Consider the following 225,043-nt stretch of genomic DNA (forward strand, 5'->3'; position numbering starts at 1 on the left):
GCTTTGCGGATGTGGGGCGGGAAGATGCGGGTGGTTCGTCCGATGTCCAGGACGCGGCCTTGGCTGCCGAGCAGGACGGGGATGATGTCGGCGTCGCAGGCGATTTTGCGGATGGTGTTGGGGTGTAGCGGGCCGGTGAAGGTCGCTGTTCCGGAGCTGAGCGGGTTCGGACCCGTGCCGGTGGTGTCGGCGTGGTTGGGCTCGTCGGGATGGTTGGTGTGGCGGGGTTCGGTGGTGTGCCCGTTGTGGTTGGGCTTGTTGTGGTGGGTGAGTTGTTCGAAGAGGTGGCGGTGGTCGATGGTGACGGTGAGTTGGGGTCGGAGTCCGCCGTTGGAGGGTAGTTTCCCGGTGCTCATCGCGAGGGCGCAGGCGCCGACGAGGCCGTTGAGTAGTTTCTGGGCGCGGGTGCGTCGGTCCAGGCCCGGTTCGGTGGGGGATTCCGTGGGGGTTTCCGTGCTGGTTCCGTCGTCCGGGGTGTGACCGGGTTCGGTGGTGTGACCGGGTTCGGTGGTGTGACTGGGTTCTGGTGTGGTGAGGCGGGGGTTGGTGGCGGTGTTCATGGCGGTGGTGAGGGCTTCGATTTGTTCGTCGGTGGCGAAGATTTCGAGGTGGTGGAGTCCGTGGCGGCGTCGGCGGCGCAGGAACGCGCCTTGGAGTTGGCGGAGGGCTTCTTCTGAGGGTTCCGGGCCGTCTTGGTCGATTCTGTCGGACCAGGCTTTGGCCATTTTGGCGACGAAGTCGGGGTCGGTTTCCTTCGCGGTGGCGGTGAGGGCTTGTTCCATCAGGGTGATGGTGTCGTCGTCGGTGAGGTGGCGGGTTTTGTCCAACGCGGCACTGATGATGGTCGCGGAGCGGGACGGGAGCAGGGCTGAGGAGTGGGCGTCGGCGAGGATCTCGCGGCGGGCGGGAATGTGCTGGCCGGTCATTCCTGTCTGGGGTAGGACGTCGTTGGCGAGGGCGAGCCGGCGGCGGGCTTCGCTGATGCTGATCCTTAGCCGGGCGCGCAGGAACTCGGCGGCGTTCCGGTACCCGTCGTCCAAGGGACTGGCCGGGCTCCCGGCCTTCGCGGCACCGGCACTACCCGCCACCCAGGCGGCTGCGCCCGGTGTGGCTGCGCTGTGTTTACCCGTGGCTGCGCCCGGTTGGGCTGCGCTGTATGTACCCGTGGCTGCGCCCGGCTGGGCTGCGCCCAACGCCACAGAGTCGACCGGGTTGTCCGCACCCACGGCCGGTTCAGCCCATCCAGTCCGCCACTCCGGCGCTGCAGATGACGACCCTCTCTGCGCGTTCTGCGCCTCGTTCCGGGTCCGTTCGACGGCTTGGGCCGCCACCACCTGCAAGTACTCCAGAACCCGGGCAAACTCCTCGACTTTGCCGGCAAAATCCGCAGCCTCTACGAAACCAAATGACCGAGCCTCCGCAGCGGCGGATTCGCGGAGCGATGCCAAGGAATCGGCAGCCCGGGCAAGCGGGCCGACGGTGCCTGGAGCAGACTGCGTGCCCGATTCGATCAGACCGGCCATGCGCTTGATGTCGGCCGCCGGAATCACCCGCATGCCAAAACCATCGCCATCCGGGCCGACGTAAGTACGTGCACTCACCTTTGAGGACCCGTTGATGGTGTCCAGACCCCACATCAGCCCTGTTCCCGGCCGCTCGCCCGAAAAGGCGGACATCGTTACGGGGCCGTTGAACGCGGCTCGGAGCGGGGCGGGCATGTCCGCAGATCGTCTGGACAGGCCACGCGTCAGCACGCCGGGCGTCCCTGCCCGCCGTGCCAAAACCTGCCCGTTGCTTCCCATGAATCAACCTTGTCACCAGGGTCTGACATTATTAGCCGCGGCCGGTGCCCACCGCAGAAATGCTTTTGGGGGTGGTCACTGGACACTCTCGCGCTGCCCGGATCCCGCCCGCTTCCTGCTCCGCCGCCACGGCTGCAGAGTATGAACGACGGCGACCTGCAGCCGTCGTGGGTGCGCGGGTCGAGGTGCCTGGAATCCATGTCTCCGTGGGAGGCCGGTCTTGTGCGTCGGGTGACCTGTTGAACGACAGCGACCTGCCGCCGTCGTCGTCGGCATATTGGTCCCACTGGGGCGTGCCGCGCGAAGGGTGGTTACGGTTTCTGTGACGCTGCGGCGGCGGGCTCCAGGTCGGCCAGGGTGAGGGGATGTGCGGGGGCGTCAGGGAAGGGCACTGTGGAGGTCACGGCAAGCTCGGCGTCCACATGGACCAGCTCGCCTGCACCCAGAGGCCGCCAGCCCGGGTTGTGGTCCATGGGTTCGGTGGCAAAGAGGACATGCGGGGAACGGGCCAGCTCCGTACTGCGGGTATGGATTCGTTTGCTCCGGGCATCCAGCGGTGCGGGTGGATCAGGCGGGGAAGCGGGGTCCCGTTCCAGCATGAACAACGGGTGGATGGCTGGGTACCTGAGGGCCCACATGTCCGTTGCCGTGGACAGGATGAAGTTCAGGCTGAAGACGGGGAGCTCGCGGGCAATCCAGGCGATGGCTTGGACGATGCCCGCGCCGACGTCCCCAGCTGCGCGGCGGGTCTCGGCGGTGATGAGCGCAAAGAGCCGCTCGCTGTCGGACTGACCCAGCACCAGGTCCATCACTCCGAGTTCGGTGAGGCGTTGATCGAGCTGCTCGAGCCCGTGGAACACTCCGTTATGCGCAAACAAGCGTCCGTCCTGCTCGAACGGATGTGTGTTGACCATGGTGAGGGCGCCGGTGCTGGCGTACCGCACATGGGCCAGGAACGTGGTGCTTCTCAGGTCGCGCGCTTCACGGGCGAAGGCGTGATCCTCCCAGGCGGCCAGCGGCTGTTTGGCCACGTGCGCCTTGCCTGCCGCATCGAAGGTCCCAATGCCGGCCCCGTCCGGCTCCCGGCGGCTCTGGACGGAGAGGCTGTCAGGGGCATTCAACAGCCAGAACGTGGCGCGCACCGGCCGGGGACCGGCATGCAATCCGAAGAGACGGCACATCCGGGGGCCTCCTTTCCGAACGTCAGTGGTGGAATCCTTCGGCCTGCTGATCCACAGGCATGGGTGCTGTGAGGCTATCGAGGTAGTCGACTTCCTTCTTGAGGTCGGCCAGGAAACTTGAGGCGAGGTCGCGCGTAAAGCCGTTGCGGACAACGATCCTTTGGACCGTGACTTCACTGAGCCCGTCGGGCAGTGGATACGACGGAACCAGCCAGCCGTTCATCCGCAGGCGCTCTGACAGGTGGTGGAGGTTCCAGTGTTCCGTGTGGCCATCAGTGAGTTGCCACGCAAACACCGGGATATCCGAGCCGTCGCTCCACAGGGTGAACGCGTCCATGGCTCCGATCTCGTTGGAAAGGTACAGCGCCACGTCGCGTGACGTTGCCTGGACGGACCGGTAGCCGGCGAAGCCAAGGCGAAGGAAGAGGTAGTACTGCAGAAGCACCTGGGCGCCGGGCCGGGAAAAGTTCAGGGCGAAGGTGGGCATATCCCCGCCGAGGTAGCTGACGTGGAAGATCAGATCCTCCGGAAGTGCCGCCGCATCGCGCCATACAACCCACCCCAGGCCCGGGTACACCAGCCCGTATTTGTGGCCTGAGGTATTGATGGAGGCCACACGGGGGAGCCGGAAATCCCACACTGTTTCGGGTTGCAGGAACGGGGCCACCATCGCTCCGGAAGCACCGTCCACATGGATGGGAATATCCAGGCCGCGGCGTGCCTGGATATCGTCCAACGCCTCGGAGATCAGTTCCACGGGTTCGTACCTGCCGGTGTAGGTCACTCCCAGGATGGCCACGACGCCGATGGTGTTCTCATCCACGTACTGATCCAGGTCATGGCCGTCCAGCGTGGGGTGCTCGGCTGAAACCGGCACAAAGCGGGGCTCCACGTCCCAGTAGTTGCAGAACTTTTCCCAGCACACCTGCACTGCGGAGCTGAGGACCAGGTTGGGTTTATCCGTGGATTTGGCGGCGGCCTTCCGTGCATGTTGCCAGCGGCGTTTCAAGGCCAACCCGCCCAGCATGCAGGCCTCGGAGGATCCGATGGTGGAGGTGCCGATGCTCTTCTCAGGATCCGGCGCGTTCCACAAATCCGCCAACATCCGCCAACACCGGGTTTCGATGAGCGCCGTTTGGGGGTACTCATCCTTGTCGATCATGTTCTTGTCGAACGTTTCGGCGTAGAGCTTCGACGCTTCAGGCTCCATCCACGTTCCCACGAACGTGGCCAGGTTCAGCCGTGAGTTCCCGTCCAGCATCGCCTCGTCGTGGACCACCTGGTAAGCGGTGGACGGCAGGGACTCGCCTTCGGGGATGGTGAAGCGGGGAAAGATGGTGGATTCTCCCGGCCGGCTGAACAGCGGATTCAGTTCCACGGCGGTGTTGGCTTCATGCTTTGACGTTCGGTGGGATCTGCTCAAGGGGCTGGCTCCTTCGAATCACCCGCTGGCAGCGGGGGCGCGACCTGTCTGGGCCTCACGCTACCCGCCGGGGCAAGCGGACCCAAGCTTCCCGAGCCGGCGAACGCAAGCTTCCCGCCGGGGCGGCGAACGCAAAGCGCCCGACGGCGGTACTCGCCGTCGGGTGGTTCCTCCGTTTTGCGTGCCTACTTGGGATACGCCTGATCCGGTATTTCCATTTGGAAGCCGCACTCGTCGCAGTGCAGCACCCTGGTGTTGAGGTAGATCTCGAGCTCGGGATCGACCACCCGGTCCGTGATCCCCACGGCAAAGTGGTTCCGCTTCCCCGCCCCGGTGTGCATGGGTGCTCCGCAGTGCAGGAAGTGTTCGCCAGACTGGAGGAGGCCGGGGTGCTTGGCGGAGGTGTTCAGGACATTGGCCACGTCCGCCACGGTTGCTGCATGACTGCGGGAGGAGCCGCATTTCCGGCAGTTGTAGCCCACGTTGATGAGCCCGGCGGAGAGGTCGGAGTGGGCGTCGATAGTATCGACCATGAGGTGCTGGCCGGTTCCGCAGTGTTCACAGCGGGGTTGGGGCGCCGAAGAAGACGCCACGGAAGAGGGGGGAAAAATGGGGTGTGCTGGCTGAGCAGACATTGGTAACCCTGAGGTGATGGAGAGTGGATACCTTGGTCACAAGTATGGTTTCTCCACTCATGAGACTAAGCGTGCCGGCACCCGTGTGGCAAGCGGTGGGTATCCGGACGCGACAACTGCGCCTATCGCAAAAGGGCCGGCGATGGGACGATTCTCATATGGGCGAACAAGAGAACTACCAGCCCGCTGCGCCCTCAAGCGCTGCGTCAGAAGACAGGGGAGACCCCACAACCCAGCAGATGCGGACCATCGGACAGCGCCGGCGTGAGGCCGAACGCAAGCTCGACCTGCACCTGGAGGAGGCACGCCACAGGGACGGAGCGTCTGCTAGCGAAAGCGAGGGTCATTCCGAAGCGTAGAGCTGCTCGCATGCCAAGGGTGCTTGGGATGATCCAGGGGTGTGTCGCTGCTGTGGGCCGCTCCGTGATGCAGTTGCAGGGCGCTGTGAATGAGTGGGAAGTGGCTGAACGCCTGCGGGGTGTTGCCAAGCTGCCGGTGGGTTCTTGGATCCCACTCCTCGCTGAGCAGGCCAACATCGTTGCGCAGGGTGAGCAGCCGCTCAAAAAGTGCGGTTGCTTCGGCTGACCGGCCGATTCCCAGCAGGGCGTCCACCAGCCAGAAGGAGCATGCAAGGAAGACGCCTTCGTCGCCGGGGAGTCCGTCATGGCCGGACTGGGTCCGGTACCGCATGACCATGCCGTCCTCCGTCAGTCCCCGCTGGATGGCATCCACCGTCCCGGCCACGCGTGGATGCCGGTGTGGAAGGAAGCCGACACGGGGAACCAGGAGCAGGCTCGCGTCCAGTTCCTTGCTGCCGTAGGCCTGGACAAAGCTGTTGAGATCCTCGTCGAACCCTTTGGTCATGACGTCGTTGTGGATTTCGCTGCGGAGGGCAGCCCACCTGTCAGCGGGGCCCGGCAGCCCGGAGGTCCGGATGCCTTTGACCATGCGATCAGCAGCCACCCACGCCATTACTTTGGAGTGGGTGAAGTGCTGCCTTGGCCCGCGGACTTCCCACAGCCCATTGTCCGGCTGGTCCCAGGCTCCCTCGAGGTACTCCATCAACGCGACCTGGAGGTCCCAGGAATTGTCCACGGCACCATCCGGTGCTGCCGCCCTGGTGAGCGAGAGTCCGTCCAGGACTTCGCCCCACACATCCAGTTGCAGCTGCGGCGCAGCGGCATTGCCGGTCCGGACCGGTTGTGAGCCTTCGTAACCGGACAACCAGGGGATCTCTGCCTCCGGAAGCCTCCTGGCGCCGTCGAGCCCGTACACAATCTGGAGCTCGGACGGGTCTCCGGCGATAGCCCGCAACAGCCAATCCCGCCACGCCGCGGCCTCTTCCGTGTAGCCGGCGGCGAGGAGGGACTGCAGTGTCAGTGTGGCGTCGCGCAGCCAGCAGTACCGGTAATCCCAGTTGCGCGGTCCGCCGATTTGTTCGGGCAACGACGTGGTGGCTGCGGCCACAATGCCGCCGGTGGGCGCGTACGTCAGTGCTTTGAGGGTGATCAGGGACCTCTCTACAGGCTCCTTGTACTTGCCGGTGATCTCGCTGCGGGCAATCCATTCCAACCAGAACGACTCCGTGGCTTCAAGTGCCCGCAGGGGATCGATCCTTCGCGGTTCAGGCTCGTGGCTTGGAGCCCACCGCAGGACGAACGGGACTTTTTGGCCGGCGCGGACAGTGAAATCGCTGAAGGTTTTCTTGTCGCGGCCTTCCAAGGGGGCGTGCGTGGTGAGATACGCCGAGTCGGGTCCGGCCACGGCGCTGATGCCGTGGCTGCTGTGCCGGACCCAGGGCACCACGCTGCCGTAGTCGAAGCGGAGCACCAACTCCATGTGCATGTCCACTGAGCCGGAGAGTCCTTCGACGATTCGGACAAGGTCCACGGCCTCATCACGGACGGGCATGAAGTCGGTGACGCGGACGGATCCGCCGTCCACTTCCCACTCCGTCTGGAGGACCAGGGTGTCCTCGCGGTAGTAGCGGCGTGTGCAGTCGGCTTGGGCGGCAGCGGCGCCGGCAGGGGCCAGAAGCCAGCGGCCGGCGTCGGGGGTGTGCAGGAGTGCCGCGAAGCAGGATGGAGAGTCGAAACGCGGCAGGCACATCCAGTCGATCGAGCCACTGCGCCCCACCAGTGCTGCCGTGTTTAGATCCCCGATGATCGCGTAGTCCTCAATCCTGGCCATGGATCAGATCCTAGCCGCCGCCCCTGGGCAAACGGCTGAGGTCAATCGGCTGAGGCCAGTCGGCTGAGGCCGTCCAGGATGAGGTTCAGGCCGAACGCGAATTCGTCGCCGAAGTCGTAGCCGGGTTTGAGGACATGTTCGACGGCGATCTCCACCATGTGCGGATACTCGACGGTGGAGAACCGCTCCATGATGGGGTTGGTGATCTCTGCGGCGGTGTCGCGCCCTTCGAACGGCAGCGCTGCCTCCTGGAGCGCGAATCCGTAAATGTAACTGTCCAGCAGGGCATACGCGTGGGCTGTCAGCTGCACGGAGAATCCGGCGGCCCGGAGTGTGGCGAGCGTTGCTTCGTGGTGGCGGAGGGTGGCCGGGCCGGGGGCGGACCTGCTTTCCAGCAGTCCAACCGCCCAGGGGTGTCGCTTGAGTGCCGAACGAACCGCATGTGCCCTTTGCTGCATCTCCTCCCGCCAGTCTCCATCGGGTAACGGCAACTCGATCTCACTGAAGACCATGTCCACGATGCCGTCCAGGATCTCGTCCTTATTGGCCACGTAGTAGTACAGCGACATGGGCTTGGTTCCCATGCTCTGGGCGAGCGTGCGGATGGTCAGGGCCGCGATTCCGGACTCATCGGCGAGCGCTACGGCGCACTGAAGCACTCTTTCCCGGCTCAGTGGGAGGCGTTGGGATGCTGCGGCAGGCACTGGATCTCCTTGGAATCTGGGGTTGCCCCTAGCGAATTAGTACAGTGTACGGTAACCTCGTTGGTACAGCGTACGAAAAAATCCAGGCAGCAACCGCACTCAATGAAAGGACCGGCCATGATCAATGGTCAGCAAGCCACGGAAGGCGGAGTTCCGGCATCCCAGCCCGCTTCCGGAACCATGCGGGCGATCGTGCAGGAGGCGTACGGTCCGGCCGATGTCCTCCACCAGGCCCGGATTCCCCTCCCCGCCATTGCAGAGGACCAGGTGCTGGTCCGGGTCCGCGCCGCAGGGCTGGATCGCGGCACCTGGCACGTCACCACCGGACGGCCCTATGCCTTGCGCCTGGCCTACGGATTCCGTGCCCCGAAGAACCCGGTCCCCGGAATGGACCTCGCCGGAACGGTGGAGGCCGTTGGGGCAAAGGTGGCAAGGTTTGCCGTGGGTGACCAAGTGTTCGGGACCGGAAAGGGCACCTTTGCCGAGTATGCCGCCGCCAGCGAAGACCAGCTTGCCCACAAGCCGGCGAACATCAGCTTCGAACAGGCCGCGGCGGTGCCCGTTTCTGCGTGCACTGCCCTGATCGCAGTGCGGGCCGGCGGCCTGGACGCCCGTCGCGGCATCCCGCAACGGAGGCTCAAGGTCCTGGTCACCGGTGCTTCCGGCGGTGTGGGCAGTTATGCAGTGCAGTGCGCCAAGGCGGCGGGTGCTGAGGTGACGGGTGTGTCCAGTCCCGCCAAGCTGGATCTGGTGCGTGCCCTTGGCGCCGATCACGTGGTGGACTACACGGCACAGGACTTCGCGGATGGTACCGAAAAGTACGACGTGATCATCGACATCGCAGGCAACCCCTCCGTCTCCCGCCTCCGCCGTGCCCTCACTCCCACGGGGACGGCGGTCATCACCGGCGGCGAGGAAGGTGGCTCCTGGACGGGAGGCCTGGACCGCCAGTTCCGGGCCCTTGCGCTCTCGCCGTTCATCCGCCAGAAGCTCACCATGATCGTGGGCACTCAAAGCGCGGCGGATCTTGGGTACCTCGCCGGACTTTTGGAGGAGGGAACCATCTCGCCAGCCATCGATCGCATCTTTCCGCTGGCCAAGGTTCCGGACGCCATGCGCTATTTCGACGCCGGCAAGGCCCGCGGCAAGGTGGTCGTCACCATCTGAGCGGCACCCATAAGGCACAGGCACCGCAAGCGGCACCCACCGCAAGCGACACCCCGCAAGCCGCAGGCACCGCAAGCAACGCACGACGGCGACCTGCCGCCGTCGTGCGTCAGGCCTCCTTGGTGGGGCCGGTGCTGGACGCAACCTCCGGCGCGGGTCCCAGTGTTGTGGGTTCGGCGAGCGGTGGCGCGTTCCTGGTTCCGCCACGCTGGGATGCAGCGCCCGCGAACACTACGAGGGCGATTCCGAGGAACTGGACAAGGGATGGTTGCTGATGCAGCACCAGCAGGCCCAGCAGGACACCGAATGCCGGTTCCAGGGACATCAGCGTGCCGAAGGCTGTGGAGGTCATGCGACGCAAGGCCTTCAGCTCCAGCACGAACGGCAGGACCGGCATCAGCACAGCTACCCCCAGGGCGCCCGCCAGAATGCGAAGGTCCAGATGCCCCACGGCCTGCGGAATTCCGACGACGGCAGCCGTCACCGCGGCAATGGGGACAGTGAGTGAGAGGGCTCCAATTCCCGTGAAGCGATCACCGATTTTCTGGGTCAGCAAAATGTAGGCACCCCACCCGGCTGCCGCAATAGCCGCGAACATGACGCCCAACAGGTCCACTTGGCCGTGCCACGGCTCCGTCAGGAGGACCACGCCCAGCAGTGCCAGCAGGGGCCAGGCCAAGGCGCGCCGGTTATGGCTGCGGACCGCCGCCACGGTCAGCGGGCCCAGGAATTCGATGGCCACCGTGGTTCCGAGCGGAATGCGTTCCACGGCGCCGAGGAACATGATGGTCATCAGTCCGGTGGCAACGCCGAGGCCCAGCAGAGGCAGGACGTCGTGCCTTCGCACCGAACGCAAAGGTGGGCGGGCAATGGCCAGGAAGATGATCGCTCCCATGCTGAGCCGCAACCACGCCGTCCCGGCCGGGCCAACCTCGGCGATCAGGCCTACGGACAAGGCGGAGCTCAACTGGACGGAGATCATGGCGGCAACAGCGAGTCCCCACGGAGGAACCGGGCCACGGTTTGCCGTGCTCATGAGTCCTGTCCCGCGGTGGTGACGGTGTCCTGGCGATGACCGGAGCCTACGCCGGGTTCAAAGACTGCCAGGATGAACCGGGCTGGCCCGGTACCAAGGTTGGCATAGGAGTGGGGAATGTCGCCCGGGAAGGTCATGGCGTCACCTGCTTCCAAGGTGATCACCTGCTCGCCGGCCTCCACGGTGACCGCGCCTTCCTGAACCTGCAGGAGTTCCTTGGTGCCGGCGGCGTGGGCTTCGCTGCCGTGGTGGTCGCCGGGTCCCAACGTCCAGTCCCACAGTTCCACCACGTCAGGAGATTCGGTGCCGGCCACCAGGAGTCCGCGGCCACCTTGATCGCTGCTCCACAGCTCGGCGCCTTCCCCACTGCGGGTGACTTTGATGGGTTTCGGGCGGGGAGGCTCCACCAGTGCGGGCAGCCCAACGCCCAGGGCATCGCTGATCCGGAGCAGCGTCCCAACGCTGGGGTTTGCCGCGCCCTGCTCCACGTTGACGATCATCCGGCGGCTGACGCCGGCTGCCTCGGCCAACTGGTCGAGTGTCCAGCCGCGGTGCTGGCGTTCTTGCTTTACCCGCGCGCCAATGGCCAGGGAGAGGGTGGTGGTGCTTTCATCCATGAGTGCAGCATACTGCACTTTGAGTGCACTAGGCGCCCTGGGTGGAGGTCTAGCCGTGGGAACGGGCTCGTGCTACCACTGACTTTAGGAACAACCCCTAAGGAGAAACTGTGGCCGAAGATCTGCCTGTCCTTGTTGTGGGTGCCACGGGTTTCCTGGGCAGCCAAGTTGTGGATGAACTGCTCAGGCGCGGCAAGAGTGTCCGCGCGCTGGTTCGGCCACAATCCAACGCCGCCAAGCTTGAAGCCAAAGGCGTCCGGATTGCACGTGGCGACATGCTGGATGCTGCATCGCTGATTGCGGCCATGACCGGGGTTTCGGCGGTGGTTTCAACCGCGGCCGGGTACACGCGCAACGACAAGAATGCCCACGCGATCGATACCTACGGCAACAGCAACCTCGCCGTGGCCGCCAAGTATGCCGCCGTACCCCGGTTTGTGCTGATCAGTATTGTCACCAGCGACCAGACTCCGCAGATCCCGCATTTTTGGAACAAGAAACTCGCGGAGGACAGATTGGAGGAACTGGGCGTCCCGTTTGTGGCGCTCCGACCGGGCGCCTTCTTCGACCAGGCCGTGGGCATGGGTGGCGATCCGTTCAAGAAGGGCCGCTTCGTGTGGCTCGGCTCCAAGGATGCGAGGCTCACGTTCGTCCTGGCCAGCGACGTCGCCTCCTATCTGGCGCAGGCGGTGGATGCGGACATTGTTGAGGGTGAGCGGATCGATATTGGGTGGACCCGCCCAGTGACCATGCAGGAAGCCGCGGAGCTGGCGGAGCGCCATGCGGGCAAGCCGATCAAGGTGATGGCTGTTCCTTCCGGTGCCATCGCAGGACTGGGCAAGGTCACCTCCAGGATCATGCCGTTGGTCAGCGACATGGCCAGCATGGTGGCGTGGTTCGAGACGGGCAAGTACGTTGCCGACGTCACGCGCCAGGAGCAGGTGTTCGGGCCCCCGCCCACGCCTGAAGAAGCAATCGCCCAGGTGGCGGCCCGCTACGGCCACTAAGGAAGTCAACCCATTTATCCGATTTCATAAGTATCCTGATGGTACAGATTCGGCTGGAGCTACTGACCCTGCGCCGAACAGACTCGAGGAGCACGTTATGAGAATAGGTTCTTCCATTGCCCTGATTGCCGTCGGAGCTATTCTGGCCTTCGCGCTGGCCCCGGGACTTATCCCCTTCCTGGACCAGGTCCTGGTGGGTTACATCCTGATGGTGGTGGGCGTCGTCGGCCTCATCATTTCCATCGCCATGTCCAACAGGACCCGCCGCACGGTGGTTGAGCGGCGCACCGCCCCGGAAACCATTGTTGAGCGGCGCCCCGAGGTCTAGCAGCCGCAACTAACAAAAGAAGCACACGACGGCGGGCTGCCGCCGTCGTGCGCTTTTCTTTCGTTAAGGGCGGTGCCGCTTATGCGGAGGCAATTCCGCTGCGATGGCCCGCGGTGCTGGAATCACTCCACTCCGGTGACTGGAAGTGGGTGCCACCGAACATCGGGAAGGACAACAGGCCCTCCTGGTCCCGGAGTTGGGCCCAAGGGCGGTTGATGCCGTGGGTTCCGTAGCGGCGCAGCTGGGTGACCCGGTCCAGATCCAGCACGGCGAAGAGCACCTCTTCCCCGCCCTGTGCGTGCTGCATGATGGTGCCCTCGGGGTCCACGATCACGCTTTCGCCCACGCCGGCTGGGGCAGCACCGTTCACATTCACCACATACACCTGGTTGGCAAAGGCATTGGCCTGGGACATGACGATCTCCATGGCCCTGTCGCGGGTGGTGGTGAGCGTGGGTTGGATAATGACTTCGGCTCCCAGCCATGCCAACTGCCTGGCAACCTCGGGGAAGCTGCCGTCGAAGCAGATGGCCAGGCCAATGCGTCCGCAGCCGGGGATATCGAACGTGACGAACGAATCCCCGGGGGTGGTGGTTTCGAAAGGACGCCACGGGAAGAGCTTCCTGTAGCGGGCCACAATCTCGCCTTGCGGTGAGACTGCGATGGCCGTGTTGTAGGTGTTGCCGTTGTCTGTTTCCAGCAATGAGCCGGGCACGAGCCACACGTTCAACCTGCGGGCCAGGGCGGAAATCCGGTCGGTGAGCGGGCTGGGGATGGGCGCGGCAGAGCGTGTTTCCCCTTCCGGGTCCGGTATCAGGAACTCGCCGGGTGCGGACAGCAGCAGTTCCGGAACCACGATGACGTCAACGTCGGGCCCGAGCTTCTTGGCCGACTCGGCTTGGGCCTCGAACCGTGCCCAGGTTGCTTCAAGATCGCCGGGGACGGGGTTGGTCTGGATTGCTGCGATGGACAGGATGCGCATTTATGCCTCGGTTTCGTTGCTGAGAATTGCTGGAAGATGGTGGCGGGTGGTGACGTTTCCCCGGGGAATGGCTTCGCCGGAGAAGAAACGGCGGAGCCTGGGCTTCAGGATCGCGGTGACCATCAGCCCAAGGGCCAGTGCGCCGATGCCAATCCAGAACACGGAGCCGATGCCCAACCAGGAAAGGCCGGCGTAGTCAGGGGAGAGCATGTCCACGGCGCTGTACGCGAACGCTCCGATCATCAGGAGTGCGCCGAGGCCGGGAAGGATGCCCTTCAAGACCAGGGTTGATGCGGAGCCGCGCATCTGCGGTGCGAAGTACACCACCGAGGCCAGGGCGGTGGCTGCGTAGTAGGCCGCGATCATCAGTCCCACGGACAGGATGGCCAGCCCGATGAAGTCGGCGCTGACGGCCGTCAGCCCCAGGGTTATTGCCATGGTGATAACCGCCCACCAGATGATGGAAATGGTGGGGGTTCCGCGTTTGGAGTGCATGGTGGTGGTGGCCCGGTGAAGGGCGCCGTATGTACCCATGCTGAGCCAGGTCCGTGGGGTGCTGACGGCCACGGTCATCAGGGCTGCCAGCGCGGAGAGGCCCACTGCCAGCATGATGACCTGACCAAACACCTCGCCGGTCGCTTGGGGGCCGAGGACGGAGAGGACGTCCGAGACGGTGTCCGGATTGGTGATCCCTGCGGTTCCGGCGAATCCGACGGCCGCAGTGGCTGTGACGACATAGAAGAACAGCAGGATGACCGTTGTGATGACCACAGCCTTCCCGGGGGTTCCTTTGCGGTCTGTGGTTTCCTCATTGACGGCTATCAGGGCATCCCAGCCCCAGTAGATGAACAGGCAAAGGATGACGCCGGACACGAGTCCGGACATGTCGCCCGACGCGAAGGGATTGAACCAGTCCAGGCTTGGTTGTTCTGCGCCACCTTCTGCCGTTCCAGCAGAGGTGCCAGTGGCCATCGCGGTGAACGCCGCCACGCAGAAGCCTCCCAGAGCCACCAACTGCAAGGCAATCAGCGCGTACTGGACCCAGGCTGACAGCTCGATGCCCCTCGCTGCGATCCACGCACTGAGGGCAATCAGCCCGCACGCTATCGCGGCCACGGCGATTGGCTCTGCTGCGATCCACGCCAAGCCCAGGAAATTGAGCAGATAAGTGGTGGCCACTTGGGCCAGTGCAGCGCTGGCTATGAACGTTGCCATCTGGGGAACCCAGCCGCCGAGGAACCAGCCGGCTGCCGGCCCGAAAACGCGGGTGATCCAGACGAAAACACCGCCGCAGTCCGGCATTTCCTTGTTGAGGTCCCGGAAAGCCAGGGCGGTGAACAGGATCGGAACGAATCCCAGGAGAAAGGCCGCCGGAGTGCTTGCGCCAACAGCCAGGACCACAAAGCCCAGCGTGACGGCCAAGCTGTAGGCGGGGGCGACGGCGGCCAGGCCCAGGGCAACGGTGGGTCCGATTCCGATGGAACCGGCCTTGAGGCCTTTGGAGGTTGGGTCCTTGGGTGTTGGATCTTTGGCGAGCATGGGCGGGGATGGGGGTTGTGACATGGAGACTCCTCGTTGAATCAGTAATTTGAATCACATTCAAATTTGAATGCCATTCAATACCCGTCTAGAGTCAATGTCAACAGAAATCTTCAGGAGTTCACGGGGGAGCCGCAGTGGTCAGGGTCGACAAGAAGGAAATCCGGCGCCAGGAAATTGTGGCCGCCGCCCAGGCTGTGGCCGCACGCGACGGCGCTGAGGGAGCCACCCTCCGGGCCATCGCCGCAGAGGCAGGCATGGCCGCCAACGCTGTGCTCTACTACTTCGGCAGCCATGCAGAGATCATCGCCGCAGCCGTGCACGCATCTTCGAACAGGTTCCTGGAAAAGCTCGCCGAGGCTGTTGAACCAGACATGGGCCCCACAGCACGGCTCGCCGCGGTGATCAGCGCCGGAACCACCGCCGGACTGGACGACGACGTCTCCCGCATTCTCTACGAGTACTGGCCCCACATGCTGCGTGACGCCGGGCAGCGCCGGATCCAGGAGGAACTTACCCACGCCCAGGAACGCGTGTACCGGGAAATCATCGACGCCGGAACACTCTCCGGCGAGTTTTCGCCCGTTCTGGACCCCGCCAAGATTGCCCGAACCCTGGTTGCGCAGGAGGACGGGCTGGTGATGGATGTGTTGGCCGGCAGTGCCGCCAGCGGGTACGTGCTGGATTTGATGGGCAGCCTGGCGGCCACACTCCTGGGTATCAAAGAGCAGACCCTGCTGGAGCTGATCGGCGCCCGGAACGAGTCATCACCGGTCTCCTGACGGCGTAGGCTGCTGCCATGGAGAAGTCATTCGACATTGAACTGGTTAATCAGAACGAGTACTTGGTGCGCTGGGCAGCCGACGGGCAGACCGGCGAATCCCTGGTCCACACCAACCCCGAATTTCTTGCCGAGGTTGGGCTGGGCGGCATCGACGAGCTACGCATCGTGGAGGAAACCACCACCTACTTGGCGGAACACCAGCCCGTCATCGACTTCCCGCAGACGGTGGATCTTGAAGAGATTGCCGCAGCCTACGGCGACTACGCGGAGCAGCTGAAGGCGCGCCTGGACGCCAAGTAGCTGGCTAAACCCCGGCATCGGCGGTGACGCGCTCGCCGTTGAAGTACTCAAGCTGCCAACCGTCCGAAGCATCGTGGTGGGCCAGGTTGAGGGCCGCGTTCTGGACGCTGTCCAGGGTGCGTCCGATTGCGCGGTTGAGTGTCAGGCGAATCAGCGTGCCGTGCGCGACCACCAGTACGCGCTTGCCAGCGAACTCCTGGGCGAGCTCTTCGAGCGCACCCAGGCCGCGGCTGGCGGCGTCGTCATCGCTCTCGCCTCCGCGGAAACCACCCGGAATGCGGAGTGCCTCCAACTCGGGGCCGGCCTGCAATCCCTCGGCCGGTCCAAAGCTGCGTTCGGTGAGCTCGGGGACCAACCGGGACACCGTGAGGCCCAGCCCTTCCGCAATGATCTGGGCCGTCTCCGCTGCACGGCCCAGCGGCGAGGACACCACAGCATCCCACTGGCGGTCCGCGAGCACGGCGACGGCGTCGCGCGCCTGGCCGCGACCGACGTCGTTCAGCGGAATATCCGTGGACCCCTGCAACCGGCGCTCCGCGTTCCAATCGGTTTGGCCATGGCGGACGAGGGCAAAGGTTGTAAGGGTCATGCCTTCCATTCTGCCCTGAGGCCGTGCCGGACCGCAGTTCCGTGCGTCACGTAGGACCCTTGCGTTACGCAGCCACACCGCCCGACGGCGGGAGGTCGCCGTCGGGCGTTCAGCGTTGCCGCAGGTCGGTCAACAATCGCTGGACGGTGTCAGGCTGCTCCACTGTTGCGAAATGCCCGCACCGCGGCACCGTGACCGTGCGGACATGCGTGCAAAGCGCCGCCAGCTGCTCAAGGTCGGACTGCGGTGTGAAAACGTCCCGGTCGCCGCGGATCGCCAGCACCGGGCAGCAAATGCTGCGCCACTGGCCGGCGTTGTACAGTGCGGCAGCCCGCGCGGCGGCGCCGAAGCTTGCGGGGCGGGCCTCTTGCGCCAGCCTGCGGATCACCCTCTCCGGTATGGCCGCCGGGTTCGCGAACAGCGGCCCCAGGAGCAGCCGCATGATGGGCGTTTTCCCTACTCCACGGATCAGTGCCGTTCCGGTTTTTCCGAACGGTGCCGTGGAGCGCATGAGCAGCAGCATGAACACGAAAAACGGGAGCAGGAACAGCCCGCGCCACGGGTGCCGGATCGAATCCGTCACTCCAAAGGTGGTGGCCGAAATCGTGGCGACACTGGCTGTTTGCGCAGGCCACGCCGCCGCAATATGCAGCGCCAGAAAGCCGCCCATGGAGTGGCCCACGATGTTCCAACGGCGGTGCCCGAGGACCGTCAAAACCTCGACGACGGCACTCGCCATGGCCTCGATGGTGGCACCCTCCAAGCGGGCGGCCTGGGTGGAATCTCCCCAACCCGGCAAGTCGATCAGGATGCGATCGTTCTCCGGAGCGCGCGACATCAACGGCAGGAAGGTGGTCCAGGACCCGGCCGCTCCATGGAGGTACACGTCTGCGGTTCCTGACTCCGGACCTGCGCCGTCCTGGATCCGGACAGTGCACGGGCCCAGCTCCGTTGGCACGGTGATGCGCCAGGTGTCCGTTACCCGTACCGGTCCTGTTTGCTGCTGAACGTCCATGATGACCCGCTGCTCCTCACCTCTGACGGTGATTCGGAGCAGCGGGTGCGCTGGATCGGCCCGCGGCAGGTCCTTTCCGTGCCCGTTACTTCTTCGTGTGCACCGTCCGCCCGCCCACCACGGTCCGGACAACCTTTGCCTCCAGCAGGGCGGCTGCGCTGCCGGCGAAAACGTCGGTGTCCAGAACCACGAAGTCCGCAAACAAACCAGCGGCCAGGCGGCCGATGTCATGCTCAGCGCCGCAGGTCCACGCCGAATCGCGCGTCGCGTGCTCAATGGATGCGGCCAGGGGCAGGGCGAAGTCCGGGACGTTGGTTCCGGCAGCAGCATCCAGGGCAGAAGCGCGCGTGGTGGCCACGTACATGTTGGGCAGCGGAGCGTGGGGGGACGTGGGCGAGTCCGTGCCAAACGCAAGGCAAGCGCCCGCCTCCCGGATCCACGGCCAAGCGAATCCACGCTCCACTCGATGGTCCCCCAATTTGGCCGCCCAGTTTTCACTGATTGCGGGATCTGCGTGGACGGGCTGCATGCTCGCGGTGATCCCCAGTGCGGCGAGGCGATCGACGTCGGCCCTGTCCACCAACTCAAGGTGTTCAATCCGGTGACGGCGTTCGCGGGGGCCGTTCACCGCCACAGCGTGTTCCACGGCGGCGATCGCGATCCGCACGGACTCATCGCCGATGGCGTGCATCGCCACCTTCAACCCGGCAGCATCAGCCGCAGCCACAACAGGCGCGAGCTCTTCGAGACTCCAGATCGGTTCGGCATTCGAGCCATCGGCATACGGCATCCCCAAGGTGGCCGTGCACCCGTCGATGGTGCCATCAATGATGATCTTGATGCCCACCACGCGCAGGAACGGCGACTGATGCTCGACGGCCAGCTCGGCTGCCCGCTGGACCTGGGCAATGTTGTTCTCCGCGGAGCCGGTGCTGTTCACCCGCCAGTAAGCGATGAGCCGGCTCGTTAGCGACCCGTCCTTATCAGCCCGCTTGAAGGCCGCAAGATCGGTCTCGTTGAAGCCCATGTCGCATGCAGTGGTGACTCCGGTTTCGCGGTAGGCCTGCTGGACTGCGGCGATGCTGGCTCCGTGCTGGTTCCCGTCCACCTGGGAATCGAGGAAAGGGAGCACCAGATCGTAGAACGCATTCTCGTCAATGTAGCCCGTGGCGTGCCCCTGGGAATCGCGCTTGATGGTGCCGCCGTGCGGATTGGGGGTGTGGTCATCGATCCCGAGCTCAGCCAGTGCGGCGGTGTTGACCCACACGGAGTGGAAATCATAGGCGAAGGCATAAACGGGTTTGCCGGGCACCACGGCGTCGAGCATCGCAGCTTCCGGGACGCCGCCGGGAATGACTCCATGCAGCCACCCTGTGGCCAGGATCCTGTCGGTGCCAGGATCCTCGGTGTCGCGGGTCTTGATGCGCTGCTGGATCTCCTCCACGGACTTGGCACCCCACAGGCTGACCTGTCCCAGCGCTTCGCCGGTGCCGATCACATGCGCGTGACCGTCCACGAATCCGGGCAGTACCAGCCGGCCCCCGAGGTCCGTGACTGGCGCGTCCGGGCTCAGCCGCGCCGCAGTGTGCGCATCACCGACGTAAAGGATCCGTTCATCCTGCACCAGCAGGGCTTCTGCCCAGCGGCGGGTATCGGAGGTGAAGATGCGGCCATTGGTGTAGAGCTGGGTGGTCACGCTGCGTTTTCCTTTGATTCCATGGTGTTTGGCGCTTTCAGTGAGTCGCTGTCCAGAGAGTGGCTGTCCAGGGCGCGGCTGACGTCTACGAGCAACTGGTTTTGAAGTGCGTGGAGGTGACCGCTGTCCGGTCCTGGCCACGTGGAGAGCTTCACGATCACAGTCTCCGTCAGGGGGTCGAGCCAGAGGTACTGGCCGTAGATTCCGACGCCCGTCACGTTGCCGCGCTCGTTTCCCGTGCACCACCACTGCCGGGTGTAGGACCCGCCCGGGTGGAGATCAGTGAAGGAGGAATCCTTCATGGCGTCCTGGCTGCCGCCGGCGAGGATGCTGCTGACCCACCCCTCGGACACCACCCTGCCGCCTGGACCTTTGCCGCCGTCGAGCATTAACTGGCCCACCCGCGCGAGGTCGTGGGCAGTGCAGGAGACCCCGCCGTTCGCGAAGCCGAAGCCCGCGGCGTCCACTGTGATGGTGGCGTCCCGGTCCGCGTCGAGCTTTGACCACAGGTATTTGGACAGCGCATCCGAGTAGCGCAGGCCCGTAACCCGCTCAATGATCCATGCCAGGACGTCGGTGTTGGCGGAGCAGTACTGGAACGTGCCCACTGTGCCGTTGCCCGTGAGCGTGGTGAGGAAGGCATACGTGTCCCCGGGGTCGCCGTCCTTGCGGGTGCGCCAACCGGCAGAGCGGTCGTGCGTTTGAACCTCGGAAGCGGGATCCACGTAGTCTTCGCTGTAGTCAAGGTGGACGGCCATGTCCAGCACGTGCTGCACCGTTGCTCCGCCATACGCCGATCCTGCGAGCTCTGGTACGTAGTCAACCACGCGGGCAGATGTGACGATGTGGCCGGAGTCCACCAGAGCCCCCACCACCAGGCCGCACATGGACTTGGAAATGCTCATGACCAAATGGCGGTCATCCGGAGCGAATCCGGGCCGGTAATACTCCGCGATGACCTTGTGGTGATGCAGTACCAGGAATGCATCGGTATACGTGTCCTCCAGGCGCTGCATCAGATCCGGCAGTTCCACGGCCGCCAGCTGCTCGGTAGCCCCAGCCGGCGCGGCCGGGAAGCGGCGGTTGATGGTGGCCGTCGGAACCACTTCGCCCAGGTGCGCGAAGGTCCAGCGGTTATGCGGGCCATCCTGCCAGGTGTCCAGTGTTGGCTGGCCCACGGCACCGGGGTAGCGGGAAGGATGGTTTCCAGTGGTGGTCATGCGTTGGCTCCTACGTGGTTGGATGTGGTGTTGCGTCGGGCCGGGGACCACCGTGTCAGCGCTACATACACGGAGGCGGTGACCACCATGGAGACCGGCACGGAAAGATCCAGTGAGCCCATGGCCGCCGCGATGGGTCCGGTAAAGGCGCTGTTGCTGAGGAACAGCGATGCCACGGCTGCGCCGAGAATGACGGCCAGCAATCCAGGAAGATGCCAGCCGCCGGAGTACCAGAAAGGGCTGCCGGGCCGCTCATCAAAAAGTTCGCGTCCGTTGTAGCGGTTGCGGCGAATGATGACGTCGGTGGCGAAGATGGCCATGGTGGGGCCGGAGATAAGAACCAGCAGTTGCAGCATCAGGTTCACGGCGTCCAGCAGGCTGGTGGACATCACCAGGTAGATGGTGAGCGCGGTTCCGATTGCGCCAACCACCACGGCGGAAGGGATGCGGCGGATGGGCACGCCGATGGACTGGAACGCCATGCTGGCGGTGTAGGTGGTCATGCCGTTGAGCGAGATGGTGTTGATGATGACGCCCACCACGAAGATGGGGCCGAGCCATGCGGGGAGCAGGGCCAGCAGCGCCGACTCGATGCCAAGGTCCATGGCGGCTGCGTCAATTCCGGTGGCCAGCAATGCTCCCACGGAGGTGAAGAGCATGCAGGGCAGGGCGCCGCCCAAGGCCGTGGCCGCAACGATGCGGGAGGACTTGGTGGACTCCGGGAGGTAGCGGGCCAGGTCCGGGCTGTTGGTGTAGGACAGGGGTGTTGAGGCGAGGATGGCGAAACCGATGGTTATGGCTGACCACAACGGCGCACCGTCCAGGGGTGCCGGGGCCGCATAGCCCCACTGGACGTGGGGCAGGATGAACGCGGTGACAAGCAGGAAGATCACCAGCAGCACCGAGGCCACCACCGGGTAGCTTCGCAGGATCAGGCTGTGGCCGAACACTGCCACGAGCACGGTGATGGCAGCCACGACGATTGTGACCAGCACTGGCGCCAGGACGGGATCCGTGAAGCCGAGCTGTGCCAGGAGTTCGGCGCCCATGAAGGAGGAGGCCAGCCAGTTGAGGGCCAGGAAAACAGCGGAGATGAACCAGCCGAAGAACGCCACAATTACCCTGTTGCCTCGGATTCCGTAGATTGCCCGGGTGATCACGGAGCCGGACGTTCCCGCCGCCGGGCCGCTGGTGGCCACAATGCCGGTAAGGATCCACGGCAGGCTTCCGGCGATGATCACCAGGAAGGCCTGCCACAGTTCCAGGCCCAGCAGGATCAGGGAGGCGCCCACAGTGAAGTTCAGGACGCTGACGTTCGGGGCTGCCCAGACGGGGAAAAGGTCGCGGGCGCGGCCGTGCCGTTCAGAGGCGCCGATGAGTTCGATGCCCCGTTTTTCGGGGTGGGCAAGTGGTTCTGGATAACTGACCGCATCGGTCATATGGGGCTGGGACAACGCTGTTCCTCTCGGGCAAGGTCAGCTCCGCAACGTTGGGAAACCGACCTGTGGGCACTATTGGTCATGCGACCAACGTGCTATTGGTCACTAATCCAATAGACTGATGGGCATGGTGTCAAGCCCCGCATCCCAACGCGTCCGAAAATTACCTGACGAGCGCCGGGCCGAGATCCTGGCGGAGGCCGCGTCTATCGCGCTGACCGAGGGTCTTGAGCGGATCACGCTCCGGGCCGTCGCTGACCGCCTTGGCGTGCGCCCAGGGTTGATCAGCCACTACTACCCGGCGGCGGAGGATCTGGTGATCGCGGCGTTCATCCGCGCCGTTTCGGAGGAGCGGGAAGAACTGTTTCCCGACGCCGGGACGCCGCTGGAGCGCATGGCCCACCTGATTTCGCGCATTGAAGGGAGGGGAGCCTTTGAGCTGACGCGGCTCTGGCTCAACGCCCGGCATCTCTGCCGGTTCACCCCGGCCTTGGCGGAGGCGCTGCTGGCGCAGGAGCACCTGGACCGGACCCGGCTTACGGCCCTCATCGAGGACGGCGTGGCCTCGGGTGACTTTGCTGTGGACGACCCCTTCGCGGCCTGCATCCGGATCTGGGTGGCGATCGACGGCGTGGGCTCCTACGTCAACAACCTGGGTTCCTTCGATTTTGAGGCTTTCCAGCGGTTCGTCACCGACGTAGCAGAGTGGGCACTTGGCCTTCCGGGGGGCGGGCTGCGCGCAGCCGTGGACCGGCAGGGAGCCGGATAGCCTGCGGGGTCACCGGCTCCCCGCATTGTCCTTCCGCCGCTTTAATAAGTATCCTGATGAGTATCTGGTGAAACCGGATGATGCTGTTTGGGCAGGGTTGCCCAAGCCGTGAGGGCTGAAGCAGGCGGTCACGCGGCTATCGTGAAAGTTAGATTGACGGCATTGCCTGGTATCCGCGGACAGCGGTTGCGTGACACCCAGGTGGGCCTGAAGGACGTGACAATTCGTGGGCAACAATGACGAAGCTGTGGACTCCCGTGTCCCGGATTCCATCGACGACACACTGGACGGCCGCTACCTCTTGGGAGCCATCCTGGGCAGGGGCGCCATGTCCGCTGTGTACCAGGCTACCGACCTTCTGCTGGGCCGTGAGGTGGCCATAAAAATCTTCCTCCCCGGCTCGGGTGATGACTCATTCCGGGCTCGCCAGGAAACCGAAATGAGGCTTCTGGCCGCGTTTGACCACCCCGGGCTGGTGGCGGCCTTTGACGCCGGGGTGGATACCCGGAACGATGAAGAGCGCGCCTACCTGGTGATGGAACGCGCTGACGGACGCGATCTGCGCGCAGTGCTCGCAGAGGGGCCGCTCACGGTGCCCGAGGTGGCAAGGATCGGCGTTGCTGTTGCCGGTGCGTTGTCCCAGGTGCACGGGCACGGAGTCATCCACCGCGACATCAAGCCTGCCAACATTCTTGTCTCCGACGACGACGGCCTGGCCCAGTCCGTGAAGCTGGCTGACTTCGGTGTTGCCCTGGTCATGAAGGACAGCCGCCTCACCGCAACAGGCTTCACCGTGGGAACCGCCCAATACCTCAGTCCTGAGCAAGCCCAAGGCCTCAGCCTGACTCCCGCCAGTGATATCTACTCGCTGGGACTGGTGCTCCTGGAGTGCCTCACCGGCAGGGCCGAGTATCCGGGAACGCCCATGGAAACGGCGTCTGCCCGACTGCACCGGGCACCGCAGGTCCCCTTGGAACTGCCCGCTCCGCTGCGTTCGCTCCTGGAAGCCATGACGGACATGGATCCCGGAAACCGCCCGAAAGCGCAGGAGGTGGAGCAAGCGCTCACCCAGGAAGGAATCCAGTCGGGACGAAGGACCGCGGTGCTCCCTCCCGTGCCGTCACGGCTGCCGCTCCGCACCCCCACCAGAAAACAGGTGGCGGTATCCGGGCTGGTGGACTTTGGCAAGCGCCGGCCCAGGACAGTCCAGGGTCTTGCCGCTGCTGCCGTGACCATACCCATCGCAGCGCTGATCGCTTTCCAAGGGTTTGCTCCTGCCGGCAACACCACGGATACATCCCTGCCCGCCGATTCCGGCGTCTCGCAGGCTGAGCCGCAGCCCATCCCGGCAGTGCCCAGTGACCCTGCGGTACCGGTACCCACGGAAGCAGTGCCCGCCGAGGCAGTCATTGTGCAGGAGCCCGGGCCCGCCACCGTGGTTCAGGAGCCGGCTCCAGTTCCGGCGGCGGAAACAGGCATGGAAAACGCAGTCAAAAAGAGCGCCGGCAAGAGCGGCAAAGGGGACGAAAAGAGCCACGGGAAGGGCGCCGACAAGTAGGCCGGACCCTCTCAAGCAACGCACGACATGCAGTAACGCACGACGGCGGGCTGCCGGCGTCGTGCGTTACCTCTCCCGCCGCTGAGGCTAGGAGCCGGCGGGAAAACTAATCGCAACCGTGGTTCCGCCGCCGGGCGTTTCAGCCAGCGTGAGATCGCCGCCGTGGGCCTTGGCGATGTTGCTGCACGTGGCCAGACCAAGTCCGGTGCCCGGACCGTCACCTTCCCGGCGCAGTCGGACCAGGGGTTCCAGGCACTTGGCGCGGTCCTCTGGCTTAATGCCCTTGCCGTTGTCCTCGACGTAGACCGTTGCGCCGTGATAGTTGGAGATGCCCCTGATCCTGACGTGCAGGGTTCGCTCACGGCTCCGGTAATTTATGGCGTTGGACACCAGGTTCTGCAAGAGGATGCGCAACTGCCCGCGGTCCGCGTGGACCGTCAGATCCTCAACCTCAACGATGCCCTGGTCCTCAATGCCGAGGTCGCGGATAACCTCTTCTGCAACACTGCGCAGTGAGACCTGCCCTGCCTGGATCCCGCCTCCCACGCGCGAGTAGCTGAGGACGTCTTCCAGCATGCCAAGCATCCGCCGTCCGCTGGTCCCGATGCGGTCCAGATACCGCGCAGCCGTGCTCTGGGGCTCCATGTCCGGATCGTCTTCCACCAGTTCCACATAGCCAAGGATGGTGGTCAGGGGAATCCGCAGATCATGGCTGACGCGTCCGGCGAACCCGGCGAGTTTGGCGTTGGAGTCCTTCAGCTCGGCATAGGTGCGGTCCAGTTGGACGGTCCGGTGCTGCAGTTCCAGCAACTCCACCACTTGTTTGGCCAGGACCTCCAGCATGCTGACCTGTTCGGGGCGCAGCTCCTTTGTCTGGTCGGAGAAAACGCACAAGGTCCCAGGGACAAAGCCGGATTCTGTTTGCAACGGCACGGAGGCATAAAAGCGGACGTTGCCTATTTCGCCCGTGACAAAGGGGTTATCCGCAAAACGGGGGTCCTGGGATGCATCTGCCACCACTGTCCGCTCGCGGGACAGGAACACCTTGGCGCACATTGAATCCTCGCGCGAGCAGATGCCGGGGTCTACACCCCAGGCCCCGATCTGGTGCTGGTATTCCGCGCTGATGATGTTGACCACGCCAAAGGGGGCACCGCAGAGCTCCGTGGCCAGCCGCACCAGGTTCTGCAGCGCGCTCATCACCGCCGCATTGGGCAGGAGAGTGGAATCCGCTGCCGGGTCCAGGCCGTACTCCTGCAGTTCCAGGTCCCGGCTCACGTCGTCGGTAAAAGCGAGCTGCCCTTGTGCACGCGTCATTGAACAATTCCCCCAAGCGTCTTTAGGATTCCCTGCCGATACTACCGGGAGCTTGGGAGCGGTGGTTTACTGGGACCCATGACCGAGCAGGAACCGGCCATGGCCGCGGCTTCCGACGCAATCGACATGTCTGTGCGCACTCCGGCGCAGCGATCCCGCACCTTTGCCGGGATCCTGGTGAATACCGCCCTGGCCAACATCACCACCAGCTATTTATGGTTCGCCTTGACTTTCTGGGTGTACCTGGAGACCCGCAATGTCATTGCCACCGGGGTGATCGGTGGAGCGTACATGCTCTTGATCGCCCTTTCCAGCATCAGCTTCGGCACCTTCGTGGACCGCTACCGCAAACTGGCGGTGATGCGCTTTGCGGCCTGTTTCACCCTGGTGATGTTCATCCTGTCCGGCGTCATGTTCCTGCTGACTCCGGAAGACGCTTTACTCGACCTGACCCAGCCATGGTTTTGGATTTTCACCATGATCATCCTGATCGGTGCAGTGGTGGAGAACATGCGGAACATCGCCCTGTCCACCACGGTCACCATCCTGATCGAGCCTGACAAGCGGGCCAACGCCAACGGACTGGTGGGGATGGTGCAGGGGCTCATGTTCATTGTCACCTCGGTCCTGTCCGGGTTGTCTGTGGGCCTGCTGGGCATGGGCTGGACGGTGGTAGTGGCCCTGGTTCTTACCGCCTTGGCCTTCGCGCACCTGCTCACGCTCCGCCTGCCGGAGGAAGTGCGGGCTGCCGCGTCCGACGCGCAGGGTGGCTTCGACCTGCGCGGCTCCTGGGCCGCTGTCATGGCGATTTCCGGACTGTTCGCCCTGATCCTGTTCTCCACGTTCAATAACTTCATCGGCGGCGTCTACATGGCGTTGATGGACCCTTACGGGCTGGAAATGTTCTCGGTGGAAATCTGGGGAACGGTGTTTGCCGTGGGCGCAACGGGATTCATCCTGGGCGGCGCACTGATCGGCAAATTCGGACTGGGTTCCAACCCGCTGCGGACCATGCTGATCGCCGTCGGGTTCATGGGTCTCATCGGCGCGGTCTTCACGCTGCGCGAATGGGCGTGGCTGTACATCGTGGGCATCTGGATCTATATGGCCCTGGTGCCCGTGGTGGAAGCAGCCGAGCAAACCGTCATCCAAAAGGTGGTCCCGTTGCCCCGGCAAGGGCGGGTGTTCGGCTTCGCCATGGCGTTCGAATCCGCGGCAGCGCCCATCACAGCGTTCCTCATTGCACCGATCGCGCAGTTCTGGATCATTCCCTACGCCCGCTCATCCGAAGGCGCTGCACAGCTTGAGCCCCTGCTGGGTGAGGGAATCTCCCGCGGGATTGCCGTGGTGTTCCTGGTGGCGGGTCTCATGATGATTGCCGTGGCCCTGATCGCCTTCCTCACCCCGGTGTACCGCAGGGTTTCGGCATCCTATGCGCAGACGGCCGCGGAAGAAAAGGACCACGAAAGCGCAGACTCCCCTTCCGCGGGATGACCGGACAGCAAAAATCACTCGTTTCGGATGAGACCGTATGATCGTCGGCAGGTGCAGGGTGGAGTCAGTTCGAGGCGCACGGGCAATCGGGCGATCCACCGGAAAGGGAGATGGTTCCATGGCTCAGACGGACGCCGGCGATTACGACATCCGCTTTCAGTCCTCCGGCGTCATGTGGTTGGCCTGGAAACCCGGAGTCCGCATCGAAGCCCACAATGCCCGGGCCGCGGTGGACGCTGTGAACAACATCGCCGACGGCCGCCGCTACCCCCTGCTGGTGACGATGGCCGATGCCGGCCACCTCAGCCACGCAGCCCGCGAAGTTTTCCTGGAGCCCTGCGCGGCGTCCAGGATCGCGTTGCTGGGAAACAACCCCGTGGACCGCATGCTCGCGCAGTACCAGCTGGCCGTTCAGGAGCCGCCGTGCCCCACCCGTTTCTTCGTCTCCGAGGACGAAGCCATAGCCTGGCTTCAGGACGCGGATGAAGCCGAGCCGGCACGCACCCCACCGTGACAAACGCACGACGGCGGGAGGTCGCCGTCGTGCGTCCTCAAGGCCGCAGCCGGCTGCCTAAGCCGTGAACGCCAGGTCTTCAACCGTCACCGGGAACCGCAACCCTTCCCCCCGGGACACCCGGAGGGCCTCCTCCACGGCGCTGGCTGCCATACGCTCCAGTTCGTTGCCCAGGGACCCTGCCACATGCGGCGTGAGCAGCACGTTGGGGTGGGTGTAGAAACGGGATTCGGCGGGCAGCACCCAAGGCGTTGTCACGTCCAGGATGGCGTAGAGATCGCCCTGTTCCACCCGTGCCAGGAGGGCATCCTGGTCCACCAGCTCACCGCGGGCCGTGTTGATGAAGGTGGCGCCCGGCTGCATCCGTTCGATCAGCCCGGCGTCGATGAGGTTCTTGGTGGAGGGCAACGACGGCGCGTGGAGGCTGACGATGTGGCTGCTTGCCACCAGTTGGTCCAGGGACGTTAGCCCGACGCCCAGGGCCCGGGCTTCCCCGGGGGACAGGTACGGGTCCGAGACCACGACGTCCAGATCATATGGAGCGAGCAGCCGGATAACGTGCCGGCCGATCTTTGACGCCCCGATGATGCCTACGCGCTTGCGGTAATTGCCCATGTCCGGGAAGAGCTGCTCAGCGAGGACGTCGGTGCGGGTGGTGTGCAGCGCACGGGCGATCTGGAGGACACGCTTGTTCGCCAGGACGATCATGGCCACCGTGTACTCGGCCACGGGGATGGCGTTGGCGTCCGCGGCTGAGCTGACCTGGATGCCGCGTTCCCAACAGGCGTCCCCGATGTGGTGCTTCACGCTGCCTGCTGCATGCAGGACGTATCGCAGGCGCGGGGCAGCGTCCAGGACGGCATCGTCGATCATCGGGCAGCCCCAACCGGTGAGGAGGACGTCTGCCTGTTCAAGGATTGCCCGGCTTTCCGGGGCGTGAAAGTCCTGGATGGGTTCCCGGCCCAGGAGCTTCAATGCGGGCTCCAACGGATCGAGGCTCCGCGGAGGAAACACGGCCCGCGCCGTGTGGGCCGGCATGGCCAACGCAACGTTCAACCTCATTTGACGCTCCCTGCCGTGAGGCCGGATTTCCAGAAGCGCTGCAGCATGATGAAGGCCACCAGCAACGGAATGATGGACAGGAGCGAGCCTGTGATGACCATGGGGGTGAATTCGGGCTGCGGAACCGAGTAGCCCTGCCAGATGGAGATGCCGACGCTGACGGGGAGCAACTTCTGGTCCTGGAGCATCACCAGCGGGAGCATGAAGTTGTTCCACACCCCTACGAACTGGAACAGGGCGATGGTGATGTAGCCGGGCATCATCATGGGCAGGCCCAGGGAGAAGAAGGACCGGATGGGTCCCGCGCCGTCCACGCGGGCTGCCTCCAGGGTCTCGGCGGGAACGTAAGCGGCCGAGTAAACCCTGGCCAGGTAGACGCCGAAGGGATTGCACAGGACCGGGATGAGGACGGCCCACATGGTATTGGTGATGCCGAACACCGAGGCCAACAGGTACATCGGAAGGACCGTGGCCGTGTTGGGAATCAGGACGCCCACCAGGACGATGCCAAAGAAGGAATCCTTGCCGCGGAACTGGAATTTGTCGAACGCATAGCCGGCCATGACGGAGATCAGCCCTCCCAGCACCGCGCCGAATGCCGCGTAGAACATGGAGTTGGCCATCCACTGGAGGAACACTCCACCGTCTTGGTTCAGGACCGCCATGACGTTGTCCAAGAACGCCGGCTCTCCCAAGGCATAGGCGGGTGTTCCGTAGAGGTCCGCGGTGTTCTTGGTGGAGGCGAAGAACAGCCAAACCACGGGAAGGACCATGTAAGCGCAGCCCAGGATCAGCAGGGCGTTCACCGTGAAGGTGCTGCCAAAGCCGCCGGCACGGGCAGCGGAGCGGCGACGCCTGGGCGGCAGTGCCGGGGCCGAAGTACTTGCGCGGGACATCGTGGAGGTGCTCATGCTTTGTTCCTTGAGCTGAAGCGGGTCACGGCCCAGGACAGTACTGCGGCCATGAGCGCGATGATGATGGAGGCAGCTGCGGCCTGGTTGAGGTTGTGGCGGATGAAGGCCGCGTCATAAGCCCAGAGGTTGGGAACCCATGTGCTGGTGACGGATGCCGTGGCCTTGGAGATGATGGATGGTTCCGTGAACAGCTGCAGGGTTCCGATGATGGTGAAGAGCATGATGACGCTCAACGCCGGAAGGATCAGCGGAAACTTGATGCTGACGGCCGCGCGGATTTCTCCGGCACCGTCCACGCGGGCTGCTTCCAGGATTTCCCGGGGAACGGCCTGCAAAGCGGTGAACAGGATGATCACGTTGTAGCCGGTCCACTCCCATACGGCGATGTTGACGATGGATGGCAGGATCATCTGGTTGTCCAGGAAGTTCAGCGAGATCCCGCCGGTCTGCAGGACTGAGACGATCGGGCTGACCCCCGGGGTGTAGAGGTAGGCCCAGATCAGCGCCGCGATCACGCCGGGCACAGCGTGGGGAAGGAAGACCAGGAGTTGGAAGAGTTTCCGTGCACGGGTCACGGCGGCATCCAGCAACAGGGCAAACGCCAGGGCACCGCCCACCATGCAGGGGATGTAGAGCAGGCAGTACAACGCCAGGCGGCCAATACCGCCTACGAAGGTCTCGGACTGGAGGACCTGCAGGTAGTTCTCCAAGCCCACAAACGACGTCTTGGCTTCGCCGAAGCCCAATCCGGACTTTTGCTGTGCGAAGAAGCTCAGCACCATCGCATAGACGACGGGCGCAACCATGGCGAGGGCGAAAATTGTGAAGAACGGGGTGAGGAACAGTGCGGCGGTGCGGCCACCGGTTCCCGATATTGCGCGGGGTCTACGAGGGGCCCGGGTGGCGGACTGGACGGCGGTGGACGGCTTTGTGGATGCCTGGGTGAGCATGATTAATCTCCTCGCTGGCAGGGCGGCTCCGCAGTCGCGATAGCCGCCCCACCGTGCGGGCCTACTCCTTGACGGAGAGGCCGTTCTGCTTGAGTCCGGCCACCGTGGCGCTCTGGGCCGTGTCAACAGCTTCCAGGACCTTGCCGCCGCTGGTCAGCTTGCCGTAGGCGTCCTTGAGCGCAGTGTTGGTGATGTCCCAGTTGGGACCCCACTGCCAGCCCGGGGTGATCGAGGCGTAGGCCTTATCAAAGACGGAATAGATGTCGTTGCCGAAGTAGCTGGAATCGAACGCCTTCTGTGCCACCGGCGTCAGGCCCGGGAAGGCCAGGAAGGCAGAACCGGTGTTGCCGCGGGCCTTGATGGCATCCTGGCTGGTGGCGAGGAACTCGATGAACTTGGCAGCGGCGGCAGGGTTCTTGCTGCTCTTGGTGATGTTGAAGCTGGAGCCGCCGTAGAAAGCGTCAGCGGGTGAGCCCCAGTTGGGAACCTCGGCTGCAATCCACTGGCCCTTCTGGCCGCTGGCTTCCGTACGCTTCTGGATGCCGGTTGCGCTCCAGTTGGCACCAAGAACACCCACGACGGCGCCACTGGCCAGGTCCGCGGACCACTCGTCGCTGAAGGATTGCTGGACCTTGACGATCTTCTGGTCAATCAGCTTCTGCCAGTAGTTGGCTACCTTTTGCGTAGCTTCGTCATTGACGCCCACCTTCCAGCTGTCGCCTTCTGTGCCGAACCACGTGGCGCCGGCCTGCCAGGACAGGGCTGCAGTCAGTGCGGCTTCATTCGGGTTGAAGCTTGCAAGGTGAGCCTCCGGGGCAACGGCCTTCAGCTTCTTGCCGGCCTCCTCGAAGTCCTGCCAGGTCTTGGGAACACCTACGCCGGCTTTGTCCAGCATGTCCTTGCGGTACCACATGATCATGGGGGCAGCATCGTAGGGGAGTGCGTAGGTTGCATCGCCGAACTGCACCAAGGCTTTGGTCTGGTCCGTGAGCCTGTCCACGGTCTCTGCCTTGTTGATGTAGCCATCCAGGGGCTGGAGTTGTCCGTTGGAGACGAACTGGGGCAACTGCGGGTACTCGATGGTGGCAACATCCGGGCCATTGCCTGCCGTGATGGCGGTGGAGAGCTTGGCATAGCCGCCTGCGCCGCCGTTGGGGATGGTTTCGAAGGTGACCTTGATCTTGCTCTGGCTGGCGTTGAACGCCTCGGCCACCTTGTCCATGCCTGCCATGGATGACCAGAAGGTGATGGTGCCGGAGGGGTCTTCGGCGGGGGTGGGATTTGGTGCGGCAGCCTGGGTGCTGCCACAGCCGGTGATGAGGGCAGCACTGGCCATGAGGCTGACTGCTCCAAGCAGAAGCTGGCGACGCTTCATTCTGTTCTCCTTTGAAGTTCACGATGCGAAGTTCGTGGTGTGGGCTAGGCACCATGAAATCCACAAAAATGAACATCATCAACAAAGTGAACAGAAGTAAACAAGTGCGGGAGCTATACCTGCGTCGATTCCCTGATCACCAGCGCGGGGGACAGGTTGACCCGCTGCAGCGCTGAGGTGCTCCCGCGCCTTCCCCCGATCCGGTTCAGGCACATCACCAAAGCCTGATGTCCGACGTCGTATTTTGGCGGTGCCACTGCGGTGAGCGGAACGGCCCCCAGGGCCGCGATCTCGTCGTCATAGGAGACGATCGCGAAGTCCTCAGGCACGCGGAGCCGCCGCTCCTGGCAGGCACTTACAAATTGGAGCGCGTCCTCATCGGTGTGGACAATGGCGGCTGTCACCTGCGACTCTGCGCACCAGTCCAGGATTGCATCCACCAGCACGCGGTGAGCCTGGGGATCGTTCTGTGCCCGGGACATGGCACGGACCATCGAGTCGTCGCGGGAATGCCCGGCGCGCTGCATGGCCAGATGGAAACCATCGATGAGTTGCGGCGCGGTGGGGCTGTTCTCCCGCAGGCAGATGGCGATCCTTTGGTGCCCCAGGGCCAGGAGATGGTTCACCGCGATCTCGGAGCCGCGCACGTGGTCGCTGCGCACAGATTCCAACCGGCCGCGGTCCAGGGCGTCGTCGATTGACCGTTCCACCACCACCACGGGCACGTCGGCTTCGGCGAGCAGGTCCAGCGTCTCCGTACCGGCCAATGATTGCTCGCTGGGCGTGATGAGGATGCCGTCCACGCCGTGTTCGTACAGCCGCCGCACCTGACGCCGCTCTTCAGCTCCCGAGTAGTTGGAAACGCCCAGGACCAAGCGCACGCCTGCTTCCTGGGCGGCGGCCTCCGCGCCGCGGATCACGCCCGGAAAATAGTACGACGCCGACGGTACGATCATCCCGATCGTCGCCAGCGGCCGCCTCCCGCCTGGACGCCAGGACGTGGACTGTTGGGCGGCAGGACCCGCGGGTTTGCCTCCGGAGGACACGGCGCCACCATGCACACGCTCCAGCAAACCCTGCTCAGCGAGCACGGCGAGATCACGCCGGATGGTCATTCCCGACGTCCCCAGCTTGGCCGCGAACTCACCGGCATTGAGTGAGCCATGCAGGGCAAGCTCCCTCAGGATGAGCTGTTGTCGATCCTCGGACAGCATGCAGGTCTCCGCCTATCAAGTTCACTTATGTTCAGTTTGTTCATTATGAACCAGAACAGAGTGCCTGTGCTTCCGCGGCGTTCTACGTGCCTACCGTTACAACCGAAACGTCGACGGCGGCCGGCCGGGGGAGCAGGTGCCGCCGCACCGCTTCGGCTACTTCACGCGCCACGGCTGGAGCCGGACGGGACGTGCCCACCGCGATCCTGGTCTTCACGGCCAGCACTCCTGCCTCGTCAGTGAGGGTGATCAGGGCGGGAGTGTCTCCGGTGACCACGGACAACGCAGCACCTGCGATGGACTGCCACAGCGGCTGGGCGGGGTAGACGGAACTGACACCCTCCACGGACTGGACTACGCCGAGCAGCTGCTCGGCCAGGATGCCCAAGTCTGCCAAGGCGCCGGAAGCACTTGCGGGGGCTGCAGCCCCAACGTCCATCGGCTCGGTCATGGCTGCTCCTCGGTAGTGGCATCTGCGGGGCTTGCTGGGTGGGGTGGCTCCAGCACATCGGTGACAGTGATGTTGATGGCTTGAATGGTCAGTTCAGTTTGGACGGCCAGGGTCTCTGCCAGCTCCTGGCGGAGTACGGCGGCACGTTCCTCCATGGGGTGTCCATACACCACTGCTATCTCCACTTCCACGGTGATGTCGGCGCCGGGGGTGGTGACATCGCCGTGCAGGCGGCACTTGCCGGCGGCTGTTCCCGGCAGGGCATCGGCCACGGAACGGATGAGTGCGGAGATGGAGCCCTCGGTTTCCCAGAGGGTGTCCTGCGGGTTGCCGGACTGCAAGGGAATGCTGCGTCCCGGCCGCAACTCCAGCCGGAGGTTGTCCAGGATGGACTGCATCCAGTCGTCAGTGCCGGAGCCTGCATCCGCCACGTCTGAGCTGAGCAATTCTCTCCCCAGCTCTGAGAGGTGGCGCAGCGAGGCCAACCCTGCCTGGCATTCGGGGCATGTTTCCACGTGGACGGGATCGGCAATCTGTCCGGTGTCCAGGTAGGCGCTTAGCTCTGCGAGGCTGTGGCCGCATTCGAGGGTGTCGCTGGTGGTGTTCATCGCCATTCCTCCATGGTGCGCGCAAGAGTGATCCGTGCCCGGGCCAGGCGGCCGCGGACACTGGCTGGGCTGATGTTCAGTGTCAGCGCAATTTCCTCGTAGCTTTGGTCATTGAACTCCTTGAGCACCCAACAGCGCCGTTGTTCCTCCGGAAGCTTGGCGAGCGCCGCCTTCAGGGCCTCAATCCGGGAGCTGTTGACGGCGTTGGTTTCCGGGTCCTTGTTCTTGGGCCGGGAGTCGGGGTCCACTGCGTTTTCCACGGTGCCAAGGTCCGCGTGGTGGCGGCGTTTCCGGAGATGGTCGATGCTGCGGCTGCCAACGATGCGAAGCAACCAACCCTTCACCGCGGCCGGGTCCCGCAAGCCGTCCAGTTGTTTCCAGGCCTGGACGAGTGTCTCCTGGACGACGTCGTCGGCGTCGGCCAGTGAGCCGGTCAACCGACGGGCCGTGGCCCGCATCAGGGGGCCGTGGCGCCTGGCCAAGGCCTCGAAAGCGGCAGTGTCACCATCTGCGGCCCTGCCAGCCAGCAGAGCATCGGGAACCAGGTCCAGTTGGTGCTGCGCCGCGGGTGAACCAGTCACGTTTCCTGCCTTCCCAGTGCACAGTCGATACGAGTCAGAATCTTGGGTCTTGAATCGTGGCGGTATCCCCGGGACGGTTCCTGGTTTCGGTGGAACCGTCCCGGCCCAAGGACTACTTGTTGGTGAAGCCTTCTTTGAGCTTCTGGGCGGCATCCTTGATGTTTTCGCTGATGTCCGCTGCAGCATCCTTGACCTTTTCGCCGGCCTGCTGGAGCTTGGCCTGGGCTTGGTCCTGCTGGCCTTCGCGCTCCAGGGACTGATCGCCGGTGAGCTTGCCTGCGCCTTCCTTGGCAGCGCCCAGGTGTTCGGTGGCTGCGTTGTTGATCTTGTCGTTGATACCCATGGTGTTCCCTTTTCTTGTCATGCGCGGTCATTGAGGGCCGCGCCGGTTTTATTCGGTAAAGAAGCTGTTCTTACTGCGGTGACTGATAAAAGGCGGTCACCGGGCACGACGCGAACCGGACACCCGGCTCCGGGCGCCGCTGGTAATTCGGACCAGGACCGGTATTGGATGGCCCAGCCACGCGTCGATTCCCTGGACGAGTTCTTCGGCGGTATCGGCAAGCTCGCGGGGTGAGGTTCCCTTGCGGGCTTGCATGCGGAGCCGCAGCGCCGTCCCGCTCCGTGATTCCCAAGCGGAGACTGAGGCGGACAGAACGTCCTTGTTGCCCTTCAGAGCCTCGTGTACTGCTGCGGAGATGAGTCCCACATCCACCACGGTCCGGCCGTGGGTCCCGTCGGATTCCTCTGCCAGACGGGGTGTTCGTCCGCCACCCTGGGACGCCAGCCAGGCGGCGCTCAGTGCGGCGGCCAGCAGCAGGACTGCTATGCCGGCGGCCAGCCACCAGCTCCGCACCGGGCCAGGCCCGGGTGCATTGCCGGCAAGGCTGCGGGCTTGATCCGTCAGGTTGGAGCCAATTGCCCACCATGTGTCCGATGCTCCCGGCAGGGTTCCGGCCGCGATGAGTGCGGCTCCGGCGCCCAGAATTGCAAGGCCCACGATGGTGAGCAGGATGCGGTTCACAGCACGGTTGGTCCTTCTCATTGCCCCACGGCTCCTTCGTTCAGTACCCGTACGTTGCGCTTGACCGGCCGGTTCAGCCCATAGGCGGCCAGTTCGGCGTCGAGCGCTGTTGTGATGGACTCAAGGTGCAGCGGAACGCCCGACGTCGGACGCACCTGGACCCGTACGGACTGTCCACCCACCGTGGTGGTCACCTGCCCTGGCGCCAGGCCAGCTGCTAGGCGGGTTTTGCTGGCTACGGCGGCGGCGATGACGTCGTCATCCACCACCGTTGCCATGCGGTGGCTGGCCAGGGCGCGCCTGGGCCGGCGTCCCTTGCCTACCGCCGTGCCGATCACCAGCAGCCCCAGAATCCCCAGGCCAACACCAGCGGCGGTCATGCCCGCCGGGATGGTGTTGGCAGGAAGGTCAAGCAGCCACTGCCGCAGCTGGGCCGGGCTTGCAAGCAGGGGCTGTTCCTTGAGGAGCCACAGCACGGATTCCAACGCCAGCCAGAGGAACGTGACCAGGAGGATGGAGGCGGCCACGATGGACGGGACTGACCTGGAAGAGTGCGTCTCCCGCCGGATCATGCGCCGGATACTTCGATCCTGCTTCACTGCACCCTCCTTTCCTTGGACTGGCTTTCCTTGAGCTGTGCCGGCTTTGCGCCGGTGAGCCGGATGTCTACCCGGCCCAGCTCCATGCCGGTGAGTTCCATGCTGCGGGCCACGAGTTCTGCCCGCGCAGCCTGTGCCTGGTCAAAAACGGTGGCAGCACCTTTCCGCGGCGCCAGGAGCGGCGGGAGCGCCAACTGGACCGAAAGCCGGACTCCCAGCTTTCCGGAGTCGTCTTCCAGGTCAGCGGTGACGTTGCTCCCACCCACTCCGAAAGCGCGTGCCGTCATGGTTTCCACCGTTTTGCGGAGCGCGGTGCGGGCAATCCGGGTGTGCCCGGCCCTTTTTTCGGATGCCGGGCCGCCGGCCTGGCTGGTCATGAGGAGGAGCGCTTGCCCCGCAGGGCATCCAGCACCCCGCCCAGGTCAAGCTTTCCCTCGGCGGAGCGGCCCAGCACAGCCCCGATTCCTACGAACAGCGCTGTCAGCAGCAGTCCCCAAAATCCGAAGGCCAGTCCGGCCAGTGCCAGGACCGCTCCTACGGCCATGCCGGTAACTGTGGGGCTCATGCGACCCTCGGCTCACGGGTGGCGTCATCGGCCTCGGAGTCCTCGGACGGCACGTGGATGTCCGTGATGGTGATGTTCACTTCGGTGACTTCCATGCCCACCAGGTCTTCGATGGCCGTGTACACGGCGTCGCGGGCGTTGTCTGCCACTTCCTGGAGCGGGTGCGGGTATTCAACAACCAGGGTGACGTCCACCGCCACCTGGGTCTGTCCAACTTCCACGCTGACGCCCTGCGTGAGGTCCTTCTGTCCAACCTTTTCGCGGAGGTTTCCGATTGCGCGGGCCGCGCCGCCGCCCAGGGCGTGGACGCCGGGGATTTCCTGGATGGCGATGCCGGCGATCTTGGCTACGACGCCGTCAGCCACAGTGGTTGCTCCCCGGCCGTCCTTGCCTTTGTCCTGGGCTGTCAGGTCCCGTGCCGTCTTATCCTGTGCCGACGCCGGGGTGGCGGCCGGGGTGTTCTTTGCGGGGACGTCTGCGGGGGTGTGGGTCTGGATCGTCATGGCAATCGCTCCTGTCCGTTGTGTGCGGCGTTCTTTTGCGCCGTCATGAATAGGACGTAGCCCGGCAGGGATTCCTCACGGTGAAATTTATGTGAGCTGCATCACGTAGAGTGCGTTCACTATTGTTCAGTTCACCCCGCGCCAAGCCGGGGCAACTTACTGTAATGAAGCTGGAACTACACCCCGCAGGAGACTTATGGCCATCGGCTTCACCATGCCCGCCCCGGATGATGACCTCAGCCCCATCACCGGATGGACGCGGGAACACTGGGTTGCCTTCGCAGACCAGCAGTTGCTCGCGGTGCGTCCTTACTTTTCGCCCCGGAAGGCGACCATTCGCCTGGGCGGCAGGCCGTCGTCGTCGGGCGTTATGTCCGATGGTCTGGAAGGATTCGCCCGCACGTTCCTGATGGCAGCCTTTCGCGTGGCAGGCGAGCGCGGCAGCGATCCCCAGGGCCACTTGGAGTTCTACCGCGAAGGCCTGCTGGAGGGAACGCGGGCGGGCGGTCCTGAAGAGTGGCCACCCATCCGTGACCGCTCGCAGCCCATGGTGGAAGCTGCGTCCCTTGTCCTGGGTCTTCAACTGACCAAAACCTGGCTGTGGGATACATTGACCACCCAACAGCAATCCCAGGTGGCCGCTTGGCTGCAGGGTTCCTCCACCAGCATCTGCGTGGACAACAACTGGGTGCTGTTCCAGGTGATGATTGCCGAATTCCTGGCCGGTGCCGGGTTGGAACACAACGCTGCACAGATTGACCACGGCCTGAAGAGGCTGGAGGACTGGTATGCGGGCGGGGGCTGGTACCGCGACGGCGATAACAATGGCACCGGGGACTTCTTCGACTACTACTGCGGTTGGGCCATGCACCTCTACCCCATCCTCTGGGCAGAGTTTGCCGCGAACCGTCACCCGGAGGCAGCGCCGCGGATGGAGGTCTACCGGACCCGGCTCGCGGCATTCCTGGAGGACCACGTCAGGTTTTTCGGCTCCAACGGGGCCCCGGTCTTCCATGGCCGTTCCCTGATCTACCGCTTCGCGGCCGTGGCGCCACTGTTCATGGGCGAGGCCGTCTCCGCAACGCCACTGACCCCTGGTCAGACCCGGCGGATCGCCAGCGGCGCGGCCAAGTACTTCCTGGACAACGGAGCTTACGACCGCGGGCTGCCGTCCCTTGGGTGGCTTGGCGCTTTTGAACCCATGACCCAGGAGTACTCCGGCCCCGCCTCGCCGTACTGGACATCCAAAGCCTTCGTCGGGCTGCTCCTTCCCCCGGACCACCCCGTGTGGACCGCTGTGGAGGAGCCTTCGCCGTCGGAAGCAGGGGACGGACTCAAGCACGCGGAGGCACCCAATTACCTGCTCCACTCCACAGCCGGCGATGGCATAGCGCGGCTGCTCAACCACGGCAGCGACAAGTATTACGCGCCGGGCCCTGATGATCCCCTGTACCGCCGCCTCGCCTACTCCAGCCACACGGCACCGATGTTCACCCGCGATCCGGTCGATAACCACTTCGCCATCCTCAACCAGTCCGGCACTCCCAGCCGCCGCGCCAGGATCCACCGCCTCGGGGCATCGAACAATCAAGCGGCCAGTTGGCACGCCCCCGTGTGGAACGGAGATGACCCTGCCCTGTCTCCATGGCGGGTGGCGACGGGCACCGCAGCGGCCGGCGGCTATGAGCTGCGGGTGCATGTTGTGGAAGCCGATTCCGGGCTGACGGTCCGCGATGGCGGCTACGCGCTCGCCGGAGCCTCGCCACTGCGGGACCGTCAGGGCATACTCAGCAACGGTCACCTGCAGGCAGCCATCTGGCCACTTCATGGCTACACGGGCGGCGGCATCTACAGGGCGGAAGGCGTCTCACCACTCGGTGGGCACGCCGCATGCGGCTACCTGGAAGGACAGCTGACCGGCAGCCGCAACTGTTTCGCCTCGCTGGTGTACCTCGGGGGTGAGGCGCCCACGTGGGTGCCTCCCGCCGTCGTGCCTCCTGTGACTTTCACCCTGCACGACGCCGGCCACCGCGTCAGCGCCCGCCTCACCTTGGGCTCAGGGCAGGTACTGGAAGTGTCGTTCGCCAGCTGAGGGTGGCGGCTGGATTCTTGAGCCAATCTTGAGATGACCCGGCGTGGTTCTTGAGGACCCCATCCGATGGTTGAAACATCAGCCAATCCGCTGATGGGAGCTTCCAGGAAGGACCACCGAAATGACTGACCAGATCACCGCCACGTCCTCACGCACCGGCGCTGCCCACGTGAAGTCCGACGCCTTTGCCGGCACCGCGGAAGCTGTCCGCCATGCAGGTGAAGTTCTGGGCCAGGCCCGGGCAGTGGTGGCCGTCCGTGAACAGTTCAACCCGCTCGGCGTAGGCCTCCGGAGCATTTGGCCGCAATCGGTCTGCGGCTTCTAGGACCCGAAAAATTTGAGTCGGGCAGGCACCCAGGGTGCCTGCCCGACGTCGTTTTAAGGGACGATGGAGACCAGAACCAAAAATAAGGAGGCTTGCCATCAAAGAAGAGATCCGCAAGGCCGCTGATGTGGCTGAGGATGCTGCGAACTCGCGATCCTTCGAGATTGTTGCCCGGGCAGGCTACGCCGTCAGTGGTTTGCTGCATGTCCTCATCGGCGCAATCGCCCTGCAACTGGCCTTCGGGCGCGTTGGCGAGGCCGATGTCTCGGGAGCCGTGGCGTCGCTGGCCAGGCAACCCGCAGGACCCTTCCTGCTCTGGGCCTGTTTTGCCGCCTGCGCGGCGCTCGCCGTGTGGCAGTTGAGCAACGCACTTCTTGGGTACAAAAGAGATTCGGACAACAAGCTTGGCAAAAGGCTCTCCGCCGTGGGGCAGGCGATCGTTTTCGCCGCCCTTGCCACCACCATCATTTCCTTCATCGTCGGCAAGGGGCAGAACAGCCGCGAGTCCACCACCGATGTGACCGTGACCCTCATGAAGGCGCCGTTCGGGGTGTTCCTGCTGGTCGCCATCGGGGCGGGTATTGCCATCACGGGCATCGTGTTCGCGGTGCGGGGTTTCCGGCAGACCTTCAAGAAGGACATTTCACTGTCATCCGCCCGGACGGTCCGCAAGTTCCAGCTGGGCGTAGGGGTTGTGGGCTATATCGCCAAGGGGATTGCCCTCTTTCTGGTGGGCCTCCTGGTGGTCATTGCCGCCGTGCGCGCCCAACCCGAGCAGTCCACCGGGCTGGACGGCAGCTTGAAGGCGTTGAAGGAGCAGCCATATGGTCCGTACCTGCTGGCCGCGGTGGCCGTAGGGCTCATCGCCTACGGACTGTTCCTCATGGTCAAAGCGAAAACACTCAAGACGTAGCGCCTTCTTCCCGTTCGATGGGAATCCAGAGCTGTCCGCTGCCATGCGTTCCCCCGGGCTCCACCTGGACGCTGAGCATCTCAGGACCGGGCACCCACCTGTACGGGTTGGCCGGGAACCATTCGGTGGCGGCATCGGCCCACATCCGCTGCAGAACCTCGGGGAACTTCCCTTCTGCCTCGAACACCACCCACAGCCCGGCCGGGACTTCCAACGTGTCAAAGCCTTCCTGCGGCGGCCGGCTGGAGGCGACGGCGTGCCAGTAGTCCAGCTCGCTGCCTTCGCTCCGCCGCTCGTCGATGTTGTCAGTCACCGACACCGGGCCGGACGGTTGTATATCCGCAAAATCGAGCATGTGCTGGGTGACGGCCGGATCCAGGCTCCTCTGAAAGTCGATGATGGCCTGGTTGGGTCCTTTGTGGACCAGGGGGACGCGTGCTTTCAGTCCTATGAGGCGGAAAGCAGGTTTGTCTTCGATGCGGTGCTTCATGTCGGTATTCCCTTCGACTCGGAGGTGGAACCTCAGCTGAGGTTGGGAATGGAGAACGGCGCCGGGTTGCCGTGCCTCGGACGGCGTGAGCCCATGCATGGCCTTGAACGCCCGCGCGAACGCTTCCGCCGAGCCATATCCGTAGCGGACCGCGACGTCCAGGACTGTTCCGCCCTCAAGGATTTCCGCAGTGGCTGCCGTGAGCCTCCTCCTGCGGATGTACTCCGAGATGGGAAGACCCGCCAAGGAGGAGAACATCCGCCGGAAGTGATACTCGGACGTCAAGGCGGTCCGGGCCAGGGTGCTCACCTCCACGTTGGCCGTCAGATCATGCTCGATCAATTCCACGGCCCGGTTCCATTCCTGCACAGTTGCCTCCATTCCTTGCACCGACGCTACGCGGGCCACTGCACTGATGGCCCAACAATCCTTGCCCGAAAGTATCAGGCCGGACGACGCAAGAGCCCGGACAACGCAAGAGCCCGGGGGCTGCAGCTGCAGCCTCCGGGCTCTTGGACTTGTCCAGTAAATACGGTGTTCAGGTATTACGGCCTGCTGGAACCAGAAGCTTCGTCATCCGGTTCGGATGAGAATGGCCGGTCCTTGGGGGTGTCTTCCGTGTTGTGTTCGTCCAACTCGGCGTCAGCCGAAGGAACCGTCTTCTCGGCGTAGTCACCTTCGGTGTAGTCACCGCCGGCGTCATCCTTCAGCGTTTCCGGAGAGACGCCGGCATCGCCGTAGTCCCCCTCGGAGTATTGGCCCTCAAGGTCATCGTCCTTGGCATTGTGGTTCTGGTGATCAGCCATGAGAGGCCTTGCGGCCAGTAACCAGGCCGTAGATCAGCAGCACGATGATGGAGCCGCCGATGGCCAGGAGCCACGTGGTGAGGGAGAAGAACTCCTGCAGTCCGGTGCCGAAGATCAGCCCGCCGATCCAGCCGCCCAGAAGAGCGCCGACGACGCCCAACAGAAGAGTTACGAACCAGCCGCCACCCTGGCGGCCGGGAAGAATAAGTTTTGCGATAGCGCCGGCCAGGAGGCCCAGCAGAAGAAAACCAAAGAAACCCATTTTTGCTCCTACTTTCTTGTCAATGGAAATTCCATGAACGTGATGAAGCGAGTAATTTCACCGGGTGCCTGTTCCAAGTTGTAGGCACCGTAATGGGGCCCTTGCAGGCCCTATGGAATGTGGGGGAGTGGAACTCTTTACGCAACCCCGATGAATTTGTGAAATGCAGCCAATAAAGCACTCCTGCCGATTGGGTCAGACTCGGTACTACACCAGTAACGCTAGCGGCTCGAGAGACTAGTAGCAAGTAACCTGTCTATTAGGGTGACCTTGCCTCAAGGGCCCGCCTCGCGCGAATTGGCGGCCTAGTGGCCACCCAGTGAGTCCTTGATGTCCTTGGCGGCGTCCTTGACTTTCTCGCCGGCCTGCTTGAGATTCGCTGCCGATTGCTCGGCCTGCCCCTCGGCTTGAAGATCCGGGTTGCCTGACGTTTCGCCGGCCTTTTCCTTGACCTTGCCCACCGCTTCTTCGGCAGCGTTCTTGATTTTGTCGCCCAGTCCCATGGCTTTCACTCCTCGGGTTGAGATGCGGGATGCCTGCGATTGTTCGCTGGATGGCATAACAGTTTAGTCGGGCTTTTTATTTCAGCAAATCCCCTTTTGCCGGACCCTGGGCTTGGCGCAGGTGACATGGTGCCGCCCGCCGGACTACTGTCATTGGATAAACACCTCGGAAGGAGTGATTGCTGTGAAAGGCAAAGCATTGTTCGCCGTTGGCGTGGCTGTGGGCTACGTGTGGGGATCGAAGTCCTGGCCGGAGGTGTACCGGCGGATCCGCGGAGGCACGGAAAAGGTCTGGAAGAACCCGGACGTCCAAGAGAACGTCCATCAAGCCACCGAAGCCGTCCAGGAGTCGGTTCCGGACATCCTGGACAACCTGTATGAGGCAGGTAAGAAGCTGATGGAGAAGGCGGAGACCATGTTCCCGGGTATTGCCACCCCCAAATCCGGCCAGCACACCGACTCATCCTCCGGAGCCAGGACTGTGCCCACCATCAAGTCGGATGTTGTGTCTGATCCGGCCCTGGATGACACCACAGGCAGTGACTGGACGGGCGAGGGCGGAGCGGCCCCGGAAGGACCGGCGACCAACACACCGCCCCGCCCGTAGCGGTGCGGCTCCCTAGCTAATGCTGTTTACGGCCGTCAGGATGGCTTCGCCCAGTTCCTTCGGCTTGGTGAACTGTGGCCAGTGGCCCGTGGGCAGGTCGATGTAGTCCACTTCCCGGATCCTGGCGAGCTCGGCCGTGAACGGGTGCCCGGCGTCCATCCATTCTTTGAGGAGCGACGACGGGAACTGGCACGCGATGATCGTGGCTGGGACGTCGTAGCGTCGGACGTCACTGAGGTGCTGCTGATCGAAGGCGACGCCTTTGGGTTCCGGGATGGCCCGTGCACGGAAGGCAGCTTTGAGGTCTTCGGTCATGTCGATGAGGTCTTCGTCCTCGAACAGCTCCCACGGCGGCAGGGGAAGGTCGTCGCCGTCGTCGGGCAGTTCATCATTGATGACGCCGCCCTCGCCGAGCGGTCCGCTGTCCACGTAAATGGCCCGGGCTACCCGGTCAGGGCGGGCATCCGCCACGCCGTGAATGATGGCACCGCCGCCCGAGTGGCCCACCAGCACCACCTTCCCGTCCAGTGAGTCCACCTTCTCCACCACGGCATCGATGTGTGTTCGGAGCCCAATGCCGGCGCGGTCGGAATCCGCGGACTCCAGCCCGGGCAGTGTGAGCGGATGAACCGTGTGCCCTGCCGCCTCCAGTGGCGGGGTCACCTCCTCCCATGACGATGCGTCCAACCAGAAACCGGGTACAAGGATGATGTCCATGCCGGTACCCTACGGGAGGCCACCGACAGGATGCACTCATTTTTTGCTGGATCATTCGGCCCCTCATGTGGCCGGACCCGCGTCACGGCGCGGAACGGCTCCAGCCGGGGGTGGGATGATCCAGCAAATTATTCGCGCTCCGCCAGGCGATCCAAAGCTTTCGTCAGCGCTTTTCCGCGCAGCTGGGGAGTGCGGGCCTTAAGGATCTGCAGGATGATGAGGTACCTCTCCGTCTTGCCGAGCCGATCGAAGGCTTGGCTGGCGGCGTCGTCGCTGGCGAGGGCTGCCTTCAGGTCTTCCGGAACCTGGGCGTTGGCCTGCGAAACGTACGCCGCCTCCCAGCGGCCGTCAGCTTTGGCCGCGTCAATCTCGGCGAAGCCCGCCGGCTGCATGCGGCCCGCCTGGATCAGGGCTTCCACCTTGCCCACATTCACCTGCGACCACGAACTTCGGGCCCGGCGACGCGAGTACCGCTGCAGGAAAGTGGTCTGATCGTGTCCGCGCCGTTGGCCATCGATCCAGCCGAAGCAGAGGGCTCCGTCAAGGGCATCCTGGATCTCAATGAGGCGTGCGCCCGAGTTCTTCTTGCCGATCACCAGCCAGGCCTCGGCTTCAGTGGCATGGTTCGCGGTGAGCCAGTGTTCCCATTCCGGGCCATCGGCAAACCTCAACAGTTCCGGCTCGTCCCTGCGCTCCATGGTTTCCCTTCCCCGCTCCTCCACACCTACGTACCCAGCATCCCCCAACTAAGTAGCAGTTCGGGCCGTTGTGGACGCTCACAACGGTTCGAGCTGTTATCTGCTTGGGTGCGAAGAGGGGGTTGACGCGGATCACGTTTCCGGTTCATAGTTATCGTATACGATTTCGTACTTGATGCAGCTCTACCAAGAGGAGGCGCCGTGACACTGGAGTTCCGGACCCAGGAACTGAGCCAGGACATGCTGGCCCGGACGCGCAAAGTGATTGCCGTCCACATCAACTACCCCAGCCGCGCGGCCCAGCGCGGGCGCACTCCCGAGCAGCCGTCGTACTTCCTGAAGCCGTCCTCGTCTCTAGCGCTCGGCTCCGCGGATGCTCCCGGAACTGTTGAGCGTCCCGCCGGTTGCGAACTGCTCGGTTACGAGGGCGAGATCGCCTTGGTGATCGGCAAGTCAGCGCGCCGGGTTGGCCTCGAGGATGCGTGGAGCCACGTCGAAGGGGTCACCGCGTCCAACGACCTCGGCGTCTACGATCTCCGCTACGCGGACAAGGGCTCCAACGTCCGGTCCAAGGGCGGCGACGGCTTCACGCCGGTGGGTCCCACGCTGATTCCGGCCGACGCCGTGGACCCCACCCAGCTGCGGATCCGTACCTGGCACAACGGGGACCTCGTGCAGGACGACACCACCGAGGACCTGCTCTTCCCGTTCGCGCAGCTCGTCGCGGACCTTTCCCAACTGCTCACGCTCGAAGAGGGCGACATCATCCTCACCGGCACCCCGGCCGGCGCTTCGGTTGCCAAGCCGGGTGACGTCATCGAAATTGAGGTCACCGGCGGCGAGTTCAGCAGCGGCCGTTTGGCCACCAAAGTAACGGAAGGCACGACGCCGTTCGCGGACTTTGGTGCCCGGCCCAAGACCGATGACACCCAGCGGGAGGAAGCGTACGGATCGCGCGAAGCCGCCGGACTGCCTGCTCCCGACAATGCTTCCGTGCTGACTCCGGATCTCAAGAAGAAGCTGGAATCCGTCGCCACCGCCACATTGTCCTCCCAGCTGCGCAAGCGCGGATTGAACAATGTGAGCATCGACGGACTGCAGGCCACCCGCCCGGACCGCAAAGTAGTGGGCCTGGCCCGGACCCTGCGTTATGTGCCCAACCGCGAGGATCTCTTCAAGACCCATGGCGGCGGGTTCAACGCCCAAAAACGTGCCATCGACTCCGTGAACGACGGCGAAATCCTGGTGATGGAAGCCCGCGGCGAGAAGGGCACCGGCACTGTGGGGGACATCCTCGCGCTGCGTGCCCAGGTCCGCGGTGCCGCTGCCATCATTACCGACGGCGGCGTCCGCGATTACTCGGCCGTGGCTGACCTGGAGATGCCCACGTACTTCGCCAACCCGCACCCCGCAGTGCTGGGCCGGCGGCACATTCCGTGGGATACGGACATCACCATCGCCTGCGGGGGAGCCACCGTCCAGCCGGGCGACATCATCGTGGCCGATTCGGACGGCATCCTGGTGATTCCCCCGGCCATCGCCGAGGAACTGGTGGATGACTGCATCGCCCAGGAAAAGGAAGAGACGTTCATCTTCCAGATGGTCCAGGAAGGCAACAGCGTTGATGGGCTTTACCCCATGAACAAGGAATGGCAGGCGCGGTACGCGGAGTGGTCCGCCCGGCAAAGCCCGGAAGGAGCCCACGGTGGCTGAAACCGCCGTCGGAAGATCCGCCGTCGAGAGCGCCGCCGCCCTGAAGGCTCATCCTGAGAGCAAGTCCCAGCAGGCTTATGCGGCCGTGAAGGCGCGGATCGTGGAGGGCGCCTATACACCGGGGTACCGGCTGGTGCTCGCCAAGATCGCCGAGGACCTGGGCTTCAGCGTGGTTCCCGTGCGGGAAGCGATCCGCCGACTGGAAGCTGAAGGGCTGGTGAAGTTCGAGCGGAACGTGGGCGCCACGGTGTCCGGGATCGACCCCACCGAGTACCTGTACACGATGCAGACCCTGAGCATCGTGGAAGGTGCGGCCACGGCGCTGTCTGCTCCCTTGATCGACTCGGTAGCCATAGCCCGGGCGCGTGCGGTGAACCAGGAGATGCGGGAGTGCTTGGAGCACTTCGACCCCGTCCGTTTCACGGCGTTGAACCAGGATTTCCACAGCGTCCTTTTCGAACACTGCCCCAACCCGCACATTCTGGACCTGGTTCACCGGGGCTGGAACAGGCTGGCCTCGCTGAGGTCCTCGACGTTCCGTTTTGTCCCCGGCCGCGCCCAGGAATCGGTGCGCGAACACGAGGCCCTGCTGCAGCTCATTGAGGGCGCAGCAGACGCCGACACCATTGAAAAAGCAGCCCGCCAACACCGGGCCGCCACCTTGGACGCTTACCTCGCACAAGCAAACCCTGATCATTAGCAAACCCTGATCACTAGTTAGGACTTCAACGATGACGACCTCCGTAGAGACCACCAAGCACTACATTCCCGAGAACCTGCCGTCCCACATCCAGCACTTCATCAACGGCGAGTTTGTTGACTCCGTTTCCGGTAAGACGTTCGACGTCCTGGACCCGGTATCCAACGGCAACTACGCCACCGCTGCTGCAGGCCAGAAGGAAGACATCGACCTCGCCGTGGCCGCGGCACGCGAAGCGTTCGTCAACGGCCCGTGGCCGAAGATGAAGCCGCGTGAGCGTGCCCGGGTGCTGAACAAGATCGCCGATGCCGTGGAGGCGCAGGAAGCCCGCCTCGCCGAGCTCGAAACGTTCGATACCGGCCTGCCGATCACCCAGGCCAAGGGCCAGGCACTGCGCGCTGCCGAGAACTTCCGTTTCTTCGCGGACCTGATCGTGGCCCAGTTCGACGACGCCATGAAGGTCCCGGGCTCGCAGATCAACTACGTGAACCGCAAGCCGATCGGCGTCGCGGGCCTGATTACGCCGTGGAACACCCCGTTCATGCTGGAGTCCTGGAAGCTCGCCCCGGCCCTGGCCACCGGCAACACCGTGGTCCTCAAGCCCGCCGAGTTCACGCCATTGTCCGCCTCCCTGTGGGCACAGATCTTCAAGGACGCAGGCTTGCCTGATGGCGTGTTCAACCTGGTCAACGGCTTGGGCGAGGAAGCCGGCGACGCCCTGGTGAAGCACCCCGACGTACCGCTGATTTCTTTCACCGGCGAGACCACCACGGGCCAGACCATCTTCCGCAACGCCGCAGCCAACCTCAAGGGCCTGTCCATGGAGCTCGGCGGCAAGTCCCCGTGCGTTGTGTTCGCCGATGCGGACCTGGACGCCGCGATCGATTCGGCCCTGTTCGGCGTGTTCTCCCTCAACGGCGAACGCTGCACCGCCGGCTCCCGCATCCTGGTGGAACGCGCCATTTACGACGAATTCTGCGAAAAGTACGCCGCCCGGGCCAAGAACATCGTGGTGGGCGACCCCCACGATCCCAAGACCCAGGTGGGTGCGCTCGTTCACCCGGAGCACTACAACAAGGTGGCGTCGTACGTGGAGATCGGCAAGTCCGAAGGCAGGCTCCTGGCCGGCGGCGGCAGGCCCGACCACCTGCCCGAAGGCAACTACATCGCACCCACGGTGTTTGCCGACGTCGCGCCTGACGCGCGGATCTTCCAAGAAGAAATCTTCGGTCCCGTCGTGGCCATCACGCCCTTCGAGAACGACGACGAAGCCCTCGCCTTGGCCAACAACACCAAGTACGGCCTGGCGGCCTACATCTGGACCCAGAACCTGACCCGGGCCCACAACTTCTCCCAGAACGTGGAGGCCGGCATGGTGTGGCTCAACAGCCACAACGTCCGCGACCTCCGTACCCCGTTCGGCGGCGTCAAGGCGTCCGGCCTGGGCCACGAGGGCGGCTACCGCTCCATCGATTTCTACACGGACCAGCAGGCCGTGCACATCACGCTCGGCTCAGTGCACACGCCCAAGTTCGGCGCCTAAAGCTTCCCACCTACCCTTTCAACGAAGAGAGAATCCCATGAGCAACTTCACCGGCCCCATCCCCACGCCCACAGTCCCGGCACCGGACATTGTTCGCTGCGCCTACTTGGAACTCGTGGTCACGGACCTCGCCAAGTCCCGCGCGTTCTACGTGGACCTCCTCGGCCTGCATGTCACCGAAGAGGACGAGAACACCATTTACCTGCGCTCCTTCGAGGAGTTCATCCACCACAACCTGGTCCTCCGTAAGGGACCCGTTGCCGCAGCCGCAGCCTTCGCGTACCGGGTGAAGTCCCCGGCCGAGGTGGACGCCGCCGAGGCGTACTACCGCGAGCTCGGTTGCCGCGTGGAGCGCCGCAAGGAAGGCTTCACCAAGGGCGTGGGCGACTCCGTCCGCGTGGAGGACCCGCTGGGCTTCCCGTACGAGTTCTTCTACGACGTGGAGCACGTGGAACGCCTCACCCAGCGCTACGACCTCTACTCCGCCGGTGAGCTGGTCCGCCTGGACCACTTCAACCAGGTCACCCCGGACGTCCCGCGCGGCCGCAAGTACTTGGAGGACCTCGGCTTCCGCGTCTCCGAAGACATCAAGGATTCCGACGGCGTCACGTACGCCGCATGGATGCACCGCAAGCAGACTGTGCACGACACCGCCCTGACTGGCGGCAACGGACCCCGCCTGCACCACATCGCGTTCTCCACCCATGAGAAGCACAACATCATCCAGATCTGCGACAAGATGGGCGCCCTGCGCATCTCAGACCGGATCGAACGAGGCCCCGGACGCCACGGTGTGTCCAACGCTTTCTACCTCTACATCCTGGACCCGGACGGCCACCGCGTGGAGATCTACACCCAGGACTACTACACCGGCGATCCGGACAACCCCACCGTCACCTGGGATGTCCACGACAACCAGCGCCGCGACTGGTGGGGCAACCCCGTGGTCCCGTCCTGGTACACCGAGGCCTCCCTGGTCCTGGACCTCGACGGCAACCCCCAACCCATCATCGAACGCGAGGACAAGTCCGAAATGGCTGTCACCGTGGGCGCCGACGGCTTCTCCTACACCCGCCCGGAAGGTGCGTCCGGCGAAGCGGCCGAGGGCTTCAAACTGGGAGCGCAGGTCTAACAGATGCTGGACGCGAAGACGATCGAAGCCATTGCCGACGAGCTGCTTGAGGCCGGCCGGAACCGCACGCCGGTTCCTCGGTTGACTGCCCGCTACCCCGACATGACGGTGGAGGACTCCTACGCCGTGCAGCAGTTGTGGAGGCGGCGGAACGAGGAAGCCGGGCGCACGTTGGTGGGGCGGAAGATCGGCCTCACGTCCAAGGCCATGCAGGCCGCCACGGGCATCACCGAACCGGATTACGGTGCCATTTTTGATGACATGGTCCTGGATACCGGGTGCTCCGTGCAGTGGGACAAGTACACGCACCCACGGGTGGAGGTGGAGCTGGCCTTCGTGCTGAAGTCGGGGCTGAAAGGCCCCGGCTGCACCATCTTTGATGTCCTCAACGCCACCGACTACGTGGTTCCGGCCCTCGAAATCCTGGACTCCAGGATTGAGATGGAGGGCCGGACCATCGTGGACACCATCTCGGACAACGCCGCGATGGGCGCCATGGTGGTGGGTGGCCGCCCGGTGCGGCCCGATGCCGTCGACCTCCGCTGGGTGTCCGCCATCCTGTACAAAAACCAGACAGTGGAGGAGACCGGCGTGGCAGCCGGCGTGCTCGACCACCCAGCAAATGGTGTCCACTGGCTGGCCAATAAGATCGCCGCCCACGGGGATTCGATGAAGGCCGGAGACATCATCCTGGCGGGCTCGTTTACCCGCCCGATGTGGGTGTACAAAGGGGATACCGTGCACGCGGATTACGGACCGTTGGGAGTGGTGACATGCCAGTTCGACTAAGCCCCACCTTCTATTCGGCACTCTCCGAGGCAGGAAGGCCGCTGGCCGGCATGTGGGTCTGCTCCGGCAGCCCACTGGTGGCGGAGATCTGCGCTGGGTCCGGTCTGGACTGGGTGCTGATCGACGCCGAGCACAGTCCCAACGGCCTCGAATCCATCCTCGCCCAACTCCATGCCGTGAGCGGTTACCCCGTGCAAGCCATGGTCCGTCCACCGGTCAACGACACCGTGGTCATCAAGCAGTACCTGGACCTCGGTGTGCAGAACCTGATGATCCCCATGGTGAACTCGGCCTTTGACGCCGCAACTGCGGTTGCCGCTGTGCGCTACCCGCCGCACGGTGTTCGCGGCGTCGGATCCGCACTGGCCCGGTCCGCCCGCTGGAACCGCGTCCCGGACTACCTGGCTACCGCCTCGGAGACCATCAGCCTCACGGTCCAGATCGAATCCGAAGCTGCGGCGTCGGCGGTGGAGGAGATCCTGGCCGTCGACGGCGTGGACGGCATTTTCCTGGGCCCCTCGGACCTCGCAGCCTCCATGGGCTTGCTGGGACAGCAGGAAAATCCCTTGGTGAGGGCCGTCGTCGAGCATTGTCTTGAAGCCGCGAAAGCGGCAGGTAAGCCCGCCGGGGTGAACGCCTTCAACGAATCAACCGCCCGTGCCTATCTCGACGCCGGTGCCTCCTTTGTGCTGGTCGGCGCCGATGTTGCGGTGCTGGCCCGTGCGTCCGAGGGCTTCGCGTCAACCTTCATCCCCGTGTCCGAGACCGCGGAGCGTGACAGCTACTGACCCGCCGGGGTGGACTAGGCTCTACGAAACGAGAGCCTGAGGGGGCAGAGCGATGCGTGGTGGTGGGTTAGCTGTAGTTGCCGTTATTGCTGTGCTGGGACTGGCCGGTTGTTCGTCGCCGGCAAGCCCGAAAGTCCTGGCGCGGGAAGCGACGGCGGAGGACCAGCTTCCGGAGTCCGTGAGCCTTGGCGGCGTGGATATGGACATTACGGCCGGGACGGCGCGGTTGCTGGCAACCCACGAGGACGTGAAGTACTTCGCCGCCAAGAGTTCCACTGGCGGGTCCGCATGTTTGATTGTTGTGCCGGTCGGAGTCCCGGAGCAGTGGGTAGCGGGCTGCGCAGCGGCATCAACAGGTGAGGAGATCGTCACCCTGACCGGCGTGGACGGTTCGATGACCAAGCTGATCAACGACCGCGTCGACGCCAGCCAGCCGAAATACCAAGGGTGGACCAAGATCCACGAGAATGTGCTGGTCGGCTCCCGCTGATCCCTGCAACGCCTACTTGCGCGCCATGTACCACTCGGTGAACTCGCGGGCTCGTCCGTCCTCGGCGAAGCGGATGACCCACAGGTTGTCGTAGGTGGGCTCTCCGTTGAGGTAGGTGGTCAGGCCTTGCACGAAAGCGGTGTCACCGTCCTGGCCAAGGAGTGTCCACTCGAACGTCCAGTCCTCCGGCTTGTCGCCGGCGTCCGCCCACGCTTTGACGATCTCTTCGTGGCCGGTCCATTGTTTTTCAGTGTTCGGGCGGTCGTTATAAACGGCGTCCTCCGTGAAGAGGGCCCTGATGTCGTCGGGCTCATTCGACGTCCACGCGCGTTCGTAATTGTCCATCCAGGAGTTCACGTCGTTGGTCATCTACCCGTTCTACCAACCGTGATGGCAGGGTTCAACGGTGAGGGCGAGGGAACTCAGGCCGGCCGGGCAATTCCCCGCGTTGATCGGCGGATGTGGTCCGGAGTGAGTCCGGTCAGCGAGGCAAGCTCCAGGTCATCGCATACCTGGTTGCGGAGGGCCATCACGATCAAGGCCTCGCGGCGTTCAGTGATCCGGTGGCGATGCTGTTCGGCGGCCCTGAGTTCCTCACTCTTCTGCTTTAAAGCCGCCACATGTGCGCTGCGTGGGACTCCGCCCGGATGGAGATCGTCATAAGCCAAAGCGATGGTCCTGACGGATTTCATGTTCTCACCAGTGACCGCCGAAACAGTGGCAATGGTGAGTCCGTCCTCGATCGCCTGGGCAATCAGCTCGTTTCTGGCAGCAGTCAGGGTACGGATGGCACTCTGTGCGTGGGAGAGGAGTTGCCGATGCACTCCCAGGGCGTACGCCAGCTTGGCGTGTTCCGCGTGATCCGATGCCTCCGGCCGGGGTGCCTTCGCCCGGTAGGCGTACCGTCCGGTGGCTGCGCGGCCTTGCAATGAAACGGCGGGGGCTGACCCGGTGTGGGCTGGCATTGACTCCCTTTCGGATGCGGAACAGGCACTTCTGACTCTTCGAATCTAGGCAGTGTTCACCGAAGCAAGGAAATACCAATACCGCGTGAACCCATAAGCAAAGTGCATGGAAGAAACGCCTCAGAGTGCGTTTATGCGGGTTCTGTACGGGGGATGGGCGCTGATAGCGCACAAAGAGATCCGGGTCATAAGAGCCCCTTATAGATCCACGCACATTAGGTCTTATCCACAGCGCTCACGGATCCCTAGTCTCGAAAAAGGGGATACGCGAATCCGCGCGTCCCGAGTTCCACATTCCTGGAGGAGACATGCCGCACTACCTGCCGGCGTCGAGGGTCACCCGCATCAAGTCCTCAGCGAGCGTCGCCGCGGCCGCCCGCGTCCGCGAACTCAAAGCCGAAGGCATCCCGATCATCGACCTGACGGTCGGCGAGCCGGACTTCGATACCCCGGACCACATCAAGGCAGCCGCAATAGAGGCGATCAACAACGGAGAGACCAAGTACACCTCGGTGACAGGCACGCCGGAGCTGCAGACCGCCATTCTGCGCAAGGTCGAAAGCCACACCGGTCACCACTATGAGCGGAACCAGCTGACCATTGGCGGCGGGGCCAAGCAGGTCCTGTACGTGGCGCTGATGGCGTCGCTCAACGCGGGCGACGAAGTGATTGTCCCCGCGCCGTACTGGGTTTCCTATCCGGACATGGTCCTGGCCAACGACGGAACTCCTGTGATCGTTGCTTGCGGCGAAGAGACAGGCTTCAAGCTCACCCCTGATGCCCTGGCGAAGGCCATCACCCCCAAGACCAAATGGCTCATCCTCAACGCCCCGTCCAACCCCACGGGCGCCGTGTACACGCGTGAGGAACTGCAGGCACTCGGCGCAGTGCTTGAGGAACACCCGCACGTCTTCGTCCTCACCGACGAGATCTACGACGAAATCCACTTTGGTGACGGGCGTGTGACCAGCCTGGTCACAGCCGTACCGGCGCTGAAGGACCGCATCCTGCTGGTGAACGGCGTCTCCAAGGCCTACGCCATGACGGGTTGGCGGCTCGGCTATGGAGTGGGTCCCGCACCGCTGATTGCGGCCATGAACAAGCTGCAGTCCCAGACGTCGTCGTGCCCATCGTCCATCAGCCAGGCCGCCGCGGTGGCGGCGCTGAACGGAGATCAGTCCTTCGTCCGCGACAGCGTGGAGGTGTACCGCAAGCGCCGGGACGCCGCCGTCGAGGGCCTTAACGCCATCAATGGACTGTCCGTCGCGCCAGCCGAAGGGGCGTTTTACGCCTACGTGAACTGCAGCGGCGTGATCGGCAAGACCACCCGGTCAGGGGCCGTCATCGAGAACGATCAGGACTTCACCCTCTACCTGCTGGACGCCGCCCGCGTGGCCGTCATCCAGGGTTCGGCCTACGGCCTGGGCCCGTACTTCCGGATCTCCTTCGCCACCTCGCTGGAGACCATCAACGCCGGCGTGGACTCCATCCGCGATGCCGTCAACGCCCTCACCTAGAAAGATTCAGACCATGATCCACGTCAAGACCAAGTTCCAGCGCCCTGATGCCGACGTCGTCAGCCGCCTCGCCGCCTTTTCTTCCGCCACGATCCACGAGGCACAGGGCCGCCGCGGCGCGTTGAGCTCCAGGATCAAACCGATCGACCGCTCCATGTCCTTCTGCGGCCCGGCCGTGACTGTCGCTTGCGCTCCGCAGGACAACCTCATGCTCCAAGTGGCCATCCACTACGCACAGGCCGGCGACGTGGTCCTGGTGGGTGCGCAGGAAATGGCCGAGGCCGGCACGTTCGGTGACGTCCTGGGCAACGCCATGAAGGCCAAGGGCATCGCCGCGATGGTTACCGATTCCGGCGTCCGCGATACCCAGGACCTGATCGAACTCGGCCTGCCTGTTTTCTCCGGCAGCGTCAGCATCAAAGGCACCGTCAAGGAAACGCTCGGGCCCATCAACCACCCCATCGTCTTTGGCGACGAGATCATTTACCCCGGCGACATCCTCCGCGGCGACGCTGACGGTGTTGTGGTGGTCCGCCGCGAAGAAGCCGAGGATGTCATCGCACTGTCCCAGGCCCGCGATGACCACGAGCGCGAACTCATCAAGCTGTACCACGACGGCGGCAACACCATTGAGCTCTGTGGCCTCACGGAGAAGCTCAAGGAGAAGGGCCTCCTGGTGGAGGACTAGGAGCATCTGTCAGGGCCGGTCACGCATCGTTGAAAGACGAGGTGGCCGGCCCCTTTGGCGTGTTCTTCAGAGGACAACAAAAGGCGCCTTGCCCGGACTCTTAAGTCTCTACGGGCAGGGCGCCTTAGTGGGTGCAGCTGAGGGGGAGTACGACGGCGGGTGGCCGGGTTGTGTGGCTACGCCCGCCGGGGCTGTTGGCTGGCGGCGTCAGTGGCTGGCTTAGTCCAGTCCGGAGTGCCCTGGCCGGGTATCCACCAAATGCCATTCGATGCTGTTGCCTGCGTGGGTGGGCATCAGGCTGCCTTCAAAGACGAACAACGGCTCGCCGATCCCGCCGAGCGGACGCCAAAAACCATTCCGGGGGCAATGGAATCCGGTCCGTGCGCTGACAGTTCCGCGGGTTGGATTCGACACCCATCCGGCTGTGCTGATCTTTTTCACCGTTGTTTCCTTTGAACTTGCCCGCAGAATCCGTGGGCTGGTTTCGAATTGTTTGCTAATTCGATATTAGGAAATTAAAACGGTCTTGAATAAGACCAAAGCTGTCTGTCCGGATAAGGCTTTGTTATGGATGGGCCGGGAGTTGCACGGGGTCGGTCCCGTACTTGTTGATCAGTTGTTGATGCAGCATCTCTTTGACCACCAGCAGTACGGCAGAAGCAGCCTCGGACAAGGGCTCGTGGTCCGGGGTGCACAGGGCGATCTTGCTCTGCAGGCCAGGTTCCACGATCCGCAACACTTTGAAGTCCTGGTCCGGGAACAGGGCGTCCGCGGCAGACTTGGGCAGAACTGTGCCGCCGAGGTTGGCGCGGATGAGCCGGGTGAGGGAGGGAACGGACTCCACTTCGCCCACAAGTTTCAAGGGAAGATCCTGTTCTGCCAGGCCCTTCTCGATGAGCTGGCGCAGGGTGTGGTTCTTTTCCGGGAGGAACAGCCCTACTGTGCTGGCTTCGGCGAGGGTGACGGTGTCCTTGCCGTGATCGATGTCCACATCCGGGTGCACCACCAGATGAAGGTCTTCCACAATCATGGTGGTGAACTGCACGCCCCGAATCTTTCCGGGCTCGTAGATCAAGGCCATGTCCAGGCGGCCGTTCTTGATGGCCTCACTCAGTACGCCGCCAAAGATCTCGGTCAGATGGACCACGATGTCAGGGTACCGCCGGCCCACTTCGCTGATGATCTGGGGCGTCAGGCTACTGGCCATGCTGTAAGGCGCGATCGCAATGGAGACGCGGCCGGAGGGTGCGGCTCCGGAGGAGGCGACGTCCTGCCTGGCCTGTTCCACAAGTCGAAGAATCGACTGCGCGTGCCGGTACAGCGTGTGCCCGGCGGCGGTGGGCTCGACTCCTTGTTTGCTGCGGATCAGCAAACGCTGCTTGAGGTCGTTCTCCAGTGCCGATACCTGCTGGCTCAAGGCCGGCTGGGCCACGTGGAGCGCCGCCGCAGCCTTGGTGATACTGCCGGAATCAACGATCTGCACGAAGTATGAGAGCTTGCGCGTATCCATGGGTCTGCCTTCCTGGAGGGCCACGTCCCCGGGTGGCATGCGTTAGGGAAATTCTATCCGGGCGACTGTGGGACCCAAGACACAGTACAGGGTGGTGCAGGTCATAACGGAGAGCTATCACGGGATAGCTATTAGGTCTTTGTGCAACGTGGTTGACCGGTGCGAGACTTTTGGAAAGAACTTCAGGCGACGCTTTGGGAATCCACTGGCGTTCGGTATTTACCGGAAATTCAATTCCACAGCAAAACCACGGAAAGAGAAACACGTGAACCCGACAATTGATCTTGTAGCGGATCTTGGAGAGGGATTTGGCGCCTACACCATTGGCGACGATTCCGAACTCCTGGAAATCGTTTCAAGTGCCAATATCGCATGCGGGTTCCATGCCGGTGATCCGGACATCATGGCCGCCACTGTTGCTGAATGCGTTCGCCGCGGAGTAGGCATCGGGGCTCACCCGAGCTTCCCGGATCTGCGGGGGTTCGGACGCCGGGACATGGGCCTCACTGCCACCGAAGTCCAAAACGATGTCTTGTACCAACTGGGTGCCCTGAACGGTTTCGCGTCCTTCCACGGCACCAAGGTCACGCACCTCGCTCCACACGGCCGGCTCGGCAACCTCGTCGCTGTCCGCTCCGACTATGCCCAGGCTGTGGCTGAGACCGCGGCCCGTGTGGACAACGAGCTGATCGTGGTGGCCCAGGAAGGCGAACTGGCTGTTGCTGCACGCAACGCCGGGCTGGACGTTGCGATCGTTGGCATCGTGGACCGGGCTTACCAGGAAGACGGCACGTTGGTTCCCCGCAGCCAGCCCGGTGCTGTGCTGCATGATCCCGCAGAGATCGTGGACCGCACGCTTCGTATGGTGATTGATGGCAAGATCCGCTGCGCCAACGGCGTGGACATGGACATCGACGTCGACACCGTCCTCCTTCACGGAGACAACCCCGGCGCTGTTGAGCTGGCGCGCCGGATCCGCTCCGAGCTCATCTCCGCCGGCGTCAGCATCGCACCGCTGGCCGAGGTCATGGATGCCAAGAGGAAGGCGGCCTGACATGTCCGTTCTTGCAGCGGCCCCCACCGAGATCTACGAATCGGGAGACTCCGCACTGCGTGTTGTCGCGATCTCCGAAGCCAGCGAACTCAACTGGCTGACCGTCCACGGACTGGCCGACTGGCTGGAAAGCTGCGGCGCTGAAGGCCTGCACGGCGCAGTTCCCACCTATGACTCCGTGCTTGTTGAGTTTGATCCCATCCTCGTTTCCGCACGCCAGGTGCGCGCCTTCGTCAAGCTTGGTCTTCTGGAGCTCGGACGTTCCGCCGCCTCGGCTGCCGCTCCGCGGGAGTTCGACGTTCCCGTGGTCTACGGAGGCGAGTACGGTCCGGACCTGGAGCGCGTCGCCGATCACCAGGGCATCTCCGTGGAGGAAGTCATCCGCCTCCACACCGGGAAGACCTACACCGTTCGCTGCCTGGGCGCGCCTGCAGGCTCACCCATGATGGACGGCCCGGCATTCCCCAAGCCGGTGCCGCGCCTCAAGGACCCACGGCTCAGCGTTCCAGCTGGTGCAGTCGCCGTAGCCGGGCGACAGGCAGTCATCGCTCCCGCGTCGGCTCCCGGAGGCTGGTGTGTCATTGGACAGACCCCTCTTTCGGTCCTGAACATTCGCCGCGAACCGTTGGTGCCCTACAAGCCGGGTGACATCCTGCGTTTCCGGCAGATCCGAGCCGAAGACTTCAGCGGGTTCGTGGGCATGGAACTCGAGCCCCGCGCAGTGGAACCTCACGCGCTCGAACCCCTCACATCAGGGGCTCAGCCATGAGCGGCGAAATCCTGATCCAGCAGCCCGGTAACGCCGTCGTCACAGACCTCGGCAGGACCCGCGGCCCCCGCTTCGGTCTTCCCGTCAACGGCGCACTGGACCAGTACTCGGCCCGTGCCGCCAACATCCTGGCAGGCAACCTGGACAACCACCCCCTGGTGGAGATCACGGCACTCGACTTCCGGATGAAGGCCACCACCGACATCCTGATCGCCGTCACCGGCGCTCCGCTCACGCTCACTGTTGGTGGCCGCCCGTCCAGCCAGTGGGAACCGGTGTCAGTCCGTGCAGGAGAAACGGTCTCCATCCGCGGAATCCACCGCGGCCTCCGCGCCTACCTGGCCATTCACGGCTCCATCGAAGCTGAGACACTGCTGGGCAGTGTAGCTCCGGACACCGTGGTGGGCTTCGGGCTGCAACTCAAGGAAGGCACCCGCCTCCTGACCCGCAGGAGCGTTGGCCCCGTTCGTCAGCCGTACTTTGATCTTCCGCTCTTCCGGCTGGGCCTTGACCGGCCCCGCATGGACTCAGACTTGTTGGTCGATGTGACCGACGGGCCGGACGTCGCCGAGTTTGGCGAATCCGGTGAACTGCTCTTCACCTCGGAATACGCCGTCAGCGGCCGCAGCAACCACATCGGCCTGCGGCTCGGCGGGGAACTTCCGGAAAGAACCTCAAGCGGCGAAGTCCTTTCCCGCGGAGTGCCAGTGGGCGCCGTCGAGGTTCCTTCACGGGAAGAGCTGCTGGTACTGCACCGGGGACGCGGCGTCACCGCCGGGTATCCCGTCCTGGCAGTAGTCACCAGCACCGGACTGGATGTCCTGGCCCAAGCGAGGCCAGGGGACAAAGTCCGTTTTCGGAAAACCACAGTGGCAGAAGCAACTGCCGCCCATAGGCGCTCGCGGGCCCACCTTGAAACCCTCCGCGAATCCGTCAACACCGTCTTCGGACTCCTCGGCATCGGATGCCGTCCCCAGTGGCAGGACCTACCAGTTGCGGCATGCAGCTAAAACCCTGTCGTCACACCAGTAGGCGTTGCTACGCTCATCTCAGTAAGGAAAAGTCATGACCGCAAGCACCAACGCTGCGCCAGTGCAGCATGAGCGGCTCACCAGCCGCCAAACCCGCAAGGTTGTCACCGCAGGTTGTGTTGGCATCTTCGTGGAACTGTACGACAACGGCATTTTCGCCTTCATGGCGGGAACGCTGGCGCTCGTCTTCCTGGCCCCGGGCAACCCGGACAACGCCCTGCTCTTCGTTTTCGCCGGTTACGCGGTCTCGTTCTTCGTTCGTCCGCTCGGCGCCGTGGTGTGTGGCTACCTCGGAGACCGGATCGGCCGGCAAAAGCTACTGGTCTTCGTCATCCTCCTGATCAGTGTTGCCACCGCCGGTATCGGTTTGCTGCCCCCCTTTGCGGCCATCGGCGTGGCAGCCCCCATTCTGCTGGTCCTCCTGCGCCTCCTGCAGGGCTTCTCCGTCGGTGGCGAGGCTGCCGGCGCCATGACCTTCCTCGCTGAGCACGCCCCTGAAGGCAAGCGCGGCATCATTACCTCCTACGCCCAGATCGCCTCCTTCGCAGCACTGCTCACCGGTACTTTGGTGGCCTACTCCATGTCCCCGTGGCTCACCCAGGCAGCGATCGACGGCGGCGGCTTCGGTTCGTTCGCATGGCGCATCCCGTTCCTGGTGGCCATCCCCATGGGCATCATCGGCTGGTACATCCGCAAGGCCATCAGCGATACCCCCAATTTCGAGAAGCTGAAGGAAGAGGGCGGCCTCTCCAAGAACCCGCTGAAGGAAGCTTTCCAGTCCAAGGAACACCGCCGTGCCATGCTCCTGGCCCTCTTCATCCCGCTGATGAACGGCTCCGGCTACTACGTCCTGTTCTCCTACATGCCCACGTTCCTCAAGGGCAAGCAGCTGAACTTCACCATCGGCGAAGCCCTCCTGGTCACCGCCTGCAGCCTGGTGGTCATCTGCATCGCCATCCCGTTCATGGGCGCCCTGTCCGATCGCGTTGGCCGCAAGAAGGTCATCGCAGGCTCCGCAATCGCCATGGCAGTCCTCGGTATCCCGTCCTACGCCCTGATCGCCACCGGTCAAATGGGCTTGGCCATCCTGGGCGCCTGCATCATGGCCATCGTCTTTGCCGGCCACACCGCAGTCATCCACATCCTGATCGTTGAACTGTTCCCCACCCGTGTCCGCTACTCCGCCTACGGCCTCGGCTACAACATCTCCTCGGCCCTCTTCGGCGGCACCGCCCCGCTGCTCATGACCTGGCTGATCGGCAGCACCGGCAACATCTACATGCCGGCCTTCTACGCAGTCATCACGGCGCTGGGCACCCTCATTGCGGTCAGCACGGTCAAGGACCGCGCCCACGAGCCACTGCGCGACGCCTAGCCTCCACCCACCTCCGGCAAGTGCGCCGGGCTTCCACGTCCGGCGCACTTCGCTCACCGATTCCCCACCTTTTGGAGAACCCCATGTCTTTTTCTGACTACACCACCGCCCTGGTCACCGGAGCATCAACCGGTATGGGTGCAGCCATTGCTGAACGCCTCGCCAAGCGCGGCCTGACCGTTCACGCCGTGGCGCGCAACGAGGAACGCCTTGCCGAGTTGGCCGACCGCACCGGAGCCATCCCGCACGTAGTGGACCTGACCGACACAGCCGCGTTGGCCGCCGTCGTGAGCGACCTCAAGGTGGACGTCCTGGTGAACTGCGCCGGGGTTTCCCGGCCGGGCAACATCCTGGACTCGTCCGAAGAGGACATTGACGAACTGGTGGACGTGAACCTCCGCGGTCTCCTGCAGCTCACCCGACTGGTCCTGCCGGGCATGGTGGAGCGCGACCTCGGCCATGTCATCAACATCAGCTCGATCGCCGGCGTCTACAACTTCTACGGCCACACGGTCTACCACGCCACCAAGGCTGCCGTGCACCAGATCTCCCGCCAGCTCCGTAACGATACCGTCGGCAAGCGCATCCGTGTCACCGAAATCTGCCCGGGCCGCGTGGAGACCGAGATCTTCGGACGCAACATGGGCGGCACTCCCGAGGCCATGGAAGAAGCCTGGCAGACCTACTACGAGGGCTACGAGTCGCTCACCACGGACGACATCGTCAATGCCCTGGACTACGCCATCGAAACGCCGCGCCACGTCAATGTGGGCATGCTCGAACTCATGCCGACGTTCCAGGTGCCTGGTGGCCTGACGTTCGACCGGCGCTGACGTTCCACCGGCGCTGACCCCTCTCGGTCCAGGCGCCCCACAAGTTCCGGTGACACACACTCCCGTCACCGGATATATAGGCTGGCGGCCGCGTTAATCGCGGCCGCCAGCACCCGTATAGGCGCTGTTTACTACTCGAAAGCCACAGCCGATGAGAAGGGCACTGTGCCTCGCAGACCGGAAAGACTGGGATGCCGAGGACTTCGATAACCTCGACGATTACCGGCAGGAACCGCGGCGGCAGCAGCTGGTCTGCCTGGCGTGTGGGGGCAAGGCAATGTTCCGCTCCGCAGGGGTTGGCCGGAAGGCGACCTTCAGTGCACGGCATACCGCCGACTGCTGTCTGAACTCCCGGACGTGGACTGTGTTCCGCTACCTGCAATAGTGCCGTTGCCGCACGGGTAATGCCCGCCCTGAACCAACGCTCCGCGGCACTGAAGCGCCCGACGGCGCGTGGTTCAGTCTTCGTCGAGGGTTTCCGTCAGGTGGTGCGTGGGGATGCGGTCCCGGTCGTAGGTGATTTCTGTGTAGCCATGAGGCTGCGGGCGGCCGTCTGAGCCCAGATTCACGAAGACGATTTCCTCGATGGTCAGGATGGCCTGCCGCGTGATCATGTTGCGGACCTCCGCGCGCATGGTCAGCGAGGTACGGCCGAAGCGTTTCGCCGTCAGCCCCATCTCGATCAAGTCGCCTTGGACCGCCGAGCTCACAAAGTTAATCTCCGAGATGTACTTGGTGACTGCCCTGCCGTTGCCCAGCTGGAGGATGGCGTAGATCGCGGCCTCTTCATCGATCCACTTCAGCAGGCTCCCACCGAAGAGTGTGCCGTTGGCGTTGAGGTCCTCGGGCCGCACCCATTTACGGGTGCGAAAGGTGATGTCTGCTTTTTCCATATTCCGAGATTATCGAACTGCCGCGGCCTCCGCTTGATATTGCGTCCCCATCCCGGCTCCTCCGCTACGCCATTGCTGTGTGCGAGGCACTGTGCGAATCGAGTCGCTTGGAGTAGCAATACGATTCGTTGACGCCTATGTACGGGCCGAAGTTCGGTACAGGGGCAAAACCAGCACTTTCGTAGAAGCTCCGGCCATCTGACTGTGCTGATCCGGCTTCGGCTGCAATCACGGTGAATCCGTGCGAATGAGCCTGGGCTTCGAGGGCTGCCAGAATGGAGCTCGCCACTCCCGAGCCCCGGGCGTAGGGGACCACATACAGCCTTTTGATTTCGGCCGTGTTCTCGTCCAGCATGCGGAGCCCGCCACATCCCAGTGGCTGTCCCGAGCATTTCTCATAGGCCACCACGAAGACCGCAGTGTCCGCTTCCGACGGTGGGGGTCCGGGCTCATGGTCGGTGCTTCCGAAACGTGAATCCAGTTCTGCCTGCTGCGCGGCTCGGAGGTCAGCGCCCACGGGGTTGGCCCACGTGACCTGCCGAATGTTGAGCCGTGGGTTCGTCTGCATTTGTGCCTCAATTCGCCGGGTTTCGTCGGAGGTGCCTATGCGACTTAAGCCTAGGGAGCTGTGGTTACCGTGGTGTTTCCTGCGCGTAAGCGTCGGGAGAATTGCTGCTGCCCTTGGGTTGGGGCGCAGAGAGGGCCTCGCAACGTCTCTTGCAGTACCTCTTAAAGCGCCTCGCCGGTTGGGTCGTCTACGGTTTGATCGGCCAGGGCCAAGCCGCCCACGGGAATTTGATCCCAGTGCAGTACCTTCCAGCCGTTCTTGGGGTCGCCTTCAAGAGCCACGATGCCCGTGTTGGGGAGTTGATGCGTCTCGGCGAACACGGTGTCGATGTCCGTGGCCCGCCGGCCCGCCCAGCAACGAATGGCCGCGCCGTGGCTGACAATCGCGGCCGTCTGGTGTCCTGCGGCCGCAACTTTCTCTACGGAAGCATCGAAGCGGGCGAAGAAGTCGTGCCCGTTGAAAGCTCCGGGCATCCGAACGTCCAAGTCGCCATCCGTCCAGGCGAATACTGTGCTCATGTACCGTACGTGTGATTCGTGATCGGTCTTCTTTTCCAGCGCCCCCGCCTCGATTTCATGGACTCCGTCCAGAATTTCCGGTTCCAATCCTGTTGCCTTTGCCAAGGGTGCAGCTGTCCGCTGGGTTCGCAGCAACGACGAGGTGTACAAGGCTTGGATGCCTTCGTCGGCCAGGGCTTCCGGCAGGGCCGCCGCTTGACGCTCGCCCAGTTCGGTCAGCCCCGGTCCAGGGAATGCAGTGTCCAGCTGGCCTGCAACATTGCCGGGTGTTTGTCCGTGCCTGATCAACAGGAGCTTCATGGTTGCTCCGCTCCTCTACGTCGTAGCTGTTCGGCCTTTGGACGCTTTGCGCTCCTGCCCGGTTACACCAGCCAATCAGTCGTCGCAGTCCGGGAACAGCCCGACACGCCGTGTCGCGAACCCTCGGACGGGATGCTGAGGAAAGCAACTGGGAAGGAACGCGCCTCTGCCTGCCGAGCTAGGCCTCCACCACGGGTTGAACGCCGACGGCGGGCCGAGGCACCCAGCCCCGGCCCGCCGTCGTCGCGCGTTGTGAATTACTGCAGGTGATCCACCAACTTGTCGGCGATGCCCGTGTACTTACCCGGGGTCAGCGCCAGCAAGCGGGCCTCGGCGTCGGCCGAGAGGCCCAGGCCCTGGACGAATTCCTGCATGCGGGCGCCGTCAACGCGCTGGCCGCGGGTGAGGTCCTTCAGGCGCTCGTACGGGTTTTCCATACCTTCAACGCCGGCGATCGCTTCAGCGCGCATGACCATCTGGATGGCTTCGCCCAGTACTTCCCAGTTGGTGTTGAGGTCTCCGGCGAGGACTTCCTCAGCGACGTCCAGTGCCTTGAGTCCCTTGGCGACGTTGGAGATGGCCAGCAGCGAGTGTCCAAAAGCCACGCCGATGTTGCGCTGGGAGGAGGAGTCGGTGAGGTCGCGCTGCCAGCGGGAGGTGACCAGCGTTGCGCCCAGGGTGTCCAGGAGCCCGTTGGAGATCTCCAGGTTGGCTTCGGCGTTCTCGAAGCGGATCGGGTTGACCTTGTGCGGCATGGTGGACGAACCCGTGGCACCGGCAACCGGAATCTGGCGGAAGTAACCGATGGAGATGTAGCTCCAGATGTCCGTGCAGACGTTGTGCAGGATGCGGTTGAAGCGTGCGATGTCGGCGTAGAGCTCGGCCTGCCAGTCGTGGCTTTCGATCTGCGTGGTCAGCGGGTTCCAGGTGAGCCCCAGGCCCTCCACGAAGGACTTTGCGACGGCTTCCCAGTCAGCGGTGGGGACAGACGCGACGTGTGCGGCGTAGGTGCCGGTTGCGCCGTTGATCTTGCCCAGGTATTCGGTCTTGGCGATGCGTGCAAGCTGGCGGTTCAGGCGGTGCGCAATGACAGCGAGTTCCTTGCCCAGCGTGGTGGGGGTGGCGGGCTGGCCGTGGGTGCGCGACAGCATTGGCACCGAGCGGTTGGCTTCTGCCATGTCCTCGATCTGCTTGACCAGGGCGGAGGCGTTGGGCAGCCAAACGTCCTCTACGGCACCCTTGATGCCCACAGCGTAGGAGAGGTTGTTGATGTCCTCGGAGGTGCAGCCGAAGTGCACCATGGCCGTCAGGTTCTCGATGCCGATGGCGGGCAGCCTGCGGCCGATGTAGTACTCAACAGCCTTGACGTCGTGGACGGTCACGGCTTCGATTTCGGCAAGTTCGTTGACCGATGCGGCATCGAACCCCGTGACGATGGCACGCAACTGCGCGTTCTGCTCGTCCGTCAGCGGGCCTGCACCCGGGAGTACGGACTGGCTGGTGAGGTGAATCAGCCACTCGACTTCGACGTGAACACGATCGCGGTTCAGGGCCGCCTCGGACAAGTAGTCGACCAGGGGTGCGACGGCGGCACGGTAGCGGCCGTCAAGGGCGCCAAGGGCGAGGGGTTCGGAAGCGAGGGAGACGCGGGGGGATTCAGCCATAGTGCCTATTCTTTCATGCTCCGCATCGAGGCCGGGAGTTGGTGACGGGGCTATGTGGAAGGTTGGCCAGGTTATCCACATACACGACAGCACCGCTTCCGTCCGATTCCAGCACTCCGTAGCGTCGTAGGGACCGATCACAGAACAATCAATGGAGTACACGGACATGAGCGTCGGCTTGATGCCTGCAGCCAACCCGCCCACCTTCGACCCCCTGGAATGTGCTTCCCGGAGCCATGAAGTCCAGAGGCTCGCCTGGCGTGTAAAGGCTTGCGTAGACCAGGCAGACACGGTTCTTGCTTCGCTGCGGCGGGCTCAGATGGACCACTGGCTCTCTCCCGCTGGACGTGCCTACCGCACCACCATTGCTTTGCACGCGTCAGCGCTGATGCGCGCCCGGGAGTCCTTGGATGCCGCAGTCGCCTCGGTGCTCCGGCACTCCCAAAACGTGTCCGTCTCGGGGGAGAGGGGTCCCTGATGTCTGACTCAGCTCCCGTCGGTGCCGGAGAAGCACCCCGGCCGCTGCCCCCGGCACCGGACGGGATCCTGGCCATCCGGGGAGGGGTGGCGGGGATGTCGTTCCAGCTCGAGGAACTGCTTCGGGGAGCCGGCCAGCTTGATGAAGTGGTCCAACAGCTCATCGGTATCGAAGAGGCAGCACGCCGGGTCCAGGACGAGTTGGAACCGTACCTCTACGACTCCTATGGCACAGGCTGCAGCGCGATCAATGCGGTGGCGGAGAGCCGGAAGGAAGTGGGACGGGTGCGTGAGGAGTTGGTGGAAGTAAGCACGAGCGTGCGGGCAAGCCACCGGGACTACATGCAGGCGGAGGACAAAAACGCCCGGCCCCACGCCCTGCGTCTCGACCAACTTAAGGGATCCGGCGCGCCTGGCCTCCTGGCGCTGGGGCGAGACCTCACTGAGGAGAACTACAACCGGTTCATCCCTGACGACTATATGGCGGCCGACCTCATACGCCCCCTTCTGGATTCGCCACTACTGGCCCAGTACCAACCCCGTCCGGTAAGCATCGAAAAAATGGATGAAACCGCCGAAGACGTGCAGCCGACTATGGCCGAAAGCCTCCGACGTCTCGAGAGGCTCCATGCCCGGAATGACGGTGAAATTGAGGTCATTCAATTCGATAACAACGGGTCGCCGTCATGGATGGTCCTGATTCCGGGAACCCAACCCAAGTCACCCGCCACAAACCCCTTTGATATCCAAGGAATCGGCGAAGCGCTGGGCTACGACTCTGAAGATGTCGTCCCAGCCGTTGGCCAAGCGCTCCGTGAGGCGGGTGCTGCCGCTGGGGACCCAGTAGTGGCAGTGGGGCATAGCCAGGGCGGCGTCCACGCCATGAATCTCAGCCAGAACAAGGCGTTTCTCAGTGAGTTCGACCTCAAGTACGTGCTGACCGCCGGAGCTCCTGTTGGTGGCATCACAGCTGAGCCGGGCATCAGTTCACTCCATCTGGAACACGTTCAGGACTGGGTCCCGGGAGCAGATGGCAGGAGAAACCCCGATACCAAGGACAGAGTGACTGTGACCCTGAAGGATGGGGTCAGGACACCAGCCGGGGAAGATCCGGGTTTGGGCCCGGGGCATGACCAGGAGAATTACGCGGCAGGGGCCGAGTTGGTCGCCGCCAGCCACGACGAGTCACTGGCAACCTCCACTGCTGCGTTCGCGGGTGTCGTGGGCGCCGGCGGGGTAGCCAAGGTGACGCGCTTCAAACTGGAAAGGGCGCCCATGCCAGGACCGTCGTCCGCGGCGCGGCCTGGTCCGCCTCCAACGGTCCGGGACACAAAGGCGGACGCTGGAACCCGGTAGGTGCTTCAGATTGCGGCGGACGTATTCCTGGCGCCGCCGTTAGCGCTTGCGGGCGCCAGGGATGAGTCCAGCCACCATCGAGATGATGCTGATGATGATCGAGGCCAGGATGGCCGTCCAAAAGAAGGAGTCGAGGGTGAGGTGCACCGGTGTGAAGGTGCTCAGCCATGCGGTCAGGTACAGCATGGCTGCATTGATCACGATCGTGAACAGGCCCAGCGTCAGGATGGTCACCGGAAGTGACAATAGCCTGACCAACGGACGGACGAAGGCATTCACGACGCCGAAGATCAGTCCGATGAACAGGTACGCGAGAACGATGCCGGCGGTGTCTGCGCCTTGGGTGAGGCCCGCGTTGGTGGCTGCCTTCTCGGTTGCCGTGGTGGTGATATCCATGCCTTGCAGCAGCCAAGTTGCCACCCACAGGGCAAGCCCGTTAATCAGGACGCGAATGATGAATGAACCCATGACCCCATGGTTTCATACGCACCTGTTAAACGGCTCGGCGGAGGCCGTGGGTTGGCAAGTAGGCTTGAAGCCATGACTACTACTGACAACGCACCGGAGGGCGTACTCCCTCGTCCGGTCGTGGACAGGCTCCCGAAGTACGCCGCAGGCAAACCGCCCGCTGCGATTGAGGGCCTCACCAGCTACAAATTGTCGTCCAACGAGAACCCGCTGCCCCCGATTCCTGCAGTGTTGCAGGCAATTGCGGACCAGTCCGATATCAACCGCTACCCGGACCCGCTCGCAACCAAGCTGCGAACGGCACTTGCCGGCTTCCTTGGTGTCCCGGCTGACGACGTCGTCACCGGTGCCGGCAGCCTCGGGGCGCTGAACCAGATCCTCGCCACGTTCGCCGGGCAGAATGATGACGGCAAGGCGGATGAGGTCATTTACGCTTGGCGTTCCTTCGAGGCGTACCCCATCTGCGTAGGTCTTGCCGGTGCCGTCAGTGTGCAGATCCCGCTGCTGGCTGACGGACGCCACGACCTCGAGACCATGGCGTCGGCCGTCACGGTGCGCACCAAGGTGATTCTCCTGTGCACTCCTAACAACCCCACTGGTCCAATCCTCACCGCAGAGGAAACGGAGCGTTTCATCCAGTCGGTGCCACCCAACGTAGTGGTGGTGATAGATGAGGCGTACCAGGAATTCGTGCGGGACCCGGATGCGGTGGACGGTATCAAGCTTTACCGCGACTATCCCAATGTGGTGGTCCTGAGGACCTTCTCCAAGGCGCACGGTCTGGCCGGGCTCCGTGTCGGATACAGCGTCTCCGGCCCCGCACTGACCCAGCACCTGCGGGTAACGGCAACCCCGTTTGCCGTTTCCCAGATCGCCGAGCGCGCCGCCGTTACCTCCATCGAGAATTTCGACCAGGTTGTGGAAAGGGTACAAAGCCTGGTGGACGAGCGCGACCGCGTCACAGCGGGCCTGCGCGAACTCGGGTGGTTCGTTCCGGAGGCCCAAGGCAACTTCGTTTGGCTCAATCTTGGCGAGCACAGTGCCGGGTTTGCAGCCTTGGCGGCGGAGCAGGCGTTGTCCGTCCGGGCATTCGCAAATGAGGGCGTCCGGGTAAGCATTGGCGAGGTGGAGGCCAACACCCGGTTCTTGAATCTCTGTGCAGGTTATACAAATGCTCCGCAGGGTTCCTAGCGGTTAACAAATGCGCCAACCTTACTTACTGCCGATAAAGTAAGGGACGAAAGCCAAAAGTATGCCCGCTCCGGAATACATTCCGGAGCGGGCATATATCCCAGCGACAGACATTGCCAGGCGCCCCCGCCACGGCAAGCAAGGAGACGGAATGGGCTCGACACAACTGCCCCCCGGGACGGAAGAAACTCTCGCGGCAACCTCCGCGGCAGCAGCCGCGCCAGGCGAACCGGTGGAAATGGTTCAGTTGCTAGGCCCTGACGGAAAATTGGGAAGCGATCCCGTCTTCTCGGATTACGCCAAGCGCATTGATCCGGAGAAACTGCGCGTTTTTTACGCCGATATGGCCCGGATCCGTCGCTTCGACCAAGAGGCTACCGCACTGCAGCGCCAAGGCGAATTGGCGCTTTGGGTGCCGCTCACAGGTCAAGAGGCCGCGCAGATCGGTTCCGGCCACGCAAGCCAGCCCCAGGATTACATCTTCCCCACGTACCGCGAACACGGCGTAGCGCTGGTCCGCAATGTTGACCTGGCTGAACTGCTCAAGCAGTTCCGCGGTGTATCGAACGGCGGCTGGGATCCACGGGAGAACAACTTCCACCTCTATACGCTGGTCCTTGCTGCCCAGACCCTCCACGCAGTGGGCTACGCCATGGGCATCCAGCGGGATCAGAAGCTCGCCGCCGCCACGGACTCCAACGACCCCAAGGCCGCCGTCATCGCCTACTTCGGCGATGGCGCCAGCTCCGAAGGTGACGTCCACGAATCCATGGTGTTTGCTGCCTCCTACGAGGCCCCCGTGGTGTTCTTCTGCCAGAACAACCACTGGGCCATTTCCGTGCCCACCGAGGTCCAGACGAAGGTTCCGCTGGCCAACCGCGCCAAGGGGTACGGTTTCCCGGGAATCCGCGTGGACGGCAACGACGTCATCGCCGTCCATGCCGTCACGGAGTGGGCGCTGGAGCATGCCCGTGAGGGCCGTGGGCCGGTGCTGATTGAGGCTTACACCTACAGGGTTGGTGCACACACTACTGCCGACGACCCCACCAAATACCGGGAGTCCGCCGAGGAAGCGGCATGGCGGGAGAAGGATCCGCTGGACCGCCTCGAGAAGTACCTGCGGGCAGAAGGCCTTGCCGACGAGGCGTTCTTCGAGCAGGTCAAGGCCGACGGCGACGAGTTGGCCACGTATGTCCGCAGTACCACCCATGGCCTCGAGGTCCCGGACATCCGTGAGGCGTTCGCCAATGTCTATGCCGAACAACACCCGCTGATTGCGGAGGAACTGGCTTGGTTCGAGGAGTACTCGGCCGGCTTCGAAAGCGATGAGGAGGCAGCCAACTGATGGCAACAATGACCATTGCCAAGGCCATTAACGAGGGTCTCCGGGCATCGCTGAACAGCAATCCCAAGTCCCTGCTGATGGGCGAGGACATCGGACACCTCGGCGGTGTCTACCGCGTTACCGATGGCCTCATCAAGGAGTTCGGCGACGAACGCGTTGTGGACACCCCCCTGGCCGAGTCCGGCATCGTGGGTACGGCCATCGGACTGGCCCTGCGCGGATACTCGCCGGTTTGCGAGATCCAGTTCGACGGTTTCGTCTTCCCCGCCTTTAACCAGATCACCACGCAGCTGGCCAAGATCCACTCCCGCAGCCTCGGCAAGCTGAGCGTTCCCGTGGTCATCCGCATTCCTTACGGTGGCGGCATCGGCTCCATTGAGCACCACTCCGAGTCGCCGGAAGCGCTGTTCGCCCACACTGCCGGCCTGCGCATCATTTCGCCTTCCAACGCCCATGACGCCTATTGGATGATCCAGAAGGCCATCGAGTGCCAGGACCCGGTGATCTTCTTCGAACCGAAGCGCCGCTACTGGTTGAAGGGCGAGGTGGACGTCCAGAACCCCGGTCTTTCTGAGGACCCCTTCAAGGCACACGTCGTGCGGGAGGGCACGGACGCCACCATCGTGGCTTACGGCCCCTTGGTGCCGGTGGCCCTCGCGGCCGCCAACGCTGCCACCGAGGACGGGCGCAGTATTGAGGTCATCGACCTCCGCTCCATCTCACCCCTGGATTTCGACACCGTGGAAGCCTCCGTCAAAAAGACCGGCCGCTTGATCGTGGCTCACGAGGCCCCCACTTTTGGCGGTATCGGCGGAGAGATCGCTGCACGTATCAGCGAGCGGGCGTTCCTGCACCTGGAAGCCCCGGTGATCCGCGTGGGCGGATTCCACATGCCTTATCCCGTTGCCAAGGTGGAGGAAGACTACTTGCCGGACATCGACAAGATCCTCGAAGCGCTCGACCGCTCCCTGGCCTACTAACCGCCCTGATCCAGCCCGGCTTCACCGCCGGGTAACCGGAAATCGAGGACCACTGTGACTGTTAAGAAATTCAACCTGCCGGACGTTGGCGAAGGCCTGACCGAAGCCGAGGTAGTGGCTTGGAAGGTCAAGCCCGGCGACGTCGTTGCGATCAACGATGTCCTGTGCGAGATCGAAACCGCCAAATCCCTCGTGGAACTCCCGTCACCATTCGCGGGCACCGTCACGGAGCTGCTGGTGGAAGAGGGCATCACAGTGGAGGTCGGCACAGCGATCATTGCTGTCTCCGAAGGCCAGGCCGGTGATGCAGGGCCAGCATCGCAGACCCCCGCCGCTGCGCCGTCTGCCGATGACGTCTTCACGCCCGTCTACGGAAAGCTCCCTGCGGAGGCCGGAGAGCAGCCGGCCGGCGGTCCGCTGGTTGGTTCCGGACCCAAGGCCGACGCCGTCAAGCGCCGTGCGCGTAAGCGCCCCGCTGGCGCAGAGGCGGCCACGGTCGCTGAGAACGCAGAGGGTACAGTGCAGGACAACCAAGCTGTCCTGGAGGCCAAAGCAGCCGAAACTCCGGTGTCCCACCGCACGACGCCGGCCCGCGCCGTCGTCGAACCCGTCACCCAAGCACCTGTTGCCGCAGCGCCGCAAACCGCAGCGCCGCAAACCGCAGCGCCGCAGGCCGCAGCTTCGCGCGGGGCGGCGATCAGTGGAACCATCAGCGGTCTGGTCAACAAGGTCCTGGCCAAGCCGCCGGTGCGCAAGTTTGCCCGCGATCTGGGGATCGACCTCGCAGATGTCGTGGCCACCGGCCAGCGTGGTGAGGTAACCCGCGAGGACCTGGTGAGCTACCAGGCACAACGCGATGCCGAGCACGACCAAGCGGACTCGTTCTGGGGCGCTTCAAAGAAGCCGCAGGACCAGCGCGTTGAGCGCATGCCGGTCAAGGGTGTGCGCAAGGCTACGGCCAAGGCCATGGTGGAATCGGCCTTCTCGGCTCCCCACGTCAGCATTTTCGTGGACGTCGACGCCAGCCGCACCATGGAGTTCGTCAAGAGGCTCAAGGTTTCCCGGGACTTTGAAGGAATCAAGGTCTCGCCGCTTCTCATTCTTGCGAAGGCCGTGATCTGGGCCGCCGCGCGCAACCCCAGCGTGAACGCAACGTGGGTGGATAACGCGGACGGGAACGGGAACGCTGAGATCCAGGTCAAGCACTACATGAATCTGGGCATCGCCGCGGCCACCCCGCGTGGTCTCATGGTCCCCAACATCAAGGACGCACAGGACCTTTCCCTCAAGGAATTGGCGCTGGCGCTTAACGAGCTGGCTACCAAGGCCCGGGCCGGCAAGACGCAGCCTGCTGAGATGCAGGGCGGGAGCCTGACCATCACCAACATCGGCGCGTTGGGCATCGACACAGGAACGCCCATCATCAATCCGGGCGAGGTAGCCATCATCGCGTTTGGAACCATCAAGCAGAAGCCTTGGGTTCTGGACGGCGAAGTCATTCCACGCTGGATCACAACACTTGGCGGTTCTTTCGACCACCGCGTAGTGGACGGCGATTTGTCGGCACGCTTTATGGCTGACGTCGCTGCCATCCTTGAAGAACCGGCGCTCCTGCTTGACTGACCAGAAGGCCGAACGCGGGCCGGGTGCGAACCCTGGAGCCGGAGTATCCACAGAATCCGGCCATGTGCGTCCCCAGACTCTGACAGGTCCGTGGCGGACGGTTGCTCGCGTCTTGACGGAGGTGTTCCAACCGCCGATTGTGGTGCTGGTCCTGCTGTTGATCAGCCCCTCGATCGAACCCGGATTTCCGGGAACCATGTGGTTCGGCTTGATCGCTGCTTTCTTTGTTTGTGTCCTGCCGCTGGCGTACGTGCTGGTGATGGTCAAACTGGGCAGAATCACCGATCACCATGTCAGCGACCGGCGCCAGCGGCCCGCACTGCTCCTCATGGCGTTGGTGTCAGTGGTGGTGGGCCTGCTGGTTCTGCAGCTGCTGAATGGTCCGGTGAGCGTATCGGTGATGATCATCGCCCTGATCGGTGGCATCGCCGTTCTGGCCGTGGTGAGTGCGTTCTGGAAGATGAGCGGGCATGCGTCGGCGTTAGCTGCTGCGGCCGTCATCGTCGTAGCGATGTTTGGACCCGCATTCCTGCCTGTGCTGCTCCTGGTGCCGGCAGTGGGGTGGTCGCGGCTGGTCCTGCGTGCCCACACACTGGGCCAGGTCATTGCGGGATCATTGTTTGGCGGAGTAGTGATCGCCGGACTGTGGTGGCTGCTGCGTGAGCTGATGCTCTAGTCCCTGCACTACAAGGCCAGCGTTCGGCCACCACGAACAACCCGTAGCGGGGAGGGCCTGTCAACCACCAACTCTGGAATGGAGTTTGCGGCAAATTCGAGCCGGTCAGCCGAACAGGTGCCGGAGAAACCGCTCACCACTTCTGCGCCCACAAGTTCCGCCCCTGCCGTGGTGGCAATCCGGAAACAGCGTTCCAGTTCGGTGTCGGTCAGAGCTCCGGTGCGATACCCCAGAAGGTGCGCCCGGTCCATCATGCTGCCCGTACCAAACGGAGTCCACGCATCCCGGACGCCGTCAGACCCGAGGACAACCTTCACCCCATGCCTTTCCATGAGGTCCAGCATGGGTACGGGATCGGCTCCCAGGGCGCAGGTCGCCATCCAGATTCCAGCTTCGGCCATTGCATCCAGGGTGGGTCCAAGCTCAGGTTGGGACACATCGCAGAGAGCAAAACCGTGCCCAATGGTGACGCGACCCTGCATGCCCTCCGCCATGGTGCGCTTCGCGATGACGTGAAGCTGCGCCAGGCCTCCCGGTCCTTCGTCATGCAGGTGGATATCCAGGTCCCTCCCGTGCCTGTTCGCCAGCCCGAAGACAGCATCAAGATGGCCGTGAAGATCGCCGTCCACTGATTCCGGGTCTATGCCGCCCACCAGATCGGCGCCCTCGGACAGGGCGGCTTCCATGAGATCCAGCGTGCCCGGATTGGTCAACAGGCCGAACTGCGGGAACGCGACGATTTGTACGTCCAGGCAGGAAGCCAGCCGTTCAGCGGCTGCCCTGACGCCGTGGATGTTCTTCAATCCGATCTGCGAGCCGACGTCCACGTGCGCCCGCATCGCCATGGTCCCCGTGAGAACGGCGTGCTTCATGAGGGCATACGCACGGTCCTCAACGGCATCCTCGAACGAAAGCTGGGCCTTGAGGTCGTTCCCGATAAGATCCGCCAGATCCTGCGCCGGTGGGCGGGAGAGCCAGCCGGATCCCCACGTCGTTTTGTCCGGATGAATATGCGCGTCTACAAAGCCTGGGGTCACCAAAAGGGACTGAGCGCCGGCAGGATTCTGAGGGTCGCGTGGCGTCGAACAGGCGGTCATGGGGTTCCTATCTTCAGGGCGGGCATTGGTATACCAGATGCAATTCAAGTTGGGCAGAACCCAACCCCAATCAGCGATTCTAGGCCAATATGGCGAGGCCGCAGCCTGTCATGGAGGAATCTGGGATACCAAAAGCTGTACATCGCATCAGTTGCCCCCTAATCTAATGAACATCATTCATTTATGTGATGCGGATCGCATCGAGGAGAACGCCATGTACACCAGCCCCACCAGCGCAGCGGAGGCCCCGGCATCGGGCCCCACGCTTAAGCGCGTCCTTGGCTTGCCGTCACTCATCGCCTTCGGCCTGACCTCCATGGGCATCCTGTCCGTGGTGGCCGTGTATGGCGCAGGAACGGAGATCAGCGATGGGCATTTGCCGGCAGCCTACGTCGCAGCCTTGATTGCCATGCTGTTCACGGCCCACAGCTATGGCCAGATGGCGCGGCATGTTCCAGTGACCGGTGGCGCGTACGCCTACGCCTCCCGAGCCTTCGGCAAGCCTGTGGGATTCCTGGTGGGGTGGGCCATGATGCTGGATTACCTGTTCTTGCCCATGGTGAACTTCCTGCTCTTCGGGCTCTATCTCAACAGCCTGCTGCCCGGTATACCGCCTCAGCTCGCAGTTCTGGTCTGCCTGTTGGTGGTGGGACTGTTCAGCGTGATCGGCGTTGCCTGGATCAAGAAGATGAATTTCGTCGTCGTAACGGCTTCGGTTCTGGTCATTGTTGCCTTCGTGGTGATGGCAATCCTCAATGCGCCGGATCCCACCATCGAAAGCGTCGTCCGCCCGCTGTCACTGGGCGGGGGAGGGATAGCGCCGGTCATGGCTGCTGCCGCCATTGTCGCCTTCGCGTTCCTGGGATTCGACGGCGTCTCCACTCTGTCCGAGGAAACGCGTCACCCCAAGAGGGATGTGCCGCGTGGCATCATTCTCTCCACCCTTTTCGCGGGCCTGGGTTACACGCTGTTTTCGGTGGCGGGAAGCCTCATAGCGCCTGAGTGGCGTTCCATTGTGAACCTTGACGCCGCCGGCACTGAACTGATGCAGCGCGCCGGCGGCGATGTGCTCATGGTGGTCTTCGTGGTGGTGAACCTGGGTGGACTGGTCCTGTGCGGTACTGCAGCCCAGATGAGCGTCAGTCGCGTCATCTATGCCATGGGCAGGGACCGGATCCTGCCCGGGGCCCTCGCCAAGCTGCAGCCGCGATTCCGTACTCCCTACGTAGCAGCTTTGCTGGTGTCGGCAGTCTCTCTGGTTGCCCTGTTCATCACGCTGGAGCAAGCCGTGTACATGATCAACTTCGGGGCCTTGATCGCCTTCGCCGTGGTGAACCTGGCGGCCATCAAGGTGCTGTTCTTCGACCTGCGAAAGCGTGGAAAGGCGGGAACCCTCCGGAATCTGGTGATGCCGGTGCTCGGCTTCGCCTTTATCGCGTGGTTGTGGACGTCGCTCGCGTGGTTCACGTACCTGCTGGGAGCCGCGTGGCTGGCCGTGGGGTTGGCGGTTTTCATCGCACGGCGCCGGAAAGTGGGTGGGCAGTTGGACCTCACCTTCGACGACGGCGCACGCGGTGAGGAGGCCGCGCAGCCGTCCGGGGTGGCTGGCAGCCGCTGGAACGCCGGGTAAGAAGGCCGGGCTAGAACGCCGGGTAGTTGACCAGCAGGGCCTGGAGTTCGGTAGTGGACATGTGATTCGCCATCTCCACGCTGATTCCCATGGCTACAGCGGCAACCGTGATCATGGCGACGCAGGCAACCGACAGGAACCGCCAGTCCTTGCGGAAAACGCTGCCGATGGTCTCCGGCATATCAAGGCTGGGGGAGATCATATTGGGGGCGCTGTCCCAGGAACCGTCGTCCAGCATCGCGATGATGCGGTCGTTGGCGCGGTCGAAGCGCATGGTGCTGATGTTGTTGCCGTGGCGGGCAAGCAGGATGTCATGTCCCACGCGTTGGCGCGGCTGCAAAGTAAGCAAGAAAGGATCCCCTGAAAATCGAGAGTGAAGGTGGCGCACGCCATTGGGGGCATCTCAATTTTATAACGGTTGGATCCTCGGGAAGGCTCAAAAGACGCCGAACGCCGGGTGAGTCTCCCCACCCGGCGTTGTGATTCAGCTCGCTTTACGGCTGGTCTGTCTTGGCAATGTACACGTCGCAGGGGGCGGTGTGGGCAACAGTGTTGGCCACACTGCCCAGCACGCGGCCCAGCCCCTGCATGCGTCGGTTGCCCACGACGATCAGACGGGCATCCTGCACCTCGGCTTCCTTCACCAGGGCTTCTCCCGGCTTGCCGCGGGCGGCCGAGTAGGTCACCTCCAGGCCGTCATGAGCCAGGCGTTCTGCCACTGTGCGGGCTACGGTTTCCGCCTCAGCGGCGTCGGACACGATCCATTTGTCGGTGCCGATTTCCACCACCTCAGTGCGGTTGCTGTCGAACGCGCTGACCACGCGGAGGCCGGCTCCGAGGCCAATGGCCAGCTGTTGGGCAGCCTTTGCCGCCCTCATCGCCGTCTCGCTGCCGTCTACTCCGACAATCACAACTCCGGTCATTGTGCTGCTCCTTCAGTGGTGGCTTTGATGGCTTCCGCGAGGACGGGTGCCAGGCGGCGGACGCCTTCGGCTATCGTATCCGGGGGTACGGCGCTGAAGGCGAGGCGAAGCTTGTTGGACGGACCGTCCGCCGGAGAGAATGCAGCCCCGGGGATAAAGACGACGCCTGCATCGATCGCTTTCGCGAGCAACGGATAGGTGTCGACGCCTTCAGGCAGCGTAACCCAGACGAAGAATCCGCCATCCGGCCGTGTCCAGGTGAGGCCCTGGGGCATGTACTCGTCCAGCGCGGACAGCAGAGCCTTGCATCGCTCCGAGTAGAGCTCGCGGTAGGTGTCGATCTGGCCTTCCCAGTTGTACTCGCGGAGATATGCCGAGACGAGCATCTGGTTCAGCGGCGGCGGGCACAGCGTCACGGCTTCGGAAGCGAGGTAGAAGCGCCGCTGCAAGTGTGCGGGAACCAGCGCCCAGCCGATGCGAAGTCCCGGTGCGAAGATCTTGGAGAACGAGCCGAGGTAAATGACATCGTCCGGGTTGGCAGCCCGCATCGGTTCGATGGGGTGGCCGTCGAACCGCAGCAGCCCGTAGGGGTTGTCCTCAAGCACAATAATATTCGCTTCACGGCATATATTGACGATCCGCTGCCTGCGCTCCGCCGCCAGGGTGATCCCGGAAGGGTTGTTGAAGTTGGGGATCGTGTAGAGGAACTTAATGTTCTTGCCCTCTGACTGGAGAGCAGCGATCCTGGCCTCCAGAAGCTCCGGCACCAGGCCGTCGTCGTCCATTTCGATCGGCTCCACCTGCACCTGGTACGCCTCGAACGTATTCAAGGCCCCCACGTAGGTGGGGTTCTCCACCAGAACCACATCGCCAGGGTTGCAGAAGACCTTGGTGGCCACGTCCTGGGCCGACTGGGATCCGGCAGTGATGACCACGTTTTCGGGGAGGGCGTTGGTGATTCCTTCGGCAGCCATGATGCCGCAGATCTGCTGGCGCAGTTCTTCGGTGCCTTGGCCGCCACCGTACTGGAGGGCGGTCATGCCTTCTTCGGCGATGATCCGGGCGGCCGTCTGGCCGAGCTTTTCCAAGGGCAACGACTGCAGGTACGGGTTGCCGCCGGCGAGGGAGACCAGGCCGGGCCGCATGGAGATGTCGAAGACATCCCGGACGGCAGACTGTTTGATGTTGGCGGCCCGCGCGGAGAACAGTTCCTCGTGCGGGTGGGCGGCCGTGGCGGCCCGCTCAATGGCGTCGATGGCTTCAGCGGGCAGCGTTGCGCCGGCATCCAATGTTTCGTGGGTCACAGTGACAGGATACTCCTCGATGTTGCTAAAGAGGCAACAGTTGTTTTCACAATCCCTCCAGTTTCGCAGGTCACGCTTTACGCCGTGATCGGGAAGGGCTGGAATGTAGCTATGACAGCGCACCGGGGATCCGTGACCAAGGCCGAACAATTCCACAAACTCCACGACGCCGGGCCCACGCCCCTGGTGCTCGTGAACGTCTGGGACGCGGCGTCCGCCCGAGTGGTCCAGGAGGCAGGTGCTACGGCGATTGCCACTTCAAGCTCGGCCGTCTCCTGGAGCCTGGGGTTCCGCGACGGGGACCACGTGCCGTGGGGCCTGGCCATGGCCGCCTTGGGCCGGGTTGTGGGGGCAACCAAACTTCCCGTCACGGCCGATATTGAGACGGGCTACGGACGCACCGACGACGAACTTCGCGTGACGGTCCATGCGGTCCTTGACGCGGGTGCCGTGGGGATCAACATCGAAGACTCCGCCATGGAGCCCCTCACTGACATCGCCGAACAGTCGCGCCGGATCGCCCTTATCCGTGCCGCTGCGGACGATCGCGGCATCCCGCTGTTCATCAATGCCCGCACTGACACGTACCTTTCGGGCCAGTTCCCGGACACGGCCTACGACCAGACGCTGCGGCGTGCCGAGGCCTACCTCACGGCGGGTGCTGACGGAATCTTTGTGCCCGGAGTGGTGGATTTACACGTCCTGCACGAGCTTTCCAGCCGGATTCCGGCGCCACTGAACGCGCTGGCGGGCGTCGGAGCGCCGTCGCCCCTGGAACTGCACGACGCCGGTGTCCGGCGCGTCAGCATCGGTGGCAACGCGGCCAAGGCCGCCTACGCCAAGGTTGCCCGGGTTGCCAAGGAGATCCTTGGCGACGGCAATTGGGCCGGGCTCGCCGGCACGCGCAGTCACGACGAAATGGACGCCCTGTTCGCGCCGGGCCCCAAATACAGTCTGTGACCCAGTACGAGCGGTGAACTGATGCCACGTACGACGGCGGCACCCGGCTTTAATGTCGTACCTCGCCGATAGCTTGGGTTGAGTGGAAGACGGAGGGAGCGTCCATGGCACGGCGAAGTGTTCAGTTCTGGCGAATCGAGCAGTTGAACGGTGATGAGCTCAGCCGCCCGTTTCCTGCGCGACGCGTGGCCGAAGTACTGAAGAAGGCCCAGGATGCCGGGACGGACAGGCGCTTCACCAGCGTGGATGGCACAGTGCTGCTCGCCCAGGCACTGGCTTCTTCGCCGTATCCCGTGGTGCTGCTGGACAGGGTCCGGGATACCAACCTCCCGAGCGTCGGAGACGCACTTGGCCGGCGCAAACCGCTGCCGCTGGCTCCAGGAGATCACCTGCTGGAGACCACATATTTTGCCTTCATGAAACGCAACGTCATCGCCGTGCTGACCAGCGGAAACGGCCCCCGGGCGTCCCGGATGGGGGAGTACCTCGGCGGAATGCTGGGGCTCGAACCAAGCTTGGTGCCCGTGGTCAGGGAAGATATTGAGGAAATCCTCACGCGGCTTGAGGTGAGCCGCTTCGAGTTCGCGCTGCCCGCTGAACGGCTGTCCGGGAAGCTCATGGAAGGCGAGTGGGCCGATGTTCTGGAGAGTGCCTCGAGGCTCGTGAATGAGGGAACGTTCCGTATTTCCCTGAGCGTGGGAAGGTCCGGGAAGGCCGAGGACAAGCAGCGGATCCGGGACCGGATTCAGCAGCTGATCGATCTTTTCCGCCAGGCTGGCTCCGTAGAGCATTTCGACTATGTGGTGGCGGAGGGCAAAGACTCCCTGACGGGCGACCGCGAAGTGGTGGACCTGTTGAAGGAACGGTTCATTTCCCACATTGAGGTGGATCCGGACGTCTTCAATGATCCCCAAAAGTCTGTGGCGGAGGCGGTCTCCATCCTCACTAAGCAAGCCAGGGACAATGAGGCATTCTTCGCCAGGACTTTGCCGGACATCAAGGGTTCCGCTGATCCGGGCCAAGTGCCGGAGATGGTTGCGGGAGGAATGGCTGCAGCGCGGGAAGCTGTTGCGGGAGCGAGGGGCAAGGCGGAAGCCCACGAAGGAGCGGGTCATGAGCTTGTACGGGGTTGAACTTGTACGGGGTTGAACTCGAACACGCTGGACGCCGCCGGACCCTGTGGCGGTGGTTCCTCTTGCATCCCACTGCCGACTACCTGTGGGCCGTGGCGGCAGTCCTGCTGTGGTTGGGGATCGCAACGCTGGCACGCCAACCGCTGTTGCTTGAGGGGGTGGATACCGGTGCGCGCCGGACACTCTTCCAGACTCTGGCCACCCTGGCAGGCGCGACGGCAGGCCTGACGCTCACCAGTGTCTCCATGCTGATCAATGTCTTGGGCAAGAAGGCCGCGCCGGGCCAGCGGGAACTCCCCCTGGAGAAGCTCACTGCCACGCATCGGCGCCAGATCGGTGAGGTCTTCCTTTTTGCCATTCCCGGGCTGGGCCTGCTGGTGGTTGCCGCCTTGGCGACGATTGTCCTGGAGGGAGGGGCGCCCACTGGGCTGTGGATACCCGAGGCTGTGGTGTTCGTGCTGGCATTTGCCTCGGTGCTGGCTCTGTTGCGGGTAGCGTGGGCTCTCCGGAGAGTCCTGGCGATCGCGACTGCGTAACCGCCCCGGACAGCAGGAATAGGCTCAGCGCACGCTGAGTGCCTCCGTCAGTGTCCTGCCGTTGACGTAGATCTCGGCCCGCGTGGCCCCGCTGGCCGACACTATGGTGTGCGTCAGCTGCGCCTGGATCCGCGGAATATCGCACACGCCACCGGGACGCAGAGATCCGCTGAGATTCACCACCACGGTGGAGCCGTTCATGTATCCGGAGAGGTACCGCAGCGAGGAATTGGCCAGGGCGTCGTACAGTGCGGCGTCGCTGTCCAGTGGCATTCCGGCGCCCAGCAGTCGTCCCAAAGCTACGCTCAGGGGATCTCCGGGAACAGCCACTCCCCGGATCGGAACCAGGCTGTCATTGCAGCCGAACCGCACGCCGCGGGAGCCGCCGTCGTCGATTGCCACGTAGTAGACCGCAGGCCCGGAGGCATCCACCGGGATGAGGTTGGCGGTTATGGAAGGTTCGGGCGCGCTGGTACCGGGCTGCGGTGATGGCTCGACGGCGGGTCCCGGCTCAGCCGCGGACGGCGTCGGAGCGCGGGGAGAAGTCGGCGTCGACGAGGGAACCGGAGAGGGTGATGCGGCAGGGACGGCAACAGACGGAGTGCCCGGCCCTGAGGTACTGGACCCCAAGCTGGGTACCGAAGTGTTGGGCCCCGAAGCGATGGGCGCCGAATCGCCAGGCGATGCACCATCCCGCGCTGGACCACCAGAGACCGGAGCACCAGGTGTCGAGGCCGCGGGAGCCGGAGTGGTCGGCGCGGAAGGAGAAGGCACCGTGACCGTCGGAACGGGTCCGGTTCCCTGGGGAGTGCCTGCTGCGGTGCAGCCGGCCACCCAGAGACTGGCGGCGAGGCAGGCGGCCGCGATCGCCGTCGTACTCCTGGGTCCCCCTCCGGCACGCATGACAGCCCCACGCTCCTGTCCGTCCATTTGTAGTTAAACGTTAGGCCGGTGCGGCGGGGAGCAACATGCCGCTACGGTGACGGTTCGGACAAGAGTTGGTCACGCCGCACTGCCAGCAAAGCGAAAGCCCCCGTCCCGCGAGGTAGCGGAACGGGGGCTCGGCAGCGATGTGGCTAGGCTGCTGCTTCTTCGTCCTGGACGGCGGTGAGGGGCTCAAAGATGCCCTTGATCTGCTCAACGACCTCTGCGTCGTCCTTCGGGTGCAGTTCAGCGAAGCGGATCATGGAACCCGGGACGGCCAACTTGACGTCTTCCAGGACCTTGGCGCCGGCGATGCCTACGGCCTTGCGTGCCTCGTCCTGCGCCCAGACGCCGCCGTACTGGCCAAAAGCCGTACCGACGACGGCGGTCGGCTTGCCGGAGAGGGCGCCGGCGCCGAAGGGACGGGACAGCCAGTCGATGGCGTTCTTCAGCGAAGCCGGAACGGTGCCGTTGTGCTCGGGGGTGACCAGCAGGATGGTATCGGCGTCGGCTGCTGCGGCGCGGAGGGCTGCAGCTTCAGCGGGGACCTGGCCTTCAACGTCGATGTCCTCGTTGTAGAAGGGGATGTTGCCCAGGGAGTCGTGGATCTGGACGTCAACGTTCTCCGGCGCGTTCAGCTGGATGGCTTCGGCGAGCTTCTTGTTGTGGGAATCGGCGCGGAGGCTGCCGACGAGGGTAAGAACGGTGCTCTTGGACATGGTGTCTCCTTGGTGTCTGCCCACGTGCCGTGCGGTACTGGGCCTGCTTTGTTTCTGGGCTTTGGAGCCTTCACTGATACTAAACGGACCACGGTCCGCTTTCTATTCCCGGGTCTAGAATGTTTTTTGTGAGCTCCATCCCCCTCCAGCCGGACGTGCCGCTCGGCCCGCCGCATGAGCGCAGTGACGCCGCGCGGAATCGTGAGCGCCTTCTCTGCGCTGCCCGCGAGCTGGTGGACGAGTTCGGGGCCGAGTCGCTGACCATGGACGCGCTCGCGTGCAAAGCCAACGTGGGCAAGGGAACCGTGTTCCGTCGCTTCGGCAGCCGTGCCGGGCTCATGATGACCCTGTTGAGCGACTCTGAGTCGGAGTTCCAGCGCGGCTTCATGTTCGGACCGCCGCCCCTGGGCCCTGGAGCCCCGCCTGTAGAGCGGCTGGTGGCGTTTGGTGAGGGTCGGATCTACTTCGTCCTGGAAAACGGGGAGCTGCTGAAGGCGGCTGGTTCCTCAGCCCACAACCGCTTTGACGTCCCGGCAACCATCCTTGCGCACCGGCACATCGAGCTGCTGCTCCGTGAGGCCGGTGTTGGTGATCCCTGGGTGATGGCCATGTCCCTGATGGCGGCCCTGGACCCCGAGCGGATTGTTAACGACGTCCGCGTTCATGGGATCTCACCCAAGCGACTCACGGATTCCTGGAGCGAGTTGGTCACCCGGCTACTGCGCGCGGTCTAGCAACCCAACGCCGCCCATGGCCTGGCAACCCAACGCCGCCCGCAGGAATCGAACGCTGGAGCAATCGAGCGCGGCAAGTATCGAATGCTGCCGGCTTGGACCCTGTTGTCGCCCCCTTGGTGCGCTTGTGCGCGTATTAGTGTCGCCGTCGTCGTAAACATGACGCAGTCTGCACATAACAATCTGGCCGCAGGCGCGAAACTGGCCGCCGTGAAGCAAAACGTGAAGCAGTTATTGTGGTAGTTTCCTCTTGAATGTGACGCATGCCATACAGGGCTGGTGATCACTGAAGGGGTGCGGGGGACCCAAGAATCCACTGCACCAATTCGTAGCTGACGCCGGCCACAGCCGGGAACCGCGGAAGGACGAGCATTGAGTTTTGCCACGATTCGGGGCAGCCACCCGACATGCTGAAATATCTGATGAAGCGGTCGGGCATCTACCTGATCATGATCTTCCTGACCACCAGCGCCGGGTACTTCCTGGCAGTCTCATCGCTCAAGCCGGCGGTTCTCGAGCAGGAAAAGATCCCGCGGCCAACTCCTGAACAGGTAGCAGCGTCCTTCCGGGGACTCGGACTGGATCCGGATTTGAACCCATGGGAACGGTACATTCAGTGGCTTGGCGGCATCATCACCCGCTGGGACTGGGGCCGCAGCCCGAATGGCGCCTTCGTCAACGCCGAATTCGCGGACCGCGTGTTGGTGTCCACTCGCCTGTTCATCGCCTCGATCATCCTGACGCTGATCATCGGCGTCGCACTGGGTGTCTATTCCGCCGCACGGCAGTACAAGTTCCAGGACCGCGTCATCACGTCCTACAGCTACCTGGTCCACATCCTTCCCGCACCCATCGCCTACTTTCTGGTGCAGTTGGGCGCCATCGGCATCAACGAGGCCGTGGGGGAGCGCATCTTCTTCGTCACCGGCATTTCGACGCCGGGAATCGACCCCGGTTGGCCGGCTTTCGTTGACATGGTGGCGCACTACGCCGTGCCCACGTTCGCGATGACCATCTTCGGTTGGGCTGGATACCAGATCGCCCAGCGCCAGTACCTTCTGGACAACGTCAACGCCGACTTCGTCAGGACCGCCAGGGCCAAGGGATTGACCCGCAACCAAGCCATCAGGAAACACGCCCTGCGGGTTTCCTTCATCCCCGTGGCCCAGAGCATCGCCTTCACCATCCCGGCGATCTTCACCGGCGGCTTCTTTGCCGAGGCCATCTTCGCCTGGCCGGGCATCGGCCTCTGGAGCATCCAGGCCATCAGCCTGCAGGACGTCAACGTCGCCACTGCCACGCTGGCTTATGGTTCAGTGATCTTCGCGATCGGCGCCATCCTTGCCGACTTCGCCACCACGCTGGTCGATCCACGAGTGAGGGTCCAGTAATGACCAACATCATCGATCCCATTGCGGAAATTGACGAGGCCCGGGTAGCCGACCAAGACGTCGTTATTGGCAAGTCCCGCATCATCTTCCGTCGCTTTATGCGGAACCGGACCGCCGTCGCCGGCCTCTTTATTTTCCTTGCGTTGTTCCTGTTCTCCATCTTTGGCGGCTTCCTCACCTCGTGGGACAAGGACACCATTGATCCCCTGAACATCGGCATGCCGCCATCGCCGGACCATTTGCTGGGTACCACCCAGGCCGGCATTGACCTCATGGCGCTCATCGTCGATGGCACCCGGACATCGATCCTCATCGGCCTGATCGTGGGGGGCGTTTCCGTGCTGATCTCGGCGGTATACGGCTGCACCATGGCGTTCTTCGGCGGCAAAGTGGACGCCACCATGCTGTTCATCCTCGAAGCGCTGATCATGATGCCCGCCATCCTGGTGGTCGCGGTTGCCACCAGCGGCAGCGGCGGGCTCAAGGACCTCCCCAGCTGGCTGCTGCTGATCGTCGTCCTGCTGTTCTTCAGCTGGATGGGCACCGCCCGACTGGTGCGCTCGCTCTCCATGTCCCTCATGCAGCGCGACTACGTCAAGGCAGCCAAGTACATGGGTGTCCCTTCCCGCCGGATCGTATGGCGCCACCTTGTTCCCAACATTGGCTCGTTGCTGGTGCTCGACTTCACCCGCGGCATCACCGGCGCCATCCTCGCCGAAGTGGCGTTCTCCTTCATTGGCATCGGCATCAAACTCCCGGACATCAGCCTGGGCGTCCTGATCGGCCAAGCGACGGGCCAGGTGTCCTCCTTCCCGTGGATGTTCTGGGTTCCGTTGACCGTCATGTTCCTCCTGACAGGCTCGCTGGCCATGATGAATGACGGCCTCCGTGACGCCTTCGACCCCAGCTCCAGCTCCATCGGCCGGGCGAAGACCAAGATCGCAAAGAAGACCAACAAATGAGCACCAACATCACACCCGCCGAGCGTCTTCGGGACGCAGGACTCTATGCCCCGGGTGACGCCGTCCTCAGCGTCCGCGACCTCAACGTCCGCTTCAACTCGGAGAACGGCGTAGTCCACGCAGTCCGCGGCGTGGACTTTGACCTCATGCCGGGCAAGACCTTGGGCATCGTGGGCGAATCCGGCTCCGGCAAGTCCGTGACGTCCATGGCCATTATGGGACTCCTCCCGGAAACCGCTGACATTTCCGGTTCGGTGCGTTTCAAGGGCAAGGAACTCCTGGGCCTCAGCGACAAAGCCATGTGCAAGCACCGCGGCAACGACATCGCCATGGTTTTCCAGGATCCGCTGTCCTCGCTGACGCCCGTCTACACGGTGGGCAACCAAATCATCGAGGCATTGACGGTCCACAATCCCACCATGAGCAAGCAGGCCAAAGAAGCCCGCGCCGTCGAGCTTTTGCGCATGGTGGGCATCCCCAGCCCCAAGGACCGGCTGAAGGCCTTCCCGCACGAATTTTCCGGCGGCATGCGCCAGCGCGTCATGATCGCCATTGCGATCGCCAACGATCCGCGGATACTCATCGCCGATGAACCCACGACGGCGCTGGACGTCACCATCCAGGCGCAGGTGCTGGAAGTCCTGCACACCGCGCAAGAGGAGACCGGCGCCGCCGTCGTCATGATCACGCACGACCTCGGAGTCGTTGCGGGCATGGCCGACGACATCATGGTGATGTACGCGGGCAAGCCTGTGGAAACCGGCACAGTGGAGGACATCTACTACAACCCCCGGATGCCGTACACCCTGGGCCTCCTCGGTGCCGTACCGCGCGTGGATACCTCGGACAAGCAGTCGCTGGTCCCCATCGAAGGAACCCCGCCCAACCTGGCGCTGCCCGTGCTGGGCTGCTCCTTCGCCGCCCGCTGCCCCATGGTCAGCGACGCCTGCCTGCACGGGGAGCCGGAGTTGATCCCGGTGCCCGGTGTTGAGGCGCAGACCTTGGGGCATAAGGCTGCCTGCATCAAAGCTGAGGAACTCTCCGGCAACGCCGACGCCCACAAGATCTTCCACGCACCTCCCAAGCCTGTTTCAAAGTTCGACGGCGTCGCCCGCGTCGAGCGCCAAAAGGTCCTGGAACTCAAGGACGTGAAAAAGCACTTCCCGTTGCTCAAGGGTGCCTTGATCAAACGGCGGATCGGCACGGTCAAGGCCGTGGACGGGCTGAGCTTCGATATCCGCGAGGGCGAGTGCCTGTCCATTGTGGGCGAGTCCGGTTGTGGCAAAACCACCACCTTGCTGGAAATCATGGAGTTCCACCCGGACCAGGTGGGCGAGGTGGTGATCGGCGGCGTCAGCAACAAGGTTGCCACGGACCACAAGACCACTATGGCCATGCGCAAGGAAATGCAGATGGTCTTCCAGGACCCCACCGGCGCCCTGGATCCGCGTTTCACCGTATACGAGGTCCTTGCCGAACCCCTGGAAAACCTGGGCATGCCCAAAGCTGCCATCAGGAAACGCATCATGGAGCTCATGAAGCTGGTGGGCCTGCAACCGGACCACGTGAACCGCTTCCCTAACCAGTTCTCCGGAGGACAGCGCCAGCGCATCGGCATCGCCCGAGCGCTCGCCGTCAACCCGAAGCTTGTGGTTCTGGATGAGCCCGTGTCTGCGTTGGATGTGTCGGTTCAGGCCGGTGTCATCAACCTGCTGGACCAGCTCCGCGCCGAGCTGGGACTGAGCTACCTGATGGTGGCCCACGACCTCTCGGTGGTCCGGCACATTTCAGACCGTGTGGCCGTGATGTACCTGGGCAAGATCGTGGAAACCGGAGACGTGGATGACGTCTTCGACAATCCCCGGCACCCCTACACCCGCGCCCTGCTCTCCGCCATACCGGTGCCGGACCCCAACCTGGAACGCACCCGCGAACGCATCATCCTGCAGGGCGACCTGCCCAGCCCGCTTGATGCGCCCAAGGGATGTAACTTCGCTACACGTTGTCCCGTGTTTGCCGCGCTGCCTGCCGCAAAGCAGGAGAAGTGCCTTACTCTGGAGCCGCCACTGGCTTCGGAGGGAGCGCAGGACTTCGCATGCTTCTTCCCGGACGGAGAGATAGATGCCGACATGCTGGTGGTGCATGCCTGACGACACATGACGCATTGAATAAATCCCTGGTCTCAACTCGCAAAGATATTTCAGTCGTAAAACATGAAGGGCAAACCATGAAGAAGTACACGACGATCGGCGGCGTAGCGCTCGCAGCAACGCTCATGCTGACCGCTTGCGGCGGGGGAACGCCGTCGGGTCCGGCCTCCCAGAAGGCCGAAGAGGCAGGTGGCGATATCAGCAAGCTGATCAGCGTCAATGCCAAAGAAGCGAAGGATCTGGAGCAGGGTGGCACGGTCACGCTTGCTGTAGGCAGCATTGGCCCGGACTTTAATGGCTTCTCCAATGTGGGCAACAGCGCGGACACCTCTGCCGTCATGACTCCCGTCAACACCGCTGCCATCAGTAGCGGCGGCATCGGTGGTTGCTGGAAGCTGGACTTCAACGGTAAGGCCGAGCCCAACAAGGACTTCTGCGAAGAGGTCAAGAGTGAAGTCAAGGATGGCAAGCAGACCATCACCATCAAGGTCAACGACAAGGCGACCTGGAATGACGGCACTCCGATCGACGTCAAGACCTTCGAGAACACGTGGAAGATGCTCCGCGGCGAAGACAAGTCCATCGACATCGTCACCGCCGGCAACTACGCCTACGTTGATTCCGTTAAGGCCGGCGCCAACGACAAAGAAGTCATTGTCACCACCACTCAGCCCGTTTATCCGCTGGACTCCCTCTTCTTCGGCCTGATCCACCCGGCCATCAACACGCCTGACATCTTCAACACCGGATTCGCCGGCGACATGCACCCCGAATGGATGGCTGGCCCGTTCAAGGTTGAGAACTACGACACCACGGCCAAAACGGTCACCATGGTCCCCAACGACAAGTGGTGGGGCCAGAAGCCGGTCCTTGAAAAGGTTGTTTGGCGCCAGATGGAACCGAGCGCAACCATTGCTGCGTTCAAGAACGGCGAAATCGATGCCATTGACGCTCGCACCCTTGGCCGTTACAAGCAGGTTGAAGGAACCAAGGACGCCGATGTCCGCCGTGGTCAGCGTCTGTTTGCCGGTGGCTTGAACATCAATGCCAAGAAGCCCGCGCTGACGGACGTGGCTGTGCGTAAGGCAATCTTCGCAGCGGTCGACCGCAAGGCCATCCGCGACGTCCGCTTCAACGGCCTGAACTGGTCCGAAGAAAGCTCGGGCTCCATGATGCTCATGCCTTTCTCCGAGTACTACCAGGACAACTACCCCGTGAAGGAAACCGGCGCGGACGCTGCCAAGAAGGTCCTCACCGATGCCGGCTACACGGCCAACGACAAGGGCATCATGGCCAAGGACGGCGTTCCTGTCTCCTTCAAGGTCACGTACTTCGGTGACGACCCCACCCAGGCTGCTACGGCCCAGACGCTGCAGAAGCAGCTGCAGGCCGCAGGCATGGACGTTGCCATCGACCAGCGCGGCGACGCCGACTTCGGCAAGGTTGTTGGCACCCGCGACTTCGATCTGACAATCTCCGGCTACACCGTTGGCCCGGATGCGACCGACGCCGTCAAGCAGTTCTACGACTCCGAAACCAACGAAAACGGCTTGGGAGATGCGGAACTGGACGCCGAAATCAAGCGCCTCACCACCATCGCCGATGACGCGGAACGCAACAAGGCCGCCATGGAGGTAGAAAAGAAGCACATGGAGAAGTACTTCTCCATGGGTGTGCTCCTGAACGGCCCGGAGATCCAGTTCGTGCACAAGGGCCTGGCCAACTACGGCCCGTCCCTGTTCAAGAGCCTCTCCAACGTTCCGGACTGGACCACCATCGGCTGGGAAAAGGGCGCCAAGAAGTAGCCTCCCCGCTGTAGTTTCCTGAAGGCCGGGAACCACCCCCAACTTTTCACAAGGTTCGGGGGCGGTTCCCGGCCTTCTCCGTCCGTGACGCTCTCTCACCTTTCGTGTGTTTGGGCCTGACGCTCTCTCGAAAGTCGTACGCGGCCGCCCGCCGGCACGAGGTCTACTGATCTAGCCTTGGGTCATGACTTCCAAGCAACCGATCCGTACCGCCGTCGCAGGTTTCGGACTCTCGGGCAGCGTTTTCCACGCGCCGTACATTGCCGGCAACCCGGCCTACCAGCTCGCTGTCATCGCAACATCGGACCCAGCACGCCAAGCGAAAGCACGGGAGAGGTACCCGCAGGCAAAGATCGTAGAAACCCCGCAGGATATTTTGGCCCTCGCTGACGAGCTGGACCTCATCGTCCTGGGCACGCCGCCCGCAACGCACTACCCGCTCACGAAAGCCGCGCTGGAAGCCGGGCTCGACGTCGTCGTCGATAAACCGTTCGTGGTTCACAGCGCCCAAGGCGAGGAACTGATGGACCTGGCAGCGAAGCTGGGCCGCGTCCTCACGGTTTACCAGAACCGCCGCTGGGACGCCGACGCCCTCACCGTGCAGAAACTTCTCGACGCCGGGACGCTGGGTACCGTGACCCGCTTTGAGGTTGGCATGGAGCGTTGGGCGCCGGAGATCGCCAAAGCGTGGAAAGCGGGCGCCACGGCAGAGGAGGGTGGCGGCGTCCTGTTCGACCTCGGAACCCACGTCCTTGACCTCGCGCTCCGGTTCTTCGGCCCGGCAACGGTCACGTACGCAGAAATACAAGCCCGACGCCCCCAGGAAAGCGCCGATGACGATGTCTTCCTGGCACTCCGACACGAATCGGGCGTGGTCAGCCATGTCACCATCAACCTCAACAGCCACCTTCACGGCCCACGCTTCCGGGTTCTGGGTACCGCAGGAGGATTCGTAAAGTTCGGCACGGACCCGCAGGAACCCTATGTGCTGGGCGGCGGGCTGCCTACGGACGCCGAGTACGGCGTCGAGCCTGCCGAAAACCATGGAACGCTGGAACTGAACGGACAGCGCACCACAGTCCCCACCGAGCGCGGCGCCTACCCCGAGTTCTACCGGCTGCTGGCAGAAAAGGTCGACGACGGCGGTACGGCTTCTGCGCTTCCGTTGCCTGTAGACCCGGCAGACTCAGTTGCGGTCCTGAAGCTTATCGAGCAGGCTAGGGCGCTGGCGTGACGTCCGCGCTGGCAACCACCGAGTAGATGGCCTTGAGGTCGTGGTTACCGTCCACTGGCTGGCAACTGCCTGTCAGCTGGACGATATCCGCGGCGGCATGGTGCTGGACCACCGTGACGGCGGTGAACTGTGCCAAAGATCCGGCCTGCGGGTGCGTGTAGCGCGCCTCCCGCACGTGCCAGTCGCGGCCGTTGATGACCACGGGCTCGGTGCCGAGCAGCACAGCGTCGGGCAAGGCAGCCAGGAACTGGTCCACGGAGGCAGCGATGTCCTGGAGCCCGTAGCCCGGCAGGCGGCGCGAAACCGAGATGACCACATTCGCGGTGTAGCTGCCTTCTGCGGTGGGAGCCATGAGTGCTCCCACGGCGTCGGGAACCACTTGCTGTGTCCACCCCGGCGGCGGGGTGAGCTTGATTGAAGGGTAGGCAGGAAAAGCGTCGGACGGAAAAACCTGGTGCGAAGTCATGTGGGTCCTTTTCGGAGCAGTGTCTGTTCAGGAGGCTATTTGTTGAGGAAATCGACGAATCCGGTCACGGAATCCACGAATCCGGAGGGACTGATAGTGATTTGACCTCCGGCGCCAAGTCCAAGTTCTGCGGTGATTTTCGCGCCTACGCCCAAGGTGAATCCATCCTCATCCATGGAGGCGTTGAAGAAGTAGCCCTCGCCCGCGCCGGCGGCGACTGTCTCTGATGTGGACAGCTTCTGGCCGAGCACTTCAATGTACTGGGACGCGGTCAGCTCAGCACCGGCGCCGGCACTGGCTGCCTTACCGGTGACATCATCGTCTTTGACGCTGACTTCCCCTTCTCCAGCGCTGGCCCAGGCTCCTGCACGCAGCTCCGCTCCTTGTCCGACGCTGAACAACCCTCCGGCGAACTCCGTCTCATTGCCAAAGGTGACCTTCTGGCCGGCAAACGCTTCGCCGCCTGCACCGAACAAGAAGGGGGTGTCCGCGCTTGCATGGGCTGATGCCTCGGCCCCCGTCATCCCCCTGACGGTGGACGTGTTGGTTGCCCATCCGTCAAAGAATTCGCTTTTGGTTGTGGTGGTGTTCTCCACGCCTACAAACGCTTCACCTGTGGCTTGGACGCTGGGGAGTCCCAGGCCAAAGGGAACCCGGGCGTCGATCTTTCCATCTCCACGGGCTCCAGAGAATGTTTCATTGGTTGTGGTGGTAGTGACGGGGCCGAAACCGGATGTGGCGGTCCAGGTCATCTCCGCTCCGATCTTGCCGTCAACGGAGGCTTCAAAAGCTGCTCCACCGGGACCGACGGATCCGTTGGCCTCTCCGTTGGCCTCGGCCACCAGGGACCCTTCGCCCTCCACCGTGACCGGACCGTACTGAGTGGGACCAACGGTGAAACCGGGCATTCCCGCCGGGCTCTTGCCAACCCCCGGGCCCGGTCCGCCCTTGGAACCGCCAGTTCCGCCGGTTCCGCCCGCGCCGCCAGTTCCGCCGGTTCCGCCCGGGCCGCCAGTTCCGCCGGAACCGCCCGCGCCGCCCAGCGAGGCTTGCTCTTGCTGCTCGGCGTTGAGCTTCAAGGCACGGGCATTGGATTTCAGGCACGCAGCAGCCGCTCCCAACCGTCCCTGAAGGTCGCTGTGCCAGGCACTGCGAAACTGGTCAGCATCATTTCCGCGCCAGTAGTGGCCGTTCTGAATCAATCCGTTGAGCTGCCGCTTGAGGTCGGTGATCTTCTCCGCCTCAGCGTCCATCACAGCCGAGAGCCGCCGGAGATCTCCGACGTCCGCGCCTACCAATCCTTGTCCCATTACTTAGCCAGCCCCATCACGTATCCCCTGAACGTAGTGACATGCCTGGGGTCCAGTGCGGCGCCAGGCGTTTCCTGAGCATAGTTGGCCGTTGCTGGCACGGCCATGGGGACATCTAGCCACGTGAAGAATGCGGTGGACGCATTGCTTGAAAAGAATTTCAGGCAATGCGTAACCTCGCCGGTGCCCTCAGCGATGTAAGGGGTGTGCGGGCCACGTCCGCACACCGATCATCCGGTGGCCGCCCAACAGCTGCCGGGGCAATCCCAACATCGTTTTTGTCGGAGGGTTTCATGTCTTTTTTCACTGTCCTTGCCACCAGCAAAGTCGCCGCAGGCGTCCTGGCCGCCGGAGCTGTAGCCGCCGGTGGAACCGGCGTCGCCGCCTTTAATGGCGCCCTTCCCACCGAACTCCAGCAGACCGCCCACCAGTTGGTAGGCGCACCGGCCCCGCTCGACGCGAACACCGCTGAAGCAGCCGAGGCCGCCCAAACCGGTGCGGCCAAGGCCACTGACGCCGTCGGGAACGTCCAGTCGAAGGCGACTGACGCTGCTTCAGATGCGAAGGCGAACGCCAACGACGCCGTATCTGCCGCTCAAGCCACGGCCCAGGACGCCACGTCACCGGATGCTTTCGGCCTTTGTGCAGCCTTCCTCAGCGGTGGCCTGAAGCCTGACACCAAGGTCCCGGGCTTCGAGTCCCTGACCATCGCTGCCGGTGGCGAAGCCAAGGTAGAGGCTCACTGCGAGGCCGTGGTCCAGGCCGGTAAGGCTGCGGGCCTGAAGGCGGACGGCTCGGCCAAGGTAAAGGCCGACGTCGATGCCGGCGTCACGCAGGAACTGCCGGCTACGCCTGCGGTTCCGGCAGTCCCGGGCACTCCGGAGGTACCCGCCACCCCCGCCGTTCCCGCGGTGCCGGCGACCCCGGCCGCACCTGCCCTCCCGTCGCAGGTTCCTACGGACGTACCGGCCGTTCCAGGAGCGCCGCTCGATTCTGTCCGCTAAGCGGGCAGCAGCTACGGTTTAATGGCGGGGCTCCTTGGCTTAGGACAAGGAGCCCCGCTACGTAACGTGGGATGGAGGCGTCCACGGGTGCTTGACCCTTTGGCGGATGAAGATGTGCAGGTGGATCAGGACGATCCTGCCCTGCTCTTCACGGCTGCCTACAACAGCTTCGCCGGACCGGTCTTTGGTTACCTTAGGGCCCGTGGTGTGGATGACCCCGAGGCCGTCACCCAGGACGTTTTCCTGGCGCTCTACCCCAGGCTGGACTCCCTCCAAGGTGGGCTGCAGGGAGCCAGGACCCTGCTGTTCTCCATTGCCCATGCACGCATGGTGGACCACTACCGGAAGCGCGAAAGAAGGCCCGATTCCACACCCTATGAGTCGGAGCTGGACGCCCGGCGCACACCGTCGGCGGAGGACCAGGCGTTCGGGCGGGCCTCCGGTGTGGGGGTTACGGAACTTCTGGAAGGCCTGGCGGACGACTACCGGGAAGTCCTTGCACTGAGGGTTGTTGCAGACCTTTCCGTGGAAGAAACAGCGGCCATCATGGGCAAGTCCCAGGGTGCCGTGAAGCAATTGCAGCGCAGGGCATTGAGTGCACTGAAGAAGCGGGCACATCGAACGAACGGCACATCATGAGCGAAAACATTCCGGAGCGCGGACGCCACCACCAGGAGGCTATTGACCAGCTGCTGGCCGGTTCCGGCCACGAAGGCGACGCCGCGCTCCGCACCGAACTGCTGGAGCTCCGCTCGCTGGCCAGCACTGTGCCTCTGCCCTCCGACGCCGTCCGGGCCCTGATGAGCGGCAGCCCCGCTGACGCTACCCGGCAACTCACGACGACGGATGGCCCCGCCGCGCGGTCGGGGGCACCGGCCGCGGTTCCCGCCACGGTTGAGCCAAGCCATGGCCCAGGCCCTGTAGATGAGCTGGCTGCCCGGCGGCGGAACAAGCGTCGCGCGGCAATCGCCGGCCTTGCTGTTGCCGTGACTTTGGCCGGAGGTGCCACAGCAGCTGCTGCGTCCGAAGGCGGAATTCCCGGTGCCTTCCAGCATCTTGGGGCGGCCATCGGCTCAGTGGTCTCGCAGCTGGCACCCGGCTCCGGAACTGCTCCCCAGCAGGGCGGCTCTGGTGGCTCAAGCCCGCAGCCACCCCTGGATGAAACCCGGACTGTTCCTGCCCCGAATCAACCCGCGCCGGCCAACCCAAGTCCCGGCACCCCTGGGCACGTTCCGCAGCCCCATCCCGGCGGGGAAGGGTCATCGCAAACACCCAAGGCTCCCCAACACGATGTGCCAGGCAAGGGAGTCATTCCCACTCCGCCAGCGGTTCCTGTGACGCCGCCTGCCCTGGATGCTCCGAAGATCGATCCGTCAGAGCTCCGGCCGTCGGACCTCCCCGTGCCTGTTCCCACTCACGTGGTTCCGAAGGTCCCGGACACGCCGTAGACAGGTCCACCACGTATTCATGGCACGGTCCTCGGAAAAAACATCCCCCCTGTGTAACCATCCGTGGTGTCCCGGACAATACAGGGCATGGAGAACGTTCAGCTGGGGGATGACGTCCTGTGGGCGGAGAGCTTAAAGGGTGATGCCGAGGCGTTTGGCCTTTTGTATGACCGGCACCGCGGTCGCGTCTTTCGGCATGCTTATCGCTTGACTGGCGGAAAGCACGACGCCGAAGATGCTACGGCCGCGGCCTTCTTTGAGTTGTGGCGCCGCAGGGAGCGCGTGAGGGTGGTTGAGGGCTCGATCCTTCCGTGGTTGTTGGTGACAGCGACCAACAGTGCGAGGAATCTTCAGCGGTCAAAGGTCCGGCACCGAAGGCTCCTGGCCGCAATCCCTCGACGCAGCGAGGCCGAGGCGGAACTGGACCCGGCTCATTCGAACCACGACTTTTCGATGACTGACGAGGTAGCGCAAGCCTTGGCTGTTCTCAAGCCATTGGACCTGACGCTGGTCAGCCTTGTGGTGTTCGAAGAGTTGCCATTACCGGCGGCAGCTGAGGCAGTTGGCATTTCACCAGGGGCAGCCAAGGTCCGCATGCACCGTGCTCGCCAAAAGCTCAAGGCTGCGCTGCCACGGTCCTTTCACCATGTACATTCGCCAGCCTTGAAAGGAGATCCGTCATGAACGACGTTCGCATTGATCCGCAGTTCGACCGGGCGCTCCGCGAGGTACTCCTTGCCCAGGTTCGAACCACCGTACAACGCCGGCCCTATAAGCGACGGTGGCTGTTGTTCGCCGGCACCTTGGCCGGAGCAGGCATGCTGGGTGGCGTCGGCGCTGCGGCGGCGGGACTCTTTACCTTGCCCGGCGTGCCGACAACCACTGTCCTGTCTTCCCCATCGACGGCCGTTTACAGCGGCACAGCAACAGCTGACCTTGGACCGGCTCCGGCAGGGGCGACGGGTATTGAGGTGGAGCTGACCTGCCTCACCGCCGGTACGTTCACCTTCCCGGATGGTGCCAACGTCACCTGCTCTTCGACGGATCCGGGAACTAACGGTGCCTGGTCAAAATATGTCCTCGCCCTGAATCCTTCAACACGAGGGGTGACCATCACCACCGAACCAGGAAACAGGTGGCAGATCAGCAGCAGCTACATCTCACAGGTGGCCACCGCGTGGGAAGTCAACGCCAAGGGGGAGACCTATGGTGTTGAGGTACCCGGGCGTGGAGCCCCGGACTTGCTCGCAGTCATAGCCACCAACGGGGCAAAGGGATACGCCTACTCGGTCCAGATGAAAGGGACCGATCCGGCCAGTCCAGAAGAAGCAGCAAAGAACTTGCCTAAACCGCAACGGAAAATTCCGGTTTATCTCAGCGATGGCGTCACACAAGTGGGCGTATTCATGGCACCAGGATGAGGCCGGCGACGTGCATTAATTGCGGAAAGCCCGCTGTTCCGATGCTTGGCGGCAACGGAACAGCGGGCCAACGACGTTCAAACGCTAGGCGGAGACCAGGCTGTGCCAGTCGTTGACGAGGGGCAGGTTGTGCGCCTCGGAAACGGAGTGGTGTGCCACGTGGCCCGCGGCGATGTTGAGGCCGGCGGCGAGAGCGGGGTCGCGGTCGAAGGCGGCCTTGACGCCCAGGTTGGCCAGTGCCACGGCGTAGCGCAGGGTGACGTTGGTCAGTGCGTACGTGGACGTGTTCGGAACGGCGCCAGGCATGTTGGCAACGCAGTAGAAGATCGAGTTGTGGACCTTGTAAGTCGGTTCCTGGTGGGTGGTGGGGTGTGTGTCCTCGAAGCAGCCACCCTGGTCAACAGCGATGTCCACCAGAACCGAGCCCGGCTTCATGCGGGAGACGAGTTCGTTGGTGACCAGCTTGGGAGCCTTGGCACCCGGGATCAGGACGGAGCCAATCACGAGATCTGCGTCGATGACTGACTTCTCGATCTCGTAGGCGTTGGAGGCGACGGTCTTCAGGCGGCCCTGGTAGAGGGCATCCAGTTCGCGCAGCCGGTTGATGTTGATGTCCATGATGGTGACATCAGCACCGAGGCCCAGCGCCATGGCAGCGGCGTTGGTTCCCGCAACACCGGCACCGAGGACAACAACTTTGGCCGGACGGACGCCCGGTACCCCACCCAGGAGGACGCCCTTGCCGCCGGCCGGAGCCATCAGGGAGGAAGCGCCGACTACCACGGACAGGCGGCCTGCTACCTCTGACATCGGGGCGAGCAGCGGAAGGGTGCGGCCTTCCTGCACGGTTTCGTAAGCGATGGCCGTGACACCGGAGTTGATGAGCTCGGCGGTGAGCTCGGGCTCCGCGGCGAGGTGCAGGTACGTGAAGAGGATGAGGCCCTTGCGGAAGCGGTGGTATTCGGCCGCGATGGGTTCCTTGACCTTCATGACCATGTCCGCACGGCCCCAAACATCGTCTGCTTCGTTGACGATTTCAGCGCCGGCGATCGAGTATTCCTCGTCGGTGATGCCCGAGCCGAGGCCCGCGCCGCGCTCAACCAGAACGGTGTGTCCGTGGGTGCGGAACTCGTGGACACCTGCGGCCGTGATGGCTACGCGGAATTCGTTGTTCTTGATTTCTTTGGGGACGCCGATGATCATCTGTGGGCTCCATCGTTAGCGGCCTCTTCGGCCGAACATGTGTTGCGGGCTGTGATTCCAGAATAAATCCGGCTGTGAGGCAGGCGACATGGATTCCGGCACCTGCATCTGCGGAAACCCCGGAAATTCAAGGGTCTCCGTGGCTGAGGCTCGACATTTGTCGAGAGCTGGAGCGTCAGGTGTCGCCTGCTGTTGGTACGCTTTCTGGATGCAGCAGGACGTGGAGCAGATCGTTGAACGCGTGGCACTGAAGCTGGGCCGGGGCCTGTCGCTGGAAGACCTCGACGGCGTCCTGCTGGCCTACAGCTCCAACCAGTCGCACGCCGACCGCGTCCGGGTTAACTTCCTGCTCAGCAAGCGCGTCCCCAGCGATGTCAGCGTCTGGCAGCTCTCCCACGGAATCGCCACAGCGGTGCGCCCGGTGGTGGTCCCCGCCAATGAGGAACTCGGCATGTTGGGCCGCGTGTGCGTTCCCCTGCTGGTGCGTGGTTTCCGCGTGGGCTACTTGTGGGTGCAGCTGGACCTTGAGGAGCAAAGCGCGACGGCGATACTCGCCGAATTGCCTGGCGTGCGCGACGAACTGGACCTGCTGGCGGGCTTGCTCCTTGACTCCAATACGGCAGAATCAGAGTTCCGCCGGAGGCGTGAGCAGGAGTTCCTCTCGGCCTGCGGCGGAGAATCAAACGCCGTGGCTGCCGTTGCCGGGTGGAAGGAAATCCAGGGGCGTGGGCCGTGGCAGCTGGTGACCATCCTCGACGCGGACGGCGCGCGTTCCGACGTCGATCCTATTGCCGCAACCCTCACCCATCGATCGGCGGCGCTGCAATCCACCATCGGTGTCAATGCTGCCTTGTTCAGCGCCGGAACCGAGACGCATTCGGTGGTCCTGTTCCGTGAATCCGGAGGGAGGGCGGACCACGCGCAGGTTCTGGTGCACTATCAACTGGAGCTCGCCAAGCGGGCCGGCAGAGCTGTGGACCGGATAATCCTGGGTATCAGCGAACCGTTCCAGGTCATCCGGCAGCTCGGAGGCGCGTACCGGCAATCGAAGGTGGCAGCGCAGGCAGCGGCGGTAGACCGCCCGCTCGGGGAGCTTGTGGACAGCCGGTCCGTGGGCGTCTACCAACTTTTCGACCGGCTGCTGGCACCGGGCGGCTGGGACGATACCGGATCTGTGCACTTCCGCACTTTGGAGGGCCAGGACAAGAACGGGGAACTTCTGCCGGTGCTGGAACTGCTGTACGACAACGACAGTTCAGTGCAGGACGTCGCGTCCAAGCTCCACCTTCACAGAAGCAGCATCTACAACCGGCTCGGCCGTATCCGCCAACTCATCGGCGCTGATCCATTGAGTGGCGCCATCCGGCTCGAACTGCACGCGGCCCTGAAAGCGCGGCGCTGGGCGGGGCGGCCACGGATCTGACGCATGGACAAGAAGGAGGCAGGCACCCACGCTGGGTGCCTGCCTCCTTCTGCACGCTCCTTAAGAGTCTGTAGGGAGCCTACGAGCGCTTCAAACGTTGGCAACTCCAACGCCCCAGCCGGCGTCGGAACGTGGCTGTCCTGCTACTGCTGCAGTACCGGCTGTGCCACCCTGCGTGAGTGGTGGTGCGGGGCATCCGCGTGCTCACTGGATGGCCTTCTTGGCCGCGTCAAGGAGCTCCTGGAGGGCCGACCCGGTGGGCTGCGGTGTGGTGCTGGCGTTCGGGTTGCCCGTGGGCCGGGGTTTGGACGTTGCTGTCTCCGTTGGTGTGGGAGTTGGAGTCGGAGTGACCGTTGGCGTGGGAGTGGTTGTAGGCGTCGGCGTAGTGGGCGGCGTGGTGATGGTGTCCGACGGCACGTCGCTTGGCGCTGGCGCAGGTACGGTCGGGGCCGGGGTTGCTGCGCCAGGGACGGCCGCAACGGCGGACGGTACCGCCGAGGGGACCCACACCGGATCGGCCAATGAGATCCGGGGTGTCGGGACCGACGACGGCGATACTGCTGCGGGTGCCTCAGGTACGGTGGCCGGTTGGCCAGCCTCGGAGGACGCCGACCCCGACGGTGAGGGCGCCGACGCGGTGGAGTAGGAAGCCCGGGGAGCCGGGGACGCTGAAGCCGACTGGCGATCCTCGCCGGCCTTGCTGCCACTGGCTTCCTGGGCAGGAGTTTCCTGGCCGAAGAATGGAAGTTCCAGGGCCTGGCCCACCGTTCCGGCCGTCAGAACCAGCCCGAGGGCACCCGCCACCACGGCCATGCGCTGGCTCATGTGCTTGACGGATGCGGCCTTCAGCAGGACTGTCTTCGGTTCCCGGCCAAGCGTGGATCCGCCCAGGGCTGACTTGGCAGCAGCGGGCGGGGTCGATTGATTCCGGAGGTCCTTACGGCTGGCAAGGGATGCCGAGGCCGTTGCGGCTGCGGCAACCTGCGCCGCGGACTTGCCGCGGGGAGACGGAGGCGTCGTAGGCGCGGGTGACGGAGTGACGGGCGTCTGTTCCTCGCGGGCGGCTACTACCGGAATGGCTGCGGTGGCCGGCTCGGGGGAGGCAGGCGCCGGAGCGGCCTGCACCACTGGGATGGCAGAGGTGGGCGGTCCAGGCGTGGTCGATTTCGGAGCGGCGGCCTGCGCGGACTGAACTGTCTGTGGGGCGTGCACTGTCTGCGCGGACTGAACTGTCTGTGGGACGTGCACTGTGGGTATCGCTGCCGTTGCCGGCTCCGCGGGCTCGATCACGGCTCGTGCCGCCCGCTCCCGCTCGGCCGCGCGAACGGCCGCGCGCGTGGTGGGCGCCGCAACGGTGGGGATGGCCGCAGTGGCGGGTTCCGGCGTCGTGCTTGATTCCGGCCCGGCAGACTCTGTGGGTGCGCTGATGGGGGATCCGCTGGGTTGGGCCCGACGGCGTCCGGTTGGCTTGGTGCGCTCGCGTTCGGTGTGGTCGCGGCGCGGCTGATCCATGGTTGGGGACATGGTGGTTGCCTCTCAACGCCTTCGAGGTTAGCTGTCGGGTTCGGACGAGGCCGTCCGGCCGCACAAGGCGGCTTCACCCCAAGGACTTGTGGAAAACAAGCCCGGGAACTCTGGGTCCCCCGTCTCTGCCGCGGGTCTGGCGGATCCCGGATTGCGGCAGAGCTCGGCGTCAATCCGGAAGCGGCCCAGCGGAGATTCGGGTCGCCCTACGACCGTACATGAGCCGGAAAGTAAAGTCACATTAATGTAACGGGCGGTAGGCCTGCCTCAGTGAGGGGCGCCTATCGCTTAGGCTTCGGGGCCGGAGCTGGAGCCGGGAGCTCGTGCTGGATCTTCTGGATCTGGTGCGCTTGGTGGGTTTCGGGCCGGAAGATCTCATCCGCAATTCCCAGCATGCCGCCCGCCGCGGCGCGCCGAACCCCGCGGCTGTTCTGGCGCGCGATCCAGTACCAGAGGCCGGCCAGAAGGGCCGGGACGCCAAGTACGGCCGCCAACACGGCCAAGATATCCATCGCCTAAGACTAGCTTCGGCGTGCACCGGCAGGTAGACAGGTCCTATGGACCTGCCAGTGATGCCGCCCGTCTCGCCCATGCTCGCCAAATCGGTGCCCGCCATCCCCGACGTTGGGCACTATGAACCCAAATGGGACGGATTCAGGACCATCGTCTTCAAAGATGGCGACGAAATCATCCTGGGCAGCCGCAATGAGAAGCCGATGACCCGATACTTTCCCGAGCTGGTGGAGGCGCTGAGGAAGAATCTTCCGGACAAGTGCGTGATCGACGGCGAGATTGTCCTGATCCAGGAAAACAGGTTGGAATTTGAGGTGCTCCAGCAGCGGATCCATCCCGCGGACAGCCGGGTCAGGATGCTCGCCGAGAAGACCCCTGCTTCCATGGTTGCCTTTGACATCCTTGCGCTGGGCGATGACAACCTCATGGACCGGCCCTTCTCTGAACGCCGCGCCATCTTGGAACGCGCACTCGCCAAGGCAGAGCCGCCCGTCTACGTGACCCCGGCGGTGACTGACCTTGAACGCGCGCAGGAGTGGTTCGTGCAACTCGAAGGCGCTGGACTGGACGGGGTGCTGTCAAAGCCGCTGGAGGGGACATACCAGCCGAACAAGCGCGTGATGTTCAAGACCAAGCACGAGCGCACGGCGGACTGCGTGGTGGCCGGCTTCCGCTGGCATAAGACCGCGAAAGTGGTGGGATCCATGCTGCTCGGCCTCCATGACGACGGCGGACGACTGCACCACGTGGGGGTGGTGGCTTCATTCCCCATGGCCAAGCGGGAGGCCTTGGTGGCAGAGCTTGAGCCCTATCAGGTGGACCTCAGTGAGCACCCGTGGGGCGAGTGGGCCAGTCAGGCCGATGGTGCAGGCGGTTCCAGGATGCCCGGTGCCCAAAGCCGGTGGAGCGGGGGCAAGGACTTCTCCTTCGTGCCGCTGCGCCCCGAGCTGGTGATCGAGGTTGCCTACGACTACATGGAGGGCGACCGGTTCCGGCACACCACGCAGTTCCGCAGGTGGCGGCCGGACCGGACGCCGGGGAGTTGCACGTATTCGCAGCTGGAGGAACCGATGGACTATGACCTCGGGGAGATCTTGAGGCTGCCCTAGCCGGTTGGCAACGGGTTTACTCCCCGTGCCCTTGGTCGCTGCTCATGCTGCCCTCGGCAGGAGGAGTTTCTCCTGGAGGTACTCCGCCTCCGGGTTCCAGCCCTGTGACATTTCCGTCGAGGGGATCGGGATTGGCGGACGCGGCGGGGTCCTGGTCCTCATCCTGGCGCAATTCGGGATCGGCGTTGACGCCGCCCGTGTCGGCCGGGGGTGTCGGTGCGGCACCGAACGGCCCGGTAGCGCCGGTCACTCCGAAGCCCTGCTCGTCCTGGGGGTCCTTGGTGGTCATGATCAGCCCTTTCGTAAGCAAACTTACTAATGCGCTTGCTTCGTCAGCCTAGCCGGGACCCGCCAACCCATCAAGGCCGCCTAGCCGTGGAGCGACGTCGCGGTCACGAAGCTCCGGATGGCATCCGCAACTGCGTTCGGACGCATATGCTGTGCCACGTGCCCCACCCCCGGGATCTCCACCAATCGCCCCTGTGGGACTGCCCGGGACAGCCGAAGGGACCACTCCGGGCCCGCCACATTGTCGCGGCTTCCCCGCAAAACCAGCACCGGGACCCTGATTCCAGCCAGGCGTTTTTCCGTGGGGTACGTCATCATCACCGGCAGTTCGGTGAAGTACCAGCGAGGTCCGCACCGGAGGTAGTCGGTGATGACCAACCAATTGGACGAGGGACTCTCGCGGAGCAGCCCGTCCAGCGTCAGGGCAAGCGACTGGCGCATGACGTTCTTGTGCCGTGAATCAACAACCGGGCCCATCAACACCAGTTGCCTGGCCCGTTCCGGCGCATGCAAGGCCGCTTCGATGGCAAACTGCACACCCATGGAGTGGCCCACCAGAACGTAGGAATCGATGCCGCGGGACGCGAGGGCCTCCGCAATGAACGCACCATAGTCCTCGGCAGAGAGCTGGTGGCCAGGCTTGGGAGTGCCCGCGAAGCCCGGAAGGTCCAGGGAATACGTGGGTGCGCTCGCCGCAAGGACAGAATGCAGCCGGGCCAGGTATCGGTGGGAGACCCCGATGCCGTGAATGAGCACATATGCGGGCTCGGTGCCGTGATCAGCCCCAGGGGCAGGAAAAGGCGTCCCCTTGCTCCAAACAATCCGGCCCTTCAAGCCCAATACTTCGACGTCGTCTGACAGCAGCGCAGCCGGTTTCCTCCGCGTTTTCATCAGAGTTTCCGCTGCAGGAACACCGCGGCGCCGGGGCCGCTCAGTTCGCTCTCGAGTACCGGCCGGCCGGACACCGCGAGCAGCAGCGACATGGCGGGACCTTCAACAGCCGGACCGTCCCCATGGTCGAAGGCAGTATCCGTGGCAATCAGGCGCCAGCCCTCCGCGATCTCCTTGCCCCCACCCATCTTGGTGGTGGTCCGCATTTGGTAGCCGAGGGCGGTGGCTACGTGCTCGGCGGGGTAGTCGCGACGTATGCCCAAGGGGCGGCGAATGTCCTCTCCATGAACGAACGCTTCAACCAAACGCGTGGCAAGTCCCGCCGGAGGTCCGGACGTCCGGGAAAGAACAGCACGGAATTGCGTCAGGGTCTTCCCCGGGTCCCCGGCTTTTTCACGCTCCACCCCCACGGCGTTGTCGCGGTCGAAGTCCATCCGGGCCGCGATCATCCGGCGCAGGAAACCAACACGGGTGGTTTTGGCGCTGTCGATCACATGGGCCAGGACATCATGGATGTCCCAGCCCGCACACAGGGATGGTGTTTGCCATTGGGCCGGCTCCAACGGCTCCAGATCCCGGATAAGGGCACGTCGCTCCTCATGAACCACGGGCCAAACGGTAGAGGGGGAAGTTGAAGCCATACCGCTATTGAACAGCATGGCGGCAGTTCCGGGAGGGCTATTCCCTGGTCGCGTCGTCTGATTCCGTGGGGTCCGCTGCCGGGTGTGAAGCATCAGGTGCGGAGGCCGCTTCAGCTGCGTCCCGGCGTCGGGCAATTCTCGATTCCGTCCACATGGCCACGGCCACGAACACCGTGCACGCGAACATGAAGGTTGCCACGAAGTTCAATCCCATGGCAGAGCCCAAGGGTGCGGCAAGGGCCATAGCGGCCAACCCGGCCACGATATGCCACCCTTTGAAATTGCCCACCGATCAAGCGTAACCCCGGCCTTAAGGGGTGCTGGCCCGTTGCGTGGGATCGTTGCTTGATCCTTATCACTCCGAAACTTTTAGCCGGCGTTCGCGTCATCCCTGAAGGTTTCTTCGTCCTGTTTCTTCTTCTGCGTTTCCAGCCACGCCATGATGGCGGCCTGCCGGATCCGGCGATGCGTACCGCGGTACTCCACGGGGATTTCACCGCGGTCGGTCATATTGCGCAGGTACGTGTGAGAAATGCCCGCGAGTTCCGCGGCCTGCGACGTAGTGAGCATTTCCTCCACGCTGCTGACCGTCACGGTTTCGCCCCTCCCCAGTCTCGCAAGGAGGTCGACGACGGCGTTCCTCGCCTGATCGGGCAGGCGGTGGACGGTGCCATCCACGAACACAGTGATGTCGTTGCTGTCCTCAAGGGAGCGCGCCAGATTCCGGGCGTCGTCGGCGGGGAGGCCGGCCGTGACGCGGGGAGCTATCAATGCCATGGCAGAAGCCTAGCCTGTGGCTCACCCCGATTCGGGGGTTCCCTGCAGAACATGCCGTGCGCACGGCACCGCTGGCAGGGAACCAGCGAATTGGTGAGGCCGTTACTCCGCGTCCAGGTCCGTCTCCAGGAGCTTCACCAGTGCGTCCAGCGCAGCCTCGGCGCCGTCGCCCTCTGCCCGCAGCACAACGACGTCGCCCTTGGCGGCACCGAGGGTCATGAGCGAAAGGATGCTGGCGGCGTCGAGCGCGTCATCGGCAGGTTCGCCCTGCATGGAAATGGTGACCTCCACAGGCTGCTCGCCGGCTGCCTCGGCGAACAAGGCTGCGGGGCGGGCATGCAGGCCGGAGCGGCTGGCGATGGTGGCTGTGCGTTCGGGCATGGATTTCTCCTAAAAGTCGGAAGCGAAAAGTTAGAGGCCGAGTTCTTCGAGCACGGGGAGTTTGGCGCGCACCCAATCGCGGGCCTCAAGGGCGCTGGGAGCGGAGAGCGCCAGAGTAGCCAGTTCCTGCGCCTGCTCCAGCGTGACGGTTTTCAGCACGGTCCCGACGGCGGCCAAGGAGCGCGCTGTCATGGACAGTGTGGTGACACCCAGCCCGGTCAGGACGACGGCGAGGGCGGGGTCCGCAGCTGCCTCACCGCAGACGCCCACGGGCTTGGGGTCGCCTTCGCGGCCGGAGCCCTCCTGCGCCGCGCCTTCCACGGTGAGCTGCACGAGCCGGAGGACGGCGGGCTGCCAGGGTGTGTTGAGTTCGGCGAGGGGGCCCAGCTGGCGGTCTGCGGCCATGGCGTACTGGGTGAGGTCGTTGGTTCCCAACGAAGCGAACCCGACCTCGCGAAGCACCGTGGCGGAGGTCAGGGCAGCGGAAGGAACTTCCACCATGACACCGGGTGTCTTGATACCGGCAGCGGCGCAGAGTGAGGCGAAGCGTCCCGCCTCGGCAGCCGTGGAGATCATGGGTGCCATGACCCACACATCGGCCTCGGATTCTGAATCTGCCCGTGCAATGGCTTCGAGTTGGCGCTCCAGCACACCTGGAGTGGTGAAGTCGGTGCGGTAGCCGCGAACACCCAGGGCGGGGTTGGGCTCCGTGGCGTCGGTAAGGAAGGGGAGGGGCTTGTCGGCGCCGGCATCCAAGGTGCGGAGGACAACCTTCTTGCCCGGGAACGCATCGAACACGGCCTTGTAGGCTGCGGCCTGCTCATCCACGGAGGGCTCGGTATCGCGCTCCAGGAAGCAGAACTCGGTGCGGAACAGGCCAACACCCTGGGCGCCCAAAGCGGCAGCTGCCACGGCGTCCTTGGCTCCACCGACGTTGGCGAGGAGCGGCACAAGGTGACCATCCGCCGTCGTGCCGTTTCCGTCGAATTCCGCGAGTGTCGCGGAGGTTTCGGCCCAGGCTTTGGCGGCTGCGCGCTGCTCGTCGGATGGCGCTACAGCGACGAAACCAGCCGCGCCATCGACGTAAACTTCGGACGCATCGGCAAGGTCATCAACGCCGTGCGCGGCAACCACGGCCGGCAAACCGAGCGAACGGGCGATGATCGCTGTGTGGGACTGCGGGCCGCCACCGGACGTCACCAAGGCCAGCACCACGGCGGGATTCAGCGTTGCAGTATCGGCGGGCGCGAGGTCCTCGGCCACCAGGATGAACGGCGTGTCCGAGGCAGGAATACCAGGGGCAGGGACGCCACGGAGCTCGGCCACAATGCGGGCGCGGACATCCAGGACGTCGGTGGCGCGCTCTGCCATGTAGCCGCCCAGGTTGTGCAGCATTTCGGAGACGGAGGCGCCGGCTTCCCAGATGGCCCGCTCAGCAGAGGAACCGGCGTTGATGAGCTTGGCCGCCGATTTCAGGAGCATGGTGTCCTTGGCCATGAGGGCAGTGGCCTCAAGGACGGCCTTACCGTCGCCGGAGGCAGTATCTGCGCGGCCCTTAAGTTCGTCGTGGACGGATTGCGCGGCAGCTTTCAGGCGCGCGACGGCGTCTTCCGGACTCACGTCCGCGCCCAACCGCTCGCCCGACGGCGGTTCGCTCACCGGCTTGGGCATTTGGCGGACAGAACCAATGATGCGGCCAGGGCTTACCCCTACTCCTTGGAAATTCTGCACTGAATCCTCTGTTCCTGCTTGTTGGTTCAGACCCGCCGGCGACGGCACCGGGAGCCTCGAAAAATAGCCTACAAAATTCTGTTGTGAGCCACTTCATATAGCAACGCTATAGGTGCTAGGGTAGCGGTTATGAGTTTCGATGACCAGCTTCCGCCCAAAATTCGGTTGCTTCGCGCAGCTGCTGAATTGCTGGCGAATTCGGAGGGGTCAGCGGTCTCAACGCGCCAGATCACCAAGCTTGCCGGGGTCACGGCGCCTACGCTCTACCACCACTTTGGCGACAAAGAAGGGCTGTTCGACGCCGTCGTGTCAGCCGGCTTTGAAGAGTATGTGGCGGGTGAGCGTGACTTTGCACCGTCCGGGGAGCCCTTGGAAGATGTCCGGCGGATGTGGGATAACCACGTCCAGTTCGGACTGAGCCAACCCCATCTTTATCTGGTCATGTTCGGCAACATCAGGCCGGAAAGCCGCCCAGCAATCGTGGCCGATGCTGAAGCGCTTCTGGAAGAAATGCTGAACAAGGCCGCCATCGCCGGCCAGATCAACGTGCCTCCCCGTGAGGCGGCACGCAGCATCCTGGCGGCCAACGTGGGCGTCACGCTCATGTTGATCGCCGAACCGGTGGAAGAACGGAATCTCGAGCTCTCAACCATGACCCGGGATTCCATGGTTTTTGCTGTCTCCACGGAAACCGCCCGTGGCGCCGCAGCGGAGGACTCCGGTAAGTCCTCTGTAGTCGTTGCGGCAATCGCCCTGAATGCGGCACTGCAGGCCTCGCATTCGGACCAACTTTCCAGCTCTGAATTGAAGCTCTTCCTTGAATGGCTTCACCGCATTTCCAGCAGCTCCTAAGGCTGTTCTCTCTCGATCTATATCGACTGACCCCGCGCCGCCGCGGGACACACGTTAGGAATTCACATGGCAACAGAGACAGTTGCGAAGCCCCGCACCAGCGCCCGCGTTGGTGTCCAAAAGTTCGGAACATTCCTGTCCGGCATGATCATGCCCAATATTGGCGCCTTCATCGCCTGGGGCCTCATCACAGCCCTGTTCATCGAAAAAGGTTGGATTCCCGTGGCCGCGCTTGGTGGCTTCGGAACTGACGCCGAGGGTGTTCCCAACGTGGGCATCGTTGGCCCCATGGTCACGTACCTGCTTCCGATCCTGATTGCCTACACCGGCGGCAGGATGGTCTATGACGTCCGGGGTGGCGTGGTTGGAGCTATCGCCACCATGGGTGTCATCGCGGGTACGGACTCTCCCATGTTTATCGGCGCCATGATCATGGGCCCCCTGGGCGGCTGGACCATGAAGAAGATCGATGCCATCTGGGACGGCAAGATCCGTCCCGGCTTCGAGATGCTGGTCAACAACTTCTCCGCCGGCATCTGGGGCGCAGCACTGGCTCTTGGTGGCTTCTATGGGCTGTCCTACGTTGTCAAGATCTTCACTGACGGCGCCGGAAACGTGGTCCAGTTCCTGGTCAACAACGGCCTGCTGCCACTGACCAGCATATTCATCGAGCCCGCCAAGGTCCTCTTCCTCAACAACGCCATCAACCACGGCGTACTGACCCCGCTGGGTATCCAGCAGTCCCTGGACCAGGGCAAGTCCATCCTGTTCCTTCTGGAAGCGAACCCCGGCCCGGGCTTCGGCATCCTGCTGGCCTACATGTTCTTCGGGCGCGGCGCTGCCAAGGCGTCAGCTCCGGGCGCGGCCATCATCCACTTCCTCGGTGGCATTCACGAGATCTACTTCCCGTACGTCCTCATGAAGCCCATCCTGATCCTCGCGGCCATTGGCGGCGGCATGACGGGCATCGCAACGCTCGCCATCACCAACTCTGGTCTGGTGGCTCCCGCCGCGCCGGGTTCCATCATCGCCGTGCTGGCCCAGACCGCCCGTGACAGTTATGTTGGCGTGATCCTCGCGGTGGTGCTGGCCACAGCAGTGTCCTTCCTCATTGCCGCCGTCATCCTGCGCACGTCCAAGGACAAGGGCGACGATGATCTCTCCGCAGCCACGTCCCGCATGGAAGCCATGAAAGGCAAGAAGAGCTCCGTTTCCTCGGCACTGGTGGGCGACCGCGCAGGTGCACAGACCGGAACCGTTTTGACCCGCCCCGTCCAGAACATCGTGTTCGCCTGCGACGCCGGCATGGGCTCCAGTGCCATGGGCGCCTCGGTCCTGCGCAACAAGATCAAGGCGGCAGGCTTCCCGGACATCAAGGTTACCAACTCCGCCATCGCCAACCTGAACGACAGCTATGACGTTGTGGTCACCCATGAGGATCTGACTGAACGCGCTCAGCCGCGCACCTCCAGCGCCGTGCACTACTCGGTGGACAACTTCATGAACAGCCCGCGGTACGACGAAATCGTGGAGCTGGTCCGGAGCAGCAACAGCGAAACCGCTGCCGCCGTCGCTCCCGAAGCAGCCGTCGCTCCCGAAGCAGCGGCCCATGGTGCGCATGCCGCTGAACCGGCTGCCGCCGTCGAAGGTAAAGGGGTCCTCCTCCGCGAGAGCGTGATCCTGAACGGCACGTCCCGTGACCGTGACGCAGCGATCGACGAAGCTGGAAAGCTTCTGTTGGACCGTGGCGCCGTCGATGTCAGCTACGTCCACGCCATGCACGAGCGCGAGGAATCGGTGTCTACCTACATGGGCAGCTTCCTGGCGATCCCGCACGGCACCAACGACGCCAAGGAACACATCAACCACTCGGCAGTGTCCATCATCCGCTACCCCGAAGGCATTGACTGGGGCGGCAAGCAAGTGAAGTTCGTGGTGGGCGTGGCCGGCATCAACAACGAACACCTCCACATCCTGTCCTCGATCGCCAAGATCTTCACCAACAAGGCGCAGGTTGCCCAGTTGGAGGAAGCAGCCACGGTTGATGAAGTCCTGGAGCTGTTCGGAAAGGTCAACTCATAGTGAAGGCAGTCCATTTTGGGGCAGGCAACATCGGGCGTGGCTTCGTGGGGCTGCTGCTCCACGAGGCCGGCTATGAGGTGGTGTTCGCGGACGTAGCGGACGCCCTCATCAGCCAGCTCGCCGAGGCCAGCAGCTACAACGTGCACGAGGTAGGCGAAAACCCAGCGGTCAAGACCGTCACCGGCTTCCGGGCCCTCAACTCCGCGTCGCAGGAAGCCGCCGTAGTTGAGGAAATTTCGACGGCGGATGTGGTCACCACTGCTGTTGGGCCACACATCCTGAAGTTCGTGGCCCCGGTGATCGCGCGTGGTTTGGCAGCGCGCCCCGCATCGTTGCCGCCGCTCCAGGTGATGGCCTGCGAGAACGCCATCAACGCCACGGATCTTTTGCACACGGAGATCCGGGCGGCCTGGGACGACTCCGCCGGCGACCTGGACGCCGTCGCGGTTTTCGCCAACACGGCTGTGGACCGCATTGTGCCCAACCAGGCGCCGGGTCAGGGCCTGGATGTCACGGTGGAGACGTTCTTTGAGTGGGTCATTGACCGCACGCCGTTCGGCGACAACGTGCCGAACATTCCTGGTGCCACCTTTGTGGACGAGCTCGGCCCGTACATCGAACGCAAGTTGTTCACGGTGAACACCGGCCACGCGTCGGCGGCCTATTTCGGTTATCAGGCCGGACTGGAGAAGATCTCCGATGCTATGGCCGATCCCTCCGTGGCGGCGAAGGTCCGGGCTGTGCTGGAGGAAACCAAGGAGCTGTTGGTGGCCAAGCACGGATTCGTGGAGGCCGAGCAGGAAGCGTACGTGCAGAAGATCCTGCAGCGCTTCACCAACCCGCACCTGCCGGACACCGTGAACCGCGTGGGCCGCGCGCCCTTGCGGAAGCTCGGCCGGCACGAGCGTTTCGTCGGTCCCGCAGCTGAACTTGCCGAGCGTGGCATCACTCCCGTGGCGCTTCTTGAGGCAATGTCCGCAGCCCTTCGTTTCGACGACGGTGCCGACGATGAAGCCGTGGAGCTCGCCAGGATGCTGTCTGAGATGGACGCACCTGCCGCCGTCGAACGCATCACGGAACTGACGCCGGCGCACCCGCTGTTCCCGGCGCTGCAGAAGCTCGTGGAGGACCGGCAAGCCGAAGCCTAGACGCTCTCTCACCGTTCGGCCCGTTGGGCATAACCCTCTCTCACCGTTCGGCGTGTTTGGTTGGACGCTCTCTCACCGTTCGGCCCGTTGGGCATAACCCTCTCTCACCGTTCGGCCCGTTGGGCATAACCCTCTCTCACCGTTCGCAGGAAAGCCCGACGTCGGCACTCACCCGGGTGTCGACGTCGGGCTTTTCGCGTCGCTCGACCGCTTCGGCGGACCAGGGTGAGAGAGGGTTGGTGGGATGGGGGCGATAGGTGAGAGAGGGTTGGTGGGATGGGGGCGATAGGTGAGAGAGGGTTGGTGGGATGGGGGCGATAGGTGAGAGAGGGTCGGTGGAAAGGGGGCGATAGGTGAGAGAGGGTTTCGGTCTCCGGCGGGAGAAAAAAGGTGAGTTCGCTCACTTTTGACCACCGAAAGGCCTTTCGGTTTTGAAGTTAGCCTCACCTTACTAATAGGGTCAAAGGGCAATTAGCTAACACATCTATGACTTATTAGTGAGTGGAGTACCGGCGTGAAAAAGAGGCTGTCGAGCTACATTGGGGCACTGGCTGCAGGCGCTGCCTTGCTGACCGTTACGGCGTGTGGAGGCGGCGCCACCGCGTCCTCGCAGCCGGAAGAGGCAAGCACCATCACTATCGAGCACGCACAGGGCTCCACTTCCAACGTTCCCGTGAACCCGGCGAAGGTTGTCACGTTCGACCTCGGTGTTCTGGACACCATGAACGCGCTCGGCGTCGAGCCCACCGGTGTTCCCGAAGCCAGCTACCCGGAGGCGCTGAAGAAGTTCTCCGAAGCCAAGTACGCCAAGGTTGGCTCCCTCAAGGAGCCCGACTTCGAAGCCGTCAGCTCCGCAGCTCCGGACCTCATCATCATCTCCGGCCGCACCTCCGGCGCCTACGAAGAGTTGAGCAAGATCGCTCCCACCATCGACCTCTCCGTGGACGCCGCCAAGCCGATGGAAAGCTTCAAGGCCCAGACGGAGAAGCTCGGCAAGATCTTCAAAAAGGAAGACGAAGTCGCCTCCAAGCTCGCAGAGGTGGACAAGACGGTTGCCGACACCAAGGCCAAGGCAGCTACGGCCGGCAAGGGCTTGATCGTCCTCACCTCCGGTGGCGAAGTCACCGCGTACGGCGCCGGCTCCCGCTTCGGCATCATCCATGACGTCCTGGGCGTTCCGACGGCCGCTGAGGTCAAGTCCGAAGGCGCCCACGGCGAGGCCGTTTCCTTTGAATACATCAAGGAAACCAACCCGGACATCCTCTACGTCATCAACCGCGACACCGCAATCGGCACTGCCGGCTCCACGGCCAACCCCATCCTGGATAACGAGCTCGTGAAGTCCACCAACGCCGCCAAGAACAACAAGATCGTCAACCTCGATCCCGCTGGCTGGTACATCGTGGGCTACGGTCTGAACAACGTCCAGGCCATGGTCACCGCAGTGGCCGACTCCGTCGCCTGACAGCCCGCATCATCTGAAATCCTGACGTGACAACTACAGCCGTGCGCCCCACGGCCGCAGCAAGCCGCAACCGGACTGGCGAAACCGCCCGCCTGGTTGCGGCTGCTGCCGTTGTGCTGGTGATCGCCGTGGGCAGCATTTTCGTAGGCGTCAGCGATGTCTCGCTGCCGGCGTTGTTGGCGAACGACGCCGGGGCCTGGGAAATCTTTTGGGTCTCCCGGGTGCCGCGCACCTTGGCTGTGGTGCTGGCCGGGATGGCCGTTGCCGTTGCCGGTCTGATCATGCAACTCATGGCCCGCAACCGTTTCGTGGAGCCCTCTACCGTGGGAACAGTGGAATCAGCGACCCTCGGAATCCTGGTAGTGACAGTGTTGGCACCTGATTCTCCGATCCTCACCAAGATGGTGGTGGCTTCCGTGTTCGCCGTGCTGGGAACCGCGCTCTTCCTGGCGATCCTGCGCCGCCTCCCTGCCCGCAACACCCTGCTCATCCCGCTGGTGGGCATCATGCTGGGCGGCGTGATCGCTGCCGTCACCACATTCTTTGCCTACCGCTTCGACCTCCTCCAGACGCTCAGTAACTGGATGATCGGCGACTTCTCCGGAGTGCTGCGCGGCCGGTACGAGCTCCTGTGGATCGTCGCCGTCCTGGTTCTTGTGGGCCTTCTTGCTGCGGACCGCTTCACTGTGGCCGGCATGGGACAGGACTTCACCACCAACCTCGGTCTCAATTACGCACGCACCATGCGGCTGGGTCTGATGATCGTCTCCCTGATCTCTGCCGTTGTTGTCACCACTGTGGGTGCCGTTCCGTTCCTGGGGCTGGTGGTCCCCAACATCGTGTCCCTGCTTTTCGGCGACAACCTCCGCCGGGCCGTTCCGTGGACCGCGTTGTTCGGTGCCGCGTTCGTGCTGGTCTGCGACATCATCGGCCGAACCATCCGATTCCCCTACGAGGTGCCGGTCGGCATGGTCATGTCAGTGCTGGGTGCCGTGCTGTTCCTCATCCTGCTCCTGAGGAAGCGCAATGCCTGAAACTCCTGTGACATCAGCTCTGGCCTCGTCCGACACCCAGTTAACGCACGACGGCGGGAAGCCCGGCCGGCGGCTATGGTCGCCTTCACGCTGGCGCGATGCCATCCGCAGCACCCCACCGGGACTGGTGATCGGCATCCTGGCGATTGCCGCCGTCGTGCTTGTTGCTGTTTTCCTGACGATCGACCTCAAGGGAAACATCGCCTACATCCTGCCGCGCCGGGCCATCAAGGTGTCCGCCATGCTGTTGGTGGCCGTGGCGGTGGGAGTGTCCACGCTGCTGTTCCAGACCGTGACGGCCAACCGGATCCTGACACCGTCCATCATGGGCTTCGACTCGCTGTACATTCTGGTGCAGACGGCCCTGGCGTTCGTGGCCGGTGCCGCCACGCTGGCCACTGCGCCGTCAACGCTGAAGTTCGGGCTGGAGATCGTGCTGATGGTTGGCTTCAGCGCGTTCCTGTACCGCTGGATGTTCACCGGAGCCACACGCTCGCTGCACCTGCTGTTGCTCGTGGGAATCGTCCTGGGAACCCTGTTCCGTGGCTTTTCCTCTCTCCTGCAGCGGCTGATGGAACCCAGCGAATTCATTATTCTGCAGGACCTGTTCTTCGCCAGCTTCAACAATGTGGACCCGGCGCTCCTGGGTGTTTCCGCCTTGCTGGTGGCCCTGGTATGCGTCGGTGTGTGGCGCACGAGGCACACCCTGGACGTGCTGGCGCTGGGCCGCGAGGTAGCCATCAACGTTGGTGTCGACCACAAGCGCGTCGTGATGCGCGTCCTGTTGGCATGCTCGCTGCTCGTGGCCATTTCCACAGCGCTGGTGGGTCCGGTGACATTCTTCGGGCTTCTGGTGGTCAGCCTTGGCTACCAGTTATGCCGTGGATTCCGGCACGCGTGGCTGCTGCCAATCGTGGTGCTCATCGGTGCGATTGCGCTGGTGGGCGGACAGCTGCTCCTGGAGCGTGTGTTCGGCTTCGCCACCGCGCTGAGCGTCATCATCGAGTTCACCGGCGGCATCCTCTTCCTTTACCTGTTGCTGAAAGGCTCACTGAAATGACCGCTGAAATGAGCGGAGTCCGCCCATGATTACCGTCCGGAACGTCACCAAGCGCTACGGTGGCACCACCGTGCTGGACGACGTCAGCTGCGAGATCCCCCGCGGCGGCATCACGTCCATCATCGGCCCCAACGGCGCCGGCAAGTCCACACTGCTCTCCCTGATCAGCCGCCTGCAGCCCATGGACGCTGGGGGAGTATCCGTTGCCGGCTTGGACGTCACAGCGACGCCCAGCAGGGAACTGGCCAAGACGATGGCCATCCTTCGGCAGGAAAACCACCTGACCATGCGGTTGACCGTTCGCGATCTTGTGGCGTTTGGGCGTTTCCCGCACAGTGGCGGCCGGCCGACGGTTGAGGATCTAGTACATGTGGATCAAGCCATTGGTCAGCTTGATCTCACGTCCATGGCGGACAAGTTCGTGGACGAGCTATCCGGCGGGCAGCGCCAGCGCGCGTACATAGCGATGGTCCTGGCGCAGGACACCGAATACCTGCTACTCGATGAGCCACTCAACAATCTGGACATGAAGCATTCCGTGGAGATGATGCGGCTGCTGCGACGTCTGGCGGACGAGCTTGGCAAGACCATCGTTTTGGTGGTCCACGACATCAATTTTGCGTCCTGCTACTCGGATAACATCCTGGCCATGAAGGACGGCAGGCTCATACATCAGGGCGCACCCGCGGACATCATGCGCGCCGGAATGCTGCACGACGTTTACGACATCGACATCCGCATCGAGGAAATCGACGGCAACCGCATCGGTGTGTATTTCGCCTGACTGTTCACTCACTGTCGGCGCGTTTACCGTGTGCTTGCCTGAACGTCACGTTTCCGGGATCGCGCTCACTACCTAGGGGAAGGAGAGCGAAAGGGCTCTGCCTCAAAACCCCTGAATCGCCTCGTCTTGAGAATGTCGGACGCAGCGACCCGGGACTGATCCTAGGAGCTTCACATGTTTGCTTTACAGTCATGGGGCCTTTCCGGCCCCGGGGAAAGGAGCCCCAATTCACGAAGGGACTCTCCATACGGGGCCCGCAGAACCCGATTGCGGTTGCCGTCAGCAATGCTTGCCACGGTGGTCGCAGCAGGAACACTCATGCTGGGCGTCTCCCCGGCCATGGCGTCCTCCGGGGATTTCACGATTTCGCTCTCTGCCCCTCAAGCGGTCCCGCTGAGCCAAAACTACAATTACACTGCCACCATTGATTTTGACGGCGTTGATTCGTCGCATCCCGCAACTGGCGTGGCAATGACTACGACGCTTCCTGAAGGCACCACCTTCGCCGGACTCCCCACAGGTGACTCCTCGCCGGTGCTCAGCCACAACTACGAGCCCAGTACGCGGGCGCTCACCATGACTCTCAAGGACACTACAAAGGACCTTGTCAGCGTCGTGTACACGGTGTCCCAGGTGGATAACGAGCTTAAATATGAGGGCTATCCGCTTCGCACGGTGATGACTGGTACCGGCGGACCTGCCGGCCAAGTGACATCCGCGCCGGTCACCTCAACAATCACCGGTCCTCATGATTACCGGGCGCAGAAGACGGCCACCACGATCACGGGATCCACCCACCGCGAGGTGACGTACCGCTTCAACGTGTGCTCGGAGGAAAGCTACCTGAGTTTCTCCGCCTATGCCCAGAAACTTTCGGACGTCTTCCCCGCCGGCGCCGAGTTCGCGTCGGCCTCAACGGGCCAGGGCACCTGGGACACGAGCGCCTGGCCCCAAGCCACCTGGACCAATGACGAACGATACGACCACACGGGATATTGCCTGGACCGTACCAACACCGGCATTTGGCTGACCGTCCGGTACCCGGAGGCAGTTGTCGGCTGGGAAGACGGCCAGCGGCCTCCGGCCAACTCTGTGACGCTGGAGACCACGGACGCCCACGGTGTAGTGAGGGCAGGTACACCCGCAGCTGCACAGGGCCCTGCCTTCACTGATGCCGGTGGCGTGACGATGGCCATTGAGAAATCTTCAGGCGGCCAGACCTCCGCCGGCATGATCGCCAGAAGCACCTACGTGAATGCCTCTTACCTCGGGCCCCGGAACAGCCCCAGGGCTGACGACCTCGTTGTCACCGACAGCGGTGCAGCCGGTGGCCTGTCGGAGGAGTGGTTTCACCACAACGATGTCACCGCAATCAACGTGGCCTTTAGCCCGGTGTTGGCTACGGAAGATCTGCCATACACCATCGAGTACCAGACTGATCATTCCGATGCGTGGCAGACCTTCACAGGCGCAGGGTCCTCCACCGGTATCAATTTGGCGTTGACCGTCCAGACCACGGGTTCAAGTGGCTGGGAGACGTTCAACGGGAACAATACGCTCAACCTGCCGCCGGGCTCCGCTCTGACCGGGTGGCGCATCTCCGTTGCACCCGGCAATGAATCAGTGCCCGTCAGCTCGGAAGTGCGTGTCACTGTGGGAAGCGTGCCGGTCTTCCGCGACATCACCGAAGGTGTGCTGGCAACGAACAGCCCTGCAGGTGTTGCACCGGGACCCGTTAATAACACGGCCACACTTAAGGCAGGTGACCTGACGGGCGAGGCATCTGATGTCTTTACCCCGCTGGATTCCGTATACCTGACCACCAATGTCTCCGCTCCGTCGGTACTGAGCGTGGGTGATTCCGGCACCATCAGGGCCGGCATAGTGAACCAAAACCCATCGGAAACCTACAAGGACGCCGCGATGTCTGTGGTGCTTCCCTGCGGCGTCCAGTATGACCCGGCGAAGACCATCACGCCGATCACGGACCTTGCTGTTGGAGTGGAGCCCATCCCAACCATAGGCAACGGAGTGAAGGTGGACTCCACCCAGCGGGTCACTGATGCCAGCGGTTGTGAACTGCAGGTCATCACCTTCGCTTTCGATCAGATCAGTCCAATGCGGGACTCCCTGGAAGCTTCTGACCGACGGGTTGAAAACAGTGGATGGCAGTACGACATTCCGGTCACAGTCCTTGCCAAGGCCTACCACCCTGCCGACTCTGCAATTCAGGTCGAATCCTATGCCTACGCGGGGGACGAACGATTCGTCGGCGTTGCTGACGGGGGCACTGCCGAGCAGACAGTGGCGATGACGGGCTACTACGCCTTCTTCGGCGAAGACATCTACAACTTTGATGCTGCCCGGGAAACTGTTGCCAAAGCTACGGGCCGCGTATCGATTAACGTCGCCGGCGGTTTGCTGCTGGACAAGCTGTCCAGCCCCTCGGCAGAGGGCCCTTGGTCCCTGGATACCACCGTGGACGATGCTGCTTTCTGGCAGGTGTACGTCAACAATGTCCTGCCCAACGCCGTGACCAGGACTACCTTCTTCGATCGTTTGCCGTCGGTTGCAACCGGTGACGATTTTGACGTCGTCCTGTCTGGTGCCGTAACCGGCGCACCGGCTGGTACAACCCTGGAATACTCGATCGATGCCACAGACGCCACGTCCGGTACCTGGTCCACGGACCCGGCCAACGCCACCGCTTTCCGTGTTGTTGTGGACACCTTGGCCTCAGGGGCTGACTTCACCCTGATGATTCCCACCCGTGTGGTGGGCGATCCTCGCTTCGGCGAGACGGCAACCAACGTCCTCACGGCGGCGGGAACGTACAACGGGCAAGCAGTACAGTTCGCCACCAACCAGGCGGCTGTGAATGTTGCTGGTTCCCCCTCGTTGGGAATCGTGAAGAAGACCAATGGAACTGCCTACTCATCGGCTCCAGGTGCCATCGTCACCAAGGGTTCTGATGTTGCATGGACCTACGAAGTGACCAATACCGGCGACATTGCGCTCGCAAATGTGGCCGTCTCCGATGCGTTCACGGCAGGGGATGGAAGCAAGGGCATCTTGTCACCCACCTCGGGTGATACAGGATCGCTGGCCCCCGGAGATACCCGTATCTTCACAGCTGCTGGCTCTGCTGTTGAAGGTCAATATCACAACACAGCTACGGCAACGGCTACGGCAATTGACGCCGAAGGCACCCCGTTGGCCCAACAGCCCGCACCAGTCTCAGCCGAGTCCTGGTACCTCACCGGCCAAGCTGGCTTGTCTGTTGTGAAGACGACCAATGGTGAGGATGTTGGGTCTGCTCCGGGCCCGCAGTTGGTTCCTGGCAGTGACGTGAAGTGGGCGTTCAAGGTGATCAATACCGGCAACCTTGCGTTGACGGATGTTCTGGTTGTGGATAAGGACAGTGCCGGCAATACCGTGTTCTCCGATTCGATTCCCACGTTGGCTCCAGGTGCCTCTGTTGAGTTGTCGGCTCAGGGGAAGGCCGTGGAGGGCCAGTACAAGAACACTGTGACGGCGTCGGCAGCGGATCCCAACGGTGGGTCCGATCTGAAGGCGTCTGATGATTCCTTCTACTTCGGCGTTGTTACCGGGTTGTCTGTTGTAAAGACGACCAATGGTGAGGATGTTGGGTCTGCTCCGGGCCCGCAGTTGGTTCCTGGCAGTGACGTGAAGTGGGCGTTCAAGGTGATCAATACCGGCAACCTTGCGTTGACGGATGTTCTGGTTGTGGATAAGGACAGTGCCGGCAATACCGTGTTCTCCGATTCGATTCCCACGTTGGCTCCGGGTGCCTCTGTTGAGTTGTCGGCTCAGGGGAAGGCCGTGGAGGGCCAGTACAAGAACACTGTGACGGCGTCGGCAGCGGATCCCAACGGTGGGTCCGATCTGAAGGCGTCTGATGATTCCTTCTACTTCGGTGCCGTTCCGGGATTGACGGTGGCCAAGCTCATCTCCACTACAGAAGACGGGCCGTGGAGTGAGAATGTCACCATCGGTTCCGGTGAATCCGTTTTCTGGAAAATCAGCGTGACCAACACCGGTAACACGGTGCTGACGGACGTTCGCTTCGATGACCCCGCCGTTGGGGCCATAGAGCCGGTTGCCACTCTCGCCCCGGGCGAGACAGCAAGCCGCGTCATCGAGCAGGCCGAGGTCACTGAGTCCTACGTCAACGTAGTGGCTGTCACCGCTATGGGTCCAGGCGGGAAAGCTCCTTCCGGAAGCGATTCGAGCGAGGTCATAGTCAAAGCTGTGGCGGTTTCACCTCCCGTTGCGAGCACACTTCCGGCCCCAAGCGCACCTCCCGTCCCGAGCACACCTCCGGCCGCGAGCGAAGACTTACCGGAAACAGGGGCCACCGGGCTGATCGTCTCAGTGGTCGTTGCGTTGCTGCTTATGACCGCCGGAGGGTTGGCACTGGTAGCTGGCCGACGGCGCAAGGCGGCCTGACAAAGACCATGTCAGGCATCGCCGCTGACGGTTTCTGAGTAATGACGAAGGCCTGGTCTGCACCAGCTAAGTGCAGGCCAGGCCTTTGTCGCGCCACCAGCAGAGAGCGTGACGTGACCAAAAGCAGGGCCCGACGCCGGCACCCAAAGTGAGTGCCGGCGTCGGGCCCTACTTGCTTGAAGAGTCAGCGCGCTGCCGCGGTTTCCGCTTCCGACATCGCCTTCCATTCGGCCACGCGGGCCTGGTGCAGGGGCGACTTGCGGACAACTGCGTAGGCAAATGCGAGGATCGCGAACCAGATGGGTGTGACCAACAGGGCCGTGAGCGTATCAGGCTGGGTGGTGAGAGCCCAGACGAGGAACGCGAAGAATGCGAACACCACCCACACCATCGGAATACCACCGGGCATCTTGAACGGTGAGGCTGCGTGCTGCTCGGGCCGGCGCTTCCGGTACACCAGATAGCTGGCCAGGATGATGGACCAGACGAACATGAAACAGACAGCGGACACGGTGGTGACCATGTCGAACGCCATCCCAACGTCTTTGCCCGCGTAGAGAAGGGCGACGCCGGCCAGCAAGAGAACGCATGAGAGGAACAGCGAGTTCTGGGGTACTTTGCGGCTGGAGAGCCTGCCGAAAAGTTTGGGTGCATCGCCGTCGTTGGCCAGGCCGTAGACCATGCGTGACGTCGAGTAGATGCCTGAGTTGGCCGAGGACATGGCCGAGGTGAGCACTACCAGGTTCACTGCGGTTGCTGCCATGCCGAGGCCCGCCAGGGAGAACATGGCAATGAACGGGCTTTGCCCGGCCTTGAATTCAGTCCACGGGGTGACCGACATGAGGATGATCAAAGCGCCTACGTAGAAGAGCATCACGCGCAGGGGAATGGCATTGATGGCGCGGGGCAGGTTGTGCTCCGGATTCTTGGTTTCTGCGGCGGCGGTACCCACCAGTTCGATGCCCACGAACGCGAACACGGCAATCTGGAAGCCCGCTACGAAGCCCATGAATTCCTTGGGGAAGAAGCCGCCGTGGCTCCACAGGTTGGTGAAGCTCGCGGTGCCTGCGTTGGACTGGAAACCGGTGAAGATCATCACCAGGCCCACAACGATCAGCGCCACGATGGCGATGATCTTGATGAGGGCGAACCAGAACTCGGTTTCGCCGAAGGCCTTGACCGTGGGGAGGTTCAAGAGCAGAAGGATGATGATGGTGGCCAGGCCCGGGATCCAGAGCTGGATTCCCGGCCACAGCTCATTGGCGTAGCCGGCGATCGCGATGACGTCCGCAACGCCGGTGACTACCCAGCAGAACCAGTAGGTCCAGCCGGTGAAGAAGCCAGCCCACGGGCCCAGAAGGTCGCCCGCGAAATCGCTGAAGGACTTGTAGTTCAGGTTGGACAGCAGGAGCTGCCCCATGGCCCTCATGACGAAGAAGAGCATGAAACCGATGATCATGTACACGAAGATGACGGAGGGGCCGGCAACCGAGATGGTCTTGCCGGAGCCCATGAAGAGGCCCGTTCCGATGGCGCCGCCGATGGCCAGGAGTTGGATGTGGCGGTTGCTGAGCGAGCGTGACAGGTGGGGCTCGCTGTCCCTGCTGGAGGCGCGGAGCTGCCCCTGTGTTGTCTGATCGGACATTAGTTCAAGAACCCTTCGGAAGAACCGACACAATAGTGACGGCCGTTACAAATCTGTCCGATAAAGCTATAGCTATTGTCTGACCAATGGCGAATCGGTCTGCATGGCGAAAGCTCCCCCGTGGATAAAGGGGAGCTTAGGCCTGTGTCCTTGGCTGATTGACGCTAGGCAATCTGGCGCTTGTAGGCGGCGGTGGCGAAGGCGTAGGAGACAACGAGGATCCCCAGGCACCAGGCCAGGGCCACCCAGATGTCGCTGCCCACCGGACGTTGAGCGAACAGGTCCTGGACGGTATTGACGATGGACGTGACCGGCTGATTTTCAGCGAACCAGCGAACCGGGCCCGGCATGGTCTCCGTAGGGACGAAGGCCGAGCTGATGAACGGCAGGAAGATCAGCGGGTAGGAGAACCCGCCTGCGCCGTCCACGGATTTTGCGGAGAGGCCGGCGATGATGGCGATCCAAGTGAGCGCCAGGTTGAACAGGGCCAGGATTCCCGCAACGGCGAGCCAGTCCAGCACGCTCGCGGAGGTGCGGAATCCCATCAGGAGTGCCACCAGGACGATGATCACCAAGGAAAGCCCATTGGCCACCAGGGACGTCAGGACGTGTGCCCACAACACCGATGATCGTGCGATGGGCATGGACTGGAACCGCTCGAAGATGCCGCTCTGCATGTCCGTGAACAACCGGACAGCCGTATACGCGATGCCGGAAGCGATGGCGATCAGCATGATGCCCGGGAGCAGATAGTTGACGTAGTTATCGGTATCGGTCCTGATGGCGCCGCCGAACACGTAGACGAACAGCAGCATCAGGGCGATCGGGGTGATCGCTGTGGTGATGATGGTGTCCACGCTGCGGAATATGTGCCGCATGGACCGCCCCAGCAGAACAGAGGTGTCTGCGAAGAAATGCGTGCTCATGACCTGTCCTTTACTGACTCGTTGTTACCTGTGCCAACCAGGGCCAGGAAGATGTCCTCCAGGCTCGGTTGTTTCTCGACGTATTCGATCTTGGCTGGCGGCAGCAGTTGCTTGAGCTCTGCAAGAGTGCCATTGGCGATGATGCGGCCCTCATGAAGAATGGCGATGCGGTCCGCGAGTTGCTCGGCTTCGTCGAGGTACTGCGTGGTGAGGAGAACCGTGGTCCCTTCTGTGGCGAGCTTCTTGACGATGTGCCACACTTCCAGGCGGGCTTCGGGGTCCAGGCCAGTAGTCGGCTCGTCCAGGAAGATCACCTTCGGATTGCCAATCAGGCTCATGGCAATGTCCAGCCGGCGTCGCATGCCACCGGAGTAGGTGGCCACTTTTCGGGCGCCGGCATCGGTGAGGCTGAACTGTGCCAGCAATTCATCCGCGATCCGGCCCGGATTCTTGAGGTGGCGCAGCTTCGCCACCAGAATCAGGTTCTCCTTGCCGGTGAGGACCTCGTCCACTGCGGCAAACTGTCCGGTGAGGCTGATGGACTGCCGCACCTGGAGCGACTCCTTGGCAACATCAAAACCCTCGACGACGGCCGCCCCACCGTCCGCCTTGAGTAGCGTGGAGAGGATCTTCACCATGGTGGTTTTGCCAGCTCCATTGGAGCCGAGGAGGGCAAAGATGCTGCCCGATGCTACGTCGAAGTCCACCCCGCGGAGCACATGCAGGTCCTTGTAGGACTTCTCGATGCCCTGAACACGGATTGCGGTTGATGTCATGACTCTGCCTCTTTCGCCTTGTTGACCGCCTTTTCCAGGCGCTCGCGTTCCTTGTCGATCCAGCGCTTTCCGCCGTAGGCCTGTGCGAAGGCCTCGGCGAACTCCACAGGATCTTCGCCGACGATCCCGCTGACGGGTGTGCCGTCCAGGGCGGCGCGTTCCCACAGGTCTGCGAAGTCCGTGAACATCTGGACCATGGTGTCGCCCTCGGTGACGCCGCCGTAGTACATCAGGTACCGGTTGAAGGCGGTTGCCACGGTGAGGTAAGGCTCGGGCAGTGCGTCCAGCCGTGCCTTGGCCTGCTTGTACTGCTTCTTCTGTTCGAGCGATCCGGTGACCAGCTCGATCCATTTTGCTGCCATGTTATTTTCCTTCCGTGCGGAGCTGTTCGAGCCGTTCGGCCAAGAAGCTCCAAGTGGTCCAAAATTCGTCCAGTTCTGTTTTGCCCTGAGCGTTGAGCGTGTACACCTTGCGGGGCGGGCCCTTTTCGGACGGCCGCTTCTCCACGTCCACCAACCCCTTTTGTTCGATCCTGACCAGCAGCGCGTACACGGTGCCTTCAGCGATCTCGGTAAATCCCTGTGCGCGGAGCAGCGTTGTGATCTCGTATCCGTACGCCGCCTTTCCGGTCAGGAGGGCCAGAACGATGCCCTCCAATGTGCCTTTGAGCATCTCCGTCATTTGCTTGCCCATCGGACACCTCCTTCACTACTCGGTATTACTAGCTACCACTACATAGTAGAACTAAGTACCGGTACTTAGCAACACTAAGTTCCAAACAAAATGGCATGCTGGGTTGGTGACTACAGAATCTGGTGCCGCACCCGCGTTGATGACTGCCGCCGTCGAGCCTGGAACTTTCAGCCTTCGGCGCGCCCGCAAGGGTGACCTGCCGCGGATCCTCGCGTTGCTCGCGGACGACCAGTTGGGCGCCGCCCGCGAAAACGCTGACGATCTGGCGCCGTACGAGCGGGCTTTTGACGCGATCGACGGCGACCCGGCGCACCTTCTGGTGGTGGGTGAACTCGACGGCAACGTTGTGGCGACCTTTCAGCTCAGCTACATTCCAGGCCTGTCGCGCAAGGGGTCATGGCGCATGCAGATCGAGGCCGTGCGGGTTTCGAGGGTGCTGCGCGGGCAGGGCGTCGGTGCGCTGATGATCGAGTGGGCCATTGAGCAGGCGCGGGATCGCGGTTGCTCGCTGGTGCAGCTGACCACGGATAAGTCGCGGACTTCTGCGCACCGCCTTTATGAGCGGCTGGGGTTCGTCGCGAGTCACGAGGGCATGAAGCTCGTGTTGTAGTGGGCTTTCCGCTGGGTGCCCGCTGCAGTGCGCCTTGACTATTAGGGTGCCTAACTATTAGGCTACCTAAATATGAACGATACTTTCGATCCCCGCCTCACTGGGCTTGCGCAGGAATTTCGTGAGGCATTGCGTTTGGGTGTCTACATGTTTCGTCGCCTGGACCCGGAGGGTGACCTGACAGCTGCGCAACTGAGCCTGCTCTCCATGGTGTCCGGCGGTGGCCTGCGCGTGGGGGACATCGCCAAAAACCTGGGAATCAAGGTCCCCAGCGCCACCGAGCAGATCATCAAACTCGAGCGCGCTGGCCTTGTGACGCGCCAGGCTGATCCCGACGATTCCCGCGCAGTCCAAGTAGCCATCACCCAAGTTGGGGCCGGCGCTGTCGAGTCCGCCAATCAGCGACGAAACGCCATGGTGGCCGAACTGCTTCAGGGCCTCAGCAAACAGGAGATCGAACACCTCGCCGCGGCGCTCCCCGTGATCGCCAAGCTCAACAACTCATTCCAGAATTAACCAAGAATCAACGCACCGACAAGGAGCCATTGAATGTCACGCCAGCTGGCTGACGCTTCAGCAAGCGCCGAAACAACCATCGAAACCACCCTTGAGGCGGAGAAAGCTTCGCTGCTCAAACAACCCAAAGCGGTGTGGGCCACGGCTCTCGCAGCCGTTTTCGCCTTCATGGGCATCGGTCTGGTGGATCCGATCCTTCCGGCCATCGCCAAGAACCTGGAGGCGTCCACCAGTGAAGTGTCGCTGCTGTTCACCAGCTACTTCCTGGTGACCGCTGTGGCGATGTTGATCAGTGGTTTCGTGTCCTCAAGGATTGGCGGCAAAAAGACGCTGCTGATCGGCTTGGCGATCATCGTGGTGTTCGCCTCGTTGTCCGGTCTCTCCGGCAGTGTTGAGCAGTTGGTGGGCTTCCGTGCAGGGTGGGGGCTTGGCAACGCGCTGTTCGTCGCTACCGCGTTGGCCGTGATTGTGGGTGTGGCCAGCGGTGGAACCGGTACGGCCATCATTCTCTATGAAGCAGCCCTCGGCCTGGGCATCTCTCTGGGCCCGCTGCTCGGCGCCCTGTTGGGTGGCTGGCAGTGGCGTGCGCCGTTCTTCGGAACCGCGGTCCTCATGGCCGCCGCGTTCATCGCCCTGTTGGCACTGCTTCCCAAGACACCAGCCCCGGCCAAAAAGTCCCGGCTCAGGGATCCCCTCCTTGCCCTCGGGCACAAGGGGCTCCGTACCACCGCAGCCAGCGCACTCTTCTATAACTACGGCTTCTTCACCATCCTCGCCTTCACCCCGTTCATCCTCGGCATGGACGCCTACGGAATCGGGGGAGTGTTCTTCGGCTGGGGTGTCGCCGTGGCTGTGTTCTCGGTATTCGTGGCCCCCGTGCTGCAGAAGCGTTTTGGCGCGGTGAAGGTTCTGACAGGCACGCTCGCCGTCCTCATGCTGGACTTGGTAGGGCTGGGACTGGCCGCGGGGCATTCTGTGACGGCCGTCGTCGTGCTTGTCATCGTGGCGGGCGCCCTGCTGGGCATCAACAACACGGTGTACACCGAACTGGCCATGGGCGTCTCTGATTCGCCGCGCCCGGTTGCTTCCGCCGGTTACAACTTCGTCCGGTGGATGGGTGGTGCGCTGGCTCCCTTCGCTGCAGCACAGCTCGGCGAGCACTTCGGCCCGCAGGTGCCGTTCTTCGCCGGTGCAATGGCCATGGTGATCGCCATCCTCGTAGCCCTCGGTGGCCGCAGCTACCTTGCTTCGCACGAGCCCCACCTGGTCTAAAGCAATAGCCCAGAGAACAAACGAGCCCCGCGGTGATCCGCGGGGCTCGTTGGCGTTACTTGGGTTCGTCAGAGGTGACAGGCAGCGGAGCCACCGGTGCTCCCTTGGGGACGAACAGGGTTTCCGCCTGCTCCAGGGACATGCCGTTGGTCTCCGGAACCTTGAACATCACAAAGAAGAACGACGCCGCAGCGAACGCTGCGTACATGGCGTACGTCAGCGGCAGCGAACCAGCCGCCATGATGGGGAAGCTGAGTGTGATGGCAAAGTTGGCGATCCACTGCGCAGCAGCCGCCAGGCCGAGCGCGCGGGCGCGAATGCGGGACGGGAAGATCTCGCCCAGCAGAACCCACACCAGCGGGCCCCAGGAGGCGCCGAAGCTGATGACAAACACGTTTGCTGCAACCAGGGCCACCGGACCCCATGCGCCGGGCAGCGTAATGTCCGAACCCGTTCCTGTGGCCGAGGAGAAGGCCAGTGCCATGGCGCCCAGGGAAACTGCCATGCCAATGGAGCCGGTCAGCAGGATGGGGCGGCGGCCAATGCGATCCACCAGGGCGATGGCCACAAGCGTGACCAGGATGTTGGTGACGGAGGTGGCTACGGAGATCGTCAGGGAGTCTTTTTCCTGGAAGCCGACCGCCTTCCACAATGTGGTGGAGTAGTAGAAGATCACGTTGATGCCGACGAACTGCTGCAGCACGGACAGGATGATGCCGATCCACACCACGGGCAGCAGGCCGAAGCGGTTACCGCGCAAAGAGCCCTTCTTGGTGGAGAGTTTTTCCTGCTGGATGGATTCGCGGATCTCGCGGATATGCCGTTCGATGTCGTCGCCGGGGATGAGTTTGTTGAAGATGGTGCGTGCCTGGTCCTCTTTGCCGTTGAGTACCAGGAAGTGCGGGGACTCGGGCAGGCGGAAGGCGATCCAGCCGTAGACGGCAGCGGGTACGGCGCAGGCGATGAACATCCAACGCCAGGCTTCGATGCCCAGCCACAACGTGCCATCGGCGCCGCCGGCTGAATTAGCCAGCACCGCATCGGAGAGCAGCGCTGCAAAGATACCGGTGGTGATGGCGAGTTGCTGGAGAGATGCCAAGCGGCCACGCACGTGCCTGGGGGAGATCTCGGAAATGTAGGCGGGGGCAATGACGGATGCCAGCCCGATGCCCAGGCCGCCCACCAGGCGCCAGAAGATGAGGTCCCAAACGCTGAACGCAAGGCCCGTTCCAATGGCACTCACCAGGAAGAGCAGCGCACCGATCTTCATGGCGGGGATGCGCCCGTAGCGGTCGGCCACCTTGCCCGCCAGGTAGGCGCCTGCGGCGCAACCCAGCAAGGCGACCGCGACGGCGAAGCCGGTGAGGGCCTCGCTCATGACGAATTCGTCCGCCATTGCGTCCACGGCTCCGTTGACCACAGACGAATCGAAACCGAAGAGGAAGCCACCCACTGCCCCGGCAACGGCCAGGCCGATCACCTTCCGGGAGACTTGGGGCGCGCCTTCGGTGCTGGAACTGGACATGGGACTCCCTTGGGGGATGGTTGTGTGGGATCGCGGTGCGGGACGTCGTCGGCTGTTCCGACGGGACGCCGGTGCACTCGCGCTACACAGTGTGGCACGTCATATCCGCCAAGTTCCAGTCAAGTGATCGACATGACATGCATTCAGGTAATTAACGCAGTAAAGCCTGTCTGGGGGCTGGGAGCTGGCTGGGTGGCCGCTCCGTCAGATGCAGCACCACGAAAATCGGGGCATTTGGCGCAACAAATTGAACGCAACCTTCGACGGCGGCGGCTTGAGCCATGAGCCGTGGCCGAGTTCCGCCGTCGTCACCTTCGACGTAAAACTACGCCAGGCCATTGCCATTTAATGAAACTTGGTTTTTACTGAATGGCAAGAGAGTTGTGATCTGAACCACGGGAAGCGAAGGTGTGTGATGGCTGATTCCTCCACACGGACAGTAGAAAGGGCGCTCGCGCTCTTGGGAGCCGTTTGCGCTGAAGGAGCCATTGCACTGAGCGACGCGGCGAGGGTCGCGGACCTCTCGCCGAGCACCGCCCTTCGCCTTCTCCGCACCCTTGAAGGCAGCGGCTTTGTCTCAAGGGATGATGGCGGAAATTTCCGCCCGGGGGCCAGCATCATCCAGCTGGGTGCACTCGCGCTCGGCAAGGAATCACTGGTCTCGTTGTGCACGCCGGCCATGAAACGCCTCGTCGCAGCAACGCGCGAATCCTGCTATCTGAGCATTCCCGGGGTTGGGGACACGGGAATCTACATCGCGATCGTTGAAGGCACTCATTCGATCAGGCATTCCAGCTGGGTCGGGCGGAGCATCCCGCTCGAAGGCACAGCTTCCGGCCAAGTACTCAAGGGTGAACAGCCCGAGCGTGGCTTTGCCGTGGTGCGCAGCGGTGTGGAGGACGACGTTACGGCCATTGCTGCACCCGTGGTGATGGGAGGACGGACGGTGGCTTCGCTCAGCGTCGTGGTTCCCAGCTACCGCGTGGATGAGCTGAAGGCCCTCAAGATCGGCCAGCAACTGGTGGAGGAAGCTGACAACATCCTCACCCTGACTACCGACAACCATGAGCTACCCCAGGAAAGCATGGAAGCAAAATGATCAAGTTTGAAAATGTCACCAAGGCCTACCCGGACGGTACTGTCGCCGTCGACGGCCTCAACCTGGAAGCCCCAACCGGAAAATTGACCATCCTGGTTGGGCCCTCCGGCTGCGGTAAGACCACCTCCCTGAGGATGATCAACCGCCTGATCGAGCCCACCAGCGGCACCATCTACCTGGACGATCAGCCCACGTCCGGCATGGACGCAGCGTTGCTCCGCCGCCGGATCGGCTACGTCATCCAGCACGCCGGACTCTTCCCGCACAAGACAATCGTGGACAACGTCTCCACCATGCCTGTTCTCCTCGGCGAAAGCCGCCAAAAGGCCCGCACCAAAGCCCTTGAGCTGATGGAGCGGGTGGGCCTCCCGGCGAGCTTCGCCAAGCGATACCCGTGGCAGCTGTCCGGTGGCCAGCAGCAGCGCGTCGGCGTGGCCCGTGCCCTTGCCTCGGATCCTGCCTTCATGCTGATGGATGAGCCCTTCAGCGCGGTGGATCCCGTGGTCCGGGCGCAGCTCCAGGAGGAATTCCTTCGCTTGCAGCGCGAGATCGGCAAGACCATCATCATGGTCACCCACGACATTGACGAGGCCCTTAAGCTCGGTGACCAAGTGGCCGTAATGCGGGTCGGTGGCAAGCTCGCGCAGATGGCCTCTCCTTCCGAGCTGCTCACGGCGCCGGCGGACGAGTTTGTGGCCGACTTTGTTGGCCGGGACCGCGGGTACCGTTCGCTCGGCTTCACCAAGACAGCAGGCACTGTTGCCATCGGCGAAGAGGCTGTGGTCCAGCTTGGTGCCTCGGTGGATGAGGCCCGCGCCAAGGCGTCGGGTGCTTGGGTGTTGGTGGTGGACGGCGGCAGGAAGCCTCTCGGCTGGGCTCAACCGGATCTTCTGGACGGTGAGGTGAAGCGCGGGAACCTGAACCTCAGCGGCATCCCGGCAGCTGCATCCGGGACCATGCGCCAACTGCTCGATGCCGCGCTTTCCTCGCCCAGCCGCCGCGGTGTGGTGGTCAACGAGCACGGCGAGCTGATCGGCACCGTGACTGCCACGGACGTGGTCAAGGCCATCGAAGCCGAACCTCACCTGGAGACGGCACGATGAACTTCGAGTGGCTCGGCCGCCAATTCGACAATATTGTCTTCCTGCTCGGCTGGCACGTCCTGTTGGCCGTCACCCCGCTGATTCTAGGGCTGCTGATCGCACTGCCCCTGGGCTGGTGGGCACACCGGAGCCGCCGTATCTACCCGCTTCTGGTGGGCGTGGCAGGGTTGCTCTACACAGTCCCGTCCCTGGCGCTCTTCGTTTTGCTGCCACTGGTCCTGGGTACCAAAATCCTGGACCCGCTCAACATCGTTGCCGCCCTCACCATCTACACCGTTGCCCTGCTGGTCCGTGTGGTGGCGGATGCGCTGGACTCCGTTCCCGAGGACACCGTCCAAGCGGCAAAGGCCATGGGGTACCGCGGCTATCAGAGCCTCCTGAAAGTTGAACTGCCCGTGGGCGTTCCGGTGATTTGCGCCGGCCTGCGCGTTGCCGCCGTCTCCAATGTGAGTCTCGTTTCCGTCGCTGCGCTGCTGGGTATTCCGCAGCTTGGCTCGCTCTTCACGCAGGGCTTCCAGCTCCGTTTCTACACGCCGATTATCGCGGGCATCGTGCTCTGCGTAGTACTGGCCATGATCCTGGACGGGCTGATCATCCTCATCAACCGGTGGCTGACACCGTGGACCCCCAAGGTGGTGGCATCGTGAACTACTTGTTCGACCCCGCACACTGGAGCGGCGCCGACGGCATCCCAACACTGATCGCCGAGCATCTCCTGTACTCGCTCATCGCCTTGGCCGTAGCTGCCGTCATCGCCGTACCTCTGGGTATCTACATCGGAGTGACAGGCAAAGGCGTGTTCATGATCGCAGGGCTCGCCAACGCCCTCCGGGCTCTTCCCAGCGTTGGCCTCCTGATCCTGTTGGTCCTGCTCATCTCGCCGGCGTTCCCGTCACGCATGGGGTACATCCTGCCGAGCCTCATCGTGCTGGTGCTGCTGGCGGTGCCGCCCATCCTGACCAACACCTATGCCGGCGTACGCGCAGTGGATGCTGCCGCCGTCGACGCCGCCAAAGGCATGGGCTTCCGCACCATGAAGATCCTCACCGATGTTCAGCTGCCGTGCTCCCTTCCGCTGGTTTTGTCCGGTATCCGCAGCGCATTGCTGCAAATCATCTCGACGGCGACTATCGCCGCGTACATTTCGCTCGGCGGCCTGGGCCGCCTCCTGATCGACGGCAAAGCCCAGAATGACTACAGCCAAATGGTTGCTGGCGCAGTCCTCGTCGCATTGCTGGCCCTGTTCTTCGACCAGCTCCTTGCCTTCATCACCCGCCGCGTTGTCTCACCCGGACTGACACGGCGCACCATCAAGTCGGCTCCCGCAGCCGAGCCCGTGAAGACCCCCGTCACGGTCTAGTCACCACCCATTTGCACCTCCACCCACCCCCACCTGGCCGCTGCATGCCCTGCAGCGCCCGTTCCAGGAGAGTTGACATGAAGAAGTACCTCACAGGTTTCACCCTCGCGGCCGTTGCCGCCATCACCCTGAGCGCCTGCGGCGGCGGGGACCCCCTGAGCTCCTCCAACACAGCGGCCGGAGCCTCGGGCGACAGCATCATCGTCGGTTCCGCGGACTTCCCCGAAAGCCAGCTGATCGCCAAGATCTACGCCGAAGCCCTCAAAGCGAAGGGCGTCGAGGTCACCGAGAAGCCGAGCATTGGCAGCCGCGAGGTCACCATCCCGGCGCTCAAGGACGGATCGATTGACCTCATGCCTGAGTACGGCGGAGCGCTCCTGCAGTACCTCGACTCCGCCACCAAGGCTGTTTCCTCTCAGGACGTTGCCAAGGAACTGGCCACCAAGATCCCGGCTGGCCTCACGGTCCTCACGGCGTCCGAAGCGGAGGACAAGGATGTCCTGGCCGTCAAGAAGGACATCGCCGATCAGCACAACCTGAAAACCATCGAGGACCTCCAGCCCGTTGCCAAGGATCTTGTCCTCGGCGGCCCGCCGGAGTGGAAGACCCGCCTCAATGGCGTGGCAGGGCTGAAGTCCGTCTACAACCTTGAGTTCAAGGAATTCTCAGCGCTCGACGCCGGTGGGCCGCTCACGCTGAACGCCCTCCTTTCGGGCCAGGTACAGGTAGCTGACCTGTTCAGTACGGATCCAGCACTGGCGGAGAACAACCTCGTAGCGCTCGAAGACAACAAGAACCTCTTCCTGTCCGAGAACATCGTCCCCGTCATCAACCAGAAGAAGTCCACTGATGCCGTCAAGGAAACGCTGGACAAGGTCTCTGCTGCGCTGACTACTGAGGATCTGATCACGATGAACGGCCGGGTGGCCAAATTTGAGGACATCGGCCAGATCGCCAAGGAATGGCTCAAGACCAAGAACCTGGGCTAAGTCCGCTTGTCCGCGGATTCCCTGCTTTATAGGAGTAAAGAATGACTGCCGATTTCACTTCTGGTGCCCGTCCGGTTAAGGCCGCGCGGGGTACTGAGCTTACTGCCAAGTCGTGGCAGACCGAGGCGCCGTTGCGCATGTTGATGAATAACCTGGATCCGGAGGTCGCTGAGCGTCCTGATGATCTGGTGGTTTATGGTGGCACGGGCCGTGCTGTGCGTTCCTGGGCTGCGTTTGATGCGATTACCCGGACGTTGGAAACCATGGAGAAGGACGAGACCCTGTTGGTTCAGTCGGGCAAGCCGGTGGGTGTGTTCCGCACTCATGAGTGGGCTCCCCGGGTGCTGCTGGCCAACTCGAATCTGGTGGGGGACTGGGCAACGTGGCCTGAGTTCCGCCGGCTCGAGGCTGAGGGTTTGATGATGTACGGCCAGATGACGGCCGGGTCCTGGATCTACATCGGCACCCAGGGCATCCTGCAGGGCACGTACGAGACCTTCGCCGCGGTGGGGAACAAACTCGCTGCCGAGGGCCGTCACCCGGCACCGGCTCCGGCGGGTTCCACCGAGGGCCCGTTGGCGGGGACCCTGACGTTGACGGGTGGGTGTGGTGGCATGGGCGGGGCCCAGCCGCTGGCGGTGACCCTGAACGATGGTGCGTGCTTGATTGTGGACGTGGACGAGACCCGTCTGCGCCGCCGGGCCGGGAAGCGGTACCTGGACGAGGTCGAAACGGACCTTGACGCTGCGATCGCGAAGGTCCAGAAGGCGAAGGATGAGCGTCGTGGCTGGTCCGTGGGGTATGTGGGCAACGCCGCCGAAGTGTTCCCGGAACTGCTGGCCCGCCACAAGGCTGGGGAGATCACTTTTGATGTGGTCACCGACCAGACCACCGCGCATGATCCCCTGTCCTACCTGCCCGAAGGCATCACGGTGGCGGAGTGGCATACCGAGGCTGAGGCGGATCCGGAAGGGTTCACCAAGAAGGCCCAGGCCTCGATGGCCCGCCACGTTCAGGCCATGGTGGAGTTCCAGGACGCCGGGGCTGAGGTGTTCGATTACGGCAACTCCATCCGTGACGAGGCCCGCAAGGGCGGGTACACCCGGGCGTTTGAGTTCCCCGGTTTCGTCCCGGCCTATATCCGTCCGCTGTTCTGTGAGGGCCTCGGCCCGTTCCGTTGGGTGGCCCTGTCCGGGGATCCGGAAGACATCGCCGTGACCGATGCAGCGATCAAGGAGTTGTTCCCGGAGAACAAGCACCTGCACAAGTGGCTCGACGCCGCGGCGGAGCGGGTGGAGTTCGAAGGCTTGCCGGCACGTATTTGCTGGCTCGGGTACGGCGAACGCGCCAAGGCCGGGTTGTTGTTCAACCAGCTCGTGAAGGAGGGCAAGGTCAAGGCCCCGATCGTGATCGGTCGTGACCACCTTGATTCGGGTTCGGTCGCGTCCCCGTACCGGGAGACCGAGGCCATGGCGGATGGTTCGGATGCGATCGCTGACTGGCCGTTGCTGAACGCCCTGATCAACACCTCCTCGGGTGCTACCTGGGTCTCCATCCATCACGGCGGCGGTGTGGGTATTGGCCGGTCACTGCACGCCGGGCAGGTCTCCGTCGCTGACGGCACCGACCTCGCCGCGGAAAAGCTCGAACGGCTGTTGACCAACGACCCCGGCATGGGCGTGATCCGCCACGTCGACGCCGGCTACGACCGCGCCGTCGAAGTCGCCAACGAACGCGGCGTCCGCATCCCCATGAACGAAACCGCGGGTTTGCAGAGGGAAACTCCGTGACTGTGTCCACGAACCCCCAGCCCTGGCACATCTCCAGAGACCCCGAGTCTGAACGGACAGGGCTTGCGCAGGTGGGAAGCGCGCAGGCGGGACGCGTGCCGGCCGGAACTGGTTCACGGGCCGAAACGGCACCGTGCCCAAGGATCCCGGTCCGGCTGCCCCAGAAAACCTGGAACCCTGTCCGCTTCGCTCCGGAAACCGACTAGTTGGCGGGTGTGGTGGTTGTAAGTCTGATGATCCGCAGCCACTACACCTTGCCGCCTGGCAGGGAACATTTAGTCGACGACGGATGAAAGGATCGGTCCATGATCGAGATCGATGGCCGGAACCTGGGCTTGGCAGATATCGCAGCGGTTGCCGACGGTGCTTCCGTCCAACTGGTCCCCGAGGCATTGAAACGCATTGGCGCCTCGCAGGAGTCAGCGGTTGCCACAGCCTCGCGGCGCCCCGTGTACGGCAGATCAACCGGGGTGGGCGCCAACAGGACCGTAGCATTGGCCGAATTCGAAGGGGCCGACACCCACGGCCTGAAACTGCTGCGGAGCCATGCCGTGGATGCCGGCAGGACGCTGGACCGAAGGACAGTCCGGGCCATGTTGGTGGTCCGCCTTTCACAGTTGGCTGCCGGTGGGTCCGGGATCAGCCCAACTATTGCGGTAGCCCTCGCTGAGCTGATCAACTCGGATGTTGTTCCTGAAATCCGGGAGTTCGGCGGCATCGGCACGGCAGATCTACAGGCCCTGGCTGGTACTGCGCTGACGATGCTCGGGGAGCGCGCGCCTTTGGGAGGGGGAAGCCAGGTTCGTCTTTTGCAGAACTGGGCTACCGCCGATGCTTTGCCCTTCATCAGTTCCAGCGCCTTGACCATTGCCCAGGCTGTTCTTGCCCATCAGGATTTAACGAGGCTTCTGGACAACGCTGCGTCTGTTGCCGCATTGTCCTTCGTGGCGATGTCCGGCAACGCCGAAGCCCTCAGCCCGGCAGTGGCCGCGGCGGCGGACACCCCTGCCGTGGCAGAAGCGGCGGACACCCTGCGCGGTTTGGTGGAGGGGAGCGGAGAGCCGGCCCGGATTCAGGATCCATATTGCCTGCGTACGCTCCCACAGATTTTCGGGTCCCAAGTGGAGGAACTCGGGGCCTTGGGTGTTTTGTTGAGCCGTCTGGTGACAGCAGGCAATGAGAACCCCCTGGTCCATGGATCGATGTCCGATGGCACCAACGACGTTTCCCATCACGGACTCTTCCAGATGACCAACCTTTCCCGCCGCGCGGATACGTTGCAGCTGGCCATTGGCGCTGGGTGCGCAACCCATCTTCGAAGGATTGATCTGCTCTGCGACCCCAATTACACGGGCTTGCATCCCTTCTTGGCTGAAGATGCCACCGGCCAGTCCGGAGTCATGATGCTGGAGTACGTGGCCGCGGCCGCAGTCGGACGAATCCGTGCGAATGGTCAGCCGGCAAGCTTGCAGACCGTCGTGTTGTCATTGGGGGCAGAGGAAGACGCAAGCTTCGCCAGCCTGGCCACCGCCCAGTTGCAGTCCACTGCCGAAGCCTTGGCGACTGTCACCGCCGTCGAACTGGTGTGTGCTTCACGTGCCCTGCGTCTCCAGGGGCGACAGCCCGGGGAGTTCAGCAGCTCCCGGTTGCAGGCCATGATGGAGGCTGGATTCAGATTGCCGTCCGGCCTTGTGGACCGCGATCTGCGTGGCGACGTTGAACTGGCTCAAGAGCTCGTCAGGACCGCGCACTAATCTCCGCTGCAGGGCAAAAGAAACGGCAGGCAGTCCGCGGACCGCCTGCCGTTCTTGTGGTGTTCTGTTGGATCGATTCTCCGCCTAGTGTGCCGGCACGGATTCCTTGGCAGCGGCCTTGGGATCCGTCAGTTTCTTGTTGGGCAACGCGAAGCTGATCAGGAATGCAATGATCATCAGCCCTGCAGCGGTAAGCATGACGACGTCGATCGCCTGGGCAAAGCCCTCGGTGATGGGCCTGGTCAGGGTGCTGTTGGCTGAGTGGAGCCAGCTGGTGTCATTCAAGGACTCGTTGTTGGCGCCGTTTTTGAAGAAGTCGAAGAGCTTGGCGTTGGCGGGGTCCGAAGCCACGGCGGGATCCCGCATGACAGCTTGGTAGTCCGGGCTGGCTGCGGCAGTCTTCATGCCGTCGGCGATCTTGTCAGCTGCAGTACTGAACAGCATGGAGATGAACACTGCTGTGCCCACGGCACCACCCATGGAGCGGAAGAATGCCGCCGTGGAGGTTCCCACGCCCATGTCCTTGGGAGGAACGGAAACCTGCATGGCAAGAGTCAAAGGCTGCATGCAGAAGCCCAGGCCGACGCCGAAGAACACGGCAATCAGGCCAGGAACCCACAGTCCGGTGTCGACTCCCAGCACAAGGCCCATGACCGTTGCCGCGGCAGCCAGCACAGCGGTACCCATGATGGGGAAGATCCGGTAGACGCCGGATGAGGAGATGGTGCGTCCTGCCGAGATGGAACCGAAGAGGATGCCCACGGTGAAGGTGATCATCATCAGGCCAGCCTCGGTGGGCGTAAGGCCCTTGACCAGCTGCAGGTACATGGGCAGCATGGCGATGGCGCCGAACATGCCGATGCCAATGATGAAGTTCAGCAGTGACGACAACCCGAACGTCATGTTCTTGAACAGACGCAAAGGAATCAGTGCGTAGTCTCCGGCACGCTTCTCAGCCAGCAGGAAGGCCACAATACCGATGACCCCGAGTCCGTAGCAGAGCCATGACCCGGCGGAAGACCAGCCCCACGTGCGGCCCTGTTCGGCAACCAGCAGCAACGGAACAATGGCCAAGGTGATGGCAGCGGCGCCCCAGTAGTCGATCTTCTGCTTCACGTGCCGGGCCGGAAGATGCAGGTACATAAAGACCACCACAAGGGCGGCGAGCCCGATGGGCAAGTTGATGAAGAAGACCCAGCGCCAGCCGTCGAAGCCGAGAATGTTGGCTGAACCGGCAAATGCGCCGCCAATGACCGGCCCGAGGACGGAGGAGATGCCGAATACGGACATGAAATAGCCCTGGTACTTGGCCCTGTCCTTCAGAGCCACAATGTCACCGATGATGGTGAGCGCCAACGCCAGCAAGCCACCGGCTCCGAGGCCCTGGATGCCGCGGGCAATGGCGAGTTCGGTCATGGAATGGACCGATCCGGCATACAGCGAGCCGGCCAGGAAGATCACAATGGCCACCAAGTACAGCGGGCGTCGTCCGAAGATGTCGCTGAGTTTGCCGTACAGCGGGGTGCTCACGGTCGATGTGATGAGGTAAGCGGTGGTGGCCCAGGCTTGGAGCGAAAGGCCGTCGAGGTCGTTGGCGATGGTGTAGATGGACGTGGACACAATGGTCTGGTCCAGCGAGGACAGGAACATGCCGAGCATGAGTCCCACCATGACGGTGAGGGTCTGACGATGCGTCAGAACCTCACCGGCGGCCCGAACGGGCGTGGTTTTGGACATATCTTCTCCAGAGGTGGCAGAAAAGTGGATTAAGCAGGATAGTTGCTTTCAGTAACTATCTTACTGCCCGGTTGATTCCCGGCGGGAGAATATTTCTTCCACTTTCCGTCTAAGTCGTCTCCGACGGAAGGGTCAGCGCTCCACCAGGATCCCGTCCGGGTCGCAGTAGATCATCACTCCGGGTTGGATGCGGACGCGATCGATCACCAGCTGAACGTCCACTTCACCGACGCCGGTCTTGGCGCTCTTCTTGGGGTTGCTGCCCAGGGCCTTGACGCCCAGCGGTAGCCGGGCAATGGCCTCACGGTCCCGGATAGCTCCGTTGATCACCACGCCCGACCAGCCATTGGCCACCGCGCTTTCGGCAATCATGTCTCCCATCAGGGCAGTCCGCAGGGATGCCTGCCCGTCAATGACCAGAACGGCTCCCTCGCCGGGAGTGTTCAGGACAGTCTTCACCAGCGCGTTGTCTTCAAAGCACCGTATGGTCCGGACGGGTCCACTGAAGTGCGTAGTGCCGCCCAGGTTCTGGAATTGGACGGCTATGGACTCCAATTCATCGCCGCGTTCGTCGTAGAGATCGGCGGTGTTTATTTGCTCGCTCACAGTGCTTCTCCTCTGTCGGTTTGAGGCCACACTAACGCGTGCGTCAGGGCCACGGCAGCGTGTGCTGAGGCTTATGTGTATAAACGGTCGGACGGCGGTTCAGTGTCGCTCCGCCACGCTAGGCTGAATCCAAACAATGAAAATAGGGGGAACCTGCCATGAGCCTGTCCGACCTGCCGGGTCCGGTGCCGGATCCTGCTGTCGTCCGTGGCGGCACTGCCACGGCACTCGCTGAGCCAGTTACCCGTGTACGGCCGATCTGGGTCACCGGCGTAGTACTGGTCAACCTGGGCATCAACGCAGCATTCTTTGGTCCCCTGCAAGTGCTGTTGGGCCAGCAGGCAGCTCATTTCGACGAAGGGCAGAAGGAAGCGATCCTGGCTTTGGTCACTGGCTGTGGCGCCGCCGTTTCCATGGTGGCAAATCCCCTGTTCGGCGCCTTCAGTGATCGCACCACCTCCCGGTTTGGACGGCGCGTTCCCTGGGTCCTGATGGGCGCAATCCTTGGAGCTGTTGCCATGGTTGCCCTGGCCGGCGCCCCCAACGTAGCCGTGATGACTGTGCTGTGGTGCCTCGTCCAGGCCGGAGCCAACGCCATGTACGCCGCTATCACGGCGGCAATCCCTGACCGCGTTCCCGTACAACAGCGGGGAACCGTGGGCGGTCTCGCAGCGATGGGCCAGACCGTCGGCATTCTCATCGGCGCAATCATCGCCGCCGTCGTTGCCGGAAATTTCGCAGCGGGTTACTGGCTGTGCGCCGCTGCGCTGCTCGCCGGCGTCGTGCTTTATCTGTTCAAGAACGACGACCAACAGCTGGTTTCCAGCGAACGTCCTCCGTTCAACTTGGCGGAGTTCCTCAAGGGTTTTTGGGTTTCGCCCAAACGGTACCCGGACTTTGCATGGGCTTGGCTGACACGGCTTTTGGTAAGTACGGGCAACCACATGGTCACTCTGTATCTGCTTTTCTTCCTCAGCGACGCCGTCCGTCTAAAGGAGACTGAAGGCATCGACCCCTCGTTCGGGGTGCTCATTCTTACCGGGCTGTACGCCGTCACCGTGATCATCACCAGTGTTCTGGGCGGGCGGCTAAGCGACAAAATGGGCAAGCGAAAGCCGCTGGTGATTGCTTCGTCCGTCATCATCGCTGTGGCGTCCTTGATCCTGGCCTTTGCGCCTACGTGGATCGGTGGACTTGCCGGCGCTGTGGTGCTGGGGATCGGGTTCGGAGCCTACCTCGCCGTGGACTTCGCGCTGATCACGCAAGTCCTTCCCACCGGGCTGGATCGGGGCAGGGACCTGGGTGTCATCAATATCGCCAATTCCCTGCCGCAGGTGATCGCACCCCTGATTGCCGCCCCGTTTGTCACACTATGGGGCGGCTACGTCTCCCTGTACGTAGCCGCCGCAGTGATTGGGCTGCTGGGCGCTGTGTTCGTGGTGAAGATCAAGAGCGTCGATTAGGCCTAGAACACGGCAGTGAAGCCACCCCAGCCCCAGCCGACGACGGAGGACCCTCTCCAGCCACCGGCCCCGTTTCCGTAGTACATGTGCATTCGGCCGGAATAGTCGATGCCATAAACGTCCTGGTGACCGTCTGCGTTGAAATCGCCGGCGGCTCCAACTCTGGCCATGACCTGCCACCCAACACCGATGACCTGGCGTTGATCGATCTTGTCACCATTCAGCCGGTAGCTGTAGAGCAGTCCGGAGGGTGTTCGGCCCATCAGGTCCTCGACGCCATCGCCGTTGAAGTCGCCGGCAGGGAAGACTGTGTTGAACATGTTCCAGCCAGTTCCCACCGGGTACCCTCCGTAAGTCAGGCCACCACCGCTGTAACTGGCGAAATGCCAGAGAGTTCCGTTGGCGTCGCGGCCGTAGATGCCGCTGTGACCACCGTCGATGGTCGTGCTGGTGGCCGAGAAAACGGTGTTGAAGACATTCCAGCCAGTGCCGATTTGCCGCTGCTGCAGCCAGCCGCCTTGGCCGTTTCCCGGGTATAGGATTAGGCGGCCCGCGGCGTCCCTGGCCACGACATCGTTCTTGCCATCGCGGTCAAGATCGCCTGCCTTGAATATGGACGTCATCTCAGACCATCCCTGCCCGATCGCCCGCGGCGCCTGCCATCCGCCCTGAACTGATGTGGGGTACAGGCTTAGTATTCCGGACCGGTCGCGGGTCAGGACATCCGTCGTTCCATCGCCATCGAAACCACTGGACCAGTGGGAGTCCTTGATATTTTCCTTCCATTCGCTGGTTACCAGCCGCAAGGTGTCCCAGCCAGAGGAAACGGTGACCTCGGCGGCGACGTAGTGCTCGGAGTAGCCGTGCGCTTGGTCCTGTGGGGTTGGCCGATACGTCGCGCCGCCCGGGCGCTCCGCATACGGAGGTCCTACCCAACGGTGTTTGACAACTGCGGTAGCCCCAGACGGAACAGCAACTTCGGCAAGGCTGAAGTCAGTTCGGAGAATAGAACCAACTGCTCCTTCGCCCAGTACTTTCGGCCGACGTGGCTGAATGATGGGCCCCACCGCTTTTGAAACAATCGCTGTGGGCAGGTAGTCGGATGCATACACCACTGCTCTGAAGGAAATCAGCGAGCCAACGTCAAACGAGGAAAAGTCATAGTCATAGGTCTCTCGTTCGTGGTCCACGCCATCACGCACCCACTGATAGTCAGCATGTGATACTCCCCCTTTCCACGAGCCAAGGTTGGCTCTCGCCCAAATACCGGTTTCGGGGGAACCCTCAACGTAAGCGGGGGTTAGGTTAACATTTGACTGAAGTCTCAGGGCTGGGTTAGTGACGTCAAAAGCAGCTTTAGGAAAGTCATCCGTTGCCGGTGAGCTGGCTCCGAATTTCTTTGGCCGTATCGTGGCGTTTGAACCGTCGGCGAAGTAAACGGTGGCTTCCCGCAGTGTGTACTTTCCTTCTGCGTCGCTTGCCTGGACAGAACGCACCGCAGACCCGGACACCTGTGGTTCTCGCCAACAGGCTGCTTCCAAGATAGGAATCTTTCAGTCACTTGCGATGCATCGACCAGCACTATTTGCACACGGGTCGCCGGACGAGCAACCGTGAAGTTCATGCGCATCTCGCCTGAGACCGGAATTGGGGCAGTGGTTGCTGCTGCCATGCTCAGGAAAGCCGGATCGGGTGGCCAAACGTAGGATTCCACGGCTAACGATTGAGCCTCTGACGGTAATGCCACAGCCGCCGGGCTGTGCAGAAGAAGGCCTGCCAGCATGGCCGTTAGTACTGCTGCCAGAATACGCAGATGGCGGCCTGGGGATAGGGTTGAATACTTCGTCATGTCCGGGTCTCCTCAAGATAAGCAAATGTTTCCGGCCCGGTAGGATTCGGCCTAGAAGACGGCGGTGAATCCGCCCCAGCCCCAGCCGACCGTTGGGGAGCCCTTCCAACGGAAACCGGCGATGCCCCGCTGCCGGAAGCCTGACGTGTCGCCCAAATACATGGTGAGTCGTCCGCTACGGTCGATTCCGTAGACGTCGGAATCTCCGTCTCCGTTGAAGTCACCGGCCATGCCGAAGCGCGCCATGGAATCCCAACCCCAGCCGATGGTTCCGGCGTAGCTTCCGGGGACGCCGTACTCTTCAAAATAGCCATTGCGATTGGAGGTGCGCGCTTGAAGGTCGCCCCAGAATGACTTGGACAACGTAACAACGCTGGAATAGCCGAGGAAATGACCGGCCCCTACGGAGTCCATACCCTGCCATCCCTGGCCTATCCAGCGAGACGAGAGCCATCCGCCGCGACCGTTTCCCGGATAGAGGAACAGGTTGCCTGCGTTGTCTACGGCAAGGATGTCGTTGCTGCCGTCACCGTTGAAATCTCCGGCTGCACTTAGCTCCCTGAAGCCTTGCCACCCCTGGCCTATCTGGAGTGCCTTCTTCCAGCCACCAGAACCGTTTCCTTGGTACAGGAAGAGGCGTCCCTGACCGTCACGGGCCAGAACATCCACCGTGCCGTCGCCGTCGAAGTCACCAGGTGAGACCAACAGGGTGAAGTTGTTCCAACCCCACCCGATCACCTGGGTTGGCTGCCAGTTACCGCGCCCGTCGGTGGGGTACAGCAGGAGTCGGCCCGAGGCGTCGCGCGCAAAGATGTCCAGGGTACCGTCGCCGTTGAATCCGCGGGCGCGGGGAGCTGCCGCGATGCGCAGCGGGTGGGAGGCTTGAACCGTCGTTGTGGAGTCCGCGTCATAGGTGATCGTGACGGAAGCGGCTACGACTCGACCCAAGTCAGCTGACGTTGCGCGGTATGTAGTTCCAATTGCGCCAGGGATTACAGCTCCGTCACGTGTCCAAGCGAATGAAACGGCCGGAGTCCCTCCCTCGGGTGACACGTGGGCAAATGTGTTTGAGATGTCCATTACCAGCAGGCCTCCGACGGTTGCATCGCCGCCCAGTTGGGGTTGGCTGCTGACATAGACCAAGCGCGCAGGCACTCCAATCGCAGGCACAGAGGCCTCCGCAGGCAGCGCCGAGGCGACGAGCAGAGCTGCCACCACGGACGCGGCAAGGACTGAAAACAAGCGCCGTCGCTTGCGCGCAACGGTAGGCAAAGGAGTGCTGGTCTCCAAAGGTTTCCTCCAGGAAAGAGGCTGCCTGATTCGGGCAGCTGTAGATAAATTGGGAAATTCTCCTGCGGGCCCCGCCCGAATGGCTACGGACGAGGCCCAGCCAACAGCCGTGGACGCGGCTAGAAGACAGCGTTGAAGCCGCCCCAGCCCGAACCGACCACTGCCGAGGTCTTCCAACCGCCTGAGCCGTTGCCGTAGTACATCCGCATCTGGCTCGACGTGTCGATGCCCCAGACATCATTGGAGCCATCTCCGTCGAAGTCGCCTGCGCCGCCCAGCTTGGTGATCGCGTTCCAACCTTGGCCGATCACACCGCTGGTAGTCCATCCCCCGTGGCCGTTGCCTCCGTAGAAGCGAAGGTTTCCAGCGGCGTCGCGGGCCAAAACGTCTGGCTTGTGATCGCCGTTGAAGTCCCCGGGAGAGAAGACGGACGTCATGCCGCCCCAACCCCATCCGACTGTCGAGGCCGCCAGGAAGCCGCCATGTCCGTTGCCCGGATAGAGGACGAGCTCACCGGAAGATTTGCGTGCTAGGAGGTCGTTGTTCCCGTCGCCGCTGAAGTCGCCGGCGGCAAAGATGGAGTTGAAGATTCCCCAGCCCCAGCCGATCTGCTGCCTTGCATGCCAGCCACCGCCGCCATTGGATGGATAGAGAAAGAGCGATCCGGCGCTGTCACGGGCGATCACATCATTTTCACCGTCGTTGTTGAAGTCGCCGGCCGAGAACATGGTGTTGAAGATGTTCCAACCCGAGCCGACCTCGTAGGCCTGCTGCCAGGTGCCGTTGCCGCCTGTCGGATACAGGCCGAGCCGGCCGCCGGAGTCCCGGATGAACAAGCTCATGGTGTACGGATCCCAGTACTCGGCACGATAGAAGCCCGACGTGTGCGGACGATCAATGTCCACGGGAGTCACGTAGTTAAAATCCAAGGGCTCCAAGGACACCGCCGCTGTCCCCGACGCGGGGAGGTTGCCCGGGTTGTGGATCAACGAACCGTCACGCCAGTAGCCGATTTCCTGGCCGGCGGCAGTCTGAATCTGCATGTACTGTGCGACGTAGGTGCCGGGAGGTGTGCCCTGCGCGAAGAAGACGTCGAAGGCATACGTCGAATCGGCGGCGCTGAACGAGCCCTGCGTCATCTGCGTGTGGAGTTTTCCGGTGGCTGTGTTCCGGAACAGGACGTAAACGTTAGTGATGGGACCGGAGGCCTGGACGGTAACCCTGGATGTTGCTTGTCCTCCTGCAGCAATCGAATCCGGCGTCGTTGAGACGGCCACCGGAACAGGCGCGAAGGTGTCATCGGCATGAGCTGCCGGGGCGAAACCCAGCCCTCCGACCAAAACGATGCTGCCCACAAAAGCGGACAGCCAGCTGCGCACACGGCGCAGAGGCGTGCTCCCCATGGTTCCCCCAATTCAGGGCCGGTCCCAGATGGCCGGCGGGTGTAAGTGAATTGAGAGTACATTGGCCGAACCGCAGTCCGGGAATTTGCTGGCAAAAATTCGGGATAAAGACAAGTCAAACCCAAAACTCAACCGAAATCGGCTTAGAACACCGCCGTGAATCCGCCCCAGCCCCAGCCAACCACGCCTGCGCCTTTCCAACCGCCGCTGCCGTTGCCGTAGTACAGGTTCAGTTGGCCGGCGGAGTCGATGGCCCAGACGTCGTTGAAGCCGTCGCCGTTGAAATCGCCTGCGCCGCCGATGCGCGACATGACATTCCAACCGGTGCCGATGGCCTTGGCGGTGGTCCACCCACCCTTGCCGTTGCCGCCGTAGAGCCGGAGGTTTCCTGCGCTGTCGCGGCCCATGACGTCTGGGTTGCCGTCGCCGTCGAAATCACCGGGCGAGAAGACCTGGCTCAGGGCATCCCAACCCTGGCCAACGGCGCCGGGGGAGCGGAAGCCGCCGGCCCCGTTGCCGGGATACAGCACCAGGGCGCCTGAGGGTGTCCGGGCCAGGAGGTCGTTGTTGCCGTCTCCTGAGAAGTCACCCGCGGCAAAGACGGAGTCGAAGACGTCCCAGCCCCAGCCGACTTCCTTGCGCGGCAGCCAGCCCCCGGTCCCGTTGCCCGGGTAGAGGAACAGAGTGCCGGCATCGTCGCGCGCCAGAACGTCGTTATAGCCGTCGCCGTTGAAGTCGCCGGCGTTGAAAACGAGATCGAAACCACCCCAGCCGAACCCGATGGTCTTTACTGCTTGCCAGCGTCCGGCGCCGTCAGTGGGGTACAGGAGGAGGTTGGCCGCCGCGTTCCGGGCGAACAAGTCCAAGGAGGTTCCGGCGTCGAACCCTGATGTGTGGGCCTTGTTCCGCACCACCGTTCGGCTATACACGGTAAACGGCCGCGTTGCCGTGGCAGGATTGCCTGCCTGGACTACCGCACGGAAGCCGACGACGGCGCCACGGTCCGCCGTTGTCAACGTATAGGTTTTGGCGGTGGCCCCGTTAATCGGGGTACCGTTCCGCACCCATTCGTACCTGACGCTGACGGCGCCGCCGGCTGTGCCCGTGGCCACGCTGCCCTCGTTGAAGACACCGGTGAGCTTCTCGCCAACAGTCAGCTTGCCTTGGAGGGTGGGGGCCGTGGCTGTGATGGGCGAGGTAGGAGTGAGCGGCAGCGACGATGCGGACACAGCCCGGTATCCTGCCTTCGTGGCCGTGACCCTCACAGACAGGGTCTGGTCCAGGTCCGCTTCAGCTACCCGGTAGTTATTGAGGGTGGCGCCGCTGATCGGCTGGCCGTTGCGGAGCCACTGATAGGCGAATCCGGTGGGTGGGGATGTCCACGAGCCGTTGTCAGTGGTCAACATCTGGTCATAGCGCGCCACACCGGACACGACGGGGGCCTTGGTGTTGGGATTGTCTGTCAGCGGGAAATTGGGGTTGTTGACGGCGAAATCCACGCCGTCCAGTGCCCCGGGGCGCTGCGTCGGTGCTTCCAGACCCGGGCTGAGGAAGAGGATGTTGCCGTCGCGGCCGTAGCGCACGGAGCCCTGCCCGGAAACCAGCACTATGCCAACGCTGAGGAGCTTGTACCGGCCCGTCCTTTTGAAGGTGCTGCCGTTGACGGGCACTGTGGCTTGCGCGCTGTACGGTCCGGGCGCTTGGCTGGTGGGCCCGTACAGTGTGGCCTGCTCCAGGGTGTCCTCGTTGACGTAGGTGAACCCTACTTCTTGGGCGGGACCACTCAGGGTGAATGACAAAGAGATTGTATTGCCCGGCACTACCGTGGCCGGAGAAGTCCGCGTCACTACGGTGGGCAGCGGCACGTCCGGTCCTGCGGCCGTGGCGCGCGGGGGCGGAACTGCGATTGCCAGGGCGGCGCACAAGAGGGTGGCCATCAGGATGCGAAAACCCGTGCCCGCGGACCTCGCGGAAGAAAGCATTGTCAAGATCTCCCCCAAACCCTAGAAAACGGCGTTGAACCCGCCCCAGCCCCAGCCGATGGCACCGGCGCCGTTCCAGCCGCCGTCGCCATCGCCGTAGTACGCCAGCAGTTGGCCGGAGCCGTCCACCGCGTAAACATCAGCATTGCCGTTGCCGTCAATGTCGCCAGCCGCACCAATGGTGGTCATGCCGCCCCAGCCCTGGCCAACTACGGCCATGCCGGCCCAGCCACCTGCCCCGTTGCCGCGGTACAGGCGCAAGGCACCTGCGGTGTCACGGGCCAGGATGTCTACGTTGTTGTCGCCGTTGAAGTCGCCGGGGGTAATGATTTTGTTGACAACATTCCAGCCGCTGCCTACGACGGATCGGGTGAGCCAGCCGCCGTCGCCGTTGCCCGGGTAGAGGTACAGGATGCCGCTGGCGTCCCGGGCGAGGACGTCGTTGTGTCCGTCGCCGTTGAAGTCGCCTGGGGAGACGATGGAATTAAAGGCATTCCAGCCGCTGCCCACCTGGCGTCCTGCGAAGAAACCGCCATCGCCCTTTCCTGCGTAGAGGAAAAGGTTTCCGGCCGCGTCTTTGGCCAGGATGTCATTGGTGCCATCGGAGTTGAAGTCGCCGGGGGAGACCACCGTGCCGAAGCCGTTCCAGCCCGGTCCGACGGTTCTGGCAGATTCCCAGGCGTTGTTGAGCCGTGGATACAACATGAGCGTGCCGTCGGAACGGCGGGCAAGCATTTCGTAGGCGCCGCGGCTGGTGAACCCGTTGGCGCGGTTGGAGGCAGAGATGGGAGCGGTCTCTTCGCTGGAGACTTCCAGCGGCTCGCACCCGTTCTGGCTGGCCACTACGTGGGCAGCAATGGTTTTGTCGCGATCTGATTCATCGAGCGTGTAAGTCCACCAAGCCCAGTGATCGTCGGCTCGGACGCCGTCGCGGGTCCAATAGATCTGGTAGTCCGGGCCAGCAGCAGCGCCGCAGCCACTGAACGACGCAGGATCGATTTCAAGCGTGAGCGTGGAGCCAACAAACGGCGCACCATGAACCACCGGATCCGAGGGATCCATGGTTGCCATGGCGGGGGCAGGCGCAAAAGCCACCGCGGCAACCACAGCCGCCGCTATCCCAGCCACCACTCGGCGCACACCTGACGTAGGGCGTGTTGGTGCGTTCATGATGTCCTCCCCAGACTTTATGGGGCCAATTCTACCGCGGCTGGGATTTCTCTAGAAGATCGCTGTGAAATTGCCCCAGCCGTTCCCTGCTGCCTCGGACCCGCGCCACCCCGTGCGGCCGTTGCCGTAGTAGATGACCAGCCGGCCCTGCTGATCTACGCCATACACATCGTTAAAGCCGTCGTTGTCATAGTCGCCGGCTGCGCCAGCGGCTTTCAATGCGTTCCATCCGACGCCGATCAGCCATGACCTCGTCCAGCCGCCGGCCCCGTTGCCCCCGTAAAAGTAGAGGTAGCCGCTGCGGTCCCTGGCCAGGACGTCCACGTTGCCGTCGCCGTTGAAGTCGCCCGGTGTCAGCAGCGCATCCATCACCTGCCAGCCCTGCCCGACGGCGGTCCTCGCCAACCAGCCTCCGGAACCATTGCCCGGGTACAGGTAGAGGGCGCCGCCCGGTTCGCGGGCAAGGACGTCGTTGGTGCCGTCGCCATTGAAGTCACCCGGGCTGACGATCTGATCAAAAATGTTCCAGCCTTTGCCGATGGTCTGGGCGGGTTTCCAGCCGCCGGCGCCATCCCCTGCGTAGAGGTACAGGGTCCCCGCGGCATCTCTGGCGATCACGTCGCCTTTGCCGTCGCCGTTGAAATCTCCTGGTGAGAGCACCAGGTTGAAGATGTTCCAGCCCCAGCCAACGGTGCGGGGAGCCTCCCAGGCATTGCCTTTGCGTCCGTACAACTGCAACGCCCCGTCGTTGGCGCGGGTGAGCAATTCGAAGCTGCGTCCGGTGAAGCCCGCTGCGCGGTTGGCTGCTCCGACGGGCTTGGTTTCGTCACTGTGCAGTGATTCGCCACCGCAGGCCGTTTTGCTGGCAGTGACGTGAACGGCCATCCGGGCTCCGGTGTCATCCGGTCCCAGGACATAGCTCTGGGCTGTTTCGCCCGCCACCAGGAAGCCATCCCGGGTCCAGTACACGGTGAAGTCCGGACCCTTCCCGCCGCCGCAGCCGTAGAAGGTGTACGGACCGATGTCCGTTGTCAGTTTCTGGCCGACGAATGCTGCACCGTTGAGTATAGGGTCCGGCCCACTGCTGGTAGCGGCCGACGCCGGCAGGGGGCCAAGTGCCACAGCCGCCACAGCGGCGGCCAACAGCGTTGCTGCCATCCGGCGTCGAAATGTCCCCATGTGTTCCTCCCAAGCAGCGGCTCAAACCTTCATGAAGTGTATGTGGGCCGGGCGACAATAGCCGGGAGCGGCATGCGTCCGTCCACGTGAGGCGAGCTCTCAGGAAACGGTCATTTAGCTCCCGTATCATTGATGCGATCGGCCAGCCACGGGTCCTTGACCCTGCCGGCCGTTTCCTTGTCAGCCTGCCAAGAGATCGCCGGAAATGCCCGTATCAAACTCACTGGAACCGTACTCCCTTGACCTGACCACGGGGTTGCCCCGTATGGCTGCCGCACCCACCACACCGCGGCAGCAGCTGCGCTATGCCCGCATCCTGAAAACGGCGGCAGGATTCGCGCAACGGCAGTTCGATACGTTGAGCCTTTCCGACGTCGCGGCCAGGGCAGACATCCCGCTGGGAACCCTGTACCGCTACTTCCCCTCCACGGCGCACCTCATGCTGGCCGTTTACCGGCAGCAACTGCGGGAGCTCCGGGACGGTGTCCGCCTGCGCGAAGGCAAGGGACATGCGCTTGCGGGCTTGATGATGGAGATCTTCCACCTCCGCGTGATGCAGCCGGGAGTGGAACACTGCCTGATCCGGCCCGCCGGCAAGGATGATGACACGGCGCAGCTCCTGCGTGAGATCGATGCGCTCTCCGAGGAAGTAGTGGGCTCGCTGAGCAAGGACACCGGTAAGGATGCCGTCAGGGCCCGGATTCTGCTGCACCTTGTGAGCGGCCTGGTCCAAGCCGTTCGCTGCCGCCGGTTGTCCTTGTTTGAGGCAGAGAAGGATCTCAAGAGGGCATGCACGCTGCTCACGGGTGAGTGACCAAATGTGCCTGCTGGTCTAGACCGCAGGAGCCAAAGAATGCGGTTTTAGGCATGACGTGGGTCACATTCAGCGTTGGTTGAACGTTTTACTCTCGAATCGTCTCTGTTGGTATTGAATCTTGTACCCTCCACGCTTCCCTAGGCTGGAAACACCGAAGCGGCTAGCAGCCCCCTATCTGCAGAAGCAACGCCGGGCCAGACACCCTTGGCCCGCCACAGCAGTTCTGTTCCTGCCCTATACCGTGCCGTGGGTCCACGGCTAGCCTGAGGAGACAAAGACGTGTCCATCGAGACAATTGCTACAGACAATGACGCCCTGGTACTGACCGAAGAAGAGATCTTCGCAGCCCACGAAGGCGGCAAGCTGACCATTTCCAGCACCGTTCCGTTGAACAACAAGCGTGACCTTTCCATTGCTTACACCCCCGGAGTTGCGCAGGTCAGCCGCGCAATCCACGCCAACCCCGGGCTTGCCCGTACGCACACCTGGGCCGAACGCCTGGTTGTTGTGGTCAGCGATGGCACCGCAGTCCTGGGCCTGGGCAACATCGGCCCCAGTGCCTCCTTGCCCGTCATGGAAGGCAAGTCCGCACTCTTCAAGTCCTTCGGCGACCTCGACTCCATCCCGCTGGTGCTCAACACCACCGACGTTGACGAGATCATTGAGACCCTGGTCCGCCTCCGCCCCAGCTTCGGCGCCGTGAACCTCGAGGACATCTCGGCCCCGCGCTGCTTCGAACTCGAAGAGCGCCTCATTGAAGCCCTCGATTGCCCCGTCATGCACGATGACCAACACGGCACCGCCGTCGTGGTTCTTGCAGCCCTGACCAACGCCGCCAAGGTGACCAAGCGCGAACTCGAAGGCCTCAAGGTTGTTGTTTCGGGTGCCGGTGCCGCAGGCATCGCCATCGCCGAGATCCTCCTGGCCGTTGGCATCAAGGACGTCATCCTGCTCGATTCCAAGGGCGTGGTCAACGCTGACCGTGCCGACCTCGCGGCCGACCCCGGCAGCGTCAAAGCCCGTATGGCCAAGCGCACCAACCCCCGCGGCATTTCCGGCGGCCCCGGTGAAGGCCTGACCGGCGCCGACGTCTTTGTGGGCGTCTCCTCCTCCAAGCTGGACGAAGAGCACCTGAAGCTCATGAACGATCAGTCGATCGTGTTCGCCCTGTCCAACCCGGACCCCGAAGTCCTGCCCGAGGTCGCCCAGCAGTACGCAGCCGTTGTTGCCACCGGCCGCAGCGACTTCCCGAACCAGATCAACAACGTTCTGGCCTTCCCGGGCATCTTCCGCGGCGCACTGGATGCCGGCGCCCGCCGCATCACGCCTGCCATGAAGATCGCCGCCGCCAACGCCATTGCTGAGCTGGCCGCTGAGGACCTCTCCGCCGATTACATCGTGCCGAGCCCGCTGGATGCCCGCGTGGCACCGGCGGTCACCGCCGCCGTTGCGGCTGCCGTCACCGAGTAGCGGTTACCAGCGCAAGACCGACGACGGCGACGCCTCCCGTGCTGGGGAGCGTCGCCGTCGTTCTTGATTAAGGAGCTGCGGCTCAGAATCCTGCCAGCTGCTGGATTGCGGAGACCAAGGCTCGCAGCTGACGATTTCGGTCAAGGTCCCCGGTGCGGGTGGCCAGATATACCGTGTTCAGGGGTGCCAACCCGGGAGTGTGCAAGGTGATGAGTGCCCCGTCTGCGAGGTCCACTTCCACCAGATATCTGGGCAGGACGGACATCCCGGCGCCCGCAATGACCGCCGCACGCACGCCGCGAAGATCAGGCACGATGCAGTTGGCCCGGAGGTCGTCGGGGCGCCGTTCAAAGACCGTCCGCCAGTACCGGCGAACAATGGGCAGATTCTCGGCATAAGCCACCACCGGAATGGTGGCCAACTCCACATCGGCGGGTGCATTGCCGGGAAGGTTTTCCTTCCATGCAGGAGCGGCCACCAGCACAAATTCCTCATCGATGAGGGGAATCCCGGTGACCCCCTGGACCCGTGGCCGGACAGCACTGACTACGAGGTCCAAGTCGCCGGACCGCAGCTCCTCCAGCAATGCGTCCACCAGCCCAAACCGGATCCGCAGCCCGGCCCCGGTAACCTCCGTCAGCTCCGGAGTGTGGGGCAGGAGCACGGTGGTAATGAACTCCGCGGGACCGCCCACATGGATTGACCCGTTGGCGCCGGACTGCCCGGATAGGACAGCGAGGTCTTCCAGGGCGTCAATGTGCGGGCCGACGTCCCGGGCCAGGCTGTCGGCCTTGGGAGTGGGCGTGACGCCCGTCGGACTCCTCTCAAAGAGACGCAGGCCAAGGTTTTGCTCCAGGGAGTGAACATGGGTGGATGCTGTGGGCTGCGAAATTCCGAGCATCCTTGCGGCCTCGGTCAGGGACCCCACACGATACGCCGTGAGGAAGGTCCGCAAATGCTCCAGGTTGTGAGTGGCCATCGGTGCAATCCTCGCACGGCGCGGGACAAGGATTTCCGATGGGGGCCACAGCTTTTTTCCATGAGGCCCAAGCGCATCACCGGGGCACCATCGAATGACCACCCCTCGAAAGGAAACCCATGCCCCGCATTCTCATGGTTGTATCAGCAGCCGACTCTCTTGAACTCGCCGACGGCAGCCAGCATCCCACAGGGGTCTGGGCCGAGGAACTGGTGGTGGCCCACCGCGCCCTCAAAGCCTCCGGCGCAGACATCACCATCGCCAGCCCGGGCGGAAAGAAGCCAACAGTAGACCCAGGCTCATTAAACCCGGAGATCGTTGGAGATGAGGACAAGGTCCAGGAGTTCAAGCAATACCTTGCGGACATCGCCGCAGAACTGGATGAACCGGAGTCCTTGAATTCCGTGACCATGGCCCACTTTGACGCGGTTGTCCTCCCCGGCGGACACGGCCCTATGGCGGATCTCGCCAAGGACGCCGATCTGGGCGCCCTGCTGATTCAGGCCAATGACTCCGGCAAGATCATCGCTCCCTTCTGCCATGGGCCGGCGGCCCTGCTCAGTGCCACCACCCCCGACGGCAGCTTCGCCTTCGCCGGCCGCCAACTAACGGTGTTCACGGACGAAGAAGAACTCACCGGGGGCACTGGGGAGAACACCCCGTGGCTGGTGGCCACCACCCTTGCCGATCGCGGCGCCATCGTGAAGGCCGGCCCGGCGTGGAGCAGCTACGTAGTCCGCGATGGCAACCTCATCAGCGGCCAGAACCCGCAGTCCAGTGAGGCAGTAGCGGCGGCTGTCGTGTCGGCGCTCGCCGAGTAGGCGTCCCGCTGGGTACATCGACGACGGCGACGCCTCCCGCGCTGGGAAGCGTCGCCGTCGGTCCTTGCTCAGTGTGCGTTACGCGTCAGCGGTCCAGCGTGACCTGATCCACCGTCCAGAACGCGCTGTTGGTCCCGGTGTAGCGGAAGCTGACCTTTGCCTTCTTGGCGCCCTTGGGGACGTCCAGTGCCAGGGATTCGAAGCCATTGAAGTTGGCGGAGTAGGCCTTCACCAGCTGCGGTGCGCCGCCGTCATAGCTGACGAACACCTCGCCGCTCTGCGGTCCGTCGATCCTGTAGTTGGACGCGAAGGAGAGCGTTGCGGTTTTGCCGCCCTTCACCTTGATGTCGGGGCTGATGAGGGTGGAGTCGAACTGCCCGGGTGCGTGTGCCTTGTCGTCCCATTCGTCGGAGTCCGCTACTGCGAAGACGTTGCGGTTCCGGACGGACGTTTCGCGGCCCTGGTTACGGTCGGTGTTGGTCCAGAACTCGTCAGTGGCGAACGACCAGCCACGCCATTCGGTCACACCACCGGCCGGCATGGCGGAGTTGTCGATTGTCCAGCCAGCTGGCGCAGTGGTGGTCCAACCCTTCACATCGGCCGCAGGTGCGGTTTCGTCGGCGCGGGTCCGCAGGCTCTCGCGGAGAGAGTCGAAGGCGTCAGCTTCGATTTCAGAGAAAGCTTTTCCGTCAAGATTCCAGGCTGCCTCGGCCGTGACGCCCTCATGCTTGAGGACTGTCGGTGCGATGTCCGTGATCTTGATGTCGTTGCGGACAGTTCCGGGTTTGATGCCCTTGCCTTGGGCGATGACGAAGGTCTGGCGTTCAGCGGGGCTGCTGCCGCCGTGGCCGCCGGCAGCGGTGTGGCCGTGGTCGGCGGTGAGGACCACCAGCCAATCCTCGGACTTGTAACTGGGGCGGTTCTTCACAGCGTTCAGGATCTCGCCCACTTGGCCGTCCACTGAGCGGAGCGCAGCGAGGTATTCCGGCCGTTCCGTACCGTACGAGTGGCCAGCGCCGTCCACTTCATCGAGGTGGATGAACGTGCTGTCCGGATTCCCCGTGGCCAGGTAGTCCACTGCCTTGGCCGTGGTTCCGGCGTCGTTCCCGCCGGCGAGCCTCAGGTCCACCTTTTGGCCGAACACCGTCTGGGGGATGGGCGACCAGGTGCCCACAACCAGCGTGGAGGCCTGAGGCTGGGCCGATTCGAGGCGGCTCAAGTAATCCGGGTACTGGCTGTAGTTGGGTGCCGTGAAGTTGTTGTCCACCACCTTGTGCTTGTCCGGCCACACTCCCGTGGCGATGCTCGACCAGCCAGCGCCGGACACCGTGGGCGCCATGGGGTTGGCGAACAGATTGCTTGTGGCGGTCATCCCGTTGTTCATGAGGCTCTGGACGTTTGGCATGCCCGCAGCTCCAAACTTTGCGATTGCTGCGCCGTCGAGGCCGATCACCAAGGTCTTCTGACGCTTGCTGCCATGGGGGAGGCCCGCGTAGCCGGTGTTCGTGGAGCGGCCGGTGTGGCTCACCTCCTGGGTCTCCTGAGTTGCCTGAGTTGTCTGGGTGTCCGGTGCGGCAGGTGCCGCAATAGCCACGGAAGGAAGCACGACGGCGGCAGCGAGCGTTAGTGCGGCGGTTGCCAGGGTGGTGCGAAGGGGACGGGGGTTGTCCAAGGTTCTCTCCATTTTTTGGGTCCGGATAAGCTGCCGGCGCAGTTGTTGCCGACAGGCTGACCCCTCAACCCTGCCGCGCGAAAATGGGGTAATCAAGGAGAATCGCAAGTTGTATAGACAAGTTGGATTGCCGTTAATCTCCTGTTTCCTGGGCATACTCAGCGGTTCCAAAGCTGGCTGTAACTATTGGTCAGTAGTTGTGAATACAGCTCTGCGATCGGGCAGGGCCAGCGTGGAGGGCGCGTGCTCCTGGTGGGCCGGACCTAGACTGAGGGGCATGAACGCCGAACTCATCGTGACCATCCTCTGCGGCCTGGCCATTGCAGTTGGCGTGGCCGGAACCATCATTCCCGTACTTCCCGGCAGCATCCTCATCGGCGTGAGCCTGCTGGCATGGGCCATCTGGGGTGGTGCCGGTCCGCTCGGCTGGGTGATCTTCGCCGTCGGAATGCTCTTTGTGGTGGCGGGCATGGCCGCCAGTGCGGTGCTGACGGGGCGCAAGCTCAAGCAGCACGGCATCCCGAACAGATCCGTGCTGATCGGTGTGGTGCTGGGCGTGGTGGGAATGTTCGTCATCCCCGTGGTGGGGCTCTTTATTGGGTTCGCGCTGGGGCTTCTGCTCAGCGAAGTCCAGCGGACGCGCAACTTCCCGGCTGCCCTGAAGTCCAGTGGTGCCGCGCTCAAGGCGACAGGTATTGGCATTCTGGTGGAATTTGGCCTGGCCTGTGCAGCGGCAAGCACCTGGATCATTGGAGTGTGGATCAACGCCGTGAACGGCTGAACACCCGCGCCGGGACCGCAAAGATGACAAGCGCGGGGGCGTGTCAATCTTTGCCATCCCGGCGGAGGGCGATGGGTGGTTAGGGCACGGAGACCCTGGCTGGCATCTGGACTCCGGCCGGGCGGAAGGTTGCGCCGGCGCCAGGGTACAGGGGGACGTCGATTCGTGCGTGGGTGTGGATTTCGTGAACCGTCGACTTGGTGTGCCGGGCGATCTCGGACAGGGTTGTCACCCACATTCCGTCAAGGTCCTTGACTCGCTCGATCAACTGCTCCAAGGCCACAGCGCGGGATGGCCGTCCGGAGATGAACGGGTGGTTGGTGAGGACGAAGCAGCTGCCCTGTGCGTGGTGTGCTTGGGCCTCCAGTGTCCACATTTCCAGGGCCTTCGAGGGACTCTCGATCACTCCGCTGCCCGTGACGCCGGGGTAGAACCCGTATTGCTCCCAATCGTCCAACGCCCAATCGACGGGGATCTCCACGATGTCCCGGGAGTCGCCCTCGGCCACGGCCATGCGGTAGGGGGCATCGCCGTCGAGCAGGCTTGAATCGTAAAGGAAACCGCGGTCCGCGAGCAGGGCCGGCGATTGCCAATTCAACTCCCACCAAGGGGCCCGGTAGCCCACCGGGCGGATCCCCGCCACGGTGGCGAGTGCCTCCAGGCCGCGGTCCAGGTAGCTGGCCTCGGTGGCTGCGTCGATTCCCTGCATGGGCTCGTGCAGGTAGCCGTGGTGGGCAATCTCGTGGCCGGCATCCGCGATCCTGCGCACCACATCCGGGTAGCTTTCGGCCGTGAAGCCAGGGATGAAGAAGGTTCCCTTGATGTCCTGGCGGTCCAATATCTGGAGCAGCCGCGGAACGGCGATCTTGGGGCCGTACGACTGGTGGCTCATGAGGGACATGCGCCGCGTGTTGGAAGGATCGTGCGCGATGGTGCAGGACTCGGCGTCGACGTCGAAGGTGAACGATGCTGCGGCTTGGTAACCCTCGGGCCAGGTGATCTGGTGGAGCGAATCGGCGAAAGCGGGCTGGTTCATGCTGTGGTCCTTTCAACAGCCGGGGCAGGTGCTGGCTGCGTGAGTAAGACGTGATGGGAAGCCGCAAGGACGAACTTCTTGTGGGCCCGGGGTCCGAGGATTGCGTAGGCGGCTGCGCTGGTGAGGCCGCCCGCCAGCCAGGAGAGGTCCCAGCCGCCGAGGGCCACTGCGATGGGGCCCTGCATGGCGGGAACCAGCCCGTACATGAACAGCCAGGTGGAGAAGATGCCCACCAGCAGGGACGCAATGCCGGCCCAGTTGATAACGGGCAGACGGTGCGTTCCCACGGGGTCGAACAGGCGATCCACCTTGGCCGGCCAGCGCTTTTCGAGCCAGAAGTAGTGCACCAGCATGACCCCACCCCAGGCGGCCACCCAAGCGACCAATCCGATCAGCCAGGCATCCAGCACTGCGGCGAAGTCCTCCTGGAAGATGAAGAAGACCACAGCGATCAAGGAGAAGACACCAACGAACAAGTTCAGCTTGCGGCGGCTGATGTTGATGTCCAAGGCCTGCGTGGCAACGGAGAAGGTGTAGATGTTCAGGATGTTGGTGGCGATGGGGCCGTGCAGCACCATGAGGAGGACTGGAAGGGCGAGGACGCCGAAATTCTGGACGATCAGTTTGCCGGGGTCGATCTCGCCGCTGTTGGTGGCCAGGCTTGCGCCGAGCACGCCCAGCCACACCACGGGGATGAACTGCCCCAGGACCGAAGCGAGGTACACCTTGCGCTTGGGAACCGAGGTGCTGACGAAGCGGGAGTAGTCGGCAGCGTAAGTGAACCAGGTGATGCCCCAGCCGATGCCGATGGCTGTCATCACTGCGCTCATGGCGGCGATGCGCTCCGAACCTTCAAGGATGTTGCCTGCAGGGCCTGCGTAGCCCCAGTCGATCTTCATGCCGAACCAGGCAACGCAGGACATGACGGCCAGGATGATGATGGTGGGCGGCACGGTCCATTTTTCAAAGGCCGCGATGGCCTTGTAGCCGAACCAGGCGATGGCCACCTGTGCCGCCATGATGGCCGTGGCCACACCGATCTTCCACGCGTAGTTCTTGGCATCGGGATCCACCCAGCCCAGAGTTCCGAACAGGGCCATGACCAGGTCCAGGATGATCCACGTGTTGACTGCACACCAGCCGATCACCAGCAGGGCCTGGATGGCTGCGGGGAGGTAGTTGCCGCGGCGACCGAAGGCGGCGCGGGCCAGGACCATGCCAGTGGCACCGGTCTTCTGGCCGAGGAGGACAAAGCAGCCAAACAGCAGCATGCCGATCAGGTTTCCCAGGACCAGCACAATCACGGTGTCAGCGAAACCGAGGCCAAGGTGGATGCCAAGGGCGCCAAGCACCCAGTTGATAGGAGCAAGATTGGCGCCTGCCCAGATCCAGAACTGTCCGGAAACTTTGCGGGTACGGTCTGACTCGGGAATGGGCTGGAGCCAGGCTTCACTGTCGTGGGCCGGCGCCGTTGCCGGAACTGACGAGGGTGTGCCCGGCTGCGGGGAGCCTGACTGCGCTGAATTGGAACGCGAAGGAGAGAGGTTGTCTTGCATGGGAGAGCCTCCGTGTGTGAAAGGGACTCTCTCAGGTTATGTGCGCCAGATCACAGCAACAAGATACTATGTGTCTAAAGAAAATCGCTTAGACGTTACGGAGTGTCATGTCCATGCTGCTAGGCGAGGCCCTTGAATTCCAGAGTCTCAAATCTGCAGGGCCAAAGCTGCTCAACGACGTACCGGAGGCTCTCTTCCGACCCGTCCGATGGGTGCACTCCAGCGAGGTCCTGGACATCGCGCCGCTCCTCAGCGGTGGCGAACTTCTGCTCAGCGGTGGGCAGGCGCTCGCCGGGGTCACTGTGGAGCGTCAGGCCGAGTACGTCCGTGAACTCGCCGCCCGCGGCATCGCTGCGCTGGCACTGGAGACGGGTCCCGCTTTGCCCTTCGTGCCGGCCGCCATGCTGGACGTCGCCCAGGCCGCCGGCTTGCCGGTGATCGAGCTCAGCCAGGTAGTCCCGTTCGTTGGCGTGATGCAGGAAATCAACTCAATCCTGGTCAGTGAGTCCGTGGAGCATCTCCAGCGCGGTGACCAGGCAAGCCACGCCATGGCTGCCGAACTGGCCCACGGTGGCGGGCTCGATCAACTCCTTGCCGTGTTGGCCGAAAGGACAGGCGCCAGCGTGCGGCTGGTCTCGCCGTCGGGCCTGACACTAGGGGCCGCCGGCGGCGCGTTCCCGGCGGACGGCACGGCAACGGAGGGCAGTGCCTCGGCGCGCGAACCCGCTTTTACGGCAAACTCCACTCCTACAGCGGACGACGGCGGTAGCGTCATCATGGTGGACGTCCCGGTGCGGGGCGTCCTGGCGGCGCGTCTGGAACTTCACCTGCCCGACGGCGGCGACGGTTCCCTTGCGCGGGTGGCCGGGGAACGGTCCGTGGACATCCTCGGCCTGGCGTTGCTGCAGCGCATGCCGCCGGGGCTTAAGGAACTGGCGGGTATTGAACTCATGCGTGCCATCAATTCGGGAGGCCAGCACTGGCAACTTCAGCAGCTGGGACCGGCGTCGGGCTTCCCCGTGGACGGTCACGTGGCCGCGGTGGTGATCCGGTCAACCGGTTCAGGTCACTTGCGACCAGCTGTGGACGCGTTGCTCCGGGAGCATGTGGCGCACAGCGCGAGCTACGCCAACAACGCTGAACTGATTGCCTTGGCTTCCTTGAGCGACGGCGCTGCGCTGAGCGACGGCGCTGCGACCCGTCGCGCATTGATGGAGGCACTGAGGAACCTGGAGGTACCGGCAGGATCCGTGATTGCGGTGGGGCCGCTGGGCCGCGGTATTGCTGAGGCGCCCTGGTCTCTGTCCGAATCGCGCAGGGCACTTGATCTAACCCCGGCCGGCAAAGGTGTGGTGGATGCAGACACGCTTGCTGTGGAGCTCCTTGCGCAGGAGGCGCTGGACCCGGCCACCCGTGAAGGGTTCGTGCAGCGGCAGCTGGGTGCCGTCGTCGAGCATGATCGCCTGAAGAAGTCAGAACTCATGAGGACGCTGTCCGTCTGGCTGGATACCGGCTGCAACACGGCCCAGGCTGCCCGTGAGCTGCACCTGGAACGGCAGTCCCTGCACCACCGGCTCCAACGCATCTTCGAGCTATGCGGAGGGGATCCACGGGGGAACGGTCGGCTGGCAGCGCTGCATCTGGCGACGAGGCTGGCCCGGGTGTAGCTCCTGTTAAACGCCACTTCGATGGTTCCCTGCACACAGTGCCGTTCGCAACAGCGTATGCGCAGGGAACCATCGAAATGGGTGCTTGCAGAGCCCTACTTCAACACGATCGTCCTGTTCCCATTCAGGATGATCCGCCCCTCGCAGTGCCAGCGAACGGCGTTGCTGAGGGCCTTGCATTCGGTGTCCCGACCGGCGGCTACGAGATCGTCCGGTCCGAACGTGTGGTCCACTTCCACTACCTGTTGGGCGATGATGGGACCTTCGTCCAACTCGCCGTTCACGTAGTGGGCGGTGGCACCCACAGTTTTCACACCACGTGCGTATGCCTGGTGGTACGGCTTTGCACCCTTGAAACTTGGCAGGAACGAGTGGTGGATGTTGATGGCGCGGCCATCGAGTTTGCGGGCGAGGTCGTCACTGAGCACCTGCATGTAGCGGGCCAGCACAATGAGTTCCACGTCCAGTTCGTCGATGATCTCCAGCAAGCGCCCCTCGGCGGCAGGTTTGGTGGCGGCGGTGACAGGGATGTGGAAGAACGGGATCCCATGCCACTCTGCCAAACCCTGGTGGTCGGTGTGATTGGACACCACGCCCACTACATCGATGGGCAGCTCGCCGATCCTAGCGCGGAACAGGAGGTCGTTCAGGCAGTGCCCAAACTTGGAGACCATGATCAGGACGCGCCGCTTGTATCCCTGACGCTGCAGTTGCCAGTTCATGCCGTACTTTTCACCCACCGGGGCAAAGGCCTCCCGCAGCGCTTCCACGGTGGATTCATCGCCGTCGGACGCGAAGTGCACCCGCATGAAGAAGTGGCCCTCGGCGCGATCACCGAACTGCTTGTTGTCGATGATGTCGCATCCGTGGTTCAACAGGAATCCGGACACAGCGTGCACAATTCCGGGACCTTCGGGGCAGTCGAGGGTGAGGACATGTTCCACAGTGGTCTCCGTTGTGGAGACGGCAGTGGTTTCGGTTTGGATGGCAGTCATGGCTAGCACTCCACTACGTTGACGGCGAGGCCCCCACGGGAGGTCTCTTTGTACTTGGATTTCATGTCTGCGCCTGTCTCGCGCATGGTTTTGATGGCTTTGTCGAGGGAAACCTTATGGCTGCCGTCGCCGTGCAGGGCAAGGCGGGCGGCGTTGATGGCTTTGACGCTGGCGATCGCGTTGCGTTCGATGCAGGGGATCTGCACCAGCCCGCCCACGGGATCGCAGGTGAGGCCCAAGTTGTGTTCAATGCCCACTTCGGCGGCATTTTCCACTTGCTCGGGCGTTCCACCCAGGACTTCGCAGAGGCCGGCCGCAGCCATGGAGCAGGCGGAACCCACCTCACCCTGACAGCCCACCTCGGCACCGGAAATGGACGCGTTGATTTTGAACAGGATTCCGACGGCGGCCGCCGCCAGCAGGAAGCGCACGACGCCGTCGTCGTTGGCTCCCGGAACAAACTTGGTGTAATAGTGCAGCACTGCCGGGACAATTCCGGCGGCACCATTGGTGGGCGCGGTGACGATCCTGCCGCCCGCAGCGTTTTCCTCGTTCACTGCCAGGGCGAAGAGGTTGACCCATTCCATGGCCAGGAGCGGGTCCGCTGAGGCACTACCGTTCAGGTCCGCGTCGGTGTCGGAAAGCTTTTTGAACAACGACGGCGCCCGTCGCCTGACCTTCAGGCCTCCCGGGAGGATTCCCTCGGCAGAGCAGCCGTTGTCCACGCATTCCTGCATGACAGCCCAGATGCCCAGCAACTTCTCACGCAGTTCCTCCTCGGAGCGCCACACTAGTTCGTTGGCCAGCATGATGTCCGAGATGGACTTGCCTTCGCGGAGACAGATGGCAAGGAGCTCGTCTGCAGTGGTGAAAGGGTAGGGGAGAACGGTGTCGTCGGCTACCACTTTGTCTGCGCCGGAGACGTCCCCGTCCACCACGAAGCCGCCACCAATGGAGTAATAGCTGCGTTCCCGGAGCACGCCGCCCGTGTGGTCCAACGCGCGGAACGTCATGCCGTTGGGGTGTGCAGGCAGCGACTTGCGGCGGTGGAGCACCACGTCCTCGTCCCAGTTGAAGTCCACCCGATGGTTGCCGCCCAGACGCAGTTCAGCGTCCAGCGCCGCTGCCGCAACCTGGTCGTCAGCCGTGGTGGTGTCCACGGTTTCGGGGGAGTGGCCTTGCAGCCCCAGCACCACTGCCTTGTCTGAGCCGTGGCCCCGGCCGGTGGCGCCCAGTGAGCCGAAAAGCTCAGCCTGGACGCGCACCGTGGCCGGAAGCTGGCCCGACGATTCAAGACCGTCCGTGAACTGCTTTGCCGCGCGCATGGGACCCACCGTGTGTGAGGACGACGGCCCGATGCCAACAGAAAACAGGTCAAGCACACTCAGTGCCATTAGGGGACCTCAGGGGAGGCGTACTCCCGCATGGCGTCAAGGAGCCAGCGTCCCAGGAAGTCGGCAAACGAGGCCCGGGGAAAGATCCGGTAGCTCTCCTCCGAGGTCTTCCAGAGCATCACGGGGATGTGCGCAAGCTCAGTGGAGACAGCCGTGCCGGCTTTGAAGACGCGCGGGTGAAGGTCCAAGGAGCAGGTCTTCTCCAGCACTGCGCGGGCGTGGCTGCCGGAGAGCTCGAACGTGGTGCGGTTGGCGGACAAGTCCACCACCTGGCCCGCGTCGTTGCCCAGCGCCGTGGTCAGATCGCTTACCAGGGAGCCGCCCAGTGAATCGTGGGCTTCTTCCGGTGCCACCACCATGAACTCGGTGGGACCAAGCCACAGGGTGTGAACGGAACCGGTCCCCGTTACTTGACCGCAAGCGGCTGGCAAGCCGCCGGTCACGGACGAAACGCGGGCACCGGCGTCGGACGTTCGGTCAACCCGAATCCCCACCATGGCTTGGTACGGAATCTCGGTGATAGTCACCGTTCCCGGCACGGAGCCGGAAGTGAAGGCGTCAGCCAAGTGCTCGGCCGGGCTGCGGCGGGCGCCCCGGACACGGTCGACGTGTGCGGTTTCTGCTGGTGTTGCTGTTTCAGCCATCTTTGCGGGTCCCTTCAGCATCGAAAAGTACGGTTTCGCCAACAACCACGTCCACCAATTGGTCTCCCAGCGAGGCCACCAGGGTCTCGCCGATGCGGTTGCGGCCGTTTTGAATGAGAGCCAGGGCGAAGGAACGGCCCAGCGCGGCGCTGTGGTAGCTGGAGGTCACGAAGCCCTCCATGGGGACGGGTCCGGTGGCCGGGTTGACCGGGATGCCCTTTTCCACCAGCTGTGTGCCTTCGGGCAAACGGAGCGAGTGGTCCACGGGGAGGACGGTCACCAAGTGCTTGCGGTCCTCGCGGCTTGCATCCTGGCGGAGGTAGGAACGCTTGCCGATGAAGTCCTTGGCCTTGGAGACGATCCAGTCCATACCGGCGTCCTGCGGGGTGACCGTGCCGTCGGTGTCCTGCCCCACGATCGGGTAGCCCTTTTCGGCGCGGAGCACGTGCATGGTTTCCGTGCCGTACGGGGTGATGTTGAACTCGGCACCTGCGGCAGCAACTGCTTCCCAGGTGTTGAGTCCGTACCAGGACGGGATGTTGATTTCGTAGGCCAGTTCGCCGGAGAAGGAGATGCGGCAAACGCGGGCCTGAACTCCGGACGCCAGCGTGGTCTCGCGGAAGGTCATGAACGGGAAGTTTTCTGCCTCCAGGCCACCGTTTTCGGCGAGCTGGGGTGCAACCTTGGCGATCACTGCACGGGACTTCGGGCCAACTACGGCGATGGTGCTCCACTGCTCCGTCACGGACGTGCAGACCACATCGAGTTCCGGCCACTCTGTCTGGTGCCACTCTTCCAGCCAGTCCAGCACCTTGGCTGCGCCGCCGGTGGTGGTGGTCATGAAGTAGCGGTCATCGTCCAGGCGCAAGGTCACGCCGTCGTCGAAGATCATGCCGTCCAAGGTGCACATCACGCCGTAGCGGGCGGATCCCGGGGCGAGTTTCTTGAACGCGTTGGTGTACACGCGGTTCAGGAATTCGCCCGCGTCCTTGCCGCGGATCTCGATCTTGCCCAGCGTGGTGGCGTCCATGAAGCCCACGGAATCGCGGACCGCTGCGCATTCGCGCAGGACTGCCGTGTCCATGTCCTCACTGCCCTGCGGGTAGTACCAGGGGCGCTTCCACTGTCCAACATCTTCGAACAGTGCGCCCTGGGCCACGTGCCACGGGTGGATGGAGGTGACTCGGGCGGGGTCGAACAGTTCCCCGCGCTGGCGGCCTGCCAGGGCTGCGAAGGCAACGGGGGTAAACGGTGCGCGGTACGCCGTGGTTCCGATCTCGCCGACGCCCGGGATGCTCTCGGCGCCGCCGAACTTCAGTGCTGCGGCGATGACGCCGATCGCGTTGACGCCGGACGTCTTGCCCTGATCGTTGGCCGTGCTGATGGAGGTGTACCGCTTGACGTGTTCCACGGACCGCATGCCTGCCCCGGTGGAGCGGAGGACGTCCGCCACGGACTGGTCGCGCTGGAAGTCGACGAAGTGGTGGTGCCATTCGCCCGGCTCGCCGCTCTGGCCGGGAACCAGCCACAGCTGACGGCTCGGAGCGCTGGCTACGGGAGCCTGCAGTTCCACGGGGGTAGTTTCGGAATCGAACCCGGCAGCGATGGATGCTGCCGCTCCTGCCGAGATGCCCTCTGCCAGGCAGTCCTGGAGTTCGTAGCTGCCACGTCCTGCGCCAACAACCTGCTGGTCGCGGACCGGTTTGGTGGGGATGAAGGCAGCGAGCTCGTCATCCCAACGCAGCTTGCCCTGGCGCTGGCTGTGGAGGTGGACCACCGGGCTCCAGCCGCCGGAAACTGCGAGCAGATCGGCAGCCAGCTGCTCGACGCCCGAGGTGAGTTCGCCGTCGTCGTTAATACTGCGGACGGTGACGCCATTCAGGCGGCCATTGTCATCCGCGGAGGTGTCAGCAGCAGCACTGCCGATGAGCACCCGGATACCGGCCTCGACGGCGGCGGCGGCCTTCGCGCTGATCTGCGGACGGGCATCGACGACGGCGGCAACCGCCACGCCTGCTGCCTTCAGATCCGCGGCAAGAGCGTAAGCGGAATCGTTGGTGGTGCTGATGACCACGCGGGATCCTGCTGCCACTGCATAACGGTTCAGGTAGGTGCGGGCTGCCGAGGCGAGCATGATGCCCGGGCGGTCATTGTTCTCGAAGACCAGCGGACGCTCGTGGGCGCCCGGAGCCAGGACAACCTGCTTGGCACGGATGTGCCAAATACGCTGGCGGGAGACACCCGACGCCGCAGGAACACTCAAATGGTCCGTGCGGTTCTGGGCTGCGATGAAGTAGTTGGAGTCGTAGGAGCCGAAAGCGGTGGTGCGGTTCAGCACCGTGCATTCTGCAGCGGAAACCAGCTCGGCCTCCACGTCAGCAACCCATTCCAGGGCCGGCTTGCCTTCAATCTGCTCGGCCAGTTCCGGGGCGGTGGAACCGGAGAGCAAGGAGCCACCAAGTTCGGGCTGGTCATCGATGAGGATGACGCGGGCACCCGTGCGGACAGCCTCGCGCGCTGCGGCAAGGCCTGCGATACCGCCGCCGACCACCAGGACGTCCGTGTGGACGTACTTCTTGTCGTACTCAGCCTTATCCTCGTTGGGATCGAGCTTGCCCAGGCCGGACAGAAGTTCAATGTTCATGCCATCCACCAGCGAAACTGCCGTGGCGGGAAGCATGGACTCGGCAACGTGACCACGGAAGCGGGGGGCGATCTTGACCAAGGCGTTGGACTCTTCCACGCCGGCGGCCATGATGCCGCGGGGGCGGTCCTCGTAGAGGGAGCTACCGGCGTTGATGTGGCCATTGGCCAGCAGCGCCGAAGCGATGGTGTCACCCGGGTGGCCGGTGAATTCCTGGCCGTCCACGGTGAAGCGCCAAGAGATGCTGCGATCGATGCGTCCGCCGGTGGCGAGGCGTGCGTTCTTGCTGGTCACTTCTAGACTCCTTCCGAGGAGAGGGGGGTGGTGGCCGTGGGTGAGGCGGCGCCTGTTGTTGAAGCTCCGGGGGCGAGGCCTGGTTCGCCGGCCTGTCCGTAGTCACCGGCTTGGCTGAACTCGCCGGGCTGGTCCGGTTCGGTCTTCTGGCTGCTTCCCGTTCCGGCGGCGGCGCTCGCCGAGAGGTCCGGCCGGGGCTGGCCCATCGCGTAGATGGAGTGGATGTCGTAGCTCACGGTGTCGCGGAGCATGTTGAACCACTGACGGCAACCGGTGCTGTGGACCCAGCGCTCGGCGAAGGTGCCCTTGGTGTTCTCCCGGTAGAACAGGTATTCAGCCCATTGGCGGTCCGTGAGGTCATTCGGGCTCTCCGGGTAGGCGATGTGTGCCTGGCCGCCGTAGTGGAATTCGGTTTCGTCGCGTGGCCCGCAGTTGGGGCATGAAATGAGGAGCATGTCTTGTCCTGTCCTGGCTAGTGGGCTACGGCTGCGGCGCCGTGTTCGTCGATCAAGGCGCCGGTCTCGAAGCGTTCCAGTGCGAAGGGCTTGTTCAGCTGGTGCGGTGCGCCGGTGGCGATGGTGTGCGCGAAGGTCAGGCCGGCTGCAGGAGTTCCCTTGAAGCCGCCTGTTCCCCAACCACAGTTGACGAACATGTTCTCCACCGGAGAGAGGCCAACAATCGGAGATGCATCCAACGTGGTGTCCACAATGCCGCCCCAGGTCCGGAGCACGTGTGCCCGGGCGAAGATCGGGAAGAGTTCCACGGCGGCAGCCATCTGTTCCTCGATCACGTGGAACGAGCCGCGCTGGCCGTAGCCGTTGTAGGAGTCCACGCCTGCGCCCATCACCAGTTCGCCCTTGTGGGCCTGGGAGACATACACATGGACGTGGTTGGACATGACCACCGTGGGGTGGACGGGTTCGTGCAGTTCGGACACCAGTGCCTGCAACGGGTGGGACTGGATCGGCAAGCGGAAGCCAGCCATTTCTGCCAGGACCGAGCTGTGGCCAGCGGCGCAGAGACCAACCTTTTCGGTGTTGATGGTGCCGCGGGTGGTCTGGACGCCGGTCACCCGGTTGCCGTCCTTGATGAAGCCGGTGACTTCGCAGTTCTGGATGATGTCCACGCCCAGTTCATCGCACTTGCGGGCGAAGGCCCACGCCACATGGTCGTGCTTGGCGATGCCTGCTCGCGGCTGGTACGTGGCGCCCATGACGGGGTAGCGGATGTTGTCGCTGATGTTCAGGATGGGGCAGAGTTCCTTGACCTGCTGCGGGTCAAGCCATTCAGCGTCCACGCCGTTGAGCCTGTTGGCGCCCACACGGCGAACGCTTTCGCGGACATCGCCCAAGGTGTGGGCGAGGTTCATGACGCCGCGCTGGCTGAAGAGGAAGTCGTACTCAAGTTCCTCGGGCAGGATTTCCCACAGCTTCAGCGCATGCTCGTAGATGGCTGCGCTTTCGTCCCAGAGGTAGTTGGAACGGATGATGGTGGTGTTGCGGGCCATGTTGCCACCGGCCAGCCAGCCCTTTTCCAGGATGGCGATGTTGGTCATGCCGTGGTTCTTGGCCAGGAAGTACGCGGTGGCCAGGCCGTGCCCGCCGCCGCCGACGATCACGGCGTCGTAGCTTTTCTTCGGGTCCGGGTTGCGCCAGAGGAAGTCCGGGTGTTCGGGGAGGTGGTCTGCACTCACTGGGCTGCTCCAATCAGTTCTGCTTCGGTTGCGGTTGCGGCGCCATTGCCGTTATTGGACAGGTTTGGGTAGAGGGGGAACTTGTCTGCCAGTGCGGTGACGCGGCGGCGGAGTTCGACGGCGGTGGCGTCGTCCAGGGTCACGTCACCTTCGGTGCCTGCTTCGTTGCCGCTGTTGGTGCCGCTGTCCTGGGTGCCACTGTTCGCTGCGGCGATCAACGCCGTCGCAATGATGTCCGACACTTCAGTGAAGTCCTCAGCCTTGAAACCGCGGGCGGCGAGGGCCGGGGTGCCGATGCGCAGGCCGGAGGAAACCATCGGCGGGCGGGGGTCGAAGGGGACGGCGTTGCGGTTGACCGTGATGCCGATGCGGTGCAGGGTGTCTTCAGCCTGCTGACCGTTAAGTACTGAGTGGCGGAGGTCGGCGAGTACTAGGTGGACATCGGTCCCACCGCTGACAACGGAGATGCCGGCTGCGGCCACGTCTTCTTGGAGGAGACGCTGGGCGAGGATCTTGGAGCCTTCCAGGACACGGACCTGGCGTTCCTGGAACTCGGGCTCGGCAGCCATCTTGAAGGCAACAGCCTTGGCGGCGATGACGTGTTCCAGCGGTCCACCCTGCTGGCCGGGGAAGACGGCAGAATTCACTTTCTTGGCGATGTCGGCGTCGTTGGTGAGGATCACGCCACCGCGGGGGCCGCCGAGCGTCTTGTGCGTGGTGCTGGTGACAATGTGGGCGTGCGGGATCGGGCTCGGGTGGAGCCCTGCAGCCACAAGACCTGCGAAGTGGGCCATGTCCACCATGAGGTAGGCGCCCACCAGGTCCGCGATCCGGCGGAATTCAGCGAAGTCCAGCTGACGGGAGTAGGCGGACCAGCCGGCGACGATCAGCTGGGGCTTGCTCTCCAGTGCCAGGCGCTCAACTTCGGCCATGTCTACGGTGTGGGTGTCCTCGCGGACTCCGTAAGGAACAACCTTGTACAGCTTGCCGGAGAAGTTGATGCGCATACCGTGGGTCAGGTGTCCGCCGTGCGCCAGGTTCAAGCCCATGATGGTGTCGCCGGGAGTGATCAGGGCGTGCATCGCCGAGGCGTTTGCCTGGGCTCCGGAGTGGGGCTGGACGTTGGCGAACTCTGCGCCGAACAGGGCCTTCAGGCGGTCAATGGCGAGCTGTTCGATCACATCAACGTGTTCGCAGCCGCCGTAGTAGCGCTTGCCGGGGTAGCCCTCGGCGTACTTGTTGGTCAGTACCGAGCCCTGTGCCTGCATGACGGCAGTGGGAGCGAAGTTCTCAGAGGCGATCATTTCCAGCGTGGACTGCTGGCGGATGAGTTCCTGGGCGATCGCCTGATCGACCTCCGGGTCCGCCTGTGCGAGCGGGCGGATCAGCGGTGCAACCATGGTGTTCTCCTTCTGAAGTACTTGTAGCGGCCGTCTGTTAGGCAACTGATATATTAGAACTATTGCCATAGTATGTTGGAGATCACATAGTCGTCAACAGGTTTTGGGTAACTCATCCAACAGACTGGGATTACGACAACGGGAGAGAGTAATGAGCGCAGCACTGGACGCACTGGAAACAGCTCAGCAGGGCACGTCCCTCGCCGACAATGCATACCTGCTGCTGCGCGACAGGCTCATCATGCTGGATATCAAACCAGGAGATCCCATCAACGACGGCCAGATCGCCGCCGAACTCGGCATCGGCCGCACCCCTGTTCGTGAAGCCATCAAGCGGCTTGAAAGCGACCATCTGGTGGTGTCGTATCCGCGGCGGGGTACCTTCGCTACCGGTGTGGACATCACGCAGCTTGCCGAAGTCTCCGAGATCCGTGAGCTGCTGGAACCGCTCGCCTCCAGGAAAGCTGCCCGGATGGCCAGCCCTGCCATGCGTTCAGAGCTCCGGGCGGTCGCCTCGGCCATCCGCGATCTGGAAGGCCAGGACAATTCGTCCCAAGAACTGATGCGCTACGACATTCAGGTCCACCGGCTCATCTACAAAGCTTCCGCCAATGCGCACCTCCAGGACGTCCTGATCCGGTACGACAACCTCGCCACCCGCATCTGGTGCCACATGCTGGAGAAGATGCCCTCCGTTTCGGGTCACATCTCCGAGCATGCCGAGCTCCTGACTGCCATCGCCGACGGCGACGAAGAACGCGCCGCCGAGCTAGCCCTGCACCACGTGGTCAGCTTCGAAGAGACCATCCGCAAGGTCCTCTGACCCTCTCTCACCTTTCGTCGGTTTTTTTGGGACGCTCTCTCACCGTTGGTTGGGTTTTTTGGGACGCTCTATCACCTTTGGTTGGTTTTTCCGGGACGCTCTCTCACCTTTGGTCGGGTTTTTCGGGACCCTCTATCACCTTTGGTCCATGAGGCTTTTCGACGGAATCATCGCGACTTCGGCCGCGTCTGCCGCGCAGGTGTGCGTGCGCATTTAAGGCAGGGGTCGACGTCGTTGCCGCGTCTAAGTGCCGACGTCGAGTCGTCTTCACCCAAGTGAGAGAGCGTTGGCGAAACGCCGACGAAAGGTGAGAGAGCGTTGGCGAAGCGCCGACGAAAGGTGAGAGAGCGTCCCCATGAGGGGACGAAAGGTGAGAGAGCGTCCCCAAAAGTGGGACGAAAGGTGAGAGAGCGTCCCCAAAAGTGGGACGAAAGGTGAGAGAGCGTCCCCCAAAGTGGGACGAAAGGTGAGAGAGCGTCGCCAAAAGTGGGGCGAGAGGTGAGAGAGCGTCGAGTCTGCTTGCAACTGAGTTGATGTAGTCGCAACGGAATCGCCTTGCCCGGCCGAACCGTTGCATCGATCCCCACTCAAAGACCGACACAAGTCCTCAATGAAATCAAGGACGACGGTATTTTCAAATAGACCCTTGACCGTGATCCACTGCACACATACTCTGGTGCAACAGCGTTGCGTTGAATGCAACCCCAATGATTTTGGTGGACACATGAGCAATGAATCCTCTGTGGCAGCCGAGCAAGGCACAGCACCTGCCTCCGGCGCCAGCCACAACAACAGCCACACCCCCAGCCCCAACCACACGGTCAGCAAAGACACTCGACGGCGAGTGGTCACTGCCAGCTTCATCGGCAACTTCGTCGAGTGGTTCGATTACGCGGTGTACGGCTACCTCGCCGGCATCATCGCGACGGTTTTCTTCCCTGAGTCAGACCGCCAAACGGCGTTGCTGGCAACCTTCGGCGTCTTTGCGATCTCCTTCTTCGTCAGGCCGCTGGGCGGTTTCATCTGGGGCCACATCGGCGACAGGCTTGGCCGCAAACAGGCGCTGTCCCTTTCGATCGTGCTGATGTCGGTGGCCACATTCTGCATAGCGTTGATCCCCGGGTACGCCACCATCGGCGTCATGGCCCCCATCCTGCTCTTGCTCGTAAGAGTGGTCCAGGGCTTCTCGGCCGCGGGGGAGTACGCCGGCGCTTCGGCCTTCCTGGTGGAGTACGCACCGGCCAATCGCCGCGGACTCTATGCCGCCGTCGTGCCTGCAAGTACAGCAGCGGGACTGTTGCTGGGGTCCTTGCTGGCCGCGCTGCTGAGTTCAGTACTGTCGGCCGAGCAACTCAACGACTGGGGCTGGCGCCTGCCGTTCCTGCTCGCGGCGCCCATGGGCCTCATTGGGCGGTACATCCGGACCAAGCTGGAGGACACCCCGGCGTTCAGGGAACTCACGGCGAAGGACACCGCCGTCAAAGCGCCTGCCTTGGCCATGTTCAAGACGTATCGGAAGCAACTCATCATCGCCACGGGTGCGGTGTTGCTGAACGCGGTGGGCTTCTACGTGATCCTCAGCTACATGCCCACGTACTTATCTGTGGAGTTGGGCTTCGGGGCGGCTGAATCCTTCCTGGCCACCACCATCGCCTTGGCCAGTTACATCGGCTTCATCTTCCTGACGGGCATCGCATCGGACAAGTTCGGCCGTAAGCGCATGCTCATCACGGCATCAGTCCTCTTTATACTGCTGACGGTTCCGGCGTTCATGCTCCTGGACACCCGCAACTTCCTGGTGATCGTGCTGGTACAGATCCTCCTCGGCGGAATGCTGACCCTGAACGATGGCACCCTTCCCAGCTTCCTGGCTGAGCTCTTCCCCACGAAGGTCCGGTACACGGGATTCGCTGTCAGCTTCAACCTTTCCAATGCGTTGTTCGGCGGCACTGCGCCGTTCATGGCGACGCTCCTCATTGGCATGACCCACAGCCAGCTTGCTCCCGGCTGGTACCTCGTGGCGGCCTCCCTTGTTTCCCTCATCGCAGTCCTGTTTGCCGCGGAGACTTCCAAGAAGCCCCTGCTGCAGGACTAAGAACAACCAACCCATCGAAAGGAACCACCATGACCATCACCGAGAACGAAGCAATCAACGACGTCGCCAAGCTCGAGCGCCTCAAGGTCCTCAACAACGGGGACAAAGTCTCCCTGACCTTCTCCGACGCTGAGTTCGAGCGTCGCCTCGCGGGCCTTCGCCGGATCATGGCCGAGAAGGACCTCGACGCCGTGGTCCTCACCAGCTATCACTCCATCAAGTACTACTCCGACTTCCTCTTCACCTACTTCGGCCGCTCCTACGGCATGGTGGTCACCAAGGATGACACCGTGACCATTACGGCAAACATCGACGCCGGTATGCCTTGGCGCCGCAGCTACGGCGACAACCTGGTGTACACGGACTGGCGCCGGGACAACTACATCCACGCCATCCAGGAAGTCCTGCGGACCCGCGGCATCAACCCGCGCCGCATCGGCGTCGAAGATGACTCGCTGCCCCTGGACAACCGCAACAAGATCCAGGCGGCCTTCTCCGGAGCGACGCTGGTTGACGTCGCGCAGGCGGCGATGCGTCAGCGCATGATCAAGTCGGATGAGGAGATCGCGGTTATCAAGCACGGCGCCAGGATCGGCGACCTCGGCGGTGAGGCTATCCGCAACGCCATCACGGCAGGCATCACCGAGTACGAGGTTGCGTTGATCGGTACCGAAGCCATGGTTCACGAGATCGCCCGCACGTTCCCGGACTCGGAAATCCGCGACACGTGGGTCTGGTTCCAGTCGGGGATTAACACCGACGGCGCCCACAACTGGGCCACCACCCGGAAGATCCAGGAACACGACATCCTGTCCCTGAACTGTTTCCCCATGACCAGCGGCTACTACACCGCCCTGGAGCGCACCCTGTTCTACGGCGAACCCGATGCCCGCTCCTTGGAACTGTGGAACATCAACGTGGAAGTTCACAAACGCGGCCTCGAACTCATCAAACCCGGTGCCGTCTGCAAGGACATTGCCGCCGAGTTGAACGAGATCTACGTCAGCCACGGCCTGCTGGCCAACCGTACCTTCGGCTACGGCCATTCCTTCGGTGTGCTGAGCCACTACTACGGACGCGAAGCTGGCCTGGAACTTCGCGAGGACATCGACACCGTGCTGGAGCCGGGCATGGTGGTCTCCATGGAGCCGATGATCACGGTGCTGGACGGGCAGCCTGGAGCCGGCGGTTACCGCGAGCACGACATCCTGGTGGTCGGTGAAGGCGGCGCGGAGAACATCACCAAGTTCCCGTTCGGTCCCGAGTACAACATCATCGGAGCCTAGGTGACCCGGCCGGTGAACACAGTGCACAGTGTTCACCGGCCTGCGCCCGGGACGTCCAGCGGGCTTCAGCGAAATATAGTGAACCCATGACTCCCACGGAATCCAACGATGCTTCAGGCAACGGTGATAACAAGAGCACCTCGGTGATCGTCAACGCGATAGCAGTGCTGAGGAGCTTCACGGCGGACGAACCACTCCTGGGAGTCACGGAAATCGCGGGCCGAATCGGCTTGCACAAGAGCACCGTCTCCCGCATCCTGGCAACGCTGGAACAAGAAAACCTTGTAGAGCGCGACGTCGATTCGCGCAGGTTCCGCATGGGGCTGGGGATGATCGCCATGGCGGGCCCCCTCCTGGCGGAACTCGAAGAGCGCCGCGTGGCCTACCCGGTGCTGCGCGAACTCACCGAACGCACGGGGGAGACCAGCGCGCTGATGGTGTGGAACGGCAACGAATCCATGTGTGTGGAGCAGATCCCCAGCCGCCACCAGGTCAAGCATCTTGCTCCGCTGGGTGCCAGGTACAACGAGGCACTGAGTTCGTCGGTGCAGGTCTTCCTCGCCACGGAGAACGAGGACCGGGTGCGTCAGCTGCTGCGCAGCGGTTCGATCGTCCTTACCGGCACGGACGAGGACGCTATTGAGGCCTACCTCATGCGGCTGAAGGAATCGACGGAGCGCGGCTGGGCTGTGAACTTCGGCGAAACGTCCATCGAAGAGGTTGGCGTGGCCTCCCCGGTTTATGACCACCGCGGCGACATCGTGGCCTCCGTCCTGATTCCGGCGCCGAAATTCCGCGTCTCCCAGGACACCCTGACCAGCCTCGGTGAAGCCTGCGCCGCCGCCGCTGCCAAGGTCACTTCGCGGCTGGGTGGACGCGCCCCGCGCTAGGCCGTCGCCGTCGCCGAGGCGCCAACAAACCACAATCCCAGGCTTCGGAACCGTCATTACCGTCATCCCAGCGGAAACGAAACGGCGGCCGTCCCCTCAAAGGGGACAGTCGCCGTCGTTGTTCTGCACGACGTGCGAAGGCTACATATTCCTTCGCGCCGACGGTGATTCGTCCATGGCATCCCTGCCCAGCCAGGCTCCCAGGCCGATCATGGCAACGCCGAGGATGAGGTGCAGCCAGTTGTCAGCCGTGTTGAACGGGACAAAGTTGGCGCCTGTTTCCTGGTTGATGACCAGGCCGTAGATCCAAAGAACGATGTACACGGCGCCGCCGCCCAAGAGGAACAGGCGGGCCATGCGGGCGTTCCTTGCCATGGCCAAGCCGGCCACGCCAAACAGCAGATGAACGATGTTGTGGAGTATGGACACTTGGAAGACTCCAAGCAGCATGGCGCCGGATTCATGTCCCGCAAAGGTCATGGCGCCGAAATTGGTGGTGATCCCCGGGATGAAGCCCAGGACGCCTACCAGCAGAAATACAATGCCAACGCCCATGGCGGTGTTGCGAAGTGTCAACCCCATCATGTGGTGGTGTTCGGCGGGGTGCGAAGCGGTGGTCATCAGTCCTCCCTTTCACGCGGTTAACCGGCTCTTCTCATGGAGAGCCGACCTGCGGCAAGGGGTGTGGCAAAACCTTGCCGACGCCGCCATAATACTCCTGAAATGCTCCGGATAGCAGGGGATGTGCCCAGTTCAGCGGCGGTTAGCATGGTTTTATGAGCCAAGATCCGAACGGGCGCGTGCACACGATTTTCCATGACACCCGGGATTTGACGCCTTTCCGCGAAGGCTACGTCCGTACCCCGGTGCGCGGCCTCGCGGACGGCATGAATGACGTGCTTTCAGGGGTGCTGGGGGGTCGGGACCATGCGAGGCTCTCTGTGGTGGGGAATGTCCCGCGTTTGAAGATGCTGTCATCCAAGCCGGCGAAGGGCATGCACGATGCCGTGTTTACGTCCACCGAGCCGGATTCCCTGCTGGCGTTTGGCCGCGTGAATCCCGGGTGGGCAGGCTTGTGCTACGTCATGGCAGGCCTGCTGGCGTACAAGCACGGTGGGGTCCTGCGGGCGTCTGAGCTGTTGCAGCGCGGTTTAACAACCAGGATCGACGACGACGCCAGCCAGTTCTCGGCCATCTACCTTGGGCAGGTGGTCACCCGTGTGGAGGTGGCTGAACGCATCGAGGTTCCCGTTTTGTTCAGTGAGGAATCCGTGTTCCTGGCCTTGGCCCATTGTCTTCGGGAAATGGGCATGACGGAGTCGGCGTTGGAAGCGGTGGTGGGTTTGCCGCCGTCGTTACCTTCTGCCTTGGCACGCTGCACGGCAGCGCATTCCCTGGACCGTCACCGCGATGTGGTGGTTTGGACCGAAGGGTTGCTGAATACTGACGATCTTTCCGCGGCGTTGTTGTTGATCCGTGCGCGGTCCCAGCGGGCCAGGGGTGACTTCGACTCCGCGCAGGTTGCGTTGAAGGAGATCCTCCGCCGTCGGAAAACAAACCTGGCACTGAAGAATGATGCCTTGACGGACCGCGCCCTCCTCGCCTTGGACCAAGGGCGCAGAACTTTGACTCCCCGATCCAAGCGCCCTGCCCCTCCTGCGGAGTTGGAGACCCTGGAAGTGATCCGCAAGGACGCTGAGATGCGGCGTTTGTGGGAGAACGATTTCAGGCAGTTGGGCGGGGAATAGACGCTATTGTGCCTTGGTCTCAGGAGGCGTAACGTTGTAATCAACCAAACCGTTGATAAAGGATTTGGTTGATTACGAAGGGTATATGCGGCGATGGAACGGGAAGCTCGGGGGCCTGACGCTTTGGACAGGGCCTTCATGGCGTTGGCAGATCCGGTGAGACGGGCGATAGTCGCCCGGCTGTCCCGGGGTGATGCCACCGTGAACGAGCTCGCGGAACCATTCGCCATCACAAAACAGGCGGTGTCCAAACATATCCAGGTCCTGGAGCATGCCGGATTGGTTACACGCTCCCGTGACGCCCAACGCAGGCCGGTCCACCTGGACGCGGCAGCCCTGGAGCACTTGACGGCCTGGATTGACCAATACCGGCTGATCGCCGAGTCCCGATTCCGGCGACTCGACCAGCTGCTGGGCGCAGACGTCCCGGATGAAGGACCACCGGAAAAACCAGGAAAGAAGAAAGAGGAACTGAAATGAGCAACCCAACAACAATCACCGCTGACAATGGCGTCCCGTTCGTTGACACGGTCCGCGAATTCGATGCCCCGGTCAGCGCAGTCTTCAAGGCCCACGTGGACCCGGACCTCCTGGCCAAGTGGCTTGGCCCGCGGAGTGCGGTGACAAGAGTGACCGAGTACAACGCGAGCACGGGCGGCAGCTGGCACTACGAGAGCGGGGGCGACGGCGGAATGTACGGCTTCCGCGGCATTTTCCACACGGTGGAGCCGGACGCGCTGATCATCATGACCTTCGAATTCGATGGTGCGCCGAACCAGGTAGGCCTGAGTACCACCACCTTCGAGGAAGTGGATGGCCGCACGCGGATCGTTGCCCACGAGGTTTACCCCACGGTGGAAGCGCGGGACATGGCCCTGGCCACGGGGATGAATTACGGAGTGGTGGAAGGGTATGAGCGCCTGGACGAGCTGCTGGCCGCCTAGCTGCTGGCGGCCAGAATTTGCAGCACCAACGGCAGGAGCTGCTCCGACAACAGCACTGTCCCCAGTCCGATCATGACGATCCCGCTCACCAGGGTCACCACCCTCGCGGCACCCGGCCGGGAGGCCAGCAGCTTCCGCGAGGTCAAGGCGACGCCGGTGTAAACCATCCCTGCAAGGATCACGAAGGTCAGGCCGAGTAACCCCGATTGCACAGGGACGGGCAGTGCTGCCTCAGGACTCACAAACTGGGGCACCAGCGCCACAAAGAACAGCAGGCCTTTCGGATTGATACCGCTGGTGCCCATGCCCTGGAAGAACGTGCGGAGTTGATTTCCGGACTGCACGACGCCGCCTTCCGCACTGAAGCTGGCGCCTCGCCAAGAGCGGATGGTTCCGACGCCGAGCCACAGCAGGTACGCCGCTCCGGCGATGGTGAGCCATCCCAGAAGTCCGGGCACTCCAGCCAGTAGGGCCGCCAAGCCAGCCGCCATCAGCAGGGTGTGGACGACGTAGCCGCTACACAGGCCGGCGACCGCAGGGACGAAGCTACGTTGGCGAAGGCCTGCAGAGATCGAGTACGCCCAGTCCACGCCGGGGGTGCAGGCCAAGGTGACTGCGACAAGCATGAAGGCGATGAACAGCTGCGGATTCACGATCTCTCCAGGGTTAGGTGGTAGGAAAACTCTAGGGAAAAATGCCCCATAAGTGTTCCCTGATTTAGCCCTGATATTGCCGAAATGGGTAAGATTATTGCGTGATAGACAAGATCGACAGAAGTATTTTGCGCTACCTCAAAGAGGATGGGCGGATGACGGCCACGGCCCTCGCGTCACAGGTGGGTTTAACGGTGGCTCCATGCCATCGGCGACTCCGCGATCTGGAGTCCACCGGAGTGATCCGTGGCTACCGTGCGGACATTGATCCTGCAGCGGTGGGGCTTGGTTTCGAAGCGATTGTTTTTGTCACCCTCCGCCAGGTTGAGCGCACCATCATGGCGGAGTTTGAGGACCGTGTGACCGCAAGTCCCAACATTGTGGAGGCTCAGCGCCTCTTCGGTTCCCCGGACTATCTGTTGAAGGTCATCGCCGCGGACCTGCCTGCCTACCAGCGCTTCTACGACGACGAACTTGCAGCCCTTCCAGCTGTCGAGCGCCTGACCTCGACGCTGGTGATGAAGAACCTGAAAACAAACATCGGCCCGCCTGTCTAGGAAGTCTTCACCCCAGGCGACAGCCTCTCCTGGCCGCAGGCGGGTTGGTCAGCTTGCTGGGCTCACGTGAACGATGATGACCTGCTGGTCTTTGGAACCGTCAAAGCGGAGGTCGTAGTTAACTTCCAGCCCTGTGCTGGTGCCGGACGTCAGGGAGTAGTCGCTCTTTGAGCCGGTGTCCTTGCTGGTGGACTCAATCCAGCGCTCGGCATCAGAGGAGTCGATCCCGTACTTTTCCACGCCGTCGCGGATGAGGGTGCTGAGGCCCTCGAATGAATCCGCAGTGAGGAAGTAAGTGACCTCACTGAAGTCGGGCCTCGCATCGGTGGTCTTGAACCGGATGCGGTCTGTCTGAGCGCTGATCTCGCCGCTGGGTGCCGCGATGGTCAGGTTGATCTTGCCCGAGTCCTGTGTGTTGATCTCCGGACCATAGCTGTCCGGGGAGACACGCACTGCCGATTTCTGGAGTGACCCGCTGCTCATGTCCAAACGGGCTTGTTTGTCCGTTCTGATCCGGTCAACGCCAGCAGCGTCCAGCGTGGAGAATTCCGAGGTGATCACTGTGCTCCCTTGTGAAGATGAAGATGAAGATGAGGATGATGTTTCCGGCGCCTGGGATGTTGGGACGGGCGTAGGCAACTGGCATGCGCTGGTGGTCATGACTCCCAGCCCCACCACTGTGGCCACCGCGAGCTTCTGTAAGTAGTTTGCCTGCAGCCTCACTGATGCACCTCCGCATCGAAGCCGTCCAGGAAGCGATCCATGATGCCGGGAATGTTGTTGGTGGGCCTGTATTGGTCTACGCGGTCATTGAAGTCCGAGCCGATGATGTCCCGGGCTTGCTGGGGGTCGTTCGCCAGGAGGTCCTGATAGGCCGGAAGGGTGTCCTGTTTGATAAGGGCCCACCGCTGGTCAGCGTCGGCGATATTGCCGTCAGGGAATCCAGTGGTGAAGTCGGTGCGGAACTGCGCGGGGTTATCCCAGTTGGTAAAGGGGATGTTCTCGGGCCCAGGGCTCTCCACACTGAACTCGTAGGGGAAGACCTCGGGGTAGCTCTTGGCTCCGGGGATGGACGGCTCGCCCGCCAGGGTGACCATGTAAGTTACCGCTTCCCCGCCAGGGTGGTTGCGCATGTTCGTGTAGTCGTCAGCGATGATTTCGTTTTGCTCGCGGTAGAGCAGGGCGGTGTTGCCTTCCTTAACCTGTGCCGGGTCACCGGAATCGATGTGCGCCCAGGCTTCTGCAGTTCCCGGGTCAATTGCACCGGAGTCGCGAAGGCGGTTGATTTCGTCGATGCCGCCGTTCATGTACGCCTGGTGCTGGCGTGCCTGGTCCAGGAAGATCTCTTTGTTCATGTCCAGCATGGACGTTTCATAGAACTTGATCTCGGCATCGGTCATGCCGGCGAGTTGCTCGATCTGGTCCAGCACCGGGATCGGGATGTCCGAGGCAGGGTTGTCGGCTATTTGCTGTGCCAGGTCACGCAGCATGGCCATGTCCTTGAAGCCACCGGCAAAGGATGGACCGATCATGTTCGCCATGCCGGCCCACTGCAGGTCCGGGTTGGACAGGAAGGCCTGTCCGTAGAAGTCGTAGACCTTCTTGATGGTTTCCCAGTTGTATTCAGTGCCCTTGCTGGTGTCCCACGTTGAGGGGTCGATGCCCATCTCCCGCATGGCCTGCTGGTTCCAGTAATCGCTGAGGAACTGTGAGTACTCCGGCGACTTCTTTTCAATGAGGCCGGAATCGGCGGCCGCATCCATCGCGGCCTTGGCTTCCTCGGGGTGTTCCAGTGCCCACTTCTTGAATTCATCGCTGCGGAGGTATTCGGACCGCTCCTGCGGCGTCATACCGCTGAGCAGGTCCGTTAGCTCCTGGCCGTTCCCGCCTGGCGAGCCGGATCCACCGGGACCACCACCACTGCCTCCGCCCGTGCTGGCGGAATCCTGTTCCTGGGCGTTCTTTAACAAGCTCTGGGAGGCGGCCTTGATTCCGGAAGCCGTACTTTGGAGAGCCCTCAAATGCGAGTTGCTCCATTCATGACGGAACCGGTCGCCGTCGTTGCCCCGCCACGGACTGTTGTTGATTGAACCCGAGAGCTGTTGTCCCAGATCCGTGAGTCGATCCGCATTGCGCGCCAGTTCCTTGGCCAACTGCCGCAGCTGTGCGACGTCTGCGCCGTAGAAGTTGCCCGCCACCATGCCCCCAAAGTTGTTTGCCGTTGATCTGACCCCCATCCTAGGCCGAGGCCAGAGCCCGGCACATGGGCACAACTGCCCTATGTGAATAACGTGAGTCGCTACTCCTGGAGCAGCCCTGTGGTCCGGTACGGAATGACTTCCCGCAGGAACATGCTGGTGGAGGTCCGCACGATTCCGGGGCATAGACGAATTTCCTCGGATACCCGGTACAGATCATCGGGGCTCTTGGCCACCACCCTGATGATGAGGTCCGTGTCTCCGGCAGGCGCGTGGCATTCGAGGACTTCGGGGATTTTCCTCAGGGCTGCGATTGCCTCGTTGAGATGGCTTTGGTCCAGTTCGGCGCTCACTGCGGCAGCAACGCCCCGTCCCAGGGCGGTGGGCAGGATGCGGCTGCTGTTGGGTCGCAGGGCGCCGGATGCCGTCATCCGCTCAAGGCGGGACTGCACCGTTCCGCGTGCGAGGTGCAGTTTCTGCGCCAAAACCATGATGGGGACCCGCGGATCGTCGTCCAGTGCGGCGAGGATTCGGCGGTCGGTGGCGTCGAGTTCCTGCAATGTGACCACTTCCTGACCAGGTTTTCGTATGGGACTAGTCAGATCGACCAGTCATCTCAATGTCTGTTGCACCTACTGTATGCCTACTGCTGAAATGGTGACAACGAAGCAGGACGAGGCTACCGCCGGACCCCGCAGGCACCAGGCACCCGGAACACCACCCGGAGCCCTGCATAGGTTTCCCGCAAGGAAGCAGCCGCTGATTGACTCTTGTTCACAGCATTGTCATTCTGCACTCGCCCGTCGTAGGGCAGCACAGTAAGAGCCCCTGAGCCACCGGATCGTTGCGGTGGCTGAGGGGCTCTTGTCTTGCCGGCACTCACGGCGCCGGCGAATAGGCTTGGAGCATGACTCCTGCTGGCCGCTTCGCCCCGAGCCCATCCGGCGAACTGCACGTCGGCAACTTGCGCACAGCCATCCTTGCCTGGCTGTTCGCAAAATCCAGCGGCCGTGATTTCCTGCTGCGGGTAGAGGACCTGGATCGTGCACGGGCCGGCGCCGAGGCGGAGCAGCTCCGCGATCTGGAGGCAATCGGCGTGAGGTGGGATGCCGCCGTCGTACGCCAGACTGAGCGCGCGGCGCTTTACAGCGACGCTATAGCCCGCCTCACCAGGGAAGGCCGTGCGTACGAATGCTTCTGTACACGGCGGGAAATCCAGGAGGCGCCGTCCGCTCCGCATGCACCGCAGGGCGCGTATCCGGGGACGTGCAGGCGGTTGTCCCACGCCGAACGTGAGATCCGGCGCGCCTCACGCCCGGCGTCGATCCGCTTGCGGTCGGACGTCATGGAGTGGGCTGTTGAGGACCAGTTGCACGGAACATTCGTGGGCATGGTGGACGACTTCGTGTTGCGCCGAAATGACGGCGTGACGGCCTACAACCTGGCGGTCGTGGTGGACGATGCTGCCCAGGGAATCGACCAGGTGGTGCGGGGCGACGACCTCCTCTCATCCACCCCGCGGCAGGCTTATCTGGCTGCCCTGCTCGGCCTGCCTGTCCCGGAATATGCCCACGTTCCGCTGGTGGTGAATCACGACGGCGTGAGGCTGGCAAAGCGCGACGGTGCCGTGACGCTGGGCGACCTCGCCGCCGCCGGAATTCCCGTGGATCGCGTGCGCGACCTGATCCTTGAATCGCTCCGGCTTCCTGCTGGTTCATTGCAGGACGCGCTCCCGGCATTCAACCCCCAAACGCTGCCAAACGGGCCGTGGGTGTGGATAACGCCCCGGGCCTGAAGGTCCTGACCCCGTAGGCTGTCTGGATGCATTCACAGGTGATCGCCCCAGGTTTTGAACCCGTAGCTGAGCTCTTTGGCCGTTTCCTCGAACAGGATCCGGACTACTCCGCGCAAGTAGCGGCGTACCATCGTGGCGTCAAAGTGCTGGACCTGAGCGGCGGGCCGCACATCCGCCCGGATTCGGTGACGGGTGTCTTTTCCTGTTCCAAAGGCATGGCTGGGCTTGTCATGGCGTTGCTGGTGCAGGACGGCGAGCTGGACCTTGACGCCGAGGTGGTCAAGTATTGGCCCGAATTTGGCGTCGAGGGCAAAGCCTCGATCACTGTCGCGCAGCTCCTGTCCCATCAGGCCGGGCTCTTGGGTGTGGACGGTGGCCTGACCCTTGAGGAGGTCAACAACTCGGAGCTCGCGGCCGTGAAGCTCGCCAAACTGGCGCCGCTGTGGAAGCCGGGTGCGGCGTTTGGCTATCACGCGCTGACCATTGGCATCTTCATGGAAGAGCTGTGCCGGCGCATCACAGGTTCTACGCTGCAGGAGGTCTTCGAGCAGCGAATCCGAGCAGTCACCGGCGCCCACTTCTACCTCGGTCTGCCCCAGTCCGAAGAGGGCCGCTTTGCGTCCTTCCGCTGGGCAGCCGATCCCTCGTGGCCCTGGGTGGATCCTGCCGGTCATTTCGGGCTGGCGGCCAACGCCGCGGTGGGCGACATCCTGGACTTGCCGAACATTCGTGAAGTCCGCGCGGCAGGCCTGAGCTCGGCCGCAGGCGTGGCGAGTGCGGAAGGAATGGCGAGGATCTATGCGGCGGCGCTGACCGGGCTGGCCGGCGACGGTGCTGGATCAGCGGTCGGCGGGCAGGACGCCGTCGGGCCGCTGCTGACCGAGGAGACAATTCGTGCGATGACCAGTGAGCAGGTGTTCGGGATCGACCGCGTTTTCGGGGAGACCGGCTGCTTCGCCACTGTTTTCATGAAGTCGCACAGCCGCATGCCGTTCGGCAGTTACCGCGCGTTCGGGCACGACGGCGCCAGCGCGTCGTTGGGGTTCGCGGACCCCGTGTACGAACTCGGCTTCGGGTACGTGCCGCAGCAGGCGGAGCCCGGGGGAGTGGGCTGCCGCAACTTCCAGCTGAGTTCAGCGGTTCGGGAGGTTATCGCGGGCCTCGCGTCCTAGCTGTGCAAGGCTGCCTGCGAGGCGTGCGTCGCCTGGGCGGCAGGAACCCCTGTGGCCATGCCTGCCCATAGGGTGTCGGTGGTGGCGGCAACCACGGCGTCCACCGTCGTCCCCTCCAAATGGTCTCCAGCCGCAAGCAGTGCTGCTCCGTGAAGGCTTACGAAGCAGACCATGGCCAGGGTCTCGGGGTCACCTGCCGCCAACACGCCGGCGTTCTGGGCTTCGGTGATCATGGCCCGGGCCACGTGAATCCCTTGTTCGCCCGTGCTTCGCAGCTCGGCGCTGGAGTCCGGATGGTGCTTGGTGGAGTACATCACCGTGAGGAGGGCAGGGTGGGCCACGGCGAAATCGACGTACGCCTTCCCGACGCTGAAGAACTTGCCGCGGAGCTCCTCACCTGACTGGGCGGCGTTCGCGATGAGGCTGTTCATTGATTCAAAGCCGGTCAGCGCCAAAGCATCGATCAGGGCTTGCTTATCGCGGAAGTGTTTGGCGGGTGCGCCATGGCTGACGTTCACGTCCCGGGCGAGCTGCCGCAAAGACAGGCCTTCCACGCCCACTTCTTCGATGGTCTCCATGGCACGCTCCAACAGTGCCTCGCGGAGTTTGCCGTGGTGGTAGGGCTGCTCGGTCATGGGATCAGTCTAAGCCAATGTAGTCATTGACAACAAAGTAGACACTGCCTACCATGTTGTCAGTGACTACATGAGTCTCACCTCCCACCGATTGGATTCGCCATGACGATGACCTACTCAGGCACCACCGCTCTTATCACCGGAGCAAGCTCCGGCCTGGGCGCCGAATTTGCGGGCCAATTCGCTGCACGGGGCTCCAACCTCGTGTTGGTGGCGCGGCGCGTTGATCGCCTGGAAGAGTTGGCCCAGGAACTGCGTTCCAAGCACGGAGTCACGGTGACGGTGGTACCTATGGACCTGGGCCGCCCTGGCGTTGGCAGTGAACTCTTCGAGGAGGTCGCTGGCCTCGGAATCACCGTGGAAACGCTCATCAACAACGCTGGCTTCGGCACGCATTCGCCCTTTGTGGAGGAGGACCCGGACACGGTTGCGTCTGAGATTTCCTTGAACGTGGCCGCCCTGGTGGACATCACGCGGGCGTTCCTTCCGGATATGCTCTCCTCCGGCAAGGGTGCGCTGGTGAACGTTGCCAGCACCGCCGCCTTCCAGCCCATCCCCGGAATGGCCGTGTACGGGGCTACCAAGGCTTTCGTCCTGAGCTTCACCGAAGCTGTGGCCCACGAGACCAAAGACTCCGGGCTCAATGTCCTGGCCCTCTGCCCCGGGGCCACCCGCACTGAGTTCTTCGACGTCCTTGGCGGCGACTCCGCGGCCGTGGGCAAGATGCAGACCTCTGGCCAGGTTGTGGGAACGGCCATCAAAGCACTTGATCGCAAGGACACCCCCGGCAGCGTGGTCTCCGGTTGGGTCAACCGCGTCGCTGCAGGCTTCGCGCAGCGCCTGCCCAGAGCCGTCACCGTTGCCATCGCTGCTCGCGCAGTTCAGGACTGGTAGGACTGGCGGACCGGTCAGGACGGGCAGTCCGGTGTTTCGGGTCCCGGAACAGCGGATAGCCTGAAGGTGAGGACCGATCCCCGCCGGTCCCTCTTCAAGCCGGAGGCCAGCATGACCGAACCACGCTTCACCGTAGAGACAGCCCAGGTCCTGGCCGAAGTGGCTCACAACCGCCAGAAGGACAAACTCAAGCGTCCCTACAGGGAGCATGTTCTGGCGGTGGGGGATGCCCTGGCCGATTTTGATGAGGACATCCAGATCGCCGGATACCTTCACGACATCGCCGAGGACACCCCCATCACCCGTCAGGCTCTGCTGGACATGGGGGTTTCAGAGCGGGCAGTGGACATTATTGAGCGCGTCACCCGCCGCTTCCACGACGACCCGGATGATTACGACGCCGGCATCCGTTACGTTGCGGAGGATCACGACGCCACGTTGGTGAAGATCGCGGACAACGCCCACAACTCATTGCCCGAACGTGTCCGGGCGCTCGCCGAGAAGTGGCCGGACAAGCCTCCGGCCACGCGCTACGCCGATGCCCGCCCGGTGCTGTACGCAGCTGTTCCGCGCGAAGAGGTCCGGATGATCCTGGAGCGGATCAACCCCTATCTGCTCGCTGCGTTGGACGAGATCGTTCCCGAGTAGCCTTTGGTGCCCCCAGCTTGTCTTCAGCCGCCCGTTGTGAGGCCTGTTTTGCGTGCTTGACGTGGGATTTGGGGCGCAGAGTGGGCCCCGCAACGGGAGGGGGCTGAGTTGTGAGGCCTGTTTTGCGTGCTTGACGTGGGATTTGGGGCGCAGAGTGGGCCCCGCAACGGGAGTGGGCTGAGTTGTGGGGCCTGTTTTGCGTGTTTGACGTGGGATTTGGGGCGCAGAGTGGGCCCCGCAACGCAGGCGGAGTCAGCCCGCGGCAGCTTCGAGCCGCCGAAGCGCAGCCGCCCGGCCCTTGTGCCCTCGGCGCTCGTCGTACGCGATGGACAAGCCCAGGACCACCATCATTTCCAGCATGCACAGGGGTACCGAAGCGCCCGCCGAAGCCATGGCGATGCTTCCCGCCAGGGCCACAACCACCAGCGTGGTGCTCCAGAGGAGTTCGCGGTCCCTCCCGAGCATGATGCTGTAGAGCGTCGTCAGGGACACTTTGAAAAGGATGATCGGCAAGGCAATCGAGGCCACTGCGGAGGCCGCCGGGATGTGAGCCTCGTGATCGATGAAGTAGGCGGCGACATGGAGCCCGGCACCCGTCGCCGCGATGGCAGCGAAGATGAAGATGTGTCCGTAGCCAAACACCCACGAGCGGTGCCTCTGGAAGTGGAGGGCGGGTCCTGAAGGCAGGATGAAGTAGATCCACCACATGGCGAAGGCCAACCCTGTGCCGCTGAGCCCAACCAACGCGGCATCCATGGTCCAGCCGTGCAAGGCAACGATCGCGCGCAGGGTCTCAATGGCTCCGATCAAGCACTCGCCGAGAGCAATGATTGCCAGAAGTCCGTACCGTTCGGCGATGTGGTGCGCGTGCCACGGGGTGCGGATTTTCCTTTCTGCGAAGTATGGTGCTGCCATTTCCATGACGAACAGCGGCGTTGCGATGAGGAACGTCGTGAGGACGCTTGCATCGATCAAGAGGACCGCTACCCAGCCGATCTGCACCACGGAAACGTACTTTGCGTAGCGCAGGCACGTCTCACGGCGTTCAGGATCCTGCCGGGCGGCCCGCAGCCATTGGAAGATCAGGGCCACCCGCATCACGATGTAGCCCAGCACCATGGTGACGTTGTCCACGTGCTTGCCCTCGATGATCGAGTGGAACATCGGCTCAATGCCCATGGCCAGAACCAGGACACCCACCATCTGCACCATGGTGACTACCCTGAACACCCAATCGTCGGTGTCGTAGGCGCTGGCGAACCAAGTGAAGTTGATCCAGGCCCAGATCACGGCGAACATGGCGAAAGCGAAGGCGAGGAGCCCGGGCCAGAAGTGGGCTTCTGCCACGGCATGGGCGAACTGGTTACCGGCAACACCGAAGGCTATGACGAAGGTCAGGTCGAAGAACAGCTCAAGGGGCGTGGCAGTGCGGTGCTTCTCGTGGGGGTCGCGACCGCCCATGCGGGAAAGCGCATGGCGAAGTGGATTGGTGGACATGGCACAAAGATTACCGGTGCCTCCGCCTCCACGCCGAGATCGCGGAAATGCGTCAAGACCCTGGAAAGTTCCGACGATCTAATGCTGTCATGTCATAAGACGTGGGCAGCATATCCACCAGGCAAGCTATACGAGAGCTACGCATCACGCCGTCGCTGCGCTGGCTGGTTCTGCGGCGCGATGTATTTGATCAACCAGTTTCCACACGTCGCTCGAGGGGTTCCCGCCGGGGCTGCCGTTGCGGTCGTGCATAACAGCCAACCGCATGGCCCGAGAACGAGCGTCCCCACGGCCAGAGCGAATCGCTGAGCAGTCCGGTAGGTTTTTGTCGTAGCGCGGAAGGTGCGTGCGCACCTTTGCCGGTAGGTCACGAGTTTCGATGTAAGCCGAATGATCGCTGAAATGCAGGAGGATCCAAAGCTCAAAACATGGGTTAGATACCGCGATGGCGACATCAGCCTTCTGCGCTTCAACACGAGCCGCTTCAAGCGTCTTGTGGTCATCGACATCAAAGACGCACCATACTTCGTCAAATCTTAGGAACTCATCTTTAAAGCGTTTAGCATCACGTTGCGCTTCCAGTTTCCTTTGAGTCGCCCCACGTACGAGCTTGAGCGGATCGGATGAAGGACTATCAACTTTCAATTCTACCAGTGCGCCACGAATCTCATCCCTGATGTCATTGAAATAGTCTGACTCAGTGGCCTCACCCTCGCAGTAGATTAGAAATCGCTTCTTGCTTGCACGGGTAGGTTTTCTTCGATCCAACTGGCGATCTCTAGCCAGATTCTTTTTAGCGGCCATTGTCAGTGGACTCCACTGCTTGGGCGAACATTTCGAGGCCGCGTCGCGAAACTATGGGAACGCCGCCGTACCGACCTTGCAAGTAGCCCCGCTCGATATTCTCCAATTTGCGAGGGCTAAAATCGGTTAAGGGAAATAGGCTGGACGCGCCGGATCTACCTTTTTCCACGAACCAAATCTGATCTCGTTCGAGGAGTGGTTCATCGGAGGCCAACATTCCCAACACTGAGGTGTCATGGCTCGTAAATACTAACTGCGCTTCCTTCTTGTTCATCTCGGCATCTTGGAAGATGCGAATAACCTCTGTTACCAGTCGCGGGTGAAGGCTAGTGTCAATCTCATCTACAAAAAGTGTATGGCCATTACGGAGTGCATGGAGGATTGGTCCCAAAAGAGCAAGTAGAGCTTTTGTGCCGGTCGATTCATTTGTAAAAGGTAGCCTCTTCGATGCGCCGGGTTCCTCGCAAGTATGTTCCAACTCAAAGTCGCGCTGAATTCCGAATTCCGCATCAGAAATGGACTTTGGATCAAAATTGTCAGGATCAACTGCTTCCAATATCCGCAAAAACTGTGTTTTCTGCTCATCATTCATTTGGCGTTCGCGAATGTTGATACCTGAGATTCCGAGGTCTGCGGCCTGTAGAAACCGCAGGACAATGTCGGTGAGATTGGAGTCTTTACGTAAAGACTCCAATGTGTACTTCAATCTAGATGGAAGATTGGCCGGATCGGCAAACTTGAGCTTGTCTGAAATCCATCGCGCAATGGGGGAAAGTTGGTCATGATCAAAGCTGTGGGCAGCGGATAAGAAGAGAGAGTTCTTCCGGGTAAAGCTGGCGGTGATTCGGTTCTGGCCTTGGAGGGAATCGCCGAAGTAGTACTCCTCATTGTCCTGCGACTGCCGTTCGAAAAGCACTCGACGTCGCCCCCGAGGGTATGCGTAGAGCCACTCAGAGGTAATTTCATCACGTGTCGCCGCGAAGCCGTACTGGTACCTGGTCGAGTCGAGTAAGATCTCCACTTCAAAACGTGACGGGACAGTGAGCGTCTCGTCGTTGAATGCGAACGGGGAAAGGGGAACCCCTCCGTCTGGATCCCAATTCTGCTGAGACCTGCGAACCGCCCGGCTCATAAATTGGATACCGGATAGAATGTTCGACTTGCCAGCAGCATTGGCCCCGTAGATGCCAGCTAATTTGCTGATGTGATTGTGCTTGCCGTCCGCGTCAGTGTCGGCGATGTTCTTGGACTTGCCGCCAGAGCGCACCAAGGTGAGCTCCTGCTCGGCGTCTATGGAACGGTGGTTTTCAACTCTTGCAGCGAGCAGCATGGCCTCTCCAACCTAGTGATCAGGTGATCTAAGGCCCATATTTGCATATTTTCTGCAAAAGGGCACGCTAGGTCGCTCGAAGGGTGGTGTCTGAACGTAGTTGCATGCCGATTTGCTACCCTTTCCGGCGATCTGACACTGTTCCGGCGAACTCGCGGAGGGGAACCCTACACACGCCCCAGAACGTCGATGTCTTCGAGGAAGTCCTGGTGCACCTCGGGACTGACGGTGGTCCGCGTGTCTCCAATTGCGTCGAGGTAGTCCTGCGTGACCGGCCCCTTGCGCCCGTTGGACGCGAGACCTGAGCCGTCGTCGTCGTACACGGCTTTTTCCAAAGCCCGCTGGGAGGCGCTGCGGGCGGCGAACTCGATGTCCGCGGGTGAGAAGCCCTCGGTCCGTTCCACCAGCTGGGCAATATCAACGGAGTCCACCACTGTTGCAGGGATGAATCGCTGCCACATGGCTTCGCGGGCATGGACGTCCGGGAGGCCGATAGGAATGACGTAATCAAACCGGCCGTGGCGCAGGAACGCGGTGTCCAGCGCGCGGATGAAGTTGGTGGCGCACACCAGCAATCGGCCGGGTTGTTCGCGGAAGGCCGGGATGATCTTGAGGAGCTCGTTGGTGACGCCCTGCAACGGTGACGGCGGATCACCGGCACGCTGGGACGCGATCTCCTCCACTTCGTCGATGAACACTACGGCGTGTTCCAGCTCGGCGATTTCCAGGAATGTCTCGCGCAGCGCACCCGCCAGGCCCTTGGGATCGGCGGCCAGGCGCGACGGGAATACCTCAACGAACGGCCACTCCAAGCGGGAAGCGATGGCCTTGGCGAACGTGGTCTTGCCCGTGCCCGGAGGGCCGAAAAGCACCACGGCCCGGGGTGGAACCACGCCGTATTCGTCGGCGAGGTCTGCCTCTGCCAGGGGGAGTACCAGGCGACGTTCCAGGAGTTCCTTCTCGCGGCGCATGCCCGCCACGTTCTCCCAGAGATCGCGGGCAAGGATGCGCCCGCCGAGCAGCCCCAAGGCTCCGAGTTCCTGCCTTTGCACCGGGATGGTCCGCTCGAAGTAGCGCAGGTTCTTCTTCACCACGAATCCGCGGCCCAGGAACGCTTCCACCCGCGTTTCCGTTTCCGGCATGAGCGCGGAGAGTTTGTTGAGTCCGTGCGGGGCCATACGGTTCTCGACGGCGGACAACAGCGAGGTGCCAATGCCGCGGCCGCGGAACTCGGTGAGGGTGGCCAGGAAGACGATCCAGCCTTGGTCGTGCGCGGCGCGTCCGACGGCGGCGCCCACCACCTGCTCACCCTGCACCGCCACCACCGCATGGTCCTTTTCGCAGGACGCCAGGACCTCCGACAACGCGTACACAGGCTCCACGCCGTCTGCCTTGAGTGACTCCCAGAGGTGCAGGATGCCGTCCAAATCGGACGAGTGAAAGTCCCTGATGCGCCAGTTGCTCATGGCTGTATCTCCTGAGTCTGCTAAGTGAGTCGCCGTTGATCTCTTGGAGTTGAGCATAGGCGAAGCACCGCTGCAGGAGGTTGCGGGCCCGTTGCGTTACGAAACCGCGGTTGCGCGCAGCCCTTCCCTACTGAGCGGATCCCTACTGAACAGGCCGCAACCGCAATCCCTGCATGCCGCCATCCACCGCCAGGGAGGTTCCCGACGTCGAGCCCGACAAAGGGCTCGCCAAGTACGCGACGGCGCCGGCCACCTCCACCGGATCCACCATGCGGCCGTGCGGTTGGCGGGCGTTGAGGGCCGCACGATCGCCGGCAGGATCGGCGGCAGAGTCCAGCAGGCGGCCTACCCACGGAGTGTCCACGGTGCCGGGGTTGACGCAGTTCACACGGATGCCCTCGCGGACGTGATCCGCCGCCATGGCGAGCGTCAGTGACAGGACCGCGCCCTTGGACGCCGAGTAGAGCGCCCGTTGCGGGAGTCCAGCCGTCGCGGCGATGGAACAGGTGTTCACGATCGCGGCGGCGGGGGACTCGCGCAGGTACGGCAGGGCCGCCCGGCTCACCCGGGCGATTCCCACCACGTTGACGTTGAGCACGCGCAGCCATTCGTCATCATCATTGGCGGCAATGTCACCTTGCGCGCCGATGCCGGCGTTGTTGATCACGATGTCCAACCGGCCGAATTGCTTCGCAACGTTTTCGACGGCGGCACGCACCGAGGCGTCATCGGCCACGTTGCATGTCACGCCGAAGTACGGACTGGTTTCAGGTGCGAGGTCGAGGACCGCCACCTGCGCGCCCCCGGCGGCGAGGCGGTCCGCGATGGCAGCCCCGATCCCGGAGGCTCCGCCGGTCACCAGTGCTGCGAGGCCATCGAACTCGTTACCCACCGAGGTTGCCACGGGGCTCAGGCGGTGGTGCCGGCGAAGGAAGCGGCGTGTGCTGCACCAGCGGCGGAGCCGGCCTGTGCGCGGAAGTACTCCTGGCGCTGGCGTCCCAAGCCGTCGATCTCCAGTTCCACAACGTCCCCTGGTTGGATAAACGGGAAACGGCCGGACATTGCCACGCCCTCGGGGGTGCCGGTGATGATCACATCGCCTGGTTCCAGGAGCATGTACTGGCTGAGGTGGTGGACGATCGTGGCGGGGTCGAAGATCATGTCCGAGGTATTGGAATCCTGGCGTGGTTCGCCATTGACCAGGGTCTGGAGGCGCAGGCTGCCGGCGTCGACGTCGGCAGCGGGAACCAGCCACGGGCCCAGGGGAGTGGAGCCGGGGAGGGACTTACCCTTGGTCCACTGACCGGCCGCGCCGGGGATTTGGTACTCACGCTCGGAGAGGTCGTTGGCCACTGCGTAGCCGGCGATGCATGCTTCGGCCTCGGAGAGGGAAGAAAGGTATGACGCTTCCCGGCCGATCACGATGGCCAGTTCCACTTCCCAGTCGTACTTTTCCGACGACGGCGGGATGGGGGCGGCGTCGAACGGACCAGTGATCGTATTGCTTGGCTTCAAGAAGACCACCGGAACCTCGGGCGGCGTTGCCCCGGATTCGGCGGCGTGGGCCGTGTAGTTGAGGCCAATGGCCACCACGGCTCCGGGGCGGGCCACGGGGGCGCCGACGCGAAGTCCCGCGGCGGAGATTTCCGGAAGTTCCCCGTTGTTCAGGGCTTCACGCGTGCGTTCGATGCCGTCCGAGGCGAGAAAACCGCCGTCGATGTCGTTGGTCAGGGCCGTAAGGCTGAAGTACTTCTCGGTGCCGTCGGCGTCCTGGGCAATGACGGCCGGTTGTTCGTTTCCGGCTGTTCCCAGCCTGGCGAATTTCAAGGTCATGGCTTCCTCCGTGCGTTCGGGACTAACATCCGAGCTCTAGTGTGCTGTTTTCACCCATAATACGGAAATGTGACCCATTGACAAGGCAGACATCGGATGTTTAGGCTCAGTGAAGAATCGTGAAGCACTTCAGGAGCCCCATGAGCACCATTACCGCAGTGGATACGTTCGATATCCGCTTTCCCACATCCCTTGAACTGGACGGCTCGGATGCCATGAATCCGGACCCCGACTACTCCGCCGCCTACCTGATCATTCGCACCGACGCGGGCGACCACCTTGAGGGCCACGGCTTCGTGTTCACTATCGGGCGGGGCAACGAGGTGGAAGCTGCAGCAATCAATGCCCTCCGGGACCACATCCTGGGGGCCGACGTTGAGGAGCTGCTCAATGACATGGGCGCCACCTGGAAACTGTTGGCCCACGATTCCCAACTTCGCTGGCTCGGACCGGAGAAAGGCGTCATGCACATGGCCATCGGTGCCGTGGTGAATGCCTTATGGGACCTGAAAGCCAAACGCGCGGGACTGCCACTCTGGGAATTGCTGGCTGGAATGAGCCCGGAAGAGCTCGTGGCACTGGTGGACTTCCGCTACCTCACGGACGCGCTCACCCCCGCCGAAGCGTTGGAGATACTCCGTGCCGCCGTGCCGGGCAGGGAAGCGCGCAAAGCCGCCCTTCGCGCTGAAGGCTACCCCGCATACACCACGACGCCGGGCTGGCTGGGTTACAGCGACCAGAAACTGACGCGGCTGGCCAAGGAAGCCGTGGCTGACGGATTCGCCCAGATCAAGCTCAAGGTCGGCGCGTCCCTGGAGGACGACATCCGCCGCGTGCGGGCAGCCCGTGAAGCCGTGGGCCCCGATATCAAAATCGCAGTAGACGCCAACCAGCGCTGGGACGTCCAGGACGCCATCGACTGGATGGCCCACCTGGCCCCCTACGACATTGCCTGGATCGAGGAACCCACCAGCCCGGACGATATTTTGGGTCATGCCGCCATAGCCCGGGGAGTGGCGCCGATTCCGGTGGCAACGGGAGAGCACGTCCAGAACCGGGTGGTGTTCAAGCAAATGCTCCAGGCCGGCTCGCTCGAGGTCCTGCAGATCGACGCAGCCCGGGTGGCCGGAGTGAACGAGAACATTGCCATCCTCCTGCTCGCAGCCAAGTTCGGCGTGAGGGTGTGTCCGCACGCCGGCGGGGTGGGCCTTTGCGAAGCTGTGCAGCACCTGTCCATGTTCGACTACCTTGCCGTATCAGGGACCAAGGAAGGCAGGACCATCGAGTTCGTGGACCACCTCCACGAGCACTTCATCACACCCGTAGTGGTCCACAGCGGCGCGTACTGGCCGCCGTCGGCTCCTGGAGCCGGCAACCAAATGCTCCATGAAACACTGACCGCTTACAGCTTTCCGGACGGCCCGGTATGGAAGGAAACCCGTTGATCCAGCACGCACCGTGGTTCGAAGAAGCACGCTTTGGCATGTTCATTCACTGGGGCCTGTACGCTCTCCCGGCACGCCATGAGTGGGTGATGAACATTGAAGAGACCACGGTGGAGGAGTACGCCAAGTACTTTCAGCGCTTCGATCCCGATCTCTACGACCCCCGGGAATGGGCCCGCGCCGCCCGCCAGGCAGGCATGAAGTACGTGGTCCTCACCACCAAGCATCATGACGGCTTCTGCCTGTGGGATTCAGCCCTGACGGAGTACAAGGCCACCAACACGCCCGCCGGCCGGGACCTGATCACGCCATATGTGGAAGCGCTCAAAGCGGAGGGGCTGAAAGTTGGCTTCTATCACTCGCTCATCGACTGGCACCATCCCCACTTCACCGTTGACGGGGTACACCCTCAACGGAACGCGGCCGACGTCGAAAGCTTGAACAGCGGGCGGGATATGGCCCTCTACCGTGACTACCTGCACGGCCAGGTGCGCGAGCTCCTAAGCAACTACGGCACCATCGACTACCTGTTCTTCGACTTCTCCTACGCAGGAACCAGCATCACGGAATTCTGGGGCGGGAAGGGCCGCGACGACTGGAACTCCAAAGAATTGCTGGCGATGGTGCGGGAGCTCCAGCCCGGGATAGTGGTCAACGATCGCCTGGACATCCCGGGAGACCTGGTGACGCCTGAGCAATACCAACCTACCGAGCCCATGATGCTCGACGGCGTCCCCGTCACCTGGGAGGCCTGCCAGACCCTGAACGGGAGCTGGGGTTATGACAGGGACAACGTGAACTACAAGTCCGTGGACCTGCTCATCCGTATGCTCATTGACGGTGTTTCCAATGGCGGCAACCTGCTGCTCAACGTGGGACCCACCGGCCGTGGCAGCATCGACCCGCGTGCCCTGGCTTCCCTGGAAGGGATCGGCGCCTGGATGAAGCTGCATTCCCGCGCCATTTACGGTGCCGGCGCCTCACGGTTTACGGCACCGGCCGACTGCCGCTACACCCAGCGCGGCGACAGGCTGTATGTGCACCTCTTTGCCTGGCCATTCGAGTACATCCACCTCCCGGACCTGGCCGGGAAGGTTGAGTACGCGCAGCTGCTGAACGATGCATCCGAGGTGTTCCTCAAGGAAGTCGATCCGAACCAACAGGCATTCAACACCGTGCCCGGGGGCCAACCGCCAGGAACCCTGACCATCAAGCTCCCGGTGCAGCGGCCGGACGTCGCCGTACCCGTGCTGGAACTGTTCCTGAAACCGGAGGCCGCGAATGGCTGAAAGCATCGCCCTGCACACCCGGCTCAAACCCGGAACCGAGGAGGAGTACGCTGACGCCCACGCGCACATACCGCACGAACTGGTGGCGGCGCTCAAGGAAGCCGGCGTGCATAACTGGCGGATCTGGCGCAGCGGACTGGACCTCTTCCACGTGGTGGACGTTGAGGACTACCATGCCATGCGCCACGCGCTCGCAGATCACCCGGCCAACGTGCCGTGGCAGGCCAGAATGGCTGAACTCCTGGAGGTCCAGGACGATTACTCGGGGGAGGACAACGGTATCCGGAAGGTATGGGAACTGCCATGAACTCACTGGACCTCGGCAAACTCGGCTTCGGCGGAGCGGGAATCGGGAACCTGTACAGGGCCATTCCGGACGGCGAAGCCCTCGCGACAGTCCTTGCTGCCTGGGATGCGGGCATACGCTACTTCGACACCGCCCCCCACTACGGACTCGGGCTGTCTGAGCAGAGGCTGGGCGCCGTGCTCCGGGACAAGCCGAGGGATCAGTTCATCATCTCCACCAAAGTGGGCCGGCTGTTGGAACCCAACGATTCCGGTGGCCGGGACCCGGAAGGTTTCGATGTCCCAGCCACCAGCCGACGCGTATGGGACTTTTCCGAGGCAGGCATCCGGCGGAGCATCGAGGACTCCCTGGAACGGTTGGGACTGGATCACGTGGACATCGCCTACCTCCACGATCCAGACGTCCACGATCTCCACGCCGGAATCACCCAAGCCCTGCCGGTCCTTGAAAAGCTCAGGTCCGAAGGTGTGGTCACGGCAATAGGCGTTGGCACCAACTCGGCCGAGGCAGCCCTTGAATGCGTCCAAGCCGCAGACCTGGACCTCGTGATGCTCGCCGGTCGCTACACCCTGCTGGAGCAGCCCGGCGTTCCGCTGCTTGACCGCTGCAGGGCGCGCAGCACCGGCGTCGTGAGTGTGGGTGCCTTCAACTCAGGGCTCCTGGCCCTGCCTGATGTCCCCGATGATGCGCCCTACAACTACGAACGCGCGCCGCAGGCGTTGGTAGAGCGGGCGCGTCAGCTGGCGGCTGTCTGCCGCGACTACGGCGTGGAGCTTCCGACGGCGGCCCTCCAGTTTCCGATGCGGCATCCGGCCGTGGTGAACGTGACTGCCGGGGCAACTTCTCCTGAGCAGGTAGCCATGAACGCGGCCAGAATGGACGCTTCTGTGCCGGATGAACTGTGGGATGCGTTGGAGGCCGCCGGGCGTGATTGATTCGCACTTGCACTTGTGGAGCCTGGACACCTTCGTCCCCGGCGGTGAACGGCCCTATTCGTGGCTTGGCCCTCAGCACGGACCGCTTTTCCGGAGCTTTGGCGCGGATGAAGCGCGTGAGGCGTTGGACGCCGCTGGTGTCAGGGGTGCCGTGCTGGTCCAGGCCGACGACACCCTGGCCGATACCCAGAGCATGCTGGCCGTCGCGGCACAGAATCCCTGGGTGCTGGGCGTGGTGGGCTGGATCCGCTTGGACTCACCAGCGGACGCCAGGAAGCAGTTGGCCCGTTTCGCCGCCCATCCCGCGTTCAAGGGCGTCCGGCATCTGGTGCACGACGATCCGCGGGCCGGTTTCCTGGACCTTCCTGCCGTTCGGGAATCGTTGGCTCTGCTGGCGCGGCAGGGCTTCCCCTTCGATGTCCCGGATGCGTTCCCGCGTCACCTCGGCTCCGTGGTCCGGCTGGCGCGGGACCTTCCGGAACTGACCGTGGTCCTTGATCATCTTGGCAAGCCACCGCGTGGCGATGCTGCAGCCATGGAGTCATGGCGAACTGACGTCCGGGCCCTCGGGCGTGAGCCCAACGCGGTGGCCAAGCTCTCCGGATTCCACCTGCCGGGGGTTGAGTACACCGCGGACTCGTTGCGGCCCTTGTTCGAATCAGCGTTGAAAGCTTTTGGACCCCGGCGTTTGATGATCGGCGGCGACTGGCCTGTCAGTACCTTGGGGGCTCCATACGGCCGGACGCTGGATGTGTTGCTTGAACTGCTTTCCTCTTTGGAACCTTCGGAGCAGGATGACGTGCTGGAGGGTACAGCGATCCGCACTTATGGGCTGGCGGCCGCTCCTCTCGCCGGGGGCTAGAGAGCCTGGCGCAGTTTGGAGCGCCCGGCGCAGCCTAGAGAGCCTGGCGCAGTTTGGAGCGCCCGGCGCAGCCTAGAGAGCCTGGCGCAGCCAGTTCTCGACGCCACTGATGTGCACGGTCACCAAGGCCCGCACCAGCTCGGCATCGCCGCGTTCCAAGGCGTCCGCGATTGCGTGGTGCTCGGCCAAGGTGTGTGCCACGGCCTTTTCCTGGGTTAAGCCCCGCCATATCCGTGCCCGGACGGTGCTGCTGGACAGGGCCTCCAGAAGGCTGCCGAGATAGTCGTTTCCTGCGGCTTCGGTGATGATGCTGTGGAACTCGAGGTCATGGGCCACCAGTTCCTCGACGTCCGTGTTCTCGTCAATGCCATCCATGGTGCTCCGGAGGGCAAGGAGCTCGTCCGGGGTAATTTTTCCTGCGGCCAGATGGGCCGTGGCGGGTTCCAGGATTCGTCGGACCTCAAAGAGTTCCAAAATGGAGCGGTCCTGGTGCAGATCCACCACGAACGCCACAGCCTCATTGAGGAGTTTGGCGTCGAGGCTGGTCACGTACGTTCCATCGCCGCGGCGGACGTCCAGCACGCGGATCAGTTCCAAGGCTTTCACAGCTTCACGCAACGAACTCCGGGAAAGGCCCAGCCGTTCGCTCAGTTCCTTTTCCGGCGGAAGTCGATCGCCGGCCTTGAGTTCCCCGCGGATCAGCATGTCTTTGATCTTGCTGATCGCCTCGTCTGTGACAGCCATGGACCAATAGTAGCCACGAATGATCCGATGTCTGTTTCTGTCGCGTCCCAACCCAATTGAGTCGCAGTTCGGGCCGTTTTCAGCGCTGGGAACGGCCTGAACTGCGACTCGGTTGGGGGCGTTAACTTACGACGGCGGCACCTGGGTTCCGCTGATACGGAACCCGGGTGCCGCCGTCGTAAATCAGCGGTTGTTACTTGTCGCCGCCCGGCAACGGCCGGTTGGCTATGACAGGGGCGCTGCCGGTGTAGCCATCGCGGGTGGCAGCAAGCTCATGGATTTGCTTGCGGCACAGGAACCAGCCCCAGACCATGAGTCCGCAGGCAACCGCGGTAACCAGCATGGTGAGCGGCGATTCGATGAACACCATGATCAGGACGCCTGCGAGGAAGATCAGGGACAACCAACCTGTGTAGGGTGCGCCGAAGAGTCGGAAGGACGGCCGTTTCACCCAGCCCTTGTCCGACCATCGCTTCAGCTGCATCTGGCACAGGACAATGGTGGCCCACGTGACGATGATGCCCACCGAAGCGACGTTCAGGACGATCTCGAAAGCATCGGACGGAACCAGGTAGTTCAGCGGTACGCCGAGCAGGGAGACGCCTGCCGTGATGGCGATGCCGCCATACGGGACACCCGCCTTGTTCATGCGCTGCGCGAACTTGGGGGCGGAACCCGCCACGGACATGGAGCGGAGAATGCGGCCGGTGGAGTAGAGGCCGGCGTTCAAGGACGAAAGGGCCGCGGTGAGGACAACCAGGTTCATGATGACGTCTACGCCCTCAACACCGATGGATCCGAAGAACGTCACGAAGGGGCTGACGCCCTTCTCGTACGAGGTGTAGGGGAGCAGCAGTGCCAGCAGGATGACCGAGCCAACGTAGAAGACTGCGATGCGGAAGACCACGGAGTTGATGGCCTTGGGCATGATCTTCTCAGGGTTGGGGGTTTCGCCGGCCGCAGTGCCCACCAGTTCGATCGAGGCGTACGCAAACAGCACGCCTTGCATCAGAATGATCATCGGCAGGATGCCGTTCGGGAAGACGCCGCCGTTGTCCGAGATGAGGCTGAAGCCGACTTCCTGGCCATCAACCGGGGTGCCGAAGATGACGAAGTAGGTGCCAACCAAGAGGAAGGCCACCAGCGCGGCCACCTTGATCAACGCGAACCAGAACTCCATTTCGCCGAAGACCTTCACCGAGACCAGGTTCAGGCTCAGCACCACCACCAGGGCAATAAGGGCCCATGCCCACTGCGGGACTGCGCCCATCCAGGGAATGTATTTGCCGAAGAAGTTCATGTAGAGCGCGGCCGCCGTGATGTCCACAATGGTGGTGGTGGCCCAGTTGATCCAGTAGAACCAGCCCGAGACGAAGGCCGCCTTCTCGCCGTAGAACTCACGGGCATAGGAAACAAACGATCCCGACGACGGACGGTGCAGAACGAGCTCGCCAAGTGCGCGGAGGATCAGGAAGGCAAAAAAGCCACAGACTGCGTAGGCAATCACGAGGGACGGGCCAGCTGCATTGAGCCGACCGCCGGCGCCCAGGAACAAGCCGGTGCCGATTGCGCCACCGATCGCGATCATCTGGATCTGCCGGGGCTTGAGGTCCTTGTGGTAGCCGGCGTCCTCCTTGTGGAGGGCCTTTTCGCTGGCGTGCGCTTGGGCCGGGACCGTGTGGTCCGTGATGGGATTGGTCATTGGAATCCTTAGTGGTGTCCTGTTGGGGGCGTCCTGGTCGAGGCCGGTGGGGGTTCCGGGCTCGCCGAACAGCGCCTCGTGGGGGTATGCCTCATCGGGCGGGGCGGCTGGCTGCAGCCGCGGGGCTTATGGGCCAGTTTCGGCCTATTTGCTCAGATTTGCCAGACGTTCAGGGCTGAGAAGTTCCTCGAGCTGGGCTGCGGTCAGCAGGCCGTGCTCCAGAACAAGTTCTGCCACACCCTTCCCCGTTGCCAGCGCTTCCTGTGCGATAGCGGTGGCGGAGGCGTAACCGATATGGGGGTTCAATGCCGTGACGAGACCGATCGACTGCTCCACGGTAAGCCGTAGCCGTTCGGTGTTTGCGGTGATGCCCCGGACGCAGCGTGCCGTAAGGGTGCGGCACGCTGCTTCCAGGTGGGAGATGCTCTTGTGCAGGCTGTGCACAATGATCGGTTCGAAGGCGTTCAGCTGAAGCTGGCCTGCCTCCGCGGCCATGGTGACGGTGACATCGTTGCCGATGACTTCATACGCCACCTGGCTGACCACTTCCGGGATCACCGGGTTGATCTTGCCGGGCATGATCGACGAACCGGACTGGACGGCCGGAAGGTTGATCTCGCCCAAACCTGCGCGCGGTCCGGAAGACAGCAGACGGAGGTCATTGCAAATTTTGGAGAGCTTCACAGCCACGCGCTTCAGCACACCGGACAGGTGCACGAAGGCGCCAACATCCTGGGTGGCCTCAATGAGGTCGGCGGCAGTGAGCAGGGGAAGGCCGGTGATGTCGGCCAAATGACGGCAAGCAGCATCGGCGTAGCCAACCGGGGCGTTCAGGCCCGTGCCGATTGCCGTGGCGCCGAGGTTGATCTCGTGGATCAGCATGTGCGACTCATCCAGGCGGGCGCGGTCCTCGCCGATGGTGACGGCGTATCCGCCAAACTCCTGTCCCAGCGTCATGGGAACAGCGTCCTGCAACTGGGTCCGGCCCATCTTCACGACGGTCCGGAACTCGCGGCCCTTCTCTGCGAAAGCCACCTCGAGTTCCTCGAGTGCTTCCAAGAGCTCCTTTACGGAGAAGATCGTGGCGAGGTTCACCGCCGTCGGGTAGACGTCGTTGGTGGACTGGCTCAGGTTCACGTGGTCATTCGGGTGCAGCTTGGCGTAGTCGCCCTTGGGGTGGCCCAGGATTTCCAGAGCACGGTTGGCGATGACTTCATTGGCGTTCATGTTGGAGCTGGTGCCGGCACCGCCCTGGATGACATCCACCATGAACTGGTCCTGGAGCATGCCATCCATGACGTCCTGGCATGCCTGCTCGATGGCTCCGGCGCGCTCAGCATCAAGGAGGCCGAGCTCGTGGTTGGTCCGGGCGGCTGCCTGCTTCACGGCGGCCAAACCCCTGACGAGGTGCTTGTTGGTGGAGAGCGGCTGCCCGGTGATGGGGAAGTTCTCGATTGCGCGGAGGGTATGGACGCCCCAGTAGGCATCCGCGGGGACGTCGCGGTCACCCAGGAGGTCGTGTTCGGAACGGAGGGGGATCGCCTGATCGACGGTGGTCATAGCTGTCCTTGGTTTAGTTGCTGAAAATTTGGGCTGCGCGGAGTTCGCCGACCGGAAGGCCGCCACCCAGCACGGGTGGGCTCTGCAGGGTGTCCAAGCTGCCGCCGTCGACGTCCAGGCTGCGAAGTACCTCAAGCGTGATGGGCATGCGGGCGCGATCCCCGCCGTCGGAAATCTTCACGGCGACGCCCGTGCCGTCCGGTAGCCCCACCAGCTGGAGGCCTTCGAAGCCGTCCTTGGCGAGCAAGCCGGGAACAGCCCGCATCAAGGCGGTGACGTCGCGGCCTTCGCCGGCCACCATCTCCGGATAACGGCGCATAGCGTGGGCAACTTTGCCCTCATCGGTGCTTTCGCCGGCGGCCGCGAGACGGCCATAAGCGCGGGCCATGCCATGCAGCGAATGCGCGAAGAGCGGGGTCCCGCAGCCATCGGTGCTTACTGCGGCGGCTTCCTCGCCGGTCAGTTCCGTGATGGTGTCCCGGACCAGAACCTGCAGCGGGTGCTCAGGGTGCAAATACCCCTCCACAGGCCAGCCGTTGATGACGCAAACGGCGGTCATGGAAGCGTGTTTGCCGGAACAATTCTGCGCGATCTGGGTGGGGCCGTTGCCGGTGCGTAGCCATTCTTCGCGTTCCTTCACGCCATAGGGGAGGTCCGTGCTGTTGCCCAAGGCCGCTTCACTGAGGCCGTGCAGCTTCAGGATTTCGGTGGCGCCGTCACGGTGCATCTGAGCGCCGGAATGGCTGGCGGCCGTGAGGGCGAGGAGGTTTTGGGGGAGGCCCAGGCCCGCCTTGAGCAGGGCTACAGCCTGCAATGGCTTCAGGCTTGAGCGTGGGTACATCGGCGCGTCCGGTGCGCCGGCCTCGACGGCAGTGCTGCCGTCTTTGTGGAGGGCGATCAGCGATCCGTAGTGGATGCTCTCCACCAAACCGTCGCGGGTTACCTCGACGAGCGGGACGTGGTGGGGCGTTGTGGCCTGGGGTGTGGCCGGTGCTTCGGGGGCAGGCATGGTGTCCTTTGGGGGTGTCATTTGTTGAGGATCGTGTCCAGGGCAACGCTGACGGCCTGCAGGTGGGCTGCCATCGCTTTGCTTGCGGCCTCTGAGTCGCCCGCTTCGATCGCGTTGAGCACGGCGACGTGTTCGTCATCCGAGCGGTGCTGCCGGTCCGCGACGAGGTTCAGGGTTTCAGACTGGTGGGCCAGTGCCTCACGGATATCGGACACGACGCTGGCGAACACGCGGTTTCCACTGGCTCTGGCGACGGCGGAATGGAAGCTTGCGTCAAGGTTCACCCACGCTTCGGGATCGTTCTCGCTGAGCATTTCCTGGACGATGTCCTTGAGGTGTTCCAGCTCCTCATCGGTCCTTCGTTGGGCGGCGAGGCCGGCGGCGGGAATCTCGATGTGTGGACGGGCCTCGTTGAGATCCCGCGCGCTGTACTGGCCCAAGGTAAGGTCATTAGCAACCTTGTTGGCCACAATGAACGTGCCCTTGCCGGTTTTGGTCATGGTGAGGCCCAAGGTGTTGCAGGATCTTAGCGCTTCCCGGATGACGGAGCGGCTCACGCCGTACTGTGCCGCGAGCGTCGCTTCGGAGCTCAGCTTGGTGCCAACGTCGAACTGACCGCCCTCGATGGCTCGCCGAAGTGCCGCAAAGACCGCCTCAGCTGCGGAAATGCGTGCAATGGGCGTATGCGCAGCGGTGTTGCCCGGGAATTCGGGCTGTCCGGCTGTCCGGCTGTCTGACAGGTTCACGCTTTGAATATGGCACGGGTCACAAGGGGCTGTCAACGCTGAAAGAGTCGCTTCACGGTTTGGTGTCCTGGGCTGTTCACGCACAATGGACCATGCTCTTCACCAAAAAGTCCCTCACCCTGGACGGATTCACCGGTTTCCGTGCGTTGGATGACCTCGATCCCATGCGAATTCCCCAGGGACGAGGCATCTTCGTGGTTCTCCGTCCCGCAGATTTCGAGCCTGTCTTCCTCAACAAGAGCACTGCCGGCACCTTCAAGAAGAAGGACCCCTCCCTCACGCGTGAAGCCCTGCAAGCCGAGTGGGTTGCGGATGCTTCTGTGCTCTACCTCGGCAAGGCCAGCGCCGGCAGCCAAGGCAACCGGGGGCTCCGCAAGCAAATTCAGGAGCTCTTGGACTACGGCCGTGGGCGGCCCACCGTGGTGTGGGATGCCCGGCTCATCTGGCAACTGCGCGATGCCCTGGACTTGGTGATTGCGTGGAAGGAACTCCCGGCCTCCGAGGTCAATGCTGCCGAGGCCGCGTACCACGCAGAGTTCGTTTCAGCCTTCGGGCGCCTTCCGTTCGCCAACCTCGTCCAGGCGCGCTCCAAGCGGTAACAAGCGACGCACGATGGCGGAAGGTGAGTTGCGTCGTCGGCCTGCCGTCCGCCGCGCATCCGGCGCATAATGTCATCCATGACGGCCCGCGACCCCATTGGAAGCAAACCGGACGGACCCCGAATCACTGTGGAGGTGCCCGTACTTCGCGTGGGTGCCGGATCCTCGGACTACGAGGGACTTGGTCGATTTGCCGACTCCCTTCGCAAGCCGCAGGGATTACACATGACCCTGCTGCATGTGGGCATTCTGGACGACCTCGCCGCCGACATTACCGCGTGGACCAAAGGACTTTCGACGCCGGAGAAGACACTTCCGGAGATCGCCAGTTGGTTGACGGAGTTGCCGGTGTTGCAGGGCTTTTTGGGAAAATCGGACAAACTGATCCCTCTGGGTGGTGGACGCCTGAGGGGACTCCACGTGGAAGTGCCACAGGAAGTGCACGACTACCAGGCGCTCCTTGTTCAGGGGCTCCATGTCCTTCTCGACGAGCTGGGCCTCGACAACATTGAAGACTTCATCCTGAGTTCGCCGGCCCTTGGCTACAGGTCGCCGCGGTGGCTGCCTCACATCGCCGTCGGCAGAGCACGATCCCGACACGAGCCGGCTATGGAGATCGCCCCCGTGGCTATCGAGTTCGGCGACTCGCGCATCCGGAACCGGGAGGCGTTGCCCTTGCCGTAGTCCTGCGTTGCACCGATAGACGCAAGGTAATTTCTACAGCCGGTAAAATAGGGGGTGTCTCCCGTTTTCTACCTGAGGACTTCCATGCAGCCCCGCACTCTGTTCCGAACCGTTGCTTTCGCTGAGGCCGTGACATGGACCCTGTTGTTGGTCGGGCTGTTCCTTAAGTACGTCACACGCACCACCGACGTCGGTGTGAGCATTGCCGGGGGAATCCACGGCTTCGTGTTCCTTTGCTACGCCGCCACGGCTGCGTTCACGTGGATCAACCAGAAATGGGCCGCGCCCACTGGCCTGCTGGCAATTGCCTCGGCGGTGATTCCGTACGCCACCATCCCCATGGAGAAGTCGCTCGATCGGCGCGGACTTCTCGCAGGCGGGTGGCGCTTGGCAGCTGGTGGAGACTCCCCCAAGGGTGGATTCGAGAAAGCCCAGGCCTGGGTCTTGCGCAATCCGATCCTCGCCGTGGTTGTCACTCTTGTTGCCGTTGGTGCCGTGTTCAGCTTCCTGCTGTTCATGGGCCCTCCAGGTACTTGGTTCTCCTAGTTTCGGCAGGCGAAAAGCATCGGTTCTTCGGAACTGGTGCTTTTCTTCTTTTAAGGCGAAGGTTCCCCTGCTCTGGGGGCCGCTGCCACCTACTTTGCGTCGTGGGTGGCCTCGACGCGCCGCCTGGTTTGGGTGTGTCGATGGGAGGTGGTGATCGAAGTGGGTGGTGGCGGTACGTGGCGCCTTCTGTCTATCTGGTCTCGGCTCCGGGGCAGCCCCAAGAGTTGGGGTTTTGTTCGCAGGTGTCGGCGACGAGTGCTTTTTCTGTTTTCCAGACGTGAATGGTTTTGGCGGGTGTGGTGATGTCCAGGGTGCCGTTGATGGGTAGTGGTGGGCCGTTGTTGACGGAGTAGGTGCCGGTGTAGCTGGTGGTGGCGGCGGCTTGGTAGTTGCCGGTTTCTGTGTAGCTGTGGCTGGTGCGGGTCGCGTTGGTGAGCCATTCGGTCTCGGGGATGGGGTAGCCGGTTGTTGGTGCGGGGCCGAGGGTGGCGCCGTCGCCGAAGGTGTAGCTGTGGCTGGTGGGTGTTGCGGTGAGGTGGACGGTTTGGCCGAGGATGGTGAGGTTGAAGGCTTGTTCGGTGGCGGTGGTGTAGAAGTTGGTGGGTCCGCCTTTGAGGGTGTGGGGGAAGGGTTGGGCTTCCAACGTGCCGGGGTTGACGGGTAGTTGGCGGAAGTCGTTGAGGATCCGGGCGGCGATGTCGGCCAGGACGTTCCCGGGTTCGGGGTCGTAGAGGCAGGTAGGTCCACTGACTGCTGGGTAGTTGCTCCACTCGGGATCAGTAATAGCCTTTGGAGCCTGCTTCCAGATCACAGGGGTGCCTTCCTCTCCGCCGGGGGTCTTCGCTGGACACTCCATGGTCAGGCAGCCCTTGTCCGGAGTGTCCGAGCCACCTGAGCGGCAATGAACGTCGGCCATATACTGGAAGGGATCTTCCGGTGAAGACGATCCATCCAGCTTGGACGCTGGCCTCCCGGTGACTGGATCGATGACGAACTCGGCGCCGATGAAGATAGACCTATCTGTGAATCCGGTTCCTGGACTTGGCGTTGTCCTGGCCCAGGAAACCATGGGACTGAGGGTTGCCGAGGCAATCAAGATTCCCAAGGCTATGACCTTGGCCGAGGTGGACGTCATCTAAGTACACCGAGGTCCGTCGTAGACCAAGACCCATCCTTATAAATTCCAAAGAAGGCCGCCGCATCGTTCGTTGCAGCCGTATTCTCTCGACCAGTTGAACCATCCGGGTTCATGTAGACGATCTGCTGTTGAAGCACTTGGACTTTTGCACGTTGCGGTGTCGAGGATGTCTCCCAGAGAACTTCGATGACCGGTGTTTGATACAGTCCGCCAATCAGCCACCGGCCCTCGGTGTAGTTAGTAGCGACACCGCTTAGGAGGTCCGCGCAAAGTCGACAACTATTGCTGGATGACTCCTTGGTTTTGGAGACATCACCAGTTTCGTACGCGTAGCTCAGTTGCTGGAACCAGTACCCAATAAACGCCTCCAGCCCCGCCTTCGAGTTCTCCTTCGCGAGCTCGGGCATCACGGGCACCGGCACGTTCTGGGCTTTGCCCTTCGCATCGGCGGGCTTGTAAACGAGCGACGCGGTGGGGCTTGGAGAAGCAGCAGATGCCGTAACGCTCGAGGTGGGTGACGCCGTCGTCGAGCCTGTAACGGAGGGTGAGCCGCCAAGTACGGAGCCACCCTGACAAGCGCTCAGAAGGAGCACGAGGGCCGCCGACCAGATCACCGTTCGCGCACGTAAGGACGGAAAAGAGGCAGGCGAATGGCATGGCATGACGGGCTCCCCAGCAGCTGTTTGACGGTGTGGCGGCCAGTCTAAGCAGTTGGCGGGCGTGGAATCATGTCGGAAATTCCTGCCTGTGGACAACCCACGAGGATGCTCATGGATCAAGCAATGAATTCTGCTGGATCATCCAAACCCGGCATCCATGAAAACCCTGGGATTCCGCGGTTGTGCTCGAATGCAAGAGGCGATGATCCAGCAGAAATGCGCGGTACGCCCGAAACCCGGCAGGCAACTACCCCCGCAGCTTCTCCATATCCCTGCGGTCCTTCTTGGTGGGCCGGCCGGCGCCGCGGTCACGTTGTGGAAGCCCCAGCTTGGGGGCGACGGGGCGCGGGGGCGTGTGGTCAGTGAAACAGTGTGAAGCGGCTTCGGCTCCCACACGCTTGGCAATCAGGCGCCGCACCTCGAGGATCCGTTCCCAGCCGGATTCACGCACCCGAATGGTGTCGCCGATGATCACGCTTTGTGAAGCTTTCACGGGGTTGCCGTTGATACGGATGTGCCCTGCCCGGCAGGCAGCCGTAGCGGCGGAACGGGTCTTGTAGGCCCGGATCGCCCACAACCAGGCGTCCACCCTTACATTCGCGGGGGATGACGACGGAATACTCATGATTCGAACGAGTCTAACCGGGGCAGAGCAGGCTGGCGAGAACGCCGGAATGCTTCGAGAACGCGGGGTAGCCGCCGAGATCGCCGGAAAATTCCGGCGATCATGCACCCTTCCGGCGAACTCGCCGAGGCAAGCGAACTCGGCGAGGCAAGCGAACTCGGCGAGGCAAACTAAAGACCTACCGCACCGTCACCTCAACCACCTGCGCCATGTTGTTCCCGATCCCCTGGTAGTTCCACACCTGTTCAGTGGGCTGGAGCGCGCCGGAGGTATCCATCGCGCGGCACCGGAGAACATGCTCACCGGGGCTCGCCACCCACACCATCGACCATGAGCGCCAGGCAAAGTCACCAAGAGCGGGCTCGAGGTGCGCCGGCATCCACTCGCCGTCGATCCCCACTTCCACGCGCTCCACGTCGCCGTGCCCTGACCATGCCCGTCCGTGCAGCATCACCGGGCCTGACTCCACGATCCGGCGTCGGGTGAAGAACTCAGGGATCCCCGGCGGCACCATCAGGGAGCGGACGCGGATATGTGTCACGGGCAAGCCGGGACCATCGGGACCCTGCAGGTAGTGGTAGGCAACGGACTGCTGCCATCCCATGAACCGCGACGTCACCGCTTCGATCGAGGTCAGCCATTTCACGCTGGCCATGCCGTACCACCCCGGCACCAGCAGCCGCAGCGGGAACCCATGCTGCAGCGGCAACGGATTGCCGTTCATGGCGTATACCAGCATGACTTCGGGGTGCATCACCTCAGCGACGGTCAGGCTGCGTGCGTACGGCTCTTCTACGCCGCCCTGGATGCCGTTGTCGGCACCGGTAAAGACAAGTTCGACGGCGTCACTCGCCAAACCGGCTTCCTCCAGAAGAGGCGCCAAGGGGGTTCCGGTCCATTCGGCTGTGCCCACTGCCCCCAGAACCCACGGTTGGCTGAGTGGCCGTGGTTCCAGGAGGGAGCGTCCGTTGCCCGCGCATTCAAGGGTGACGGGCATGGTGACAGCGGGCCGGGCTTTGATGTCTTCAAGCCTCAGTTCCAAGCTGTTCTCAACAGCCCCGCCCAGCCTGAGCCGCCACGAATCAGCGGAAACATGGGGGATGTCGAAGTGGATTAGCAGGTAATGCAGCCCGGCAGGCGTGATGTCGTCGTGCAGGGCCTCCAAGGGCATGGAATGGTTCCGCCCGGACAGTTGCAGTTCTTCATGGGTCAGGGGACCTTCGGTCGGCTGCCCGGGGGTGGCGGCTTTTGCTGCCCTTTGCTTGACGTGGTGTTTGGACATGGGACGGCGGCGTTCTACTGGAAGCTAAACACTGCGGAGTGCCGCAGCACTTAGGACAAGGATCACGCCGCGGCCGAACCTGCGTCAATACCTCGTTGTGGGGCCCGCTCTGCGCGCCAAACCAGGCGCAAGGGGCGTAGAGGAGGCCTCACAACGCAAGGCAATTACCGTCGTCGCAGTTCCGGGTACTCAAGGTGCGGGGCAACCGTGCCGGCGTCGCGCTCCAGGAAGTTAACCGCGGGGGCAACGATGTCATCGATTTCGTCGAGGATGGCCTCGCTCAGCACCACATCCGCGGCCTTCAGATAGTCGGTGAGGTGCTCCTCGGTGCGCGGCCCGATGACCACGCTGGTCACTGCCGGGTGGTTCAAGGCAAAGGCGACGGCCAGCTGGATAAGCGTCAGTCCGTGGCGTGCCGCCAGCTGCGCAAGGGCGTCGGCGGCGTGCAGCTTGCCCTGGTTGAAGGGCGCGTTGACGTCGAATCGGCCCGGAACAGCTGCCGACCGCGAACTTTCGGGCTGACCGGCGCCGATGCGGTAACCGCCGGCCAGCCAGCCGCCGTCGAGCGGTCCGTAGCTCAAAACCCCGACGCCGTACTGCTGGGTGATGGGGAAAACGTCGCGTTCGTTGGCGCGCACCAGCAGGGAATAGGGAACCTGGTCCACCACGGGCGGCGTGAGGTGGTTGGTGTTGGCGATCCACTGGGCCTCAACAAGCTGGGCCGGGCTGAACACGGAGGTTCCGTAGTAGAGAATCTTGCCCTGCCGGATGAGGTCGTTGAGCGCGGTGATGGTCTCAAGGAGATCGGTGTTGTAGTCCGGACGGTGCGCTTGGTAGAGGTCGATCCTGTCCGTGTTCAGCCTACGCAAGCTGTCCTCCACAGCCCGGACAATCCAGCGTCGGGAGTTGCCGGCGTGTGCAGGGTTGGAACCCATCTGGCCGTGGAACTTTGTTGCCAGGAAAACGTCGTCGCGCCGGCTGTGGATGGCCTGGCCAACCACGGTCTCAGCTTCGCCCTGGGAGTAGATGTCTGCGGTGTCAACGCTGGTGATCCCGGCGTCGAGGGCGGCCTTGATGATGCGGATGCTCTCGGCCGGGCCCGTGGGTGCGGCGCCGGTGCCGAAATTCAGGGTGCCCAGCGTGAGGGGGCTGATCAGGGCGCCAGTGCGTCCAAGCGTTCGTAGCTCGTTGAGGCTCATGTCGGCTTCCTGTGGTGGGACAGTGCTGATGTCCAGGCCTGAGTCGATGGCCGTGGATGTTCAATCGAGGCTACACACGGCCGCCGGAGGCATAAACGCAAGAGGTAGAACTTCTTCGTTTTTCGTCTTGCGAAGTAATGGAACAGGCCTTACTTCGCGATATTTCTTGACACGCAGCAACACAAATGTCTTGCGGATCAACAAATATTGCCGTTCCCGGAAGCAGGTGAATCATGGGAAAGGAACTCAAGCAACGCACGAAGGGGACAGCGGAATGACACAGACCACAGTGGAAGAAACGGCGGCCATCAAGGCGGCATTTGCGCAGTTCCCGTCCGGAGTTGCCGCCTTCAGCGCGATGGTGGACTTCACGCCGGAAGCTTTGGTGGCATCTTCCTTCACGGTGGGCGTATCACTGGAGCCACCGCTGGTGATGTTCGCGGTGCAGAACTCCTCCACCACCTGGCCTAAGCTCCGCCAGGCGCGGCGGCTGGGTGTCTCGGTCCTGGCCGAGGGGCAGGAAGGTGCGGCACTTCAGTTGGCATCGAAGACCCGCGATCGCTTTGCCGGACTGGATACCAGCGTCAGCGACTCAGGCGCAGTACTGATCGACGGCGCCGTGCTGGGTTTCGAATGCGAAGTTGTGTCGGAAACGCCCGCAGGGGACCACGCGATTGTGGTGCTGGAGGTCAAAGCGACCAGCATCAACCTCGAGTCCAAGCCGCTGATCTACCATGGCGCGGCCTTCCGGCAACTGGCCGCCTAGGAAGCAGAGGCCGGACCGGCAACTACGAGTTGCGGCTGGCGCTGCTCAGCGAACCTTTACGGATCGGGCTCGGAGCTTTTCCATTCTTGGAATTGCCCGGGCCAGATTTCTTTGCCCCGTTCCCGTTCGAAGAACTCTTGGTTTCGGCGGGTTTTGCCTGGCCGTTGTCCGGCCTTTTGCCCGGGGCATCGGGGTGCTTGGGGTTGGGGGTCTTACCGTTGGGCGATGGTGCGGGATCGTCAAGGTCGCGGACTGTCACCTTGATGGCCGGCGGCTGCCCGGCCTGGGCGCGGGCGGCTGCGCGTTCGTCTGCCTGGGCAACTGCATCCGCCCAGTCTTTTGCGAGAACGGGCGGTTCCTTGGCAGCTGCCACAACAATGGGGTGGTGCGCGGTCTGGTGTTCCACGGCGGACTTGACCTCTGCCGGCTTGGGCAGGTTCCGGGGGTCCACCTTCGCCTTCCACGCACCGTTCCTGACGGCGGCCGACGCACCCGAGAGTCGTCGTCGAACATCACCAAGGAGGTCCCGCTGAGGGGCCGAGGGAGCGGAAGGTACGGGCGGCGCAGGCTGCGAAGAGGCAGGCTGCGAAAGGGCAGATTCAGCTGTGCTCGGAAGGGCAGCTGCTGTGGGAGCCTGCACCTGTGCAACGGAATCCGTGTGAGTGAGACCGTCCAGCGGCGATTCAGTAGCTTGTGAAGTCTCGACGCCGCCGGTCACCGGAACAGGTACGCGCGCCGGCCGCGGGGGCAACTGCACAATGGGAGTGGTTTCCTTCTTGGGGAAAATTCCGACCATGGCCAGCAGCACTATGGACAACAGTCGCCCAACTCCGGCCACCACCAGGGTGATGATGATGATCAACCCGAGACCCAGGAACATCAGGACAGCAAGCCCCAGCGTTCCCAAATACGTCAGGTTGATGGCGAGTGTTGTCGGATCCTCCACGTAGCCTCCCCTGGCTGTCGTTTTGTGATGCGCGCATTGCCCACCCAGCTTGCGTATCTAGCCTAAGGTCCAACACCGACGGAATCACGCCCCGGCCCACACTCTGGCGGGGTTGTTTCGAAGCTGTTATATCGCGTGGGAAAATATGTTGCCCAGCTCTCATTTACAGCCTCAGATTGGGACCCCGTGACCCTCCATCCTGACCGACTCCGCAACGGCCTGTGCCCCTGCCTCTCCGGGGAGCAGTACGGCGATTGCTGCGGCCGCTTCCACAGCGGCGAAGCCGATGCCCCCACTGCCGAGCAACTGATGCGCTCCCGCTATTCGGCCTTCGTGGTCCTGGACCCCGGCTACCTCCTGCGCACCTGGCACCCGTCCACCCGGCCGGACTCCATGGAACTGGATCCGGACATGCAGTGGCGCAGGCTGGACATCGTTTCCACCACCAACGGCGGACCTTTGGACACGGCAGGCACCGTTGAATTCGCCGCCCACTACAGGCTCGACGGCGATCGCGGCGTTCAGCGCGAACTCAGCCGCTTTGTGCGGGAAGACAAACGCTGGTTCTACGTGGACGGGGATGTTCGCTGAGCGCGCTCCTTCCCACTTGCCTCCAACTTTCCGGCCACGATTGAGTAAATTCCGCTGACACACGTGTGGTCCTCACGCTGTTCTCGGGACTAACCGGGAGGGAACGCTGCGGAAGCCCTCACCGATACTTGCGGTGCAGGTTTTCCTTGGTTGACGCGCCAGGGGAGGCGTCGCCGATCCAGGGCCCGGTTCCTTCCGACTGATCCAGGACGCCGGCCTCCAGCCAGGCGTAGTCGCCGGCGAGAACCTTGCGCGAGAGGTCGTGATCGCCGTCGTCAGTATTCCTCCACAGCTGGTCGAAGTATTCATCCACCCGCACGCGCGCCTGCTCGCAGAACGCCTCAGCCAGCTCAAAGGCGGCGGCGCCCTGTTCGGGGTGCTTGCGGAGCAGCATTTCAGCCCGGGAGCAGCAGGCCGCCATGGCAAACAGCTCGGCCCCAATGTCCACGATCCTGCCAAGGAACGCCTGCTTGTGCTCCAGCTTGGCCTGCCACCTCCCCATGCCGTAGAACGTTTGCCGGGCAAGCCGCCGCGACGATCGTTCAACGAACCGCAACTGCTTCGCCAAGCGGCCGAATTCCGCGTAGGAACGCGGGTCCATCCCTGCTCCCGCAACCAGCTTGGGCAACCATCGGGCATAGAAGCCTGAGGCCCCGACGGCGGCCCTCGCCTTGTCCTGCAGGCTCGCGTCCGCTGAGGCGAGGTCGCCCGCGGCGGCAAGGTGTGCGTCAACCGCTTCACGGGCGATCAGGAGTTTCATGATCTCGCTGGAACCTTCGAAGATCCGGTTGATGCGGAGGTCCCGGAGGAGTTGCTCGGCCGGCACTGCCCGTTCGCCCCTGGCTTCCAGTGAGTCGGCGGTCTCGAAGCCCCGGCCACCACGGATCTGCACGAGTTCGTCGGCGATCCGGCAGCTCAGTTCCGTGGACCACAGCTTGGCCAGCGCGGCTTCGATCCGAATGTCCTTCAGCCCGGCGTCGGCCATCTCGGCGGACAGTTCAAACACTGCCTCCAAGGCAAAGGTGGTTGCTGCGATGAACGCGATCTTCTTGCCAACGGCCTCGTGTTTGCCCACGGGGCGTCCCCACTGGGTGCGGGCGTTGGACCATTCGCGGGAGATCTTCAGGCTCCACTTTCCCGCGGCCACGCAGAGGCCTGGAATGGAGAGCCGCCCCGTGTTCAGGGTGGTGAGGGCAATCTTGAGCCCCTGGCCTTCACGGCCCAGCCGATTGGCGGCAGGCACCCGGACCTGGTGGAAACGGGTCACGCCGTTCTCAATCCCGCGCAGGCCCATGAAGGCGTTACGGTTCTCCACGGTGATGCCGGGGGAGTCCATCTCCACAACGAATGCGGAGATGCCGCCCTTGTGCTCGGTCCCATCGGCATCGGTATGTGCAGGGACCCTGGCCATGACCACCACGAGCTCGGCAATCACGCCGTTGGTAGTCCACAGTTTCACGCCGTCCAAAAGGTAAGAACCGCCGTCGTCGGACAGTACGGCAGTGGCGCCCATGCGCGCGGGGTCGCTGCCGACGTCGGGCTCTGTCAGGAGGAACGCGGTGATGGCGCCTGCGGCGCAGCGCGGGAGGTATTCCCGCTTCTGCTCCGGCGTGCCGAATTCCTTCACAGGTTCCGGGACGCCAATGGATTGGTGGGCGGAAATTAACGCACCGAGGCTCGGGTGGACTGATCCCAGCAGGGCCAGTGCGCGGCCGTAATAGACCAAGGAAAGGCCCAGGCCTCCGTAGTCGCGGGGGATCTTCATGCCGAAAACGCCGAGGTCGGCGAGCCCCTTGAGGTATTCGTCGGGAATTTTGGCATCGCGTTCAATGATGCGGCCGGACATGGTTTTGGCGAAGGCCAGCAGCCGGGCCATGAATTCCTCGCCCCGCTCCACGTCCTCGGTTTTGGCTTGTGGCCAGGGGTGGATCAGGCTCAGGTCAAAGCTGCCCAGGTAGAGGCCCTTGGCGAAGCTGGGCCGGTTCCATTCGGTTTCGCGCGCGGCTTCGGCGACGGCGCGGGCTTCTTCTGCGGTGGCATTGACGCTTGCGGCGGCGAGACTGTTGTCAGTGGCGGACGTCATGGGAGAACTCCTCTAGCCGGTTGTGCCGGATGGAGCCAGGGTCCGCCTCGGGTGGGAACCCTTCAGCTGTCCCTCAATGCTACCCGCGGGTAGCTACCCGTGCCAGAGGAAATCTGCGGCTGGAATTCGGCCGGAATTTCCACTTGTCCAGCGTGGTGAACCAAGCGGTCCCACGCAAAATTAATGCCGTGGACAAGTCCTCCAAGAACACCTTTGACGGCGTACCAGACCATGCCCATGGCGCCAATAAGAATGATGGTTGCCATTGCTGCAGCGGCGATAAAGGCCACCAATAATGCAGCAAAGACCAGTGTTCCAATAACAACGTAAGTGCCTGTTTCCAGCGCAGTAAAATCGAAATCCATGGTTCCCCCCGGAGCGACGGTGCGTGGGTCGGCGCGGCGTGGATGCGTCGATGATCTGACACTAGGGGCGGGGCTGCATTCCGGCCAGTGGAGAAACGCGTCGCGACTGCGTTGATATGGGATCGAAACCATACCGGTTGGTAGGTTACGAAATGGTTTCGACGGGGACGCTTCTGTACGCGCGACGCCGGTACTGCAGAAGCGCGCGACGCCGGTACTTCAGGGCCGTCCGACGCCCCCGCGACGCTCTGCGTTAACCTTGTACGGGGCAGTTTCCGCTGCCAGCCAGGTTTCGCAGCAGCTGAAGGAGAGTAGTTGTCCCGCTCAGCCATGTCCTCCGCGGATGCCATCAGCGCGAGGCTCCGTGACCTCGAACAGCTGACCAAGGGTCCGGCGTGGGCGTTGACCCGCTCGGCGCCGTGGGTGATCGCGGTGCTGCAGGCATCCTTCACCCGCACCCGGCCGCAGCTTCCGCTCGAAGAGTTCCACGCCGACGTCGATGCCTTCCTTGAGCAGCTCCGCCGCCAGGATCCGGCGCTGGGCGGCCAGCAGAACGGCAAGCTTTTTGGCGATGAATGGACCCGGAAGCAGTTCCTGACGCGTCGTAACCAGTCCGGGCAGATCGTCTACGAAGTCACGGAGCCCGCCGCGCGTGTGCTCGCGTTCCTGGACAGCCTTTCCAGCGAGCGTTCCACGCTGAATGGCTCGCGGCTCGGCACGTTGTTGGGCGATGTTGAGAAGCTCGCCAACGAGACCAACCCGGACCAGAGCGCACGCTTGGAAGCCCTTGAGGAGGAGATCCAGGAGCGACAGCAGCTGGTGGAGGACATCAGCTCGGGAGAGTTCGATGGCCTGCTTGACGACGAAGAAGCCGTGGAGGCTGCCGGCAACATTCTGGATCTCGCGGCCAGCCTGCCGGCGGACTACAAGAAAATGCGCGACCGCATCGAGGAACTGGTGGGCGAACTCCGCAACCAGATCATCGAAGAATCGCTGAGCAAGGGTGCCACCATGGCCCAGGTGTTGGAGGCCGACAAGCGGCTTCGTCAAAGCCCGGAGGGACGCACCTTCCGCTCCTTCACCGCATTCCTCGAAGATCCGCAACAGCAGCTCCGCTTCCGCTCTGCCATTGGCGAAGTGCTGAGCCGGCAGTTCGCCGACGACCTTTCCCATGAGGACCGCGAAACCCTGAAGAACCTCGTGGCCGAGTTGCGTTATCAGCACAGCCAGATCCAACGCATTTACGGGAAGCTCTCCGAGAGCTTGAACACGTATATCCAGAGCGATGATGTTCGGCAGTCGGTGAGCCTCCGGAAGGTCCTGGCCGAGGCGGAACAAGCCATCCGATCCTTGCCCTACGAACGTGACAGGCCTGGCCTGGTGCCAGGGCCTGTGTTGTACAACGCGGGGTTCGAGTCGCTGGCCATGGTCAAACTTTTCGACCCCGACGAATTCGCCACGCCTCCACGTCTGGCGGACCCTATCGCCTTCAGCGACTCCGACCGCGTGCGCTCCGCCCGCACCGGCAAAGCCAAACCCGCTGTTGTGCGGGCGGCCATGGCGGGATCTGCCACTTTGGGGGAGGCCTGGGAAAACCTGCCCACCGAGGAGCGGCACATCAACACGGTCCGGACCCTGCTGTCCATGGCATTGCAGTCAGGCGCTGCCTTTGACCGAGCCGCTTGGGAACACATCGACTTCGAACAAATCGACGGCAGCATCCGCACTGCGTACCTGCCCGTCGTCACGCTGAATGAGGATTCTGATGACTGAGGAAATCACGACGACGGATATCACCGAAGTGGACGAGGTCACCGGTGCGGATGACGCCACTGAAGCCAGCCACGCCGATCCGTTCCGGATCACGCCCCGGGACACCTTCGTGGACGGCGCTGCGCTGTTCCCTGGCGATACTGGTGTGCTCCCCATGAAGGTGCGGCACGCCCTGGTGAAGTTGCTCAAAGGGCCCTACATTGACGGGGGCCGCGACGAGAAACTGTGGACCACGCTTCTGGACAACCAACTGATCCTCCGCAGCCGCCTCTCCGAGCTGTTCCTCACCTTGCAGTTGGACCACGACCGCAAAATCGCCGTCCTCCGGCCCGTTGATCCTGAGATTATCGGCGCAAGCTCCCGCTCCAGCATTCTCCGTCAGCAGCGTGCTCTGAGCCGGGTGGAAACCATCGTGTTGCTCCGCCTGCGACTTCTGCTGGACCGACATGTCACGGCGCAGACTGACCCCACCATCACCCGCGAAGAAATCTCGGATCTCGTGGCCAACTACACCCCCGCCGGCCAGCAGGATGCCCTCCGCGATTCCGATGTGGTCACCCGCACCGTCACCAAACTCCTGGCCCGCCAACTCCTCCTCCCCACCCCGCTGGATGACAGCTACACCATCAGCAACGCCCTGCCGCTGGCCCTCCCCTTTGAAAACATCGGCGACATCCCAGCCCAAATAGAGGCCCTGATAGCCGTAGCAGCCGACGAATCAGGAACAGAGCCCCTCCTGGACTTGGACTCCCACTCGAACCAACCGACCCCCACCGGTGACGACCTCGACGACGACCCAGAAGGTGACGGGTCCCCTGAAGTGAGCGCCGACGTCGAGCGTTCTTCAGATGAAATCAGTGATGCCTCTGAAATCGGGAACGGCACGAGCGGCGATGCCGGAGACATGCGGCAGCATCCGTCTAAGCGAGGCACGAGCGAGCATGCAGAGCATGTGTCCGGTACCGCAGCGGACGGAACCAACGCTGAAGGGATCACAAAGTGACCATCGCAAGCATGCTCCCGCTCGGTGAGCTGACCAACCCCGGCCAGATGCGTTTGGCGTTGGTGCAGGTGGTCAACTGGGGCACGTTCCATGGCGCCCACACCATGCACGTGGACCGCAAGGGCACACTCCTTACGGGTAACTCGGGTGTCGGGAAGTCGACGCTCTTTGATGCGATGCTCCGTGTGTTCGATGCCCGCCCACGCTCGAACGAAGCCGCCGCCCAGCGTTCCGGCGGCGCTGTGGAGGACAAGAGGACCACGTTCACCTACATGCGCGGCAAGGTGGGTGATAAGGCGGTAGGGGAAAGCTCGGCGAGTGCCTTCCAGCGCCCGGGTGCCACGTGGTCCGCCGTCGCGCTGACGTTTGATAACGCGGCCGGCACGAAGGTGACGGTCTCGGCGCTGTTCGACCTGCCGAAGAACGGCACGGAGTCCAGTGTTGGGCGTTTCTATGTGATTGACAGCAAACCTTTGGACCTTGAAGCTATCGAGGGCATCGCGCAGAAGCGGTTCACCAAGGGCGCGCTGGAGTCAATCTTCCCGGACGGTCAGGTGTTCGACGTTCATAAGGCGTTCGCGGAGCGTTTCCGTAGGCTTCTTGGCATCAACTCGGACCAGGCGCTCCCGCTGCTTCGCGTGATCCAGGCGGGCAAGGGCTTGGGCGGCAGCGTGAACACGTTCTTCCGCGACCAGGTTCTTGATGCTCCCGCCACGTTGGCTGCCGCGGATGACGTGGTGGAAGAGTTCAGCAACTTGATGTCGATTCGTCAGCGGCTGGAGGATGTGCGGCAGCAGCGCGACCAGTTGGCTCCGGTTCCGGGACTGAACAAGGAATACGCGCAGGCACTGCTGGATGCGAACCGCCTCCGCGAGTTGGCTGGCGAAGAGTTCGAGGCCTACAAGCAGCAGCTCGCGGTCACGGTCCACGCCAAGACGCTGGCCCGGTTCAAGGAGTTGGCTCAGTCCAAAGCCCAGGAGCTGGCCGCCGAGCGCACGGTGCGGGACGGCTTGTCCAAGGAGCTCCGGGACCTTGAACTGGATTACAACAACCGCGGCGGTAACGCGATTTCGGCGATTGAGCAGTCGTTGGAGAACGCAAAGGTTGGCCTGAAGCTGCGTCAGCAGGTGGAGGATTCGGCCAGGAAGGCTTTGGCCGACGCCGGGCTGAACCTTGAATGGTCTGCCGAGGGGTGGGACCAGGCGCATGAGCAGGCAGCTGCCCGTTCGGCTGAGTTGAAGGACGATTCGGAGGCTTTGAAGGAGCTTCGTTTCGAGGCATTCGACGGCCATGCCACCAAGAAGCGAGAGCTTGCCGCGGCTCAGCAGGAGTTGCTTTCGCTCCGTTCGCGCAAGTCCCTGCTGCCGCCGTCGAGCATTGAAAACCGCGCCGCCATCGCAGCCGCAACCGGCGTCCCGGAGGAGCGGATGCCGTTTGGCGGCGAGCTGATCGACCTCGCTGAGGGACAGGATCAGTGGCGCCCAGCTGCCGAACGTGCGTTGCGTAACCTCGCCACCACGTTGCTGGTGCCGGGTGAGCACTTCGCGGCCGTCACCCGGTACCTGAACGACAATACGGTCAGGGGCGCGCTGCGCGCTGTCGATGTTTCCAAGCCGCTGGCCGGTGGCGCACTGGCTGTGGAGGACGTGTCCGACGGCGACCTTTTGACCAAGTTGAGCATCCTCACCTCGGGCGCGAACGCCGACGCCGGGGAATGGATCCGTGAGCGGATCGCCGTGGACTTTGCTTACCCGTGTGTCGAGAATCCGGACGAGCTTTCCTCGATGGACAAGGGCCTGAGCTTGGGCGGCGTAGTCAAACGCAACCGGCACACCGTGGAAAAGGATGACAGGTTCACCGGCCGGCAGGACTACGTCCTCGGCTTTGACAATGCTTCCAAGCTCGAGCTGGTGGCAGCACGCGTGGGTGAGCTGGAAAATGAGTTGGCCAAGGCCGCGGAACTTGCCCAAAGCCGTGAGGATTCGCACCAAGGCATGGCCCGTCAGCTGGAAGCGCTCCGCCGGGTCGCAGAAGATGAGCGGCCATGGGAGCAGGTGTCGGCAACCGTTGCCGCGGACGATGTGGCCCGGATCGAGCAGCGTTTGGTGGACGCGTTGGCAGCCCAGGCCGATCTTGAGCCGTTGCGGGCCAACATCGAAGCCGTCCGTGAAAAGCAGCAGTCCTCCACAGGTACGGCCGCCGTACTGCAAAGCGAATACAAGGCGCTCGACCACAAGATGACCACGGCTGACGGCCTGCTCGATGCCGCAAGGCTGAAGCTCGAGCAAGCACCGCCGTCGGGCTCCACCGTGGCCGCGTTGGAGCCGTACTTTACGGGCGCCGCGGAGATTTCCGAGCTGCACGAGCTGGATAACCTCGCCAACAGTGTCCGCAACAAGCTGCTTGACGAACTGCATGCGGCCGAATCCCGGGGCCAGGCGACCGCCGAGCGCTTGACCCGCATGTTCGAGGCCTTCGTTCGCGACTGGGGGAGCGCCATCAGCGCGGATCACGGTACGTCAATTGGCGCTGCCGGGGACTTCGAATCCCGGTACCACGCGATCGTGAGCGACGGTTTGCCTGCGCAGGAGGCCGAGTTCCGGCTGTTCTTCAACCAGCGCACGCACGAGTCATTCAGCACGCTCCTGCACTTGCTGGACGAGGAACGCCGGAGTATCACCAGCCGCATCCTGCCCCTCAACGGCATCTTGTCCGAGGTGAACTTCCACGAGGGCAGCTTCCTGGAGCTGGACATCAAGCAGACGCTTCCGGCCACGGCCAAACAGTTCAAGGATGCGATCCAGAACGCGCTCAAGGCGAAGCACACGCGGCCGTCACGCGGCGCTGCTGCTTCACCCGCAGAAGTCGACGACGACGCCGAACTCACCGCCCGCTACAAATCGCTGGAAACCCTGGTGAAGCGGCTCGGATCGCAGACGCCGGAGGATCGGCGTTGGCGGGCCGAGGTTCTGGACGTTCGCGGGCACCTGTTTATTCAGTGCAAGGAACACCGCGAGGTTGCTTCCAGGTCAGGCAAAGCCGCAGGCGCCGGCAAGGCGACCAAGAAGAAGACCGAAGTCTTCATGCATGCCGATACCGGCTCCATGTCCGGCGGTGAGCGCCAGCGTTTCACGGCGTTCATCATGGCTGCTGCGCTGAGCTACCAGTTGGGTATAGCCGAGCAGGGGTTCACCACCTACGGCACCGTGATGATGGACGAGGCGTTTGTGTTGGCTTCGGAGGAATTCGCGGGTGCGGGCATCAAGGCACTTCACGAGTTCGGCTTCCAACTGTTGCTGGCAGCCCCGGAAAACGTGATCGATCTGTCACGGCACCTCGGATCCGTCACGGAAATCCTCCGGGACAAGCGGACCAACCGATCGGGCGTGCTCACGGCTCCTGTCATCGCCGGCCCTGGTGAGCCTGGAGCGTGGCGCTCCGAGGCAAACCCGGTGGACATCGTCCTGCGGTAGGGTCCGTGGCACCCAACTGACTGGCAGTAGTGGTTGTTCTGAGCCCTCATGACAACCACTACTGCCAGCTACATTGGCCTACTTGCTGCGGACGCGGTCCAGGAACTGATCCGTCCGCTGCTCCAGTCCAGCGATCTGTCGAACCACGACGGCGGCGGGGTCCGGGTTGATCTCATTGACGGGCGGCTCCTTGCGCACATTGGCGCTGCAACCGAACTCGGCGCAGATCAGTGTCCCTACGGTGTTGCCGTCTTTGCCCGATTGTCCGGCTTTCTTGGCGACCCACAGGTACACATCGTCCTTGGAGAAAACATCACGGCAGAGTTCGCAGAGGACCACGCGCCTCTTCCCGGATCCACCCTCAGGAGCGCGGAGCAGGATCCCGGTGAGTTTGCCCCGGTGCTGAACAACGAGGTATCCGCGCTGGGGCATTTTCTCGTCCCGCCACCCCAGGAATTCCAGGTTGTCCCAGTCCAGGGCGTCGAAGTCACGGGGGAGGTTGAGCTTGGCAGCCTCGGAGCGGCTGGCGTTGATGAAGGATGAACGGATTTGTTGGGCAGAGATTTTCTGCATGGCAAGGCTTCTTTCGGAAGTGGTCGACGTCCGCGCTGACCCAGTGGGAGCGCGCGGAATGGCAGGGGGCGCCGGTCATCTGAAGAGCCGCAGGGCACAGCAACAAGACCCTTGAATCAGGGTGGCTGGCGAGCTTAGAAAGATTCCGGCGTGTGGGGGAGTGCCAAGCAGGCCAAAGCGGCCACCTCGCCAACCGCGGCAGCGGCAACTGAAACAGTGCGCATGCTCAACCCCTCGTCGTATTCCTTGGAAGCGGTAGTCCGCTGCCGCTATCTTCCCAAAATGACGGGGATGCTGTCCACCGGGAGGTGAGAGAGCGTCTGCCGAAAGGGACCGGGAGGTGAGAGAGCGTCTGCCGAAAGGGACCGGGAGGTGAGAGAGCGTCTGCCGAAAGGGGCCGGGAGGTGAGAGAGCGTCTGCCGAAAGGGGGCGGGAGGTGAGAGGGCGTGTGATCTGCGTCTCAATTCCGCCGAAACCTGCAGTCTAGGGGGATTAGGTGACGCAAACGTTTCTTAATTATCGGGAGGCTAGGCTAGCCTTACTTAGGTTCGCATCACTTACTTAAGGAGTCCCGTGGCTTCCCTTCTCCCACGCCGCGCCCTGCTGAAAACTGCAGGAACCGCGACGGCCGCAATCGCCGCCGTCGCCCTTTCACTCACTGGCTGCTCCACTGGTCCGGCAACTTCCGCGCCGGCCTCTGAGCAGGCAGCATCCTCAGCTTTCCCCGTGACCATCAAGAACGTCTTTGGTGAGACCACCATCAAGGAACAGCCCAAGCGCGTAGTCACCGTCTCGTGGGTCAATGACGACGTCGCGATCGCCCTGGGTGTTGTCCCCGTGGGTGTCCCGAAGAACGAGTGGGGCAATAACGACAAGGGATCCACCCCTTGGAAGGACGCAGCGCTGGAGAAGCTCGGCGCCGGCTTTGGCACCGACAAGGCTCCGGTCCAGTTCTCCGAGGCAGATGGCATCAACTTCACCGAGATCGCCAAGCTCAGCCCGGACGTTATCCTGGCCGCGTACTCGGGTTTGGAAGAGGCTGACTACAAGAAGCTCAGCGAAATCGCTCCTGTTGTTGCACAGCCGGAGCTCGCCTACGGCACGCCGTGGCAGGAAAGCACCACCCTCATCGGCAAGGCACTGGGCAAGGAAGCCGAAGCCAAGAAGCTGATCGAGGACACCGAAACCACTGTCAAGGACAAGGTTTCCAAGTTCCCGCAGATCAAGGACAAGACCTTCATCTACGGCAACCTTGAACCCGCCAAGGGCGATGGCGCCAACGTTTACACGGCCATCGACAACCGCCCCCGCTTCCTTTCCGAAATCGGCATGAAGCTGGCCCCGGTGGTTACTGAGAACACCAAGAGCAACACGGAATTCTTCATCCCGTGGTCAGCTGAAAAGGCCAACGAGCTCGAATCCGACGTTTTCGTCACCTGGGTTCCGGACGCCACCACCGCTGACGCCATCAAGGCCGACCCGCTGCTTGGCCAGATCCCGGCCATCAAGAAGGGCGCCCTGGTTGCTGATTCGGACCAGACGCTGACGCTCTCCATCTCCGCCTCTTCGCCGCTGAGCCTGCCGTGGGCGCTGGACACGTTCCTGCCGCAGCTGGGTAAGGCCGCGGACGCAGCGGGCAAGTAACTGCAATGAAACTGAGTACGACGACGGCAGTCCAGGGACGGGGCAACGGCACTTTGGTGTCGGCTGGCCCGGGAGGCATCGCCCCTGAAGCTGCTGGAACCGGAGGGGGAACCGTCTCCCGCAGCATGGCAGGCAAGCGCACCGCTTGGCTGCTGGCGGCCGTCGTCGTACTCGCCGCAGTCTGCGCCGCATCCTTGGCGATCGGCGCGCGAGGACTTCCCCTCAACACAGTGTGGGAAGCACTCACCAACTTCAATCCGGAAGACGGTAACCACGCTGTGGTCATCGCCCGGATTCCCCGCACCGTGCTGGGCCTGCTTGCCGGAGCCGCACTTGGCCTGGCCGGTGCAGCCATGCAAGGCGTCGCCCGCAACCCGCTTGCGGATCCGGGCATCCTGGGCCTCAACGCCGGTGCCGCTCTCGCAGTGGTCGTCGGGATCTACGTTTTCGGTATCGGCTCACTCTCCGGCTACATCTGGTTCGCTTTCATCGGCGCCGCAGCGGCCGCCGTCGTGGTTTATGCCATCGCCTCCATAGGCCGGGACGGCGCGACGCCGGTCAAGCTCGCCCTCGCGGGTGCGGCCTTGAGCGCTGGCCTGTTCTCGCTGATGAACGTGATCCTGGTGTCCAGCCAGGACACCTTCGACCGCTTTCGTTTCTGGCAGGTAGGCACCATCGGTGGACGTGACTGGTCCGTCCTCCTTCCCGCGCTGCCGTTCCTCGCAATCGGGGCCGTGATTGTCCTGGCCGGCGGTCGCATTTTGAACAGCCTGGCCTTGGGCGACGACATTGCCCGCGGTCTCGGCCAGAACGTCACCCTGGCCCGCAGCATCACCGGGCTGGGAATCGTCCTGCTTTGTGGATCCGCCACCGCCGTAGCCGGCCCCATTGCCTTCCTGGGCCTCGTGATTCCGCACGCTGTCCGCTCCCTCACCGGCCCGGACTACCGCTGGATCCTGCCGTTCTCCGCAGTTGCGGCCCCCATCCTGCTGATCATCGCCGACATCGTTGGCCGCGTCATCTTGCTTCCCGGTGAAGTCCCCGCAGGCATCATGACCGCGATCATTGGCGCTCCCGTCTTCGTCTGGCTCATCCGCCGCGGCAAGGGGGCCGGACTGTGACAACTGTCCACAAACTCCCCACCGAGTTGGCACTTAACGCCAATAATCCCGGCAAACATGGTCATCAAAAGTCACTTCGGCGCGTGCTGAGCCCCACCTTCTTCCTGGGACTCGCCGTTCTGGTCATGTTTGCGGTGTACGTGCTCCTGGGCAGCTACACCGTCACCATCCCCGACTTCTTCACCATTGTCATCAACCACCTGACCGGCGGCGAGAAAATCCCCGGTGCGAGCTTCATCGTGATGGAGCACAAACTGCCCAGGGCTGTTGTGGGAACCATGATCGGCATCTCCTTCGGCCTGGCCGGTGCCTTGTTCCAGACCATGCTCCGCAACCCGCTGGCCAGCCCGGACATCATCGGCATCAGCTACGGCGCCAGCGCCGCTGCCGTGACGGCAATCGTGATCTTCGGCGCTTCCGGAGCCGTGGTTTCCGGGGCTGCCCTTGGTGGAGCGCTCGGCGTCGCGGCCATCATCTACGCAATCTCCCGCGGTGGTTCCGGCGCGGGCGGAGGCAGCCGCGGCAACGCTGCAGGCAACCGCCTCATCCTTGCCGGCGTTGGCATCGCCGCTGCACTGCACGCAGTGGTCAACTTCCTCATGACCCGCGCGGATATCCGGACTGCCGCTGATGCCCTGATCTGGCTCAACGGCTCCCTGAACTCCGCCACCTGGGACCGCGCAGGCGTCCTCGCGGTGTCTTTGCTGGTCCTGATCCCCGCCGTCATTGCCCTCGCCGGTCCGTTGCGCATCCTCGAACTTGGAGACGACGCAGCTGCTGGCCTCGGCATTAAGGTCAACGCCGCCCGGCTGGGACTGGTGCTGACCGCCGTCGGGCTTGCCGCCGTCGCAACCGCCGCCGCCGGTCCGGTAGCGTTCGTCGCCTTCCTCGCCGGACCCATCGCCCGGCGTATCGTCCGCAAACCCAGCCTCCCGGCGTCGGCCCTCACCGGTGCGTTGATTGTCTTGTTGGCGGACTTCTTTGCCTCCAACATCGCCCCCGTCATCCTCGACGGAACCGTCCTCCCTGTCGGCGTCATCACCGGCGCCCTCGGTGCCCCCTTCCTGCTGTGGCTGCTGGTCACGTCGAACCGAAAGGAAGCCTGACATGGCCATCCTTAATGCCAAGGACCTGACGCTCCAATACGAGCAACGCAAGGTAGTGGAGGGGCTCTCCACTGAAATCCCTGAGGGCAAAGTGACCATGATCGTGGGTGCCAACGCCTGCGGCAAGTCCACCCTCCTGCGCGGCCTGTCCCGCCTGCTTAAGCCGGCCGGCGGTTCCGTGACGCTCGACGGCAAGGACATCCACACCCGGCCCGCCCGTGAACTTGCGCGCACTCTCGGCCTGCTCCCGCAGCACCCCACAGCCCCGGACGGCATCACGGTGCGCGACCTCGTGGGCCGCGGCCGCTACCCGCACCAAGGCTTCTTCCGCAGCTGGTCAGCCGCCGACGAC

220 protein-coding genes, 1 pseudogene and 1 riboswitch (1 of these 222 cut by a window edge) are annotated in these 225,043 nt (G+C 63.1%); of the genes and pseudogenes, 107 read left to right on the forward strand and 114 right to left on the reverse strand.

What is annotated here, in order from left to right; genetic code table 11:
• The 6 genes from BMY91_RS17140 to BMY91_RS17170 form a co-directional block, all read right to left on the reverse strand.
• Positions 1 to 1,802, reverse strand: a 1,802-nt coding sequence (locus BMY91_RS17140) for a DUF222 domain-containing protein (RefSeq protein WP_090824506.1), incomplete at its 3' end; no start/stop codon positions are given.
• Positions 1,803 to 2,113: 311 nt separating this feature from the next.
• Positions 2,114 to 2,983, reverse strand: a complete 870-nt coding sequence (locus BMY91_RS17145) for a class II glutamine amidotransferase (RefSeq protein WP_090824106.1) — start codon at positions 2,981 to 2,983, stop codon at positions 2,114 to 2,116.
• A 22-nt stretch (positions 2,984 to 3,005) separates the two neighbouring features.
• On the reverse strand, positions 3,006 to 4,406 hold the full coding sequence (locus BMY91_RS17150) for a glutamate decarboxylase (protein ID WP_090824108.1): 1,401 nt from the start codon (positions 4,404 to 4,406) through the stop codon (positions 3,006 to 3,008).
• A gap of 185 nt (positions 4,407 to 4,591) precedes the next feature.
• The gene (locus tag BMY91_RS17155) at positions 4,592 to 4,939 is read right to left on the reverse strand and encodes a hypothetical protein (protein ID WP_090824110.1); all 348 of its coding nucleotides are present in this window, start codon (positions 4,937 to 4,939) and stop codon (positions 4,592 to 4,594) included.
• Between the two features lie 429 nt (positions 4,940 to 5,368).
• Positions 5,369 to 7,231 carry a glycoside hydrolase family 15 protein gene (locus BMY91_RS17165; RefSeq protein WP_090824114.1) on the reverse strand — a complete coding sequence of 621 codons (1,863 nt, stop codon included), beginning with the start codon at positions 7,229 to 7,231 and terminating at the stop codon, positions 5,369 to 5,371.
• A 41-nt stretch (positions 7,232 to 7,272) separates the two neighbouring features.
• On the reverse strand, positions 7,273 to 7,935 hold the full coding sequence (locus tag BMY91_RS17170) for a TetR/AcrR family transcriptional regulator (RefSeq protein ID WP_090824116.1): 663 nt from the start codon (positions 7,933 to 7,935) through the stop codon (positions 7,273 to 7,275).
• A gap of 117 nt (positions 7,936 to 8,052) precedes the next feature.
• On the opposite strand from BMY91_RS17170, the gene BMY91_RS17175 reads away from it, so the two are divergent.
• Complete coding sequence (locus BMY91_RS17175; protein ID WP_090824118.1) at positions 8,053 to 9,102, forward strand: NAD(P)-dependent alcohol dehydrogenase; 1,050 nt, start codon at positions 8,053 to 8,055, stop codon at positions 9,100 to 9,102.
• 109 nt (positions 9,103 to 9,211) lie between these two features.
• Here the strand turns inward: BMY91_RS17175 and BMY91_RS17180 are convergent, their stop codons facing one another.
• Complete coding sequence (locus BMY91_RS17180) at positions 9,212 to 10,138, reverse strand: EamA family transporter (RefSeq protein WP_090824120.1); 927 nt, start codon at positions 10,136 to 10,138, stop codon at positions 9,212 to 9,214.
• Positions 10,135 to 10,755: a helix-turn-helix domain-containing protein gene (locus BMY91_RS17185; protein WP_090824122.1), complete on the reverse strand. Its 621-nt coding sequence runs from the start codon at positions 10,753 to 10,755 to the stop codon at positions 10,135 to 10,137. The genes BMY91_RS17180 and BMY91_RS17185 overlap by 4 nt, the downstream gene beginning before the upstream one ends.
• A 110-nt stretch (positions 10,756 to 10,865) precedes the next feature.
• Between BMY91_RS17185 and BMY91_RS17190 the strand changes: the two genes are divergently transcribed.
• A complete protein-coding gene (locus BMY91_RS17190; RefSeq protein ID WP_090824124.1) occupies positions 10,866 to 11,762 on the forward strand; it encodes an SDR family oxidoreductase in 897 nt (298 codons plus the stop codon).
• A gap of 97 nt (positions 11,763 to 11,859) precedes the next feature.
• Positions 11,860 to 12,090, forward strand: a complete 231-nt coding sequence (locus BMY91_RS17195; RefSeq protein WP_090824126.1) for a DUF6458 family protein — start codon at positions 11,860 to 11,862, stop codon at positions 12,088 to 12,090.
• A gap of 79 nt (positions 12,091 to 12,169) precedes the next feature.
• On the opposite strand, the gene BMY91_RS17200 is transcribed toward BMY91_RS17195, so the two are convergent.
• Both BMY91_RS17200 and BMY91_RS17205 read right to left on the reverse strand, forming a co-directional pair.
• A complete protein-coding gene (locus tag BMY91_RS17200; protein ID WP_090824128.1) occupies positions 12,170 to 13,072 on the reverse strand; it encodes a carbon-nitrogen hydrolase family protein in 903 nt (300 codons plus the stop codon).
• Positions 13,073 to 14,635 carry an APC family permease gene (locus BMY91_RS17205; protein WP_090824130.1) on the reverse strand — a complete coding sequence of 521 codons (1,563 nt, stop codon included), beginning with the start codon at positions 14,633 to 14,635 and terminating at the stop codon, positions 13,073 to 13,075. It abuts the gene before it with no gap.
• Positions 14,636 to 14,748: 113 nt separating this feature from the next.
• Between BMY91_RS17205 and BMY91_RS17210 the strand changes: the two genes are divergently transcribed.
• Both BMY91_RS17210 and BMY91_RS17215 read left to right on the forward strand, forming a co-directional pair.
• Complete coding sequence (locus tag BMY91_RS17210) at positions 14,749 to 15,393, forward strand: TetR family transcriptional regulator (RefSeq protein WP_090824131.1); 645 nt, start codon at positions 14,749 to 14,751, stop codon at positions 15,391 to 15,393.
• Positions 15,394 to 15,410: 17 nt separating this feature from the next.
• Complete coding sequence (locus BMY91_RS17215; RefSeq protein ID WP_090824133.1) at positions 15,411 to 15,695, forward strand: hypothetical protein; 285 nt, start codon at positions 15,411 to 15,413, stop codon at positions 15,693 to 15,695.
• Between the two features lie 4 nt (positions 15,696 to 15,699).
• On the opposite strand, the gene BMY91_RS17220 is transcribed toward BMY91_RS17215, so the two are convergent.
• The 5 genes from BMY91_RS17220 to BMY91_RS17240 form a co-directional block, all read right to left on the reverse strand.
• Positions 15,700 to 16,293 carry a histidine phosphatase family protein gene (locus BMY91_RS17220; RefSeq protein WP_090824135.1) on the reverse strand — a complete coding sequence of 198 codons (594 nt, stop codon included), beginning with the start codon at positions 16,291 to 16,293 and terminating at the stop codon, positions 15,700 to 15,702.
• A gap of 100 nt (positions 16,294 to 16,393) precedes the next feature.
• The gene (locus BMY91_RS17225) at positions 16,394 to 17,299 is read right to left on the reverse strand and encodes an alpha/beta fold hydrolase (RefSeq protein ID WP_090824137.1); all 906 of its coding nucleotides are present in this window, start codon (positions 17,297 to 17,299) and stop codon (positions 16,394 to 16,396) included.
• A gap of 85 nt (positions 17,300 to 17,384) precedes the next feature.
• Complete coding sequence (locus BMY91_RS17230; protein ID WP_090824138.1) at positions 17,385 to 18,995, reverse strand: amidohydrolase; 1,611 nt, start codon at positions 18,993 to 18,995, stop codon at positions 17,385 to 17,387.
• The gene (locus tag BMY91_RS17235) at positions 18,992 to 20,215 is read right to left on the reverse strand and encodes a serine hydrolase domain-containing protein (protein WP_090824140.1); all 1,224 of its coding nucleotides are present in this window, start codon (positions 20,213 to 20,215) and stop codon (positions 18,992 to 18,994) included. Before BMY91_RS17235 ends, BMY91_RS17230 begins: the two co-directional genes overlap by 4 nt.
• A complete protein-coding gene (locus BMY91_RS17240; RefSeq protein ID WP_090824143.1) occupies positions 20,212 to 21,654 on the reverse strand; it encodes a purine-cytosine permease family protein in 1,443 nt (480 codons plus the stop codon). The genes BMY91_RS17235 and BMY91_RS17240 overlap by 4 nt, the downstream gene beginning before the upstream one ends.
• A gap of 127 nt (positions 21,655 to 21,781) precedes the next feature.
• Between BMY91_RS17240 and BMY91_RS17245 the strand changes: the two genes are divergently transcribed.
• Positions 21,782 to 22,423: a TetR/AcrR family transcriptional regulator gene (locus BMY91_RS17245; protein ID WP_090824145.1), complete on the forward strand. Its 642-nt coding sequence runs from the start codon at positions 21,782 to 21,784 to the stop codon at positions 22,421 to 22,423.
• A 226-nt stretch (positions 22,424 to 22,649) separates the two neighbouring features.
• Complete coding sequence (locus BMY91_RS17250) at positions 22,650 to 23,981, forward strand: serine/threonine-protein kinase (protein WP_256212805.1); 1,332 nt, start codon at positions 22,650 to 22,652, stop codon at positions 23,979 to 23,981.
• A gap of 87 nt (positions 23,982 to 24,068) precedes the next feature.
• Here BMY91_RS17250 and BMY91_RS17255 read toward each other — a convergent pair whose 3' ends face one another.
• A complete protein-coding gene (locus tag BMY91_RS17255) occupies positions 24,069 to 25,298 on the reverse strand; it encodes a GAF domain-containing sensor histidine kinase (protein WP_090824147.1) in 1,230 nt (409 codons plus the stop codon).
• A gap of 78 nt (positions 25,299 to 25,376) precedes the next feature.
• On the opposite strand from BMY91_RS17255, the gene BMY91_RS17260 reads away from it, so the two are divergent.
• Together BMY91_RS17260 and BMY91_RS17265 are read left to right on the forward strand one after the other, a co-directional pair.
• Positions 25,377 to 26,792 (forward strand): MFS transporter, encoded by a 1,416-nt coding sequence (locus BMY91_RS17260; protein WP_090824149.1) that lies wholly within the window; start codon positions 25,377 to 25,379, stop codon positions 26,790 to 26,792.
• A gap of 118 nt (positions 26,793 to 26,910) precedes the next feature.
• Positions 26,911 to 27,306: a DUF7793 family protein gene (locus BMY91_RS17265; RefSeq protein WP_143054082.1), complete on the forward strand. Its 396-nt coding sequence runs from the start codon at positions 26,911 to 26,913 to the stop codon at positions 27,304 to 27,306.
• Positions 27,307 to 27,363: 57 nt separating this feature from the next.
• Here the strand turns inward: BMY91_RS17265 and BMY91_RS17270 are convergent, their stop codons facing one another.
• The 14 genes from BMY91_RS17270 to BMY91_RS17335 form a co-directional block, all read right to left on the reverse strand.
• Complete coding sequence (locus tag BMY91_RS17270; RefSeq protein ID WP_090824151.1) at positions 27,364 to 28,368, reverse strand: hydroxyacid dehydrogenase; 1,005 nt, start codon at positions 28,366 to 28,368, stop codon at positions 27,364 to 27,366.
• Positions 28,365 to 29,279, reverse strand: coding sequence for a carbohydrate ABC transporter permease (locus tag BMY91_RS17275; RefSeq protein WP_090824153.1), 915 nt, complete (start codon positions 29,277 to 29,279; stop codon positions 28,365 to 28,367). Before BMY91_RS17275 ends, BMY91_RS17270 begins: the two co-directional genes overlap by 4 nt.
• The gene (locus BMY91_RS17280) at positions 29,276 to 30,232 is read right to left on the reverse strand and encodes a carbohydrate ABC transporter permease (RefSeq protein ID WP_090824157.1); all 957 of its coding nucleotides are present in this window, start codon (positions 30,230 to 30,232) and stop codon (positions 29,276 to 29,278) included. The genes BMY91_RS17275 and BMY91_RS17280 overlap by 4 nt, the downstream gene beginning before the upstream one ends.
• Positions 30,233 to 30,293: 61 nt before the next feature.
• Positions 30,294 to 31,607 (reverse strand): ABC transporter substrate-binding protein, encoded by a 1,314-nt coding sequence (locus tag BMY91_RS17285; protein WP_090824159.1) that lies wholly within the window; start codon positions 31,605 to 31,607, stop codon positions 30,294 to 30,296.
• Between the two features lie 113 nt (positions 31,608 to 31,720).
• A complete protein-coding gene (locus BMY91_RS17290) occupies positions 31,721 to 32,821 on the reverse strand; it encodes a substrate-binding domain-containing protein (RefSeq protein WP_090824161.1) in 1,101 nt (366 codons plus the stop codon).
• Positions 32,822 to 32,903: 82 nt separating this feature from the next.
• Entirely contained in the window at positions 32,904 to 33,272 is a 369-nt protein-coding gene (locus BMY91_RS17295) for a hypothetical protein (RefSeq protein ID WP_256212806.1), read from the reverse strand.
• A complete protein-coding gene (locus BMY91_RS17300) occupies positions 33,269 to 33,880 on the reverse strand; it encodes an Asp23/Gls24 family envelope stress response protein (protein WP_090824163.1) in 612 nt (203 codons plus the stop codon). Before BMY91_RS17300 ends, BMY91_RS17295 begins: the two co-directional genes overlap by 4 nt.
• Positions 33,877 to 34,461 (reverse strand): RNA polymerase sigma factor, encoded by a 585-nt coding sequence (locus BMY91_RS17305; RefSeq protein WP_090824165.1) that lies wholly within the window; start codon positions 34,459 to 34,461, stop codon positions 33,877 to 33,879. The genes BMY91_RS17300 and BMY91_RS17305 overlap by 4 nt, the downstream gene beginning before the upstream one ends.
• 112 nt (positions 34,462 to 34,573) lie before the next feature.
• Positions 34,574 to 34,804, reverse strand: coding sequence for a CsbD family protein (locus BMY91_RS17310; protein ID WP_090824168.1), 231 nt, complete (start codon positions 34,802 to 34,804; stop codon positions 34,574 to 34,576).
• A 96-nt stretch (positions 34,805 to 34,900) separates the two neighbouring features.
• Entirely contained in the window at positions 34,901 to 35,506 is a 606-nt protein-coding gene (locus BMY91_RS17315; RefSeq protein ID WP_090824170.1) for a hypothetical protein, read from the reverse strand.
• Complete coding sequence (locus BMY91_RS17320; RefSeq protein ID WP_090824172.1) at positions 35,503 to 36,084, reverse strand: hypothetical protein; 582 nt, start codon at positions 36,082 to 36,084, stop codon at positions 35,503 to 35,505. The genes BMY91_RS17315 and BMY91_RS17320 overlap by 4 nt, the downstream gene beginning before the upstream one ends.
• The gene (locus BMY91_RS17325) at positions 36,081 to 36,461 is read right to left on the reverse strand and encodes a hypothetical protein (RefSeq protein WP_090824175.1); all 381 of its coding nucleotides are present in this window, start codon (positions 36,459 to 36,461) and stop codon (positions 36,081 to 36,083) included. The genes BMY91_RS17320 and BMY91_RS17325 overlap by 4 nt, the downstream gene beginning before the upstream one ends.
• Positions 36,458 to 36,649, reverse strand: a complete 192-nt coding sequence (locus BMY91_RS17330; protein ID WP_024818603.1) for a DUF2273 domain-containing protein — start codon at positions 36,647 to 36,649, stop codon at positions 36,458 to 36,460. Before BMY91_RS17330 ends, BMY91_RS17325 begins: the two co-directional genes overlap by 4 nt.
• Positions 36,646 to 37,152, reverse strand: coding sequence for an Asp23/Gls24 family envelope stress response protein (locus BMY91_RS17335; protein WP_090824177.1), 507 nt, complete (start codon positions 37,150 to 37,152; stop codon positions 36,646 to 36,648). The genes BMY91_RS17330 and BMY91_RS17335 overlap by 4 nt, the downstream gene beginning before the upstream one ends.
• Before the next feature lie 196 nt (positions 37,153 to 37,348).
• On the opposite strand from BMY91_RS17335, the gene BMY91_RS17340 reads away from it, so the two are divergent.
• From BMY91_RS17340 to BMY91_RS17350, 3 genes are all read left to right on the forward strand, one after another.
• Positions 37,349 to 39,244 (forward strand): DUF2264 domain-containing protein, encoded by a 1,896-nt coding sequence (locus tag BMY91_RS17340; protein WP_090824179.1) that lies wholly within the window; start codon positions 37,349 to 37,351, stop codon positions 39,242 to 39,244.
• Between the two features lie 121 nt (positions 39,245 to 39,365).
• Entirely contained in the window at positions 39,366 to 39,569 is a 204-nt protein-coding gene (locus BMY91_RS17345; protein WP_090824181.1) for a hypothetical protein, read from the forward strand.
• A 109-nt stretch (positions 39,570 to 39,678) separates the two neighbouring features.
• Positions 39,679 to 40,482, forward strand: a complete 804-nt coding sequence (locus BMY91_RS17350) for a DUF1206 domain-containing protein (protein ID WP_090824511.1) — start codon at positions 39,679 to 39,681, stop codon at positions 40,480 to 40,482.
• Here BMY91_RS17350 and BMY91_RS17355 read toward each other — a convergent pair.
• The 4 genes from BMY91_RS17355 to BMY91_RS17370 form a co-directional block, all read right to left on the reverse strand.
• A complete protein-coding gene (locus tag BMY91_RS17355; RefSeq protein ID WP_090824183.1) occupies positions 40,472 to 41,341 on the reverse strand; it encodes an AraC family transcriptional regulator in 870 nt (289 codons plus the stop codon). The genes BMY91_RS17350 and BMY91_RS17355 overlap by 11 nt on opposite strands.
• A gap of 176 nt (positions 41,342 to 41,517) precedes the next feature.
• On the reverse strand, positions 41,518 to 41,778 hold the full coding sequence (locus BMY91_RS17360; protein ID WP_090824185.1) for a hypothetical protein: 261 nt from the start codon (positions 41,776 to 41,778) through the stop codon (positions 41,518 to 41,520).
• Positions 41,771 to 42,040 (reverse strand): GlsB/YeaQ/YmgE family stress response membrane protein, encoded by a 270-nt coding sequence (locus BMY91_RS17365; protein ID WP_090824187.1) that lies wholly within the window; start codon positions 42,038 to 42,040, stop codon positions 41,771 to 41,773. The genes BMY91_RS17360 and BMY91_RS17365 overlap by 8 nt, the downstream gene beginning before the upstream one ends.
• A 305-nt stretch (positions 42,041 to 42,345) precedes the next feature.
• Positions 42,346 to 42,543 (reverse strand): CsbD family protein, encoded by a 198-nt coding sequence (locus tag BMY91_RS17370; RefSeq protein ID WP_090824189.1) that lies wholly within the window; start codon positions 42,541 to 42,543, stop codon positions 42,346 to 42,348.
• A 184-nt stretch (positions 42,544 to 42,727) separates the two neighbouring features.
• Between BMY91_RS17370 and BMY91_RS17375 the strand changes: the two genes are divergently transcribed.
• Positions 42,728 to 43,150: a YtxH domain-containing protein gene (locus BMY91_RS17375; protein WP_090824191.1), complete on the forward strand. Its 423-nt coding sequence runs from the start codon at positions 42,728 to 42,730 to the stop codon at positions 43,148 to 43,150.
• Positions 43,151 to 43,162: 12 nt separating this feature from the next.
• Here BMY91_RS17375 and BMY91_RS17380 read toward each other — a convergent pair whose 3' ends face one another.
• Both BMY91_RS17380 and BMY91_RS17385 read right to left on the reverse strand, forming a co-directional pair.
• Positions 43,163 to 43,867, reverse strand: coding sequence for an alpha/beta fold hydrolase (locus tag BMY91_RS17380; protein ID WP_090824193.1), 705 nt, complete (start codon positions 43,865 to 43,867; stop codon positions 43,163 to 43,165).
• A gap of 128 nt (positions 43,868 to 43,995) precedes the next feature.
• Entirely contained in the window at positions 43,996 to 44,565 is a 570-nt protein-coding gene (locus BMY91_RS17385; protein ID WP_090824194.1) for a YdeI/OmpD-associated family protein, read from the reverse strand.
• 201 nt (positions 44,566 to 44,766) lie between these two features.
• Between BMY91_RS17385 and BMY91_RS17390 the strand changes: the two genes are divergently transcribed.
• The 7 genes from BMY91_RS17390 to BMY91_RS17420 are packed head-to-tail and all read left to right on the forward strand — an operon-like array spanning position 44,767 to position 51,720.
• The gene (locus tag BMY91_RS17390; RefSeq protein WP_090824196.1) at positions 44,767 to 46,278 is read left to right on the forward strand and encodes a fumarylacetoacetate hydrolase family protein; all 1,512 of its coding nucleotides are present in this window, start codon (positions 44,767 to 44,769) and stop codon (positions 46,276 to 46,278) included.
• Positions 46,271 to 46,978 (forward strand): GntR family transcriptional regulator, encoded by a 708-nt coding sequence (locus BMY91_RS17395; protein ID WP_090824198.1) that lies wholly within the window; start codon positions 46,271 to 46,273, stop codon positions 46,976 to 46,978. Before BMY91_RS17390 ends, BMY91_RS17395 begins: the two co-directional genes overlap by 8 nt.
• Before the next feature lie 31 nt (positions 46,979 to 47,009).
• Positions 47,010 to 48,521, forward strand: a complete 1,512-nt coding sequence (gene hpaE, locus BMY91_RS17400) for a 5-carboxymethyl-2-hydroxymuconate semialdehyde dehydrogenase (protein WP_062072561.1) — start codon at positions 47,010 to 47,012, stop codon at positions 48,519 to 48,521.
• Between the two features lie 37 nt (positions 48,522 to 48,558).
• Positions 48,559 to 49,653, forward strand: a complete 1,095-nt coding sequence (hpaD, locus tag BMY91_RS17405; protein WP_062072563.1) for a 3,4-dihydroxyphenylacetate 2,3-dioxygenase — start codon at positions 48,559 to 48,561, stop codon at positions 49,651 to 49,653.
• A gap of 3 nt (positions 49,654 to 49,656) precedes the next feature.
• Positions 49,657 to 50,442 carry a 2-oxo-hept-4-ene-1,7-dioate hydratase gene (hpaH, locus tag BMY91_RS17410; RefSeq protein ID WP_090824200.1) on the forward strand — a complete coding sequence of 262 codons (786 nt, stop codon included), beginning with the start codon at positions 49,657 to 49,659 and terminating at the stop codon, positions 50,440 to 50,442.
• A complete protein-coding gene (locus BMY91_RS17415) occupies positions 50,427 to 51,230 on the forward strand; it encodes an HpcH/HpaI aldolase family protein (protein WP_090824202.1) in 804 nt (267 codons plus the stop codon). Before hpaH ends, BMY91_RS17415 begins: the two co-directional genes overlap by 16 nt.
• Before the next feature lie 52 nt (positions 51,231 to 51,282).
• The gene (locus tag BMY91_RS17420) at positions 51,283 to 51,720 is read left to right on the forward strand and encodes a cupin domain-containing protein (protein WP_090824204.1); all 438 of its coding nucleotides are present in this window, start codon (positions 51,283 to 51,285) and stop codon (positions 51,718 to 51,720) included.
• 12 nt (positions 51,721 to 51,732) lie between these two features.
• Here BMY91_RS17420 and BMY91_RS17425 read toward each other — a convergent pair whose 3' ends face one another.
• Positions 51,733 to 52,089: a nuclear transport factor 2 family protein gene (locus BMY91_RS17425; protein ID WP_090824206.1), complete on the reverse strand. Its 357-nt coding sequence runs from the start codon at positions 52,087 to 52,089 to the stop codon at positions 51,733 to 51,735.
• Positions 52,090 to 52,142: 53 nt separating this feature from the next.
• Positions 52,143 to 52,685 carry a hypothetical protein gene (locus tag BMY91_RS23515; RefSeq protein WP_256212807.1) on the reverse strand — a complete coding sequence of 181 codons (543 nt, stop codon included), beginning with the start codon at positions 52,683 to 52,685 and terminating at the stop codon, positions 52,143 to 52,145.
• A 308-nt stretch (positions 52,686 to 52,993) separates the two neighbouring features.
• On the opposite strand from BMY91_RS23515, the gene BMY91_RS17435 reads away from it, so the two are divergent.
• Together BMY91_RS17435 and BMY91_RS17440 are read left to right on the forward strand one after the other, a co-directional pair.
• A complete protein-coding gene (locus BMY91_RS17435) occupies positions 52,994 to 54,202 on the forward strand; it encodes an aspartate transaminase (protein ID WP_090824208.1) in 1,209 nt (402 codons plus the stop codon).
• Positions 54,203 to 54,215: 13 nt separating this feature from the next.
• A complete protein-coding gene (locus tag BMY91_RS17440; RefSeq protein WP_090824210.1) occupies positions 54,216 to 54,890 on the forward strand; it encodes a 4-carboxy-4-hydroxy-2-oxoadipate aldolase/oxaloacetate decarboxylase in 675 nt (224 codons plus the stop codon).
• Positions 54,891 to 55,109: 219 nt separating this feature from the next.
• Here the strand turns inward: BMY91_RS17440 and BMY91_RS17445 are convergent, their stop codons facing one another.
• Positions 55,110 to 55,331, reverse strand: coding sequence for a hypothetical protein (locus BMY91_RS17445; RefSeq protein ID WP_090824211.1), 222 nt, complete (start codon positions 55,329 to 55,331; stop codon positions 55,110 to 55,112).
• 124 nt (positions 55,332 to 55,455) lie between these two features.
• The gene (locus BMY91_RS17450; protein WP_090824213.1) at positions 55,456 to 56,400 is read right to left on the reverse strand and encodes a LysR substrate-binding domain-containing protein; all 945 of its coding nucleotides are present in this window, start codon (positions 56,398 to 56,400) and stop codon (positions 55,456 to 55,458) included.
• 265 nt (positions 56,401 to 56,665) lie between these two features.
• Between BMY91_RS17450 and BMY91_RS17455 the strand changes: the two genes are divergently transcribed.
• The 6 genes from BMY91_RS17455 to BMY91_RS17480 all read left to right on the forward strand — a co-directional run bounded on the left by BMY91_RS17455 (position 56,666) and on the right by BMY91_RS17480 (position 61,847).
• Entirely contained in the window at positions 56,666 to 57,454 is a 789-nt protein-coding gene (locus BMY91_RS17455) for a LamB/YcsF family protein (RefSeq protein WP_090824215.1), read from the forward strand.
• A gap of 1 nt (position 57,455) precedes the next feature.
• A complete protein-coding gene (locus BMY91_RS17460; RefSeq protein ID WP_090824217.1) occupies positions 57,456 to 58,223 on the forward strand; it encodes a 5-oxoprolinase subunit B family protein in 768 nt (255 codons plus the stop codon).
• A complete protein-coding gene (locus BMY91_RS17465; protein ID WP_090824219.1) occupies positions 58,220 to 59,233 on the forward strand; it encodes a 5-oxoprolinase subunit C family protein in 1,014 nt (337 codons plus the stop codon). The genes BMY91_RS17460 and BMY91_RS17465 overlap by 4 nt, the downstream gene beginning before the upstream one ends.
• Positions 59,234 to 59,288: 55 nt before the next feature.
• A complete protein-coding gene (locus BMY91_RS17470) occupies positions 59,289 to 60,629 on the forward strand; it encodes an MFS transporter (protein WP_090824221.1) in 1,341 nt (446 codons plus the stop codon).
• An 83-nt stretch (positions 60,630 to 60,712) separates the two neighbouring features.
• A complete protein-coding gene (locus BMY91_RS17475; RefSeq protein WP_062072587.1) occupies positions 60,713 to 61,462 on the forward strand; it encodes an SDR family oxidoreductase in 750 nt (249 codons plus the stop codon).
• A gap of 151 nt (positions 61,463 to 61,613) precedes the next feature.
• Positions 61,614 to 61,847 carry a hypothetical protein gene (locus tag BMY91_RS17480; protein ID WP_090824224.1) on the forward strand — a complete coding sequence of 78 codons (234 nt, stop codon included), beginning with the start codon at positions 61,614 to 61,616 and terminating at the stop codon, positions 61,845 to 61,847.
• A 73-nt stretch (positions 61,848 to 61,920) separates the two neighbouring features.
• Here BMY91_RS17480 and BMY91_RS17485 read toward each other — a convergent pair whose 3' ends face one another.
• From BMY91_RS17485 to purB, 4 genes are all read right to left on the reverse strand, one after another.
• Complete coding sequence (locus tag BMY91_RS17485; protein ID WP_090824227.1) at positions 61,921 to 62,355, reverse strand: acyl-CoA thioesterase; 435 nt, start codon at positions 62,353 to 62,355, stop codon at positions 61,921 to 61,923.
• A 64-nt stretch (positions 62,356 to 62,419) separates the two neighbouring features.
• Positions 62,420 to 62,923, reverse strand: coding sequence for a GNAT family N-acetyltransferase (locus BMY91_RS17490; RefSeq protein ID WP_090824229.1), 504 nt, complete (start codon positions 62,921 to 62,923; stop codon positions 62,420 to 62,422).
• A 161-nt stretch (positions 62,924 to 63,084) separates the two neighbouring features.
• The gene (locus BMY91_RS17495; RefSeq protein WP_090824231.1) at positions 63,085 to 63,741 is read right to left on the reverse strand and encodes a histidine phosphatase family protein; all 657 of its coding nucleotides are present in this window, start codon (positions 63,739 to 63,741) and stop codon (positions 63,085 to 63,087) included.
• Positions 63,742 to 63,998: 257 nt separating this feature from the next.
• Entirely contained in the window at positions 63,999 to 65,405 is a 1,407-nt protein-coding gene (gene purB, locus BMY91_RS17500) for an adenylosuccinate lyase (RefSeq protein ID WP_090824232.1), read from the reverse strand.
• 151 nt (positions 65,406 to 65,556) lie between these two features.
• Here purB and BMY91_RS17505 point away from each other — a divergent pair, with 151 nt between their 5' ends.
• Both BMY91_RS17505 and BMY91_RS17510 read left to right on the forward strand, forming a co-directional pair.
• Entirely contained in the window at positions 65,557 to 65,883 is a 327-nt protein-coding gene (locus tag BMY91_RS17505) for a hypothetical protein (RefSeq protein ID WP_256212808.1), read from the forward strand.
• Positions 65,883 to 67,238 carry an alpha/beta fold hydrolase gene (locus BMY91_RS17510; protein ID WP_254779943.1) on the forward strand — a complete coding sequence of 452 codons (1,356 nt, stop codon included), beginning with the start codon at positions 65,883 to 65,885 and terminating at the stop codon, positions 67,236 to 67,238. Before BMY91_RS17505 ends, BMY91_RS17510 begins: the two co-directional genes overlap by 1 nt.
• A 39-nt stretch (positions 67,239 to 67,277) precedes the next feature.
• On the opposite strand, the gene BMY91_RS17515 is transcribed toward BMY91_RS17510, so the two are convergent.
• A complete protein-coding gene (locus BMY91_RS17515) occupies positions 67,278 to 67,706 on the reverse strand; it encodes a phage holin family protein (protein ID WP_090824234.1) in 429 nt (142 codons plus the stop codon).
• A 72-nt stretch (positions 67,707 to 67,778) separates the two neighbouring features.
• Between BMY91_RS17515 and BMY91_RS17520 the strand changes: the two genes are divergently transcribed.
• The 5 genes from BMY91_RS17520 to BMY91_RS17540 all read left to right on the forward strand — a co-directional run bounded on the left by BMY91_RS17520 (position 67,779) and on the right by BMY91_RS17540 (position 73,521).
• Complete coding sequence (locus BMY91_RS17520) at positions 67,779 to 68,897, forward strand: histidinol-phosphate transaminase (protein ID WP_175538749.1); 1,119 nt, start codon at positions 67,779 to 67,781, stop codon at positions 68,895 to 68,897.
• A 151-nt stretch (positions 68,898 to 69,048) separates the two neighbouring features.
• Entirely contained in the window at positions 69,049 to 70,242 is a 1,194-nt protein-coding gene (gene pdhA, locus BMY91_RS17525) for a pyruvate dehydrogenase (acetyl-transferring) E1 component subunit alpha (protein WP_090824238.1), read from the forward strand.
• The gene (locus BMY91_RS17530) at positions 70,242 to 71,222 is read left to right on the forward strand and encodes an alpha-ketoacid dehydrogenase subunit beta (RefSeq protein WP_090824240.1); all 981 of its coding nucleotides are present in this window, start codon (positions 70,242 to 70,244) and stop codon (positions 71,220 to 71,222) included. Before pdhA ends, BMY91_RS17530 begins: the two co-directional genes overlap by 1 nt.
• A gap of 54 nt (positions 71,223 to 71,276) precedes the next feature.
• A complete protein-coding gene (locus BMY91_RS17535) occupies positions 71,277 to 72,845 on the forward strand; it encodes a dihydrolipoamide acetyltransferase family protein (protein ID WP_090824242.1) in 1,569 nt (522 codons plus the stop codon).
• A 79-nt stretch (positions 72,846 to 72,924) separates the two neighbouring features.
• Positions 72,925 to 73,521: a phosphatase PAP2 family protein gene (locus tag BMY91_RS17540; RefSeq protein ID WP_090824514.1), complete on the forward strand. Its 597-nt coding sequence runs from the start codon at positions 72,925 to 72,927 to the stop codon at positions 73,519 to 73,521.
• Positions 73,522 to 73,529: 8 nt separating this feature from the next.
• On the opposite strand, the gene BMY91_RS17545 is transcribed toward BMY91_RS17540, so the two are convergent.
• Positions 73,530 to 74,618 (reverse strand): amidohydrolase, encoded by a 1,089-nt coding sequence (locus BMY91_RS17545; protein WP_090824244.1) that lies wholly within the window; start codon positions 74,616 to 74,618, stop codon positions 73,530 to 73,532.
• Between the two features lie 166 nt (positions 74,619 to 74,784).
• On the opposite strand from BMY91_RS17545, the gene BMY91_RS17550 reads away from it, so the two are divergent.
• The gene (locus tag BMY91_RS17550) at positions 74,785 to 76,248 is read left to right on the forward strand and encodes an APC family permease (protein ID WP_256212810.1); all 1,464 of its coding nucleotides are present in this window, start codon (positions 74,785 to 74,787) and stop codon (positions 76,246 to 76,248) included.
• Positions 76,249 to 76,258: 10 nt separating this feature from the next.
• Here BMY91_RS17550 and BMY91_RS17555 read toward each other — a convergent pair whose 3' ends face one another.
• The 3 genes from BMY91_RS17555 to BMY91_RS17565 all read right to left on the reverse strand — a co-directional run bounded on the left by BMY91_RS17555 (position 76,259) and on the right by BMY91_RS17565 (position 78,475).
• Positions 76,259 to 76,570 (reverse strand): hypothetical protein, encoded by a 312-nt coding sequence (locus tag BMY91_RS17555; protein WP_090824516.1) that lies wholly within the window; start codon positions 76,568 to 76,570, stop codon positions 76,259 to 76,261.
• A 172-nt stretch (positions 76,571 to 76,742) separates the two neighbouring features.
• Positions 76,743 to 77,171: a universal stress protein gene (locus tag BMY91_RS17560; RefSeq protein WP_090824248.1), complete on the reverse strand. Its 429-nt coding sequence runs from the start codon at positions 77,169 to 77,171 to the stop codon at positions 76,743 to 76,745.
• On the reverse strand, positions 77,168 to 78,475 hold the full coding sequence (locus BMY91_RS17565; RefSeq protein WP_090824250.1) for an aminotransferase-like domain-containing protein: 1,308 nt from the start codon (positions 78,473 to 78,475) through the stop codon (positions 77,168 to 77,170). The genes BMY91_RS17560 and BMY91_RS17565 overlap by 4 nt, the downstream gene beginning before the upstream one ends.
• Before the next feature lie 111 nt (positions 78,476 to 78,586).
• On the opposite strand from BMY91_RS17565, the gene BMY91_RS17570 reads away from it, so the two are divergent.
• The 3 genes from BMY91_RS17570 to BMY91_RS17580 all read left to right on the forward strand — a co-directional run bounded on the left by BMY91_RS17570 (position 78,587) and on the right by BMY91_RS17580 (position 81,104).
• On the forward strand, positions 78,587 to 79,435 hold the full coding sequence (locus BMY91_RS17570; protein WP_090824252.1) for an isocitrate lyase/PEP mutase family protein: 849 nt from the start codon (positions 78,587 to 78,589) through the stop codon (positions 79,433 to 79,435).
• Positions 79,436 to 79,539: 104 nt separating this feature from the next.
• On the forward strand, positions 79,540 to 80,568 hold the full coding sequence (locus BMY91_RS17575; protein WP_090824254.1) for a hypothetical protein: 1,029 nt from the start codon (positions 79,540 to 79,542) through the stop codon (positions 80,566 to 80,568).
• Positions 80,569 to 80,630: 62 nt separating this feature from the next.
• Entirely contained in the window at positions 80,631 to 81,104 is a 474-nt protein-coding gene (locus BMY91_RS17580; protein WP_256212811.1) for a hypothetical protein, read from the forward strand.
• Positions 81,105 to 81,128: 24 nt separating this feature from the next.
• Here BMY91_RS17580 and BMY91_RS17585 read toward each other — a convergent pair whose 3' ends face one another.
• Together BMY91_RS17585 and BMY91_RS17590 are read right to left on the reverse strand one after the other, a co-directional pair.
• Positions 81,129 to 82,034: a GerMN domain-containing protein gene (locus BMY91_RS17585; RefSeq protein WP_256212812.1), complete on the reverse strand. Its 906-nt coding sequence runs from the start codon at positions 82,032 to 82,034 to the stop codon at positions 81,129 to 81,131.
• Between the two features lie 146 nt (positions 82,035 to 82,180).
• Positions 82,181 to 82,747 carry an NAD(P)H-dependent oxidoreductase gene (locus BMY91_RS17590; RefSeq protein ID WP_090824260.1) on the reverse strand — a complete coding sequence of 189 codons (567 nt, stop codon included), beginning with the start codon at positions 82,745 to 82,747 and terminating at the stop codon, positions 82,181 to 82,183.
• Positions 82,748 to 82,875: 128 nt separating this feature from the next.
• Between BMY91_RS17590 and BMY91_RS17595 the strand changes: the two genes are divergently transcribed.
• From BMY91_RS17595 to BMY91_RS17620, 6 genes are all read left to right on the forward strand, one after another.
• A complete protein-coding gene (locus tag BMY91_RS17595; RefSeq protein WP_177179944.1) occupies positions 82,876 to 83,481 on the forward strand; it encodes a TetR/AcrR family transcriptional regulator in 606 nt (201 codons plus the stop codon).
• Positions 83,482 to 83,888: 407 nt separating this feature from the next.
• A complete protein-coding gene (locus tag BMY91_RS17600; protein ID WP_090824262.1) occupies positions 83,889 to 84,872 on the forward strand; it encodes an ABC transporter permease in 984 nt (327 codons plus the stop codon).
• Positions 84,872 to 85,834, forward strand: coding sequence for an ABC transporter permease (locus tag BMY91_RS17605; protein WP_090824264.1), 963 nt, complete (start codon positions 84,872 to 84,874; stop codon positions 85,832 to 85,834). The genes BMY91_RS17600 and BMY91_RS17605 overlap by 1 nt, the downstream gene beginning before the upstream one ends.
• Complete coding sequence (locus BMY91_RS17610) at positions 85,831 to 87,984, forward strand: ABC transporter ATP-binding protein (protein WP_090824266.1); 2,154 nt, start codon at positions 85,831 to 85,833, stop codon at positions 87,982 to 87,984. The genes BMY91_RS17605 and BMY91_RS17610 overlap by 4 nt, the downstream gene beginning before the upstream one ends.
• Positions 87,985 to 88,061: 77 nt before the next feature.
• Complete coding sequence (locus tag BMY91_RS17615; protein WP_090824268.1) at positions 88,062 to 89,789, forward strand: ABC transporter family substrate-binding protein; 1,728 nt, start codon at positions 88,062 to 88,064, stop codon at positions 89,787 to 89,789.
• A gap of 184 nt (positions 89,790 to 89,973) precedes the next feature.
• Complete coding sequence (locus BMY91_RS17620; protein WP_090824270.1) at positions 89,974 to 91,023, forward strand: Gfo/Idh/MocA family protein; 1,050 nt, start codon at positions 89,974 to 89,976, stop codon at positions 91,021 to 91,023.
• Here the strand turns inward: BMY91_RS17620 and BMY91_RS17625 are convergent.
• On the reverse strand, positions 91,007 to 91,489 hold the full coding sequence (locus tag BMY91_RS17625) for a hypothetical protein (RefSeq protein WP_090824272.1): 483 nt from the start codon (positions 91,487 to 91,489) through the stop codon (positions 91,007 to 91,009). The genes BMY91_RS17620 and BMY91_RS17625 overlap by 17 nt on opposite strands.
• Positions 91,490 to 91,524: 35 nt before the next feature.
• Positions 91,525 to 92,799, reverse strand: coding sequence for a hypothetical protein (locus tag BMY91_RS23200; RefSeq protein WP_175538747.1), 1,275 nt, complete (start codon positions 92,797 to 92,799; stop codon positions 91,525 to 91,527).
• Between the two features lie 293 nt (positions 92,800 to 93,092).
• On the opposite strand from BMY91_RS23200, the gene BMY91_RS17645 reads away from it, so the two are divergent.
• The 5 genes from BMY91_RS17645 (at position 93,093) to BMY91_RS17665 (ending at position 96,672) form a co-directional block, all read left to right on the forward strand.
• A complete protein-coding gene (locus BMY91_RS17645; protein ID WP_090824281.1) occupies positions 93,093 to 93,803 on the forward strand; it encodes a hypothetical protein in 711 nt (236 codons plus the stop codon).
• An 87-nt stretch (positions 93,804 to 93,890) separates the two neighbouring features.
• Entirely contained in the window at positions 93,891 to 94,442 is a 552-nt protein-coding gene (locus BMY91_RS17650) for an RNA polymerase sigma factor (RefSeq protein ID WP_090824283.1), read from the forward strand.
• A complete protein-coding gene (locus tag BMY91_RS17655) occupies positions 94,439 to 95,251 on the forward strand; it encodes a hypothetical protein (protein WP_090824285.1) in 813 nt (270 codons plus the stop codon). The genes BMY91_RS17650 and BMY91_RS17655 overlap by 4 nt, the downstream gene beginning before the upstream one ends.
• Positions 95,252 to 95,338: 87 nt before the next feature.
• Positions 95,339 to 95,935: an RNA polymerase sigma factor gene (locus tag BMY91_RS17660; protein ID WP_090824288.1), complete on the forward strand. Its 597-nt coding sequence runs from the start codon at positions 95,339 to 95,341 to the stop codon at positions 95,933 to 95,935.
• A complete protein-coding gene (locus BMY91_RS17665) occupies positions 95,932 to 96,672 on the forward strand; it encodes a hypothetical protein (protein ID WP_090824290.1) in 741 nt (246 codons plus the stop codon). Before BMY91_RS17660 ends, BMY91_RS17665 begins: the two co-directional genes overlap by 4 nt.
• Positions 96,673 to 96,756: 84 nt before the next feature.
• Here the strand turns inward: BMY91_RS17665 and ald are convergent, their stop codons facing one another.
• Positions 96,757 to 97,875 carry an alanine dehydrogenase gene (gene ald / locus BMY91_RS17670; RefSeq protein ID WP_018780201.1) on the reverse strand — a complete coding sequence of 373 codons (1,119 nt, stop codon included), beginning with the start codon at positions 97,873 to 97,875 and terminating at the stop codon, positions 96,757 to 96,759.
• Positions 97,876 to 98,083: 208 nt separating this feature from the next.
• Here ald and BMY91_RS17675 point away from each other — a divergent pair, with 208 nt between their 5' ends.
• Positions 98,084 to 99,298, forward strand: a complete 1,215-nt coding sequence (locus BMY91_RS17675) for a PucR family transcriptional regulator (RefSeq protein WP_090824292.1) — start codon at positions 98,084 to 98,086, stop codon at positions 99,296 to 99,298.
• Positions 99,299 to 99,502: 204 nt separating this feature from the next.
• Here BMY91_RS17675 and BMY91_RS23205 read toward each other — a convergent pair whose 3' ends face one another.
• Positions 99,503 to 100,822, reverse strand: a complete 1,320-nt coding sequence (locus BMY91_RS23205; RefSeq protein ID WP_177179945.1) for a hypothetical protein — start codon at positions 100,820 to 100,822, stop codon at positions 99,503 to 99,505.
• Positions 100,823 to 100,824: 2 nt separating this feature from the next.
• A riboswitch (cyclic di-AMP (ydaO/yuaA leader) is annotated at positions 100,825 to 100,974 on the reverse strand.
• A 129-nt stretch (positions 100,975 to 101,103) separates the two neighbouring features.
• A complete protein-coding gene (locus tag BMY91_RS17685; RefSeq protein WP_090824294.1) occupies positions 101,104 to 101,334 on the reverse strand; it encodes a hypothetical protein in 231 nt (76 codons plus the stop codon).
• 45 nt (positions 101,335 to 101,379) lie between these two features.
• On the opposite strand from BMY91_RS17685, the gene BMY91_RS17690 reads away from it, so the two are divergent.
• Entirely contained in the window at positions 101,380 to 102,444 is a 1,065-nt protein-coding gene (locus BMY91_RS17690) for an ATP-dependent DNA ligase (protein WP_090824296.1), read from the forward strand.
• Positions 102,445 to 102,460: 16 nt separating this feature from the next.
• Here the strand turns inward: BMY91_RS17690 and BMY91_RS17695 are convergent, their stop codons facing one another.
• The 7 genes from BMY91_RS17695 to ptsP all read right to left on the reverse strand — a co-directional run bounded on the left by BMY91_RS17695 (position 102,461) and on the right by ptsP (position 107,153).
• The gene (locus BMY91_RS17695) at positions 102,461 to 102,733 is read right to left on the reverse strand and encodes a DUF6480 family protein (protein WP_090824298.1); all 273 of its coding nucleotides are present in this window, start codon (positions 102,731 to 102,733) and stop codon (positions 102,461 to 102,463) included.
• A gap of 80 nt (positions 102,734 to 102,813) precedes the next feature.
• Positions 102,814 to 103,623 carry an alpha/beta fold hydrolase gene (locus tag BMY91_RS17700; RefSeq protein ID WP_090824300.1) on the reverse strand — a complete coding sequence of 270 codons (810 nt, stop codon included), beginning with the start codon at positions 103,621 to 103,623 and terminating at the stop codon, positions 102,814 to 102,816.
• Positions 103,623 to 104,282 carry a maleylpyruvate isomerase family mycothiol-dependent enzyme gene (locus BMY91_RS17705; protein ID WP_090824302.1) on the reverse strand — a complete coding sequence of 220 codons (660 nt, stop codon included), beginning with the start codon at positions 104,280 to 104,282 and terminating at the stop codon, positions 103,623 to 103,625. Before BMY91_RS17705 ends, BMY91_RS17700 begins: the two co-directional genes overlap by 1 nt.
• A gap of 19 nt (positions 104,283 to 104,301) precedes the next feature.
• On the reverse strand, positions 104,302 to 104,553 hold the full coding sequence (locus tag BMY91_RS17710; protein ID WP_090824304.1) for a hypothetical protein: 252 nt from the start codon (positions 104,551 to 104,553) through the stop codon (positions 104,302 to 104,304).
• A gap of 80 nt (positions 104,554 to 104,633) precedes the next feature.
• Entirely contained in the window at positions 104,634 to 105,041 is a 408-nt protein-coding gene (locus BMY91_RS17715; protein WP_090824306.1) for a helix-turn-helix domain-containing protein, read from the reverse strand.
• A gap of 102 nt (positions 105,042 to 105,143) precedes the next feature.
• Positions 105,144 to 105,422, reverse strand: coding sequence for an HPr family phosphocarrier protein (locus BMY91_RS17720; protein ID WP_090824309.1), 279 nt, complete (start codon positions 105,420 to 105,422; stop codon positions 105,144 to 105,146).
• Between the two features lie 30 nt (positions 105,423 to 105,452).
• On the reverse strand, positions 105,453 to 107,153 hold the full coding sequence (gene ptsP / locus BMY91_RS17725; protein ID WP_090824311.1) for a phosphoenolpyruvate--protein phosphotransferase: 1,701 nt from the start codon (positions 107,151 to 107,153) through the stop codon (positions 105,453 to 105,455).
• 129 nt (positions 107,154 to 107,282) lie between these two features.
• Here ptsP and BMY91_RS17730 point away from each other — a divergent pair, with 129 nt between their 5' ends.
• From BMY91_RS17730 to BMY91_RS17765, 8 genes are all read left to right on the forward strand, one after another.
• Complete coding sequence (locus BMY91_RS17730; protein ID WP_090824313.1) at positions 107,283 to 108,005, forward strand: TetR/AcrR family transcriptional regulator; 723 nt, start codon at positions 107,283 to 107,285, stop codon at positions 108,003 to 108,005.
• Positions 108,006 to 108,071: 66 nt separating this feature from the next.
• On the forward strand, positions 108,072 to 110,087 hold the full coding sequence (locus BMY91_RS17735; RefSeq protein ID WP_090824316.1) for a PTS mannitol transporter subunit IICBA: 2,016 nt from the start codon (positions 108,072 to 108,074) through the stop codon (positions 110,085 to 110,087).
• Positions 110,087 to 111,235, forward strand: a complete 1,149-nt coding sequence (locus BMY91_RS17740; protein ID WP_090824318.1) for a mannitol-1-phosphate 5-dehydrogenase — start codon at positions 110,087 to 110,089, stop codon at positions 111,233 to 111,235. The genes BMY91_RS17735 and BMY91_RS17740 overlap by 1 nt, the downstream gene beginning before the upstream one ends.
• A 514-nt stretch (positions 111,236 to 111,749) precedes the next feature.
• A complete protein-coding gene (locus BMY91_RS17745; protein WP_090824320.1) occupies positions 111,750 to 112,700 on the forward strand; it encodes a siderophore ABC transporter substrate-binding protein in 951 nt (316 codons plus the stop codon).
• Between the two features lie 26 nt (positions 112,701 to 112,726).
• On the forward strand, positions 112,727 to 113,734 hold the full coding sequence (locus BMY91_RS17750; RefSeq protein WP_090824321.1) for an ABC transporter permease: 1,008 nt from the start codon (positions 112,727 to 112,729) through the stop codon (positions 113,732 to 113,734).
• Positions 113,727 to 114,794, forward strand: a complete 1,068-nt coding sequence (locus BMY91_RS17755) for an iron chelate uptake ABC transporter family permease subunit (RefSeq protein ID WP_256212814.1) — start codon at positions 113,727 to 113,729, stop codon at positions 114,792 to 114,794. The genes BMY91_RS17750 and BMY91_RS17755 overlap by 8 nt, the downstream gene beginning before the upstream one ends.
• Before the next feature lie 25 nt (positions 114,795 to 114,819).
• On the forward strand, positions 114,820 to 115,578 hold the full coding sequence (locus BMY91_RS17760) for an iron ABC transporter ATP-binding protein (protein WP_090824324.1): 759 nt from the start codon (positions 114,820 to 114,822) through the stop codon (positions 115,576 to 115,578).
• 285 nt (positions 115,579 to 115,863) lie between these two features.
• Entirely contained in the window at positions 115,864 to 120,048 is a 4,185-nt protein-coding gene (locus BMY91_RS17765) for an LPXTG cell wall anchor domain-containing protein (protein WP_256212815.1), read from the forward strand.
• 184 nt (positions 120,049 to 120,232) lie between these two features.
• On the opposite strand, the gene BMY91_RS17770 is transcribed toward BMY91_RS17765, so the two are convergent.
• From BMY91_RS17770 to BMY91_RS17790, 5 genes are all read right to left on the reverse strand, one after another.
• Positions 120,233 to 121,693, reverse strand: a complete 1,461-nt coding sequence (locus BMY91_RS17770; protein WP_177179946.1) for an amino acid permease — start codon at positions 121,691 to 121,693, stop codon at positions 120,233 to 120,235.
• Between the two features lie 164 nt (positions 121,694 to 121,857).
• Positions 121,858 to 122,619, reverse strand: coding sequence for an ABC transporter permease (locus BMY91_RS17775; RefSeq protein ID WP_090824330.1), 762 nt, complete (start codon positions 122,617 to 122,619; stop codon positions 121,858 to 121,860).
• Complete coding sequence (locus tag BMY91_RS17780; protein ID WP_090824332.1) at positions 122,616 to 123,395, reverse strand: ABC transporter ATP-binding protein; 780 nt, start codon at positions 123,393 to 123,395, stop codon at positions 122,616 to 122,618. The genes BMY91_RS17775 and BMY91_RS17780 overlap by 4 nt, the downstream gene beginning before the upstream one ends.
• On the reverse strand, positions 123,392 to 123,757 hold the full coding sequence (locus tag BMY91_RS17785; protein ID WP_090824334.1) for a DUF1048 domain-containing protein: 366 nt from the start codon (positions 123,755 to 123,757) through the stop codon (positions 123,392 to 123,394). The genes BMY91_RS17780 and BMY91_RS17785 overlap by 4 nt, the downstream gene beginning before the upstream one ends.
• A gap of 1 nt (position 123,758) precedes the next feature.
• A complete protein-coding gene (locus tag BMY91_RS17790; RefSeq protein WP_090824336.1) occupies positions 123,759 to 124,088 on the reverse strand; it encodes a PadR family transcriptional regulator in 330 nt (109 codons plus the stop codon).
• Positions 124,089 to 124,227: 139 nt separating this feature from the next.
• Between BMY91_RS17790 and BMY91_RS17795 the strand changes: the two genes are divergently transcribed.
• The 3 genes from BMY91_RS17795 to BMY91_RS17805 all read left to right on the forward strand — a co-directional run bounded on the left by BMY91_RS17795 (position 124,228) and on the right by BMY91_RS17805 (position 126,486).
• Positions 124,228 to 124,698 carry a GNAT family N-acetyltransferase gene (locus tag BMY91_RS17795; protein ID WP_090824338.1) on the forward strand — a complete coding sequence of 157 codons (471 nt, stop codon included), beginning with the start codon at positions 124,228 to 124,230 and terminating at the stop codon, positions 124,696 to 124,698.
• Between the two features lie 72 nt (positions 124,699 to 124,770).
• Positions 124,771 to 125,214, forward strand: coding sequence for a MarR family winged helix-turn-helix transcriptional regulator (locus BMY91_RS17800; protein WP_090824340.1), 444 nt, complete (start codon positions 124,771 to 124,773; stop codon positions 125,212 to 125,214).
• A gap of 33 nt (positions 125,215 to 125,247) precedes the next feature.
• Positions 125,248 to 126,486, forward strand: a complete 1,239-nt coding sequence (locus BMY91_RS17805) for an MFS transporter (RefSeq protein ID WP_090824342.1) — start codon at positions 125,248 to 125,250, stop codon at positions 126,484 to 126,486.
• 55 nt (positions 126,487 to 126,541) lie between these two features.
• Here the strand turns inward: BMY91_RS17805 and BMY91_RS17810 are convergent, their stop codons facing one another.
• On the reverse strand, positions 126,542 to 128,011 hold the full coding sequence (locus tag BMY91_RS17810; RefSeq protein ID WP_090824344.1) for a sugar porter family MFS transporter: 1,470 nt from the start codon (positions 128,009 to 128,011) through the stop codon (positions 126,542 to 126,544).
• 415 nt (positions 128,012 to 128,426) lie between these two features.
• Between BMY91_RS17810 and BMY91_RS17815 the strand changes: the two genes are divergently transcribed.
• The 7 genes from BMY91_RS17815 (at position 128,427) to BMY91_RS17845 (ending at position 136,106) form a co-directional block, all read left to right on the forward strand.
• Positions 128,427 to 129,110, forward strand: a complete 684-nt coding sequence (locus BMY91_RS17815) for an IclR family transcriptional regulator (RefSeq protein WP_090824346.1) — start codon at positions 128,427 to 128,429, stop codon at positions 129,108 to 129,110.
• On the forward strand, positions 129,107 to 130,213 hold the full coding sequence (locus BMY91_RS17820; protein ID WP_090824348.1) for an ATP-binding cassette domain-containing protein: 1,107 nt from the start codon (positions 129,107 to 129,109) through the stop codon (positions 130,211 to 130,213). The genes BMY91_RS17815 and BMY91_RS17820 overlap by 4 nt, the downstream gene beginning before the upstream one ends.
• Positions 130,210 to 130,860 (forward strand): ABC transporter permease, encoded by a 651-nt coding sequence (locus BMY91_RS17825; protein ID WP_014923069.1) that lies wholly within the window; start codon positions 130,210 to 130,212, stop codon positions 130,858 to 130,860. The genes BMY91_RS17820 and BMY91_RS17825 overlap by 4 nt, the downstream gene beginning before the upstream one ends.
• The gene (locus BMY91_RS17830; protein ID WP_254779949.1) at positions 130,821 to 131,573 is read left to right on the forward strand and encodes an ABC transporter permease; all 753 of its coding nucleotides are present in this window, start codon (positions 130,821 to 130,823) and stop codon (positions 131,571 to 131,573) included. Before BMY91_RS17825 ends, BMY91_RS17830 begins: the two co-directional genes overlap by 40 nt.
• A 77-nt stretch (positions 131,574 to 131,650) precedes the next feature.
• The gene (locus BMY91_RS17835; RefSeq protein WP_090824350.1) at positions 131,651 to 132,562 is read left to right on the forward strand and encodes an ABC transporter substrate-binding protein; all 912 of its coding nucleotides are present in this window, start codon (positions 131,651 to 131,653) and stop codon (positions 132,560 to 132,562) included.
• Between the two features lie 41 nt (positions 132,563 to 132,603).
• Entirely contained in the window at positions 132,604 to 134,352 is a 1,749-nt protein-coding gene (locus BMY91_RS17840) for a urocanate hydratase (protein WP_090824352.1), read from the forward strand.
• A gap of 305 nt (positions 134,353 to 134,657) precedes the next feature.
• Entirely contained in the window at positions 134,658 to 136,106 is a 1,449-nt protein-coding gene (locus tag BMY91_RS17845; RefSeq protein WP_090824354.1) for an aromatic amino acid lyase, read from the forward strand.
• A gap of 84 nt (positions 136,107 to 136,190) precedes the next feature.
• Here the strand turns inward: BMY91_RS17845 and BMY91_RS17850 are convergent, their stop codons facing one another.
• Both BMY91_RS17850 and rraA read right to left on the reverse strand, forming a co-directional pair.
• Positions 136,191 to 137,843, reverse strand: a complete 1,653-nt coding sequence (locus BMY91_RS17850; RefSeq protein WP_090824356.1) for an MDR family MFS transporter — start codon at positions 137,841 to 137,843, stop codon at positions 136,191 to 136,193.
• A 132-nt stretch (positions 137,844 to 137,975) separates the two neighbouring features.
• A complete protein-coding gene (gene rraA, locus BMY91_RS17855) occupies positions 137,976 to 138,449 on the reverse strand; it encodes a ribonuclease E activity regulator RraA (RefSeq protein WP_090824357.1) in 474 nt (157 codons plus the stop codon).
• A gap of 158 nt (positions 138,450 to 138,607) precedes the next feature.
• Between rraA and BMY91_RS17860 the strand changes: the two genes are divergently transcribed.
• Positions 138,608 to 139,912: an MFS transporter gene (locus BMY91_RS17860; RefSeq protein WP_090824359.1), complete on the forward strand. Its 1,305-nt coding sequence runs from the start codon at positions 138,608 to 138,610 to the stop codon at positions 139,910 to 139,912.
• A 2-nt stretch (positions 139,913 to 139,914) separates the two neighbouring features.
• Here BMY91_RS17860 and BMY91_RS17865 read toward each other — a convergent pair whose 3' ends face one another.
• From BMY91_RS17865 to BMY91_RS17880, 4 genes are all read right to left on the reverse strand, one after another.
• Positions 139,915 to 141,102 carry an FG-GAP repeat domain-containing protein gene (locus tag BMY91_RS17865; RefSeq protein ID WP_143054085.1) on the reverse strand — a complete coding sequence of 396 codons (1,188 nt, stop codon included), beginning with the start codon at positions 141,100 to 141,102 and terminating at the stop codon, positions 139,915 to 139,917.
• Positions 141,103 to 141,812: 710 nt separating this feature from the next.
• The gene (locus tag BMY91_RS17870) at positions 141,813 to 143,003 is read right to left on the reverse strand and encodes an FG-GAP-like repeat-containing protein (protein ID WP_256212816.1); all 1,191 of its coding nucleotides are present in this window, start codon (positions 143,001 to 143,003) and stop codon (positions 141,813 to 141,815) included.
• 167 nt (positions 143,004 to 143,170) lie between these two features.
• Positions 143,171 to 144,454 (reverse strand): FG-GAP repeat domain-containing protein, encoded by a 1,284-nt coding sequence (locus BMY91_RS17875; protein ID WP_090824362.1) that lies wholly within the window; start codon positions 144,452 to 144,454, stop codon positions 143,171 to 143,173.
• A gap of 143 nt (positions 144,455 to 144,597) precedes the next feature.
• Complete coding sequence (locus BMY91_RS17880) at positions 144,598 to 146,253, reverse strand: FG-GAP-like repeat-containing protein (RefSeq protein ID WP_177179947.1); 1,656 nt, start codon at positions 146,251 to 146,253, stop codon at positions 144,598 to 144,600.
• 10 nt (positions 146,254 to 146,263) lie between these two features.
• Between BMY91_RS17880 and BMY91_RS23210 the strand changes: the two genes are divergently transcribed.
• Positions 146,264 to 146,461, forward strand: a complete 198-nt coding sequence (locus BMY91_RS23210; RefSeq protein ID WP_091326855.1) for a hypothetical protein — start codon at positions 146,264 to 146,266, stop codon at positions 146,459 to 146,461.
• On the opposite strand, the gene BMY91_RS17885 is transcribed toward BMY91_RS23210, so the two are convergent.
• Complete coding sequence (locus BMY91_RS17885) at positions 146,458 to 147,606, reverse strand: FG-GAP repeat domain-containing protein (RefSeq protein WP_090824365.1); 1,149 nt, start codon at positions 147,604 to 147,606, stop codon at positions 146,458 to 146,460. The genes BMY91_RS23210 and BMY91_RS17885 overlap by 4 nt on opposite strands.
• Before the next feature lie 51 nt (positions 147,607 to 147,657).
• Complete coding sequence (locus tag BMY91_RS17890) at positions 147,658 to 148,785, reverse strand: FG-GAP repeat domain-containing protein (protein WP_090824368.1); 1,128 nt, start codon at positions 148,783 to 148,785, stop codon at positions 147,658 to 147,660.
• 205 nt (positions 148,786 to 148,990) lie between these two features.
• Between BMY91_RS17890 and BMY91_RS17895 the strand changes: the two genes are divergently transcribed.
• Positions 148,991 to 149,599 carry a TetR/AcrR family transcriptional regulator gene (locus tag BMY91_RS17895; RefSeq protein WP_090824370.1) on the forward strand — a complete coding sequence of 203 codons (609 nt, stop codon included), beginning with the start codon at positions 148,991 to 148,993 and terminating at the stop codon, positions 149,597 to 149,599.
• Positions 149,600 to 149,881: 282 nt separating this feature from the next.
• Positions 149,882 to 151,072, forward strand: coding sequence for an NAD(P)-dependent malic enzyme (locus BMY91_RS17900; RefSeq protein WP_090824372.1), 1,191 nt, complete (start codon positions 149,882 to 149,884; stop codon positions 151,070 to 151,072).
• An 82-nt stretch (positions 151,073 to 151,154) separates the two neighbouring features.
• On the opposite strand, the gene BMY91_RS17905 is transcribed toward BMY91_RS17900, so the two are convergent.
• Positions 151,155 to 152,051: a LysR family transcriptional regulator gene (locus BMY91_RS17905; RefSeq protein ID WP_090824375.1), complete on the reverse strand. Its 897-nt coding sequence runs from the start codon at positions 152,049 to 152,051 to the stop codon at positions 151,155 to 151,157.
• Positions 152,052 to 152,170: 119 nt separating this feature from the next.
• On the opposite strand from BMY91_RS17905, the gene BMY91_RS17910 reads away from it, so the two are divergent.
• On the forward strand, positions 152,171 to 152,872 hold the full coding sequence (locus BMY91_RS17910) for a type 1 glutamine amidotransferase domain-containing protein (protein WP_090824377.1): 702 nt from the start codon (positions 152,171 to 152,173) through the stop codon (positions 152,870 to 152,872).
• An 85-nt stretch (positions 152,873 to 152,957) separates the two neighbouring features.
• Here the strand turns inward: BMY91_RS17910 and BMY91_RS17915 are convergent, their stop codons facing one another.
• Entirely contained in the window at positions 152,958 to 154,544 is a 1,587-nt protein-coding gene (locus tag BMY91_RS17915) for an alkaline phosphatase family protein (protein ID WP_256212817.1), read from the reverse strand.
• 277 nt (positions 154,545 to 154,821) lie between these two features.
• Here BMY91_RS17915 and BMY91_RS17920 point away from each other — a divergent pair, with 277 nt between their 5' ends.
• Positions 154,822 to 155,325: a DUF456 domain-containing protein gene (locus BMY91_RS17920; protein WP_090824380.1), complete on the forward strand. Its 504-nt coding sequence runs from the start codon at positions 154,822 to 154,824 to the stop codon at positions 155,323 to 155,325.
• A 79-nt stretch (positions 155,326 to 155,404) separates the two neighbouring features.
• Here the strand turns inward: BMY91_RS17920 and BMY91_RS17925 are convergent, their stop codons facing one another.
• Together BMY91_RS17925 and BMY91_RS17930 are read right to left on the reverse strand one after the other, a co-directional pair.
• Positions 155,405 to 156,361, reverse strand: coding sequence for a polysaccharide deacetylase family protein (locus tag BMY91_RS17925; RefSeq protein WP_090824382.1), 957 nt, complete (start codon positions 156,359 to 156,361; stop codon positions 155,405 to 155,407).
• Positions 156,358 to 157,917, reverse strand: coding sequence for a purine-cytosine permease family protein (locus tag BMY91_RS17930; RefSeq protein WP_090824384.1), 1,560 nt, complete (start codon positions 157,915 to 157,917; stop codon positions 156,358 to 156,360). Before BMY91_RS17930 ends, BMY91_RS17925 begins: the two co-directional genes overlap by 4 nt.
• A 107-nt stretch (positions 157,918 to 158,024) precedes the next feature.
• On the opposite strand from BMY91_RS17930, the gene BMY91_RS17935 reads away from it, so the two are divergent.
• Positions 158,025 to 159,584: a PucR family transcriptional regulator gene (locus BMY91_RS17935; protein ID WP_090824386.1), complete on the forward strand. Its 1,560-nt coding sequence runs from the start codon at positions 158,025 to 158,027 to the stop codon at positions 159,582 to 159,584.
• A 95-nt stretch (positions 159,585 to 159,679) separates the two neighbouring features.
• Here the strand turns inward: BMY91_RS17935 and purU are convergent, their stop codons facing one another.
• Genes purU through glyA form a run of 7 tightly spaced genes read right to left on the reverse strand, consistent with a single transcriptional unit; the run spans position 159,680 to position 168,648 of the window.
• Entirely contained in the window at positions 159,680 to 160,579 is a 900-nt protein-coding gene (purU, locus tag BMY91_RS17940; protein ID WP_090824388.1) for a formyltetrahydrofolate deformylase, read from the reverse strand.
• A gap of 2 nt (positions 160,580 to 160,581) precedes the next feature.
• On the reverse strand, positions 160,582 to 161,973 hold the full coding sequence (locus BMY91_RS17945) for an L-serine ammonia-lyase (RefSeq protein WP_090824390.1): 1,392 nt from the start codon (positions 161,971 to 161,973) through the stop codon (positions 160,582 to 160,584).
• Positions 161,973 to 162,617 carry a sarcosine oxidase subunit gamma gene (locus tag BMY91_RS17950; RefSeq protein ID WP_090824392.1) on the reverse strand — a complete coding sequence of 215 codons (645 nt, stop codon included), beginning with the start codon at positions 162,615 to 162,617 and terminating at the stop codon, positions 161,973 to 161,975. The genes BMY91_RS17945 and BMY91_RS17950 overlap by 1 nt, the downstream gene beginning before the upstream one ends.
• On the reverse strand, positions 162,610 to 165,555 hold the full coding sequence (locus BMY91_RS17955; protein WP_090824393.1) for a 2Fe-2S iron-sulfur cluster-binding protein: 2,946 nt from the start codon (positions 165,553 to 165,555) through the stop codon (positions 162,610 to 162,612). The genes BMY91_RS17950 and BMY91_RS17955 overlap by 8 nt, the downstream gene beginning before the upstream one ends.
• Positions 165,556 to 165,557: 2 nt before the next feature.
• Positions 165,558 to 166,010 carry a sarcosine oxidase subunit delta gene (locus BMY91_RS17960; RefSeq protein WP_090824395.1) on the reverse strand — a complete coding sequence of 151 codons (453 nt, stop codon included), beginning with the start codon at positions 166,008 to 166,010 and terminating at the stop codon, positions 165,558 to 165,560.
• A 17-nt stretch (positions 166,011 to 166,027) separates the two neighbouring features.
• Entirely contained in the window at positions 166,028 to 167,248 is a 1,221-nt protein-coding gene (locus tag BMY91_RS17965; protein ID WP_024818500.1) for a sarcosine oxidase subunit beta family protein, read from the reverse strand.
• On the reverse strand, positions 167,245 to 168,648 hold the full coding sequence (gene glyA, locus BMY91_RS17970; protein ID WP_090824397.1) for a serine hydroxymethyltransferase: 1,404 nt from the start codon (positions 168,646 to 168,648) through the stop codon (positions 167,245 to 167,247). The genes BMY91_RS17965 and glyA overlap by 4 nt, the downstream gene beginning before the upstream one ends.
• 151 nt (positions 168,649 to 168,799) lie before the next feature.
• Here glyA and BMY91_RS17975 point away from each other — a divergent pair, with 151 nt between their 5' ends.
• From BMY91_RS17975 to BMY91_RS17990, 4 genes are all read left to right on the forward strand, one after another.
• Entirely contained in the window at positions 168,800 to 169,471 is a 672-nt protein-coding gene (locus BMY91_RS17975; protein ID WP_090824399.1) for a GntR family transcriptional regulator, read from the forward strand.
• Between the two features lie 724 nt (positions 169,472 to 170,195).
• Positions 170,196 to 171,566 carry an MFS transporter gene (locus tag BMY91_RS17980; protein ID WP_090824400.1) on the forward strand — a complete coding sequence of 457 codons (1,371 nt, stop codon included), beginning with the start codon at positions 170,196 to 170,198 and terminating at the stop codon, positions 171,564 to 171,566.
• Positions 171,567 to 171,595: 29 nt separating this feature from the next.
• Positions 171,596 to 172,852, forward strand: coding sequence for an aminopeptidase P family protein (locus tag BMY91_RS17985; protein WP_090824402.1), 1,257 nt, complete (start codon positions 171,596 to 171,598; stop codon positions 172,850 to 172,852).
• Positions 172,853 to 172,938: 86 nt separating this feature from the next.
• A complete protein-coding gene (locus BMY91_RS17990) occupies positions 172,939 to 173,742 on the forward strand; it encodes an IclR family transcriptional regulator (protein WP_090824404.1) in 804 nt (267 codons plus the stop codon).
• Between the two features lie 141 nt (positions 173,743 to 173,883).
• Here BMY91_RS17990 and BMY91_RS17995 read toward each other — a convergent pair whose 3' ends face one another.
• On the reverse strand, positions 173,884 to 174,363 hold the full coding sequence (locus BMY91_RS17995; protein ID WP_090824406.1) for a DUF4383 domain-containing protein: 480 nt from the start codon (positions 174,361 to 174,363) through the stop codon (positions 173,884 to 173,886).
• Positions 174,364 to 174,518: 155 nt separating this feature from the next.
• Here BMY91_RS17995 and BMY91_RS18000 point away from each other — a divergent pair, with 155 nt between their 5' ends.
• The 3 genes from BMY91_RS18000 to BMY91_RS18010 all read left to right on the forward strand — a co-directional run bounded on the left by BMY91_RS18000 (position 174,519) and on the right by BMY91_RS18010 (position 176,434).
• Positions 174,519 to 175,490 (forward strand): hypothetical protein, encoded by a 972-nt coding sequence (locus BMY91_RS18000; RefSeq protein ID WP_090824408.1) that lies wholly within the window; start codon positions 174,519 to 174,521, stop codon positions 175,488 to 175,490.
• 93 nt (positions 175,491 to 175,583) lie between these two features.
• Positions 175,584 to 175,970: an ArsR/SmtB family transcription factor gene (locus BMY91_RS18005; RefSeq protein WP_090824409.1), complete on the forward strand. Its 387-nt coding sequence runs from the start codon at positions 175,584 to 175,586 to the stop codon at positions 175,968 to 175,970.
• Positions 175,967 to 176,434, forward strand: a complete 468-nt coding sequence (locus BMY91_RS18010; RefSeq protein WP_090824411.1) for an SRPBCC family protein — start codon at positions 175,967 to 175,969, stop codon at positions 176,432 to 176,434. The genes BMY91_RS18005 and BMY91_RS18010 overlap by 4 nt, the downstream gene beginning before the upstream one ends.
• Here the strand turns inward: BMY91_RS18010 and BMY91_RS18015 are convergent.
• Complete coding sequence (locus BMY91_RS18015; RefSeq protein ID WP_090824413.1) at positions 176,431 to 177,087, reverse strand: LysE family translocator; 657 nt, start codon at positions 177,085 to 177,087, stop codon at positions 176,431 to 176,433. The two genes, BMY91_RS18010 and BMY91_RS18015, sit on opposite strands and share 4 nt — an antisense overlap.
• 101 nt (positions 177,088 to 177,188) lie before the next feature.
• Here BMY91_RS18015 and BMY91_RS18020 point away from each other — a divergent pair, with 101 nt between their 5' ends.
• Positions 177,189 to 177,644 (forward strand): Lrp/AsnC family transcriptional regulator, encoded by a 456-nt coding sequence (locus BMY91_RS18020; protein ID WP_090824415.1) that lies wholly within the window; start codon positions 177,189 to 177,191, stop codon positions 177,642 to 177,644.
• Positions 177,645 to 177,692: 48 nt separating this feature from the next.
• On the opposite strand, the gene BMY91_RS18025 is transcribed toward BMY91_RS18020, so the two are convergent.
• The 3 genes from BMY91_RS18025 to BMY91_RS18035 all read right to left on the reverse strand — a co-directional run bounded on the left by BMY91_RS18025 (position 177,693) and on the right by BMY91_RS18035 (position 180,402).
• On the reverse strand, positions 177,693 to 178,205 hold the full coding sequence (locus BMY91_RS18025) for a hypothetical protein (protein ID WP_256212818.1): 513 nt from the start codon (positions 178,203 to 178,205) through the stop codon (positions 177,693 to 177,695).
• A gap of 158 nt (positions 178,206 to 178,363) precedes the next feature.
• Positions 178,364 to 179,842 (reverse strand): WXG100 family type VII secretion target, encoded by a 1,479-nt coding sequence (locus BMY91_RS18030; protein WP_090824530.1) that lies wholly within the window; start codon positions 179,840 to 179,842, stop codon positions 178,364 to 178,366.
• Positions 179,843 to 179,943: 101 nt separating this feature from the next.
• Entirely contained in the window at positions 179,944 to 180,402 is a 459-nt protein-coding gene (locus BMY91_RS18035) for an Lrp/AsnC family transcriptional regulator (protein ID WP_177179951.1), read from the reverse strand.
• A 347-nt stretch (positions 180,403 to 180,749) separates the two neighbouring features.
• Between BMY91_RS18035 and gluQRS the strand changes: the two genes are divergently transcribed.
• Positions 180,750 to 181,637 carry a tRNA glutamyl-Q(34) synthetase GluQRS gene (gene gluQRS, locus BMY91_RS18040; protein WP_090824419.1) on the forward strand — a complete coding sequence of 296 codons (888 nt, stop codon included), beginning with the start codon at positions 180,750 to 180,752 and terminating at the stop codon, positions 181,635 to 181,637.
• Positions 181,638 to 181,663: 26 nt separating this feature from the next.
• Positions 181,664 to 182,809 (forward strand): serine hydrolase domain-containing protein, encoded by a 1,146-nt coding sequence (locus tag BMY91_RS18045; RefSeq protein WP_090824421.1) that lies wholly within the window; start codon positions 181,664 to 181,666, stop codon positions 182,807 to 182,809.
• Here BMY91_RS18045 and BMY91_RS18050 read toward each other — a convergent pair.
• A complete protein-coding gene (locus BMY91_RS18050) occupies positions 182,806 to 183,444 on the reverse strand; it encodes a TetR/AcrR family transcriptional regulator (RefSeq protein WP_090824423.1) in 639 nt (212 codons plus the stop codon). The two genes, BMY91_RS18045 and BMY91_RS18050, sit on opposite strands and share 4 nt — an antisense overlap.
• A gap of 102 nt (positions 183,445 to 183,546) precedes the next feature.
• On the opposite strand from BMY91_RS18050, the gene BMY91_RS18055 reads away from it, so the two are divergent.
• On the forward strand, positions 183,547 to 184,338 hold the full coding sequence (locus BMY91_RS18055; RefSeq protein WP_090824425.1) for an SDR family NAD(P)-dependent oxidoreductase: 792 nt from the start codon (positions 183,547 to 183,549) through the stop codon (positions 184,336 to 184,338).
• 111 nt (positions 184,339 to 184,449) lie between these two features.
• Positions 184,450 to 184,986, forward strand: coding sequence for an HD domain-containing protein (locus tag BMY91_RS18060; RefSeq protein WP_090824532.1), 537 nt, complete (start codon positions 184,450 to 184,452; stop codon positions 184,984 to 184,986).
• A gap of 252 nt (positions 184,987 to 185,238) precedes the next feature.
• On the opposite strand, the gene BMY91_RS18065 is transcribed toward BMY91_RS18060, so the two are convergent.
• The 6 genes from BMY91_RS18065 to BMY91_RS18090 form a co-directional block, all read right to left on the reverse strand.
• Complete coding sequence (locus BMY91_RS18065) at positions 185,239 to 186,483, reverse strand: low temperature requirement protein A (protein ID WP_090824427.1); 1,245 nt, start codon at positions 186,481 to 186,483, stop codon at positions 185,239 to 185,241.
• A 144-nt stretch (positions 186,484 to 186,627) separates the two neighbouring features.
• A complete protein-coding gene (locus BMY91_RS18070) occupies positions 186,628 to 187,287 on the reverse strand; it encodes an RloB family protein (protein ID WP_090824429.1) in 660 nt (219 codons plus the stop codon).
• On the reverse strand, positions 187,277 to 188,617 hold the full coding sequence (locus BMY91_RS18075; protein WP_090824432.1) for an AAA family ATPase: 1,341 nt from the start codon (positions 188,615 to 188,617) through the stop codon (positions 187,277 to 187,279). Before BMY91_RS18075 ends, BMY91_RS18070 begins: the two co-directional genes overlap by 11 nt.
• A gap of 167 nt (positions 188,618 to 188,784) precedes the next feature.
• Complete coding sequence (locus BMY91_RS18080) at positions 188,785 to 190,083, reverse strand: ATP-binding protein (RefSeq protein ID WP_090824434.1); 1,299 nt, start codon at positions 190,081 to 190,083, stop codon at positions 188,785 to 188,787.
• Between the two features lie 142 nt (positions 190,084 to 190,225).
• Entirely contained in the window at positions 190,226 to 190,987 is a 762-nt protein-coding gene (locus tag BMY91_RS18085; protein ID WP_177179948.1) for an SDR family NAD(P)-dependent oxidoreductase, read from the reverse strand.
• A 5-nt stretch (positions 190,988 to 190,992) separates the two neighbouring features.
• Positions 190,993 to 191,916, reverse strand: coding sequence for a fumarylacetoacetate hydrolase family protein (locus tag BMY91_RS18090; protein ID WP_090824436.1), 924 nt, complete (start codon positions 191,914 to 191,916; stop codon positions 190,993 to 190,995).
• A 140-nt stretch (positions 191,917 to 192,056) separates the two neighbouring features.
• Between BMY91_RS18090 and BMY91_RS18095 the strand changes: the two genes are divergently transcribed.
• The 5 genes from BMY91_RS18095 to BMY91_RS18115 are packed head-to-tail and all read left to right on the forward strand — an operon-like array spanning position 192,057 to position 196,754.
• The gene (locus BMY91_RS18095; protein WP_090824438.1) at positions 192,057 to 193,361 is read left to right on the forward strand and encodes an L-fuconate dehydratase; all 1,305 of its coding nucleotides are present in this window, start codon (positions 192,057 to 192,059) and stop codon (positions 193,359 to 193,361) included.
• Positions 193,358 to 194,650, forward strand: a complete 1,293-nt coding sequence (locus tag BMY91_RS18100) for an alpha-L-fucosidase (protein WP_090824440.1) — start codon at positions 193,358 to 193,360, stop codon at positions 194,648 to 194,650. Before BMY91_RS18095 ends, BMY91_RS18100 begins: the two co-directional genes overlap by 4 nt.
• A complete protein-coding gene (locus BMY91_RS18105; RefSeq protein ID WP_090824441.1) occupies positions 194,643 to 194,957 on the forward strand; it encodes an L-rhamnose mutarotase in 315 nt (104 codons plus the stop codon). The genes BMY91_RS18100 and BMY91_RS18105 overlap by 8 nt, the downstream gene beginning before the upstream one ends.
• Entirely contained in the window at positions 194,954 to 195,892 is a 939-nt protein-coding gene (locus tag BMY91_RS18110) for an aldo/keto reductase (RefSeq protein ID WP_256212819.1), read from the forward strand. Before BMY91_RS18105 ends, BMY91_RS18110 begins: the two co-directional genes overlap by 4 nt.
• Entirely contained in the window at positions 195,885 to 196,754 is an 870-nt protein-coding gene (locus tag BMY91_RS18115) for an amidohydrolase family protein (protein ID WP_090824536.1), read from the forward strand. The genes BMY91_RS18110 and BMY91_RS18115 overlap by 8 nt, the downstream gene beginning before the upstream one ends.
• Positions 196,755 to 196,826: 72 nt before the next feature.
• On the opposite strand, the gene BMY91_RS18120 is transcribed toward BMY91_RS18115, so the two are convergent.
• The 5 genes from BMY91_RS18120 to BMY91_RS18140 all read right to left on the reverse strand — a co-directional run bounded on the left by BMY91_RS18120 (position 196,827) and on the right by BMY91_RS18140 (position 202,515).
• Positions 196,827 to 197,498, reverse strand: a complete 672-nt coding sequence (locus BMY91_RS18120; RefSeq protein WP_090824445.1) for a FadR/GntR family transcriptional regulator — start codon at positions 197,496 to 197,498, stop codon at positions 196,827 to 196,829.
• A gap of 193 nt (positions 197,499 to 197,691) precedes the next feature.
• Positions 197,692 to 199,200 (reverse strand): amino acid permease, encoded by a 1,509-nt coding sequence (locus BMY91_RS18125; RefSeq protein WP_090824446.1) that lies wholly within the window; start codon positions 199,198 to 199,200, stop codon positions 197,692 to 197,694.
• 144 nt (positions 199,201 to 199,344) lie between these two features.
• Positions 199,345 to 200,760, reverse strand: a complete 1,416-nt coding sequence (locus BMY91_RS18130; protein WP_090824448.1) for an aspartate ammonia-lyase — start codon at positions 200,758 to 200,760, stop codon at positions 199,345 to 199,347.
• 13 nt (positions 200,761 to 200,773) lie between these two features.
• Positions 200,774 to 201,790 (reverse strand): asparaginase, encoded by a 1,017-nt coding sequence (locus tag BMY91_RS18135; RefSeq protein WP_090824450.1) that lies wholly within the window; start codon positions 201,788 to 201,790, stop codon positions 200,774 to 200,776.
• Positions 201,787 to 202,515, reverse strand: a complete 729-nt coding sequence (locus BMY91_RS18140) for a FadR/GntR family transcriptional regulator (RefSeq protein WP_090824452.1) — start codon at positions 202,513 to 202,515, stop codon at positions 201,787 to 201,789. Before BMY91_RS18140 ends, BMY91_RS18135 begins: the two co-directional genes overlap by 4 nt.
• A gap of 92 nt (positions 202,516 to 202,607) precedes the next feature.
• Between BMY91_RS18140 and BMY91_RS18145 the strand changes: the two genes are divergently transcribed.
• The 3 genes from BMY91_RS18145 (at position 202,608) to BMY91_RS18155 (ending at position 204,344) form a co-directional block, all read left to right on the forward strand.
• Complete coding sequence (locus BMY91_RS18145; protein WP_090824454.1) at positions 202,608 to 203,114, forward strand: hypothetical protein; 507 nt, start codon at positions 202,608 to 202,610, stop codon at positions 203,112 to 203,114.
• 78 nt (positions 203,115 to 203,192) lie between these two features.
• A complete protein-coding gene (locus tag BMY91_RS18150) occupies positions 203,193 to 203,798 on the forward strand; it encodes a hypothetical protein (protein WP_256212820.1) in 606 nt (201 codons plus the stop codon).
• Between the two features lie 84 nt (positions 203,799 to 203,882).
• A complete protein-coding gene (locus BMY91_RS18155) occupies positions 203,883 to 204,344 on the forward strand; it encodes a DUF3817 domain-containing protein (RefSeq protein WP_256212821.1) in 462 nt (153 codons plus the stop codon).
• A 190-nt stretch (positions 204,345 to 204,534) separates the two neighbouring features.
• On the opposite strand, the gene BMY91_RS18160 is transcribed toward BMY91_RS18155, so the two are convergent.
• Positions 204,535 to 205,260, reverse strand: coding sequence for a hypothetical protein (locus BMY91_RS18160; protein ID WP_177179953.1), 726 nt, complete (start codon positions 205,258 to 205,260; stop codon positions 204,535 to 204,537).
• An 88-nt stretch (positions 205,261 to 205,348) separates the two neighbouring features.
• Here BMY91_RS18160 and BMY91_RS23520 point away from each other — a divergent pair, with 88 nt between their 5' ends.
• Positions 205,349 to 205,483 (forward strand): hypothetical protein, encoded by a 135-nt coding sequence (locus BMY91_RS23520; RefSeq protein WP_256212822.1) that lies wholly within the window; start codon positions 205,349 to 205,351, stop codon positions 205,481 to 205,483.
• Here BMY91_RS23520 and BMY91_RS18165 read toward each other — a convergent pair.
• From BMY91_RS18165 to BMY91_RS18180, 4 genes are all read right to left on the reverse strand, one after another.
• On the reverse strand, positions 205,476 to 206,075 hold the full coding sequence (locus BMY91_RS18165; RefSeq protein ID WP_256212823.1) for a DUF6318 family protein: 600 nt from the start codon (positions 206,073 to 206,075) through the stop codon (positions 205,476 to 205,478). The genes BMY91_RS23520 and BMY91_RS18165 overlap by 8 nt on opposite strands.
• Positions 206,076 to 206,388: 313 nt before the next feature.
• Positions 206,389 to 206,766 carry an RNA-binding S4 domain-containing protein gene (locus tag BMY91_RS18170; protein ID WP_018779945.1) on the reverse strand — a complete coding sequence of 126 codons (378 nt, stop codon included), beginning with the start codon at positions 206,764 to 206,766 and terminating at the stop codon, positions 206,389 to 206,391.
• Positions 206,767 to 206,944: 178 nt separating this feature from the next.
• Positions 206,945 to 208,048: a sulfite oxidase gene (locus tag BMY91_RS18175; RefSeq protein WP_090824462.1), complete on the reverse strand. Its 1,104-nt coding sequence runs from the start codon at positions 208,046 to 208,048 to the stop codon at positions 206,945 to 206,947.
• 164 nt (positions 208,049 to 208,212) lie between these two features.
• A complete protein-coding gene (locus tag BMY91_RS18180) occupies positions 208,213 to 209,247 on the reverse strand; it encodes an aldo/keto reductase (protein ID WP_090824464.1) in 1,035 nt (344 codons plus the stop codon).
• Between the two features lie 274 nt (positions 209,248 to 209,521).
• Here BMY91_RS18180 and BMY91_RS18185 point away from each other — a divergent pair, with 274 nt between their 5' ends.
• Positions 209,522 to 210,013 (forward strand): flavin reductase family protein, encoded by a 492-nt coding sequence (locus BMY91_RS18185; protein WP_090824466.1) that lies wholly within the window; start codon positions 209,522 to 209,524, stop codon positions 210,011 to 210,013.
• 22 nt (positions 210,014 to 210,035) lie between these two features.
• On the opposite strand, the gene BMY91_RS18190 is transcribed toward BMY91_RS18185, so the two are convergent.
• The gene (locus BMY91_RS18190; RefSeq protein WP_090824468.1) at positions 210,036 to 210,959 is read right to left on the reverse strand and encodes a hypothetical protein; all 924 of its coding nucleotides are present in this window, start codon (positions 210,957 to 210,959) and stop codon (positions 210,036 to 210,038) included.
• 186 nt (positions 210,960 to 211,145) lie between these two features.
• Here BMY91_RS18190 and BMY91_RS18195 point away from each other — a divergent pair, with 186 nt between their 5' ends.
• Positions 211,146 to 211,550 (forward strand): YchJ family protein, encoded by a 405-nt coding sequence (locus BMY91_RS18195; RefSeq protein ID WP_254779959.1) that lies wholly within the window; start codon positions 211,146 to 211,148, stop codon positions 211,548 to 211,550.
• Positions 211,551 to 211,668: 118 nt separating this feature from the next.
• Here BMY91_RS18195 and BMY91_RS18200 read toward each other — a convergent pair whose 3' ends face one another.
• Both BMY91_RS18200 and BMY91_RS18205 read right to left on the reverse strand, forming a co-directional pair.
• Positions 211,669 to 213,633, reverse strand: coding sequence for an acyl-CoA dehydrogenase family protein (locus BMY91_RS18200; RefSeq protein ID WP_090824471.1), 1,965 nt, complete (start codon positions 213,631 to 213,633; stop codon positions 211,669 to 211,671).
• Positions 213,634 to 213,695: 62 nt separating this feature from the next.
• Complete coding sequence (locus BMY91_RS18205; protein WP_090824473.1) at positions 213,696 to 213,998, reverse strand: hypothetical protein; 303 nt, start codon at positions 213,996 to 213,998, stop codon at positions 213,696 to 213,698.
• Between the two features lie 315 nt (positions 213,999 to 214,313).
• On the opposite strand from BMY91_RS18205, the gene BMY91_RS18210 reads away from it, so the two are divergent.
• The 3 genes and pseudogenes from BMY91_RS18210 (at position 214,314) to BMY91_RS18220 (ending at position 220,247) form a co-directional block, all read left to right on the forward strand.
• On the forward strand, positions 214,314 to 215,771 hold the full coding sequence (locus tag BMY91_RS18210; protein ID WP_090824475.1) for a DUF3375 family protein: 1,458 nt from the start codon (positions 214,314 to 214,316) through the stop codon (positions 215,769 to 215,771).
• Positions 215,764 to 216,567 (forward strand): annotated as a pseudogene (locus tag BMY91_RS18215) (DUF4194 domain-containing protein); the annotation flags it as partial. The gene BMY91_RS18210 and the pseudogene BMY91_RS18215, both read left to right, overlap by 8 nt.
• Positions 216,568 to 216,770: 203 nt before the next feature.
• Positions 216,771 to 220,247: an ATP-binding protein gene (locus BMY91_RS18220; RefSeq protein ID WP_090824479.1), complete on the forward strand. Its 3,477-nt coding sequence runs from the start codon at positions 216,771 to 216,773 to the stop codon at positions 220,245 to 220,247.
• A 78-nt stretch (positions 220,248 to 220,325) separates the two neighbouring features.
• Here the strand turns inward: BMY91_RS18220 and BMY91_RS18225 are convergent, their stop codons facing one another.
• Positions 220,326 to 220,820 carry an FBP domain-containing protein gene (locus BMY91_RS18225; RefSeq protein WP_090824481.1) on the reverse strand — a complete coding sequence of 165 codons (495 nt, stop codon included), beginning with the start codon at positions 220,818 to 220,820 and terminating at the stop codon, positions 220,326 to 220,328.
• A gap of 573 nt (positions 220,821 to 221,393) precedes the next feature.
• On the opposite strand from BMY91_RS18225, the gene BMY91_RS18230 reads away from it, so the two are divergent.
• The 4 genes in view from BMY91_RS18230 to BMY91_RS18245 are tightly spaced (at most 5 nt apart) and all read left to right on the forward strand, a layout consistent with a single transcriptional unit that may run on beyond the window.
• Entirely contained in the window at positions 221,394 to 222,464 is a 1,071-nt protein-coding gene (locus tag BMY91_RS18230; protein ID WP_090824483.1) for an iron-siderophore ABC transporter substrate-binding protein, read from the forward strand.
• A gap of 5 nt (positions 222,465 to 222,469) precedes the next feature.
• Positions 222,470 to 223,585 carry a FecCD family ABC transporter permease gene (locus BMY91_RS18235; RefSeq protein ID WP_090824484.1) on the forward strand — a complete coding sequence of 372 codons (1,116 nt, stop codon included), beginning with the start codon at positions 222,470 to 222,472 and terminating at the stop codon, positions 223,583 to 223,585.
• Positions 223,582 to 224,691: a FecCD family ABC transporter permease gene (locus BMY91_RS18240; RefSeq protein WP_090824486.1), complete on the forward strand. Its 1,110-nt coding sequence runs from the start codon at positions 223,582 to 223,584 to the stop codon at positions 224,689 to 224,691. The genes BMY91_RS18235 and BMY91_RS18240 overlap by 4 nt, the downstream gene beginning before the upstream one ends.
• A gap of 1 nt (position 224,692) precedes the next feature.
• On the forward strand, positions 224,693 to 225,043 hold the start of the coding sequence (locus BMY91_RS18245; protein WP_090824488.1) for an ABC transporter ATP-binding protein. 474 nt of this gene lie beyond the right edge of the window; 351 of the gene's 825 nt are visible here — the first part of the coding sequence; it begins with the start codon at positions 224,693 to 224,695; the stop codon falls past the right edge of the window.

The sequence above is a fragment of the Arthrobacter sp. yr096 genome (assembly GCF_900108925.1).
Lineage (GTDB): Bacteria > Actinomycetota > Actinomycetes > Actinomycetales > Micrococcaceae > Arthrobacter.

Excerpts from the sequence above, each read along its gene's own strand:
- BMY91_RS17145 (WP_090824106.1), bottom strand. The coding sequence starts at position 2,983 with ATGTGCCGTCTCTTCGGATTGCATGCCGGTCCCCGGCCGGTGCGCGCC.
- BMY91_RS17155 (WP_090824110.1), bottom strand. The coding sequence starts at position 4,939 with ATGGTCGATACTATCGACGCCCACTCCGACCTCTCCGCCGGGCTCATC.
- BMY91_RS17165 (WP_090824114.1), bottom strand. The coding sequence starts at position 7,231 with ATGGCCAGGATTGAGGACTACGCGATCATCGGGGATCTAAACACGGCA.
- BMY91_RS17175 (WP_090824118.1), top strand. The coding sequence starts at position 8,053 with ATGATCAATGGTCAGCAAGCCACGGAAGGCGGAGTTCCGGCATCCCAG.
- BMY91_RS17180 (WP_090824120.1), bottom strand. The coding sequence starts at position 10,138 with ATGAGCACGGCAAACCGTGGCCCGGTTCCTCCGTGGGGACTCGCTGTT.
- BMY91_RS17185 (WP_090824122.1), bottom strand. The coding sequence starts at position 10,755 with ATGGATGAAAGCACCACCACCCTCTCCCTGGCCATTGGCGCGCGGGTA.
- BMY91_RS17195 (WP_090824126.1), top strand. The coding sequence starts at position 11,860 with ATGAGAATAGGTTCTTCCATTGCCCTGATTGCCGTCGGAGCTATTCTG.
- BMY91_RS17200 (WP_090824128.1), bottom strand. The coding sequence starts at position 13,072 with ATGCGCATCCTGTCCATCGCAGCAATCCAGACCAACCCCGTCCCCGGC.
- BMY91_RS17205 (WP_090824130.1), bottom strand. The coding sequence starts at position 14,635 with ATGTCACAACCCCCATCCCCGCCCATGCTCGCCAAAGATCCAACACCC.
- BMY91_RS17215 (WP_090824133.1), top strand. The coding sequence starts at position 15,411 with ATGGAGAAGTCATTCGACATTGAACTGGTTAATCAGAACGAGTACTTG.
- BMY91_RS17220 (WP_090824135.1), bottom strand. The coding sequence starts at position 16,293 with ATGGAAGGCATGACCCTTACAACCTTTGCCCTCGTCCGCCATGGCCAA.
- BMY91_RS17225 (WP_090824137.1), bottom strand. The coding sequence starts at position 17,299 with ATGGACGTTCAGCAGCAAACAGGACCGGTACGGGTAACGGACACCTGG.
- BMY91_RS17235 (WP_090824140.1), bottom strand. The coding sequence starts at position 20,215 with ATGACCACCACTGGAAACCATCCTTCCCGCTACCCCGGTGCCGTGGGC.
- BMY91_RS17240 (WP_090824143.1), bottom strand. The coding sequence starts at position 21,654 with ATGACCGATGCGGTCAGTTATCCAGAACCACTTGCCCACCCCGAAAAA.
- BMY91_RS17245 (WP_090824145.1), top strand. The coding sequence starts at position 21,782 with ATGGTGTCAAGCCCCGCATCCCAACGCGTCCGAAAATTACCTGACGAG.
- BMY91_RS17255 (WP_090824147.1), bottom strand. The coding sequence starts at position 25,298 with ATGACGCGTGCACAAGGGCAGCTCGCTTTTACCGACGACGTGAGCCGG.
- BMY91_RS17260 (WP_090824149.1), top strand. The coding sequence starts at position 25,377 with ATGACCGAGCAGGAACCGGCCATGGCCGCGGCTTCCGACGCAATCGAC.
- BMY91_RS17265 (WP_143054082.1), top strand. The coding sequence starts at position 26,911 with ATGGCTCAGACGGACGCCGGCGATTACGACATCCGCTTTCAGTCCTCC.
- BMY91_RS17270 (WP_090824151.1), bottom strand. The coding sequence starts at position 28,368 with ATGAGGTTGAACGTTGCGTTGGCCATGCCGGCCCACACGGCGCGGGCC.
- BMY91_RS17275 (WP_090824153.1), bottom strand. The coding sequence starts at position 29,279 with ATGAGCACCTCCACGATGTCCCGCGCAAGTACTTCGGCCCCGGCACTG.
- BMY91_RS17280 (WP_090824157.1), bottom strand. The coding sequence starts at position 30,232 with ATGCTCACCCAGGCATCCACAAAGCCGTCCACCGCCGTCCAGTCCGCC.
- BMY91_RS17285 (WP_090824159.1), bottom strand. The coding sequence starts at position 31,607 with ATGAAGCGTCGCCAGCTTCTGCTTGGAGCAGTCAGCCTCATGGCCAGT.
- BMY91_RS17290 (WP_090824161.1), bottom strand. The coding sequence starts at position 32,821 with ATGCTGTCCGAGGATCGACAACAGCTCATCCTGAGGGAGCTTGCCCTG.
- BMY91_RS17295 (WP_256212806.1), bottom strand. The coding sequence starts at position 33,272 with ATGACCGAGCCGATGGACGTTGGGGCTGCAGCCCCCGCAAGTGCTTCC.
- BMY91_RS17300 (WP_090824163.1), bottom strand. The coding sequence starts at position 33,880 with ATGAACACCACCAGCGACACCCTCGAATGCGGCCACAGCCTCGCAGAG.
- BMY91_RS17310 (WP_090824168.1), bottom strand. The coding sequence starts at position 34,804 with ATGGGTATCAACGACAAGATCAACAACGCAGCCACCGAACACCTGGGC.
- BMY91_RS17315 (WP_090824170.1), bottom strand. The coding sequence starts at position 35,506 with ATGAGAAGGACCAACCGTGCTGTGAACCGCATCCTGCTCACCATCGTG.
- BMY91_RS17325 (WP_090824175.1), bottom strand. The coding sequence starts at position 36,461 with ATGACCAGCCAGGCCGGCGGCCCGGCATCCGAAAAAAGGGCCGGGCAC.
- BMY91_RS17330 (WP_024818603.1), bottom strand. The coding sequence starts at position 36,649 with ATGAGCCCCACAGTTACCGGCATGGCCGTAGGAGCGGTCCTGGCACTG.
- BMY91_RS17335 (WP_090824177.1), bottom strand. The coding sequence starts at position 37,152 with ATGACGATCCAGACCCACACCCCCGCAGACGTCCCCGCAAAGAACACC.
- BMY91_RS17340 (WP_090824179.1), top strand. The coding sequence starts at position 37,349 with ATGGCCATCGGCTTCACCATGCCCGCCCCGGATGATGACCTCAGCCCC.
- BMY91_RS17345 (WP_090824181.1), top strand. The coding sequence starts at position 39,366 with ATGACTGACCAGATCACCGCCACGTCCTCACGCACCGGCGCTGCCCAC.
- BMY91_RS17360 (WP_090824185.1), bottom strand. The coding sequence starts at position 41,778 with ATGGCTGATCACCAGAACCACAATGCCAAGGACGATGACCTTGAGGGC.
- BMY91_RS17365 (WP_090824187.1), bottom strand. The coding sequence starts at position 42,040 with ATGGGTTTCTTTGGTTTTCTTCTGCTGGGCCTCCTGGCCGGCGCTATC.
- BMY91_RS17370 (WP_090824189.1), bottom strand. The coding sequence starts at position 42,543 with ATGGGACTGGGCGACAAAATCAAGAACGCTGCCGAAGAAGCGGTGGGC.
- BMY91_RS17380 (WP_090824193.1), bottom strand. The coding sequence starts at position 43,867 with ATGGACATCATCCTTGTACCCGGTTTCTGGTTGGACGCATCGTCATGG.
- BMY91_RS17385 (WP_090824194.1), bottom strand. The coding sequence starts at position 44,565 with ATGGAGCGCAGGGACGAGCCGGAACTGTTGAGGTTTGCCGATGGCCCG.
- hpaE (WP_062072561.1), top strand. The coding sequence starts at position 47,010 with ATGACGACCTCCGTAGAGACCACCAAGCACTACATTCCCGAGAACCTG.
- hpaD (WP_062072563.1), top strand. The coding sequence starts at position 48,559 with ATGAGCAACTTCACCGGCCCCATCCCCACGCCCACAGTCCCGGCACCG.
- hpaH (WP_090824200.1), top strand. The coding sequence starts at position 49,657 with ATGCTGGACGCGAAGACGATCGAAGCCATTGCCGACGAGCTGCTTGAG.
- BMY91_RS17415 (WP_090824202.1), top strand. The coding sequence starts at position 50,427 with ATGCCAGTTCGACTAAGCCCCACCTTCTATTCGGCACTCTCCGAGGCA.
- BMY91_RS17420 (WP_090824204.1), top strand. The coding sequence starts at position 51,283 with ATGCGTGGTGGTGGGTTAGCTGTAGTTGCCGTTATTGCTGTGCTGGGA.
- BMY91_RS17425 (WP_090824206.1), bottom strand. The coding sequence starts at position 52,089 with ATGACCAACGACGTGAACTCCTGGATGGACAATTACGAACGCGCGTGG.
- BMY91_RS23515 (WP_256212807.1), bottom strand. The coding sequence starts at position 52,685 with ATGCCAGCCCACACCGGGTCAGCCCCCGCCGTTTCATTGCAAGGCCGC.
- BMY91_RS17435 (WP_090824208.1), top strand. The coding sequence starts at position 52,994 with ATGCCGCACTACCTGCCGGCGTCGAGGGTCACCCGCATCAAGTCCTCA.
- BMY91_RS17440 (WP_090824210.1), top strand. The coding sequence starts at position 54,216 with ATGATCCACGTCAAGACCAAGTTCCAGCGCCCTGATGCCGACGTCGTC.
- BMY91_RS17450 (WP_090824213.1), bottom strand. The coding sequence starts at position 56,400 with ATGGATACGCGCAAGCTCTCATACTTCGTGCAGATCGTTGATTCCGGC.
- BMY91_RS17460 (WP_090824217.1), top strand. The coding sequence starts at position 57,456 with ATGTCCGTTCTTGCAGCGGCCCCCACCGAGATCTACGAATCGGGAGAC.
- BMY91_RS17465 (WP_090824219.1), top strand. The coding sequence starts at position 58,220 with ATGAGCGGCGAAATCCTGATCCAGCAGCCCGGTAACGCCGTCGTCACA.
- BMY91_RS17470 (WP_090824221.1), top strand. The coding sequence starts at position 59,289 with ATGACCGCAAGCACCAACGCTGCGCCAGTGCAGCATGAGCGGCTCACC.
- BMY91_RS17475 (WP_062072587.1), top strand. The coding sequence starts at position 60,713 with ATGTCTTTTTCTGACTACACCACCGCCCTGGTCACCGGAGCATCAACC.
- BMY91_RS17480 (WP_090824224.1), top strand. The coding sequence starts at position 61,614 with ATGAGAAGGGCACTGTGCCTCGCAGACCGGAAAGACTGGGATGCCGAG.
- BMY91_RS17485 (WP_090824227.1), bottom strand. The coding sequence starts at position 62,355 with ATGGAAAAAGCAGACATCACCTTTCGCACCCGTAAATGGGTGCGGCCC.
- BMY91_RS17490 (WP_090824229.1), bottom strand. The coding sequence starts at position 62,923 with ATGCAGACGAACCCACGGCTCAACATTCGGCAGGTCACGTGGGCCAAC.
- BMY91_RS17495 (WP_090824231.1), bottom strand. The coding sequence starts at position 63,741 with ATGAAGCTCCTGTTGATCAGGCACGGACAAACACCCGGCAATGTTGCA.
- purB (WP_090824232.1), bottom strand. The coding sequence starts at position 65,405 with ATGGCTGAATCCCCCCGCGTCTCCCTCGCTTCCGAACCCCTCGCCCTT.
- BMY91_RS17505 (WP_256212808.1), top strand. The coding sequence starts at position 65,557 with ATGGAGTACACGGACATGAGCGTCGGCTTGATGCCTGCAGCCAACCCG.
- BMY91_RS17510 (WP_254779943.1), top strand. The coding sequence starts at position 65,883 with ATGTCTGACTCAGCTCCCGTCGGTGCCGGAGAAGCACCCCGGCCGCTG.
- BMY91_RS17515 (WP_090824234.1), bottom strand. The coding sequence starts at position 67,706 with ATGGGTTCATTCATCATTCGCGTCCTGATTAACGGGCTTGCCCTGTGG.
- BMY91_RS17520 (WP_175538749.1), top strand. The coding sequence starts at position 67,779 with ATGACTACTACTGACAACGCACCGGAGGGCGTACTCCCTCGTCCGGTC.
- pdhA (WP_090824238.1), top strand. The coding sequence starts at position 69,049 with ATGGGCTCGACACAACTGCCCCCCGGGACGGAAGAAACTCTCGCGGCA.
- BMY91_RS17530 (WP_090824240.1), top strand. The coding sequence starts at position 70,242 with ATGGCAACAATGACCATTGCCAAGGCCATTAACGAGGGTCTCCGGGCA.
- BMY91_RS17545 (WP_090824244.1), bottom strand. The coding sequence starts at position 74,618 with ATGACCGCCTGTTCGACGCCACGCGACCCTCAGAATCCTGCCGGCGCT.
- BMY91_RS17550 (WP_256212810.1), top strand. The coding sequence starts at position 74,785 with ATGAACATCATTCATTTATGTGATGCGGATCGCATCGAGGAGAACGCC.
- BMY91_RS17560 (WP_090824248.1), bottom strand. The coding sequence starts at position 77,171 with ATGACCGGAGTTGTGATTGTCGGAGTAGACGGCAGCGAGACGGCGATG.
- BMY91_RS17570 (WP_090824252.1), top strand. The coding sequence starts at position 78,587 with ATGACAGCGCACCGGGGATCCGTGACCAAGGCCGAACAATTCCACAAA.
- BMY91_RS17575 (WP_090824254.1), top strand. The coding sequence starts at position 79,540 with ATGGCACGGCGAAGTGTTCAGTTCTGGCGAATCGAGCAGTTGAACGGT.
- BMY91_RS17585 (WP_256212812.1), bottom strand. The coding sequence starts at position 82,034 with ATGGACGGACAGGAGCGTGGGGCTGTCATGCGTGCCGGAGGGGGACCC.
- BMY91_RS17590 (WP_090824260.1), bottom strand. The coding sequence starts at position 82,747 with ATGTCCAAGAGCACCGTTCTTACCCTCGTCGGCAGCCTCCGCGCCGAT.
- BMY91_RS17600 (WP_090824262.1), top strand. The coding sequence starts at position 83,889 with ATGCTGAAATATCTGATGAAGCGGTCGGGCATCTACCTGATCATGATC.
- BMY91_RS17605 (WP_090824264.1), top strand. The coding sequence starts at position 84,872 with ATGACCAACATCATCGATCCCATTGCGGAAATTGACGAGGCCCGGGTA.
- BMY91_RS17610 (WP_090824266.1), top strand. The coding sequence starts at position 85,831 with ATGAGCACCAACATCACACCCGCCGAGCGTCTTCGGGACGCAGGACTC.
- BMY91_RS17615 (WP_090824268.1), top strand. The coding sequence starts at position 88,062 with ATGAAGAAGTACACGACGATCGGCGGCGTAGCGCTCGCAGCAACGCTC.
- BMY91_RS17620 (WP_090824270.1), top strand. The coding sequence starts at position 89,974 with ATGACTTCCAAGCAACCGATCCGTACCGCCGTCGCAGGTTTCGGACTC.
- BMY91_RS17625 (WP_090824272.1), bottom strand. The coding sequence starts at position 91,489 with ATGACTTCGCACCAGGTTTTTCCGTCCGACGCTTTTCCTGCCTACCCT.
- BMY91_RS23200 (WP_175538747.1), bottom strand. The coding sequence starts at position 92,799 with ATGGGACAAGGATTGGTAGGCGCGGACGTCGGAGATCTCCGGCGGCTC.
- BMY91_RS17645 (WP_090824281.1), top strand. The coding sequence starts at position 93,093 with ATGTCTTTTTTCACTGTCCTTGCCACCAGCAAAGTCGCCGCAGGCGTC.
- BMY91_RS17655 (WP_090824285.1), top strand. The coding sequence starts at position 94,439 with ATGAGCGAAAACATTCCGGAGCGCGGACGCCACCACCAGGAGGCTATT.
- BMY91_RS17660 (WP_090824288.1), top strand. The coding sequence starts at position 95,339 with ATGGAGAACGTTCAGCTGGGGGATGACGTCCTGTGGGCGGAGAGCTTA.
- BMY91_RS17665 (WP_090824290.1), top strand. The coding sequence starts at position 95,932 with ATGAACGACGTTCGCATTGATCCGCAGTTCGACCGGGCGCTCCGCGAG.
- ald (WP_018780201.1), bottom strand. The coding sequence starts at position 97,875 with ATGATCATCGGCGTCCCCAAAGAAATCAAGAACAACGAATTCCGCGTA.
- BMY91_RS17675 (WP_090824292.1), top strand. The coding sequence starts at position 98,084 with ATGCAGCAGGACGTGGAGCAGATCGTTGAACGCGTGGCACTGAAGCTG.
- BMY91_RS23205 (WP_177179945.1), bottom strand. The coding sequence starts at position 100,822 with ATGTCCCCAACCATGGATCAGCCGCGCCGCGACCACACCGAACGCGAG.
- BMY91_RS17685 (WP_090824294.1), bottom strand. The coding sequence starts at position 101,334 with ATGGATATCTTGGCCGTGTTGGCGGCCGTACTTGGCGTCCCGGCCCTT.
- BMY91_RS17690 (WP_090824296.1), top strand. The coding sequence starts at position 101,380 with ATGGACCTGCCAGTGATGCCGCCCGTCTCGCCCATGCTCGCCAAATCG.
- BMY91_RS17695 (WP_090824298.1), bottom strand. The coding sequence starts at position 102,733 with ATGACCACCAAGGACCCCCAGGACGAGCAGGGCTTCGGAGTGACCGGC.
- BMY91_RS17700 (WP_090824300.1), bottom strand. The coding sequence starts at position 103,623 with ATGAAAACGCGGAGGAAACCGGCTGCGCTGCTGTCAGACGACGTCGAA.
- BMY91_RS17705 (WP_090824302.1), bottom strand. The coding sequence starts at position 104,282 with ATGCTGTTCAATAGCGGTATGGCTTCAACTTCCCCCTCTACCGTTTGG.
- BMY91_RS17715 (WP_090824306.1), bottom strand. The coding sequence starts at position 105,041 with ATGGCATTGATAGCTCCCCGCGTCACGGCCGGCCTCCCCGCCGACGAC.
- BMY91_RS17720 (WP_090824309.1), bottom strand. The coding sequence starts at position 105,422 with ATGCCCGAACGCACAGCCACCATCGCCAGCCGCTCCGGCCTGCATGCC.
- BMY91_RS17730 (WP_090824313.1), top strand. The coding sequence starts at position 107,283 with ATGAGTTTCGATGACCAGCTTCCGCCCAAAATTCGGTTGCTTCGCGCA.
- BMY91_RS17735 (WP_090824316.1), top strand. The coding sequence starts at position 108,072 with ATGGCAACAGAGACAGTTGCGAAGCCCCGCACCAGCGCCCGCGTTGGT.
- BMY91_RS17755 (WP_256212814.1), top strand. The coding sequence starts at position 113,727 with ATGCCTGAAACTCCTGTGACATCAGCTCTGGCCTCGTCCGACACCCAG.
- BMY91_RS17760 (WP_090824324.1), top strand. The coding sequence starts at position 114,820 with ATGATTACCGTCCGGAACGTCACCAAGCGCTACGGTGGCACCACCGTG.
- BMY91_RS17765 (WP_256212815.1), top strand. The coding sequence starts at position 115,864 with ATGCTTGCCACGGTGGTCGCAGCAGGAACACTCATGCTGGGCGTCTCC.
- BMY91_RS17770 (WP_177179946.1), bottom strand. The coding sequence starts at position 121,693 with ATGTCCGATCAGACAACACAGGGGCAGCTCCGCGCCTCCAGCAGGGAC.
- BMY91_RS17775 (WP_090824330.1), bottom strand. The coding sequence starts at position 122,619 with ATGAGCACGCATTTCTTCGCAGACACCTCTGTTCTGCTGGGGCGGTCC.
- BMY91_RS17780 (WP_090824332.1), bottom strand. The coding sequence starts at position 123,395 with ATGACATCAACCGCAATCCGTGTTCAGGGCATCGAGAAGTCCTACAAG.
- BMY91_RS17785 (WP_090824334.1), bottom strand. The coding sequence starts at position 123,757 with ATGGCAGCAAAATGGATCGAGCTGGTCACCGGATCGCTCGAACAGAAG.
- BMY91_RS17790 (WP_090824336.1), bottom strand. The coding sequence starts at position 124,088 with ATGGGCAAGCAAATGACGGAGATGCTCAAAGGCACATTGGAGGGCATC.
- BMY91_RS17795 (WP_090824338.1), top strand. The coding sequence starts at position 124,228 with ATGACTGCCGCCGTCGAGCCTGGAACTTTCAGCCTTCGGCGCGCCCGC.
- BMY91_RS17800 (WP_090824340.1), top strand. The coding sequence starts at position 124,771 with ATGAACGATACTTTCGATCCCCGCCTCACTGGGCTTGCGCAGGAATTT.
- BMY91_RS17805 (WP_090824342.1), top strand. The coding sequence starts at position 125,248 with ATGTCACGCCAGCTGGCTGACGCTTCAGCAAGCGCCGAAACAACCATC.
- BMY91_RS17810 (WP_090824344.1), bottom strand. The coding sequence starts at position 128,011 with ATGTCCAGTTCCAGCACCGAAGGCGCGCCCCAAGTCTCCCGGAAGGTG.
- BMY91_RS17815 (WP_090824346.1), top strand. The coding sequence starts at position 128,427 with ATGGCTGATTCCTCCACACGGACAGTAGAAAGGGCGCTCGCGCTCTTG.
- BMY91_RS17820 (WP_090824348.1), top strand. The coding sequence starts at position 129,107 with ATGATCAAGTTTGAAAATGTCACCAAGGCCTACCCGGACGGTACTGTC.
- BMY91_RS17825 (WP_014923069.1), top strand. The coding sequence starts at position 130,210 with ATGAACTTCGAGTGGCTCGGCCGCCAATTCGACAATATTGTCTTCCTG.
- BMY91_RS17835 (WP_090824350.1), top strand. The coding sequence starts at position 131,651 with ATGAAGAAGTACCTCACAGGTTTCACCCTCGCGGCCGTTGCCGCCATC.
- BMY91_RS17840 (WP_090824352.1), top strand. The coding sequence starts at position 132,604 with ATGACTGCCGATTTCACTTCTGGTGCCCGTCCGGTTAAGGCCGCGCGG.
- BMY91_RS17845 (WP_090824354.1), top strand. The coding sequence starts at position 134,658 with ATGATCGAGATCGATGGCCGGAACCTGGGCTTGGCAGATATCGCAGCG.
- BMY91_RS17850 (WP_090824356.1), bottom strand. The coding sequence starts at position 137,843 with ATGTCCAAAACCACGCCCGTTCGGGCCGCCGGTGAGGTTCTGACGCAT.
- BMY91_RS17860 (WP_090824359.1), top strand. The coding sequence starts at position 138,608 with ATGAGCCTGTCCGACCTGCCGGGTCCGGTGCCGGATCCTGCTGTCGTC.
- BMY91_RS17875 (WP_090824362.1), bottom strand. The coding sequence starts at position 144,454 with ATGGGGAGCACGCCTCTGCGCCGTGTGCGCAGCTGGCTGTCCGCTTTT.
- BMY91_RS17885 (WP_090824365.1), bottom strand. The coding sequence starts at position 147,606 with ATGAACGCACCAACACGCCCTACGTCAGGTGTGCGCCGAGTGGTGGCT.
- BMY91_RS17890 (WP_090824368.1), bottom strand. The coding sequence starts at position 148,785 with ATGGGGACATTTCGACGCCGGATGGCAGCAACGCTGTTGGCCGCCGCT.
- BMY91_RS17895 (WP_090824370.1), top strand. The coding sequence starts at position 148,991 with ATGCCCGTATCAAACTCACTGGAACCGTACTCCCTTGACCTGACCACG.
- BMY91_RS17905 (WP_090824375.1), bottom strand. The coding sequence starts at position 152,051 with ATGGCCACTCACAACCTGGAGCATTTGCGGACCTTCCTCACGGCGTAT.
- BMY91_RS17910 (WP_090824377.1), top strand. The coding sequence starts at position 152,171 with ATGCCCCGCATTCTCATGGTTGTATCAGCAGCCGACTCTCTTGAACTC.
- BMY91_RS17920 (WP_090824380.1), top strand. The coding sequence starts at position 154,822 with ATGAACGCCGAACTCATCGTGACCATCCTCTGCGGCCTGGCCATTGCA.
- BMY91_RS17925 (WP_090824382.1), bottom strand. The coding sequence starts at position 156,361 with ATGAACCAGCCCGCTTTCGCCGATTCGCTCCACCAGATCACCTGGCCC.
- BMY91_RS17930 (WP_090824384.1), bottom strand. The coding sequence starts at position 157,917 with ATGCAAGACAACCTCTCTCCTTCGCGTTCCAATTCAGCGCAGTCAGGC.
- BMY91_RS17935 (WP_090824386.1), top strand. The coding sequence starts at position 158,025 with ATGTCCATGCTGCTAGGCGAGGCCCTTGAATTCCAGAGTCTCAAATCT.
- purU (WP_090824388.1), bottom strand. The coding sequence starts at position 160,579 with ATGACTGCCATCCAAACCGAAACCACTGCCGTCTCCACAACGGAGACC.
- BMY91_RS17945 (WP_090824390.1), bottom strand. The coding sequence starts at position 161,973 with ATGGCACTGAGTGTGCTTGACCTGTTTTCTGTTGGCATCGGGCCGTCG.
- BMY91_RS17950 (WP_090824392.1), bottom strand. The coding sequence starts at position 162,617 with ATGGCTGAAACAGCAACACCAGCAGAAACCGCACACGTCGACCGTGTC.
- BMY91_RS17960 (WP_090824395.1), bottom strand. The coding sequence starts at position 166,010 with ATGCTCCTCATTTCATGCCCCAACTGCGGGCCACGCGACGAAACCGAA.
- glyA (WP_090824397.1), bottom strand. The coding sequence starts at position 168,648 with ATGGTTGCACCGCTGATCCGCCCGCTCGCACAGGCGGACCCGGAGGTC.
- BMY91_RS17975 (WP_090824399.1), top strand. The coding sequence starts at position 168,800 with ATGAGCGCAGCACTGGACGCACTGGAAACAGCTCAGCAGGGCACGTCC.
- BMY91_RS17980 (WP_090824400.1), top strand. The coding sequence starts at position 170,196 with ATGAGCAATGAATCCTCTGTGGCAGCCGAGCAAGGCACAGCACCTGCC.
- BMY91_RS17985 (WP_090824402.1), top strand. The coding sequence starts at position 171,596 with ATGACCATCACCGAGAACGAAGCAATCAACGACGTCGCCAAGCTCGAG.
- BMY91_RS17990 (WP_090824404.1), top strand. The coding sequence starts at position 172,939 with ATGACTCCCACGGAATCCAACGATGCTTCAGGCAACGGTGATAACAAG.
- BMY91_RS17995 (WP_090824406.1), bottom strand. The coding sequence starts at position 174,363 with ATGACCACCGCTTCGCACCCCGCCGAACACCACCACATGATGGGGTTG.
- BMY91_RS18000 (WP_090824408.1), top strand. The coding sequence starts at position 174,519 with ATGAGCCAAGATCCGAACGGGCGCGTGCACACGATTTTCCATGACACC.
- BMY91_RS18005 (WP_090824409.1), top strand. The coding sequence starts at position 175,584 with ATGGAACGGGAAGCTCGGGGGCCTGACGCTTTGGACAGGGCCTTCATG.
- BMY91_RS18010 (WP_090824411.1), top strand. The coding sequence starts at position 175,967 with ATGAGCAACCCAACAACAATCACCGCTGACAATGGCGTCCCGTTCGTT.
- gluQRS (WP_090824419.1), top strand. The coding sequence starts at position 180,750 with ATGACTCCTGCTGGCCGCTTCGCCCCGAGCCCATCCGGCGAACTGCAC.
- BMY91_RS18045 (WP_090824421.1), top strand. The coding sequence starts at position 181,664 with ATGCATTCACAGGTGATCGCCCCAGGTTTTGAACCCGTAGCTGAGCTC.
- BMY91_RS18050 (WP_090824423.1), bottom strand. The coding sequence starts at position 183,444 with ATGACCGAGCAGCCCTACCACCACGGCAAACTCCGCGAGGCACTGTTG.
- BMY91_RS18055 (WP_090824425.1), top strand. The coding sequence starts at position 183,547 with ATGACGATGACCTACTCAGGCACCACCGCTCTTATCACCGGAGCAAGC.
- BMY91_RS18060 (WP_090824532.1), top strand. The coding sequence starts at position 184,450 with ATGACCGAACCACGCTTCACCGTAGAGACAGCCCAGGTCCTGGCCGAA.
- BMY91_RS18065 (WP_090824427.1), bottom strand. The coding sequence starts at position 186,483 with ATGTCCACCAATCCACTTCGCCATGCGCTTTCCCGCATGGGCGGTCGC.
- BMY91_RS18070 (WP_090824429.1), bottom strand. The coding sequence starts at position 187,287 with ATGGCCGCTAAAAAGAATCTGGCTAGAGATCGCCAGTTGGATCGAAGA.
- BMY91_RS18075 (WP_090824432.1), bottom strand. The coding sequence starts at position 188,617 with ATGCTGCTCGCTGCAAGAGTTGAAAACCACCGTTCCATAGACGCCGAG.
- BMY91_RS18080 (WP_090824434.1), bottom strand. The coding sequence starts at position 190,083 with ATGAGCAACTGGCGCATCAGGGACTTTCACTCGTCCGATTTGGACGGC.
- BMY91_RS18090 (WP_090824436.1), bottom strand. The coding sequence starts at position 191,916 with ATGACCTTGAAATTCGCCAGGCTGGGAACAGCCGGAAACGAACAACCG.
- BMY91_RS18095 (WP_090824438.1), top strand. The coding sequence starts at position 192,057 with ATGAGCACCATTACCGCAGTGGATACGTTCGATATCCGCTTTCCCACA.
- BMY91_RS18105 (WP_090824441.1), top strand. The coding sequence starts at position 194,643 with ATGGCTGAAAGCATCGCCCTGCACACCCGGCTCAAACCCGGAACCGAG.
- BMY91_RS18110 (WP_256212819.1), top strand. The coding sequence starts at position 194,954 with ATGAACTCACTGGACCTCGGCAAACTCGGCTTCGGCGGAGCGGGAATC.
- BMY91_RS18120 (WP_090824445.1), bottom strand. The coding sequence starts at position 197,498 with ATGGCTGTCACAGACGAGGCGATCAGCAAGATCAAAGACATGCTGATC.
- BMY91_RS18125 (WP_090824446.1), bottom strand. The coding sequence starts at position 199,200 with ATGACCAATCCCATCACGGACCACACGGTCCCGGCCCAAGCGCACGCC.
- BMY91_RS18130 (WP_090824448.1), bottom strand. The coding sequence starts at position 200,760 with ATGACCACCGTCGATCAGGCGATCCCCCTCCGTTCCGAACACGACCTC.
- BMY91_RS18135 (WP_090824450.1), bottom strand. The coding sequence starts at position 201,790 with ATGACACCCCCAAAGGACACCATGCCTGCCCCCGAAGCACCGGCCACA.
- BMY91_RS18145 (WP_090824454.1), top strand. The coding sequence starts at position 202,608 with ATGCTCTTCACCAAAAAGTCCCTCACCCTGGACGGATTCACCGGTTTC.
- BMY91_RS18150 (WP_256212820.1), top strand. The coding sequence starts at position 203,193 with ATGACGGCCCGCGACCCCATTGGAAGCAAACCGGACGGACCCCGAATC.
- BMY91_RS18155 (WP_256212821.1), top strand. The coding sequence starts at position 203,883 with ATGCAGCCCCGCACTCTGTTCCGAACCGTTGCTTTCGCTGAGGCCGTG.
- BMY91_RS18160 (WP_177179953.1), bottom strand. The coding sequence starts at position 205,260 with ATGGCCGACGTTCATTGCCGCTCAGGTGGCTCGGACACTCCGGACAAG.
- BMY91_RS23520 (WP_256212822.1), top strand. The coding sequence starts at position 205,349 with ATGAAGATAGACCTATCTGTGAATCCGGTTCCTGGACTTGGCGTTGTC.
- BMY91_RS18170 (WP_018779945.1), bottom strand. The coding sequence starts at position 206,766 with ATGAGTATTCCGTCGTCATCCCCCGCGAATGTAAGGGTGGACGCCTGG.
- BMY91_RS18175 (WP_090824462.1), bottom strand. The coding sequence starts at position 208,048 with ATGTCCAAACACCACGTCAAGCAAAGGGCAGCAAAAGCCGCCACCCCC.
- BMY91_RS18180 (WP_090824464.1), bottom strand. The coding sequence starts at position 209,247 with ATGAGCCTCAACGAGCTACGAACGCTTGGACGCACTGGCGCCCTGATC.
- BMY91_RS18185 (WP_090824466.1), top strand. The coding sequence starts at position 209,522 with ATGACACAGACCACAGTGGAAGAAACGGCGGCCATCAAGGCGGCATTT.
- BMY91_RS18200 (WP_090824471.1), bottom strand. The coding sequence starts at position 213,633 with ATGACGTCCGCCACTGACAACAGTCTCGCCGCCGCAAGCGTCAATGCC.
- BMY91_RS18205 (WP_090824473.1), bottom strand. The coding sequence starts at position 213,998 with ATGGATTTCGATTTTACTGCGCTGGAAACAGGCACTTACGTTGTTATT.
- BMY91_RS18225 (WP_090824481.1), bottom strand. The coding sequence starts at position 220,820 with ATGCAGAAAATCTCTGCCCAACAAATCCGTTCATCCTTCATCAACGCC.
- BMY91_RS18235 (WP_090824484.1), top strand. The coding sequence starts at position 222,470 with ATGAAACTGAGTACGACGACGGCAGTCCAGGGACGGGGCAACGGCACT.